Source organism: Marisediminitalea lipolytica (genome assembly GCF_001758465.1).
Taxonomy (GTDB): Bacteria; Pseudomonadota; Gammaproteobacteria; order Enterobacterales; family Alteromonadaceae; genus Alteromonas; species Alteromonas lipolytica.
Genome location: NZ_MJIC01000006.1, coordinates 1 through 178,538, shown reverse-complemented (window position 1 = coordinate 178,538; position 178,538 = coordinate 1). Strand labels below are relative to the sequence as shown.

Here is a 178,538-nt window from a genome sequence, read left to right as displayed (position 1 = left end):
ATAGATTCCCCCGGGCATGCCCGGGGTTCTTTCTGTTACAGCTCCATTCGGAGCTGATCTGAATCCTTCCGACCTTGATGCTCAACGTAGTTCCGTATTGTGTGCTCGTCTAAGCCTACGCTGCTTACAAAGTAACCCGGCGACCAAACAATATTTTCATTCCAATAGACCTTTCCTAGCCATTTGAATGTCTTTCTCATGTTTGACGCTGACTGGGCTTTGAGTTTACCCATCACTTCTGCTATCGAGTATTTCGGTGGAATGACCATCAACATGTGCATATGGTCATTATCAAAGCCCATTCGCTCTATCGTTACGCCGGGCATACTTCGAAGCAGCTTCGGCAACACTTTGCGCAAATACTCCACGACGAAAGGCTTCAGTATCCGACGCCTGTATTTGGTTACCCAGACGACGTGATATTGAAGTCTATATAGACCATGTGATGAGACTCGAACTTCCATCTTCGTAGCATACAGGCCTCGGACTCATTCATCCACGGGTAAACCCGTGGTGTTCTGTCGCTTCGCGACCGGTCACATAAAAAAACCTGCATTACGCAGGTTTTTTTAGCGGTTAAATATTTTTAAAATTTCGCCAGCGCCTGTTCAAAATCGGCCACCAGGTCATCCGTATCTTCAATACCCACCGACATTCTGATCATGGTTTCAGTTATGCCCATTCGCGCCCGCTCACGCTGACCGTTCTCGTAAAATATGGTCGAAGCCACAGGCAGAGCCAGGGTGCGGGTATCACCCAGATGAGTAGCCGATAGCACTAGCCTGAGCTCGTCCAGAAAAGCACAGGGATCAATACCCGGCACCAAATCAAAGCTTAAAATCGCACCATAGCTGCCCAGTTGTTCCCGCGCGGCAAAGTGTTGTGGGTGATTAGACAAGCCCGGGTAATAAACACATTCAATTTTTTTCTGGCTTTCCAGATACGTTGCCAGCTTCATGGCATTTTTAGTACTGCGTTCCAGACGCAGCGACATCGTTTCGATACCCACGGAAATCAGGTGTGCTGATTGGGCAGACAACGTTGCCCCCAGGTCGCGCAGGCCTTTTTTCTTAATCTGAGTAATCCCCCACAGACGCTCGTCTGCGCCCTGATACTGCGACTTGATATTGTGGAAACCAGTCCAGTCAAAATTGCCCATATCGGTAACCGCGCCACCTAACACATGGCCGTGGCCGCCGTGATATTTGGTAAGAGAACTAAGCACCAGGGAAACCTTCATGGCTTTGGCATCAAAAGATGGCGGTGGTGTCATGGTATTATCCACCATGTAAACCAGCTTTTCTTCTTCACACCACTTACCAATGGCACGTAAATCCGCTACCTGGGTAACCGGATTTGCAATCGTTTCGGTAAAGACCCCGCGGGTGTTTGGTTTTTTAGCCGCAATAACCTGCTGGATTGAAGTAACATCAACAAAGGTCAGCTCAACGCCTAAATCCATCAGGGTGTCGAGAAAACTGCGGGTATTGCCAAACAAATACTGACTAACAATTAAGTGATCGCCCGCCTTAAACAGCGATAAGATAGTGCTGGTGATAGCCGCCATGCCTGTGGCAAAGCAGGCACTGGCAACACCGCCCTCAAGATCAGCAATGATATTTTGCAGCGCGGCCATCGAACCTGATGAGGAACGCCCGTAAACATGCCCCAGTTTCTTGCCCTGGAACACATCGACTAAGTCTTGTGTTTTTTCAAATTCGAATAAGACAGAATTGGTCGTACTGGCATGTACGGCCCCATCCGTAGGATGATTGAGACGTCTGTCGGCATGGACTTGACGAGTGGTTACTCCCGGTTTGGTCACGCTTTGGGCTCCGTAATTGTTTGCTGCGGGTATTTAGCGGTGACGGTTCGATAAAAGGCATATACCGATTCCATCGACACCGTTACATCTTTGGATACTGTAAGGACGGGTCCGAATACCACCATTTTACGTTGGTAATCAAGGCCGACACACTGGATGGGAATTCTAGCGGTTTGTGCAATGTAAAGAAAGCCGCTTTTCCAAGGATACACCGCTTTTCGTGTGCCTTCTGGCGCTAATGCTAACAACAGCTGCTGAGAACGGCGAATTCTGCCAGCGATCTCGCCCACCACACCATGAGCACGATTACGATTAACCGGTATACCGCCCAATCTGCGCATTACGCCCCCTAAGGGGCCTTCGAACAGGCTGTGCTTACCTAAAAACGCGACTTCAAGCCCCAGCGCCAGTTTAAACATAACGCCCAGCACAAAATCCCAGTTTGAGGTATGAGGCCCAACGGCTAGTACCAGCCGCGGCTGATTGGCCAGTTCACCGCTAATTCGCCAGCCCCTGGCCCTAAGCCACCAACGGCAGCATTTACCGCAAAACCCAACCGGATAATGCGGTACTGATTGAGGCAATGGTGTGTCGAATGACTGCATATTCCGCCACCAATGAGTTATTCTTATGCCTTTATTGTAACCGCATTCGCCACATCCGACAGTGTGTTTTGTTGTGCAGTGGTTGTGAGGTAACGGTTTTATCATGTGTATTATTTTTGTCGCGCTAAATCAGCACCCGCAGTATCCGCTGATTATTGCTGCTAATCGGGATGAATTCTATCAGCGACCGACCCAGCCCAGTCACTGGTGGCAGTCTCCACCGATACTGGCGGGTAAGGATTTGTCCGCGGGCGGCAGTTGGATGGGAATGTCCCGTAGCGGTCATATTGCTGCACTGACGAATATACGTGACCCAAACAGGGTAAAAACTCAGGTACGCAGTCGCGGTGAACTGGTTGTTGATTATTTACGCCAGACAATGCCCGAATCACAGTTCAGCCAGGAGCTGGCCGCCAACCGTGATGCCTACAACGGATATAATCTGTTGTTTGGACACTTAACCTGTTTGCAGGTTTACCACAATCATAGCAACAGCTTTACGCGCCTTGAGAACGGCTTTCATGGTCTTTCCAACGCCGCGCTGAATACCCCGTGGCCCAAAATAACCCGCGGTATAACGGCTTTATCCGACTATATTGGTAAACATACAGACATTGAGCCAGACACACTGTTTGCTCTGCTTGCCGACAACACACTGGCGGCCAGGTCCGAGTTGCCGGATACCGGCGTACCGCTGGAATGGGAACAGCGTTTATCTTCTATCTTTATTCGTTCTGAGGAATACGGCACCCGCAGCTCTACCCTGGTATTGTTAGATCACCAGTACAACGTCAGCTGGCTTGAGCGCGAATTTAATCACAGCAATACTGATTTTGTATCCCGTCAATTTAACTGGAAAATTGTGCAGGAATAATGGCTTTTTTATTCGATTTTGGCCCGGTTGATGGCATAATGCGCAGCCCGACTGGTTAACTCCCGTGCCAGCGGAAGATGATGAAGTGGTCAATGTATTAGCCGTCGACGACGATAAAGCAAAACCACCGTTATTTGAGTTTGTGAAAGCCCAGGACTGTTCATAAACTTAGTGAACCGATTCCTGTACATTTAGAGGACATAACGTGTTTGAAGTGCTACCCCAACTTGCCCCGGATCCGATTCTTGGTTTGTCTGCTGCGTTTAAACAAGACACTAACCCTAATAAGATTGACTTAGGTGTTGGCGTTTATAAAGACGAGCAAGGCAATACCCCTATTTTATCTGCGGTAGCCAAGGCGCAAACCATTCTGCTTGAGCGCGAGAAGTCTAAAACCTATATCACCCCACAAGGTGTGCAAGGTTTTATCGACGGCATGCTGGCACTAATTCTGGGCGAGAAAAGCCCGGTATTAATGGCTGACCGCGTTGCCGCTGTACAAGCACCCGGTGGCTGTGGCTCACTGCGTATCCTGGCGGAGTTACTGACCCGCGTTAATAAAGACACCAAAGTGTGGATCAGCGATCCGACCTGGGCAAACCACATTCCGTTAATGGCAAATGCCGGTCTGAGCCTGGAAACCTATCCCTACTTTGACAAAGCCTCTGCGTCTATTCGCTTTGACGCCATGATGGAAACCCTGCGCACTGTAGAAAAAGGTGACGTAGTATTACTGCACGGTTGCTGCCACAACCCTACCGGTGCCGACCTGACCAAAGAACAATGGCAGGAAGTCGTAAATGTTGCCAAAGAACGTGAGTTCCTGCCGTTTGTTGACTTAGCCTACCAGGGCTTTGGTGACGGTCTGGAAGAAGATGCCTACGGCGTTCGCTTACTTTGCGAAAACCTGCCGGAAGTGATTATTGCCGCTTCTTGTAGCAAAAACTTTGGCCTCTACCGTGAGCGAGTAGGTTTAGCTGCAATTGTTACCGCAGACAGCGCAACTAAAACCATTGCTCAGGCACAAATTCAGGCCGTTGCCCGTGGCATGTACTCTATGCCTCCAAGCTACGGCGGTGCACTGGTTGATATCATTTTATCTGACGTTGCTCTTAAGCAAGAATGGGTTAGCGAAGTAAACGAAATGCGTAACCGCATGTCGACCCTGCGTAGCCTGTTGGTGGATAAACTGACCTCATACGGCGCTCAGAAAGACTTTAGTTTCGTTAACAATCAAAAAGGCATGTTCTCGTTCCTGTGTATTACGCCGGAACAAGTACAAAAAATGCGTAACGAACACAGCGTTTACTTTGTAGATTCAAGCCGCGTAAACGTTGCTGGTATCAGCCAGGCCAACATTGACGCGCTGGCAAAAGCCATGGTTGCTGTGATTAACGGTTAACCGCTACAACACAAAGAATAAAGCCCTTACTGCAATTTTAAATTAGCATCAGTAAGGGCTTTTTTTGTCTTAAGAACAACAGTAACTACAGCAGACGGTGACATTACCTGGTGAACAGGTAAAACCCCTCAGGCCAATCCTCGCTTTTTATCAAAGTTGTGACCACTCGGATAAATGGTTGGTTTTGCCGCTGATTTTATAATAAAGCGCCATCAATCCGCCAAACATCGCTCCCGCCATTAGCGCTATGCTGAGCGAGAAAATCGGAGAGTCACCACCCATCAATCCAGCTAATACCCACATAGCAAGCCCCCAGGTTAAGCCAAAACAACTCCCCAGCAGGATAAAATTAACCAACGGGGAATTATAATGATACGGGCGTACCTTAAATCCCAGTTTTAGGAGCAAGTTGAAAAACGGCGGGGCGTAATTGGATTTGCTTATCTTTGATTGTTCAAGCTCTTTCATCGCTGCGTTCAGTTTGTCCTGATAATCCATTTGATTACTCAATGTAATATTCCTGAACGCTCAATCCCTGAAAGCTAGCACTTGGCGTTTTATAGTCTAAGCACGATGGTCGGTTAAACGCTCAAACAGAAACTGTCGAAACAGCACACCAACCGCTTTAAGAGAATCATTAAGTCGGTGGTCGCCTGGGATCAGATGCAAGGTAATATTGAGTTGCTTAGCAAAATTAAGCACGTTTTCGGCGGGAATAATCTCGTCCTGCCAGCCATGAACACAAGTCACCGGACAGGTTACCGGATATTCCTGTACCTTATAGCCGGGCATAGCCACCGCTGGAGCGAGCAAAAATACCCCTTTTACCGGGTGCTGCAACGCCGCTACCAAAGATACGTAGCCGCCCATGCTGGAGCCAACTAACAATACTTCCGGATCATCTTCGGGCATCGCCTCAAGAAGCATTTCCACCCGGCGTTCAGGATCGAGCGTTTCGCTATAGTCGATACTCTTAATCTGACATCCCATTTCTTCAGCAATATCAGCCAGGTACCGTATTTTTGTTCCCCACGGACCACTTTCTCTACCGTGCGAAAAGATTACTTTCACGCATAACTCCTTTGTTTTAAGGAGTAATTATCCGACATTGAGGATAAATAACAATGGTATTTATCTGACATTATACGATTTTCATGTCAATTTCGTTAACCTCGTCTTAAACGACGAGATTACGCGGCAGCGGCCCAGTCTTTCAGGTAGCTCTGCTGAACCAGTCCCTGCAGCTTTTTGCAGGCCTGAACATATTTACTATCACGCTGATAATAAACCTGCTCCACAATCCGGCCTTTTTCATCAATTAAAAAACTGGCTAAGCGGGCTTTACGGTGAGGTAAATAGAACTGATGCAAGGACAACCGTCGGCTTACCGGTAAATTGGCAATAATCTGGTAAAAACAAAACGGCAGTTTCATGGTCATCGCCCGGCTATCACCGCCACTCAGTTTAAGCACCTGCTGAAAAGCATCATGGCCTTCACCTACCGATATACCAAAACGTTGCACTAAGTTGTCTATGGTTTTTAATCCTGTTTGCATAACAATACCCTCAATACTGTATATGCAAACAGTACTGTATAATTTATCAGCATTCAAGCTTTTTGTGATTTATTTTAAACCGGTTTATTTTGGTAAAAGAATAACGGCGAGGTGATTTGTGGTATCCGCCACAAAAAAGGCCAGCAAAAGCTGGCCTGATTGAATTGCGCTAAAGAACTTACCTAACACTACCTGGCAATCGTTTCTCCCTTAGGGTCAGCGTTCAGCACCGACTTTTTATTGTGGGTCAGCCCTTTCTTTATGTCATCGAGAATGACATACAAGGCAGGCACAAGCAGCAGGGTAATCACGGTGGCAAATAAAATACCAAACGCCAGCGATATCGCCATCGGGATCACCACCTGCGCTTGCAGGCTTCGCTCAAAAATAATCGGGACAAGACCCATAAAGGTTGTCAGCGAAGTAAGAATAATAGCGCGGAAACGCTGGGTGCCAGCATTAATGGCTGCGTCCATTAAATGGTGCCCTTCTTTCCTCGCCCGGTTAACAAAATCCACCATGATCAGGCTGTCGTTAACCACCACGCCGGATAACGCAATAATCCCACAAATAGATAATACGCTTACGGCATGGCCCAGCATTAAATGCCCTACAATAGCGCCGACAACGCCAAATGGAATCACCGACATAATGATCAGCGGCTGAGTGTAAGAGCGCAACGGAACAGCCAGTAATGCGTAGATTGCAAATAATGCAAACAGTAGCCCTTGTACTAACGATGCCATCGCGTCCATTTGCTCCCGGGAGTTGCCTTGCAGTTTAAATTCAACCTGTGGGTATTTTTGCATGATTTCAGGGATGACTTTGCCAATCATCTCCATGGTGACTTCGTTGGGCTCTTGTATTTCCTCATCGACCGAGGCAGTCACGGTAACCGAGCGGCGTCCGTCTACGCGAATAATTGAGTCATAGCCTTTGCCCAGATTAATATCGGCAACTTGTTCAAATGGTACGTCCTGACCAGCCGGCGAACGAACCCGCATTGTCTCGAGGTGGCCAATGGAATTACGCTCTTCTTTGGGGTAGCGCACCATGACTTTTATTTCTTCATCGTCACGCTGAACCCGCTGTACTTCGGCACCATAAAAACCGTAGCGCACCTGTTGCCCTAACTGCTGAAGAGTAATACCAAGGGCTTCAGCCTGTGGTTTTAACTGCAGCTGAATTTCATCGGCACCACCGGCAAAAGTATCATTGATGTCTGCAACACCGTTGTATTGAGATAACGCCGCTTTCACATCCTTACTGATCTGTTCGAGCTGTTGAATATCGGTTGAGCTGAACTCAAAACTCATGTCCGCCCCGCCGCCGGGCCCTCCGGGCGCATTAAAGTTTAAGGTTTTGACACCGGGAATTTCTGGCATCAGCTCTCGCCAACGGCTTTGAATCTCGGTATCAGTAATCGTCCGCGACTCCCCTTTGCTGAGCTCGGCAAACACCTGCCCGCCCAGCGAGCCCTGATCAAACGCCACGGCATGGCTGATCACGCTGGTGCCGGTTTCACGACGAATTTGCTCATCCATGCGATACATGCTGTCCAGCAGCGTATCCAGTGCTTTATCACGCTGAACTAACGAAGAACCCGGCTCCAGCTCCACAGACGCCATGATAAAGTCGCTGGGGATGGTAGGGAAAAACACAAATCTGACATAGTCACCTTTAAACAGGCCGTAGGTCAGAATCAACATACTGACAAATGCCGCCAGCGTGACATACCGGGCTTTAACTGCTTTAACCAGAAACGGCGCATAAATATTTTTGATAAAAGACTTGATGCCTTCGCTAAAGAAATCGCGAAACTTCTGGAAACGGTTTGCCTTAGCCGGGTCGTAAGGTTTCAGCCGCATATGCGCAAGGTGAGCAGGCAGGATCAGCTTGGACTCGATCAGCGAGAATGTCAGACAGACAACCACCACCAACCCGATAGTCTTCCAGATTACGCCAAAGGGCCCTGACACCATTAACATTGGAGAAAATGCCGCAATGGTGGTCAGTACCCCGAAAGTCGCTGGCATGGCGACTTTTTTAACGCCCGCGATCACGTTATCAGTGCTGTGGCCTTTGGCATCTATTTCAGAATAAGCCGACTCCCCCATAATTATGGCGTCATCCACGACGATACCAAGCACCAGAATAAAGGCAAACAGGCTCAACATGTTTATCGAAACCCCCAGCATGTCCATGGGCAGAATCATCAGCGTGCCCAAAAAACACACCGGCAAGCCCACGATAACCCAGAAGGCGAGCTTAATTTTTAAAAACAGTGACAAGACTAAAAACACCAGCAAGCCACCCCAGAACATGTTTTCCAGCATCATATTGAGACGATCCGCCAGATAAAACGATGAGTCGCCCCAGGCATCGGCTTTAATGTGAGCGGGAAAATCTTTTTTATGTTCTTTCAGGTACCGGTTAACCTCTTTGGAGATCTCCAGCGCGTTTTGATCGCCAACAGCTTTAACGCGTACGTTAACCGCGGGTTGATTATCAAACATTGCGTACTGGGGGTCCTCCACAAAACCATCATCAATGGTGGCAATATCGCCCAGGGTTAAACGCGAGCCATCGGCTCGGGTGAGCAACACTATTTGTGCAAACTCCCATCCGGTATAGGCCTGTCCTTTCGTCCGCAGTAATATGTTGCCGTTATCCGATTTGATGGCACCACCGGGTAAATCCACCGAAGACTGGCGAACCGCGTTGACCACTTCCGAAAAAGTGAGATTATATTTTTGCAGCGTGTATTCAGACAGCTCTATCGAAATTTCATAGTCGCGATCGCCTACGACCTGAACATTGGAAATACCGGGTAAATTAGCCACCTCATCACGCAGGTTTTTAGCAAATTCTTTTAACTCACGCTCACTGGCTTCGCCATACACTGCAATCCACAGCACGTCCTGCTGAAATTTAGTGCGGTAAACCACCGGTTTTTCCGTATTCCCGGGAAAGCTGGGAATGGCATCAACCTGAGATTTGACCTCATCGAGTACGACCTGAACGTCGTAATCGTCGTCCACCTCAATACTTACGGTGCCCATGCCTTCGGTGGCGGTTGAAGTCATTTTTTTGATGCCATCAAGATCTTTTATCGCATCTTCAACCTTCAGCAACACGCCTTCTTCTACTTCCTGTGGCGCAGCGCCGAGATAAGGTACCCGTACCGAAATAAGATTAATTTCGAAATTAGGAAACACCTGCTTTTGGATACTGATAGCACCAAACACACCACCAAGCAGCAGGATCCACATTAGCAGATTGGCTGCCACACTGTTGCGGGCAAACCAGGCAATAAGACCTTTGTGCGTATTATATGACTGCATGGTTTATTCTCCGGATGTTTCCAGGGTGACATCCTGTTCCAGTACGTCCTGCTCGATTGGATCTTTTTCCGGGAGGCGAACAGGCATACCATTATACGGATTAGGCACAGCACTTCTGACCACCCGGTCGCCGTTAGTTAAACCGGCTGCAATGTAAACAGACTCAGGACTTGAACGGGCAATCTCAACCCGTTTAATTTGTAATTCGTTGTTGTCATCAGCCACCAGAACCGTGCCGTCCAGGCGCAGTAAGTTTCGCGGAATAACGATCAGCGACCGTGCATCAGTGCCACTGATAACCGCCTGAACAAACTGACCAAAGCGCAGTGGTGCAGCATGTGTATCACTGTTTCGCAGATACGGATCGTTCACCTCAACCACCGCATAAATCAGTCGATTACTGGTATCCAAAACGCCTTCACTGCGCACCAGCGTGCCCTGCCACTGCTGAAATTTGCCCCCCAGAGTAGCATTCAGGGTCACCGGATTCTTATGCGTAATACCAGCCTCAAGATCAATAAACGCCAAATCTGCATCCGTTAAGGGTAAGCGTACCTCAGCCACTTCGGTTGCATAGACTTCACCTACTAAAGCGCCGGTACCAACAAACTGACCCAGGTCTGCGTTGCGTTCGATTACTATACCGTCGTAAGGGGCTACTACCTGAGTTCGGCTGAGGTTTCGCTGGGCCCTGGCCAGTTTGGCCTTAGCAGCTTTAACATTGGCCTGCTCTTTAGCTAGCTGTGGCTTACGCAAGCCCAACTCAGGCGGGATCACCCCATTTACCGAGCGCCATTCTTCGGCTGCCACTTTACCCCGGGCTATTTCTTCCTGCAGTGCGGCTTCGGCCTGCGCCAGCTCGGCTTCTGCCAGGCTCAGGTCGGTCTGGTAATCATCCTGTTCCAGAGTTAACAGCACATCGCCTTTACTGAAAAATCCACCCACCACAAAGTTATCAGCGATTGCCACTACCCTGCCACTCACCTGAGTGGCAATACTGGTTTTGTGTTTGGGCTGAACATTGCCCTGGCTACTAACCGTAAACTCCACCTGTTCGGTGAACACAGGTTGTGCATCCACTAAAAATGCCAGTGTTTCCACTTCTTTTTTTTCCGGAGGTTTTTTGCTCAGCACCATCACTGTGGCAGCAACAGCTGCCAGTCCCAACAGTATAAAAGGCAGGCCTGATTTTATCAGCGTCGAAGGCTTCATATCTGTGTCACTCAAGAATAGTCGGCTAAGTAAACTTAGCGCGTTTTATATTAGAATTATCTAAGATGGATTTTACGCATATTCAGCACTATTGGCTTCATTTCTTTTGTTAATAATTGTAACGGGAAAGCCTTGGCATAGTGTTGAGTTATTTTTCTACGGTTCAGACCAAAGCCTGCTTAATAAACCGGCTATTTTTAGACAAAAGCCCTTGAAACGTTGACTTTTTGAGCGTAACTTGAAATTAAATTACAGTTGTTGAGCAGGAGAGAAAACAATGAGTCTTAAAAAGCAATATTTGAAATCCAAGCCCGTTTGCAAGGTCACCTTTAAGCTTACAGCAAGTGAAGCAAATAATGCGGAAACAGCAAAGCTGGTTGGCGACTTTAATGAATGGGATATCGCAGCTGAGCCAATGAAAAAGCTCAAAAACGGTGATTTTACCCAAACCCTCAACCTCACTGCCGATTGTGAATATCAGTTCAGGTATTTACTCGATGATGAAAATTGGGAAAACGACTGGGCAGCTGATGCTTATAAACCCTCACCAATCAGTTTTGACGACAATTCTGTGGTGCGCGTTTAAACTACGGTAAAGCCCGGCAGTTCAAACTCACCGGGCTTTAATTTTACCGCAGGACTACCCTAAGGCACTTTCCAGTTCTGGCAGCGCCGCAAATAAGTCTGCCTCTAATCCGTAATCGGCCACCTGAAAAATAGGAGCTTCCGGGTCTTTATTGATCGCCACAATTACTTTTGAGTCTTTCATGCCGGCCAGATGCTGGATTGCACCCGATATCCCTACCGCAATGTAAAGTTCCGGGGCAACAATTTTACCTGTTTGACCAACCTGCATATCATTAGGCACGAAGCCCGCATCGACCGCAGCCCGGCTCGCGCCTACCGCAGCGCCAAGTTTATCCGCAATGCGTTCCAGCATGGCAAAATGCTCGCCATCCTGCATACCGCGACCACCTGAAATTATGATGTTGGCAGCGGTGAGTTCAGGTCGATCTGACTTGACCATTTCATCGCCTTCAAAGGTCACCTGAGTATTTTCAAAAACACTGTCAATAGCTTCTACAGCGGCACTATTACCCTCCGGCGCTGCATCGAAAGATGTTGCCCTGACCGTCAGTACTTTTACTTTATCACTGCTCTGTACTGTCGCAATCGCATTGCCTGCATAGATAGGCCGGATAAAAGTATCTGCGCTTTCAATACCAATCACATCCGATAACTGCACAACATCCAGTAAAGCCGCTACCCGGGGCATGAAATTCTTTCCGGTAGTAGTCGCAGCGGCCAGTATGTGGGTATAACCGCCAGCCAGACTCAGTACCAGCTCCGCAATATTCTCGGCCAACTGATGGGCATAAACGCTGTTATCGGCCACGATTACCTTACTCACGCCGGAAATTGCACTTGCCTGACTGGCCACCGCGGCACAGCCGGCCCCGGCCACCAACACATGAACCTCACCGCCAATCTCACTGGCAGCCGTTACCAGCTTATGCGTTTCTGCTTTTAACTGCGCATTATCATGCTCTGCGTAAATGAGTATGCTCATGAGATCACCTTTGCTTCGTCACGTAATTTGGCCACTAATTCGGCAACCGATTCAACTTTTACACCTGCACTTCTGGACGGTGGTGGCGTCACTTTTAACGTATTTACCCTTGGCGCAATATCCACGCCAAGCTCTTCCGTAGTCATCACTGCCAAAGGTTTACGTTTGGCTTTCATAATATCGGGTAATTTGGCGTAACGGGGTTCATTTAAGCGTAACTCAGTAGAAATTACCGCAGGTAATGTCAGTTTAAGCGTTTGCAAACCGCCGTCGATTTCGCGGGTAACCTTCACCTTGTCACCTTCTACATCAACCGCAGAGGCAAAGGTGCCTTGTGGTATTTTAGCCAGGGCTGAAAGCATCTGGGCTGTCTGATTATTGTCAGAATCGATGGATTGTTTACCAACCAGTACCAGACCAGGCTGTTCTTGTTCAACCAGCTTGGCCAGAATTTTTGCCACCTGAAGAGATTCAGGGAAACCATCACATTCAACATGGATCCCGCGGTCCGCTCCTAATGCCATTGCATTTCTTATTTGCTCCTGACAAGCCTTAGGACCAATGCTTACAGCAACAATCTCGGTCGCAACGCCTTTCTCTTTTAATCGAACTGCTTCTTCAACGGCGATTTCGCAAAAAGGATTCATTGCCATTTTAGTGTTAGTTAAATCAACGTCGGTCTGATCGGTTTTAATCCGAACTTTAACGTTGTAATCGATTACCCGCTTCACCGGAACAAGAATTTTCATATCCGCCTCATCCATCCTTCAAATTACTGTTGTTAAATAATATGCAAAAACCCGTGGCAATGTGATGACATCACCACAATGTAAGGCTACCATACAATATAATACACTTTTACAACATCTTTTGCATAAAATTTACTTTACAGTTGACGTAAACGTCAACCTTATTTAGTTTGACGCAACGCAATAAAAGCCGCAAAAGTAACGAATTGAGTTGCCAGTCAAAGGATGCAAAGAGAACAATAAATCAACCCATTAGCAATGAGGAGAATACTTGTGGAAAGAGAATCAATGGAGTTTGATGTAATTATTGTTGGCGCGGGCCCATCCGGACTTGCCACTGCGATAAGGCTTGCCCAGCAGGCACAGGAAGCTGACACAGAACTCTCGGTCTGTGTTGTTGAAAAAGGCTCCGAAGTGGGTGCACATATTTTATCCGGCGGCGTAATGGAAAGTGACGCTCTCAGCGAACTGATCCCCGACTGGCAGGAAAAAGGCGCGCCGCTTAATCAGCCGGTGACTGAAGATGCCACTTACCTGCTGCGTGATGAAACAGCCAGCATAAAACTGCCTGAATTTATTACACCCAGAACAATGCACAATAAGGGTAATTATATTGTATCGCTGGCTAACCTGTGTCGTTGGCTGGCCGAGCAGGCCGAGAGCCTGGGCATTGAGATCTTTCCGGGTTTTGCTGCGGCAAACATCCACTACAATGACGATGGCTCTGTGGGCGGAGTGATTACCGGGGATATGGGCGTGGCGGCCGATGGTTCGCATAAGGACAGCTATATGCCCGGCATGTTGCTTAAAGCCCGTTACACCGTGTTTGCCGAAGGTTGCCGCGGTCACCTTGGCAAAATGCTGATTGAAAAATTTGCGCTGGATAAGGAGGCCACGGCTCAGCATTACGCCATTGGATTTAAAGAGATCTGGCAAATTGATCCGGCAAAACATCAGCCGGGGTTAGTCATCCATACTGCGGGCTGGCCGCTGACTGAGGCGTCAGGCGGCAGTTATTTATACCATGCCGAAAATAATCAGGTTTTTGTTGGCCTGATTGTCGACTTAAATTACGACAATCCTTATTTAAGTCCTTTTGATGAATTTCAACGCATGAAGCACCACCCTTTATTTGCTCAATACTTAACCGGCGCAGAACGTTTAACCTATGGCGCAAGAGCAATTACTAAAGGCGGTTTTAATTCACTACCACAAATGGCTTTTCCGGGCGGTTGTTTGGTTGGTTGTAATGCTGGCACATTAAACTTTTCAAAAATTAAAGGCATTCATACTGCAATTAAATCAGGAAAAATGGCTGCGGAAGTCATTTTTAAACAATTAAACGAAACATCACCAACCGAATTTTGTGCAGATTTTAATCAAACGTATCAGCAAAGTGCATTACGTAAAGAACTTTTTAAAGCACGTAATTTTGGCCCGGCTTTGCATAAATTTGGTAATTTACTGGGTGGAGCGTTTAATACGCTCGAACAAAATGTATTTAACGGCAATATGGGATTAACCTTAAAAGATACGGTACCTGACTATAAAAAACTAAAATCTGCAGCTGAATGCCGGCCAATTAGTTATGAAAAACCGGATAATAAATTAAGTTTTGATAAATTATCTTCGGTTTATCTGGCCAATACCAATCACGATGAAGACCAGCCTTGTCACCTGCAACTGAAAGACCCGCAAATCCCGATCAGGGTTAATCTGCCCAGTTACGCGGAACCAGCACAGCGCTACTGCCCTGCTGGGGTTTACGAAATAGTTGAAGGTGATGAGAAAGAACCGGTATTTCAAATTAATGCGGCAAACTGTGTGCATTGCAAAACTTGCGACATTAAGGATCCTTCACAAAATATCCGTTGGTTTGTGCCAGAAGGCGCCAGCGGCCCTAATTACCCTAATATGTAAATAATTTATTAATTAAAATTATTTTTGAAAAAGTCACTTTTTAAATTAGAATTGTTGGAGTTAATAAACACAGGCAAGGTAATAAAATGAGTGACTTTCTCGATATTTTAACTCATGGAAGACGTTTACAAGGTGCCGTAAAGGAATTAACGGTAGAAGAGCTTATCAGCGTTAATGAAAAGCTGGCTGCTATTATTGAAAAAAGAAAAGAACAGGAAGCAGAGTTAATTAAAGCCCAGCAGGAAAAGCTGGCTAAACTTGAAGAAATTAAAAAGCAAATGGCGGAAGCCGGAATTGATGTTGCTGATTTACAGGATGTGGTTGAAACTAAGCCAAAACGTAAAGCTGGCCAAAAACGTCCGGTTAAATACAAAATTACCGTTGATGGCGAAACAACCGCCTGGACCGGTGTTGGTCGTATGCCCGTCGTATTTAAAGATGCCCTGGAAAAAGGCCAGTCTTTAGAAGATTTTGCTATTTAATCTTTTATAAGCGGGGGCAACCCCGCTTTTTTAATTTCATGTCTATATCACTTAATTTCGAACAATATACAACCGAACAACCCGATGCGCCCTGGGTGGTGCTTATTCACGGCTTGTTTGGCAATCTGGATAATCTTTCCGCTTTACGTCGTCATCTGGTCAGCCGTTTTAATGTAGTCGCAATCGATTTACCCAATCATGGCGAATCTCCCTGGCTGGATACGTTTACCATTGAGCAGTGTGTCGACGCACTCATCTCGTTACTGGATAACCTTGGGATTGCTCAGTGTCACATTGTGGGTCATTCGTTAGGAGGCAAAGTTGCCATGCTGACTGCTCTGACTCATCCTCAACGCGTTAACAATCTGGTGCCAATGGATATTGCTCCGGTCTCTTACCCGCCGCATCATCAGGCTGTATTTGCTGGTCTGAATAAGGTTGATCTGACTACACTGAGTGGCCGTAAAGAAGCAGACAGTGAAATGCAATCCGAAATAGAAATAGCCGGCGTGCGGCAGTTTTTATTAAAGAGTCTGTATCAGGACGACGCCAAACAGTGGCACTGGCGATTTAACCTCGCCGGCTTACAAAAAGACTACGCGAATGTCGGCAGTTTTAATGCGCCGGATGGCGTTCATTTTGATGGTACGGTGACCTTTATTAAAGGCGGTAATTCCAATTACATCACCCGTGAACACCAGGGAGTTATTGGCCGCTATTTCCCTAACGCCAAAGCGAAAGTCGTTGAGGGTGTTGGTCACTGGTTGCACGCCGAAAAACCGCAGGTAGTTAATGGTTTGGTGGAACGAGCGCTGGACGCTTAGTTTTTTGCAGACAACCGGGTTAAAATCTGTTTTGCCAGCATCTCAGAATAACACAGGCTGAGGCAGCCTGGCCTGTCGTTAACGGATAACGGCGCAGCGGTTGAATACTATAGCCCTGTTGGCAAAAGAACATAAGATTGTCTGCCACGACCACAATACTGTGGTATAGTTTGCGCGCGAAAATACAGTGAAGGTTTATTATGCTTGCGAAGTATTACGAACAAATCGAATCAATCATGCTCGACCTTGGGTTGGTGATTCTGTTCGTTCTGATGATTTTTGCCGTCCATGATGTGTTAAAAAAGAATGATGTCCCCATGATTGGCCGGGTTGTGGCATATGGCGTGCTGGGCCTGGGTGCCATGGGGTTTATTGCAAAAGGGATTATCCAGCTGTTCTGGCAGAGCAGCGGCGTATCCGGATAACCATTTTCAAAGAAAGTAGATAGAGGTTAGATATGGCAAGTGTTGGCCTGTTTTTTGGTAGCGACACTGGCAACACCGAACATGTTGCCAAGTTAATTCAAAAAGAGTTAGGTAAAAACCTAATCGACGTTCACGACATTGCAAAGAGTTCAAAAGAGCAAATCGCAGAGTTCGATTTGTTAATCTTTGGTATTCCAACCTGGTACTACGGTGAAGCCCAGTGTGACTGGGATGACTTCTTCCCGGAGCTGGAACAAATTGATTTTACCGACAAACTGGTAGCGATTTTTGGTTGTGGTGATCAGGAAGATTATGCTGAGTATTTCCTCGATGCCATGGGCATGATCCGTGATATCGTAGAAGCCCGCGGCGCTATTCTGGTAGGTCAATGGTCTACCGACGGTTACGATTTTGAAGCCTCAAAAGGCATGGCAGACGATAACCACTTTGTTGGTCTGGGTATCGACGAAGACCGTCAGCCTGAGTTAACCGACGAGCGCGTATGTAAATGGTGTCATCAGTTAAATGAAGAGTTGTGTCTGGCTGAATTAGCCTGATAAGTCCTTTTCGCCCAAAAAAACGCAGGTTATTTCCTGCGTTTTTTTTGCCCCAAGTTCGCCGTCAGCCAGTTAATACGGTCCTTTCATTTTGAGCAGATAACCGATTAAAGCCCCTGCCCCTTCAACCAGAATGACCAGGTCATCACTTTTTACGGGCGGGATTTCGCGTTATCCATCCAGTCAGAAATCAGCTCGCAAAAATAACCGTCTCAATGATAACCAGTGCTAACACGCCGGTGAGCGCACAATACAAATTAGGGTCGACTAAACGAGCTTTTAACCAATCGTTGAATTTATGGACCGTGTTACTGTAAATCACTCTGGACATCACTGCACTCCCAATACATAGCCACAATGTATAATTATGACCAATCACCATTTACACAAACTTAACACCATTAACAAATAATTCCATTAGACTAAACGTTAAAGGTGTAAAAGAGCGGTTACTTCGGAGTGCTTAATTACAGGTTAAAATGCATATTAATCAAAGGGATATGAATATCCGCGTGAATAATAACGCGGCTATTAGAATGTAGTTGAAGGCGATTAGTTTTATCTATATCAAGTCAGAAGCAGACGAAACAGACTGAAAAAAATCTACAAGTCCCGCTTACGCACTACAGAGCCTACAGAAGCAATTACATCACTTCCAGGGCATTGCTGCTTAGCCTGTAGCTTGTCCATAGCGCAGTTACCACTGCCATTTTCGAGACAAAATTCAAACCGGGTTTGGGTTTTAACCGGTTTTTCCAAAATGGTGGTGGGAAGTGCTGCCCAGTCCCACTTATTTACCACCTGCTGCGCCTCTTTCGCAAAGTAGGTGCTGCTGGACTCAATTACGTGCACACCGGTTACCATGTTGTTTGCGGTGATCACGTATTCTACCGTCGCACAACCACTGTTTCTGGCCATCGCCTCTTTTTTCGGATAACGAGGAGGAAAACGACTCAGTGTTTGCCATTGTGGCCGGGTTAGCTCATCAGCGGATATTGGCAGATCCGAGTAGTTACTCTTCACCGTTTTATCGGTCGACTGGTTAGTTGAACAGGCAAGCAAAAGGCCCGGTAATACTGCTGCCAATAAAGGGTATTTCATTGTTCTTCCTTGAAAATCGGACTACTGATTTTACAGCCTAAACTTTGCTACCGCCCTTTTCAAGTCAGCAATTTCACCGTCAATCTGGGAGGTAGACTGATTGGCTCGCTGAGTACTATCAGCGCTGAGTTCCGCCAGTTCAACAATACGCTGCAAACTACGCGCAACATCAGACAACAATGAATCCTGACGCTCAGTGTCACTAACAATTTCCCGGTTAATTCGGCTGAGTTCCTGAATAATGATCGAAATCGACGCCACCTGCTCGGTTACCTGCTCAGTTGTCTGAGCCCCCTGCTGAGCCTGTTCACGGCCGGTGTTCAGGGTTTTAACCGCTTGCTGGGCATCTTTTTGCAAGCTGCCAATCATGGCCTCAATTTCTTCGGTGGAATTATGTGTGCGGTTTGCCAACGTTCGCACTTCATCGGCAACCACTGCAAATCCACGCCCCTGTTCACCGGCTCTGGCAGCTTCAATAGCGGCATTAAGCGCTAAGAGATTAGTTTGTTCGGCAATGGTTTTAATTACATCCAGAATACTGCCGATATTACGACTGTTTTCATCCAGGCGATGCACCACTTGCGCAGAAGCTTCCGCCTGGCGAGCTTGCTCGAGTACCTGTTGCCGGTTGTTTTCAGCCAGCGCCGCAATGCTCTGACTTTGTTGTTCTACCTGACTCAGCTTATCCATCGCCGTAGTAATTTGTACCAGGTTATGATGACTGGTTTCACGCACATTCTCGGTATTGGCGGCGGTAACCTGCACCTGTTGGCGCTGCTCATCCACCTGCTGTAAGCTTTCTTCACCGAGGGCAATACTCGATTTGGTCACTTCCTCGAGACGATGTTCCTGGGACAGAATATTCCCCACCAGGCTGCGCAGGTTTTCAGTCAGCAAATTGATTTTTGTTGCCAACGCCGCAAATTCATCACGACCACTATCATCCAGTTTACGTGTCAGATCGCCCTCACTTAACTGTGTGAGACCACGGTTAATCTTCACTAACGGACGGGCAATACTGCGTGTGGTAATCACTGCCAGCACCACAGCCGCCAGCAAACCAATCACGAACACAGCTGCGGTTTTAACTAATGCGCCCATTACCGTATCGAGAATTTTTTGCTGCGCATTCAGCGTACTGGCATTAATCTGGCCATAAAGACCTTCAATAGCAGTCTGCGCCTGGTTTAGTGCCTCACGCCCGGCCTGCTGACGAACCTGGCTTTCGCTGGTGTAGGCCAACTTTTGTTGCTGCATCCATTCCAGCCCCTGACTGCCGGTAAGCGCATCAATGAACGCCTCATACTGTTCATTGAACATTTCCACCGTACCCTGGGTATCGATGTTTTCTGCCAGTCTGTTTAAATAATCCTTATCCACGGCTAAATTACTTAGCTGATAATCCAGATCTTCAATGATCCCAGCCGTCGCATCAGCATCCCTACTATTCACCAAATCCTCTATTGCCGTGTTCATAGTTAGTAATTTGTTATCGATATTGTTGCCGGTCCCGATAATGGTCTCTATACCCGGATCATTGCTTTCCAGATAACTCAGATCCAGCATCAGCGCACTCGCTTCATCGGCAATCATCAGCACTTTTTCGGATTGCCCGGCCAAGCGCTGTTCAAAAATAAGCTGTTGTTGCAATGCGCTGTACATGTCATGGCTCTCACTGACATATTGACGGCTGGCGTCGATTGCCTGCGCCGCCTGAGGGTCTCTGCCCAGCAATTTAGCCAGCGCATCCAGTCGATTAACAAATTCAGCAGAGCGGCTCTCAAAACGGGCTTTACTACTTTCAAGTTCGGGCAAGGAGTTTACGTGATAGCCATTGGCAGTGATCGTGGCCAGAGTGAGAATTTGCGTGTTAACCTCATTCATCAGCGTCTGGACCGGCATTTTTTCTTCAATGACATCCTCTGCAGAGGACTGAATGCCGGATAAGCCCCAGTATGAAAGTACGCTGGTTATTAGTAGCAAAGCGCCGAAAGAGGCAAAACCCAGAATGATTTTATTAACAACAGTTAAGCGCATTGGAATTCCTGCTAATAACGCTGTTTTGTAACAGCGAGAAATTGATGACTGCAGCACACCTTACTGACCTTTTGCATTTTGGTAAGCAAACGACCACCTTAATTTGTGCCATATCAATAATAAAACGATGAGTCAGGCAACTATTGCCAGTGCGTAGCAATACAAAAGTTAATTTGCAAACCATCTCATTCACATTATTTTAAATATAGTCTACACCCTATACGTTTAATCCCAAAATAGGCATTATTTATGGAAATCACCGTTTTCTATATACAGTTAGGCTTTTAAATCTGCTCAACTCCCCTATAATAGCGTGAAATTCGCATCCCAGATGTAGGCATCCAATGGACCAAAATAAAGAATTAAAGAAAGCCGGCCTCAAAGTTACTTTGCCTAGATTAAAAATCCTGCAGATTCTGCAGGAGCCAAAAAATCAACACATCAGCGCGGAAGACGTGTACAAGATTTTAATCGAACAAGGTGAAGAGATCGGTCTGGCTACTGTATATCGCGTTCTCAACCAGTTTGACGATGCCGGCATTTTGAACCGCCACCACTTTGAAGGCGGTAAGTCAGTCTTCGAAATCAGCCATAAAGAACACCATGATCACCTGGTATGCTTAAAGTGTGGCAAAGTGGTTGAGTTTGAGGACGATGTTATCGAGCAGCGTCAGGAACAAATCGCCAAAGACCATAAGATGAAACTCACCCACCACAGTCTTTATCTGTACGGTGAATGTACCGACGGCAATTGTGAAAACCTCGATTAATAAAATAGGAGTCGTCAGACTCCTTTTTTAATGCTTAGAATTTACAGGTTTACAGCACAAATTTTTGTTCACTGTAAATGGTAAATACCTGTTCCCACACCGGGCCCACTTTACCGTTACTGATTTGCTGACCGCCGACGCTTACAATAGGCAGCATCTCTTTACCCGAACTGGTGATCCACACCTCATCGGCCGCCAGCAGTTCATCCACGGTTATCACCTTTTCGGTCAATGGAATCCCTGCCATGGCTAGACACTCAATGACCAGCATACGGGTAATACCGGGTAATAACTGATTATCCAGCGGTGGCGTAAATGCTTCACCGTTTTTAATGATAAAAACGTTGCTGCTACTGGCTTCGGTAATTTCGTGCTGGTGATTATATAAAATCGTTTCGGCGTTGCCTTCTTTTACGCTTTGCTGAAAATGCATCACGTTACCCAGCAGTGCCGTGGATTTAATATGACAACGTTCCCAGCGCAAATCTTCAGCCAACGACACAGACGCGCCCGGATGAATACTTCTGTCGGCCTTTACCGGCGCAGACAACGCAAAAGCAAAACCAAATACCGTTGGGGTAACGCCCTCAGGGTACGCATGAAACCGGCGCGTATCAGCACCACGACTAATGTGCAAATAAACACCGATGTTATCGCCCAGCGTCTCCCGGTTATCGTCAATCAGACGCTGCACCAGGGTACGCCACTCATCCTTATCGATAGAAAAATCAATTTCGATGGCAGCCAGGCCATTGGCAAAACGGGCCATGTGCTGGTTAAACCCCACCATTTTGCCCTGATAACTGGGGATCACTTCATAAATACCGTCCCCAAACAAAAAGCCGCGATCCAGCGGTGAAATACGTGCTTGTTCTAACGGCACAAACTCGCCGTTTAAATATGCTATGGTCATGAGAATCTCGTTGAGAAAACGCCGGCCGTGGCAGACCTTAATGCGATAACCAGCGCTTTATGGCCGATAGTTTTAATAACCACCGGGCTCTGGCTTCGTCAGCGTCGAGTTGATAAAAAGTTATCTTATCACCAGGAATGCATTGAGCGAAATGATTCAGATCACAACGCGCCACCGTCCCGGCTTTAGGGTAACCGCCCAGCGTTTGTCGATCGGCCATCATTACAATGGGCTGACCATCAGGCGGTATTTGCATTGCCCCAAGGGCAATGGCTTCTGAATACAGTGCCTGCTCAGGCAGACTAATTGCTGTGCCAGTCAAACGATAGCCCATGCGATCAACCTGAGGGGTGAGCGTATATTCACTGCTATACAATCGCTGCCACTGCAGTGATGACAGCCATTGGTGCTGATAACCGTGCACCAGACCAATATTAACGGCCTCCTGATAGTCAGGCATTAACCAGACTGGCAATTCTCCTGGTATTGCACCGTTGCCAGGCGGTAGAGAGCGGATAATATCGCCAACCTGTAATGGCGTGCCATCGCCATGTAAACCGCCCTGCTTTTCCCGGCGAACCAGACACGCACTGCCTGTTGCTGTGGGAAAATCAAAGCCACCAGCAATGGCCAGATAATGTTTGCTGCCTAACCGGGCTGGCTGCACCACTAAGCGCTGACCACGTTCTACCCGGAGTGATTGCCATGGGAGCTGTAACTGACCGTCAAGGGTAATTTCAGCCGCTGCGCCGGTAATGCTGATTAGCGCAGGATGCTGAAATTCGCATTCCAACGCGCCAATAAATTCGATAGCCGTACCGGATTGCTGACCACACAGCGCATTAGCCAGCATAAATGCATAAGGATCCAGCGGGCCAGACTGGCAAAAGCCCTGATGTAGCTGACCGCGCCGCCCTTCATCAACCGGATAAGCCGTTAAATCAATACGGGTAAATTGCACAGCCACTTAGTTATCCTCCGGCTCAGCCGGCCAGGCATGGTACTGTGCTTCGCTGATAGCATAAAATTCCACCTGATCGCCTGCCTGCATTAACACCGGTTTGTCACAGCCCGGGGTGTACAAAGCAACCGGGCACAGCCCCAATAAATGCCATCCACCGGGGCTCACGTCAGGGTAAACAGCGGTTTGCCTGTCAGCGATGGCAACTGCCCCTTTGGGCACCGCTTTACGGGGATTTGCCAGCCGTGGTGTGGCTAAACCGGCATCGAGTTCGCCCAAATAGGCAAAGCCCGGCGCAAAGCCTACAGCATACACGGTATAAGTTTGTGCCTGATGACGCTGTATGATGTCGGCTTCAGGTATGCCGGTGGCCTGGCTAACCAGCGCCAAATCGTTAGCCTCTGGTGCGCCATACCATACCGGTAAACGATGTAGAGTTGATGACGAGTGCGTAGTCGCTGTTGATACTGGCAGAGTCGCCACATACTGATAAACCCTGTGGTAATCCACCTCGGTCATGTCAAACACCAGCATCAGGCTGTCGTAGGACGGCACAAGTTCCAGCAGCCAGTCAGGCCTGGATTCACTCAGCGCCTGGTGAAGCAAAGCAATTTGCTGATTAAGCTCAGCAAGGCTCGCACCTGCTGCATAAAAAATCAGGCCGTCCTCGCCGGCAATTTCCACTCTACGAACAGGGCCGAAAGCTTGCATGTCAGGCGTTAATTCCGGGTCTGACTTTCGTCAGTTTACGTTTGGTTAACGCCACCCGAAGCGACTCTGCCATCGCCACGGCACCAGGCGAATCCCCGTGTACACAGAGGGTATCCACCGGCATATGCAGCACACTGTAGTCGCTGGCAATAATAATACCGTCATCCATCAGCCGGGTGGCCTGTTCATAGGCCTGCTCTTCATTCAGCACTGCACCGGGCTCGCGACGGGGCATCAGGTAGCCATCAGGCGTATATTTTCGATCAGCAAAGGCTTCAAACAGCAGGACCAGACCAAATTCTGCCGCCTCCCGGCTTAACTGCTGATGATCAGGATGAGCCTGAATCATCAGCGGCACATTGGCTACCGAACAGCTGGCAATGGCCTGCATCACCGTGCGCCGAAGGGCTGGCTTTTGCATCATGTCGTTATACAAGGCACCGTGGGGTTTAATGTATTCCACCTCACCACCCTGCGCTCTGGCCATACCATCAAGCGCGGCTATCTGATAATGCAGACAGGCGATTAATTCATCATCTGCCATGGCCAGACTGCGCCGTCCGAAGCCGACTAAATCCGGATAACTGGGGTGCGCACCAATCGCTACGTTGTGTGCTATCGCCAGCTTAATGGCTTTTTGTAGTGTAAGCGGATCGCCACCGTGGAATCCACAGGCAATATTGGCCATGTCAATGTGCACCATAATTTGCTCATCAACCGGCATGTTCCAGGCGCCATAACTTTCGCCTAAATCACAATTTAACATCATAAGCGGTTAGCTCTTCGTGACATATCGGTTATCATGTTACCTGTTCTAGATAAAAAGTCAGTCCCCATGCTAAAAATTGGTCAGATAAATCCACTCAGGGTTGTTGGTGAGTTCCCCTTCGGCTATCAGTTATCGCATCCTGATGATGAAAGAAGTATTGTCCTTAGCGAAGCCGTTGAGCAGCCGCTTAAAGTCGACAGTGAAGTACAGGCGATGGTGTATACCGACGAAAACGGCCAGTTAGCCGCCAGTCTTGCCACGCCGAAAATTACCGCCGGCGAGGTAAAGGTATTAAAGGCCGTTGGTGTTACCGACTTTGCCGCGTTTTTTGACTGGGGACTACCGCGCGATCTGCTGGTACCCCGTCAGAATCAGGCCATGCCGGTTAACCAGGGCATGCTGTATCCGGTTTATCTTTATTACGATGAAGCCACCAGCCGCTTGCTAGGCACCACCAAACTGCACCCGTTCCTCAGCGAAAACGGCATTTATTTTAAAGCCGGCCAGGAAGTGGATTTAATTGTTTGTGGCGAATCCGAGCTGGGCTATAAAGTCGTCATTAATCAAACCCATTTAGGGCTGGTTTTTGCCAGTGACGCGTTTAAAAAGCTGCGAATTGGTGATGAAACTACCGGCTTTATTAAACAGGTACGGGAAGACGGTAAAATCGATGTCGCCCTGCAACAGGTTAATGCAACCGGTCGCGATGCACTGCAACAGGCAATCCTTGACGATCTGGAAGCCCACGGCGGCTTTTCTACCCTCACCGATAAGAGTCCGCCGGAAGAAATTTATGCACGCTTTAACGTAAGTAAAGCCGCTTATAAACGTGCGCTCGGTGCACTGTATAAACAACAAAAAATCCAACTGGATAAACAAAAAGTCAAACTGGTGGAATAATAACAATGAAAGCGACAGTAAGCTGGCAGCAAGCCCTTACCTTTACCGGCCAAACCGAAAGCGGGTTTAGCCAGACCCTTGATGGCAATGGCGAGGCATTATCGCCAATGGAAACCGTGCTACTGGCAGTGGGTGCCTGCTCCAGTATCGATGTGGTGGATATTTTAAAGAAGCGCCGACTGACCGTGACCGACTGTCAGTGCGAGCTTGATGCTGAACGCGCCGCCGAGCCGCCCCGGGTATTTACCAAAATTCACGCCCACTACAAAGTGATCGGCGAAAACCTCAAAGAGAAAGACGTAGACCGGGCAGTCGCCTTATCCGCAGACAAGTACTGCTCTGTGATGCTGATGCTCAAAGGCAATGTTGAGATTACGACCAGCTACAGTATTGAGACAGTCTGACCTTCACTCTTTGCCGGAATGCTCAACCGGGTATTCCGGACACCTGCCTTAACAGCGAAATCAATTGCCTCAACTACCGGTCTCTGATGACAACCTAACACAACGTAGCGCGCAGTGAGGACAGGATGCCAGCCAGTAACCGTAACGACAGTATCAGTTTAGGAGTCATTCTTGCCGTGCTGGCCGCTTCCGGCTTTTCGCTAAAGGCTATCTTTGTTAAACAAGCCTATCTGCTTGCACCGGTGGATCCGGTCACCCTTCTCAGTCTGCGAATGCTGTTTGCCTTACCCTTTTTTCTGATTGTCAGTTTCACGGCATTAAAAAACATCGGTAAATTAACGATAAGAGAAATCTTTACCCTGGTATGTGTGGGTCTGGCCGGCTATTACGGTGCGTCTATTCTGGATTTTATGGGGCTGCAATATATTACTGCCGGCCTGGAACGGATAATTCTGTTCTCTTATCCCATCCTGACTATTCTGATTGGTATCGTTTTTCTTCATCAGCCGTTTGAAAAGCGCCTTATCCTGCCGGTACTGCTTTGTTTCCTTGGCGTCGCATGCGCCTGTGCCAGTGACCTGAGCATGAGCTCAGCCAATGAGGCGATTGCACTGGGAGTTCTGCTGGTTGCCGGCTCTGCCGTTTGTTATGCGTTTTATCAGGCTTTTTCGGAGCCCATGATCAAACGTTTAGGGGCAAAACCCTTTTCAGTGTTAGCCATGCTGATATCCATATTCGCCGTACAATTACACTTTTTCTCCCAACTGCCACTGAGCGCATTAAATCAACCAGGTGATGTGTACTGGCTGTGTTTTATGATGGCGGTATTATCAACGGTGTTGCCAGTATTTTTGCAGTCTTCTGCCATTAGCCGGATTGGTGCTGCCAGAATGTCCCTGATCAGTACCCTGGGGCCGATGCTTACCATTGTATTTGGATGGCTGATACTGGACGAACAAATTACCCTGATGCAGATAACCGGGATGGTGTTGGTGTTAAGTGGCATCATGTTAATCCGCGGCAAACAGACTAAAAAGAATACGGTGTAAGCCCTGGTAATGTTATCCTCTGCGCCTGAACAAAACATGCCAGCTAACGCAGTTAGCATCGCCCGGCGCGGATGTTTGTTCAAGATCTCTGAACACAAGGTTTTAATAAAAGCATGTCATCACCGGTAAAGTTACTCAGTTTTTCTATCGCTTTTGTCTGCGTTCTGTTGGCGCTTAATTTTGGGATCCGCTCTTCCATGGGCTTTTTTATGGGTCCACTGTCCAGCGAATTTGGTTACGGCAGAGAAGTGTTTGCCTTTGCCCTGGCCCTGCAAAATTTATGGTGGGGACTTTCTCAGCCCGTGGCCGGGGCCATTGCCGATAAATACGGTACCGGCAGAACCGTTGTAGTCGGAGCTTTGCTCTATGCTGCTGGCCTCTATGTAACTGCGACGACTGATACTATTACCGGGCTCAATCTGGGCGCTGGTTTACTCATGGGAATGGGTATTTCGGCCACCGGATTTGGTGTGGTATTACCGGCTATGGCACGCATGGTCTCAGTAGAAAAACGCGCTTTTGCGCTGGGCTTAGGTAGTGCCGCTGGCTCTGCTGGTCAGTTACTGGTGGTACCGGTTGCCCAGGAATTTATTTTAAGTTTCGGCTGGGCCAATGCCTTACTGTTACTGGCCGGCTGCTCGCTGATGATGGCGCTGCTGGCAGGCACATTCCGTCAGTCTAAAAACGCAACCCTCGCCGTAAACAAAGACAGCAGCGAACAAACCATGCTGGAAGCCTTAAAAGAAGCCTGTGGGTACTGGCATTACTGGTTGATCGTGGTGGGCTTTTTTGTGTGTGGTTTTCAACTGGCCTTTATTACTGTGCACATGCCGGCATTTTTAAGCGATCGCGGCTTTGCACCGGAAGTTGCTGTATTCAGCTTATCACTGATTGGTCTGTGTAATATATTCGGCTGTTTACTCTCCGGCTCGTGGTCGGGTAAGTATTCTAAAAAGAATCTGTTGACCCTAATCTATGCCTTACGGGCTACTGCCATTGCCGCATTTATGCTGTTTCCCATGAACGAAACCTCTGTCTACCTGTTTTCTATTGTCACCGGGTTATTGTGGCTGGCTACGGTACCGCCCACCTCCGGCCTGGTGGCACAATTATTTGGCCTGCCATACATGGGTCTGCTCTACGGTATTGTTTTCCTGAGTCATCAGTTGGGTTCTTTCAGTGGCGTCTGGCTGGGAGGCTACCTTTATGATGTTACCGGTTCCTACGATGTAGTGTGGTGGAGTGCCTGTATCATTGCGTTGATCACCGCCGCTATTCACGTTTTGATTGATGAGCGACCTGTTTTACGGCTGCGCAACCAGCCTTCCCCGGCTTAAACCAAAAGGCAGTGTTACCTACAGTACACTGCCTTAAAATAGCCAAATAACCAAAGTTTTAAACAATCACCTCATTTATTGGCCATATTCACCACGCCACACTGATACAATTGCTTACATAAAGACACAACTAGTCGCTAATTTATTGTTTTACCGGGATTTATAATTACGTTAGCAATCTGGCACAGTGAATGCTGTTAGCCGTGTATAACTATATACTTTCAAGGTAACACGATGGAACACGTACAAAATCACCGCAAAATTGGCACTTTACTCATCGCCGGCTTGCTTGCCAGTAGCGTCACATTAACCGGCTGCATCAATGCCGAAGCGACTGACAGCAAAGCAGAACAAAAAGAAGAAATTGTTGTGAGTATTCCGGTCGAGGCCACTGCAGTCAGACAAGGCAATATCTCGTCCAGTTACCAGACTACCGCAATACTGGAAGCCAAAGAGGAAGCCTTTGTGGTAGCCCGCGCATCCGGAATCGTGGAACACATTTTCGTAGAAGAAGGCGACTACGTGGAAAAGGGTCAGGAACTGGCCCAACTGGATAAAAAGCGTTACCAACTCAACCTGAACAAAGCCCGTGCCGATCTCACCGGTATCGAAAAAGAACTCAGTAAAATCAAAAAAGTCTACTCCAGCAAACTGGTAAGTGACGATACCTATGACAAGCTTACCGCCCAGTATGAAGCTGCTAAAGCCGTGCTGGCACTGGCTGAACTGGATTTAAAAGAAACTACCATTACCGCGCCCATCAGCGGTTACATTGCAGAAAGAAATGCGAAGGTGGGTAATCTTACCGAGTCTTTCCAACGGGAACGTATGTTTCATATTGTTCAGCAAAAAGCACTGCAAGGTATTGTTTATTTACCTGAAAGTGAAATGGCCTCCATTGCTGCCAAACAAAATGCCAGCCTGAAAATTGCCGCCCTGGGTAACGAGTCAGTTACCGCTTATGTAGAGCGCATCAGTCCGGTTGTGGATGCGACTACCGGTACTTTTAAGGTCACCCTGACCGTGCCTAATAGCACAGGTCGCCTGAAAGCCGGTATGTTTTCAGAGGTCTCTATCGATTACGCCACTCACGCTAATGCTACCTTGTTACCGCGCAAAGCCCTGCTGACCATTGATGATAAAACCAGTGTGTTTGTGGTTAACAACGGTATTGCCCAAAAACTGGATGTGACTACCGGTTTTGAAAACAGCGAATTTATCGAAATTACCAGTGGCCTTACAGGCAGCGAAACCGTGGTAACCGTAGGCCATCACAATCTTAAGGATGCGTCGCCAGTTGAAATTGTAAACAGCTGATAGTCGCCGGGAGATTGTTATGCAACTTGTTGATATTGCGGTAAAGCGCCCCGTTGCGATTGCCATGTTCACCCTCGCCGTATTGTTATTTGGTATGGTGTCACTGGGCCGGTTATCGGTAAATCTGTTACCGGAACTTGCCTACCCTACCCTGACGATTCGTACCGATTATACCGGTGCGGCACCTGCCGAGGTTGAACAACTGGTATCAAAGCCAATTGAGGAAACCATCGGCACCGTAAAAGGCGTGCGTACCGTTAAGTCTATTTCACGCCCGGGCCAGTCAGATGTGGTACTGGAATTCGCCTGGGGCACAGCCATGGATTTTGCCAGTCTGGAAGTGCGTGAAAAACTCGATATCCTGCAATTACCGCTGGATGTGGACAAGCCACGGTTATTGCGGTTTAACCCCAGCCTTGATCCAATTTTGCGTTATGGCCTGAGTTTCAATACCGCTGAGGCTTCAACAGAGGCCATGAAATCACTGCGTATTTACGCCGATGAACAAATTAAGCGCCAGTTAGAGTCCATTGAAGGTGTTGCTTCAGTAAAAATTGGCGGCGCGCTGGAAAATGAAATTCAGGTACTGGTGGATCAGCGCCGGGTAAGTCAGCTTAATATCAGTATTAACACCATCATTACCCGGCTTAAGGAAGAAAACCTCAATACAGCAGGCGGCCGTATCGACAACGGCAACCAGGCCTTCCTGGTACGCACACTGAATCAGTTCACCGACTTAAACGAGATTGGCGACCTGTATATTGCCAACCGCAATGGTAAATCCATTCGTTTACGGGATGTTGCCGTGGTTGAAAACACCTATAAAGAGCGTGATGCCATCAGCCGCTTTAACGGTAAAGAAGGCGCTGAGATTGCCATTTATAAAGAAGGCGATGCCAACTCGGTAGACGTAGCCCGCCAGGTTGCTGTTGCACTGGAACGAATTGTTAAGCAACTGCCTGCAGATTACGCGCTGGACAAAGTCTATGATCAGAGTGAATTCATTAAACAGGCCATTGAAGACGTAAAATCTTCCGCGATTATCGGTGGGATTCTGGCCATGATTATTCTTTATCTGTTTTTAAAAGACTTCTGGCCAACACTGATCATTTCTGTTTCTATTCCGCTGTCGGTGATAGCGACCTTCAACCTGATGTACGCCAATGATATCAGCCTGAACATCATGAGCTTAGGCGGCATCGCGCTGGCGGTAGGTCTGCTGGTGGATAACAGCATTGTGGTGCTGGAAAATATCGATAAACACAAGCAGCGCAGTAAAGGCTTAATCGCGCCGGCGAAAGCCGCAACAGAAGGTACTAAGGAAGTCTCCAGCGCAATACTGGCCTCTACGCTGACCACGCTGGCGGTATTTGTCCCCTTAATTTTTGTCGAAGGGATCGCCGGACAACTGTTTAGTGACCAGGCAATGACCGTGTCCTTTGCCCTGATTGCCTCACTGATTGTAGCCCTGACAGTCATCCCTGCACTGGCCGCTAAAGCGCATAAACAAGACAGTTTTACCGAACAGCCAGCGCTGGAAACTGCCCCTGCTCAAGCGCCTCAAGGCTGGCGCAAAGGGGTATTTTACCTGACCTGGCCTTTACGCATGCTGGTAAAACTGGTATTCGGCCTGATCCCCATGCTGATTACAACCCTGCTTATTACCCTGTGGCGTGGCCTGAGCACCGCTCTGTCCTTCGCTTTTAAGCCACTGACAGGCTTGTTTGGTCTGGCATTTAACGCATTAGAGAAGCTCTACAATGTGAGCCTGCGCGCAGCCCTTAAAGCCCGCTGGCTGATATTAGGCTGTGCCATCGCCGTAACGGCTTTTGCCTTCCTGTTAATTCCGCGGCTGGGAATGGAGCTTATCCCACGAATGTCCCAGGGCGAGTTTTTTGTTGAGGTGACCTTACCAGCGGGCTCGCGTGTGGAACAAACTGACGCCTTGCTAACCCGACTGGCTGCTTTCACCGAAACCTTACCCAACGTTAACAGAACCTACTCGCTGGCCGGTACCGGCAGCCTGATAAGTGCAGCCCCCTCTCAGGGCGGTGACTACTGGGGTAAACTGAATATTGTTCTGAATAAAGGTGCAAGCGACGCGGATGAAACGCAGGTAAAAGAATCCCTGCGCGAATTTTTAGCGAAACAAGCCGGTGTTCAAAGTAAGTTTGGCTATCCGGAGCTTTTTACCTTTGCTGCACCAATCCAGATTGAGCTACAGGGTTATGATCTCACATTGCTCCAGCGGAATGCCGACCGCCTTAAACAGGCCCTTGAAAGCCATTCACGTTTTGCCGACGTCACCAGCAGTTTGCGAGTGGGTAACCCGGAACTGAAGATTAATTTTAATCATGCTGCGCTGGCGCGACTTAACCTTGATGCATCAGCCGCGGCCAAACTGGTGGCAGCGCAAATTGGCGGCGAAGTGGCAACACAATACAGTATGCGGGATCGCAAAGTGGATGTGCTGGTACGTACGGCTAACACCCAGCGCGATCAGATCAGTGACATCAGTCAAATCATCATAAATCCGGGGGCCGATCAGCCTGTTCCGTTGCATGCGGTAGCTGATGTCTTTGTCAGTAACGGGCCAAGCGAAATCACCCGGGTTGGCCAACAGCGCGTGGCCTTACTGGAAGCCAATTTGCGCTATGGCGATCTGGCCCAGGGCGTGGCTGAAGCTGAGCAAATCATTGCCAGCATAGCACTGCCACCGCAACTGCGCGCTACGATTGCAGGCCAAAGCGAAGATATGCAGCAAAGCTTTGACTCATTAATGCTGGCCCTGGCACTGGCCATCTTTATGGTGTATCTGGTCATGGCCTCGCAGTTTGAGTCGTTGGGTCATCCCCTGCTAATTTTGTTTGCGATTCCGATGGCAGTTGCCGGGGCGATTTATGGCCTGTTGCTGACCAATACCAATGTGAGCGTGGTGGTGTTTATTGGCCTGATTATGCTATGCGGTATTGTGGTGAATAACGCCATTGTTCTGATTGACCGGATAAATCAGTTACGTGAACAGGGCCAGGATAAGCACAGCGCTATCATTGATGCCGCGAACAGCCGTCTGCGCCCGATTATTATGACCACGCTGACCACCATTTTAGGCTTACTGCCCATGGCTATTGGCTTTGGTGAAGGTGCAGAGGTTCGCACGCCAATGGCCATTACCGTGATCTTCGGTCTGCTCTTTTCAACCCTGCTGACCCTGATTCTGCTGCCAGTGATCTATTCACTGTTCGACCGCAAGCAGTTTACCGTGACAACACCACAAACAGCGGGAGAAAAGGTCTATGGATAAGTTTGCTCAGGCAGGCGCGAGCCTGACCAGCTTTGCCCTGCGCAAACCGGTTACTGTTTGCATGTGCTTTTTATCCATGCTGATTTTTGGCATTGCCGCCGGCCGCCTGTTACCACTGGAAAAATTCCCGGGAATTGATATTCCGCAGATGGTGGTTCAGGTGCCCTACCGTGACGCCACGCCAGCCGAAATCGAACGCATGATCACAAGGCCGGTAGAAGAAGCGATTGCCACCATGTCTGGTATAAAGCGTCTGCAGGCCACGTCTTATGAAGACCGCGCAGAAGTCTTTGTGGAGTTTGACTGGGATGCCAATATCAAGGCCAAAAGCATAGAAGCGCGCGAGAAAATCGACGCCATTCGTGGCGATCTGCCCGATGACGTTGAACGGGTAATGGTGTTTAAGTTTAACACCAACGATATGCCCATTTTTCAGCTGCGGGTGTCCAGTGAGCGTGACCTGTCGAATGCCTACGATCTGCTCGATCGCAACTTAAAAGGTGAAATCGAACGTGTAGAAGGCGTTTCCCGGGTAGAACTTTATGGGGTTTCGAAAAAAGAGATTAGTATCCGCTTAATCCCTGAACGCATTGCGTCTTTACATGTGAATACCGACGAACTGGGTAAGCGGCTGCGTAATGCCAATTTCTCGATGACCGCCGGTCACTTCTTTGCAGACGATCAGAAATTCATTGTAAATCCCCAGGGTCAGTTCGCCGATATCCGGGATATTCAACAGCTGTATATCTCTGATGGCGTCATGTTAAAAGACATTGCAACCATCAGATACGAGTTGCCGGAACGCAACAACGGTCGTCACCTGGACCGCTCCTACGCGGTGGGTTTAAATATTTTCCGCGAATCCGGCAGTAACCTGGTTGAGGTCTCCAAACGGGTCATGGCGGTTATCGAAAAAGCCAAAAAAGACCCTGCCTTTAACGGTATCAGCCTGTTTGTTATGGACGATGTAGCCAAAAGTGTCAGCTCTTCCCTGGGCGATCTGGTGGAAGCCGGACTGGTTGGCGCATTGCTTTCAGTGGTCGTGCTGTATTTGTTCTTGCGCCAGTTAACTACCACGCTGCTGGTGGTATTGTCAGTACCTTTCTCCATCTGTATAACCCTGGGTGTAATGTACCTGCTGGGTTACTCATTAAATATTCTGTCGTTAATGGGACTCATGCTGGCCGTTGGCATGCTGGTTGATAATGCGGTGGTGATCACCGAGAGTATATTTCAGCAGCGTGCCACCCACAGCGACGCTGAGCAAGCCACTAAACTGGGCGTGGGTAAGGTTAGCCTGGCAGTGATTGCCGGTACCACCACCACCGCTATCGTGTTTTTACCAAACATTGTCGGCGTAAAAATTGATGTCACCGTGTTTTTGGAGCATGTGGCTATTGCCATTTGTATCTCCCTGTTCGCCTCTTTACTGATTGCGCAGACCCTTATTCCACTGCTGGCATCGAAAGTAAAACCACCAGCAGCACATCATGTTAAGCCCGCGGGCTACGTATTGCGCTATCGGAATATTCTTAACAAGGCCATGCATAATCAGGGTAAAACTGCCGTGATTGCTTTGCTGATCCTGGCTAGCACCGCTATCCCGCTCGGCGTGATCTCTAATGATGATGAAGGCAATGACAACCAGCAACGCCTGTGGCTTAACTATCATATCAGTCAGAATTTTACCCTCGAGGAAGTCGAGAAAACGGTGGATAAAATGGAAGCCTACCTGTACGAGAATCAGGAGCGCTTCTTTATCAAACAGGTATATACCTATTACGAGGCAGGCGAAGCGTCATCCGGGCTGACACTACAGGATGATTTACCGGTACCGGTGAGTGAAATAAAACGCCGTATTGCCGAAGATATGCCCAGTTTTGTTCGCGCAAAACCTTCTTTTCGCTGGGATGAAGGTAACGGCGGTGGTGTTCGTCTGACCTTACTGGGCGAATCTTCTGAGCAGCTTAGAAGCATTGCCGATCGGGTTGTCAGCGTGCTGGGCCATGTTGAAGGCTTAACCGATGTGCGTGCCGATGTGGGCAGTGAGCGACAGGAGCTGCAAATTCGCATTAACCGGGAAAAAGCTTATAAGCTTGGCCTGACAACTCAGCAGGTCGCCAGCTTAGTTGCCACCGCCCTGCGAGGCAATAACCTGCGCACCTTTCGTTATGGCGAAGCCGGTGAAGTCAGCGTTAAACTGATGTATGGCAAATCGGTACAAGAATCGTTAAATGCCCTGCGCAATATGAGTCTGGGAATCAATGACGGACGAAATATTACGCTGGATATGGTGGCTGAAATCGGCGTAATGCCACAATTAGCTGAGATCAGACGCTATTACCGCCAGACCGCTCTGACTATCGGCGCGAATCTGACTGACGAAACAACCATGGAACAAGCCCGGGAACGCATTGAATCAGCCATGCAATACATCAGCCTGCCCTCGGGTTACCGGTGGACACTGGACGGTGGTTTCCGCCGTCAGGATGAAGCTTTTGCGGTAATGCAAATGAACATGCTACTGGCAGTGTGCATGATTTATATCGTCATGGCCGCCCTGTTTGAATCGTTACTGTTACCTACCGCGGTTATCACGTCGTTATTGTTTAGCATAACCGGTGTGTTCTGGGCGTTTATGCTCACCGGCACCTCAATGTCTGTAATGGGGATGATAGGCATGCTGATCCTGATGGGCATTGTGGTTAATAACGGTATTGTACTGGTCGACAGGATCAATCAGTTAATAGCAGAAGGTGAAGAACTCATCCCGGCCATTGTTGATGGCTGTACTTCTCGTATTCGCCCGATTTTAATGACAGTAGCCACCACAGTGTTGGGATTAGTGCCGCTGGCCATGGGCAGTACAAGAATTGGTGGAGATGGACCAGCCTACTCCCCCATGGCAATAGCCATCATCGGCGGCCTGGTATTTTCGACCCTGACAAGCCTGTTTTTGGTGCCGCTGGCCTATGTGTTGTTACTTAAGCTGCGCTATCGCGTGAGTAAAATGATTTTCCGCTCAAAAATGCAGGTAAGTCGCTGGATTAAAGCCTGAGTTTAACCCGGGGATATCGAAAGCAGTTAAACGGGAACACGGTTGGTTAACCACTGCTGTTCCCGTTTACTTTTTGCCGGCACGATTACTTGCGTGCAGTCAGGAACTGATAGACGTGTGAAGCGTCGCGCGATTGTGAAAATTCAACCAAAGGTACGCCATTACAGGTAATACCGTCTTTAGCGCTAACCACTTTTAACACTTCACGCTGGCTGGCACCAATCAGGCCAATGTTGCGTGAAACTGATGAACGAAGTAAACGTACATCGTCTTTTACTACCGCTTTACAGAAACCGGCAAATTCGGTGTCACCGGTAAAACGAACGCCATCAGCAGTTATTTCAGCAGAAGCAGAAGCTACACCCATTACCGCTAAAACAGCAGCAGCGATTGTTGATTTGATTACTTTAGTCATTTACATATCCTCTCAGAATAAATTTAATTCCCCTGGGATTAAGTATGGCTACACCGCTTTTCTTATCTCTCAGAGTACACCTGACCTGTCTTGGTGGTGCACTTTATTTATGCCTCATCTGAAATAAAATTACTGTTTTTTTATTGTGTAGGGATGGTAAAAATAGCGTGAATTATAATGTTAACGCTTTCTTAATTAATTAAACTCATGTTTTTAAAGTATATTTTTACAGTGAATATTACTATTTTTAATATCTATGAGATTTTAGATATAAAAAAGTTCTAAAAATAAGCATATGTTTTGAAAGTCACAGGACTAATTAGACGCGCATTTCACATTTTTACAGCATATACGCCGAAAACAAAGGCGATAAGGCCACTTCAAACTGTAATATAATTACAAGATTAATGTAAACAGAATGAAAATTACGAGAATTTAAGCCATTTTCCATTGTCGCCACTTATGACCCGTCAGCGCATACCATGCAATCATTACATAGCATGGCAGCAGTACAATGTAAGCCTGTTTGGCACTCAACCAGTCAGCCAGACCACCATAAAGCAGCGGCATAAGAGCCCCGCCAGCGATTCCCATTATCAGGATAGCGGCCCCCTGTGCCGTAAAACGTCCTAAGCCTGATAATGCCAGCGGCCAGATAGTTGGCCAACACATAGCATTGGCAAACCCCAGTAAGGCAATCAGTGTTATTGAGTCAGGCAGCACCGGGACACCACTCCATCCCCAGAGGATTTCGGCTAAAGCCGTGTCACTATCACTGCTTACCTGCAGCCACAGAGCAAATAACACACCCAATAAGGCCGAGACCGACAGTGCCTGCGACTGCGACAGCAATCTGGGAATAAAGATCAGCCCGCACACATAACCCAGGACCATGGTTGCCATTGTATAAGAGGTGAAGGTGGTTACCCGCGACAAACCTAACGAAGAGCCATACAAGCCAATAGTATCGCCGGCAATGACCTCTACCCCCACATAACAAAAGAGCGCAATAGCCCCCAGCACCAACTGTGGAAATTGCCATACGCTGCCACTGTCGCCGTTAGAACTCTGGTTAGTGGCAGATTCCACAATTTCAGGCAATTTAACCCGCGAAAAGGCCCCTGCCAGTATTACCATTGCCAGCGCCATGCCCAGATAAGGCGGTATAACATTGGCCGCCATTTCCTCAATTCGAACAGCACGCGCTGTGGCGTCAAGAGCGGCCATACTCACCTGGTTAACCTCGCCAAAGTCGCTTAGTACCCAGTGGGTAAACATCAGCGGGGCGAGAACCCCCGCACTTTTATTTAAGATCCCCATAAAGGCAATGCGCGCGGCTGCTGACTCTTGTGGTCCCAGTCTTACTATATAAGGGTTGGATGCGGTTTGGAGCAGGGTTAAGCCGCATCCCACGGTAAATTGCGCCAGTAAAAACACCGCAAAGGTCTGACTCAGGGCTGCCGGTACAAATACACTCAGGCCAATAGCAACCAGCAGCAGGCCCAGAACCATGCCTTTTTGATAGCCGGTTTTTTCAAGCACCCGCGACATTGGCAGTGCCATCACCACATAGGCAATATAAAAGCAAAATGCCACCAGTAGCGCCTGCCATTCAGTTAAATCACAGATGATCTGTAAAAACGGGATCAAGGCACCGTTTAACCAGGTAATAAAGCCAAAAATAAAAAACAGCATGGCAATAAACAGCATCAGCAGCAACACCGACTGACGGGACGAAACGGCATTCTGAGACATGGGCAATCCTTTACTTCAGGGCAACAGGCTCGCCCTGTTGCCATAAATGGGTAATCTTATAGTCGGCTGACAAGGTTAGTAAATTGGCGGTTTTGCCTGGTTCAATACTCCCCAGGCTATCAGTCACCCCCAAAGCAGCCGCAGGTGTAGCAGACGCCATAGTAATGGCGTCCTCAAGGCTAACCTCACAGAGTTCAACTGCATTTTTTACTGCATCCAGCATGGTTAAACAGGAACCCGCCAGCGTACCATCAGGAGTGGTGAGTTTGTTGTGGTCCCGCCGGATCACCGTATCAAAAAACGGCATTGATGTGGCATCAGACGCAGCCAGCGCCATAGCATCAGTAACCAGACAAATCTTATTAACCCCTTTAGCCTGAATAGCCACTTTACAAGCCACCGGGTCCACATGGTACCCATCGATTATCAGAAACTCTGCGCAGACGCCATGGCACAGCCAACCATACCCGGCGCTCTTGATGTCAGCGGTGACATAGCATTATACAAGTGAGTAAAACCCGTAGCGCCCGCAGCCAGCGCCGCTTGTACATGTTCGGCATTGGCATTGGAATGGCCCAGAAACACAATGACGCCCGCCTCCACCAGCTGCTTTATACTGGCCGGGCTAACGGTCTCGGGCGCAACAGTGGCAATCACCCGCCCTAAACTTTCGTCACACAGCAACGCCAACTCTTCGGGCGTGGGTTGACGCACAAAATCGGCGCTGTGAACGCCTTTTTTTGCAAGGCTGAGCCAGGGCCCTTCAAAATGGACGCCTAAGATTGCCGGGTCAGACCGACGAGCAACACGAATAGCATCGGCAGCCTGTTGCATCACCGCAAAACTATCGGTGATCAGGGTTGGCAGTATGCCGGTACTGCCATACTGCTGATGAGCATGAACAATGGCCTGCACACCAGTTACCGTTGGCGTTTGATTAAATAATATGCCTCCGCCACCATTGACCTGAATATCGATAAAGCCGGGCACAGTCATGCCGGCAATGGTTTTATCAATGTCTGTAGGGTTGGTGACCTCGCCAATGGAATCGATAAGGCCCTCTTTAAGGGTGACAACCACATCATGTTGCCATCCTGATGGCGTTAACAACTGTTCACAACGAAGTTTCATTCGGTTTCCGTTACTTTTTTGAGGCCCGGCGGGGAATCTGGATCAAGATTAAAGGATTGTGCCACATTCTCGATGTCGAGGTAACAGCGCTGCATAACCAACAAAGGATACATGCGAGGATGGGTGTCTGTGGTCACGTCAATGTTGATAACACGGGCACCACGACGGCGGATTTCCTGCATCTGCTGTTGATGAACAGCATGACTTTCGTCTTCTATAACGATGTTTAACACAGTGAGAGAATGTGCCACCAGGGTCACAGGCCCGTGCAAAAACTCAGCAGAGCTGAAAGCTTCGGCATGAATACCAAGTACCTCTTTTAATTTCAGCGCCAGTTCCAGCGCAATCGCATAACCCAGCCCACGCCCCAGGACCATACAATTGGTAACGCCCCGGAATTCCTCCGCGCTGATTACAGCGGGGTGAAATTGCGCCTCTTTTAACGTCTCCGGCAAATGAGAAACCGCCGTCAGAAGTGCATGATTCTGAGACCACAATGCGGTGAGCTGGCCAAGCGCGGTTAAGCTGGCAAGGTAACTTTTGGTTGCCGCCACGGCTTTTTCCGGGCCAGCGTGGAGGGGTAACACTTTATCAACAGCCTTAGCCAGCGGTGAATCCGCATCGTTAACTATTGCCAGACACAACGCACCGCCCGCCTTTGCCAGTTTTGCCTGATTAACAATGTCCGGACTTTGCCCGGATTGCGAAATAAGTATCACCAGGCAATCAGTTAAGGCCAGCGTTCGCTTATAGATCCCACCAACCGAAGGTGCCGCCAGTAACACCGGAATGCCCAGCTCAATTTCGAACAGGTATTTGGCAAACATCCCGGCGTGATCAGAGGTACCCCGCCCTACCATCATAATGGCTGACGGAGCCTGACGGCGAAACTGCGCGGCCAGCGACATACTTTGCTGCAGGTTGGCAGAGAGTTGGGTGGCAACGACCTCAGGGGTTTGAAGCGCTTCCATTGCCATTAAACTTTTATTCATAATTTAAATCTGCAATCTGACAATAATGGAATAAAGTATTCCTGATTAATGCCATTATAAGCAGGTAACATTGATGAAGAAAAGAAAAATTAGCCGGGCAAGAAGCCCGGCCGGATGGTCAGATTTAGTCAGCGGTGACTCAGTTACACAAAATCACGCTCACGCTTGGTTTCTATTGCATCAATATAGCCATGCCAGGAGGCGTAGCCCAGTAAAGGCATGAGCACAATAAATCCTATAAAGCCGGTAACAAAGCCAATAGCCACCACCGAAAAGATAATGCCAGCCCAGATAAACATTGGCACTTTATTAACCCACACGGCGTTAATACTGGTCATCACCGCTGTGGCCAAATCAACTTTACGCTCCAGCAGAATAGGCTGGGTAAAAGCGGTTATAAAAAACATTCCCACACAAAACACTGCGCCAACTCCCGTGCCCAGCATCAAAAACGGCATCAGACTTTCCAGGCTTTCTATCTGATGCTGGGGGTAAAGCGCATGGATCAACGATGCGACCCGTAACCAGAAAATCATCAGCACCATGAGCAAAATACCAAAGCCCCACTCATTTACTGCGTTTCTGCGAATGGCGCCAAGGGAATGAGACAGTGTGGGCTTGTGCCCTTTTTCATGCTCCCAACTAATGTCATAAAGACCAGCTGCCAGAAATGGTCCAATCAGCATAAAGCACACAATGGACGGTAAAATGATCAGGTGCCAGCCGGTCATCGCGACCAGATAGGAAATAAACCACGGAATAGCAGCAAAGATGACGCCATAAAATACAGACAGTAGCGGGGTTCTGAGCAAGTCCTGCAAACCCAGCGATAACCATTTTAGCGGATCGCCGGCATCCAGTTCTTTACAGGGTATAACGCGGGCAATGCCACTGTCAGTAATGGCATTATGGGGTGTTTCTTTAAAGTGTTGTGACATAAATTCACTTCCCTCAGTAATTACGGTTGTGCGCAAACCGGGGAAAACTCAGTTCATCCACGAGACAGCCAATTTTCTTAGCGAATTGGTGTTTTACCTTTGGAATTTTCCCCATCGTCCCTTATACGATAGATCCAATTATAAAAGTTCACAATTTATTAACAATAAAAGAATTCGTTCCCTGCAGTTTAGGCAGTTATTTGTGCTGGCTGCCAGAACAGTCGGCAGGCAAAGAAACGGCTCAGGGCCAGATTAAAATCGTAGAAGCTACTAACCCTGTTGGAATAACCCGTCACACACTGAAAAGTAAAACGATGGCAGTTATTTTGCCAGGGATCGTATTCGATATAGTTAAATATCCGGGCAATAGCACGTGAATGGGTTTGATCTGCTATCAGTGGCTGTAAATTTTTATCACACAGCACATAGATTTGTTCGCCACTGCGCTGGGCTAAAAAACGCTGTGGTGATACCGCTTTAACCAAACCACTACCATGAAGTTCTACTATGTGATTATCTACCCAGATCCCGGTGTGCTCGAATACCCCATAAATACCGCAGCACACAATTGCGCCGTCCAGCGGCTCAACTCGGACCGCACTTTCCCCCGGATAATGTTCGACATTGGCACTATGACCGTCAACCGCAGCAGCGTATTTCATAGACGTAACCACCTGCACAAAGAATGCTCTGATTAACCTGTTTATACTCCTGAAAGGACTATTTAAAGTTATAGTGGTACTAATTTTTCTGTTCAAGGGACTTTTTGTAACAGTTTATGCAATATATTTGATATAAAGCGAAAAATTTGCTTAACAGCCTGGGCCCCTATGCGATACCCTGAAAGCCCCGTAATTTAAGTAGTTTAAGATGAAACCGGTACACAGCTCGCACAAATTAGATAACGTTTGTTATGACATTCGCGGTCCTATTGCCGCACAAGCTAAAAAAATGGAGGATGAGGGACATCGCATTCTCAAACTGAACATTGGCAACCCTGCCCCGTTTGGTTTTGATGCCCCGGACGATATTCTCAAAGACGTTATTCACCACCTGCCTACTTCACAAGGCTATTCTGACTCTACCGGTATCTACGCAGCCCGTGTGGCTGTTATGCAGTATTATCAGCAGAAAAACATTCGCAACATCGGGGTCGACGACGTCTTTATTGGCAACGGCGTGAGCGAGATGATCATGATCGCCATGCAGGCCTTATTAAACACAGGCGACGAAGTACTGCTACCGAGCCCGGATTATCCGTTGTGGACAGCGGCAGTCAGCCTGTCATCAGGTACGCCGGTCCATTACCGCTGTGATGAACAAAATGGCTGGTTCCCGGATATTGATGATATCAAAAGCAAGATCACTAAAAAGACCAAAGCGATCGTGCTGATTAATCCGAATAACCCGACCGGTGCGGTCTACAGTAAAGAATTACTCCAACAGGTTGTGGATATCGCCCGTGAACATGATTTAGTGGTGTATTCTGACGAAATCTACGACAAGATTTTATATGACGACGCCGAGCATACCTGCATTGCTTCGCTGGCAGATGATGTGTTTTTTGTAACTTTCAGTGGCTTGTCTAAAAACTACCGCGTAGCAGGCTTCCGTGCTGGCTGGCTGGTGATTTCTGGTAATAAGCGTGTTGCCAAACACTACATTGAAGGTCTTAACATCCTGTGTTCCATGCGGATGTGTGCCAACGTGCCCTGCCAGAGTGCTATTCAAACAGCGTTAGGCGGTTATCAGAGCATTAATGATTTAGTCAAACCCGGCGGCCGCTTAAAGCTGCAACGGGATCTCGCTGCACGTCGCCTTAACGAAATCGATGGCATTAGTTGCGTCGCGCCAAATGGTGCCATGTACTGCTTTGCCAAAGTGGATGCCGAGAAGTTTAATATTGCCAATGATGAACAGATGATCCTCGACCTGTTAAACAGCGAAAAGATCCTGCTGGTGCATGGCAGTGCATTTAACTTAAAAGAAGGGATCTACTTCCGTCTGGTGTTCCTGCCGCACAGTGACATTCTGGCACCGGCACTGGATCGTATTGAAAACTTCTTTAACGGCTACCGTCAAAAAGGTAAAAAGTAATGGCTGATAACAGCCATTTCTTTGCTCACCTGGCCAGGATGAAACTCATTCATCGCTGGCCACTGATGCACAATGTACGTATTGAAAACGTGCAGGAGCACAGTCTGCAGGTAGCAATGGTGGCCCATGCTTTAGCGCTGATCCGCAATCGCTTTTTTGCCGGCCAGTTAAATCCCGAGCGGATTGCCACGCTGGCCATGTTTCACGATGTTTCTGAAGTCCTTACCGGCGATCTGCCAACCCCGGTTAAGTACTACAACCCGGCCATCAAGGACGAATACAAAAAAATTGAGAAAATCGCCGAACAAAAGCTGATTGATATGGCGCCAGAGGCATTTCGTCAGGATTATGCCGAGTTGATCAGCAGTCACTATCACAGTGAGGATGAGGCCTTTATTGTTAAGGCAGCCGACGTCATTTGTGCTTATCTTAAAACGCTGGAAGAAATCAGTGCCGGTAACCGCGAATTTACCCTGGCCAAAAAGCGTCTGGATAAAATGCTCAAAGATTACCATTCAGAAGAAGTGGACTATTTTCTTAAGCAGTACGTGCCGAGTTTTTCACTGAGCCTTGATGAAATAACCCAGGAAGAGCACGGCGAATAATCAGGAGCCTGACCTAATGCCAACCACGCCCGACGACTTTAGCGACGACAGCAACTGGCAAACACAGTGGTGGCAGCGTCGTCTGCCGCGCACTCAGGCTCGCGACGGCGACCACCGTTCGCCTTTTCAACGGGATAAGGCACGGGTACTTCATTCAGCCGCGTTTCGCCGCTTACAGGCAAAAACCCAGGTACTGGGCGTTGGCCTGAGTGATTTTTACCGCACCCGACTCACCCACTCGCTGGAAGCTGCTCAGATCGGCACCGGGATAACCGCCCAGTTACAGGGCAAGTTTCCCCGCTTAACAGAATATGTCAGTCTGGATCCTTACCTGATAGAAACCCTTTGTCTGGCCCATGACATTGGTCATCCGCCCTTTGGTCACGGCGGTGAAATTGCGCTGCACTACATGATGCATGAACATGGCGGCTTTGAAGGCAATGGCCAGACCTTTCGCATAGTAACGCGTCTTGAACCTTACACCGCCGAACACGGCATGAACCTGAGCCGTCGCAGTGTTTTGGGGCTGGTTAAATACCCTAATTTTATTGACACACTGACCAATAAGGCCATGATGCCGACAGAGAAAACCAGCATGCGGCGGGTAAAAGCCGAACAATGGCACCCGCCTAAAGGGCTGTTTCGTTGTGATGAAAACCTGTTTGACTGGTTACTGGATCCACTGCCACCACAAGAACGTGATGCCTTTATGGCTTTCGATACATTAGACGCAAAGCACAGTAAAACCCGGCATAAATCCTTTGATTGCAGCGTCATGGAGCTGGCCGATGATATTGCCTATGGCATCCACGATCTGGAAGATGCCATTGTTATGGGCATGGTCAAACGCCCTGAGTTTATCGAAGAGCTGGCAACACCACTGCAAGACCTGCAAGTGCCGTGGCTATCGGGTGCTATCAGTGAACTTGGCGATCGCTTGTTCAGCCTGGAACAATACGAACGCAAAAACGCCATTGGCGCGCTGGTCAATTGTTTCATCACGGCAATTCTTATCCAGGAAAACCCGTTATTTACCCATCCGCTGCTGCGTTATCAGGCCGTATTACCTCATCATCACAGCGAAGCCCTTGCGCTGTTTAAACAGTTTGTTTATCGCAAGGTGATCCGCAAGCCGGAAGTTCAGTTGCTGGAATACAAAGGTCAGCAGGTGGTAATGGAACTGTTTGAGGCATTCAGCTCAGATCCTACCCGTCTGCTGCCAGAAAATACCCGTAGCCGCTGGTTACAGGCTGAAGAACAAAACAATGGCCATCGTGTTATTGCTGATTACATTTCAGGCATGACAGACGAATTTGCTGCCCGGCTTTACTCCAATATGTTTGTGCCCAAACGTGGCGGCGTGCTGGACACGCTTTCACTTTAACTCAACGCTGACTCAGCAAAGGGACGTTTCGGTGCTACAATAGCGCCGTTTCTATTCACCACGCGGTACTTGTTTATGACATTCTCCTCTTTGGGCCTGCATCCGGACTTACTGGCAGTTCTTGATAGCCTGGACTACAACACCCCCACTCCAGTCCAACAGGCAGCCATACCCGAAGTTCTGGCTGGCCACGATGTCATGGCCGGCGCGCAAACAGGAACCGGGAAAACCGCAGCTTTTGCGCTACCGCTGATTCAACACCTTATCACCACTGAGCTATCGCCTCGCGCTATACAGGTGCTGGTACTCACGCCAACCCGGGAGCTGGCGCAACAGGTACACCAAAGTTTTGTAAAATACAGTGCAGGACTGGGGATCAATACGGTAGTGGCTTACGGTGGTGCCAGTATTAATCCGCAAATCGAGGCCCTGAATGCCGGCTGTGACATTCTGGTTGCTACACCGGGGCGCTTGTTAGAACTGGCTTTTAAGTCGCTAATCGACCTCAATCAAATAAAAACCCTGGTGCTTGATGAAGCGGATCGCATGCTCGACATGGGATTTATTATTGATATAAAACGCATCCTGAAACAGTTACCCCAATCACACCAAACCCTGTTCTTCTCGGCGACCTTTAACGATGAGGTTTTTGCATTAAGTAAAACACTGCTTAATCAACCTAAACTCATAGAGGTAGCAGAACGAAACGCCACAGCCAGTCAGATTGAGCAGCGTTTTTATGAAGTAAATAACCCTCAAAAAGCGGCGCTCACCGCCTATTTAATTGGTGCGAAAAACTGGCGACAGGTGTTAATTTTTACCCGTACCAAACAGGCCGTGGATGAGCTGTGCAAAGAACTGGAAAAAGATGGCATCAGCGCCGCGCCGGTGCATGGTGATAAATCCCAGGGAGCCAGAGAGCGTGGACTGGAGGCGTTTAAAACTAATCAGGTTCGTGCGCTGGTTGCAACCGATGTCGCCGCCCGGGGGCTGGACATCGAACAGCTCCAGTGTGTGATAAATTATGAGCTGCCCTATAACGCCGAAGACTATATTCATCGGGTTGGCCGCACCGGCCGGGCCGGTCATGCCGGGCTTGCCGTATCTCTGGTTTCTGCCAAGGAAAAGTATCTGCTCGAAGATATCGAAAAACTGACTGGCGAACATTTTATGTTGCAATGGGAACCCGGTTTTGAACCTCATCTGACGGCGCCGGAACCCACCAGTAATACAAAGCGCAAACCGTCCAAAAAAAGCCTTCGGGCAAAAGCACTGGGTCAGCATGACGGCCCGAAAAGAAAATCCGCCAGGTCACGCAGACGTTAACTTTCTGCGTGATGGAGATAGCTGCTTTGCTGTGATTTGGCTTAGCGTATTACGGTAAAATGCACCAGCGCTTCCAGCGTGACCTTGCCAATCACAATGAAATCCTTAGCCATGGCAACCGGCGTATCAGCCAGGGAACGTTTGAATTCGTCGGTTTTCTGGGCCAGTGACTTTTCGACATAACAGGCTTTGTTTAGTCCGTCAGAGGTGTATTCCGCCTCTTCACAGTAATAATTAACGCCGCTTTCTTTTAATACCGGCTCCGGATCCACGCCTTCAGTCACCACATAAACGTACTCGGAAGGTTTGTAGTTTGACCAGGCCTCCTGAGTGGAGGTGCACGAAGCAAGCAAAAACAACCCCGACAAAACAACACTACCCTTTGCCACAACCATGTGAAATTATCCTTACCCTGATGATGTAATGCATTGTCGGAAAGCCCGGGCTCTGGTATGCCTTCTTTCTGACCCGTTCAGTCATAGTACGAAATAATCATCAAAAATCAACTAATGCCAGTAGTGTTGAAATTTTTTTGTGCTTTATCTGGTCTTAATTCGTAACCAGTGAAAATACCTAAAACAAGCAAAGGCTTATGACCAAGCAATTTAAACCTTCCCAAACCTTCAAAAGCAGCGACATTACTGACGAATCAGTGTTTGCTGCAAGACGCAGTTTACTTAAGTCCATGGGTTTTTTGGGCGCTGGTGCGCTGCTGAGTAATTCGGCCTCTGCGGGCTGGTTTAGCAAGGATAAGCCTGCTTTTACAGCCAAAACCTTAGAATTTACCCGCAACGACACGCTGTCTACCGACGAGAGCATGACGCCCTATGCCAAAGTAACCTCATACAATAACTTTTATGAGTTTGGTACCGGCAAGGATGATCCCGTCGAAAACGCTCAGTCGTTTAAGGTTGACCCTTGGTCACTTAAAATTGACGGCATGGTTCGCAAGCCCATAACACTGAGTTACGACGATATTTTGCAGCGATTTGCTTTGGAAGAGCGGGTGTATCGCCTGCGCTGTGTGGAAGCCTGGTCGATGGTAATCCCCTGGCTCGGCTTTGAGCTTAATAAACTCATTAGTTTTGCCGAGCCGCTGGGTTCGGCTAAGTATGTGGCATTTAAAACCCTGTTCGATCCCAAACAAATGCCCGGCCAGCGAAATCCGTTTATTGGCGGAGGAATTGAGTATCCTTATGTGGAAGGTTTGCGACTGGACGAAGCCATGCATCCGCTAACATTAATGTCTGTGGGTGTTTACGGTAAAACGCTGCCGCCACAAAACGGCGCGCCAATCCGCCTGGTTGTGCCATGGAAATACGGTTTTAAGAGTATAAAATCCGTTGTCAGTATTACCCTGACCGATCGCGAGCCACCAACCACCTGGAATCGCCTGGCCGCCCATGAATATGGCTTTTATGCGAACGTTAATCCGGATGTGGCCCATCCCCGCTGGAGTCAGGCCAGCGAACGCAGAATTACCGAGGGCGGGCTGTTTTCGCAAAACCGAATAGCTACCGAAAAATTTAACGGTTATCACGAAGTGGCACCGCTGTACACCAACATGGATCTCACCCGGTATTACTAAATCATCATGACGTTGTTGAGCAAACCACTCAAGCTTTCTCTCTGGCAGCTGCGCGGGGTTAAAGTGGCACTACACGGGGTTATTTTAGCCTGGTTGCTGGTAACTTTTTATGCCGGAATTAACGACAACCTCGGCGCGGACCCGGTGAAGGCACTGATTCATTTTACCGGTATTGGTGCCCTTAATTTATTGCTGCTGACATTACTGATAAGCCCTGCCGCGCGTTACCTTCCCGCCCCGGCCCTAATGCGCCTCAGACGTATGCTGGGGGTGTACGTGTTTGTGTATGCGTTTGTCCATTTGCTAACGTATATCAGCTTCGAGCTGCAGTTTGACTGGTCTTTAGTGGTCAGTGAAATTATTAAACGCCCCTATATTACAGTGGGAATGGCGGCTTTGTTGCTGTTGCTGGCACTCACGATGACCTCACCCAACAGAGTCCGTCAGCAGCTGGGCAAGCGCTGGCAATCACTGCATAACACCGTTTACATAGCCCTGCTTCTGGCGCTGTTACACTTTAGCTGGTCACGGAAAACCGGCTTACAGGAACCGCTGATTTACTGGGGGTTAGCGTTGATTATTTTACTGCCCCGGTTACAAAATTTTAGGACCAGACGCGGTAAACGTAAAAACTAAGCTGCGCCTGCGCCCGCCTGAGAGAATTTTTATTTACCTTAAGGATGATTCCAAGTAACTAGAAAATAACAACAAAGCTTGATTTATGCGCAAATCGCTGCAATATTAAACGGGCAACAAGGATTTTGTGTTACTTCTTTTCTTTGCTTCATGGAACGAATGATGACTCACTCTTTTTATTTTCTTCTGAGTTCAGATGTTGCCTGTAATCGCTGGAGAGTCCAATGTCTCTGAAAGTGATATTGTTTGCTGGCGCCGCTATCGCTACTTTACTCTGGGCTTATCAAATATCTTCACCACGGATCAGCTTATCTAACAGCTCAGATCATAAACTTATCGAAGCCACTATTAGCTTAGCGAAAGAACAGCTGAAGTTTGGCGAATTACAAAACGGCGAAGACAAAGAATTATCGTATTCTTTACTGCCGGGCGAAGGTGAATATACCTATCGTTTCGAACTTAGCGATCATTCCGTCCTAAGCGGCAAATGCGGCCATTTTACCAACTTTGAAATAAGTAAACGCGTGATCTTTTTGGTAAGTGATAAACAGGTTATTGCCCAGGATATCCATGGTAAGCCTATGGTCTGTGATAGCTTACATGTCTCGCGCCCCGCTAGGCAGGTGGAACACGCAGCGACATAATCCGCCATTCATCCTCTAATTGCGCACCACAGCGCTGATAAAAGCGTTGCGCATTGTGATTTTGCGTTAACACTTCCCATTTTATTTTGTGCCCACCTTTGCTTGCGCATAGGTGGCGAGCCTGGGCAAAAAGCGCCTGACCAACGCCCCTGTTACGAGCATTCGCACAAACGAATAATTCTTTGATCACCAGCCAGGGCGATAAGTCATAGGTAAAGGGTAAGTAGTAGTAAGCCAGATAACCCACGATGGCATCAGCAGAATCTGCTACCACGATGCCTGTGTCGTTATTTTGCTCAATGATGGTTCGCAACGAAGACGCCGTCACCTTAAACTGATGGCGGTATCCTTCAAACTCTGCCAGTTTGTGCATCAAGGGCAGAACCGCAGCGATATCCCGCGTTTCCGCCGACCTGATAATTACTTTATTAGTCATGAGCAAGTTCGAAACCTTCGTCCAGCCAACCAGTTACGCCGCCAATCATTTTTTTAACCGGACGACCTAATCTGGCCAGTCGTATTGCCGCTTTTTCTGTAGCATTACAGTGTGGACCTGCGCAATAAACCACAAAAATAGTCTCCGCAGGATATTCACTCAGCGCCTGTTGATTAATTTTTGCATGAGGTAAAAACGTGGCACCAGCAATATACCCTTGTCTGGCAACCTCTTCCGCGCGCACATCCAGCAACACAAAGTCCATGAGATCATGATTGATTGCGTAGTGTACGTCCCAGCAGTCAGTTTCAAATCTGAGTAATTGCTGAAAATGAGCCAGTGCTTCGTTGCTGTCTGCCGGTGCCGGGCGAATAACGTTTGAATACATATTGAAATCCTCTGGTTAATGTCAGACTTATTATTGACACTTATTGCTCTGGCCAAAACTGTCTAAATTGACTATTATCGATAACATATGGACATTTATGCGTGAGACGATGATTAAGGTAACCATCCTCCTTTGCGAGCAGCTATCCTTGTTTGAACTAGGCTGTGCAACTGAACTCTTTGCGTTACCCAGGCCGGAATTTTCCGACTGGTACACTACGCAAACGGTTACCCTCGGTAGTAATAACTTTGCTGGTTTGGGTAACACGCAGTTTCAGTGTCCACGGGTCACCACCCTGCCTGATACCGATCTATTAGTGATTCCAAGCTTTCCGGTAACACAATCCACTGTCAGTCAGGAACTGGCTAGCGAGGTGCTCAGGCACTATCACAATGGTGGAAGAATTATTAGTTTTTGCTCCGGCGCCTTTTTACTGGCTGCCTTAGGATTGCTAAACCAACGGACAGCTATTACCCACTGGCGCTATGCGGAGCAGTTTAAAGCCCGGTTTCCGCACGTTAGCTACCGCGATGATAATCTGTACTGGTACGACGGGAAAATTGGCTGTTCTGCGGGCAGTGCCGCGGCAATTGATCTGGGAATAGCGGTTATCCGCGAAGATTTTGGTTATGAGTATGCCAATACCGTGGCCCGCAGAATGGTACTCCCGGCTCACCGGGACGGTGGTCAATCGCAGTTTGTGCAGCGGCCTCTCGGGCAAAAAAGTTCTGCATTGTCACAGGTTATGGATTGGGCTGTTAAAAATGCTGGCCCGGGCCTGACGATTGACCAAATAGCATCAAAGGCAAATATGACCCGTCGCACATTTGACCGTCAGTTTATCCGGCAATTTAAAATAACCCCGCATCAATGGTTGTGTGAACGTAAACTTGAGATTGCCCGACAATTACTGGAAACCACGTCGTTGCCAATCGAACAGATCGCCGGTCGTGCAGGTTTTGATAATGCTGTTACACTGCGGCATAATTTTAAAAAATTTCTGTCAATCTCACCGAGCCGCTATCGTCAGACATTTCAACAATGTCAGGACACTGGTTGAAGTCACTAATCTTCGGACTTTGCTTTCTGCCATTTAAACACACCAAACCAAAAGCTGATTTCAAGCACCACACCCAGTGCCAAAAATAACAGAGCGCCGCTTTGAAACCCGACCTGATAAAACCCTAAGGCTCCCAGAAGTAACACGGCTAACAGACTAACTCGTTTAAATGTGGACATGTGAAATCCCGCTTTTAAATTTACTTTATTGGTTGATTTAAGCCGGGTGCAGCATTTAGCGCAAGTCCCAGGATGTAACAGCTTGTGACTGGATTTAGCTAATCTCCGTTAAGTTGCCATGATTCGCCATAGTTGGTAATAAAAACACCATAGTTGATGCAGTGAGGTGACATGTTTTGCTGATTGAATGACCTTATCATTTAACCAGCCAGTCAGCTCATGTACCCAAAACGCATTCCGAAACACCTGATCTTTGACCCACAACCCAGACGCAAATCCAGAGCCTGGCTTTGGTGGCTGGTCATTCTCATAGTGACGATAGCCGCCACCCTTTTAAGCCTGGTTGCCAGAGCAGATGAATCTGCCATGGTTCAGGCCGGGCAATTTCGCTTAACATCAGCTTCAGGCCAGGCAATCCACGCTGTGCATCTGGCAACCGAGGTTTCTGCTATCATTAACGGACTGGTTGTTACCACAGAGTATGTGCAGCACTTTCGCAATGCATCCGACATTTGGGCAGAAGGCACCTATGTGTTTCCCCTGCCGATGACGGCAGCTATTCAGCAAATGGAAATGCAAATTGGCGAACGCCGCATCAGCGGCGAAATCAAAGAACGAAAAGCCGCACAGGTCCTGTATAACCAGGCTAAATCAGCCGGACAGCGAGCCGCGCTGACAATGCAACAACGGGACAATCTGTTTACACAAAAAGTGGCTAACATTGCCCCGCATCAGAGCATAAAGGTTACCTTAACCTTTATCGACAGAGTCAGTTACCAGGACGGCCTGTTTGAGTGGCGTTTACCTACCACGCTCACTCCAAGATATATTCCAGGCGTTTCTTTACTCCCCCAGGAAGTGCCACACAGCAATGATCCAACCCTGACTACTAATCAATCGGGCTGGGCCATGGCCACTGATCAGGTGCCGGACGCCGAACTTATTACGCCGCCGATGACTGACTCCAACTTAAGTGACGGGCCGCAAAATCCATTGCAACTTTCTGTCACCCTGCAAGCGGGGATGGAACTGGCAGCAATAAAGGGCCTTTACCATGAACTGGCGGTGCAACAAACGCCACAGCACTATGAGCTTAGTTTTGCCCGCAAACAGGAAGAAATGAACCGGGATGTGGTTATTCAGTGGCAGCCCGTAGCGGCCAACGTGCCTCGCGCTGCGCTGTTTCAGCAAACCCAGGATAATGAGACCTATGCCATGCTGATGATGATCCCCCCCACAGCACAGGTAAAACAGCCCCTGGCCAAAGACATCCTGTTTGTGATCGATATTTCAGGTTCTATGCAAGGTAAATCGATTATTCAGGCTAAAGCCAGCCTGGCTGAGGCCATTGAACAGCTAGCGCCAGATGATCGTTTTAATATTATTGCATTTAATGATGAGTTCAACCTGTTTAATGACCGTGTGGTAGCCGCAAACAGTGACATTAAGCCCGTCGCCCAACACTGGGTAGCCTCGTTACAAGCAGATGGTGGCACAGAGATGTATCCGGCGATGCAAGCCGCGTATGACCAGCTTCGGGCGACAGAGCGATTACAACAAATTGTATTTATAACCGATGGTGCTATTGGAAACGAAGCAGCGCTGTTTGACCTGATTACGGCCACCGGTCACGACGCCAGATTGTTTACCGTTGGCATTGGCAGCGCGCCAAATGCTTTCTTTATGCGTAAGGCGGCGCAATTAGGCCGCGGCAGTTTTGAGTTGATTGGTTCAACCAACGAAGTACAGCAAAGAATAACGCGCCTGCTGGCTAAATTAAATCATGTCGTCGCCACTAACATTCAGATTGGCTGGCCACTCACTGCTGAAGCCTATCCAGCCAAACCGGCCGATTTGTTTTATAACGAAGCCCTGGTCTCCTTTGCTAAACTACCTCAGCCGATTGAGCAGTTACCGGTACAGGGCGACAAGGCCGATAAGCACTGGCAAACTACAATTAATGGAGCCAGTACAACCGCAGCCACAGCAATAGGCTCCCTGTGGGCCCGGCACAAAATTATCGAACTCGAAGATCAGGGCAGAACAGGCTCTCTGGATAAAGACACCGTACGCAATCTAGTGCTTGGAGTCGCACTGGAACATCGCTTATTAACCCGCTATACCGCTTTTATCGCCATTGACAGCTCCCCTGCCCGCCCCATCAAGTCGCCGTTAAGAAGCCAGTCGATTGCTAACGTTATGCCCGCCGGCTCTGCCCAGCAGGCAGTTATGTTTGCCCAAACCGCCAGTACGGCAACGCTGAGCTTTTGGCTCGGGTTACTGGGCTGTTCGCTACTGGGTGTGCTAAGCCTGCATAAAGGAAAAGCCGGTGCATCAGCAGGCAGCTAAACTTTGCTCCGTTAGCAATGCAACTCGCTCTGCACTGCTAAAACGACTCACAATGATTGGGTTACTGGTTTTGATAACCCTGTGCTGGGGGAATACGCTGTGGATAAAAAGCAAAGCACTGCTGGCACAGTACTTAATTGCCAGCGCCTGGCAGCAGAGTCTGCACAGCGGCCAAAACACTAAGCCCTGGGCCTGGGCTGACACCTGGCCAGTTGCCAGGCTGGATTTTACCAGCCTGCAAAAACAGTTATATGTGTTGGCCGGCAGTACTGATACTGCGCTGGCGTTCGGTCCGGGACTCGCAGATGGTACTGCACTTCCCGAGGCGCCCGGCACCATGGTTATTCATGGCCACCGTGATACTCACTTCAGCCTCCTCGCCGACCTGCACCCTGGCGACAAATTTGCGTTGCAAAGCCGATCAGGAAAGTGGCTAAACTATGAAGTGACATCGACAAACGTTATTGATACCCGAACAACGCAATGGCTTATTAACCCTGCTCAGGACCAGCTGTTATTGATAACCTGCTATCCCTTTGATGGGCTGAACACCAACCCTCCCTTACGCTACGTTGTTACGGCTCGATTGGCTGAATCACGCTGAAGATTTTGTGAGGAAAGAATACCAGTCCCTAAATCCCTACCTGCGTAACTCACTTATACATAGACAAAAAAACCATCAGTACCCCCTTGCTGTAGAGCCTGTATTACAAGGAATTATTGCTTATCGTCTTAGCAAGAATCGCAAAAAAAGCACAAGCGATAGTTGGCTGTTACCCATATCGTTTAAAAAAGTAGCAAAAAAGACTTGCAAGTTGTTTTACATACAACTACTGTATACACATACACACTGTATGGAAAAACAGGACAAAGAAATGACGACTGCAATTACTTATCAATCCGACAGTAACATCGTTCAGTTTCCTCAGCGTATAGCCAGAAATGCAGGGGCTAACAAAGGCTGGTCTTATTTGTTGTCAAATTCGGTGGCATTTCAGAAGGATGTAGATTATGCAATCCGTATTCAAAAACCTGATCAGGAAAAAGTACCTGCATGGATCCGGCGGTTAATTACCAGCGGTCAGTGTCGCTCTATTTATGTAGAAGATTTAGTGCTGACGCCAGAAGAAAGAGTGTCGATTAAACAGTTGTGCGAACAATATGCAGTTTCTCTGGTAGCAGTGTCAGTTAACGACAAAGACGCCGGTAATATTTTACAAGGGCCTTGGTAATCGGTTTAACAATACGTACACTACGGGCTGAGTTAATTACCCTGGTAAAGCTGTGAACTGTTACTGTTGTAGCAATAAGCCCTATAGCGAGTGTTGCGAACCTAAACATAAAGCGTTAGTTGTTTCAGAATCGGCAGAGGCGCTGATGCGCTCCCGCTACAGTGCCTATTGTACAGGTGACTGGCGTTACATTTTAAACACCTACGCTAAGGCTCAACGGGAAACCCTGACGGAAGATGCCTTACGAGAAAGCGCAGCAGGTACAAAATGGCTATACCTGGCCATTGTTACACAATCAAACTCATCCTCTCCCCAGCCGGGCTTACAAGCTCAGGTCGAATTTAAAGCCTTTTATGCACTCAAACATAAACTTTACCTGATGCATGAAACCAGTGACTTTGTTGTAGAAGACAATGAGTGGCGATATACCACAGGCGTAATGCACCCCGACACCGACATCGTTAAAGTTGGTCGCAACGACGCCTGCTTTTGCCATAGTGGTAAAAAATTTAAGCAGTGCTGCTTAAAACGAATCTAGTTAAGGCTGCCAGAAACTAATAAGCCAGGTTACACCAGGCATCACCGGAACCCGCTAAGGAAACCGTTTTCGCTACAGCAGCAATTATTTGTTTTACATCACACCACTCAGCTTAAAACGCCCTTATCTATTGGCATTACAGCGCTTTGTGATTACAGTGGTTATCGGGATAAATACCTGATCGTGCCTGCTGGTAATGTCAGCACGAATGATAACAACAAGGATATTGCAGCAGCTTGCTGAAATAAGTCCGACTAACGAGAGAAACAAAATGAAAAAGACCCGTCTTTCTTTAGTTTCACTGGGATTAATCGCAGCGTTGACAGGTTGTCAGCCCGCCCAGGAAACGTCCCAGGAAACCACCCAACCAGGCCCAATGTTCACAGCAGAAGATGCGGCTACCTTTGTAGAATCGTCGCAACGTGAAATAGAAAAAATGCAGGTGCCGGCGGCTAAAGCGGCCTGGTTATATGCCACCAATATTAATACCGATACAGCAACGGTAAATGCTTATATTTCGGAACTCTTTGCGAATCGCGTTGCAGAGCTGGCCAAACAGGCTGCAGAATTTAACGACGTGGAAGTTGATGCAGACTTGCGCCGAAAACTGGATCTAATTCGAAATGCGCTCACCATGCCGCCTCCGGCTAACCCAATGAAATCTGAGCGCCTGGCCTTCATTAGTTCAGAACTGGACGGCATGTATGGCAAAGGCTCCTATTGCCGTGAAGAGGAAGACTGTATAGGTCTGGTTGACATGAGCGCGCAAATGGCCACATCAAGGGATGCCGATTTACTGCTTGAATACTGGCAGGGTTGGCGCGAAGTAGCTAAACCTATGAAAGGTCTGTATGCCGAACAGGTTGAAATTGCTAACGAAGGGGCTGCGGAGCTGGGTTTCGCTAACGTAAGTGAATTATGGCGCAGCAAATACGACATGCCAGCGGATGATTTTCCGGTAGAGCTGGACAGATTATGGAATCAGGTTAAACCGCTTTATGACGCCCTTCATTGCCATGTAAGAGCCGAGCTTGGTGAATATTATGGCGAAGATATCGTACCTCAGGACAAACCGATCCCGGCTCACCTGTTGGGTAATATGTGGGCGCAAAGCTGGGGCAACATTTACGATCTGGTCAAGCCTGAGCAAGAAATGGATGTGCCTGATGTCACCGCAGCACTGCGCGATCAGGACTACGATGAAATAAAAATGGTAAAGCAGGCTGAGTCATTTTTTTCCTCGCTGGGGTTTAAACAACTCCCCGAGACATTCTGGGAGCGCTCACAGTTTAGTAAACCGGCCGACCGTGACGTGCAATGCCATGCATCGGCATGGAATGTTGACGATAAAGATGACCTGCGCATTAAAATGTGTATCCAGATTACCGGCGAAGAGTTTAATGTTATTCACCACGAACTGGGGCATAACTATTATCAGCGTGCTTACAATACCGAACCCCTGCTGTATCGAAACTCAGCTAACGACGGTTTCCACGAAGCCATCGGCGACACCATCGCGTTATCCATTACGCCAAAATACCTCAAGGAAATTGGCTTAATTGACGACATTCCGGATCCATCCAACGATATCGGCATGTTGTTACAAACGGCGCTGGACAAAATTGCTTTTATTCCCTTTGGCTTAATGGTTGATCAGTGGCGCTGGAAAGTGATGGCTGGTGAAGTAACCCCCGAACAGTATAATGAGCTGTGGTGGCAACTTCGGGAGCAGTACCAGGGCGTAATGGCACCGGTAGCAAGGGATGCTGATGCCTTCGACCCGGGCGCTAAATACCATGTTCCGGCTAACGTACCTTATACCCGCTACTTCCTGGCGCATATTCTGCAATTCCAGTTTCACAAAGCGTTGTGTGAAGTGGCTGGCGATCAGGGGCCATTACACCGCTGCTCTATTTATGGCAGTGAGGAAGCCGGTAAAGCGCTTAACGCAATGCTGGAAATGGGTCAGAGTCAGCCCTGGCAACAAGCTCTTAAAACCCTCACCGGCACTGAGCAGATGGATGCCAGTACTATTGTGAATTACTTCCAGCCGTTAAAGACCTGGCTGGATGAGCAAAATAAAGGCCGCCAGTGCGGCTGGTAAGTCAGTCGACCAGACAAAGCATTTACTGGTAACAATAAAAATCCGATATCAGCGACCGATATCGGATTTTTTTACTGCCTGGTTAATTACTATGGCCAACAGGCAACAACGTTCAGGGGCTGCGCATCCGCCCCTCATTATTCTGTGCTGCAGACCATTAAGGTATTATGCAGGCTCAAATACCATAGGCAATGCTTTATGACTATTGCCCGGGTAACGCAGTCGACGTAATTCAACATCGTCCTGTAAACGGAATGACTTTGTCCGCTTAAGAATTTCTTCAAGGGCGACACGTAGTTCCAGTTTAGCCAGCGGCATTCCCAGACAAACATGCGGACCCGTTCCCCAAATCAAATGCGGGGCACGTTTTGCGTCGATATCAATCTCAGTTGGATTTTCAAAGACTTCCGGATCGCGGTTTGCGCCCAGGTACATCATGTTTACCGTGTCACCAGGGCATAATTTACGGCCATTCAGCTCAACTTCCTCTTTCATGAAGCGAGGCATAGCGACCAGTGGACCGTCAACACGCAATATTTCTTCTGACGCACGGGGGATAAGACTCGGATCTGCGCGCAACCGCGCCTGCATATCCTGATCGATAGCAAGGTGATACATTACATTGCTGATAGATGCTGTGGTTGTGCCGTGTCCGGCATGTAAAAGCAGGCGCAAAATGCCGGTTATAATCGCATCATCAAGGGGTTTACCGGCTTTCTCCTGCTCCAGTAACCAGCTGGAAATGTCTTCTTCCGGCTTAATACGACGAGCACGCACAACATCCATGATGTAGGCATCCCACTTGGTATTAACCTCTTTGAGCATCTCCATATCACCACGCACACGTGCCCGCTCATTGGTGGTTGTCCACTCTTTAATTAACCGCCAGTCATTAGCATCCCACCCCAGTAAACGACACAAAGACTGTACTGGATAAGGATCTGAGTATTCAGCAACCGCATCAGCGCTTCCTTTGGCAATAATGTTATCAGCAAGTTCTATCGCCAGTTCGCGACTGGAAGGTTCAAACTCCTTCATCCGCTTCATCGAAAAATACGGATTCATCATAATCCGGTAATCTTTGTGCGCCGGAGAATCAAGACGCAAAGGAATAGCAGGCGCCTCGCCTTTTTCTTTTATAAACTGTTGAATTTCTTCAACGGTACCAACACCACTGCTGTACGCATCAACATTGCGGCTGGCCTCTACCACATCCTTGTAACTAAATAATGACCAGCCCAAAAACTCACTGTACGCAACCGGGCATTTAGCCCGCATCTCATCAGCGACTTCGATTTGATGATCGATGGCATATTCATCACGGGGATTCCAATCGACAGGACACTTCTGCTTTTGCTCTTCAGACATTTCATTTTCCTCCAGGCCAACTATTTCAAATGCTGTGTTATTGCAACGTACTTACCGGTAATCCACCAAAGCAAAATAAAGCTTTACCGCCACCCTGGAATACTTTTACGGCATCAACCGCGGCCAGAATCGTGCTTAACACTCATTCGCAAAGAATATAATTTTAACCAAATATTTACAATATTTGTATGCGTACAATACTAATTTTATTTTCTTTGGCAAGGAATATTTCTTAAATTACATATAATTGAGGAAAAATAAATTTCATGAAAAATAAAAAAAGTAACAGTATTAACATTCAACGTTAATGAAAAGGCAGATAAAAAAGTGAGGCAGGATAGCGATGACTACCATTCGCCAGTACTGATTTGTGCAATAAATAGCGTTCAGCGCCTTGCATTACGAATATCTTGCCGTGATACACGCTTTAACAGGAGGGAAATTATTTGCTAAGCTTGACTCTGGAGCTAACTCCAGGGTTTACACTACCAGTATGAAGACAAAACACTATAAAATTGGGCAGCTGGCCAGCCTCACCGGATTAACGGTGGATACCGTTCGTTTTTACGAAAACAAAGGCCTGGTGCAGGCCTCTCATCGCTCAGACGGCGGTTATCGGTTATTCTCCACCGATGATTTGGCCCGCCTGCAATTTATTAAACGGGCAAAAGCCGTTGGCTTTACCTTAGATGAAATCAGTGAGCTGCTTGAGTTGCGCTTACATCCCGATGACCATACCTGTGAAGAAGTGAAACAAGTCACCGCTCGCAAGGTTAAGGAGCTCGACGCAAAGATAGCTGAGCTGGAAAAAATACGTTTATCTTTACAGACCCTGCATAAAGCATGCTGTGGCGGACCCGAAAGTGCCCAGCATTGCTCAATATTACACGCGTTAGACTCTATGGAGGCATCATGAGTGACATTACGTTGTTAGCCGAAAACTTTGTGCTGCTGTTTATGGAGTCAGCCCCGTGGTTGTTACTGGGTTTGCTGGTAGCTGGTGTTATGCACGAGTTAGTGCCCATCAGCCTGCTGCAAAAACATATGGGTAGCTCAGGTCCGGCTGCTATCGGCAAGGCCGCGGTGATTGGTGCGCCACTGCCCTTATGTTCATGTGGCGTGATCCCGGCGGCCGTTGGCTTGCGTCGAAGCGGCGCTTCGCGACCGGCAACCGTCTCGTTTCTGGTTGCAACACCGGAGACCGGCGTTGATTCGGTTTCGGTATCCTACGCCTTACTGGGCCCGCTGTTTGCTATCGTGCGCCCATTCTGTGCCATCATCAGTGCGGTCTATGCAGGCATGATGGTTCGCCTGTTTGCTGAACAGGATACACCGTCAGCTGCGGCTTCAGAAAACAGCAGCCATCCTGCATCCTCTTCCTGTTGTAGCACTTCTGCTACTGCGCCTGAAAAGGTCTCATCCTGCTGCGACAGTAAATCAACCCAGGTACCGCAGCAGAAGGCTGAGCCAACTTCCTCATGTTGTGCCAGCAAAACACAGCAACCTGACGTCTCTTCACAGGCTTCCTCCTGTTGCGGTACCAACAGTGAACCAGCGCCAGCTGATAAGTCGCCCTCGCTGGCCGCAAAAACACTCGCCATCTGGCAATTCTCCACTGGTAAGTTGTTAATTGATATCAGCATCTGGCTGTTGATTGGTCTGGCGCTGGCGGCTGCAATTCAAACCTGGGTACCCACAGACTTTTTAACCCGTTGGGGCGATGGCTTGCTGGCTATGCTGGTGATGGCCGTTATTGGCATTCCCATGTATATCTGTGCAACCGCATCAACGCCGCTGGCTGTAGGCTTTCTTAGTGCTGGTCTTTCTCCCGGTGCTGTACTTGTGTTCTTACTGGCTGGCCCGGCTACCAATATTTCAACCATGGGTATGATTGCCAAAGAAATGGGTAAACGAACCCTGGTGCTGTACATTATCAGTGTAATGAGCGCCAGTATTTTGCTTGGCTATGGCCTGAATTTACTGGTGTCGCAGTTTGACCTGCAAGGTTGGATCACCCTTGGCCAGTCTGCTCACGAGCATGGTGAAGTTTCGCCCGTATACGCATTGTGTGCCGTCATTCTTGGTGCGCTCATGCTGAGAAACGGCTGGCATGCACTACAGCAAAAATTCAGTAAGTCCTCAGCGGCCAGCTGCTGCCATTAAACCCTGGCAGGTACTTTGCAACATCCATGGTTTTCACTACAAATAAGGTCAAAACCATGGATATTTTACGTATTTTATTGTCAATTTTACTGCCCCCGCTGGGTGTGTTCCTACAGGTGGGCATTGGTCCGCAATTTTGGATAAACATCCTGCTAACCCTGTTGGGTTATATTCCGGGGATCGTGCATGCAGTGTACATTATTGCTAAGCGCTAGCCGCGGTTAAACGGCTGAGGTAGTGCCGGTTAGTGGGTAACTGGCTTAACAGTTTGTCACCGTTGTGTATAAACTCGCGTCGAATTCGTTCGATAATGGGTTGTCTCAGGCTGGTTACACCGCCACCTTGCCAGGATGCTGAACGAAACCCCATGCCATAGAGCACATATTGCTTACTCGCAGAGGAAAACAACTCCTGACGCAGATTGGTTTCAAGCAAACCGGGCGGCTGGCTTTGCCACAGCAGTAACGCATCTTTTAATGTCTCCGGCCAGGTCGAAGGATCGGCGTGGGCCTGCCAGTAAGGCGTATCCCGACGACTGCTCAGCACATAATGCAATTTGATAAAATCAATTATTTCGGTCCAGCGTTCACAGGTCATGGTGTTGTAACGCTTTGCCAGCACCTGCATCGCCGCTGGCGTCCGGGGCAGCTGCTCGGCTATCCATTCTGCGGATTTTTCAATTAACACCAGTGCTGTTGCCTCTAAGGGTTCAACAAATCCCGCTGACACACCAACAGCGACACAGTTATTTATCCAGAATGACTGCCGGTGACCGGGATCAAAACGGATAGTCCTGGGTGTATGTCCTCCCTGATTTAACGATTTGTCCGCGCTAATGTAAGCCAGGAGCGCATCGGCAGCCTGGGTTTCGGTGGTCAGCTCGCTGGCAAATACATGGCCGATACCGCGCCGCGGTTGCAAGGCAATATCCCAAATCCAGCCATGTGGTTTGGCAGTAGCCACCGTACACGAAGCAATCGGGGTTTGCTCGTCAACATGGCTGACCTGAGCGGCAACCGCCGTATCATTAAACAAAACATGCCGTTTAGAGACAAAGGGCACCTGATAGTGCTGACCGATTAAGCGGGCACTAAAACCTGAACAATCAATAAACAAATCGCCACTTAAAGACTCACCTTCGGTAAGTTCTATCGCGGCAATGTCACCGTTAGGATGACTACTTACCCCGGCAACATGAGCGCTTTTATAAATAACCCCAAGCTGCTCTGTACAGTGACTATGCAGTAACGCCACAAACTTGTCTGCGCTCAGATGATAGCCATAGTTAAAGTTATAAGCGTATTCCGGCAACTGTGGCATTTTAGGGGCCAGATCCCGTTCGCAAGCGCTGCCCTGGGCACAAACCCAGCTTTCAAAGTCACCGGGACATCCCTGTTCGTGCCAGGCATCGGCAAGGCTTACCGCGCCGTAACCGGCTGGCGCAGTGAACGGATGATAGTAATAGTCACTGCCACCCTGTTGCCAGCCCACAAATTTCGACGCTTGCTTAAAACTGGCATCACAGCAGGTTAAAAATTGCTTTTCAGCGATCCCCAGCAAACGCAAGGTATCGCGCATGGTTGGCCAGGTTCCCTCACCTACGCCAAGATTTTTCACTTCCGGAGATTCAACCAGAACGATCTCTGTGCGGCTATGCTCACCTTTTAACGGATTTTTGGCTGCAATAATACCAGCCGTTAACCAACCGGCTGTGCCGCCGCCCACAATAACAACCCGCGTGATCTTGTCCTGCATGGTGTTAACCCTGTTTTACCTGCTCATTGGCCGGACAATACTGTGCAATAAACTCACTGTGCGAAGGCAGTTGATTGAGCACAGAATTAATCGATTGCTTAAAAGCCGCGAGTTGCTGTTGTAAATTTGCTGTGGGCAACATGCGACTGGCTCCATGATGCTGCGCTGGCCTTAAGCCCTGCCCCATCATTACCTGTACCCAGGAATCCACCCGGAAAAGTGACACATCATCCGGCCACACATAGCCATTTTGCGCGAATATCGCCATACGGTGCGCCAGAGGTTCAGGGATTTCCATGGTCCGGTAGTGATTCCAGAAGTCACTGTCATCCCGCTGAGTCAGGTGATAATGCAGAACAATAAAGTCCCTGATGGTCTCCAGTTCTTTTTGCGTTTCACGATTATATTGCTCGGCCAGCAGTTCATGTTCTGCAGTAAAAGGAAACAGCTTCATCAGTCGAATTAAAGCCGTAGTCACCAGGTGAATACTGGTAGATTCGAGCGGTTCTAAAAAGCCGCTGGCCAGGCCAATTGCGATACAGTTTTTGTGCCACGCTTTTTGCCGTCGACCGGTTTTAAATTTCAGGTAACGGGGTTCGGTTAAGATTTCGCCCTGCAAATTGCTCTTAAGCGTCGCCAGTGCCTCTTCGTCACTTAAAAACTGACTGCTGTAAACGATGCCGTTACCCACCCTTGATTGCAGTGGAATACGCCACTGCCAGCCAGCCTTATGCGCTGTGGCAATGGTGTAGGGTTTAGCAGGTTCAACAGAAGCTGTCTGCACAGCAATGGCGCGGTCCGCCGCCAGCCAGTGACTCCAGTCTTCGTAACCAACATCCAGATGTTCCGAAATTAGTAATCCCCGAAAGCCGGTACAATCAATAAACACGTCGCCTTTTATGTACAGGTCGGAATCTAAGCCCAAACCGGTTAAATTACCGCTTTGGGGATCAATATCCACGGTTTTAATTTTACCTTCACAGCGTTTTACGCCAGCGGCTTCAGACTTAGCCCGCAAATACCCTGCATAGGCGGTTGCATCCAGATGATAAGCAAAATTAAGCGCTTTATTGCCGACTTTGGTGGCAAACTTATTTTGTCTGGCCGCTTTGAGTTCCAGGCAGTACTCATCGAGACTGTCTTGCTGACCATTAGCGACCGCCTCCATCCAGAATTCATGAAATTCGGCCATCCACGAGCGCTGACCGATTTCGCCGAAGGAGTGAATATAGCTGTCGCCCTGATTAGCCCAGTTATTAAACTGAATGCCCAGCTTAAACGTGGCATTGGTAGCGGCCATAAATTCCCGCTCATCTATGCCCATTAACCGGTGAAAGTTACACATGGTTGGAATGGTTGCTTCACCTACCCCAACTGTACCAATCTGGTCAGACTCCACCAACGTGATATCCAGTACGTTACCTAAACGGGTTACCAGACTAAATGCGGTCAGCCAACCGGCAGTACCGCCACCGGCAACAACAACTCGAGTCTTATTTTGCGCCATCAGTTTACGCCTATCTATCGGTTAAGGTTGTTCAGTAACATTGCCCGCAAACGCCGGGCAGAAAGTTCATCCATGCTGGCCAGTGGTCCATGACATTGCTGCGGCAGATGCTCGGTAACCTTGTCGGCATCCCCAAATACATAGTAGTCAAACAGCGCACGCCAGGCGGCTTTTTCCTGAGCCGGTTTGTCACGCAGGGTTAACATCCCGTGCATCAGCACATCCATTGGGTTCCCCAGGTAACGCTCGGCTGTCATCCACCAGAAATTAACCATCACGTTAAAACGGTCGAATGCGCGTACTTCGTGCCACCACATACTCGGATAATACAGTCCGTCACCCGGTTCCAGATCAGCAATATAAGCATTTTCAAGGGCCGTTTGTAATCGTGGAAATTTGCTCAGGTCGGGTTCGTCCAGATTTGCCACTGTGACCACCTGACCGCCAGGCGTTGGACTCAACGGGCCCGGATAGAGATTTTCCACCTGCTCTGGCGGAAACAAGGTAAAACGACGTTTACCCAATACACAGCATGCAATGTTTTTAGGCTGATCAAAATGGGCAGCGGCCACCGACTCTGTACCTATCCAGATTTTCGGCACCGGCAGGTTGTTGGTAAATTCGGCATGCTCAAAGCTTAGCGTATTAGCCTGGTGTAAAGCCGGTAAGCCCTGATCGAAGCGTAACGAATTAATATACAAATATTCGTGCTGCTCAGCCGTAAAGTCGGCTTTAATTTTTGCCAGCACATCGCTGAGTCTGGCTTTTTCGCTCTGATAGTTAAAACCAGTGCAGGTCTCGTTGTACCCAAAACGGGCGTTTATGTCAGAAGGCGCCCGATAAACCAGCAGCGGATGACCGGTGTCATGCTCGGTTAGCATGGCCATGGCCTGCTCGCGGGATTGCTGACCGGCCTTAACCAAAGGCCAGTCTTTCACCAGCCCTTTTAAAATAACGGGTTTGTTTAAGGCAAAAAGATCGTCAAACGGAATGTTGTCCGGTGATATGCCGTCTAACACAAGTACCTGATTGGCGGTCATGGTAATGCGTCCTTTTAAGTAGTATTACAGCATGGCTGAATTAGCGTTTTTCAGTTCAATAAGGCGCTGGAAATTACCCATGGAAGACAGAATAAAATACAGCGGGCCAAGCATACCGTACTGGCTTAACTTGCTGAGTTGATCCCCCGCAAGACTGCTGAGTTTTTGTTGATTGATCGTATAATAGTTATTCAGATTGACCTGCTCGACGTTACTGAGCTTAAGCTGAATGGATACTGGCTCCAGTAATTCCATCTCTTCAATCAGGGTGAATAACGTGTGATTGTACTGAGCACCACTTTCGATGGTTTGCAGCGCTTTTTTTACATACTGCAAATACTCTGACTCACCGCCCATAGGCATAAATACGGCTTCGCCGGTTGCCGAGTTAACCCGTTCGTCATCCATATCAATGCAAATTTTCGGGTCTACCGGTTCACCGTTATCGTTTTTACTGTAACCAATACTAAACGGCCCTCGAGCTAACAGCGCAGGCACATATCTTGTTGTCCAGCCATTGTCACCGATAAACAGATTTTCGTCTTTAGATAAACCAAGGATTGCGTGCAGTTGCAGTGCAGCCTCTTCATCCCCACGGTATATCAGGATTGGATATTCTTTTTGTAGTTCGTTTATTTCCGATGCATAAATCTGGCATCGGTTAACCTGTTCAGTTACCCCGCCGCTTACCGCAATCTTTAAGTCGGCGTGATCCACATTATTTAAAACGCTAATGTTAGACATAAGAAAATTCGCTAAATAGCTTTAAGAAGAATTTGTCAGTCTGCATCCTACCGCTGATAACAGGCAAATGCTAACCAGAATGGTACTCTCTGATATGAGAGAGTTCAGATAAATGCCTGACCGGCACCGAAGGCACCGGTCAGGTTTTTACACAACGCTTAGAACGTGTAACGTGCGTTAAGTACGTAACGTCTGTCAAGTTCCTGGATAAAGAACGTGTTGTTGTAGCTACGGCCATACTGACGCTGACCTTCTTCAGTCAGGTTGATGATGTCCATGCTCACGGTCAGATTTTCGCTGAACTCGTAACTTACGTTAACATCCACTTGCTCGTACTCGTCGATAAACAGCGGGTTACGAACCGAAGAAACGCCACGGTTTACTTCGCTCAGGAACGCATCACGCCAGTTGTAAGCAATACGAGCAGACAGCCCCTCATTTTCGTAAATCAGAACCAGGTTAGCACTGTCAGACAAACCTTCCAAAGCGAACTGGTCAAGGGCCGGATCGGCGCCTACATCATAACCGATATCACCGTCTACGATGGTGAAGTTAGCCTGATAACCAAAGCCTGACTCACCAAAGAAGTGCTGCCATGCTAACTCGTAACCAGAAATACGGGCACTTTGGTTGTTAACCGGCTGAGTAACCTCAAACTGCATTTGCGGATCACCGGCAACAGGACCAACACTGTAGTTAGAGAATACGTCATCAGCAAACGCCTGACCTTCCTGGAAGTCGTCCGCACCATTCGGGAACGCGTCCGGGTTAGACAACAGTGCTGTCATGGTGAAGTAGTTACGCTCAGTCACTTCGATACCACGGGCTTCCAGTTCAGAAATCGCATCAGCAGATACGGTACCTGGTGCACCTGATGTCGCATCAAGTAAACCAAACAGGTTCTGAGATACCTGTTGAGTACCAACAAAGTTATCTACGTCTTTACGGTAGTAACCCACAGACACCATGCTCGACTCACCGTAGTAATACTCCAGTGACACGTCAAAGTTGTTTGACTCTAATGGATCCAGCTGGGCGTTACCACGGCTACCAGAGCCCTGACCACCTAAGTAAGTCGGACGACTTGGCGCGCCAATACTGGTAGCAGTGTACATTTGGTTGTAAGCCGGACGAGCCAGCGTCATGCTGTAAGAGAAACGGGCTTTCAGATCATCAGTTAAGTTTACTGACAAATCGATGTTTGGCAGCAGGCTCTCGTAAGAGTGCTTTTGTGCCAGTGCATCAGTACCGTTACCTAACTGGATGCGGAAGTCATTATCAGACAACCAGATGATTTGCTCTGGTACAGATTGCAGTGAGATTGACTCAACGTCAGTCTTCTCATAGCGCAGACCCACAACCAGGTTAGCTTCAAATCCACCGATTTCGCCGTCCATAGTCGCCATACCATACACCGAGAAGATATCTTCTTTAACGGTGTTGTTGTCAGACGCTACCGCAGGCAGCTGGCCAGGTGTATAGCCATAAAGAGGCGCTACTGCTTCTAACAGTTGTACCGCATTGCCAACAAAAGACACACTGCCCAGCGGAATAGTGCTTGCACCCGCAGGTACCGCAATAGCGTCAGCACCGGCAACACCGCTCATGTCGTGATCTTCAAAGGCACAAGAGGTACAACCCACTTCCAGCAGACCTTCCGGAATGTATTGAGGACCTACATCCGCAACACCCCAGCCACCCAGCTGCGCTTCAGTTTCGTAGCGAACCTGTTCCATTTCAGTGCTCAGATAGCCTACACCAAAATCAAGTTTGATATCAGAACCCTGATCCCAGGTACCATCTAAACGGAACTGATCAACGTCTGAAGTCTGGTCAGAAGAAATAGCACGGGTAACCTGAGGACCTACATCCGGCACATCAAAGATACCATTTCCGTTTCCTTTAATGAAATTGCCATCGGCATCTTGTGCATAATCATCAACAACGATGCTTGCCTGAGGCATTCTGCTGCCAAAGTCTACTGTTTGCCAGCCAGCAGTTGCACCCGCTACGTTAAAGCGAATAACGTTTTTACCGTATGGACCAGCGCCGCCTGAACTCGCTTGTGCTTTAGAAGCATCAAAACGCAGGTTTAATGAATCAGATGCCCACCAATCAACATTAAAGCCGAATGATTTCAGTTCGTCCTTCGCACCCATTACCAGGTTCTGGAAGAAGAAATCTTTACCGCCATCAATGTCTTCAGTGAAGCGAATTGGCGTAGCTACTACCGGGTTTCCGTCAAATTCCATATCCGTGAACTGACGAGCAAACCAGATGCCATCAACCACTGAAGTAGAGGTTATTTCGTTGCTCGCGTAAGTGGCATCAGCGGTGATGGTCATATCATCACTTACCGCGTACTGCACGGTTAACATACCGTTGATACGTTCGCGGTTATCTTCGTTTACACCCAGACCCAGGTTAGTTGGCATTGCCACCAGCTGACCTTGTGTTGGCGCATTAGTAACATTAGCACCCTCAACCAGACCGAATGTGCCCGGCGAGTTTACATCCCAGTTATACAGCTGGAACTGTTCAACACTCATGTGACGGCTACCAGAGTCACGCTCCTGATATGAACCGAACAGAGACACACCAAATTTCCCGTCGTCATTAACCCAGTTGGCTACGCCGCTCACTTCTGGCGTTACGCCATCGCCGCTTTCGTCTCTAACCGCTTTAACACCGATTGACCCACGGTTATCACCTTGGGCCAGTGGCTTTAAGGTATTGATATTGATTGTCGCACCAATACCACCTGATGGTACTGCCGCACGACCTGTCTTATAAACTTCGATACCGCTAACACCTTCCGAAGCCAGGTTCGAGAAGTCGAATGAACGGGTGGTGCCTGATGCGCCCTGATCTAACGGGTTACCCGTGATCGATGCAACGTTAGCTGCCGGCATTTGACGTCCGTTCAGAGTGATCAGGTTAAAGTTACCGCCAAAACCCCGTACGGTAACTTCAGAACCTTCACCGTTTACACGGTTAATCGAAACACCGGTAATACGCTGTAGTGATTCGGCCAGGTTAGTATCCGGGAATTTACCCATATCTTCAGCAGAGATGGCATCAACAACACCAGTAGACTGACGCTTTACGTTCATTGATTGTGACAAACTGCCACGCACGCCGCGCACTTCGATCTTTTCTACTGATTCCGCTTGTTGTGCCTGAACGCCTGTGGCGACCATCACATACAGTGCCCCGGAGACAGCAGTTGCTAGCTTGCTTTTATAAAACATAATTTGGTTTCCAATGAGATTAACACTTTTTTAATTATTTGCGCCAAAGAGCTTCGTTGTAGCTATCTGTTACCCAACCGATATAAATTCAACGTCAGGCCGAATAAACTTGCCTGGCTCTTAGCGCAGTGCTAAATCCAACACGGCTCTCTCAATCCGTATTGAACGATTACAACCGGAGATTCAGGTTAACCAGTTGTAACGCCGTATATGTATAGTTACATTTTCGTAACAATGCAAGCTTTTTGTAAAGCGACTTAACTAATTGATAATATTTTACACTCATTTATACAACTGGTGTGATCCTTGCTTTGCTTAAACGGGGCTTTTTTAGCCAAAATCGCCGCAGATTTAGCCGTCAAAACAAACAAAGCTGCTGAATAGTGACCATCATTTTTCTGAATATAATGGTTGGAATTAATCGAATTTTCCAAGAAAAGGACAATTCAAAAATAATTGAATTTATATTTTTTAATTTAATATCAATAGATTATTGATATGCGTCAGTGTTGATCCGTGGTGAAAGTTTGTAAAATTGTAAATTATCTGCCTCAATAAAGACGAAGCAAGGAGGATGCACCAGGAAAAGTGCAAAAAGCTTTTTCAGTTTTTAAAAAGCAGGTATATTAACAAAACATTTAGCAACCAAATATTAACAGGTTACTAACCTGGTGATTTGTTACCCTTAAAAATAATAATCAAACTGAACACAGCAGTTGATCAATGTGTTAAAAAAATAATGAAGCAAGCAGACACCCTACAACAAAACAACGGATTGGCTTTAATGACTGACAGGCAATTTTTCCATTGCCTGAAAGAAAACGGGCCCATGACCCGGGCTGCTATTGCCAAGAAAACCGGCATCTCCCGACCCACTATTTCAGAATCGGCACAGCGCCTTGAAAAAGCAGGTATGGTTGTGGAGACCACACGCAAGTCAAAAAACAAACAAGGCCGGGCCGGCGTTATTTACGAAGTAAATGCCAGTAAAGGCCTGACCTTAGCCATCGCTATCGACGTAAAACAGATCCAACTGCGGTTAACCGATTTATCGCTTAAAGTCATCCGCGATCAGTGCTTTTACATTGACCCCGGCTGGCAGCAAGAAGAACTCGCGCAGGCGATTTTGCGCTTTATTCGCATGGCAATTCAGGACCAGAACTCTCCCCTGCTGGCCATAGGCGTCTCGGTGGCTGTGCCAGTAAATTATCTGACAGGCGAAATACTGGCTCTGCCCTATTCCAAATTCAGTATTATCCATGGCATAAATTTTAAGCAATTATTCCAGCAAAATTTTGACTGTCCGGTGACCCTGGACAACGATGTGAACTGGGCAACCCTGGCAGAAAAGAGCCTGGGTATTGCCAAACACGTGTCTGATTTTGTGTTCATTTATTTTGGTGAAGGTATTGGTGCGGGTATTTTTCTGGATAATCACCTGATGCGAGGAGCTGCTGGTATTTCCGGCGAAATCGGGCATATCATGCTGGGAAAAAACGAAAACCTGCAGGATTTTGTCACTAATCAAAAACTACCAGAAGCGCTGGAGGAAGGCGCTGATTTAACGGGTCATCTGGCGATTTGTCAGATTGCCAGCACTCTGGCCACCATCGCAGCGGTGGTAAACCCAAAAATGTTTGTGCTGGGCGGCCCAATGACCAAATACCCGCAGTTTATTCCAGCCATCATTAATGAGATTCAGCCGATGCTGTTTAACAAGGTCAGTTTTGTGCCCAGTAATGCGCCGAATTACGCCCCGCTGAACGGCGTACAGGCTGGCACTTACGAGCTGGCGCTGACCTCATTTGGCTTGCCAACCCCACCAGAACCAACGCTCTGACTGTTATCCTAAGGCGCTCAGTATGAGCGCCAGTACAAAAGCAATAGATCCCAGCAAGGTTTCCATCACGGTCCATGTTTTCAGTGTGGTTTTCTCATCCATTTGTAACAGGCGTGACACCAGCCAAAAGCCCGAATCATTAAAATGCGACAGTACTGTGGCACCGCCAGCAATGGCGATAACAATACAACATAAATCCACAGCAGAAAGGCCCGGCGCCTGCGCCACAACCGGAGCCATAAGCGCAGCCGTGGTAGTTAGCGCGACCGTTGCAGAGCCCTGGGCAACACGCAGGCACACCGACATAACAAAAGCGGCGATGATCACTGGTAAGCCAGTATCAACCAGTAGCTGGGCAAAGGCATCGCCAATGCCGCCAGCTCTTAATACGCCGCCAAACATACCACCGGCACCAGTCACTAAAATAACCGAACACAACGGACCAAGGGCGTCGTTACATAAAGATTCCAACTGCTGGCGGCTAAACTGACGCCGAAACAGAAAAAACGCCATCAGCAAAGTCAGTAATAACGCCACTGGCGTTTTACCCAGCAGTCGTAAGCCCGACCAGACCCCGTCATCATCGCTAAGTATGCCCGCAACCTGCAGCGTATGAATCACCGTATCCAGACAAATTAAGCTAAAGGGTAATAACAAAATCAGTATTACCCGGCTAAAGGATGGGCTATTTGCCTGTGCTCTGGGTTCAGGCGCCTCACTGAACCATTCAGGTAACGGGATAACAAACCGTTTACCCGCATACAAAGCAAATAAATAACCCCCAAGATACCAGCTTGGAATGGCGATAGCGGTTCCGATAATCAACAATAAACCCAGGTTGGCGCCAAGGAGGTCAGCCGCCGCTACGGGACCAGGATGCGGCGGTACAAAAGCATGCATTACGGCGAAGGCACCGGCGGCGGGTAGCACGGTTAACAAGGAAGATTGCTTAAGACGTCGCGCCACACTTAATAAAATGGGCATCATCACAATTAAGCCGGCATCAAAAAAGATGGGAAAACCAAACAGTAACGAGGTAATACCCAGTGCCAGAGGCGCACGTTCAAGGCCGAATAAGCTAATCATTCGATTAGCCAGCACACCAGCGCCACCACTGCTTTCCAACAATTTACCAATCATGCCACCCAGCCCCACCAACAGGGCTACCGCAGCTAAGGTAGAGCCAAAACCCTGTAACATTACCGGTAACACTTGCGTAGCGTCTACGCCAGTTATCAAGGCGGTTATAAAACTTACCGTAATCAATGCGATAAGTGCATGTACCCGGGCCACAATTATGAGTCCCATAAGCAATAACACCATTGTCAGGCCGGTAAACAAGAGCACTAAATTGTCAGTCTGATTGCTCGCAAAATCCATGCATTCTCGATCTCATTAAAATTGTTAATTCACACCAGCCCATTTACCGGCTAGAATGTTACGCATAACATAAAGAAAAACATCTTTTTAACAAAAACGCAAGTAGACCTTATGACAAACATCGACTTACTCCCTTCCCCTGGGTGCATTATCATTATGGGGGTAAGCGGAAGTGGCAAAAGCACTCTGGGTGAGCGACTGGCAACCGTGTTAGGTGCCCGTTTTATTGACGGCGATGATTTGCACCCGCAACATAACATAGCAAAAATGTCCCGGGGAGAAGCCCTTACTGATAGCGATAGAGCGCCCTGGTTAAGTGCTATCGCGGCACGGGCTCAGCAACTTATTGAACAGTCTGTCTCGTCCGTTATTGTCTGTTCAGCACTAAAAAGGGACTATCGCGATAGCTTCAGAGCCCACATTTCCAACCTGCGTTTTGTTTTTTTAGACGGTGATTTTGACTTAATAAAAGCAAGAATGTTGGCGCGAGAAGGTCATTTTATGCAGGCAGAGATGCTGCAAAGTCAGTTTGATACGCTGGAGCGACCGGATAAATCTGAGCGGGATATTATTTCCGCCGATATTTCACTTCCCATAGACACGCTGGTGACAACCGTAGCCGACCATCTCAGCGCCGGCTAACCCAGCGAATGGCCATCGGTGTATGAAAAGCCCAAATCGAACAGTTTTTCTTTGCGTGGTTTGCCATTGATCACATCAATAATCAGACGTGCACTCTTAATGCCGATGGCCTGTCTGGGCGTAACAACACTGGTTAAGGGTGGCTGCATAGTCAGCCCGATATCGAGTCCGTTGTAGCCCATCACCGCCAGATCGTCAGGCACGCGAATACCTGCATTCTGACAAAACTGCATTGCCCCCACGGCTAAATCGTCGTTGGTGCAAAAAATACCATCCAGCCGGTCAAAGGTATCCAGCGCCTGTTTTAACAGGCTTCCCCCCTGAGAAAAGCTTGATTGGAAAGGCGTTGCCACAATCTGCGGCGTCAGGCCGGCTTCCCACATGGCCTGTTCATAACCCTGCTGACGTAACATGGTTCGCCGATCCAGGCGCGCCGCAAGATACACAATTCTGCGTTTGTTACTTTTTATCATCCGACTGACTGCATCAAATGCAGCTGCTTTGTGGTCTAGCCCCACCACCATGTCCAGGGGGGACTCGGGTAATTCCATGCACTCTACCACCGGGATCCCCGCCTGCTTCAACATTGTCCGGGTTCTTTCGGTATGCTCAGTTTCACACAAAATAAGGCCATCCACCTGATAAGACAGTAACATTTCGATTTTGCGTTCTTCAATGTGAGGATCATAACCAGAATGGGCGAGTAGAATATCAAAGGCTTCAGCATTGGTAATCGTTTCGATACCATCGACCAACGCCGAGAAAACCTGATTAGACAAAGACGGTATCACTACGCCGACAGTCCGGCTCAGCGCTTTTGACATAAGTGCTGGCGCGCGATTGTGTATGTATCCCGACTGCTTAACCGCCTGGGCAATTTTTTCCCGGGTCGCCGGGGCAACCTTCTCCGGCGTACGGAAATAGCGGGATACCGTCATTTTGGTAATCCCGAGCTGGTCGGCGATGTCTTGCAGCGAGGCGCGATTTGTCATTGATATAAAGGGTCTGAAGCCATTCAGCCGTGTATGTTACTCGTAACATTTATAATAACAACAGTCGCTGTGATTACCAGCTTAAATACCCTTCTATTTGCGCGCCCCGAATATTTGTGCGACAAAACCGCGACTATTGCGGATTTAACAGTTGCTGCAGTCTGGTCTGACTGTTTTCGCACCAAAAACAATCCTGTGCAGGCTTTAGCTGTAACGCTCGCTTAAACGCACTCTTTGCCGCCTCAGCCTGGCCACTCTCAAAATAGGCTTCGCCCAGACTATCCCACAGATTACCGTCATCAGAGAATAGTTCGACATTTAACGATAACAAGGCTATCGCATCGGCGAACAGCTGCTGATCCAGTAATCTCAGACCGGCCCGGTTTAAAATGCGCTTGTCATCAACCCGGCTGATGAAGGTTTTTTGTAAAACGGCTTTTTTATGCAGCGCGTTACCGGCAGTGGTTACCGATTTGCGTACTATTTCGCTGGTCAGTCCGCGGGTAAATTCAGGTAAGGGTTCTTGTTCAAACAGGTATTGCTCAATATAGAATGGCACAGCCATGGTACTTTCAACCATGGCATTAGAGGCGAACAGGATCAGCGACTGTTCATCGGGAAACCAGCGAAAATCAAAATAAAACACGCCATTTGAACCATTATGGCCAATAAATCGCGTATCACGGGGCGTTTTCATGATCGCCCAGCCGTAGCCGTAGTGACTGCTCCCCTCCTCATCTTCAGCAACGTGGGGGGAAAACAGCTGCTGACGGTACTGATCTTTTAAAATACGGTTAGTTTGCAACGCCTGTGACCACAAATACATATCGTTAAGGGTCGATAATATCCCGCCATTCCCTTTCAGGGGCCAGGCAATGGCAGCATCAGCAAAATACCGATCCCGGGTGCTACCGGTGTCGGCTTCACCAAATAAATACCCTGCCGCAGCGGGTTCTTGTCTGAGTTCCGGCTTAAGATAACCGGTGTGTTGCATTCCTGCCGGGGCGAATAAAGCAGATTGAACATAGCTTTCGTAGGGTTGACCACTTACCAGCTCAATAATTCTGGCCAGAATACTGTAACCGGCATTGGAGTAGGCATAGCCCTCACCGGGTGCAAAATACAGCGGTTCGTTGAATAACCGCGCAAAAAAAGTCTGGGTGGGGATATGTTCAAAATCCCTGGCGCCGATACCGTTAGCGATTCCCGCGGAATGCGACAGTAACTGATGCAGGGTAATTCCCTGTTTGTCTGGTGGGACATCGGCGAAAAAATCAGCCAGTGTCATGCTGGTGGTTAATTTACCTTGCTGCGCCAGATGCATTATCGCCGCCGCCGTAAATTGTTTGGTAACGGAACCGATATCAAACAGCGTCTCTGCCGTTACCGGCAAATGCGCATCACGAACCGCAAGGCCATAGCCCTGATTAAGGCGAACATCGCCCGCTTCTACCACCAGAACCGCACCACTGAAACCATTAGCAACGGAATCCTGCAAATACTTATCGAGTGTGGCAAATCGATCATCCGGGGCTGCTACTGCAAAATGCAGACTGAACATAGCCAGAATGGCAAAAATAAACCTAAGGTAGCTCACAATTATCTCCGTAACATCTTATTGCTGTTGAGCCTGAGTTTGCTGCCACTGGTTAACAAAACACGCATAAAGTGACTGTTCAAACAGGTAAAACGATATCGCTAACTGGCTGCTAAAAGAATTACAGGTGTTAACGGCAATGCGCGCCGCCTCATCGTGCGGGTAACCATAAACACCACAGGAAATGGCAGGAAAAGCAATACTGCGACACCCCTGACTAATAGCCAGCTCGCAACTACGCCGATAAGCGTTAGCCAGCGTTTCGGCTGGTGATGGATCGTTATGATATACAGGCCCAACGGTGTGGATGACATAGCGACAGGGAAGATTACCGCTGATTGTTAACCGCGCCTCCCCCGGTGGACATCGCATACCTGCCGTTACCGGCAAACTGCGGCAAGCTTTGAGCAGTTCTGGTCCTGCTGCATGATGAATCGCGCCGTCAACACCGCCGCCGCCAAGTAACGACGGATTCGCTGCATTTACAATAGCATCGACTGCGGCCGTGGTGATGTCACCCAGGATAAATTTGATCGCCATAAGAAGTCCCTTCTCAGGATGAGATTATCCTGTTGAGAATGCCATCGGCTCAGGAGATTTTCAAAACCCTATTGTTACAGAATATGTTTTTAGCTGCGAAGTGCTATGGGATCAGTGCCTCAGCGTGCCAGTCACCGTCATGCTGTGTAAAATAATAACGGGTTTGTGGATTGCCTCGCAGATTCAGGTAATCAACCGACGTTACCGTTAATGCCAGCACGCAAAAATGCGGCGGCACAACTTCGGTATCAGCACTGTGATCGACCAGTGAACGTTTAGGATGGGCACGTTTGGTGCCGGGCTCCCCCCACAAAAACTGCTGCCTGGCGCTAACCGACAATCGCTGCCAGTGATGCTGGCATAAAGACAGTGCGCTATCCGGCGTTTCCACCCGGGCGGTTACGGCCAAACGATATTGCTCGCGGGTTTTGCTAAAGTACCAGCAAATGCTGGCCTGTGGATTCAACTTTAGCTCAGGTACTTTGCAGTTGCGTGAATCAGTAACCACCCACAGCAGGGCCTCCGCATCGTCAAATCCGCGGCACACCACCGTACGATTTTGCGGGCAGCCGTTTTCATCCACGGTGGCAAGCTGGAAATAGCGACTTTCTGGTAAGTCACGGGTTTTATCCAGGCTTTTTAATAACCAGGTACGCCAGTCAGCCAACATGCTTACCCGTTTGCCTTAATAGCAGAGAATAACCGGTAGAAGTTGGCCGTTGTTGCCGCTGCCAGTTCAGCAACGGTAATTCCCCGCAGCTCAGCAATAAATTCTGCAACTTCCACAACATAGCCGGGCTGATTCGGTTTACCACGATGTGGCACGGGGGCCAGCCACGGCGAATCAGTCTCAATTAGCAAGCGGTCCAGCGGAATAGCTTTGGTGACCGCCTGTAACTCTGCTGCTGATTTGAATGTCACAATGCCAGAAATGGAAATATAAAAACCCAGCTCCATAGCCGCTTTTGCCATGGGTAAATCTTCGGTAAAGCAGTGCAATACACCAATAGTGTGTTCTGCCTTATATTGCTTCAGCAACGCAATGGTATCTTCACGGGCATCGCGGGTATGAATAATGAGTGGTTTGCCCGTTTCATTGGCCACTTTAATATGATCAATAAAAGATTGAATTTGTACTTCACGGGTATCTTCGCTGTAAAAGTAGTCCAGGCCGGTTTCGCCAATGGCAACCACTTTGTCACTGCTTGCTGCTGCCAGCAAAGTTTCGTAGTCACAAGCATCTTCCTGGTGCAACGGGTGCACGCCACAGGAGACTGACACGTCATCAAAACCACTGACTGTACTGAGCATCTGCGGGTAATCTTTTACCGATACCGATACACATAAAAAATGTTCAACACCGCGCTGGCGGGCGAAGGCCAGTGTTTGGCTGAGTTCTTCGCTGTTTTGTTTTAACCGGTCGAGATGACAATGAGAATCTACAAACAACAATAAGCTCCTTAAGCTTGTTTTAACAAAGAAAAAATCTGACTGAGTAACAGAACTTTATTGACGCCCGGATGACGTACCCGGACTGCAAAGGCGATACAATGCTGATAGCGCTGTAAATCTTCTTTACGCTGCGTTTTACAATATTGATCATGGAAATACTGCTGGCACCAGCTAATGACTTGTTCGGCCTGCTCCTGCCACTTACCGGCAACTTCCGTTACGTCCTGATTATTGCCCAGCAATGCTTCCAGGCCATCGACAAACTCACGGTAACTCAGCGTCGACTCGTCGCTAAGGGCTTCAGCAACTCTCAGCGGCGCGTTTCCGTAGGCATTTAGCAATGCGTTATCGACTTCGGTGTGTCCCTGGGATGCTAACCACTGTAAACTTTGCGCAGGCGAAGGCGTGGCAATAACATGTTTTTCACACCGACTCAGGATGGTGGGCAACAACCCGGCGATCCGATGGGTAAGCAGCAACAAATAAGTATTATCCGTTGGCTCTTCGAGGGTTTTTAACAGCGCGTTGGAAGCTGCTTCTGTCATTCGCTCCGCTGCGGGGATGATTAACACCTTATGCCGGCCAATTTGGGCTGTAGTATTCAGCTTACCAATGGCTTCACGTATCGCATCCACCCCCAGTAGCTTTTCGCTTTCCAGTACGTAGCGATCCGGGTGATTCCCCGCGTTAATCAGTTTACAGCTCTGGCACTCACCACAAGCCCCCTGCCCGCTGGGATGCAGGCATAAGATAGTTTGTAGCAAGGCATCAGCCAGCTCGCGCTTGCCCACGCCCTGTGGACCGCTGAGCAGAATACCATGATGCAGGCTATTGCGCTGAAAACGCTCTATCAGTTGTTGAAAACGGTTTTCCAACCACGGCAACATCAGCATGAAAGATAATGCTCCAACGCTTTACGTACATCACTGTGCACATCAGCCATGGGCTGCATCGCATTAATGGTGATGATGCTGTCGTCGGCGCCGGCCAGCTCAAGATAACGAGCCCGGGTTCGTTCAAAAAAGCCCAGTCCCGCCAGTTCTATACGGTCAAGTTCACCGCGACCGCGGGCACGTTCCAGTCCAACCGCCGGTTCGACATCCAGGTACAGGGTTAAATCCGGTTTAAAACCTTTTAGCGTAATATCGCGTAATGCCACCAATGTATCTGCATCAATTTGCCGGCCGCCGCCCTGATAAGCCTGCGATGACAAATCATGACGATCGCCGATAACCCAGCTATTGTCAGCCAATGCGGGTTTGATGACATTGGCCAACAGTTGTGCCCGCGCGGCGTACATCAGCATGAGCTCGGTTTCTTCCACCACCGTTTCCTGCCAGTTTTGTTTTACGCATTCGCGAATGGCTTCAGCCATTGGCGTACCGCCTGGCTCTCTGGTGGTTACCGTTGAGTGGCCCTGGGCCTTAACCGCAGATTCTACCAGTGCAATCACTGAACTCTTACCGGCCCCTTCAAGGCCTTCAACGACAATAAACTTACCTGCCATTTAGGGTTGTCCGTCCTTTCGGTTTAGCTGGAACTCTCGTACCGCTTTGTTATGTTCTTCTAATGTCGCAGAGAACTGATGACTACCATCGCCCCGGGCAACAAAGTATAAATCGGAAGTCAGCGCAGGCTGCAGCGCTGCATCTATAGCAACCCGGCCAATCATCGCAATGGGGCCTGGCGGCAATCCTTTATGTACGTAGGTATTATACGGTGTGTCCTCGCGCAAATGCTGACGGGTAAGATTGCCATCAAAACGCTCACCGAGGCCGTAAATCACCGTCGGATCCGTCTGTAGTCGCATATTACGTTCTAACCGGTTTACAAATACGCCCGCAATGCGCGCTCGCTCGGAAGCCAGCGCGGTTTCTTTTTCGATAATAGAAGCCATGGTCAGCACTTCAACCGGTTTGCTATATGGCAATCCCGGCTCGCGCTGCGCCCATTCAGCCAGCAAATATTGCTGCATGGCCACCGACGCACGGCGTAAAATATCGCTGGCCCTGGTGTTTTGGGTAAAATGATAGGTATCAGCCAGTAACAGGCCATCCGGCCCTGACAAAGGGTGAGGACTGTATTGCTGCCAGTCTTTTATCAATTCGCCTGCCAGTGACGCGCCATCAGCTTCAATATCCTGCTTGAGTCGGGGATGAGCAGCAAGCGCCGCCAGCCACTGCCGATAGGTTTGCCCCTCAATCAGACTGATTTCGAACTGGACTTCTTCACCCCGGGATAACACGCCAAATACCTCAGCCATCGTCATATCCGGGGAAATAGAATAAGTGCCCGCCAGTATAGGCTGCCCGCCATAAATAAATTTAAGCCACAATCTGGCGGCTAAAGACGGCATAGGCAACCAGCCATTGCGGTCAAACTCTCTCACCGTTTCGATTGCCCCTTGCCCCTGCGGCAGACTGTAAAGCACTGGCGCTGTAAGCAAAAGCGGCCGTTCAAACTGTTGAAAGAGCCAGACTGCAGAGGCTATTCCCGCACCTGCTAACAGGATTAACCCAATACAAAGGTTACGCAGCACCGTATTCTCCTGCGTATAGCGGCTTTAGCGTGTCCCACAAGCTCAGTACCGGTGCAACAGCCAGCTCACGACTCGCTGCCCCAATGGTAAGACGTTGTACTGGTACAACCTGCATCAGTGCATTAGAAAGGAACATCGCATCAGCATCGGCTACCTCAGACAGCGACATGGCGACTTCCTGAACAGGGACAGACTGGGCTAAGATGAACTGGCGCATCACGCCATTAACACCCGCGTGCTCTAACCCAGCGGTATACCAATGCCCCTCTTTCAACCAGAACAGATTGGCTGCACTGGCTTCAATCACCGTGCTGTTCTCATCGGTGACAATGGCATCATCATACGGCGAATTGGCCAGTGCACGTTTGATTAGCACCTGCTCTAAACGATTGGCATGCTTAAGCCCGGCGAGTAAAGGTTGTCTGGCCAGATTGACTCCGACGCTACCAAGGTGAATGCCCTGTTGCTGCCATTGTTGATAAAAAGCCGGAATTTCGTGCCAGCTAACGGCGACTGTTAACGCTGATTGCTCAGGTCGCGCATAGCCTCGCCCGCCCTGGCCGGCACCGATTAGCAGTTTTAAAACGCCATCCTGACGCTGTTTAAGCGCGCTTTGAATGACTTGCCGCACCGCGTTTTCTGCAACTGACAAACCAAGGGCAGCGCCGTCGTTAACCAGCCTTGCAATATGCCGGTTTAACAATGCTACTTTGCCGTCTTTTACGCTCATAGTGGTAAAAACACCGTCGCCATAGTTGGCCAAACGGTCATTCAGTGCAAATTGTTGAAGTGGAGCCAGTCCATTGGGGTCAGTCATACTACACGTTCAGCGGCTAAGATTAAGAATTATCGGAGGGCTATTGTATCAGTAATTCCATGAATACCAACCCGCGAGGTGTGATGGATAACCGGGCAAAATAAAAAGGGAGCCAGCGGCTCCCCTTCTTAACAGACTGAAATGGCTTAAGGGCGCTTGAAAATCAAGCTGCCGTTGGTGCCACCAAATCCAAAAGAGTTACACAGGGCATACTCTTCTTCAAAGGCTTTGGCTTTATGCGCAACAAAGTCCAGATCGCAACCTTCGCCCGGCTCATCCAGGTTAATGGTTGGCGGTGCTAATCTGTCACGCAGCGCCAGAATAGTGAAAATCGCTTCTACCGAACCGGCTGCGCCAAGTAAGTGACCAGTCATCGACTTGGTTGAGCTAACCAGTACTTTATAAGCATGGTCGCCAAAAACGCTCTTCACTGCTGATACTTCGGCAATATCACCGGCTGGCGTAGAGGTGCCATGGGCATTGATATAACCAATCAGAGTCGGATCGATCTTAGCATCGTTAATCGCATGCACCATAGACGCAGCCGCGCCTTCACCATTTTCTGGTGGTGAAGTCATGTGATACGCATCACCGCTCATACCAAAACCGACCAGCTCAGCATAAATGGTAGCACCACGAGCCACTGCGGCTTCGTACTCTTCCAGCATGACTACACCTGCGCCTTCGCCCATAACAAAACCGTCACGGTCTTTGTCCCATGGACGACTGGCTTGTTGTGGTGCATCGTTGCGTGAAGACAACGCCCGGGCAGAGGCAAAGCCTGCCATGCCCAACGGCGTAATAGATGCTTCTGCGCCACCGGCTAGCATGGCATCAGCATCGCCATAGGCAATCGTCCGCGCCGCTACACCAATATTGTGTACACCTGTAGTACAAGCGGTAACAATATTCAGGTTAGGTCCTTTCAAGCCTTCCATGATCGAAAGAAAACCAGAAATCATGTTGGTAATGGTTGAAGGCACGAAGAATGGTGAAACCCGACGAGGACCACTGTTAACCAGCTTGCTGTGGTTTTCCTCGATGAGCTCAAGACCACCAATACCAGAACCAATCGCAACGCCTACACGCGCAGCGTTGTCAGCGGTAACCTCAAGACCGGAATCCTGTAATGCCTGCTTACCAGCAGCAATACCTAACTGGATAAAGCGGTCCATCTTCTTGGTTTCTTTTTTATCGATATACTCTTGCGGATCAAAATCATTGATTTGACCAGCAAAGCGGGTGGAATAGTTACTGCAATCGAAATGGGTGATGTCGCCAATCCCGCTTTCGCCAGCCAGAATTCGGCGCCAGGTTTTGTCTGTCGACAAGCCTAAGGGAGACAGCATACCCAAGCCAGTAACCACTACGCGACGTTTTGTCACAGTATGTCCTCGCATTGGAACTAATCAGAATAAATTACCCGTGACAACTCAGGATTGAGTAATGAAATGGTCACGGAATACATACGAAAACGGCTCCGTTACAGAGCCGTTTTTCATCGCTTAAAAAGAGGCTTACGCGTCTTTGTTAGCGTTGATGTAGTCGATTGCAGACTGAACAGTAGTGATTTTCTCTGCTTCTTCGTCTGGAATCTCAGTGTCGAATTCTTCTTCCAACGCCATTACTAACTCAACAGTGTCAAGTGAATCAGCGCCCAGATCATCAACAAAAGATGCTTCGGATTTTACTTCTTCTTCTTTAACACCAAGCTGCTCAACGATGATTTTTTTTACGCGCTCTTCAATGTTACTCATAATTCTAGGTTTCCCTTAACGTCACTAGATACAAAAAAATTGTCGCTAGTTTATTTTGCAAAATAATCGCTTGCAAGCGACCAGTAGGAACAATCCATCTGGTCAAACCAGCAACGAACCAAGTTTAATCAACAAGATTTTAACATTCAAGGCTTTCTCTGTCTGTGTGTCAATGCAAATATGCAAAATTTGACACAAAGTAGAATTAGCCCATGTACATTCCACCATTTACATGGATAGTCTCACCAGAGATGTACGCCGCACCGTCGCTCACCAGGAACGCCACTGTTGCTGCCACTTCTTCTGGCTGACCTAAACGATTCGCCGGAATATCTTTGAAAATGGCTTCACGTTGCTCATCGCTCAGGGCTTTAGTCATATCGGTATCGATAAAGCCTGGCGCTACAACATTCACCGTAATCCCACGCGAAGCAACCTCACGTGCCAATGATTTAGAAAAACCAATCACACCGGCTTTTGCCGCTGCGTAGTTAGCCTGACCTGCATTACCAGAGCTGCCCACTACTGAGCCAACATTCACGATGCGGCCAAAACGTTTCTTCATCATTCCACGCAAAACGGCTTTTGACAATGAAAAGATAGACGTCAGGTTGGTGTCGATAATCGCCTGCCATTCTTCGTCTTTCATTCTCATTAACAGATTATCACGTGTGATACCTGCATTATTGATCAGGATCTCTACCGGACCAAATTCTTCAGTAATGGCTTTGATCAGTCCGTCAACGGCACCTTCTTCGGTCACGTTGAGCTTCATACCTTTACCGCCGGATGCTGCCAGGTATTCTGTAATCGCTGCAGCGCCGCTATCGCTGGTTGCTGTGCCAATCACTACCGCACCCTGCGCTGCTAACTGCGTAGCAACAGCTTTACCAATTCCACGGCTAGCGCCGGTTACCAGGGCAATTTTACCTTGTAAATCGCTCATTGAAAAAAGATTCCTATTATTCTGCCTGCCAGGAAGCCAGGGTATCCGGCGTATTGACAGCAATATAATTAACAGATTTTACGATACGTTTGCCAAGCCCGGTAAGCACTTTCCCCGGACCCACTTCAATAACGGTATCAATACCTTCCGCGGCCAAAAACTCAATGGTTTTGGTCCATTGTACCGGACAATAAAGCTGACGAACCAACGCATTACGAATACCGTCTGGTTCAGATTCAACCGCTACGTCTACGTTATTGATAACTTTTACCGCTGGCGTAGCCATCGCGATGTTTTCCAGCTTGTCATCCAGGTGATCCGCCGCCGGGCGCATCAGTTCACAGTGTGAAGGCACGCTTACTGCCAGTGGCAATGCGCGTTTGGCGCCGGCTTCTTTACAGGCGTTAGCCGCTTGCTCAGCGGCATTTTTCTCACCAGCGATAACTACCTGACCAGGTGAGTTAAAGTTAACCGGTGATACCACATCACCAGTGGCAACAGCGGTTTGCTGGCAAATTTCAGCAATGCTGTCGTCATCCAGGCCAATAATGGCGTACATCGCGCCAGCACCAGCAGGCACAGCCTGCTGCATAAACTCACCGCGCGCTTCAACCAGTTTAACGGCTTCAGCAAAGTCCAGTGCACCAGCACAAACCAGTGCAGAATATTCACCTAAGCTGTGACCTGCCATGTATTCTGGTGCTATACCCTGCGCTTCAAGCAGACGGTAAATAGCCACACTGGCAGTTAATAACGCAGGCTGCGTTACCTGAGTTTCATTCAGTTTGTTATCCGGGTCGTTTTGCACCACGTCCCATAAATCATACCCCAGCGCTTCAGAGGCTTGCGCAAAGGTGTCGAGAATAGACGGATGAACGTCGGCCAGCTCCTTGAGCATGCCAACCGCTTGAGAACCCTGTCCAGGGAACACACAGGCGATACGAGTCATAAAGCATCCTTATAATTGTTCTAATACAGGTGTTGTCGGCAGACAAACCATCCTGGCGTTGTTAGTACCTAACTAAAGCAGAAGCCCAGGCAAAACCACCGCCGAATGCTTCCAGCAATAAATGTTGTCCACGTTTGATGCGGCCATCACGGATTGCCTCATCCAGCGCAGTTGGGACCGTAGCCGCTGATGTATTGCCGTATTTTTCCAGCGTCAGCACAACCTGATCCAGCGACATATCCAGTTTTTTGGCGGTCGCTTTAATAATTCTAAAGTTGGCTTGATGCGGCACTAACCAGTCCAGATCGCTTTTCTGCATGTTGTTGGCAGTCAGCGTTTGCTCGACGATTTCAGATAATTTGGTTACGGCCACACGAAATACTTCGTTGCCCTTCATGGAGCCCCAGTTTTCGTCGATGGACTGTGGATTCATTTTGTCCGGATTACCGATTTTCAGCAAGTCCCCGTAAGAACCCGCCGCATTAATGTGGGTAGATAAAATACCCGGCTCATCACTGGCTTCAATAATCGTCGCACCCGCTGCATCACCAAACAGGATGACCATAGTGCGGTCAGCCGGGTTGATATGGCGGCTCAGACAATCTGAACCGACCACCAGGATACGTTTAGCCATACCACTTTTTATGTACTGATCGGCAATACTTAATGCATAGCAGTAACCCGCACAAGCGGCGGCCACGTCAAAGGCCGGGATGTTATCAATGTTGAGGATATTTTGGATTTCACAAGCAGTGCTTGGCAAAGCATGGCGGCCGGAGGTTGTCGCACATACTATCATATCCAGAGAGGAAGCCTCGATACCAGCGGCCTCAAGCGCCTTTTTACTGGCTTCTGCCCCCATAGTCGCAGCGGTTTCATCTGCACCAATAATTCTGCGTTCTTTAATGCCAGTGCGGTCAGTGATCCATTCGTCACTGGTGTCCACCATCAACTCTAAATCGGCATTTGTACGTACGTCGCTAGGATAATAGCTACCCGTACCAATTATACGAGAGTATTTGCTCAAAGTTGCTCCAATAAAACGGTTTCTATTCTACTTTTTATTTTTTCAGGCACGTTTATCTCAGCTTCTTGCTTGGCCTGCAATATTGCGTAATAAAACGCCTCCGCTGAGGCATTGCCGTGACTCTTGATAACAATGCCGCGCAATCCTAACAGACTGGCCCCATTATACTGGTCGGGGTTCACACGATTGTAAACTGTTTTTAGTAAGGGTAAGGCGATTCGCGCCATCATCCGGCTAAAAAAGTTAGCCTGCGACTGACGTTTTACTTCATTAATTACCAGCTTCGCAAGTCCCTCACAGGACTTCAGCGCAATATTGCCGGTAAAACCGTCGGTAACTACCACATCGGCAGAGTCGGTAAAGATGTCATCACCTTCCACATAGCCGATATAGTTTATGCCTTTGGCGTTACGAAACAACTGGTCGGCATATTTAACCTGAGCATTCCCTTTTATATCTTCTTCGCCAACGTTTAATAATGCCACCCGCGGCGACTGCACTCCGCTTAACTGTTCGGCCAGAACCGATCCCATCACTCCATACTGAAACAAAATTTCAGAGGTGCAGTTAACGTTGGCACCCAGGTCGAGTAAAAATACCCGGTGATGACCGGCAGTTGGCATGTCAGAAACCAGCGCAGGCCTGTCGATACCTGGCAAGGTTTTAAGCAAATAAAAGGACATGGTTAACAGCGCGCCGGTATTTCCCGCACTCACGCAGGCATCGGCTTCTCCAGACTCAACCAGCTGCAGTGCACTCCACATCGATGATTGCTTTTTATTACGTAATGCAGATGTGGGCGCTTCGCCCATTTCCACCACTTGCGCACAATGACGCACGACAACACGGTCGCGTTGCTGCGGTGTCAGGTTTTCCAGAGCGGGAAGAATAACGTTCTCATCACCGCACAAAATAAATTTAGTATCGGTAATGGACTGAATAGCTTTTTGAACAGCGGATAGAATAACAGGGGGGCCATGATCGCCCCCCATGATATCTAACGCAATGGTTAGTTTAGACAAAATGTCAGCACCAGTAACTTAGTTACCGATAACTTTTTTGCCTTTGTAGTAACCATCAGCGGTCACGTGGTGACGGCGGTGTGTTTCACCCGACGTTGCATCGACAGACAAAGTCGCGCCTGTCAACGCATCGTGTGAACGACGCATGCCGCGCTTACTACGCGTTTTACGATTTTGTTGTACTGCCATAACTTACTCCTGGTCTCGCTTAAGTTCTTTCAAAACCGCGAAAGGGTTTGGTTGCTTCTGTTCCGGTTCAATCTCGCCAAACTGCATATCGTCACTGGAGACTGCACACGCTTCCTCTGCATGAAAGGGTACAATCGGTAACGACAAAATCAGCTCGTCTTCAAATAATTGAAGAAGATTGACTTCTCCGTGGTCGCCGACCTCTACCGGATCATAGGCATCGGGTAATGCTTCTGCGTCTTGTTGTCCCTGCACCGGACTAAAACAAAAATCAACATGAAGCGGACAATCAAATGCCTCGTTACACCGTTGACAGAGTAAAACCACCGCGGTGTCCAGAGTGCCGTGAAAAACAGTAAGACCCTGCGCGTCTTTTTTGAACTGCACTTTCACTTCAACCCATTCGTCACTACTGACAACGGAACCCATAAGTCGTTCCATGTCTTTGGTCGCAATGACACCCTCATAATCTGAGCGTTTCAGCGCGCTTTTGACCGGTTCAACCTGGTGCGGTAATTTCACTTTCTGCATAGGGCGCGCATATTATAGCGTCAGCCCTTTACTGTCAAAGGATTAATCGTTTTTTTACCAATCTGGCAAATTCCGCTAAACTCTGTGCCGATTCCCTTGTTATAAAGGGGTTTATAACATGACGACAGAAATATAATAATCATGACAGCACCCAGAATTATCCTTGCTTCGTCCTCAGCTTACCGCAGGGCCCAATTAGCTAATATTGGTTTTCAGGTTCCGGGCATCAGCCCTAATATCGATGAAACCGCAAAACCCAACGAAACACCTCAGGATTTAGCCTGCCGCTTGTCACTGGAAAAAGCCCGTGCCGTTGGCAGCGATTACCCTGACGCCGTTATTATTGGCGGCGACCAGGTGGCTACAGTAACCGATGGCGCAGGTAAACAGCATATTCTTGGCAAACCCGGTACGCTGGATAAAGCCATGGAGCAGCTCGAACTTTGTTCTGGTAATAAAGTGCGGTTTATTACGGCACTGAGTTTGGTGCATGAGGCCGGCCAGCGTGAACAAACGCAGTTTGAAGATGTATTTGTTACCTTTTCTACCCTGAGCGACTCTGTGATCGAGCGCTATTTATTAAAAGAACAACCCTACGACTGTGCCGGCAGTTTTAAAGCAGAAGGCGCCGGCGTACTGTTGTTCGACCGTATCGACTCAAGGGACCCGAATACCCTGATTGGCCTGCCCGTAATGTTACTGCGTGATATGCTGGCAAACTGGCAAATCAATTTGCTCGATTTAACTTTCAGCCATTATTAAGCGGTGCAGCTCGTCAATGCTGTGCACAATAGCTTTAGGGTGATGTTTAGCCAGGTTCACTGCGGCATGCACGCCATAGCTCACCCCTACCCGGTCCATGCCAATCGCCTGGGCCATTTGCATGTCGTAGGTAGTATCACCAATCATCAGTGCCTGTCCGGCAGAAAGCCCCTGCTCGGCCAGCAATTGTAACAACATATCCGGCGACGGCTTGGAGTCTGCTTCATCGGCGCAGCGCGACGTAGTAAAAAAATGCCCGGTACCGGTTTGCTCCCAGGCCCGGTTTAATCCCCGCCGGGCTTTACCGGTAGCGACTGCCAGTTTGTATCCGGCTGTGGTTAAATCGCTCAGCATGGCTTCAACACCATCGAACAACGGGCAAGGCGTGGTATCAGCGCCCAGATACACTTCTTTGTAGGCCAGCGTTAATCGCTCGGCCAGCTCATCATCGTCAGTATTAAACAGCTGCTTAATGGCTGGCTTTAAACTAATACCGATAATATGACTCACCGCTGCGGCGGTGGGAACGGTTACCCCGCAACGCTGCGCGGCTTTTTGCATACAACTGACAATTTTGGCTGCTGAATCCATCAGCGTGCCATCCCAGTCAAAAATGATGAGTTCGTACTGCCTGGTCATAATAATCCGTCGTTATTTTTTAAGCGCATTGACTGTATGGCTGAGTTGCTCGTCGTAGGGGGCCGTAAAGGTCACCACCTCTTCTGTATTCGGATGCGTAAGGCGTAAACTCGCCGCGTGTAAAAACAAGCGGTTGAGACCGACAGCCTTCATTTTCTTGTCAAACTCCGCATCACCATATTTATCGTCACAGGCAATAGGGTGCCCGGCATGTAAACAATGCACTCTGATTTGATGGGTACGCCCGGTAATTGGTGACGCCTCCACCAGGGTCGCATTGTCAAATTGTTGCAGAATACGGTAGCGGGTTTCAGACGGCTTGCCTTGTTCCGAGACGCTGACCAGCCTTTCGCCGGATTGCAAAATGTTTTTCTGCAAAGGCGCTTTAACCTTAAATCGATTTTGCGGCCACTGCCCGGCTACCAGCGCATGATAGCGTTTGTCCATCTGGCTGTTACGCAGTTGCTCGTGCATATGACGCAGTGCTGAGCGTTTTTTAGCCACTAAAATACAGCCGGAAGTATCACGGTCCAGTCGATGTACCAATTCCATAAATTTAGCATCGGGTCTTAATGCTCGCAGACCTTCGATTAAGCCAAAGCTCAAACCACTACCGCCGTGAACCGCAAGGCCAGAGGGTTTGTTAAACACAATAAGGTGATTGTCTTCAAACAAAATATGCTGTTCGAGACTGGCTATTCTTTCAAGTTTTGGTGAAGGCAATTCGGGCGTTTCACTTACCCGCACCGGGGGGATCCGAATGATATCGCCCGCGGCCAGTTTATATTCGGGTTTAACCCGCTTTTTATTCACCCGCACCTCACCTTTTCGCAAAATACGATAAATAAGGCTTTTCGGTACCCCTTTAAGATAAGTACGTAAAAAGTTATCGACACGTTGACCGGCCAAATCAGGCTCGGCCTCTACAATTTGCACCTGGGAGGTTGCAGGAGTGGTTTCTTGTGATGTCACGGCAGAAGGATCGGATGTTTTCATGGCCGCGATTCTACCGTATTTGAACCGGACATTCACTTACTGCACGCGGAATAAAGCAAATTGGCCCGGCGTAAGACTGACAAACAGCCCTAAAAGCGCCTCTTGCCGGCATTTACCCAAGTAAATTAACTTCCGGCAGCTCGTATTACTTGCCTATTTCTTCGCTTTGGTGCGATAATCAATTTGTTTTAACTGACACAACACTGAGAACTAACACTGACAAGTGTTTGACAGACTCGTTGTTAGAATAACGTTAAACTAAAATGTGAAACAACCGGTCGCAGAGTCTGTATTGCTGTTTAGCCCCCGCCGCTTGCGGAATTATCATACGGGTGAGTTGAGTAATACAACGTGCGTTGATGAAGAATCACGTAGCTGAAAACTTGCGACAATGGCAAAAATAATTTGCCGTTTAGTTATACAGAATTGAATTGACATTGATTCACTGAGCAACGAAGTTTTGCTCGGTGATCACCAAAAAAGATGAATCAGGGCCGTCGTTCCCGACACCCAATAAAGACAGAAACGCTTTTTTTAAGAAGTAAAAAGCGAATAGAATCAAGGGTAATACGACAATACAACAGGATCCCTGCCCAACGAGAGGTTGCGCGGTGAGGTTTTGCACAGTCACTTTAATTGTGTATCTGAACGGCTGTAAGAAGAAACAGAGTTAGATACAATGAAAAGAATGCTAATCAACGCAACGCAACAAGAAGAGTTGCGTGTTGCCCTGGTAGACGGGCAACGTTTATATGATTTAGATATAGAGAGTCCCGGACACGAGCAGAAAAAAGCCAATATTTACAAAGGTAAAATCACCCGCGTAGAGCCAAGCTTGGAAGCGGCTTTTGTAGACTATGGCGCTGAACGCCACGGATTCCTCCCTCTAAAAGAAATCGCCCGCACGTATTTCCCCAAAAACTACAAGCTTGACGGCCGTCCGAACATTAAAGATGTTATCAAGGAAGGTCAGGAAGTTATTGTTCAAATCGACAAGGAAGAACGCGGTCAGAAAGGCGCTGCCCTGACTACATTCTTATCACTGGCCGGTAGTTATCTGGTATTAATGCCTAACAATCCGCGCGCCGGTGGTATTTCCCGTCGTATCGATGGTGATGAGCGTACTGACCTTAAAGCCGCCTTATCCAAACTGGACCTGCCAGATGGCATGGGCCTTATCGTACGTACTGCCGGTGTTGGCAAATCCTACGAGGAACTGGATTGGGATTTACGGGTACTACTGACCCACTGGGAAGCCATTTCAAAAGTAGCAGAAGAGCGCCCTGCACCGTTCCTTATCCACCAGGAAAGTAACGTTATTGTTCGCGCCATTCGCGATTATTTACGCCGTGACGTAGGTGAAATTCTGATTGATAAACAGCGTGTTTACGAGCAGGCCCTGCAACACATTGAACTGGTACGCCCTGATTTCGCAAGCCGCGTAAAACTGTACAAAGGCGATGTACCACTGTTCAGCCATTACCAAATCGAAAGCCAGATTGAATCTGCCTTTGAACGGGAAGTACGCTTACCTTCCGGTGGTTCGATTGTTATCGACCCAACTGAAGCACTGACCTCTATTGACATCAACTCTGCCCGCGCAACCAAGGGTGGTGATATCGAAGAAACAGCCCTGAATACCAACCTCGAAGCGGCAGATGAAATCGCCCGTCAGTTACGTCTGCGTGACTTAGGTGGCCTGGTCGTTATCGACTTTATCGATATGACCCCGGTTAAACACCAGCGCGAAGTAGAAAACCGTATTAAGGATGCCGTTAAACCAGACCGCGCACGGGTTCAGCTTGGTCGTATTTCGCGTTTCGGATTGCTGGAAATGTCCCGTCAGCGCCTGCGTCCTTCGCTGGGTGAATCTGCGCACAATGTATGCCCGCGCTGTTCTGGTCATGGTACGGTTCGTGGAACAGAATCCCTGGCACTATCGATTCTGCGTATTCTTGAAGAAGAAAGTATCAAGGACAATACCGGCCAGATTGAAGCTCAGTTACCCGTAGCTGTAGCGACTTACCTGCTTAATGAGAAGCGCAAGGCCGTTCAGAATATTGAGAAGCGTCATGGTGTCAGCCTGATCCTGATCCCAAATCCGAATCTGGAAACACCACACTATCAAATCGTTCGTCACCGTACGGATGACGTGATCACCGACGCCAGCTACAACATTGCGCTGGCAGAAGTGGAAAGCGAAGAAAAATCCAGTGGTGTAACCACGCCGGTCAAGCGTGAAGAGCCTGCTCTGCAGGGCTTAATTGCGCCTACCGCAGCACCGGTAGTAGCGCCAAAACCAGAAGAAAAACCAGTTGAAAAGAAAACCGGTTTATTGGCGGGACTGGGCAAATGGTTAGCCGGTTTATTCGCTTCAGAAGAAGAAGTAGTTGAAGAAAAGCCGAAGCCAAAACCACGTAACAATAACCAGAATAACCGTCGTCGTAATAACAATAACGACCGTCGCCGTAATAACCGTTCTGGTAAACCTCGTCGTAACGAAGGTAACGAAAAGCCAGCGGAACAACAAACCAACGAAAAGTCTGCGGATTCTGATAACCAGCGTCAGGACAGACCAAAGCAAACCCGTGGCCGTAATCGTTCACGTAACAAGCCGCAGTCTGATAAAGCCGATAAAGTTAACGAAGAAGCCGTTGAGTCTGCTGCTCAGGCTAAGGAAACCCAGGGCGAAACCGAAAAGCCAGCACGTAAAAAGCAGGTTAAAGAGCGTCGTCAGCGTCGTGAAATAAAAGGCAGTGTTCGTGCAGAAGGCGGTACTGACAAGCACCCGGTGCAAACCAAAGCAACTCAGGAAAAAGCTGAACAGAAAGCGGCTGAAGCCGCAGCTCAGACAATCGAGGAGCAAAAGGTTAACGATGCGCCGGTAGCTGCAGCAGTTGAAGAAACTGTCGCTACAGAAAACGTTGCCGCGCAAACCTCACCGGCGCCGGTTCAGAGTGAACAGGGCGAGGCCGAAAAGGTTGCCGCAGCGCAACCTGCGGCAGAAAGCCAGGAAGAGGCAAACCAGCAGGACGATGAAGACAAAGCCCGTGGCGATAAGGGCTCTCGTAGCCGTAGTCGTCGTTCGCCGCGTCACGCACGTGCCGCTGGTCAGCGTCGTAAGAAAGAAAAATCAGACGACGATAGCCAGCCGCAGCCAGCGCAGCAGGACGAGTTGCAGTTTGATACGCCTGCCGAACAACCTGCTCCGGTTAGCGAAGAAGCGGTTAGACCGGTTACTAACGAGCGCCCTGCTGAAACCGAAGAAGCACCTCAGCAGGTGGAAATCAACCTGGACACTGAAGTACAGACTGAACAGCCTGTAGCGCAAACCAGTACTGAAGAAGTGCAGGCAGCGCCAGAAGTTGCTGAGCAAGCGGCAACTGAAGATGCGCCGGCCGAAGCGCAGACCGAGGAAACTGAAGCAGCTGAACCGGTTGAAGAAACTACTTCTCAGGTAACTGAACCGGTTAGCGAAGAAGCGCCCGTTGCAGAAATTGAAGAAGTAACTGAAGTTGCAGCAGCAACTGAAGTTACGGAACCTGCGGTAACTGAAGAAGTTGAACAGCCTGTTGAAACGGTACAGTCAGCACCAGCTGAAACCGCTAAGGCCACGGTTGAGATGGCTCACAGTCTGGGTAAATTTAACGTATCTCACCCGATGACTAACCCGGCTACGGTGGAAGCATCAATGATTGAGGTGGCATTGACTGCCAGAGCAGACGAACAGCGTCCGGCGCTGACCGTGTCTGGTCGCATAGCAATCATTGGTAATGCCACTGCCAGCGCGTCGGCTCCAACGACACGCCCGGCCAGTCTGTAGGATACAACACAAAACCTGAGGGCCAGCCATGCTGGCCCTTTTTGTTTATAAGCACTGATTATATGACGACACCCGACCCAAAATTAGTTTTGTGGCTGCAAAGTCTGTTGGCAGATCCACAACTACAAGAGTTTGAATTGGTACAGTCACTGTGGAGTGATTTTGGTCAGTTGTTACGTTGTTACTCTCCTGCCCGGCAATCGCATCTTATTATCAAACTTATCCGCGAACCGGCTAGTTTTAAGCATCCCCGGGGCTGGAACAGTCAACACAGCCAGCAGCGGAAGTGGCGTTCCTATCAGATTGAGCAGCATTTTTACCAAAATTACGCAGCCAGATTAGCCTCTGACGCCAGGGTGGCAGAATTAATCGTCACCGATCAACAGCATGAAATAACTGTTCTGGTGTTAAGTGATCTTAATGAAGCGGGATTCCCTGTCCGTCATCACAGGTTAAATGCCAAAACATGTCGCCCTGTACTGGCCTGGTTAGCCGCCTTCCATGCCACCTTTATGCAGCAGCCTGCCGAAGGTTTATGGTCACAAGGTAGTTACTGGCATCTCGCTACGCGCCAGGATGAATATGATCAAATGGCAGATGGTCCGCTAAAGCAATATGCTGCACGGTTCGACCAGGCATTAAGGGAATGCCCGTACCAAACGCTGATACACGGTGATGCCAAGGTCGCTAATTTTTGCTTTAGTGAGGACGGAAAATCGGTGGCAGCCGTGGATTTTCAGTACGTCGGTGGCGGTACTGGTGTGCAGGACGTAGCTTACTTTCTGGGGAGCGTCATGTCTGATAACGAGCTAAGCCGCTATACAGACGATTGTTTAGCCTTTTATTTCGATCGGTTAAAAGAGGCGCTGGGCACAACAACAGATAGCGCGACGGCCAAAGACATATGCCAGCACTGGCAGGATTTGTATTGCGTGGCCAACGCGGATTTTCATCGCTTTCTGGCAGGCTGGAGCCCTTCTCACAGTAAAATTAATCCGGTGTTGCAAGATCAAACAGACCAGGCAATTGATTATGTCAGGAGGGCAACAACAGACTAATGTCTCTAGCAGCACAGCTGCTATCTTGCACCGGTTAATTTTTAATCTATACGATGCGTGATTAACATGTCATGATGACCATGCACTAAGCTGTTATGGTTTACCTATCCCTCCAGGGTTTGTTAATGACAAGGACAACGCGCTATGGACAGATTTAAGTTATTTTATAGTTCAGCACGATACACCGTACTTACCCTGCTGTGCAGCGTGACGATTCTGATAGCCTGCACACCGGCGCCGGATAACGAGCCCCCCGGTACGTCAACTGAACAGGTAGCACCCCTGTCAGAATCAGAACGATTAAACCTGTGGTTTGATGAGAAATATGAAGAACAGCTACAGTTTTCTCCTATTACCCTAACGATTCTTGGCCGAAAGGATCAATACGGCGAACTGGATGATGTATCGGAGAACGCCGAGGCCGAACAACTGGCCTGGCGGGCGGCTACGGTTAAAGAACTCAAGTCGCAATTTGATTATGCCCAGCTGTCTGATGATGCCCGCATTTCCTACGACCTGTGGCTTTATCAGTATGAAGCCGCTGTGGCACTGGCGCCGTTTAAGCGCCGGACGTATGTGTTTAATCAGATGATGGGGATACAATCTTTATTACCCACCGTGTTGATTAATTATCACAAGGTCGACGACCTTAGCGACTTAACCGCGTATATCTCACGATTACAACAAACCGGTCGGGTGATGGAACAGCTTATCGACCGTGCCAGGCTTGCTGCAGATGAAGGGGTGAAAGCGCCCTACTTTGCCTACGAAGGCGTTATCACACAGAGTAAAGCAGTAGTCACTGGCTTTCCGTTTGATCCGGACAGTGACACCGACGCCGCGATTTACGCCGATATCAAACAAAAAGCGAATCAATTGATTACCGATGGCAAGCTTGCTGCGGCACAGTTGGATGAGTATTTACGCCAGGCTCAGGAAGCGCTTATATCCAGCATGGGGCCGGCTTACACCGCATTAATCAACTGGTTTGACAATGACTTACCCAATCTCAGTAAAGACGCCAAAGGCGTGTGGTCACTCCCGGATGGTGAAGCTTACTACAATGCCATGCTGTTAAACTCCACCACCACTGCCATGACCGCCGAAGAAATTCATCAGTTGGGCCTCAGTGAAGTCGCCCGCCTGCGTGCAGAAATGGAACGGGTGAAAGAGAAGATGGGTTTTGCCGGTTCACTCAATGAATTTTTTGATTACAGCCGTTCTGATGTAAAGGATGAACGATTTTTCTATCCTGATACCGATGCTGGCCGTCAGGCCTATCTGGATGACTCCACGGCTTATATCAATCACATGAAAACCTTATTACCGGATTACTTTGGCCGCTTGCCCAAAGCCGATTTGGTGGTAAAACGGGTAGAAGCCTTTCGCGAAGAACCCGGCGCAGCGCAGCATTATTTCCCCAGTTCACCCGATGGCTCCACCCCCGGTGTCTATTACGTGCACCTGAGTGATATGACCATGATGCCAAAAAATGAACAGGAATCGGTGGCCTATCATGAGGGCGTACCCGGCCACCATATGCAGGTCGCCATCGCTCTGGAACTTGAAGAGGTTCCCACCTTTCGAACTCAGGCCGGTTTTACTGCTTATGTAGAAGGCTGGGCGCTTTACGCCGAGTTACTGGCAAAAGAAATGGGCGCCTATCAGGAACCATTATCCGATTTTGGTCGTCTGCATTCAGAAATGTGGCGGGCCATACGGTTAGTTCTCGATACCGGTATTCACGCTAAAGGCTGGACCGAACAGCAGGCCATAGATTACTTTATTGCCAATACCCCCATTGCAGAGGGTCAGGCAATATCAGAAGTAAGACGATATTTCGTGATGCCCGGGCAGGCCACCGCATACAAAATCGGTATGCTGAAAATACTCGAGTTACGTGAGCAAGCCCGCACAGCTTTGGGTGAGAAGTTTGACATCAAAGCCTTTCACGATCTGATATTAGGCGGTGGTGCGGTACCACTGAGTGTACTGCAACTAATGGTTGATCAGTGGATAGCCGCTCAACAATAACAACACACAGACACTCAGGTAAATCCTGAGTGTCTGCTCCCTGCACTTAACTAAACCAGCCAAAAGTGCCGGCTTGTTTGTTGATAACCACAACTGCATCCGATAAGTCGGCAGCCCTACCCGCTGCGCCATAGCAAACGTGCAGTGGGATAAGGTGTTCTTCACGAGGATGACAAAAACGGGCCCCCGGTGCCTGTTCCCAGTCTGTCAGCTTTTGCTGACGCTGAGTCTCACTCAGACTGGTATCTGACAGGACGTCCCTAAGCCAGGCTTCAAAGCCCTGATTAAGCGCCCGGCTTTGTGCCGTATCCGGCGCAAAGAACGCTCTCATGTTATGAAACGAAAAACCTGAACCCAGGATCAGCAGATCCTCATAATCGATATTGGCCAGCGCCTGGCCAATACGAATATGTTGGGCAGCATCCAGCGTGTTAACCAAAGACAATTGAATACACGGGATATCCGCCTGAGGATACATGATCTTTAACGGCACAAATACGCCATGATCCAGGCCACGCTTATTGTCTTCAGCCACCGGAATACCAGCCTGTTTGAGAGCATCTGCAACCTGATGCGCTAACTCTGGCTCACCAGGACAAGGATACTGAATACTGTAGGTTTCTGGTGGGAAACCATAGTAGTCATAAATTAACTCTGGTTTTGGACTGGTTGTGACCGTTGAGACCGACGCTTCCCAGTGGGCACTGACGATCAGTATCGCTTTGGGTCGGCGGATCCTGCCGGCTAAGTCAGCCAGGTGAGCTACCAGTGCCTGGTGACCCGGGTCACCCATTAAGGGCATTGGACCACCACCGTGCGAAATAAATAACGCTTGTTGTGTTGCTTGCATAGTGCCTCCTAAATTAGTGGGCCGCGGGGAACAATTCCATTGGGATTTAATGCCTTAATGGAATAATAACCGGCTTTAATATGATCAATATTCACCGTGTCTGCCATACCGTCAAGTTGCCAGATTCTGTGCATATAGGCATCCAGACCCGGCATTTGTTTAATCAGATTACGATTACATTTGAATATGCCGTGATAGGCCACGTCAAACCGGATCAGCGTAACAAAGGTACGGATATCGGTTTCGGTTATTTGCTCGCCAAACAGGTACGGGCGTCCATCACTTAATTGTGCTTCCAGTTTATCCAACATGGCAAACACATTGTTATAGGCTTCGTCGTAGGCTTCCTGACTCGAGGCGAATCCCGCCTGATACACACCATTATTTAACTGGCTGTAAATTTGTTCATTTAGTGCATCAATATCATTGGCCAGTGCCGCCGGATAAAGATCCGGGCCGGTATCAACCAGTTCTTTAAAGGCCGTATTCAACATCCTTACGATATCAGCTGACTCGTTATTAACAATGGTTTGCTGCTTTTTGTCCCACAACACCGGTACTGTCGCTCGTCCCGTAAAGTCCGGCGCGACTTTGGTGTATATCTCATGCATATAGGTAGCATGATTCAACTCATCGGTTGTCGCTCCAGGATAATCACCAAAACGCCATCCCTGATCGCTTAATCGCGGATTAACCACACTTACAGTAATCAAATCCTTCAGCCCTTTCAGCGCTCTGACAGCCAGCGCCCGTGAAGCCCACGGACAAATATAGGCAACGTATAAATGATAGCGATCGGCTTCGGCCTTAAAGCCACCGTCGCCGGTTGGTCCCGGCAAACCATCAGGCGTAATCCAGTGGCGAAAGGACGAAACCTGACGGATAAAACGACCGTCTTTGTCTTTTTTCTGCACCGGTTGCCAATCGGCATCCCATTTTCCATTCACTAACATAATATGCGCTCCTGTGTTGCTGCCAGGTTATAGCCTGGCAGAGGGTTTGGGTTATTAAATTTTCAGCTTGTTATTTTTCGCTTAACGCCCGGGCCAGCAGATTGTCTACCGCCAGACGACCAGCGCCGGTAATAGCCAGCGATACGGTTACCGCAAGTAGCGCCAGCGCATATTCATAACCATCGTTTGCTAAGAATAATCCGTTATGGATATGGGCAGTAAAAATGGCTACCAGCATGGTAAATGCGGTAACAACTGCTGCCGGGCGGCTTAACAAGCCCAAAGCCAGTGCCAGACCACCAAAAAACTCTGCGCTGCCGGCCATAAGTGCCATTAAATATCCAGGCTCCAGACCCAGACTCGCCATGTACTGACCGGTCCCTTCCAGTCCGTAACCGCCAAACCAGGCAAACAATTTTTGTGAGCCATGTGCAGCCAGGGTCAGACCGATAGGTAAACGTAAAACCAGCGCGGCAACGCCGGCATTTGAAGTGACTAATTTTGCTAATAATGCTTTCATTTTTCTGCTCTCTCGTAATTCATTTTTGGCAATGTTCGTAAACAACACGGTGTTGTTCCGAATCCATGGTGTTACTTTACTATCCACGTATTGATTTATTAAGAGGCTTAAAATAGAGTAACTATCAACATTTTGTTGATAATGGTAAAACAATGGATCGAATAGATGCGATGCGGGCGTTTGTCACCGTTGCCCGCAGTGGTTCTTTCAGTGCAGCGGCGGATAAGCTGGATAAATCTCCTCAACTTATCAGTAAATATGTTTCGCAACTGGAGGAGCATCTTGATACCCGCCTGCTAAACCGCACAACCCGGCGGGTACATCTGACGGAGGCCGGAGAACAGTATCTTCCCCGCGCCAGTCAGGTACTGGATGAAATAGATGCGATGGAAAATCAACTCACCGATTTACAGCATAAAGCTCATGGTTTATTACGCATCAGCGCGCCGGTAGCCTTTTCAACCAGCCACCTGGCCCCGCTCATTAATAAATTTCAGCAGCAGTATCCGGATGTGGATGTCGATTTGCATCTTAATGATCGTAAGGTGGATATTGTGGAGGAAGGTTTTGATATTGCATTGCGTATTGGCCACTTAAAAAGTTCGTCGATGATTGCCAAACGACTGACTATTATCAAACTAGTCATATGCGCGTCACCAGACTACCTGGCCTTGCACGGTGAACCAACAACACTGGAATCGCTTACGCAGCACAATTATTTACGCTATAGCTTACTGGACAGCAGTAACAGCCCTGACGCCCACCATTATTTAACCCAGGGACAGGTGCCCGATATTGGTAAAGTAAGCTGTAATCATGGCGAGTTTTTGTGTCAGTGTGCTGTGCTTGGTCAGGGGATCGTGATGCAGCCGACATTTATTTGTCATGATGCGATTAATGCGGGCAAGCTCAAAGTGATACTGCGTGACAACGAGCCCGCGCCAATGCATTTGTATGCCGTTTATGCACACCGGCAGTTAATGGCCAGCAAAGTCAGGGCATTTATTAACTTTGCTGCCGACTTTTATGGCGATACCCCCTACTGGGATGACTGCCTGACAGCCTGAGCTGCCAGGCCTATCAATTACTGAGCCTCTGCCATCGCGCTGTATAACGCGCGGATTTTTTTAACCATTGGCCCCGGCACACCATCGCCAATGGTCCGCCCGTCTACGTCGACCACAGGCGTCTGTGCACCAAAGGTGCCGGTAACGAAGGCCTCATCAGCGCTGTAAACGTCAACCAGAGAAAAGTTCTTTTCGAATACCGGAATACCGTTGGCTTTACAAACATCAATGGTTTTTTGTCGGGTGATGCCTTTCATGGCGTAATCGCCGGTGGAGGTCCAGACTTCGCCTTTACGCACAATAAAAAAGTTAGTGGAATTACAGGTACTGACAAAACCATGGGGATCCAACATTAGTGCTTCATCGGCTCCGGCTTTATAAGACTGGATCATGGCGGTTATACAGTTAATCTTGCTGTGAGAATTTAACCTTGGATCCTGTACATCCGGATGACCGCGACGAACATGCACGGTAAACAGATTGATACCGCGCTCGACCGGGCCTAAATCCTGAGACTTATACTCGGCAATAATCACAATGGTTGGGCCCCACAGACTTAAACGGGGATCCTGATAAGGCGTTTTCTTTGGGCCGCGGGTTACCATCAGACGGGCATGAACACCATCGGTCATACCATTTGCATCAATGGTTTGCTGCAAGGCTTCTTTTAACTCTTCACGGCTTTTGCCAATATCCATGTCCAGCGCTTTAGCACCGGCGAACAGGCGATCCAGATGGTCATCGATAAATGAAAATTTGCCTTTGTGAAGGCGCAGGCCTTCCCACACACCGTCGCCCAACATAAAACCACTGTCGTACACGGATACTTTGGCTTCAGCGCGGGGCACCAGGTCGCCATTGATGTAAATTAATATATTCTGATTACGCTCGTCATCTATCGACGCATGCGCGCCGCCTGCTTTGTGTTCCTGCATGGATACCTCATTAATTCTTAAAACCCGGACCGATTTTGAATTTGCAGTATACGCCAGTTCTACCGTAGTGAAATATGGCTTTCGCTGAATGGCCGGTTGTTGTCGCTTACTGTTTATCTCCGATAAATCACAGCGTTACAGTACCAGTTTAGGCAAATCAAGACAAAATATTATATTGTATAAAATATTAATAATTTACTTGTAAAACAGCCCTGCACTTGATTATGCTTGCAAAAATCAACGATATATCCGGTCGGTCAGGAAACCGTTACCGCCAACACAATAAGGATAACATCCATGCGAATAGCCATGTGGTCAGGCCCGCGTAATCTCTCCACAGCCATGATGTATTCATTTGGAGCCCGGGCAGATTGTGCTGTGTGGGATGAACCATTTTATGCCCCGTACTTAAAACACAGCGATAAAGTACATCCCATGCAGGATGAGATTTTTGCCCGTGAGGAAACCGATCCCTTTACTGTCGCACAGCGCTGTATTGGCCCTGTTCCGGACAGCAAACCGGTGTTTTATCAAAAGCACATGCCGCATCATATGCTGCCAGAATTCCCGCTGGACTGGCTCGGCCAGGTATGTAATGTATTTCTTATCCGCCATCCGGCGCGGGTAATTGAAAGCTACAACAAGAAAAATGGCGCGCCGACGCTCGACGATATCGGATTAAAAGCCCAGGCTATGCTTTTTAGCAGAATTGTTAGTGAGTCGGCATCGACCCCAATCGTAGTAGATTCTTCGGATATCAGACTCAACCCGCCCATGATGCTGGAAAAACTGTGTGCTGCCATTGGCATTCCCTGGGATCCGGCAATGTTAAGCTGGCCTGAAGGTGGTCACCCCAGTGATGGTGCCTGGGCCTCCCACTGGTATCCTGAAGTGTGGAAAAGCACCGGATTTGCACCGGCAGAACCACCACTGCCTACCCTTCCGGCAGAACTTCAAAGCGTGCTTGAAGAGGCCATTCCCTATTACGAGCAATTAGCTTGTCACAAAATTAAGCCCTGATATCACAGGATCAAAAAGCCCGCGATAACGCGGGCTGCATGATGATATCTTACCAGGTCAAATCATCCGGAATTTCATAGTCTGCATACCAGTCATCTTCCTCAGATTTTTGTTTATTCTCGGCGCGCAAATCGGCGCGATAAATTACCACGCTGGCGTCACGTTCGGCGATTTTATCTGCAACTGGCATGGGGATCAGCGCATAATCGTCGTCCAGTTTTACCACTGCCAGACGCGCATCAATTACCAGTTTGTGTACCGCATCACTCACATACATGCGCTTTACCACGTTGTTATCGGTAAAGTTAAGTACAGTGTCGCCGTTGCCTTTGGGCTGCTGATTTACCGTAATTAGCTGGCGGATTTGCGCCACTACCGCTTTTTTCTCCAGCTCAGCCTGACGTTGCTGGTTCAGCTCTCGGTCGCGCTGTTTTTTCGCTTCTGCCGCTTGCTGTGCTGCCAGTTTGTTTTCATCCTGGGCAACCGCATTGCCTTTGCTTTTAAGCTTTTGCTTTTTGCGTTTATCCGCACGGGCCTGTTTGGCTTTGGATTTATCTGCCAGACCCGCTTTAAGTAATTGATCCTGTAACGATGCCATAAACTATCTGCTTACTTCTTTTTGGTGTCTTTAGCTTGCCATTTACCGTCCTGATACCAGGCAGACCAGCCGGTTGCCTTACCTTTGGCATCCTCGGTCATGACATATTGTTGCTTGGTCTTACGACTAAAACGAACAATCGCCGGATTCCCCTCAGGGTCGGTTTTCGGTGCATCTGCCAGATAGTAGAACTTAGGCGAAATGCGATCCCGGAAGCGGGCCAGTTCTTCTACCTTAGGTGCACGGGTTTCCCGGGATTTAGGGAAATTATGCGCGGCCAGGAAGATGCCTGAGGCGCCGTCTCTGAGCATAAAGTGTGCGTCACTTTTCTCGCAGGGTAACTCAGGTAAATCTACCGGATCTTCTTTCGGTGGTGCCGCTTCACCGTTACGCAGTAACTTACGGGTGTTTTTACACTCGCTGTTAGTACAGTCGAAATACTTGCCAAAACGACCGTTCTTCAGCTCCATGTTACTGCCGCACTTATCGCACTCGATAATCGGGCCGTCGTAGCCTTTGATTTTGAACGTCCCGGCTTCGACATATGTACCCGGACATGCCGGGGAATTACCACACACGTGTAATTTACGGGTTTCATCTACCAGGTAGCTATCCATCGCTGTGCCACATTCAGGACAGCGACGTTTGGCACGTAAATCTTCGGTTTCCTGCTCGTCGTCATTATCCACCTTTACCACTTCCTCCCCGGGGGTGAGGTTCATGGTATTGGTACAACGCTCTTTAGGTGGCAGGTTATAACCAGAACAGCCAAGAAATACGCCGGTACTGGCAGTGCGCACATTCATGTGGCGGCCACATTTGTCGCAGTTAATATCAACAGCAACCGCCTGGTTGGGCCGCATTCCACCCTCTTCGGCTTCCTGCTCGGCCAGTAATAACTTAGCGTAAAAATCGCCGTAAAACTTATCCAGTACGGCTTTCCAGTTTTCATGGCCTTCCGCGATTTCATCGAGGTGTTGTTCCATGTTCGCGGTAAAGTCGTAACTCATTAAACCGTCAAAATTTTCCATCAGGCGGTCGGTAACAATCTCACCCATCTTCTCAGCGTAAAAACGCTTATTTTCAAGGCGCACGTAGCCCCGGTCCTGAATGGTGGAGATAATACTGGCATAGGTTGACGGACGGCCAATGCCTCGTTTTTCCAGCTCTTTAACCAGTGAAGCTTCGTTAAAACGGGCCACCGGCTTCGTGAAATGCTGTTTAGGGTCCAACTGTTTAAGACCGAGCTTGTCGCCTGGCTTAACATCTGGCAGTAACTTATCTTCTTCGCCTTTTTTACTTTTTTGTGGCTGTACTCTGGTCCAGCCATCAAATTTAAGTACGCGGCCCTTGGCAACCAGTTCAAAATCTCCTGCCTGGGCTTTAATGGTAGTCGCATCGTATTTAGCCGGTGTCATCTGACATGCCACAAACTGACGCCAAATAAGCTCGTAGAGCCTCTGTGCGTCGCGTTCCATATCTTTTAATGCGGTGGCAAGGGTATTAACGTTAGATGGTCTGATAGCTTCGTGAGCTTCTTGTGCACCCTCTTTACTGCCGTAGCGCAGTGGCGAAGCAGGCAAATACTTTTCGCCGAAGTTATCGTCAATGTAACCGCGACAGGCATCCAGCGCTTCCTGACTCAGGTTAGTTGAGTCGGTACGCATGTAGGTGATGTAACCAGCTTCGTACAAACGCTGGGCCATCATCATGGTTTTCTTTACGCCAAAACCAAGACGGGTACTGGCCGCCTGCTGCAGCGTTGAAGTGATAAAAGGCGCCGAGGGACGACTTTGAGTAGGTTTTGACTCGCGGCTGATCACTTCATAATCAGCAGACTTCAGCGCCGTCAGCGCTTTGTCGGTTTGTGCTTTGTTAACCGGCTTAAATGCCTTGTCGCCTTCACGGACAACCTGCATGCGCAGTTCATCGCTCGCGCCTGTGGCCAAATCAGCATGCACGTCCCAGAACTCTTCAGGTACGAAAGCTTTTATCTCACGCTCACGCTCTACGACCAGACGCACGGCCACCGACTGTACACGTCCTGCTGACAGGCCGCGGGCAATTTTTTTCCATAATAATGGTGACACCATAAAGCCCACCACGCGATCCAGGAACCGGCGGGCTTGCTGCGCCTCAACCCGATCCTGGTTAACCACGCCAGGGTGTTCAAAGGCCTCTTTAATGGCATTTTTGGTTATCTCGTTAAACACGACCCGCTGGTAAGTTTTGCCTTTTTGCCCGAGGATTTCCTGCAGGTGCCAGGCAATGGCCTCCCCTTCGCGGTCCAAATCCGTTGCGAGATAAATGGTGTCGGCATCTTTGGCCAGTTTTTTCAGTTCGTTAACGACTTTCTCTTTGCCTTCCAGCACCTGATAGTGGGCTTTCCAGTCGTGCTGAGGGTCGACGCCCATGCGGTCGACTAACTTTTTATACTCGTACTCACGCAGGTATTTGTTTTTTGCGTCATCCGAAAAAGTCTTGAGTTCTTTTGCTGTTTTTTTCGGCTCAACCTTGCCCAGCGCCTTGGTTGGCAGGTCTCGAATGTGGCCAACGGAAGATTTAACAATAAAATTATTGCCAAGATATTTATTTATTGTTTTGGCTTTGGCCGGTGACTCGACTATGACCAGTGATTTTGTCATAAATAAGAATTAAACCTTTGAATAAATTAAATTTTTGATAGCAAACCAGGAAGAAAATAAGGCAATTACGCTCACAGCGTCTGGCGCTTCTTTTTTTAACATATATCTACAAAGTGAATGGAAAACAAGTTCTTCTTCATACTTATTCGCAAAGTTTGTTTTTTGCACACCCAAAATAGACTACTTTTTAACCACACCAATTGGCAGCACAGTTAAAACACGTATAATGCGCCGGGTTGTCGCAGATATTGGCAGAAAACACAAGACTTAAAACAAAATAAGTTGTTCCTAACCGGGCTTCTCCCGATAGAACTGCTGCACTGCACAACAGCCTATTTAAAACAGAATAAACCGATAAGGCAGAGTGTAATGCAACATTGTGAAGCGAATTTTGACGGCCTGGTAGGCCCTACGCACAATTATGCCGGGTTATCTTTTGGTAACGTCGCATCCTTTTCTAATGCCAGTGCTGACAGTAATCCCAAAGAGGCCGCCAAACAAGGCCTGTTAAAAATGAAGGCACTTGCAGATATGGGCATGGTTCAGGGCGTATTAGCCCCTCAGGAACGCCCGGATATCGCCACGTTACGTCGCTTAGGATTTGCCGGCTCAGATGCCAGGGTACTGGAACAAGCGGCCACTCAGGCTCGTGAAGTATTTTTGGCCTGTTGCTCTGCCTCCAGTATGTGGACGGCAAATGCAGCAACCGTATCGCCCAGTGCCGATACGGCAGATGGCCGCGTACATTTTACCCCGGCAAATCTGACCAACAAGTTTCACCGTTCGCTGGAACCCCAGGTAACCGGCAATATCCTTAAAGCAACGTTTGCCAACAGCAAGTATTTTGCCCATCACGCCCACCTGCCGGATAACGATCATTTTGGTGATGAAGGCGCAGCTAACCATACCCGTTTATGTTCCTCTTACGGGCATGCCGGCATCGAGATGTTTGTGTATGGTCGCCATGCTTTCCGTCATGATTTACCGCAACCTACCCGCTATCCTGCCAGACAAACCTTTGAGGCCTGTCAGGCCATCGCACGTTTGCACGGTTTAAGTGACGAAAGTGTCGTGTACATTCAGCAAAACCCCAACGTGATTGATCAGGGCGTGTTTCACAACGATGTTATTGCTGTTGGAAACCAAAATGTACTTTTTTATCATGAGCTTGCTTTTCACAACAGCGAGGCTGCACTGAGTGAACTTCGCACCAAATTTGGCGATAATCCACTTCACTTTGTTGAAGTAAAAAGCAGCGAAGTGGGTTTACAAGACGCGATTAAAACGTATCTGTTTAACACTCAGCTACTGACGCTACCCGATGGCAATATGACCATTATTGCCCCTACAGAATGTGAGGAAAACAGCACCGTTGCTGCTTACTTGGCAGAACTGGTCACCCGTGACACACCAATTAAATCGGTTAACTATTTTGATGTGAAGCAAAGTATGCGCAATGGCGGCGGCCCGGCCTGCCTGCGACTTCGTGTTGCCCTGACTGAAGACGAGCTGAGCGCGGTTAATGCGAGCACCTTAATGAACGAAGCCTTGTTCAACCGCCTGAACAGCTGGGTAGATAAGCATTATCGCGACCGTTTATCGGAGCAGGATCTGCGCGATCCGCAGTTACTGACTGAGTCTCGCTCGGCACTGGATGAATTAACCCAGATATTAAAACTGGGCTCAGTTTATCCCTTCCAGCAAAATTAAGTTTGCGCTCAGGTTTATAGCAAAAAGCCGCTCAAATGAGCGGCTTTTTAATATTGATTAATTGGTGTTATAGCAACTAGTTCCGGTACCAAAGGGACTGTTCGGAGGCGGCGCAGCTTCATCATCGAGATCTTCACCCGCTACACCATAATCGTAACGCATGGATGCTCTTGACTCACTGCCGGATGATTGCCCGTAAACAGTGATAATCCCAACATAGAAGGCGCCGTATTCTCTGGGATATCTAAGCTCAAGGGTAGCCTGGCCATTGACATCGGTGGTACTGCTGCCCTGGAAAGACAGCGAACCAATTATACCCGGAGTCAGGAAGTTATCTCCATCACGGTCTTCATTCTGTGGAGTCATATCCAGTACCCCGTCGTTATCTAAATCTTCATTAGAGCATGTCGCTGTGTATTCATAGAAAAACAGGTAGGTCCCCGGGTTATCAGGATCTTCCACACGATAACCAATTCTCCAGATATCTTCATCCCACAACCAGGAGCCTTTGCGGAAAGCCACAGGACCGTTCAGCGTGTGGTCGCCGGGACTTTTTTGTGGCGACAGCGAAGCCGTTAAATCTACCCCTGAAACAGGACGACCCGCAGCATCAGTAACGAAAATCGCAAACTCTTTAAGATAGGTAGAGTTATCAGGGCTCGATATAATATTGCCGGTACCCATTGAGATATCAAACGGACGGTTACCAACCGACAACGTTACCGAATCACTTACCGACGGCATGTTCAGAATTTCGGCAGTAATATTAATCGATTCCAGCGTAGTTACGCTTCCTGAGGTAAACACCGTTGCCGCCACACCATTACTGTCGGTAGTTGCCTGGGACGGTGAAATAGAGCCAGCGCTATTGTCATCCACGTTAAATGTTACAACCGCACCTTTAACCAGGTTACCGTTAGCATCCCTTACTAAGGCAGTGATCGTACTGGTTTGGCCTTCAGGCCCAATAAGTTCAGGCGATGCATCAGCAAAAATTCTATCTGGTTGCGTAGCAATAAACTCGATGTTTAATCTTGCGCTCACCTGAGCGTTATTCGCATCGGTGCCTGTTGCTGTAATAGAAGCAATACCGGCATTACTGGAAGTAATGGTAAATGTTGCCACACCGTTTGCATCCGTAGTGGTAGTCGGACTGGAAGTGATGGTTCCCCGGGATGCCGAGAATGTAACATTGCCATTACTGTATGGTGTACCGTCTTTAGACCAGGTTACAGCGATTTGGGTTGGCGTATCTAACGGAATATCAGCGTCATAAGCTTCATTAAATCTGAAGACATCCTGCTGCACTGTAACCGTTATCTCGCTGCTGGCATTAAGAGCGGCAGATTCGGCGCTAATCGTTTGTTCGCCGGAGACCGTTGCAATATAAGAAATCGTTGCCTGGCCATCGGGCCCTGAGGTGACAGAAGCAGCGCTTAACTGGCCTCCCGTTGTGGTTAGGGTAATTTCCTGATTAGGCAAGGCCACGCCATCGGAGTCCTGCACCCGAATGATAAAGTCGGAAGAATCGTTTAACACCAGCGACGAAGAACCATTAACCACAATCTCGGTTCCCAGCACTTCAATGTCAACCGTGGAAACAAAACTTCCGGCACGGGCGGTTACCTGAAATTCACGATTGCCCGCATTATTCTGGGTTGTCAGGATAGCGCGGGCTGTTCCGTCAGCTGCTGTAGTCGGTTGCAGTAATTGTAATTCAACATTGGCGTCGCTACTTACGGAGAAACTTACATCAATTCCCTCCAGAAGCACGCTCTGCGAGTCTTTAACCAGCGCAATTAATTCGATTTCATCAGCGCCTCCGGAGGGCAGCTGCAAAGAACTAGAATAGAGTGCGATTTCGGCAGGCTGACTATTAGAAGAAGAACTTCCCGCTGATGAAAATGTTGTCGTGGCACTTTCACCACTGTTGAGCGTAGCGGTAATTTCACCATCGCCTGAAGCAGTTCCTACTGTGATACCGATGGTCGCAATCCCTTCATCATTAGTACGGGCTGTACCAGTATCATTACCAAACACCAACAAATCTGATTGCGCAACGGTAAAAGTGATCAACTGGTCGGCCACCGGACTACCGCTACTGTCAGAAACCGTAGCAGTGATAGTCAGCGGATTATCCAGTGCAAGATTTCGGTCGGTTTCGTTAGCCTGATTACTTATAGTCAAAGCGATGGAGACTGTCGGAGTTGTTGGTGTTGTGGTCGGCGTTTCTCTGGAAACTTCTCCGCCACCACCACAGGCAGTCAATAAGAATAGTGCCCACAGGGCGGCTATTAAACGTAGCGATTGCATTTTCATCGTCTTCCCGGACCTCTTTACCGTTATTGGGTCATTTTAAGTATTTAAAACTGCTATGAATCTGGCAAACTAACCAAGAACTATAAATAAAATAACATTTCAGGGAATTTACATGTCTCAGTCTTCACACAAGTTCAGCTTAACTGCACGGATATTTATCGGCATGGTTGCCGGAATCATTATCGGTGCGTTGCTCCAATTGCTATTTGATGATAGCGGAGATTTACGATTTTCGATATTCTCAGTCGAAGTTTCCACGTATAACATTCTGGTAGAAGGTATATTTTCAACCCTCGGGCAAATATTCATCTCGAGTCTGAAAATGCTTGTTGTACCACTGGTTTTTGTCTCGCTGATTTGCGGCACCAGCAGTTTGTCAGAGCCATCCAAGCTCGGCCGACTGGGGGCAAAATCAATTGGTCTTTACATTCTGACTACCGCTATTGCGGTATCGCTGGCCATTATTGGCGGATTACTGGTATCCCCCGGCGAAGGCCTTAATTTACAAAGCGAAACCACCTACGTAGCCAAAGAAGCCCCCTCTTTATCGCAGGTTATTGTTAACATGTTCCCGTCAAACCCCATCAACTCCATGGCCGAAGGTAATATGTTGCAGATCATCGTATTTGCGGTATTACTGGGTGTAGCAATGGCGATGACGGGCGATGCGGGTAAACGCCTGGCAGCGCTGTTCGAAGATTTAAACACCGTTATTATGCGTTTGGTTACCATTATAATGAACCTGGCTCCTTACGGCGTATTCGTTTTAATGGCCAAATTATTCGCCACTATCGGTCTTGAGACCATTGGCGGGCTACTCTCCTATTTCTTCCTGGTATTGCTGGTGCTGGTTATTCACGCACTGGTTACCTACCCGGTATTGCTCAAAGCCTTAAGCGGCATGAGCCCGGTTATCCTGTTACGTAAAATGCGTGACGCCGCCCTGTTTGCATTCAGTACTTCCAGCAGCAGCGCTACCCTGCCCGTTACAATGGAAACGGCACGCAATAAACTGGGTATAGGCAAATCGGTTTCCTCTTTTACTCTGCCACTGGGCGCCACCATAAATATGGACGGTACCGCTATCATGCAGGGCGTTGCCACAGTGTTTATAGCGCAGGTGTACGGCGTTGACCTGACTCTTGGCGATTACGTAATGGTAGTGCTAACCGCCACATTGGCTTCAGTGGGCACCGCAGGGGTACCCGGCGTTGGTTTGATTATGCTGGCAATGGTGCTACAGCAGGTTAACCTGCCGGTTGAAGGCATTGCACTGATTATCGGTGTGGACCGTCTACTGGATATGACCCGTACCGCGGTTAATATTACCGGTGACTGTACCGTCGCCACCATTATTGCCAAATCCGAGGGTGAGCTGGATGAAACAATCTTTAACGATCCGGATGCTGGCCAAAAGCAAGAAGAAGTAGACTTCGAACACTTCGATCAAAACAAATAAAGTGCCTAAGCACTTTCTTTGTCCCGGAAACGCCAAAGGCGTTATCCGGGACCCCCATAACAGTCTGACTACCCCAATTAAACTAAACACTTTCTTTAGCCCGGAAACGCCAACGGCGTTATCCGGGATACTCTAATCTCTGTCTCAATAACTATCTTCCGCCTAATACCTCGCAGTAAAAATAAAAAACTCTTTTTCCTTCAATACTTCGTATAAACAGGTTGTTGATGTTTATTTAAGGATATAGCTATGCGTGGTATGAAATTGTTTTTTCAGTCTGTTTTCACTTTAACTATGCTAGCAGCGCTTACCGCCTGTGCTTCTATGGGCAGCGGCACCGTTGCCGAAAAACGTCAGGCTATCTTAACCATGCAGGATAGCGCGCTGTCACGGCTGTACCGAGAAAAGCCAGATACCCGGGCTCAGCTGGCCAATGCAGCGGGCTATGCGGTATTCAGCAGTGCTAACGTTAACGTGATATTTTTTGCCGCTGGCACCGGTTATGGCGTGGTAAATAACAATCGTACCGGCGCAAAAACCTACATGAACATGGCCGAAGGTGGTGTTGGACTGGGTTTAGGCGCCAAGGATTATCGGATTGTCATGGTCTTCCATACCAAAGCATCAATGGATTACTTTATCGAGCATGGCTGGACCGCAGGCGGCAACGCCGATGCAACAGCTAAAGCTGGCAATAAGGGGGCTTCTGTTGACGGCGAGGGTTATGTGGGCAGTATCACGGTTTACAGCATGACCGAGAGCGGTTTAGCCCTGCAAGCCACGGTTAAAGGCACCAAATTCTGGGTAGACAAAGAATTGAATTAACAAATAACCCTTAGGTTATTTGTTATCCCGGAAACGTCATAGACGTTATCCGGGATCTCCATAAAAGTCCGACGACTCCACCCAAACCCTTGGCGTTTCCCCCGGAATCGTCGAAGACGATATCCGGGATCTCCCAAACAGTCTGACTCATCTAATCAAAGCTCAATAGTTTCCCCGGAAACGTCATAGACGTTATCCGGGATCTCCATAAAAGTCCGACGACTCCACCCAAACCCTTGGCGTTTCCCCCGGAATCGTCGAAGACGATATCCGGGATCTCCCAAACAGTCTGACTCATCTAATCAAAGCTCAATAGTTTCCCCCGGAAACGTCATAGACGTTATCCGGGATCTCCATAGAAGCCTGACGACTCTAAACACACAATTGACATTTCCCCCGGAATCGTCGAAGACGTTGTCCGGGAGCTTGCAATCCAATCAGTGTAATGCCCTGGCAGGCTGAATAGCAGCAGCTTTGTGGGCAGGATAAAGCGTAGCCAATACTGATAACGCAATTGCCACAATAACCGTTAGCACGACATCCCTAGGCTGTAATTGAGAAGGCAGAAAATCGATAAAATAAATATCACCGGAAAGAACTTTAATGCCCAGCAGGTTTTCCAGTTTGCCGATAATCGTTGATAAGTTAGGCGCAATTAAAACTGCCATCAATGTGCCCCAGAATACCCCGGTAAGTCCATTGAGTAAGCCCTGATAAACAAAGGCTTTGCGAATCTGACTATCGGTGGCTCCCATGGTTTTAAGGATAGCGATAGAAGACTGTTTTTCTTTTACGGTCATTACCAGTGACGACACAATGTTAAAACAGGCAACGGCTATCACCAGCGATAGCGCAATATAAACCACCACCCTGACGAGGCGGATATCATCGTATAAGTGCCCCTGAGTACGGGTCCAATCAGACATATACACGGCTTGTGGAAAGCCGTTGCCGATTTCTCTAATCATCGAATAAGCGGCAAATGGGTCAACAAACTGAAAGCGCAAACCCTGTGCGCCAGAACGAATACCCGCCTGCTCTGAAGCTGTTGCCAGGTGCATTATGCCAATCAGATTATCCAGTTCACCGCCCACATGAACACTGCCAGCAACGGTAAGATAGAGTACTTTAGGTGCCGCAAAAGTCAGGTCGTCGGTAATAGCGGGGATCACCACACTCACTTTATCACCAGGCTTGAGGCCCAGTTTTTTTAAAATTCCCTGCCCTAACAGTACCTGATTCTGATCTGCCCTTAGCTGGCGCCAGTCCTGGTCGCTGACTTCGTTTTGCCAACGCGCTGGTTTTTCTGCGTTAACCTGAATTCCCGTAAGCTCGACCGCCTTTAGCTCGCTGCCCTGCTGAATCATGCCGGTAATTTTAGTGTAGGGCTCTACTTCCCTGATGCGAGGGTCTTCACCCAGTACCTGACGAAACACACGCCAGTTAACAATCCCCTGCTGATCGACCGAAAATAACTCGCCATGGGGAATTATTGCCAGCAATCTGTCACGTAATTCCCGTTCAAAACCATTCATTACGCTCAGCAGAATGATTAACACAAAGCAGCCAAGGCCTATGCCCAGTGTGGAACTCAGTGATACGAAAGACGTGTAGCGGTTGTTACTTTTGCCGCGCCGGAATCTTCTGGCCAGTTGCAAACTTAAATTCACTGCTGACCCCGCTGCGCTTGCAATACCCCATCGGTAAGCTCAAGCACCCGATCCATCGCATTAGCCAGCGCGATGTCGTGAGTAACCACAATAAAGCTGGTCCCCATTTGTTCACTCAGCTCACACAATAATTGATAGATCTGATCGCCAGTTTTTTTGTCCAGGTTACCTGTGGGTTCATCGGCCAGCACAATGGAAGGCTGATTCACCAGCGCTCTGGCAATAGCAACCCGTTGACGCTCACCGCCTGACAAAGCCGCAGGTTGGTGACTCAGCCGATGCCCTAAGCCAACTTTCTCAAGTAGCGCAGCTGCGCGCTGTTCTGCCTCCGCTTTTGCTATCCCGGCAATCAACAATGGCATGGCAACATTTTCCAGCGCAGAAAACTCCGCCAGCAAATGGTGAAACTGATAAATGAAACCAAGTTCGTTATTGCGTAAGGCCGCCAGTTCATTACTGTTTAGCCCCGCCAGCGCGCGGCCATTAATAACTACCTCACCACCGGAGGCGTTATCCAATCCGCCCAAAATATGCAATAACGTACTTTTTCCGGAACCGGAACTGCCTAAAATCGCGACTTTCTCGCCACGGGCCAGGGTAAAGGAAACCTCTTTAAGTACCGATACTTCATCGTTACCATCGTGATAGGTTTTGGTGACGTCCCGGCAAACTAAAACGGCCTGTTCTGCCATGCTGTCCTCTCAAAAATTTGCGACACAAAAACGCATTGTGTTTTGTCTGCAAGTGTACTCGATAGGATAAATAAGGTATAGGTAAAGACGTGGATAAACCCGTAGGATTGAGCTTTAAATAACTGACTTACAAGGAAATGGCGGAGCGGACGGGACTCGAACCCGCGACCCCCGGCGTGACAGGCCGGTATTCTAACCAACTGAACTACCGCTCCAACGGTATATCTGCGTGTGGTTTACGCTTTTGAATAAGGCTAATGGCGGAGCGGACGGGACTCGAACCCGCGACCCCCGGCGTGACAGGCCGGTATTCTAACCAACTGAACTACCGCTCCATAAAGCCTTTAGTCACAATTGAAAGTGGCGGAGCGGACGGGACTCGAACCCGCGACCCCCGGCGTGACAGGCCGGTATTCTAACCAACTGAACTACCGCTCCACATTTTCAATCATTTCAGCGAGATACTTGGTAAGTGCTTTACCCTGTCCCTCACTGCGGCGCAGATGATACGTATTCCCCTTGGGTGAGTCAACGCTTTTTTTCACGAAAATGTCATTCTTTGAATCGTTTGCCTGTTAATTCGCCATAGTGTTTGAAAAGCCAGCAAATTCACGGCCCACAGGTTATTCTTTAGGCTTTTTAAACTTACCTAAAAGACTGCCAAGAAAACCCGCTTTGGCTGCACCGCCGTCTGCGGCATCAGTCCCTTTTGCTTTTTCTGGTGCTTTAGCTGCTTTAGTTTTGGCTGGCTTTGCTGCTGCGCCTTTTGATTTTCGGCGTTTGAGTAAAATAATAATCACTACGCTTAATAAGCCAACGCCAATAATGCTGCCATTAACAATGATTAGCCACATCATCAACGTATCGTCATCCATGCCTTCTGGCTCTGGCGGCGCAACGGGTGTTTCCGGGATCACTTCATCTACTGTATTTTGTTCAGCGGATTCTGCGACCTCGGGTTCTGGCAATTCTGGTTCAGCAACTAAAAACGTATATTCGGGCACATCCAGAATGAAGTCCCGTCCGTTCACCGTTTTACCGTAAGCCGTCATTTTCACCCTGAAAATACCGTAGTCATAGGCAATGATCAGATATTCGCGGGTATCACTACCCAGCTCTGTCAGCGAGAAATTACGCACATCGGCATTGGGGTATCGCACTTTGCCGTCAACCAGTAAGGTATTGATATCGACTAAATCCCGGTCAACATCTATCAGCAGTTTATGGTAATCATTACCACCGCCATCCAGCTCAACATTAATTTTTACCGGATTAGGATAAAGGCGCAGTGGCGGATCGACCTGTTCACGGGTAAACATGGGTGTGGTAACACGGAATATAGGTTGCCACTCGCCTGCTGGCACGTTCAGGTTAAACTGGCCGGTAAACACACCGTCCAGCGGCGCCTCGTCCATACCCCGGCCATTGTCTTCAAAGGTAGCGATTTGGTGATCATCAGCACCAAAGTTGTCGTAGTTGGGGTTATTGGTACTGACTAAGTCGATGGTCAGCTCAACCACATCCCGAAACTGACTGTAGTCGATGGGCTTGTCACCATTGGTGAGATACGCAGTTTGCTTAAGGATTTCACCGGAAAATAAAATTGGCGGCAGAGGATCCGCATGTAAAGCGATATCCGACAACACCATTACTCTACTGCCCTGCAGGATCTGACCAACGGCCTGCCACGGTCCGGGCACCGGATTTTTAATGCTGATCATGTCGTAGGTATCAGAATCGAACCAGAAGATGTCTTTTCCATCTACCTGACTCTGAAATATTTTGGAGCCGTCGGGGCGAACCAGTACCACCGGCGCAGAACCAAACTCGCGGAAGAACACCATAGTGACTTCTTCCACATTGTGATCAATCCGAAAACGATTCTGTAATAACTTAATCCCGTTTTCGTATTCACTGCCAATCAATTCAATTGGCGAGGCTTTCTCGCTTTGTGCAGCCGTATTTTCCGCCGGCGTGTCCACTGGCTCCTGAGCGGTTACCGAAAAGGCCAGTATCAGTCCTAAGATTGTCAGTATTGCTTTACTCACCCAATTCGCCCTGTGTTGGCAAAAATCGCCGGATTACTGGCGCCAGATTGGATTTTGCACCAGGTCCAGACGCGCTTCATGTTGTGTTAATTCATCGGCAGTAGCTTGAATAACCTTTAATTTATTTCCGTTACGCGGGATGCGACGGATCACTTCCGCACCGCCGGTGTTGGCCTGGCTGTTACCGCTGAGGTTAAGGTCAGTCTGCCCGCCCGTCATCATCAGATACACATCAGCCAGGATCTCAGCATCCAGCAATGCGCCGTGTAACTCCCGGTGACTGTTATCTATACCATAGCGTTTACATAAAGCATCGAGGTTGTTTTTCTGACCCGGGTGCATGTCACGGGCCAGCACCAGGGTATCCAGCACGCCGCAAATTTCTTTGGTTTTTACATTGGCCGTTGGCCCGTGCATGGCAAATTCATGATCCATAAAGCCCACGTCAAACGGCGCGTTGTGGATCACCAGCTGTCCGCCACGAATAAACTCTATAAATTCATCAGCCACGTCGGCAAACACCGGTTTGTCGGCGAGAAACTCATTAGTGATACCGTGCACCTCAATGGCTTCCTGTTCAATTTCCCGCTTGGGGTTAATATAAACATGGAAATGATTGCCGGTCAGACGGCGGTTGATAACCTCAACACAACCAATCTCAATTATTCGGTGGCCTTCTTTAGGGTCAATACCTGTTGTTTCTGTATCCAGTACGATTTGGCGCATAAACCACTCTTATCTTGTTGCTGATTGCGGTAGTATACCAAGCCACTGCCAAGTGACCACGCTTGAGGTTAAAAAAAGGAGAATTCGTGGCCCAACAACCTGTGCATATCTATACTGACGGCTCTTGTTTAGGCAATCCTGGCCCTGGCGGCTATGGGGCAATTTTGATTTACGGTAAGCACCGTAAGGAAATCAGCGAGGGATTTACTCTCACTACCAACAACCGCATGGAATTACTCGCAACCATCGAGGCCCTCAACTTACTTACTAAACCCTGCCAGGTGGAACTCACCACAGATAGTCAGTATGTAAAAAATGGCATTAACCAGTGGATCCACAACTGGCGGCGTAACGGTTGGCGCACCAAGGATAAAAAGCCCGTAAAGAATGCCGACTTATGGCAGGCGCTGGACGAAGCCATTAAGCCCCATGAGGTTAACTGGCACTGGGTTAAAGGTCACAGCGGCCACCCCGAAAACGAACGCTGCGACGACTTAGCCCGCAGTGCAGCCGAGGCCCCCACAAAAGAAGATACCGGCTACCAGCCCTAAATGAAAAGCGCCCCATAATTGGGGCGCTTCGGTTAGTCATATCAGGCTGGTCTTTGCGCCAGCACTTTATCGATGTCAGCGGCTTGATGACGTTCACGCAGCTGCTCCCACTCTTCACCGAAGGTACGGTTTACAATCCGCCCCCGTTGCACCGCCTCACGAGCTTCCAGCATCTGTGCCCAGCGGACCACGTTAGTGTACGTATGCACCTGCAAAAACTCTGCGGCATTATACATCTTGCCAAGTGCCATACAGCCATACCATGGCCAGATAGCCATATCCGCAATGGTGTACTCATCCCCGGCTACGTAAGTATTTTGTGCCAGGTGTTTATCCAGCACATCCAGTTGGCGTTTGGCTTCCATGGCAAAACGATTAATCGGGTATTCTTGTTTTTCATCAGCGTAGGCATAAAAGTGGCCAAAGCCACCACCTAAAAACGGCGCTGAACCCTGAGCCCAGAACAACCAGTTAAAGGTTTTGGTTCTGGCCACGCCTTCGGCGGGTAAAAACAGGCCGAATTTCTCGGCCAGATATACCAGAATAGAGGCGGATTCAAATACGTTAACCGGCTGCTCGCCCGTTCGGTCTACCAGTGCCGGAATTTTTGAATTGGGATTTACCTCAACAAAACCCGAAGAAAACTGATCAGAATCGCCGATATTAATTAAAAAGGCATCATATTCTGCTTCGCTAATACCAGCGGCCAGCAGCTCTTCCAGCATAATGGTGACCTTTTGGCCATTAGGCGTACCCAACGAATATAACTGCAAAGGGTGCTCGCCTACCGGCAGTTCACGCTCAAAGCGTGCGCCGGATACCGGACTATTAATATTTGCCCATTTGTTACCACCGGCAGTGTCATTTACCCACACTTTGGGTGGCACATATTGTTCACTCATGATGTCTCCTGACGAAAAAATTACTCAAAAAAACGCTGGCAGACCTTACCAGGCAATAACCACCTTGCCCTGGGTGTTGTTACTTAGTACCTGCTGATGCGCCTGTTCAACGTCGCTAACACAATAGACCGTATCAAGGGGTACTTTTAATTCACCGCGGGTAAAGGCAGGCAGGCATTCCTTGCTGAACGCCGCAACCAGACGGGCTTTATAATCCACGTCACGATTACGCAACGTAGTACCTTTCACACTGGCGCGTTTGCCCAGCATCAGAGCCATATCCAGCTTGTCGGCAAAGCGTCCGGCCATCATAGCCAGATAAACCACCGAACCATCCATCGCCAGTACCTTGAGGTTGCGGTTAAGATAATCACCGCCCACCATATCCAGTACCATATTGACCCCACCAGGCCATTGCTCTTTTACCGCAGGGACAAAATCAGCCTGTTTGTAGTTCACCAGAATGCTGGCACCTGCTTGCTGACAAGCAGCCAGTTTGGCCTCTGAAGAAGCGGTTGTTGCCGTGGCGATGTCCCATAGTTTACACAGTTGTAAGGCCGCCAGGCCTACGCCACTGGCACCTGCGTGAATAAGCGCTTTCTGACCGTTTTGTAATTCCCCAACCCAGCGAAGCGCCTGATAAGCAGTAAGAAACACCTCACTTAGCCCGGCCGCTTCTGCATCAGAAAGCATATCGGGTACCGCTATCAGATGACTGGCTTCAATGGCCACATACTCGGCATAACCGCCGCCAGACACAATCGCGCACACGCGCTGCCCTGTTTGCCAGCCACTGACTTCGCTGCCAACTGATTCAATCACACCGCACACTTCAAGACCCAGAATCGGGCTTTCCCCTTTGGGCGGCGGGTAATGACCAGCCCGTTGCAGTAAATCAGCCCGATTTACTGCAAAAGCGCTTACCTTAACTAAAACCTGAGATGATGCAGGAACTGGCGTATCGCATGACTGCAGCGACAAACCGCCGTCCATATCGCCTTCGGTATGTTGAATAAATTGCATTGAAACACTCATTTTTTATAAATATCCGGGTGCCAGATTTGCATTAACGGGCTGGCATCCTCCACCGGGGTAAAACCATATTTTTTATATAAGCCATGGGCATCCCAGGTAGCCAGCATAAATCGTCTGAGCCCTTGTAATTCAGGATGGGCAACCACCGCATCCATCAGTAACCGGCTTATACCCTGCCCTCGGAATGCCTCCAGCACGAATACATCGGCCAGATAACCAAAGGTGGCTTTGTCAGTTATAACCCTGGCAAAACCAACGGTTTCACCCGCTGCTGTGAGCGCAGCAAAACACACGGAGTTTTGTAACGCCTTGATTAATGTCGTATCCGGGATGTTTTGCGCCCAATAGCTGGTACGAATAAAGTCATAAATAGTTTGAAAATCCATATCGGCCAGTGAACTGGTTATCGTAAATGACGGCGTAGTAATAGCGGAATTCCTCCCAAGAGAACCGTGCAGGCAGGAACAATAAACAGTATACTGCGCGCCGGTTTAAACAAGATGAAAGTCAGCATATGCCTGCCACAGTAATATTACAAGAAGGTCGCGAGAAGTCGCTAAAACGTCACCACCCCTGGGTTTTCGATGGCGCTATTGCCAACGTAAAAGGCCGTTGCCGGGTTGGTGATACCGTAGATGTGGTGGCATCTGATGGTCAGTGGTTAGGCCGTGGCGCCTATTCCCCTGCGTCACAAATCCGGGTGCGTATCTGGACCTTCGATCAACAGGAAGTGGTTGATAACGCCTTTTTCCTGCGCCGCATCGAACAAGCCTGGCTATTACGTCAACGCCTGATGCAACAGGCAGAAACCAATGCTTGCCGGCTGGTGGCTGCCGAATCCGATGGCCTGCCGGGCGTTACTATCGACCTGTACGATAATCTTGCTGTGCTGCAATTACTGAGTGCTGGCGCCGACAAACACCGCGACAAAATAGTCTGGGCGTTACAAAAGCTGTTACCCGATGTAGCTGTTTTTGAACGCAGCGATGTGGACGTACGAACCAAAGAAGGCCTGGAACCGCTTATCCAAACCTTGCATGGCGATATCCCCAAGGAAGTAGAAATTATTGAGCACGGCGTAAAAATACTGGTTGATCCGCATATTGGTCATAAAACCGGTTTTTATCTGGATCAGCGGGAAAACCGGCTGGCTGCCAGCCGCTACGCAAAGGACGCCCACGTACTGAACTGTTTTAGTTATACCGGTACTTTTGCCTGTTATGCACTAAATGGCGGTGCCGCTCACGTGACCAATGTGGATGTTTCGCAACCGGCGCTGGATATGGCAAGCCGCCATATTGCACTTAATGGCTATCAGCCAGAACAATGTACCCAGGTAAAGGGCGATGTATTTGAGGTACTGCGCAACTACCATCGTGACCAACAGCAGTTTGATATGGTGATTTTGGATCCGCCTAAATTTGTAGATAGCAAAGCCTCATTAAAGCGTGCTTGTCGTGGTTATAAAGATATCAATATGTATGGCATTCACGCTGTAAAACCAGGTGGAATTTTGCTGACCTTCAGCTGTTCGGGATTAATGGAGCAATCGTTGTTTCAGAAGATTGTGGCAGACGCTGCACTGGATGCTGGCAAACGGGTACAAATCCTGGAGCACTTATCGCAAGCCCCGGACCACCCCGTTGGTCTTAACTATCCGGAAGGTTACTACCTGAAAGGACTGGTCTGCCGGGTGCTGTAACCCTGGCGCGCGCTATGCGCTGCCTACAAAAAGGTAGCGCAAGCTTTGCGTAAACACAGGTTATTTCATTTCAGAAATTTCAACGCCAACGATGCAGCTGCTGTCAGACTCTGGTACACAACGGACCACTTTGGCCACAGCTGACAGAGAAGGAATTTGTGAACTGGTGGAGTCGATGCTGACACTCACCTCGGTACCGATTTCAATTGACGGCTCATCGACTTCCAGCGACATGCCGGTTGCGCTGATATCCTTACACACCGCCTGCAGCGTGCGACTGGATTCATCGTCAATTATTTGTAACTGACATGGAGAGTTAACCATCATCCTGAAAAAATTGCGTTTGTCGTCGTATCCCAACATTTAACTACTTCTCCTCTCACCTCAACTGCAAACAAAAGGGTAAAAACTACCCTACTACCTACAAGGTTATAGGGTGACATCCCTGAGTTGTCAATGTAATTTCCGGCGCGGTCAGCGCTAAATTTTAAAATAATTTTATTTATTAACGTTAACGCCTGATTTGGCTTAAATTAATGTGTTTCGATAACACTTAATACCCGTTTGGCAGAAATCGGATAAGCCGTGCCTAACTGCTGAGCAAACAGCGATACGCGCAACTCTTCAATCATCCAGCGCACTTCCAGCAGCTCAGCAGGCACCTTATCTGCATTGTACTTATTCAATACGGCCGCATAGGCCTGCTCCACCTTATCCAGGGTGATTTGCTGCAGGCGATCACGGTTAGGATCCACCGGTAATTTTTCTAACCGGCGAGCCAGCGCTTTAATGTATCGATTCCAGTCTGCCAGCCGGGCCTGACCAACCTCCGCAACAAAACCCGGGTACACCAGTGTGCCGAGATGCTGTTTTATATGGTTAAGGCCCGACACCATATCCAGCGATACCTTGCCTTTCATTTTTTTCTGGCACTGGTGAGCCAGCGTCAGACCGGTCTCCACCTGCTGCGCAATAGCCAGCACCGACTCGTTGATATTAGCCCGCACATGGTCCAGACACTGATTAAAACTGGCTTTATCACGAATTGTCAGTTCATGCTGACGTTGATAATCGCGACTCAGCGCATCAATGCCAGCTAAAATACAATCATCAATCAGCGCCTTAATCTGCCCGAAGGGGTTAAAATACAGCCCCAGCTTAGCCTTGTTGGGTAACTTTTGTTCCAGATAGCTGACCGGTGACGGCATACTCAGCATTAACAGTCGATTAAGCCCCTGTTGATGCAAGGTTTCAGCTTTCTCCTGTTCAGCCACAAGTTCAATATCCACGCGACCATTATGATTAACCAGCGCCGGAAACGCCTGCACTTCAAAACCGCCATGCTTTTGGGTAAAACTGGCAGGCAGACTGTCAAAGTCCCATTCCGTCAGGTTTTTACGCTCCAGTTCGGGCGTTGCAGCCTGTTCAAAGGTTTCTTTAACCCGGCCCTGCAAACGGTCTTTAAGACTGTCCAAGTCATCGCCACGCCCCAGCACGTTTTGCTCGGCATCCACCACAGCAAAATGCATGTTAAGGTGCTTATCAATCTGATCCAGCTGCCAGTCTTCTGCTTCTACTCTCACGCCGGTCATGCGCAGTAATTTAGTTGCCAGGGCATCCAGTAATTTAATGGGTTTACCTGACTTTTCTTCCTGCATACGCATGTCGGCCAACGCGGCCTGGGCGTAGTTAGGGGCCGGCACAAAGTTACGGCGCAGGCGCTTGGGCAGGCTTTTAATCAACTGCACTACCCGCTCTTCGCGCAAGCCTGGCACCTGCCAGTCAAAACCATCTGCCACCACCTGATTTAACAGCGGTAGCGGGATATTTACCGTAACGCCATCGTCCTCGGCATTCGGCTCAAAGTGATAACTCAATGGCAGTTTGATATTGCCTTGCTGCCATACATCAGGAAACGCATTGGCCGCCGATGTGCCGGGTTGCTCGCGGAATACATCCTGCTCAGTCAGCCGTAAAAATGACGTATCCGGCTGGCGTTTCAGCCATTTTTTAAATGCTGCGTCGTTATTTACCTCGAGCGGGAGTTTTTCTGCGTAGAAATCAACCAGTACCTGCTCATCCACCACCAGATCACGGCGACGGGTTTTCTGCTCCCAATCATCCGCCAGTTCCAGCAACGCCTGATTATCTTGTAAAAAGTCATAGCGCAGGCGGGTTTCGCCGTTAACCAGCGCTTCCCGAATAAATATCTGATGACAGGTGGCCGGATCAATCTGGCTGTAGGTAACATAGCGCTGGGCAACAATAGGGAGGCCAAATAAACTAACGCGCTCACTGGCGGTTACAGCACCACGTTTCTTCGACCAGTGTGGCTCAGAATAATTGCGTTTAACCAGGTGCTCACCGAGGCTCTCCAGCCACTGCGGCTCAATTTTAGCCACCATGCGGCCAAACAGCTTAGAGGTTTCCACCAGTTCGGCTGCCACTATCCATTTAGGATTGGCCTTGGCTAATCCTGAACCGGGGAAAATCATAAATTTAGTATTACGCGCTCCCAGGTACTCGCGGTCCTTGTCTTTCATCCCCACGTGGGACAGCAAACCGCTGCACAACGCCTGATGGATAGCCTGATAATCTGCTGCCTGACTAGTAATGCGCAGGTCAATTTCGGCCACAGATTTACGCAACTGGCTGACAATATCCTGCCATTCACGCATGCGCAGATAATTAATAAAATGACCATGACACCATTTGCGTAACTGGCTGTTAGACAGGTTTTTCTGTTGTTCCCTGAACGCCACCCACAAATTCCACAGGGCAATAAAATCGGAGTCTTTGTCGGCAAATTCGCTGTGAGCTTCATCGGCCTGAGCCCGTTTATCCTGTGGTCGTTCGCGGGGATCCTGAATCGATAAACCGGCGGCAATAACCATCACTTCCATCAGCGCGTTAAATTCACCGGCGGCGACGACCATTCTGGCATAGCGCGGATCCACCGGCAGCCGCGAAATCTGGCGGCCCATTCTGGTTAGTGCAATACGGCCTTTATGGCGGGTAATCGCTTCTATTTCTTCCAGCAGTCGGAATCCATCGTTGATTTGGCGACTATCCGGGGGTTGCACAAAATCAAACTGGTTAATATCGCCTAAGCCCAGACTGGCCATTTGCAAAATAACCGAGGCCAGGTTGGTGCGCAGAATTTCCGGATCGGTAAAGGCCGGGCGATTTTCGTAATCCTGCTCTGAATACAGGCGAATACAAATGCCCTCGGAAACCCGGCCACAGCGCCCTGCCCGCTGATTAGCCGACGCCTGGGACACAGGCTCTATAGGCAAACGCTGGACCTTGCTGCGTGCACTGTAGCGGGAAATTCGGGCGGTTCCCGGATCGATAACATATTTAATCCCCGGCACGGTTAAGGACGTTTCAGCCACGTTGGTCGAGAGGACAATACGCCGCCCGCTGTGTGACTGGAAAATGCGTTGTTGCTCCGAGGCTGATAACCGCGCGTAAAGGGGTATAATTTCGGTATGGCGATACTGTCGGCGACTCAGGGCATCCTGGGTATCACGAATTTCCCGTTCACCGCTTAAGAATACCAGAATATCCCCGGGGGGCTCGCGCATCAGCTCGTCTACCGCTTTGATGATGCGCTCAACCTGGTCGGCATCGTCTTCCGCATCTTCTGGATCATGGTAGCGAATTTCCACCGGGAAAGTACGGCCGCTGACTTCAATAATGGGGGCATCGTTAAAATAACGGGAGAAGCGTTCCGGATCGATGGTCGCCGAGGTAATAATAACCTTGAGCTCCGGGCGCTTTACCAGCAGTTGCTTGAGGTAGCCAATCAGAAAGTCGATGTTCAGGCTGCGTTCGTGGGCTTCATCAATAATGATAGTGTCATATTCGTTTAAAAACCGATCCTGCTGCATTTCGGCCAGCAACATCCCGTCGGTCATCAGTTTAACCACACTGTTGTCACTGACCTGATCGGAAAAACGGATTTTAAAGCCGACTAAATCACCCAATGTCGTATTCAGCTCATCGGCAATCCGGTTGGCCACGCTACGAGCGGCAAGTCGCCGTGGCTGGGTATGAGCAATGGTACCGGCAACGCCGCGCCCCAACTCCAGGCAGATTTTAGGAATTTGGGTGGTTTTGCCTGAGCCCGTTTCACCGGCAATAATCACCACCTGATTATCAGCAATCGCTTGCTTGATATCATCCTTGCGGTCACTAACCGGTAACGGTGGGTAATCAATTTGCGGAATCGATGCCGCGCGCGCCGCACAGCGCTCCACCGAGCCATTAATTCGTTCAATTACTCGTTCCAGTTGCTGCTGATTGGTCGGTTCTGACAAATCGGCCTTGGCCAGTCGCTGTAACTGACGACGCAAGGGAAAACGGTCCTTTATAAGGCACTGGGGTAATTGACTCAGTAACGCACTGATTGGCGAGGGCTTCGACATAAAAGCTAATGACATCCGGAAACTAAAAAAACGCAGCGATCCTAGAAGATGCGCGGCACTTTTTCCAGTGTCAATATCGACAAAGCAAACCAGCTGGTCGGTTAACCGGCCAGCCAGCCAGCGTTTTTGTTTTTATTGCCGGACAAATCAGGCGGTTTTTGGGTATTCCGCGTGCAAATGCTTATCTATGGCAAACAGGATCTGCGTACGGGTAATACACCCTACCAACTTTTTGTTGGCATCAACTACCGGATACACTTTAGGTTTTTCAACCAACAGCTTTTCCGCCACTTCCAGAATGGACATGTCCTCGCGAACAGTGAGAACCGGGGTTTTCATAATTTCGCCCACCCGACATACCTGTTCCCGGTAATAGGTAGACTCGACCATGGCTTTAATACAATCCTGCTCTGACAAAAAGCCACACAGATTTCCCGCTGCATCTAACACTGGCCCACCAGACTGATTATTTTGCAGCAGTCTTTCAACCGCTTCAGCTACCGGCATAGACTCGGTTAATTTAACCGGATGCTGACTCATATATTTACTGACAAGTAACGATTCCATAATGCCTCCAACACCACAATCTGCTTTAGCGCCTTAATGTGGCTCAATTGTTATTATCGGGAGGTTGATAGCACAAACTACGGCTACAGAGCGAAAGTGAGAATTTCTCTATGTTATTACAGCCTCCAGAGCGTCATGCTCTGATTAAAGATTAGTTCAGAATTACCGGTATGGTTAACTTTTTCTTAACACGACTTTGGTCGTAATCAGACAAAATAAGAGGGGCAAAAGAGACCTTTCAGTTTAAAACATTCCAGCGTTAGCCAGGTGATGGGGATTTAGCTGCAAACGCCCGCCAATGTTGGCGGGCGCAGCTGAGCGGTGTTATTCAACCCACTCTTTATAAATACCCACTTTTACCTTACCGTCGGTATCGATTTGTGCGCGATACATGCCCGCAGAATTAAACACTGCCGCAATATTACCATCGTGATCAATAGCGATAATGCCACCATCACCACCGGCTTCTACCAAAACATTGTTGATTACCGTATTGGCGGCTTCATCAAGACTAACGCCGGTGTACTTCATCCTTGAACAAATATCCGCTGCCACGTGATAACGAATAAAATACTCACCATGACCCGTTGCCGACACGGCACAACTGCTGTTATCCGCCCAGGTGCCTGCACCGATAACCGGAGAATCACCAATCCGGCCATAGCGTTTCGCGGTCATGCCACCGGTTGAGGTGCCTGCCACCAGATTGCCTTGTTTATCAATAACCACAGCTCCAACCGTACCAAAGCGCTCATTGCCCTGCTGCCCGCCATAACTAATACCGGCCTGCAAAATTCGCTCACGGGCTTTTTCCAGCGCTTTGTAACGGCGTTCGGTATCGAAAATATGGTTATCAACCGGCTCCATCCCCAGGCTCTGGGCGAAATCTTCTGCGCCCGTGCCGCTTAACATTACGTGAGGCGAGTGTTCCAGCACTGCTCTGGCTGCTGCAATGGGGCTGGCGATAGTTTTAACCCCGGCCACAGCACCCGCATTGAGCGTACCACCATGCATAATGGAGGCATCCAGTTCGTGCTCACCATCAAAGGTATATACCGCACCAATGCCAGCATTAAACAATGGCGATTGCTCCAGTACCTGAATGGTTTCTACCACAGCGGTTTCCCCATCCACGCCGGATTGTAGTAACGCATAACCCTTTTTAACGGCTTCAGTCAGCTTCGCGATATAGGCTTTTTCCAGTTCCGGCGTCATATTCTTTTTAAGAATGGTACCGGCACCGCCATGGATCACAATGGCAACATCAGCCGCCAGTGTTGAAAAAGACAGCCCCAGCGAACATACGGATGCACAGAGCATGGTTTTAAGTGAAAAGGTGCGTTTCATTTGTTGTTCCCGAAAATTACTATCGTTGTAACAGGTACTCTACCTGACTTGTAAGCTACGATGCCAGAGTCATTCAACCTGTAACACCGGGACTTCCTCGTATCACCCGGATTTCCTGCCAATCTGACAATTTATGCCGGTTACCGCCGCTAACCATGTTAGGATATCGGCATAAAACTTACAGCGCTACGGATTAAACGACCCAAACAATGAGTACGACCAGTTCTGCAACTTTTCTCTGGCACGATTACGAAACCTGGGGGATTAGCCCGCAAAAAGATCAGCCCAGCCAGTTTGCTGCTATCCGCACCGATCAGGACCTCAATGAGATAGGCAAACCTATCAATATCATGTGCCGGATTAACAATGATTACCTGCCCCATCCTCAGGCCGCTCTGGTGACTAAACTCACGCCTCAACACACCTTACGTGACGGTATGACTGAAGCCGATTTTGCGGCCAGGGTGCATCAGGCAATGAGTCAGCCAAACACTTGCGTTGTGGGTTATAACAGTATCCGGTTTGATGACGAAGTCAGCCGCTATTTGTTTTACCGTAATTTTTACGAGCCCTATGGCCGGGAATGGCAAAACGGTAACAGCCGCTGGGATATTATTGATCTGGTTCGGGCTTGCTATGCGCTGCGTCCCGAAGGAATAGAATGGCCACTACGAGAAGATGGCAGCCCCAGTTTTAAGCTGGAATTACTCACCGCCGCTAATGGCATCGATCACGGTCAGGCCCACGACGCTCTGGCCGATGTAAGAGCCACGATAGCGCTGGCAAAACTGATCAAAGAAAAACAGCCCAAGCTGTTTGATTATGCCTTTTCGCTGCGTCAAAAAGCCCAGGTTATTAAACAGATCAATTTGCAACAGCTAACGCCGCTGGTACATGTATCGTCAAAAATTCCAGCCAGTCAGGGCTGTTGTACCTGGATATTACCGGTTGCCCCGCATCCCACTAACCCCAACGCGGTTATCTGTGTGGATTTAAGTAAGGATCCTCAGGCAATACTGAACGAAGATGCCGCCACACTCCGTACTTTGCTTTATGCACGTCAGGACAGTTTTGAGGAGGGCCAGCAGCGCCCGGGCATTAAACTTATTCATATTAACCGGTCGCCATTTGTTACCACCGCCAAAGCGTTAACCGAAGAAAACGCCGAACGACTGGGTCTCAACCGGCAACAATGTCTGGATAATTATAAACGTCTGGCGGAAAACACAGCCTGGCGGGATACGTTGATAGAGTTGTATAACGAACCCCACGAAGACAGCGAAGCAGATGCTGATCATGCCCTTTACAGTGGCGGCTTTTTAACTAACGAAGAAAAACACTGGTGCGACGATGTCAGGGCTGCTGAACCTGAGCAACTGGCGGTGCTGGCTGAGCGAATGCAAAACCCCCGACTCAAAACTTTGTTGTTTCGCTATCGCGCCAGAAACTATCCCCAGACCCTGACTTTTGAGGAAAGCCAGCGCTGGCAACAACACCGCCAATTTAGATTGACAGCACAAGATTCTCCGGCCAGTATCAATATAGACTCATATCTGTTGGAGCTGGAACAACTGGCGCAGCAGTATGCCGATCACGCTGAAAACAAGGCCATTCTTAAAGCCTTATATGAATACGCGCAGAATTTGTGATAAATGCTGGGCGAATGAGACTACAGAAACAGACGTGATTGCAGATACATAATAATAACGAGTTGTTTATGCACTAGGTGCGCTGACAGGCAGGAACGGCAATGCAAGGTGTTAATTTTTCTTTCGACGAAAATCGGGAACATGTCACATTAACCATCTCTCCTGGCGAAATGAGCCAGGAACTTTCCGCACAGGACGTACACAAGGCCCTGTGTGAAGAAGGTTACGATGAAGTTTATTTGTCAGAAAGTGCCATCAAAAGCGCCTGCGACAAAGCCAATCACCTGTTTAAAACCCGCGATAGTTCTCAGCAAGTTATTGAACAGGTGGGTGAACGCCGTCACACCGAAGTCGAATTTCGCATCAGCGAAGACAATATGTCGGCTTTTGCGGTTCTGACTGCACCACACGGCGGTCAGTTACCCAGCGCAAGTCAAATTATGGCGATGGCGAAAAACAGCAACATTCGTCGTGGTATTGGCCGTAAACGAATCAGCGCATTACTCGACAAAGTCGCCAGCGCAAAACCAGGCACCCGGGTCGAAAGCTTAATAGCCAAAGGCTTGCCGCCTCGGGATGGCCGGCCTTCCAAACAAGTACCACTGGTGCCCAATGCTTTGGAACGGGTGCTACGTCCCCAGGCCAAAACCGATAAAAAAGTCGACTTACGTAACCTCGGTGAAATTGTTTGCGTAAAAGCCGGTGCCGAACTGATGCGACGGGAACAACCGGGGCGCGGCCGTCATGGCTTTGATGTCCGGGGTAACACCCTGCCTTCAAAGGTTGGCGACTGGGTACCTTTTAATCTGGGTAACGGTACCGCCATCAGCGATCACGATGAAAACCTGCTGGTATCAACCATTGCTGGCATGCCCAAATACCAGAACATGATAATGACCGTCGACGATACCTTTATTTGTCAGGGCGTGAATGTGGGCACCGGTCATATCACCTACGAAGGCTCGGTGTTGGTCAATGGTGATGTCACCGAAAACATGATCATTAAAGCCAAGGGCGACGTTACGATTAACGGGTTCGCCGAGTCAGCGCATATCCAGGCCGAAGGCGATATTATTATTACCGAAGGTGCCATGGGTAAGCAGTCTGAGGATCATAACGAATACACCTGTACCATTCAGGCTGGCGGCAGCGTTTACCTGCAACATGGACAAGGGCTGGATATTATTGCCAGCGCAAATCTGAATGTGGCCCGCCAACTGGCGCACTGCCGGGTAATGACCGGCGGACAAATCATTGTGGGACAGCCCGAAAACCCACAGGGTAACCTGTTTGCCTGTGAAATTAGCAGCCATGGACCGGTGATAGCCGGTACCGTAGGCGCAGTCTCTGGCAGCACCCTGCGCATTGATTTTAGTGCCGGGTTTAATCAATTACAGGCCCGTAAGGATTCGTTTGACGAGTTATTAAAACAGCTGCGCGGGAATACCGAGCGCCATAAACAAAAAATGGATCTCATTAATAACCGCGTTGTGCCAAAGTCTATGATTGAACGGGTTGATGAAGCTAAGGAGATGCTGAAGAACGAGTCTAACCTGTTAACCTGGATGGAAGGCAAAGCCGCTGAGATGACTGAAGCAAAACATCATTATCAGGAATCGGCGCGATTAGTAGCAAACAAGAAGCTCTATTCCGGGGTTTCGGTAAAACTGAATAACCGTAACTGGCGCTCAGAACGAGAATACGAACGAGCTAAAGTGAGTTATGAAATGCACCAGTGGAAATACGAACCACTGGTGTAAATTTAGCCCGGAGTCAGAGCAGCGCCGTTAGTTTTCGGCAATCATCACCTGACCGCTGTGCTCACGGCGGGCCATATACAACGCCTGACTGGCACGCTCGTACCAGTCGGCAAAGGTCTCACCTTCCTGTAACGCCGCTAAACCAATTGAAAATGGCAACAAACGAATATCATCCCGAGGGTGAGTCTCAATGGCTTCTTTCAAGCGGTCAGCCAGAATTTTTGAAGCGGCAATTGGCGTTTGCGGGCACAAAATAATAATCTGCTCGGCACTCCAGCGGCCGGCAATGTCCACTTCCCGCACGCTACGTAAACACAAACGCGCCAGTTCCCTGACGCCTTCTTCTGAAAAGGCCGAATCGCCGGGGTTAAGACGAACATTTTGTGACGAGAAATCAAATAAAATCAGCGTTGCGGCAGTATGGAAACGATTAAATCTTGAGACTTCGTCTTCCGCCCGGTGCAGCATAAAATTACGGTTATACAGATTCGTCGCCGAATCATGGGAAGATAAAAACTCCAGCATACGGTTTTTCTCGAGTAACACCGATTGCAGGTTTTCCATTTCTTCCTGCTTTAAACGTAATTCCCTGGCGTAGCGACGCATAATATTCCGCCGCCAGAACAATGTTGCCAAAATTACCGCGCCGCAGGCCACGCCCAGCACCGCCATTCGGAAATCCTGCTGATAGTGACGCTTTACATTACTCCAGCGTTTATATATCTCTACCCGTGCCGCCTCCGGGATCTGCTCAATGGCTTTATTCAAATCTTCAACTATTTCAGAGTGCGCTTTATTAACGCCCATTCGCAAGGAGTTATAGGGTTCGGCATAACCCACAACGGCCATTTCACTCATGTTCATTTTATTTATTTCAGAATTAACGCTTAGCATCGCCCCGGCGAATACATCAATTTCACCACGACTAAGGGCACGCAATCCATCCCCTTCCGACTCTGTCAGATGCAAACGCAGTTGTGGGTAATAACGCGCCAGGTACTCGGCTAAAAACGTATTCTTCGCCACACCGAGCAATTGGGAATTCAGGCCATCCAGCCCCTGATACATCACCTTGGCGTCCCGGGCAATCAGCACGTTTGGCGATTCAAAATAAGGAATAGTAAAATTGATATAAACGTTGCGATAAGCCGAGCTGTTCATCATTGCCATTACCATACAGCGGCCGGTTTGCAAAAACTCCAGCGACTGATGAAAGGACTCGGTTTCAACCAGAATAAAGTTAATATCGGCAAGTTCACTGATTATTTGTAAATAGTCCGCCGAAATCCCTACGTGTTTGCCATTACGCAGCATCTCATAAGGAACCCAGGTTGGGTCTATGCAGTAGGTAACTTGTTTAGTGTCGGCATGAACCCTGCCTATGGATAACAGGATACAGATAAAAAGCAGACAATACGCAGGCACAAGTCGAAATTTGAACATCTTCATGTTATTTATTGTTATTTTTCACCAAGTATGCGTCGCACCGTGCTTTAAATCAACTTATCGAGACAAATTCTAATAAAATCAATAAAATATTGTTATGTTATTAACAATAATCCAAACCACTTTAAGACCTTTTACAAGGTCTTAAAGCTTAGTCTGAAAGGCTTTACAACATCTCTACGGCCAGGGCAACACCTTCACCACCACCGATGCACAGTGAAGCAATACCTTTGCTCAGGCCTTTTTGTTTAAGCCCGTGCAGCAGGGTTACCAGAATACGCGCACCGGAAGCACCAATAGGGTGACCAAGGGCACAGGCACCGCCTTTGATGTTAACTTTACTTTCATCCAGGCCCAGCTTTTTAATTGCTAGCATGGTTACCATGGCAAAGGCTTCATTAATTTCAAACAAATCAACGTCATCTTTACTCCAACCCGCTTTTTCCAGCACTTTTTCCATGGCGCCAACCGGGGCAACGGTAAAGTCTTCCGGCGCAATTGAGTTAGTCGCGTGCGCAACCACTTTAGCCAGCGGAGTTAAGCCCAGTTCAGCGGCTTTTGACTCACTCATCACCAACAGTGCTGCTGCACCATCTGAAATAGAGCTTGAGTTTGCGGCGGTAACCGTACCATCTCTTTTGAACGCCGGACGCAGTGAAGGAATCTTCTCTGGTTTAGCAGAGCCAGGACCTTCGTCGGTATCGACTACTACGTCACCTTTGCGAGTCGCAATGGTAACCGGGATGATTTCATCGACAAATGCCCCTGAGCTTATAGCTGCGTTAGCTTTTGACAGGGAAGCAATAGCAAATTCATCCATCATTTCACGGGTCAGGCCTTCAGCATCGGCCGTTGCCTGAGCAAAACAGCCCATCGCCTGACCGTCATAAGCATTTTCCAGGCCGTCCATCATCATATGGTCAAGCACTTTACCATGCCCCATGCGATAACCACCGCGCGCTTTTGGCAGCAGATAAGGCGCACCACTCATGCTTTCCATACCACCAGCAACCACAACACCAGCGCTACCTGATTGAATCATGTCTGACGCCAGCATAACGGCTTTCAGACCAGAGCCACATACCTTGTTGATGGTTAATACACCGGTTGCCAGAGGCAGCTCTGCTTTAAGCGTCGCTTGTCTGGCCGGAGACTGACCTAAACCGGCAGGAAGAACACACCCCATAATCACTTCGTCTACGGCTGCAACATCAATATCGCTGCACGCCGCCTTAATGACTTCGGCTCCAAGGTCGGTGGTTGGCACAGCCGACAACGTTCCCATAAAACCACCCATAGGCGTACGTTTCGCAGCGACAATAACGACAGATTCTTTACTCATAGTTTCCATGCCTCAATTGAGATTTAAATAAATACAGATAACCATCTGCTCTGGCCTGCTACTTCTCCAGCCAACTACTGCACATAGCCTACACCTGTATAAAAAAATAAACACACGACTTTGGTTTTATGTCAGTCGGGACGTTTATAAATTTGACGTTAATTTGTTGTTACATTAAATTTACAATCAACTTAACCCTAACGTTAACGTAAATCATTTTAGCAGTCCTGTGACTACTCACAAATGGTAGGCGAAAATTAAAGGAAACACACAATGCCCCAGAAAAAAGAACAAACCTACTCTATTGGTGACCTCGCTAAAGAATTTGATATTACTCCACGTTCCATTCGTTTCTATGAAGAACAGGACTTACTGAGTCCTGAGCGTACAGGGCAAACACGTATCTACTGTAACAAAGACCGCGTCAGGTTAAAGCTAATACTGCGTGGTAAGAGGTTGGGCTTCTCGTTAGCTGAAATCAAAAACCTGTTTGAACTCTACGATAGCAATGCCAACTCCATGCTGCAACTGGAAGCGATGTTACAGATGACAGAACAAAAACGCGCCATACTGCGACAGCAACTCGACGACATCCAAATGCTGATGAATGAGCTGGATGAAGTGGAAAAACGTTGTCGCGACGAACTGGCCGAATTACAAAAAAGAGGTAGTTAAGCCATGACGACACATTATCCCACGCTCAATTTCGATCTCGGTGAAGAGATCGATATGCTGCGCGAGCATGTTCAACAGTTTGCTCAGAATGAAATTGCCCCGCTGGCCGCTAAAGCCGATGAAGACAACGCTTTCCCCAACGAACTGTGGCCCAAACTGGGTGACATGGGCTTACTGGGCGTAACCGTTAGCGAACAATTTGGTGGCTCAGATATGGGTTATCTGGCCCACACCGTGGCCATGGAAGAAATCAGCCGGGCGTCGGCGGGCATTGCGCTAAGCTATGGCGCTCACTCTAACTTGTGTGTTAATCAGATCTATAAAAACGGTACCGATGCCCAGCGCGAAAAGTACCTGCCTAAACTGGTTAGTGGGGAGCATATTGGCGCGCTGGCCATGAGTGAACCTAACGCAGGTTCCGATGTGGTCAGCATGAAGCTTAACGCCCGTAAAAGCGGCAACAAATACATCCTTAATGGCAACAAAATGTGGATCACCAACGGCCCCGATGCCCACACCTTTGTGATTTATGCCAAAACCGATGTTAACGCCGGTCCTAAAGGCATTACAGCCTTTATTGTTGAGCGCGACTTCCCCGGTTTCAGCCGCGCCCAGAAACTCGACAAACTGGGCATGCGCTCATCCAACACCTGCGAACTGGTGTTTGAAGACTGCGAAGTCCCCGCCGAAAATATTCTGGGTGAAGAAGGCGGTGGCGTGCGCGTACTGATGAGTGGCCTCGACTACGAACGCCTGGTGTTATCAGGTGGCCCGCTGGGCATTATGCAGGCCTGCATGGACGTTGTAGTGCCCTATATTCATGACCGCAAACAGTTTGGCCAGTCCATTGGTGAGTTCCAGCTGATACAGGGCAAAGTCGCCGATATGTATACCCAGATGAACGCTGCCCGCGCCTATGTTTATGCGGTGGCTAAAGCCTGCGATCGCGGCGAAACCGCCCGCAAGGATGCTGCCGGTGCGATTCTGTACTCAGCCGAACTGGCGACCAGAATGGCGCTGGATGCCATTCAGTTACTCGGCGGCAACGGCTATATCAATGAATTTCCCACCGGACGATTATTACGCGACGCCAAATTGTATGAAATTGGCGCCGGGACGTCAGAGATCAGACGCATGTTAATTGGCCGCGAGCTATTTAAAGAATCTGCTTAACAGCATACAAACTAACGACAGGACACCTACAGGAGGCACTATGCCTGTACTGAACAGTCAGGTAAATCCGCAAACCGATGCCTACAAACAAAATCTACAAGGCATGCAAACGGTGGTGGAAGACCTGCACAATACTATTGCTACCATCTTAAAAGGTGGCGGTGAAAAATACGTCGCCCGGCACAAAGACAAAGGCAAATTACTGGCTCGCGAGCGTATCGACGCCCTGCTGGATGCCGACTCGCCATTTTTGGAAATTGGCCAGTTGGCAGCGCATAACGTGTATGGCGAAGACGTACCCTGCGCTGGCGTGGTGGCCGGTATCGGTCTTATTCATGGCACTGAGTGTATGGTGGTTGCCAATGATGCCACGGTAAAAGGTGGCAGCTACTACCCGCTCACGGTTAAAAAACACCTGCGGGCCCAGGCCATTGCCGAGCAAAATCACCTGCCCTGCATTTATCTGGTCGACAGCGGCGGTGCTAACCTGCCCCGTCAGGACGAAGTGTTTCCGGATCGCGAGCATTTTGGCCGCATCTTTTTTAATCAGGCCCGCATGTCGGCCATGAACATCCCGCAAATTGCGGTGGTCATGGGCTCCTGTACCGCCGGTGGCGCCTACGTGCCGGCCATGGCCGATGAAAGCATTATCGTGAAGGAACAAGGCACTATTTTCCTTGCGGGGCCACCATTGGTTAAAGCGGCCACTGGTGAGGAAGTCTCCGCCGAAGAACTCGGTGGCGGTGATGTGCATACCCGCATCTCTGGTGTTGCCGATCACCTGGCGAATAACGATTTGCACGCACTGGACATCGCCCGTAACGCCGTGGCGAGACTTAATCGTAAAAAACCAGCGGCTACCGTAAATCAGCAGGCAAAGCCCCCGCGCTACCCGGCCCATGAGCTGTACGGCATTGTGCCGCAGGATCTGCGCCAGCCCTTTGATGTGCGTGAGGTCATTGCCCGCATTGTTGATGACTCGGATTTCGACGAATTTAAAGCCCGGTATGGCACCACGCTGGTGTGCGGCTTTGCTGCGCTGTATGGCATACCGGTGGGTATTGTGGCTAACAATGGCATTTTATTTGGTGAGTCAGCGCAAAAAGGCGCGCACTTTGTAGAGCTGTGCAGCCAACGCAAAATACCGCTGATTTTTCTGCAAAATATCACCGGCTTTATGGTGGGCAAACAATATGAATCCTCCGGTATTGCCAAACACGGCGCCAAAATGGTGACTGCAGTGGCCTGTGCTAACGTGCCTAAGCTCACGGTACTGATTGGTGGCAGTTTTGGTGCCGGTAACTACGGTATGTGCGGCCGGGCTTACGATCCGCGCTTTTTATTCATGTGGCCCAATGCGCGTATTTCCGTGATGGGAGGCGAACAGGCCGCCGGCGTGCTGGCTCAGGTGAAAAAAGACCAGGCCGAACGCGCCGGCGAGTCCTGGAGTAAAAGCGATGAGCAAGCCGTTAAACAACCGGTTATCGACAGCTACGAACAACAGGGTCACCCCTACTACGCCTCTGCCAGATTATGGGATGACGGCGTTATCGACCCTGCCGACACCCGTCAGGTATTGGGGCTGGCATTAAGCGCCAGTTTAAATAAACCCATCGACGACACGCAGTTTGGCGTGTTTCGGATGTAGGGGGAATCCAATGACAGAATACGTTTTATATGAAGTAGACGAGCGCGGCGTCGCCCGTATCACCCTCAACCGTGCGGATAAACACAACGCCTTTAATGAAACCATGATTGCAGGCTTAACCGCCAGCTTTACCCGCGCCGCTGAAGATAGCAATGTTAAAGTCGTCATCCTGGCGGCTAACGGTAAAAATTTCAGCGCCGGTGCCGACCTTAACTGGATGAAAAAAATGGCCGGATACAGCGAGGCAGAGAACCGCGCCGATGCCATGCACCTGGCCACCATGCTGCACACGCTGCACACCCTGCCAAAGCCAACGATTGCACGGGTTCAGGGCGCGGCGTTTGCCGGCGCAATCGGCCTGATTGCCTGCTGTGATATGGCCGTGGCCTGTAAGCTCAGTAAGTTTTGCTTAAGCGAAACCAAAATCGGCCTGGTGCCTGCCACCATTAGCCCCTATGTGATTGAAGCCATGGGTAAACGCATTGCCAAACGCTATTTTATGACGGCCGAGGTATTTACCGCGCGCCGTGCCCGCCGGTTAGGACTAATCAGCGAAACGGTAAGCGAAGATCAGCTCGATGCCACCATTGAACAGCTCATTGAAGCGCTGCTGAAAAACAGCCCCAATGCAATCAGCGAAGCCAAGGCGCTGGTTGATACGGTAGCCGGACAGCCGCTTGATGAATCCATGCGCAGGCTCACCAGCGACTGGATTGCCCGCATGCGGGTGTCTGAGCAGGGTCAGGAAGGGCTTAGCGCTTTTCTCGACAAGCGCTCCCCTGGCTGGGTTAAGGAGTAAATCATGGCAGTGAAAACCATTAAAAAAGTGCTGATTGCCAACCGTGGCGAGATTGCCTGTCGGATTATTGCCACGGCCCGCGCCAACCATATCTCTTCGGTTGCGGTATATTCTGAAGCTGATCGCCATGCTATGCATGTACAGCTCGCCGACGAAGCCATTGCTATCGGCCCTGCCCCGGCCAGCCAGAGCTATCTGGTGCAGGATAAGATCATCGCCGCCGCCAGACAGTGTGGTGCCGATGCCATCCACCCCGGCTACGGTTTTTTATCGGAAAACGCCGCCTTTGCCCGCCGCTGCGAACAGGAAGGCATTATCTTTATTGGTCCGCCAGCCAGTGCTATCGAAGCCATGGGCTCAAAATCCCGGGCCAAACAAATTATGGAACAAGCGGGCGTGCCGCTGGTCCCGGGTTACCATGGCGAAGAACAAAGCGCAGAGCTACTGCTTGAAGAGTCGCGCCGCATCGGTTTTCCGGTGATGCTTAAAGCCGCCGCCGGCGGTGGCGGTAAAGGCATGCGTCAGGTGATGACCGAAGCGGAATTTCATGCCGCACTGGAAGCCGCTAAACGCGAGGCGAAAGCCAGCTTTGATGATGATCTAATGCTGGTCGAAAAGTTTCTCACCCAACCCCGCCACGTGGAGATTCAGGTGTTTTGCGATGAGCATGGCAACGGCGTGTATTTATTTGACCGCGATTGTTCGGTGCAGCGCCGCCACCAGAAAATTATCGAAGAAGCCCCTGCCCCTGGCATCCCGGATGAAATCCGCCGCCAAATGGGCGAAAGTGCCCTGGCCGCGGCAAAAGCGATTAATTATGTAGGCGCTGGTACCGTGGAGTTCTTACTCGACGGTGACCATTTCTATTTTATGGAAATGAATACCCGCCTGCAGGTAGAACATCCGGTAACCGAGATGGTCAGCGGTGAAGATCTGGTGGCCTGGCAGCTTGCGGTAGCCGCTGGCGAGGTGCTGCCTAAACAACAGGATGAACTACGCTTAAGCGGTCATGCCTTTGAGGTAAGACTTTACGCCGAAGATCCGGATAACGAATTTTTACCGTCGACCGGCTTACTCAAACGCTTGCAGTTTCCTGCTACCGGCAATGGCTTACGGGTGGATACCGGCTTTGCCGAAGGCGATACAGTCAGCGTTCATTACGACCCCATGCTGGCCAAACTAATTACTTTTAGCGACAGCCGTGATGCCGCACTGGCTAAAATGCTGGATTGTCTGGCGCATACCCGGGTGACCGGTGTTACCACTAACCTGCCCTATGTGTATCGGGTGATGCAGCACCCGGACTTTGCCGATGCCCGGCTCACCACCCATTTTATCAGTGAGCACAGTAAAGACCTCGCGCCAGTTGCCTTTAATACAGCGTATTTGCCGATAATGGCGTTTTGCCTTTACCACAGCCAGCTATCCGCCAGCGCGCCCCTTGGTGATAACGCGCTCAGAAGCTTCCGGCTTAATCACCAGCGCCAGCACTATCTGGCACTTACCTGTCAGCACAAAACCACCTTACTGACGGTATGCGCACAAGGTGATCAGTTGCTTATCAGCGATGCAGACTCGCAGTGGTTGGTCAGTGGGCACTGGCAGGCCCAAACCGTCACCATTACCGTGGATGGCTACCAGCGCAGTTATCAGGTTTATCCTGACTCAAACGATGGCTGGGTATTATTTGATGGTGCCATGGCAGTACCCTTTGCGATGCAACGCCCTGATTTTGGCCAGCATGAAGATAATCATGGTAATGACTGTGTAGCCCCCATGAACGGCACCATCGTTAAGCTGCTGGTAGAACCCGGCACGCCGGTCACCAAAGGTACGTCACTGCTAATTATGGAGGCAATGAAAATGGAACACAACGTTAAGGCCCCGGCCGATGGCAAGGTAAACGAATTCTTTTATCAAAGCGGCGATCTGGTTGATGGCGGCGCGCCGCTGCTGGAGTTTATCAGCGATGAGTAATTTACCTGCTCAGGTGAGCATTGTAGAAGTCGGCGCTCGTGATGGCCTGCAAAACGAAGCCAGCTTGATCACCACTGGTACTAAACTCCGGTTTATCGAAGGCCTGGTGAGAGCGGGCTTAACCCGCATCGAGGCTGGCAGCTTTGTCTCCCCTAAATGGGTGCCGCAGATGGCTGACAGTGCCGATATATTTGCAGAATTGCCGCGCAATGCAAACTGCACATTCAGCGCACTAACGCCCAATGAAAAAGGCATGCTTGCGGCAATTGCGGCTGGCGTTGATGAAGTCGCTGTATTCGCGTCGGCGTCGGAGAGCTTTTCCCGGCGCAATATCAATTGTTCGATTACAGAAAGTCTGGCTCGATTCGAGCCGGTTTTTGCGCTGGCTAAGTCGCACAACCTCAAAGTTAGGGGGTATGTCTCTTGTGTTATGGGCTGCCCTTACGAAGGCCCTATCGCGCCAGAAGCGGTGCTAAAAGTAAGCCAGCAATTGCTGGCGATGGGCTGCTATGAAATATCCCTTGGCGATACCATAGGCACCGGCACACCCGGACAAACCCTTACGTTGCTAAATACGCTGATCACTGACATTCCGGTAAATCAACTGGCGGTGCATTTTCATGATACTTACGGGCAGGCACTGGCCAATATTCTGGTGGCGCTGCAGCAGGGTATCAGCGTGATAGACTCAGCCGCCGGCGGCTTAGGCGGCTGCCCTTATGCGGCAAGCGCCAGCGGTAATGTTGCCACCGAGGATGTGGTGTACATGCTAAACGGCATGGGCATTACCAACGGCGTCAATATTGATGCCCTGGTGGCCGCTTCGGCAATGATATTCAATGAGCTTGACCATGGGCCAGCATCACGCTCCATGCGTGCGTTGCTGGCAAAAAACCACGCTGTATTCTAATCAACAGCAGCCTGGCCAGGCGGTTGTCAGGCTGACTGTTTCTCTTTGGGTAAAATAAAACTCAAAGCGATACCCGCCAGTAACATGGCTGCCATGGTCGCCACAATGTTGATATCAAACGCTGCTTTTAGCGCCGCATACAACGCACCGAACCCCAGTAAAATAAGGCCAATTGCGGTATTACTGAACGCCACTAATTCGGTTCTGGCCTGCCCTTCTTTTACATCCAGGCTATAGGTTTTACGGCCCGTCCGTACGCCGGTATGTGCTACCGCCAGTACAAAGAACAATCCACCGGAAATCCATAAAGAGTGACCAGGTAACAGCAATAACCCGACACAGGCAATCAACGCCAGTACGCCAGCCAGCTGCAGGGTTAAGCGTGCGCTGTAGTCGGCAACGCTCCCCCAGATGAAGGACGAGAGCATGGTGGCGGTCGCCTGCGCGCCCAGATAAAACGGCAGTAAACTGGCCGCATCCTGCTCGGTTTCCAGCATAAAATAAGGTGCCACCAATGCACTGTGCACAAACAATCCCCGTACCGCGATAAACTTGTACACCACCGCATCAAAGTCCCACCAGCTATGGCTGCCCTCGTTGTTTTTTCCCTTGGCCTCTACCGTTGTTTTCACTGGCAGTAAAATAAACAGTCCGATTAACATGGCCGCCACTGCCGTAATAATCAGACCAAAAATAAGTGCTTCGCCCAATGCATCAGAGAAAAACAACAGAGGCACAGCGATTAATAACGTGAGAACACCAGAAGTAGTGGATGCTATCCCCAGCAGCTTGCCCCGCTCGCCTTTCTCAGCGACGTCGGCCTGGATATCTTTCATCGTCAGGGAACAGGCCGAACGACCAAGACTCAGCAGGGTCAATCCGCCTAAAATAAACCAGCCCGCAGCGAGTCCCTCAAACCACCATGCCCCTAAAACAATAGTCAGAATGGATAACGATTGAACCACCATCCCTAAACGCCAGATATGGTGACGCGCCGGATAATGCCGTAACACAACACCAATAGCAGCCTGCGGTAACAAAGCGCCTGATTCCCGGATAGGTACCAGCCAGCTAATCATCCAGGCGGGTACACCCAGTGTTAGCATCAGCGCTGGTAGCGTGGTTTTAGCAGAGATAAGCAAATCGGCCAGTTTGGTACACGCCAGACTGGCAATCAGGCGTTTTTTGGTGGGATCCAAGTTATTTAATCAGTCTGAAATTGTGTAAGTCAGACCGCCTTAGTGATTGATTATGCAGTATTATACGCATGAAAAATGGATTGAGATCCAGCTCTGTCCCGCAACAGTGCAGAAGTGTTGATTTTGCGCAATCTAAACACTAGTGGATGGTGTTTTCTACCATGGTTTTGATGTTTTCTAATCCCACCTGAATATCATCGCCTAACTTATCGTCGAAAAATAACAGCTGGTAGCGGTCAAGCAGATTTAAGCCGACATCCCCGCGACTAATCCAGGAGACTTCGGTACCGTTGTCCGTAGGTTGCAGGCGAATATCACCTACGGCCACTACACCGTGCTCGGGGTTATCTACTGCGTAGATAACCTGGCGGTTAAATTGTAACGACGTGATCTCAATAGAACCGCGGCCCAGAATGTCACTTTGCCAGCGGACCCGCATGCCAATAGCCCGGTCCGGGCCGTCGTATGACATCACCGCATTCGGATCCATCCGGTACCAGGTACTCCACTGTTCCCACTTACGCAAATCAACAATGGCGGCGTATACTTCATCAGCCGGTGCATCTATCTCTATGGCGCGTTTGACTTCGTATTCGCCAGGCAGAAAAAAGCCTGTCAGTAAGACAAGAAAAACAACCATCATCAGATTCAGAAACCATTTGTTGCTGCGCATAGTGTCTCCCTGGGCAAACGCTTAGCGGATTATAACATTATTTTAACAAAAAGAGAGTCTAAGCAGCATTTTTGTTGTAAGTTATTAAAAAATGCTAATTGTTCACTAAAAGCCTTGGTTTAAAGCAAATGTGATACCCCGCTGCAAACAGTTTACATACAACAGATCCGTTAGATAACCGGTAACACCATGGATCAATTCTCCTAATGCGTCAAAGTGCCCTTGAGCATTTTTTAATCAGGGCGTAAGATAGTGAAAAATAATGTAATTTAATTACAATAAACTCTATTCTACACTATTATGGAATCGGTCAGTCTGACCGATAGGCAGTAGCCGTTACAACAGCGCGTCGATGGAGAAATAGAATGTCCGACAAGAGCCCACGCTATATAAGTAATCTTACCCGCGATACCTATGCGTTGATCCTCGCCGGTGGCCGGGGTTCACGATTACACGAACTCACTACCTGGCGGGCTAAACCTGCGCTTTATTTTGGTGGTAAATTCCGGATCATCGATTTCCCTCTGTCTAACTGCATCAACTCCGGAATTCGCCGGATCGGCGTAGTTACCCAGTATAAATCCCACTCACTCATTCGCCATCTGGTGCGCGGTTGGGGACATTTCAAAAAGGAACTGGGCGAATCCGTAGAGATTTTGCCAGCATCGCAGCGGTTTTCTGAAAACTGGTACGAAGGTACCGCCGACGCCGTGTTCCAGAATATCGACATTATCCGTGATGAATTGCCAAAATTCGTTATGATTTTATCGGGTGACCATATCTACCGGATGGACTACGCGAACCTGCTTGCCAGCCACGTTGAAACCGGCGCAAAAATGACAGTGTGCTGTATGAAAGTCCCACGCGAAGAAGCGGCCGGTGCGTTTGGCGTTATGTCTGTTGATGAAGATTATCGCATCAAAGGCTTTACCGAGAAACCGGCTGATCCTGACCCACTGCCAAACGAACCGGATTTATGTCTGGCGTCCATGGGTAACTATGTGTTTGACACTGAGTTTTTGTTTGAACAACTGGCCCGCGATGCAAAAACCTCCGGCTCTGAACGGGACTTTGGTAAAGATATTATTCCCAGTATTATTAAAGACCACGACGTATTTGCCTATCCCTTCCAAAGTAACGAAAACGAACATGTATACTGGCGTGATGTGGGTACCCTTGACTCGTTCTGGGAAGCCAATATGGAAATGGTCGCGCCGGTACCGGCACTGAATCTGTACGATCGCAAATGGCCCATCTGGACCTATCAGGAACAGCTGCCGCCGGCCAAGTTCGTTTGGGAAGACGCTGATCGCCGGGGTGAAGCCATTAATTCAGTGGTCTCTGGAGGCTGTATTATCTCTGGTTCGACCCTGCGCCGCTCGCTGTGTTTCTCTAACGTGCGCGTTCACTCTTATGGCCTGATTGAAGAAGCGGTAATCCTGCCAGACGTGGAAATCAAGCGTCACTGTAAGCTGCGCAAAGTGATTATTGATCGCGGTTGCGTTATTCCTGAAGGTTCGGTGATTGGCTACGACCACGATGAAGATCGTCGCCGCGGCTTTAGAGTATCTGAAAAAGGCGTGGTACTGGTGACCCGCGAAATGCTGGGCCAGCCAGTCGGCGGAACAGTCCTTTCCTGATAGCAGTTGCTTAGCGATTACCGCGCCGGACCTTTTCCAGGTCCAGTGGTAATCGCAAAGACGTCCAGCCAAACATCAGAATAGACAACACAAAAGGTAACGCCAGCCACTCGAAAGCCTTTACCAGGCCGTTTAGCTGGCCGTGACTTGTTATGTAATATTCACTGAGTATACCGACAAAAGTCGGCCCACCGCCCAGTGCAATCAAATTAAGCACAAAGAAAAACAACGCGGTAGACATTGCCCGACAGTTTGCCGGTGACAATGTTTGCGCCATGGCGAAACAAGGGCCAAAGTATGTGCCTGACGTCACCTGCAACAACGTAAATCCCGCAATGGCAACCCACAATGAATCGCTGTGAATAGCCACTAAAAAAGCCGGCACGCCTAAACACAATGCCAGTGCAGGCAAGCGCGCATAAGCACCAGGATTACTGCGCCCCCATCGGTCTGCAATCACACCTCCGGCCCACACGCCTAACGCGTACAGGGTGCCATTGATCACGCCAAAGACAATGAGTAACCATACTATGTCGATATCGCTGAACCGGCGCACAAAGTAGTCCATTTGCCAGCCAATCACCGCATAGTTGGCAAAAGAAGATAACGTAATCCCCAGCACCATCCCCCACCAGCAAGGGGTTTTCAGCAGTTGCGCAATACTGTCCAGCATGGGTCTTTGTTGTTCTGCCGGCGATTGTTGGCGTACCGGCTCTTTAACGGTGAATTTCAGTAACACAGCCAGTGCTACACCGGGTAATCCCACGGCAATCATGACTGAACGCCAGTCGGCCTGACCACCACTTAACACAAATGCCGAAGCTAAATATGCCAGCATAATGCCAAAGGGGATCCCCAGCGCGTATAAAGCCATTGCCGTTGCCCGTTCTTTTGCCGGAAACAAATCAGCGATAATGCTGTGCGCCGGCGGCGTACCGCCCGCTTCCCCAATGCCAACACCAATGCGGCATAACGCCAGTTGCAGGTAATTGCCCGCGAGTCCCGACAGCGCAGTAAAACCACTCCACAAAATTAACGACAGGGTGATTATGTTAATTCGGCTGTAACGGTCAGCAAGCCAGGCCACCGGAATGCCCATCACCGTATATAGCACGGCAAAATAAAACCCTTTAAGGTATCCCAGCTGCGCATCATCCAGCCCCAGCTCCTGCTTAATGAAAGGAGATAAGATGCCAATAATTTGCCGATCGATAAAATTAAACGCATAAACCAGAGTGAGCATGAGCAGCACGTAATAACGATAGCGATTGGGTGTGGATTCAACTGGCGGGTTCACTCATGACCTCAGTGCGGTTACTATTTAAAACAAGACTTATACCCCAATATCATTAAGATAAAGTCGGAAGGAGGTAAAAAAGCCGTGATAATACCTTATTCTTCATTTTTTCACTATGAGTTGAGCTCATAACAGGCGCTAAGCATGCATATCGATAAATTACTGGAACACACCGCTGCAGCAGTAAAAAGCGGTGACAATCAATGGACATTTTCTCATCCTGGCCTGCCTGATACCTGGGGCCAGGGGCGCACCGCATTTGGCGGTATTACGGCCGCGATGCTGCATCATGCCTTAAGCCTGGTGGTTGAAGAAGATCGCAGTTTACGGGCTTATCATACTAACTTCGTTGGCCCGGTGAGCTTTGATACGCCAATCGAGCTCGTGGTGGAGAAACTCCGCGCCGGTCGCAACATGACGCAATTTTTGGCGAAGCTGGTTCAAAACGGAGATGTATGTGTCTGTATTCAAGCCTGTTTTGGCGTGAACAGAGAATCAAAAATTAGCATTGATAAGCTTCCCTCACACAGTATGGCGGTTCCGCAAAAACCCAATTATATCCCTCAGATCCCTAAGCTTATGCCTCGGTTTTTCCGCTACTATGATTTAGCCGTAGAACAGGGCCAGTTTCCTTTTAGCTGGAGTAAGCACAGTCATTATCATGGCTGGATGCGATTTAAAGAACCATTGGAAAACTTCAATTATAGCCATCTAATCTCACTGATTGATGCCTGGCCTCCCGCCATTTTACAACAATTAAAACTGCCCGCGCCGGCAAGTACGGTTAGCTGGGACATTGAAATGGTTCAACCGTTAAATATTACCAGTGATAACCCCTGGTTTGGTTACCAGGTTGATACCAGGTTGGCGAATGATGGTTATGCCCACACCGAGGCGACTATCTGGGACGATAAAGAAAGGGTTGTGGCACTGAGTCGTCAAACCATTGCCGTCTTTGGCTAATAAAAAACCCCGGTATCAAGCCGGGGTAAATGAAGTAACGCACAAATTATAATTATTATTACAGCGGTACAGTGATGAGTACCGCTGGTTGGGACTGTCAGGGTTAATTAAAGCCGTAACGCACGCCCAGTGCATAGCGGGTACCGTACTGACGAGCAAACAGGAACTGCTCTTCGTAACGACCATAGCCTTGCTCGGTTTCGTTGTTCAGGTTGAGCGCTTCAAAGAAAACCGTCAGGTTATCGTTAACGTCGTAGTTAACACTCATATCCACCTGCCCATAGTCTTTAAAGAACTGTGGCGGCGCATCGGCAGAGCCCTGGGCTTGCCCTACCCCTAACAAATAGCCATCACGCCAGGCGTAAGTGACTTTAACCGACAGCCCGTCTTTTTCGTAAAACGCCTGGAAGTTAGCCGAATCCCCCAGCCCGGTCAAAGGCGCCTGCTGAGTAAGACTGTTAACATCAAATTCCACATCACCGTTTACAAAGGTGGCATTAACGTTAAAGCCAAAGCCGGACTCACCCAGCATGTGCTGCAACGCCAGTTCAATACCGTCGACGGATTTACCATCAGTATTATTCGGCTGCGACACATTCCATACTATTAACGGGTCAGTGCTGTCTGGTTCAATCTGACCATCAGCATTGCCATGACCATTTGCCAGCATCTGCTCAAAAATGGCCGTACTGGTGGCTTGTTCACCACGGCCTTCGATATCAGCAATCGCCTGCTGATAGCGCGGACCATTGTAGATGTCATACAAGCCATCAATAGTGGTTTCAGTGATCGTGGTCTGAATAAAGTTATCCACGTCTTTTTTAAACCACACAATCGAGGCATAGCTGGCATCACCGTAATAGTACTCCAGCGCTAAATCCAGGTTGGTGGATTCAAAGGGTAACAGTCCGGTATTGCCTTGGGCGCCGGTACGAGCACCTGGTTTGGGACTGCCGCTTAATGCCCGGCCACCAGCCAGGAAACCAAGCGGTGCGCGGGACATGGTTTTACCCCAGGAAACCCGGGCCTGTAATTCGTCGGTAATGTCCAGACGAATATCCAGTGTGGGCAACAGCACATCATAGGAACCTTCCTGGGTTAAGTAATTCGCCGTACCACCTTGTTCGTACTGCATGATCCATTCTGACGCACTTACCCAGTTAACCTGTTGTTCGACACGCTGACGAACCGTACTGGTAACATCGGTTTCTTCATAACGGGCACCGGCCATAATCTCAACCGGGAAATCCGCCACTTCAAATTCCCACTCGGTCTGTAAATAAATACTATTGGTAACTTCTTCTACAAAACTCTCGCCGTCGATGCCGTCAAAATAAGCATTGGGTACATACACATCAGCTCCTACTACATCTTCGGTCAGGAAAGCCATCTGACGAGCAATGGCCTCGTCAAAATCATAGGTGTAGTAATAGTTTGGCATCAGATCGCCACCGCCACCGGCAAACTCATCCAGGAAGCTTCCGGTTTCATGACGAATAAACATACTGTCCGGGAAAATCTCCGGGAATGACGGGTTAAACCCCGGGCCACCACGCAAACCACTCCAGGCATTAGAGCCACTCATGGTCTGTTCGGTGCGGGCAACACCAAATTTTACTGCCGCCATGGGAATATCAAAATAGGAGTTAAACCATTCACCATCGATTTGTAATTGCTCCACCGTTGACTCACCCGGAGAGTGAATAAACTGACTGAAGTTAGAATCGATTTCGCCTGGCATCAACTCATTGGTACCGTTTTGCCACTGAATATAAGCGTGCGGGATTTCACCATTACGATAATCGTAAATTTTGGTAATAAGCTTATCTGAGCCCAGGATAATCTGCCCGTTGCTACCCATACCATCGTCAGCACCGTTGTCGATTTCATTACTGGAATCATGGTAGTCAAAGGCCAGTTTCAGGTCGTCAGAAACCTGCCAGTCAAAGTTAAAACCGATGGATCTGGCTTCCACTTCAGTGGTTTCACGGAAAGCCGTAAACGACCCGTCGTTGCCACCAATGTCTGCATAAATCGCAGTTCCGTTTTCATCCAGCTCATAACCATTAATGTTACCGCCAAACTCGTTCCAGATACCCCAACCTACACTTTGTAATCCCACCACCGCTTTGGTCATGGTGTAGTCAACCGTCATGGTCATGTCGTCGTTAGGCGCGTACTGCAAGGTAAGCTGACCATTGGTCCGGTCGTTTTCGACATTGTCGATACCGTAGTTCATGTCTTTCGGGAAGAAGTGATTACCAATACGGTTACCTTCTTCATCTACGGCGCGCGGATCAATCATGGTTGCTTCATTAAACTCAGGCAGGTCAACATTGGCCTGCCAGCCCTGAATATTGGCCTGCTGGCGCTGAAAATCGCGCTGATAATGGGAAAAGCTGGCCGCAAAACCAAATTTGTCATCAAAAAAGGTGTTGCTGTAAATGCCCGCTATTTCTGGCGTTACATCGTCCCCTTCAACCACCGAGGAGTCGTGCATGGCTTTGGCCATAAACGAATAACGCTGGCCGGGGCGTTGTAAAGGTTTGGCCGTAACAATATTCACCGTGGCACCCAGGCCACCACTGGGCAGTTCCGCTTTACCGGTTTTATACACTTCCAGCGCACTCACGCCTTCAGACGATAAATGCTGCAGGCCATAAGAGCGGGTAAAACCGGTGCCGGGCATTTGCCGGCCGTTTAAAGTAATCAGGTTAAAGCTGGGGCCAAAACCACGTACGGTAATTTCACTACCCTCACCGTTTGAGCGGCTAACCGCTACACCAGTAATACGTTGCAATGACTCGGCCAGGTTTGAATCGGGGAATTTACCCATTTCTTCAGCGGAAATGGCATCCATTACCCCTGGCGTGCTGCGTTTAATATCCATAGCACGGATAAGACTGCCGCGGATCCCCTGGACCTCGACAATTTCAATCACCGGCTCTTCTTCTGTCTGACTGGTTTCCTGTGCTGACACAGGCAGGCCTGCGGTGCCGAGTAATAACCCTACTGCTACCGCCAGGCGTTTTTTATTAAAGGTTGTGTCGTTCATCATTCGATACTCACGTTTTATTCTTTACCTTGTGCAGGCGGCAGCAAGTCATGACCGCTGCCACCTGCGCCTGGCTGCGTTACTGCGCAGCAATCTCGGCGTTATCGATTCGGTAGACCGCTCCGTCACCGGTGCCCCAGGCAGGGAACACCATCAGGACGTTGATATCACTGATATCCAGACCGGCATTGAACAGCTGCTCTAAGGTAAAGGTGTAGGTTTGCCACTGGCCCAGTACTGGTGTTACACCTTCCACGCTATCGGTCAGATCAAGCTCGACTGCGGTTGCCGCACCGGTGGATTCGATTTTGAATTTCCACACGGCATCCGGGCTGGATGGGTTAGACACCACTTTCATGTCAAAGCGAACAACGCCAGTGCTTAAGAAACCTGACGCATCGTAGAACACGCCTTCATCGGCCAGGAAGCCCATTACTGTTGGCTGTGCGCCAATGATGAACTGTGCTACGGCACCCTTGCTGTCATCTTCATCGGTTTCAACCGTTGGTGTAGAACCGCCACAACAATCCCAGATAGACCAGCCATCGGCAGCGACATCGGCAAACAGTCTGATACCGTTGGCAGAGACCGCGGACGGATCATAAATTTTGGCGTTATCAACACGATATACCGCACCGTTGCCGGTACCCCAGGCAGGGAAAATCATGAATACATCGATGGCACTTACGTCCAGACCAGCGGCCGCTAAATCAGCCATTTTGAAGGTATAGGTCTGCCATTCACCGGTGACTGGCACTACACCTTCCACGCTGTCAGTAATTGGCAGCTCAACCGCTGTCGAACCATCGCTGGACTCCAGTTTGATTAACCAGCTTGAATCCGGGCTTGATGGTGCATCCACCACCTTCATTTCAAACTCAAGCAGGCCAGTTTCTACGATTGTGCTGGCATCAAACGGCTTGTCTCCACCACCATTCGCGCTGCGGGTAATGAAGCCCATTACAGTTGGTGCTTCGCCGATTGAGAACTGGGCAACCATGCCATGTTCGTCGTCATCGATTTCCTCGGTTGGCATTGAACCACCACAGCAATCCCACATGACCCAATCCGGATTCTCACCGTCTTCAAAGAACACCAGTTCAGGCGCTGGCGCGGTAATTTCTACATTGTCCAGTTGATATACCGCACCTTCACCGAGGCCCCAGGCCGGGAATACCATCAGTACGTCAATGGCACTCACATCAAGTCCCATATCAGCCAGCATTTGCAGAGGGAAAACATAGGTTTGCCACTCGCCTACCACTGGCGTTACGCCATCAATGTTGTCGGTTAAAGGCAGTTCAGCCGCACTGGAGGCATTATTACTTTCTACTTTGAATAACCAAGCAGCATCCGGGCTGGACGGTGCTGATACAATTTTCATGTCAAAAGAAATCACGCCGTTTTCCAGCATACCGGAACCATCAAAGGGCGATGCCTGACCGTTTTCGTCAGTAATAAACTCTGCACGGCTGATAAATCCGTTAACCGTCGGTTGTGCACCCACATAAAACTCGTACACGCCGCCCATGTCGGGATCGTCAACAATCATTGGCGTTGAACCGCCACAACAATCCCAGGCAGGCCAGTTAGGGTTAGCCGCTTCGGTAAAAATAGTCAGGTTTTGCACCGTACCCGCAGACGGCGGTGATGGAATGGGCGCTTCGCCTTCTACCAGTGCATCCTCGTAATCGTTGTAACCAGGACGGACGGTTTCACAGCCTTTGCCAGTATCCGGATCAGACGCGCATTGATAAACGTGAACATAGTCAATAACGTATTCCTGACCATTGGCGAATGCATCGGCATCAATACCCAGATTGTTTACGTTTTCAGGCCAGTCGCCACCCACAGCAAGGTTAAGCAATAAGTGGAATTCCTGATCGAATGGCGCATTGTCCCAGTGGGTGGTTAACTCACCGGTGATTTGATCGTAATATTCAGCAAACCAACCGCGGTGGCTCAGGCCCACGGCTTCGTCTTTGGAGTTATAACGTACGGTCGATTTGCGTTGAGTGGCATACAGATAACCGTCGACATACCAGCGGATCTCACCTTCCTGCCATTCAATGGCATAGGTATGAAAATCATCAGCCGGATTTTTATCCGCCGGGAACTCATAAGCTTTGCCTGAGTTCACATTGTTTGGCCACTCACGACCGTAATGCAGGGTGCCGTGAATGTTAGATTCAGCATTACCTTCAGCGTCAACCACTTTCAGGTTAACGGCTTCCATAATGTCAATTTCACCGGATTTCGGCCACCCACCATAGACATAGTCGGTAGGTAACATCCAGAATGCTGGCCAGCTACCCTGCCCTGAAGGTAATTTAGCGCGCATCTCAAAGCGACCGTATTTAAAGTCACCTTTGTAGCGCGTGTTCAGACGAGCTGAGGTATAAGGTTTCTCTGCGCCTTCTTCAGCCGGTAATGCAACAATGTGCAGCATGCCGTCAGCAACATAAGAGTTGGCCGGGTCGTCGGTATAACACTGTTGTTCGTTATTACCACCACCTGCGCAATTTACTTCGTGTGTCCATTTAGCGCTATCAATTGCGCTACCATCAAAATCATCACTCCAGACTAACTCCCAGTCAGTCACCGGTTGCGCCGGATCCACTGCAGTAAAGTCTGATTCTGTTTTGGCGCTACCGCCACAACCCATCAGCGTTGCCGCGGTCATTGTGGCAAGCAACCGTGATAGTTGCATTGTTGTGTTTTTCATTCTTCAGCCCCGATCTAAACGGAATTTATTTAGCGTCACTTCCGGCTGTCCTCCGCCGCATTAGTGTAAGCGCTTACATAATTAATTAAAAAATGATGTAAGCGCTTACAGAGATTATTACATAAAATACGAGAAGTAAATTCAAATTAACAATTTTTTTACCAACAACCGCGAGTCATAATGCACACAAATAATTACAGCTAACAACGAACCAACGCCATTAGCGCACACTAGATCAAAACAACAAACTCATGTTTTATTTGTATTTTTAATTTTCATCAGCGATCAGGTTTCGATTTAGTCATAGGAAAAATAAGGCGTATTCGCCAGGCACTTGCTCACAAGCGAAGAATAGAGGCGATTTTTCAGAGCAAAACACATGGTTAATTTTTTAACAATTAACATGGCGGAAATATCAGTTTTTGGCAGATTGGAGCGCGATACAACAGCAATTTATGTAAGCGCAAACATTACTTAATGCAAAGCCACAGCAACGATAAGGCTGTCATTAACGGCCTTATAACGACTCAGAGCAAAAAAATTGGCTAGTACAGCATGAAAGCATTAGGGTTAAACAAACTCATCACGCTTAAACATTGTAGATTGGTGATATCCAGCGCGTCTTCCAAATCTTCATGGGCAAGATCCAGAGACTCATGCAAATGAGGCACTAAGTTATTGTAGCTTGGATAGACATCGGTATTCACGTTGTCGAGGGCCAGGACGTAGGAAAGTTGCAGAATCTGTACATCCAGATCGCTGGCTGGCGTCTCAATATCGTGGATTTTGTCGATAGGTTGGTAAATTGGCGCCGGTATGCCCCACCCTTCAATAATGAGGGCTGAGAGTTCGGTGTAAGTAAAACCACAAATCGCCTGCTGCAGCTCAGCGGGTTTAACCCGTGCATTAAATGCCATGCATCGCTGGGCCTCTTTGGGAAACATAGACACCACAACTAACTCACCAATATTATGTAACAATCCGGCGACAAATAATCTTTCTGACTCACGGTGTTTTTTCTGCTCGGCCAGATATTTCGCCAGCAGTCCACAGCTCACGCTTTGCTCCCAAAAGTGGTCAAGATCGATGATTTTGGCTTCTACATTTCGAAAAGCGTGAGAAATCCCATAAGCCAGCGCAAGATCATAAGCGGCGCGGGTACCAATGACCTGCAACGCTTTGGTAATGGTATCGATACGGTTAGGGAATTTATATAAGGCGCTGTTAGCCACTTTTAGCAACTGACCGGTCAGGGCGGGGTCAAAGGCGATTATCTCACCAATATCTTCCATACTCGCGGCGCTATCGTCCATACACGCCTTAAGTCGGGTTACCGCCTCTGGTAATACAAAGACACCTGTAGCTAGAGTTGCGATATCAGACACATTTTTCATAATTAAGCCTCTGCTGCGAGAGCAATCCATTCTTCACTATCATTCACAACATTTACTACCCTCTCCGCTAGTGGTATAGCGTATCACGGCCGTATCCGCCATATAATTAATGGATTATTTCAAGTGTAGTCGATATTTCAAAGTCTTCCCGTCTAAAATCCCACGGGATTCGTCTGATTTAGCCGCTTCAAGTGCCTTTACCAGTGCTGTTACCTTGTTATTTAACGGGCAGGACAGCCTCACTTGTCCGGCATAATGGTTAAGCGCCCCGTTCAGATAATCAATTTCGGTTTGCTTACCCTGCGCTATATCCCACCACATCGACGAACGGGCATTATCATCGATATGCAACATCGCACTGGCCAGCCGTCGAAACAACCAGGTGGGTAACCGCAATAATACTGGTAACCAGCGCGCCGGGAGCCGGGTCAGGCGGGGTAATCTTATCCCACGAGCAGCAGCGACTGCCAGTAACTCATCCATAAGTAAGGCAATCACCTCGCGACAGGCTTTATCCAGCAGCATCGTTTTTACTGGCTGATTAACAATGGTGTTAATACTGTTGGCCAGGTTGAGTTGTAGTTTTGCCCAGGCAATGGCTTGTATATCGTGGCGCAAGCTCACGGTCAGTAACGGATGGGCAATGTTCTGCAGAGCCTGGTTAAGTGTAGGTTCAAAGTGGTGAGGCTGCTCAATATACATTCCTCCTTGGGTGGCTTTATGCAAGGAACAACGGGTCGCGTCCCAGACCACATTACACCCAACTATAGCCTGTAACAGCGTTACCGCAGGTAAATAACGGCGGGCCATGTCCGGCGCGCCCAGACCATTTTGGCAACAAATAACCACACAGTGCTCGCCCAGCTTGCTTTGCAACGCCTTTAAGGTACTTTCAAGAGCCGTATTTTTAACCGTAAGCCACACCACTGTGCGGGTAATAAGGTTTGGAATAACAGTACTGCACTGGTTTTCAGCCGCTTGGTACGCCTGCTCATGACCGGCGTAATCGGTTAACGTGACGCCTTGTGTTAAACGTGTAAGCCATGGCTCGCGCCCAACAAAACCGACCTGAGCCCGCTGGCCGATTAAACTGCCAAGGAAACAGCCAATCAGTCCGCTTCCAACAATAAGATGGCGATACTCTGTCATGCACGGGGTCCCTGCCTTTAAATCAGTTCTCATGGTAGCTGACTTTGCTCCCCACTCAATGATAAGCCATGATATATTGCGTACTTTTTTAAACGGGCAAGAGTATGACAGCAAAGGTGTTAGTAATTGGTGCGGTTTGGCCGGAATCAAAATCTTCCGCCGCCGGGCAAAACATGGCTGCCCTGCTGACACATTTTAACGCTCACAACTATACCGTGCATTTTGCCACTGCCGCGGCCGAAAGTGCCCATACCGACCCCGATATCAGCCGCATCTGCACGTTACATACCATTGCCCTAAACGACAAAAGCTTTGACGATTTTATCGCCGGGTTAAAGCCTGACATCGTGGTTTTTGACCGCTTTATGACCGAAGAGCAGTTCTCAGCCAGAGTACGCAAAGCTTTCCCTCAGGCAATGCATATTCTCAATACCGAGGATTTACACAGTTTACGTCATGCCCGGCATGAAGCCGTAAAACAAGGTATGCGTGCCAGCGATGCTCAGCTCAACAATGCATTCGCCCAGCGTGAAATTGCCGCGATTTTGCGCTCAGATCTTAGCTTAATTATTTCCGCTGCCGAATATGAGTTGCTGACCAATTACTATCAGGTGTCAGCACAGCAACTACATCTATTTCCACTTCAGCAGCCCATAGCCATTACCCAGGAAACACTGCCATTTAACCAGCGCCAACATTTTATTACCGTGGGTAATTTTCGCCACGCCCCCAACTGGGACGCGGTATTACAGTTAAAACAGTTATGGCCATCCATTCGTTCGGTCTTACCTGAGGCAGAATTACATATTTACGGTGCCTACCCACCGAAAAAGGCCACCCAGCTCCACAACGCTAAACAAGGTTTTATTATTAAAGGCTGGGTAGATGATATTCAGACAGAGATGGGAGCAGCCAGAGTATGCCTGGCCCCACTGCGCTTTGGTGCCGGCATCAAAGGCAAACTGCTTACGGCCATGCAACACGCTACCCCAAGTGTCACCACGGCTATTGGCGCTGAAGGCATAGCTAATGAAAACGACTGGCCCGGGGCTGTGGTAGATGCCGCTGATCCGTCTTCCTTTGCGCAAAATGCCGTACAGCTCTACCAATCTGAGGGCCTCTGGCAACAGGCCAGCAACAAAGCCCGGCAACAGGCCAAAAGCTACCAGCAAAGTCAGACAACGGCGGTGGGCCAGTTATTCGACAAAATCGCCACTACGATGCCACAAATAACGGCTTACCGGCAGGGATTGTTTATGCAAAGTTTGTTGTGGCACCACAGCCTGCGTTCGTCACAATTTATGAGTCAGTGGATCGAAGCAAAAAACCGCTAATCAGTTTTAGCGTTGTTACCGTATAAGCGTTATCAGTTCCCACAGAGCCCGGATAATGAAAACGTTAACGAAATGCGCAGCCGTTATAATCATTGCCTTTGCTGCTCTGCCAGCAACCGCGCAGTCGCGTATTCCGTCTCATGATTTAATGGCGTTATGCCAGGGCTTAGGCCAGGCCGTAACCAGTGTTTCTCAGGGGCGTGAACAACGTATCGATGATGAGCAAAACGAGGGAATTCAGGTACTGAAACGACTATCAGCTCACAGTGGTACTGACTTTATAACCCCGATAACCACATTTTTGCAGCGGGCCGATAGCCTGCCCTTTCTGGTCCAGGGCATGTTGTACACCCATGCTTGCTGGCACAGCTATCAGGATAATCCGGCCAAGGTCAGTCTGATGGCGTCGCTGCTACCCTACCGGTGTGATTTATCATCGCCAACCATGGCGTGCATAGACCGGGCGTTTCTCACCCTGCCCCAACAAGCCGAGCCGATTTAATTAGCCCGGCTGCTCAGACTGGACACGTAACTGTTTTATTACCTCGTTAATGCCGTTCGCCCGGGACTGACTGAGATAACGTTGCAGCTGCACTGCCTCAAACCAGCTGGAAAAGTCAAACTCACTAAGCGCTGGCTTGGTGAGTTGCCGGACTTTTTCCTGGATCACCGCCAGTACACCACGCAATATCTTACTGTCTGACCAGGCTTGCATTACCAGTTGGTTATCTACAACGCTAACGCGCAGCCACACCCGGCTTTGGCAACCTTTTACTTCCGTTTCCTCACTGCGCTGTTCTGCCGGCAGTGGCTCCAGCGCTTTGCCTGCCAGCATAAGCTGTCGCAGCAGGTTATCCCAACCACGGGTGTTGGTAAGCTGGTCCGCCAGCGGCGTATTACTCGTTGTCATCGGCTAACTGTAAAAGTAATTCATCGGCAGATGTAACGATACCCTCGCGAAGCGAGCCTGACGGAAACAACATCACTGCAATCTGGTTTTTCTTAAGTCCCGGCAACCAGGTGGCGGTAAATTCCTGTAACGGAATAGCCTGTGGCTTACTGTCTGGCAGGTCTTTACGCTGCCAAAACGCCACACTGGCTTCATCGGGCCACAATGGCAGACAGGTTTGGGTTTCGCTGTCGACCATAACCCAGCCTTCTGTGCCCATTAATCCCCAGATGAACTGGTTTTCCAGTACTCTGTCTATTAGTAGTTCTGCGCGCTCGCGGGCTGGTAACTGGCTTTCGTGTTGTGCTTGTTCGCTCATGGTATCGTTATGCTGTGTTAAATGTTGGCCGATTATACCTGTTTCTGACAATTTGTAAGCCAGAGTATACCAAGCGGTTAAGCTCTGCGTGGGTTTCTGTTACTATGCCGGGCATAAAAGACTTATCGACTGTTGAATTCAATGAAAGTAATCTCCTTTAACATTAATGGTATCCGCGCCCGTATTCATCAACTCACGGCGCTCATCGAAAAGCATCAGCCCGATGTGGTTGGCCTGCAGGAAATTAAAGTCGACAACCCTCAGTTTCCAGTGGCCGACGTTGAGGCACTGGGTTACCACGTATTTTTTCACGGCCAGAAAGGCCATTATGGTGTGGCTTTTCTCACCAAAAAGGCGCCGGTAAACGTGCAGTATGGTTTTCCGACCGATGCCGATGACGCCCAGCGCAGAATGATCATGGTTACCCTTGAAGACGACAAAGGCCAGCCAGTCACTCTGTTAAACGGGTATTTTCCGCAGGGTGAAAACCGCAGCCACGAAACCAAATTTCCGGCCAAGCAAAAGTTTTATGCCGACCTGATGACTTATGTCACCACAGCGCACACGCCCCAGGATAACGTCGTCATTATGGGCGATATGAACATTTCTCATACCGACAATGACATTGGCATTGGCGATGACAACCGCAAGCGCTGGCTACGCACCGGTAAATGCTCATTTTTACCGGAAGAGCGTGAATGGTTAAACACGCTGATGGACTGGGGTTTATATGACAGTTTCCGCAGTCAGCACCCGGACTGCGACGACCAGTTCAGCTGGTTTGACTATCGCTCTAAGGGCTTTAATGACAACCGTGGTCTGCGAATTGATCTGATCCTGGCTACTGCCTCTATGCATGATAAGCTCAAGGACTCTGGTATAGATTATGAACTTCGCGGTATCGAAAAACCCTCTGATCATGCTCCCATATGGGCCACTTACGAGGTGTAATTCATGACGACTCTGCAATTAGTCGGCCTTGCGTTATACGCGTTTCTGCTACTGGGTGTGGCAAAGAACATCCACTGGCCGGAGTTTCTGGCCAGTAAACAAAAGCAACACATGTTATTTGGCTGCGCCGCAGCGGTGTTCTTTTTATGGATTTTTCGTGCCAGCGTCCCAGGCGGTCCCAGTCCCAGCGTGCACTTTATGTGGCTGGTTGCACTTGCGCTGACCCTTGGCTTTCGTTACTCAATGTTGGCCGCCACGCTGGCCTTAATTGGTGCTACCGCCATAGGTAAAGAAAGCTGGGCTATGTTTGGCGTTAATGGTTTGCTTGGCATTGCCGCGCCTATCGCTTTTAGCTATATGCTGTTTATGCTGGCGTTTCACAAGCTGCCCAGAAACCTGTTTATTTATGTATTTCTGTGCGCATTCATTCCCGGTGCCATGGCAATCGCGCTAAAAATAGCGTTAATGAGCGGTTATTATGTACTGGATGATGTATACACCTGGTCCGTGGTTAAGGACAATTACCTTATCCTGATCCCTCTGCTGTTATTTCCGGAAGGTATGCTGAACGGTATGACCATGACCATTCTGATTATTTACTTTCCCGGTCTGGCCTATACGTTTCACGATGAGTTTTATATCGACGGCAAATAATGCTCACGGCATAGCCGACACCGCCAGCCGGAATTGCAAGGTTACACGCAGGCCATGAGGCTTAGCCAGGGCAAAATGGATACCGCCTTCGTTCAGGCGCATGGCTTCTGCGGCAATAGCCAGCCCTAACCCCAAACCGCCGGTGTCACTGTTACGGGCACTGTCGGTACGATAAAAAGCCTTGGTGAGCCTGGCCAGCTCCTCACTTGCCACACCAGGGCCGTCGTCGCAAATAATCACTTTAAACCATTCACCCTCGCACTCACAGCGTAAATTTACCGTTGCGCTGGCGTACTTAAATGCATTGCGAACAACATTCTCAATGGCCGTAACAAACGGCTCTTCAAACACGTCCAGCGTTGCCGGGCACAGGGAATGTTGCCAGGCAATACCCATTTGTCTGGCTTCAAACGCGGCATCCTCGCAGAGATCGCTGAGCAACTGCTGTGTGGTTAATCGCTGCTTACCCTGTTGAATGGCATGGGCTTCCATAGTGGTGAGATCGCTGAGGCGCTGAATATGTAAATTAAGCAGCTCACTTTCCTTTTCGGCCCGTTCCAACAGCGGCTGAATCGCCTCATCCCGGGACTTATTGCGAACCAGCGCCAGGGTCATCTGCAGACGGGTAAGTGGCGTTCTGAGCTCATGGGAAATATCCGCACTCTGGCGCTTTTGATGTTGAATAAGCGCGGCAATGCGGGCCGTCATCTCATTAAATTGTTCAAACAAGCGCAGAAACTGAGCATTAGCAGCAAAACGATTATCACGACTGTTTCGGTTTGACACATCCACCTTATGCGTAAGCTGGCCATTCCCTACGGCGTTAAATGCCTGCCCCAATCGATTCAGCGGCTGGGCAATCGAGCGCACCAGTAAATAGCTCATGACACTGGTTACCACTACAAATATGGCCAGGATGCTCCACCAGGGCATAGTGCGAAAGATTTCCATGGGTTTTGGACGCTCCGGTCGCCACAAAACAAGCTTCCAGTCAGGTCGTGAAGGTATAGCGCTGGGGCCGAGCATACGTGTCCACTCAAGATTAATATCGCGCAGGTGGTCACTCTGTAAAAAATACCAGAACCGCGGTTTGCCAAGGCGCTCCCTAAGCGCTTTACGAATCGGCGCACTGCTCAGGACGATATTAAGTTCACTGTCGATGACAAACCACTGAAACGGCATAGGCCCATCGTTATCGGCTATTCTTTGGCTTAAGTGTTCCAGATTACCCTCATTGGAAATAATCATTTCATCGATGCGGTTGGTCATGACATTAATGATTTCACGATCACGGCCATGCAGGTGGTTAACAGCTGAAAACTGTTGAATAAGCACCGCCGGAATGGCGATAGAGAGCACAGACACCAACAGTGTGAGCCAAAACCAACCGAGCACCTTCAGATTAAAGTTACGAATGGGGCTGATCATCCGCTGAATATTCCGTAGCCTCTGCCACGCTGGCTCTTAATCTCGCAAGTTGAGCCTACTGCGGCCAGCTTTTTACGCACGTTACTGATATGGGTATCGATACTGCGATCAAAGGCCTGCAAGCGCCGCCCCAGACATTTTTGAGACAACACTTCCTTGGTAATGAGTTCACCGGGGGCCAGACCCAGTTGTTTAAGAATAGCGAATTCACTACCGGTTAATTCCAGTGCCTGCTGATGACAATGGGCTTCTAGGCGCATTAAATCCAGACACACATCGCCAAGTATCAACTGCTTTTGCTGGCTGTTGGCCGGGAGTTTTTCATCGGCCACTGGACGCTCCTGAGTACGCCGCATGATTGCCCGGATACGGGCCAGCAACTCACGATCGTTAAAAGGTTTGGCCAGGTAATCATCTGCGCCCAGCTCGAGCCCCAGTACTTTATCCAGGTCATCTCCCCTGGCCGTGAGCATTAATACCGGGATCTCACTGTGCTGACGCAACACCTTAAGCACATCCAACCCGTTCAGTTTGGGCAACATGACGTCCAGTAATATTAAGTCAATATTATCGTAGTGTAATGCGGCGTTAAGACCAGACTCGCCATCGGCACGGTGCACCACTTTGTAACCTGACATGCCAAGAAACTCACTAAGCAACTCCGCCAGGCCTTTATCGTCTTCAATTAATAATATCGTCATTTATGAACACCTTTTCCTGCGCATAATAATGCCTTACTTTTCGTATGTTCACAGTACATTTGCATTTCTTAACGTTAGCTGACTTTTAAACGCATACACTTAAATTGCCTCAACAGAGGAAGTCATATAACCAGGAGAACCTGATGAATTCTGTATTCAAAAAACTGAGTGTTATTGCCTGTGCTGCCATGATAACCGGCGCAGGGATCAGCGGTGTTGCGCTGGCCGCCAACGCCAGTGTAACCAAAACCCAACAGAGCGAAGACGCTCTGCCTTTACTCCCGCCCATGCTGGAAAGGATGGCCGAAAAGCTGGAACTAACTGAAGCCCAGAAAAGCCAACTGAAAGCGCTTAAAGAAAAACAACAGGCGCTGCGGGCTGAATTCTGGTCGGTGTTTACCGACGAACAAAAAAACACCATTCTCGAAATGATGATGAAGCACCGTAAGCAACGTGGCGGCGACCGCCTGTTTCACAAAGGGGGTCATAAAGAACGCAAAGGCGGGCGCGGTGATAAAAGCCCCCTTTCAGAGGACGCTGGGACTCGCTAAGCAGTAGTGATCCGGTTAGCTATCCCCCAACCTGTTGGCCGCGCAGTAAGCGGCCTTTTTTGCTTATTCGCCAATAATATAGCGATGAACAATCTGCCCCTTTGCTGAATCATCAAGGGCAACTTCACTTTCCAGCTGTCCGCCGCAGCGCTTGATCATGCCCGCCGAAGCCAGATTATTGTGATAACAATGCACATGTACATCACCAATACCCAGTTGCCGGGCATATTTCACCGCCTCCCCAAGCAGATAACTCCCCAGTGAATGGCCTCTGGCAGAAGGCCGCACACCCAGCCCGATATGGCCACCGGCAAAACGTAAGTCGTCATTCAGATAATGGCGAATATTCGCCACCGCAAGCAATTTGGCTCCACAGACCAGCCACAAAGTGGTACTGGGCACATAGCCTGCCGGCAGATTAACACCGGCGGCAAAGTCAGCGATTTTTTGTAGCATCGCGGCGAAATCCCGATGGTCAAAGTCCATAGGAAACGGGTAGCGCTCTTCGTCGCCAAGTTCTTCGATATAACGCTGATAGGAGGCCTGCCAGGTCATTGCCGGTTTCACCAGCTTCAGTTCAGTTGGATTTATCATCGCTCGGTGCTGCCGGTAAATCCTTGCACAAACCGCAGTATTGATGCCGGTGAAAGTTCCAGGCCCGGCTCACAGCAAATATGGCCAGCGTAACCAGCGCCCAGTATAAGGCAAACTCAACCGCATCGGTCAGCGTGTAACCTTTGCTGTATTGAGAAAGGGTAAAAATACCGGTTAACACCGGCAGCGCCACGGCATATTGTCGCAGCCATTTTTTTATCGGCATGTGCATGGTTAATGTTTTGGTTAATCCTGGGATTGTCGTTGTTTATAGACCAGCCACTTGTCCAGCTCATTTCCAAATGCTTGTTTTTCGCTTGGTCCCAACGCTGGCGGCCCCCCTGTTTGTACGCCACTGCTGCGCAGGGTGTCCATAAAATCGCGGATATTGAGGCGCGATTTTATGTTCTCACGGGTAAATAGCTCGCCGCGGGGACTCAATGCCTGTGCGCCTTTAGTGATAACTTCATCGGCCAGCGGAATATCACTGGTGATCACTAAATCACCGGCCTGGCAACGCTGAACAATTTCGTTATCGGCCACATCAAAACCTTTGGGCACCTGAATGCTGTTTATAAACTTAGAGGGCGGCGTGCGAATGTACTGATTGGCGATGAGTGTCACCTCGGTTTTAGTGCGGTTGGCCGCCCGAAAGATAATTTCCTTAATAACTACCGGACAGGCATCGGCATCGACCCAAATTTTTAGCATAACAATAAACGGTTAGTGAATCTGTCTGTCATCATCCTACGCAGCACGCATAATAGCAACTCCCGCCGCCCTACCAGCTAAAATTCACCGCTGCCAACATGTAAACAATGGTTAAAGTTTCTCGTTTGCTTGACAACCGCTTGTTCCTTATATAGAACGTTCGATATATAGAACAATTAAGCTTTTTAATTCAGCATGGACAAATCGTCTCTACTTTTGCTCGGACAGCATTTACAGCAACTTCGCCATGAACGAGGCCTGTCGCTCTCGCAGCTAGCAGCCGATGCAGGCATTGCCAAATCTAATCTGTCACGACTGGAACAAGGAAACGGCAACCCTACTCTGGACACTATCTGGCGCCTGGCCGTGCAGCTGAATGTGCCCTTCAGTGCACTGGTTGCACCGGTCACCAGGCAGTTGGACGAATCGGGTATTGAGGTACGACTCATCGATCAGGGGCAGGACAACCCGGGTGTCGATGCCTACTGGATGTCCATCGCCCCGGACATGGAACGCATCGCTGAAGCCCATGGGCCGGGCACCAGCGAGTCAATCACCCTTATCCGTGGTGAGCTGGAAGTCGGCACCATGGATAAGCTAAAGCGCCTGACCGCCGGAGAAACCTGTACCTTTGTTGCCGATCAGCCCCACCTGTACCGAACCGCTGAGCACGGTGCAGCCTTTTTAATTACCATTATTTATCATAAGGTCACTGCCCATGACTGAGCCTTTCGCTTCCTCGTCACCAGCCTGGATTCAGGGCATGCGTGATGCCATGCCATTGCTGGGCGGCTATATTCCGGTAGCGATATCCTTCGGGCTTATCGCGACCCAGGCCAATTTTAGTGTGTGGGAAGCCACGGCAATATCCGCATTAATCTATGCCGGGGCCTCACAGTTTTTAATGGTTGCAATGCTAGCCAGTGGCGCGTCACTGTGGCTGGTGGTTGTGATGACCCTTTTAATCAACGCCCGTCATGTGGTTTACGCGCCCAATTTAACGCCTTTATTGCCGCCTGGGCGCAGCTGGATTGCATTGATGCATGGTTTAACTGATCAGGTTTTCGCCCTGGCTCATCACCGTTTGCCTGCGATACCACTGGTTCAGCGGCGGGGGTGGTACACTGGCGCAGCAATACTGGCCTGGTCCAGCTGGGTTCTTGGCACTATGCTGGGAGCAGTGGCTGGTGCTGGCCTCACGCAACAATGGCCGCTATTGGGTGAAGTAATGCCTTTTGCACTACCAGCCCTTTTTTTGGTACTGATCGCCCCGCGATTTACCTCGGCACTATGGATAATAGTACTGATGATCACCATTACCCTGGCGTTGGTACTGGCGTTATTGCAGTTTACCAATGCAGCTATTCCGGTAGCCGCCGCCTCAGGCGCACTGGCGTATTATGCGCTTAATGCCCTGAGTACCAAGCGGGGAAATAGCCATGGAAGCTAACAGCTGGATTGTTATTTTACTGTGCTCTGTGGGTACCTTTGCCATTCGTGCCTTGCCCCTCATCTGGACTCGCCGCCATCTGGCCAGGCAAAATAACAATGAAGACAAAACCTTACCCACCTGGCTCGGCCTGCTCGGCCCGCTGATGATTGCGGCTATGTTTGGCGTGTCTCTGGTTCCGGTGCGTCATGACTGGATAGGCGCAGTGGCAACACTAGCGGGTTGCATCACCACCTTTGTTGCATGGTACCGCAGCCGGACACTGGGTAAGCCAGTGTTTCTCGGCGTTGTGGTATTTGGCTTAGTTACCTTTGCCTGTACTCAGTTTTAGCCGTTGCCAAACCTGCGGACTTAACTTCATGACTAACTCATTACAAGGTGATCATCACCTTTGTGGATACTTCAGCAAATTCGGCCACATCGACTTGCTTCGCCGGGCTTGTTGCCTGGGCCGTTGGTGGTGCTGCCGCTTTAATTTTAATTCCGCGGGTACGCTGACCTACCTCTGCCACCGACGGATTATTATTCAGTAAGTACATTCCCGATGCGGAGGTTTTCGCCAGCTCACCTAATGGATGAGTACTGGCGTACAGCGTGAGCTGTTCGGCGCCCAGCGGAGGCGTCACCTCCAGCAAGAAATCGTCGTTGGCATCCGGCACCTGGTAAAGTACCTGTCCCTGAAAATGATGTTCACTGCGATAAGGGTTGGGTAACAATTGTACTTTTGTACCATCGAGCATGGTATAAACCAGGCGGCCAAAAAACGGCTTATTGGCTTTTATGTATATCCTGACCTGCTCGCCCACTGCATACTGATTTTTACTCAGCCATAATTTTACCGTCAGCGGAATAGTCGGATCGGCCAGTAATTCCTCGCTGACAAACTGCTGATCGATATTTTTCTCTGGCGTCACTTCGGCTCTGATGGTAACCGTTAAACAGCCCTCATCGCGTTGCTGAGAAAGCACTTGCAGGGTTTGTACTGACGCATTGGAATAAGACTTGATTAAATCTTCAACCACGGCGTAATTCTCAACCTTACTGTAACTGTCTACCGAGGTTTGCACGGTTTCTGCCGCATTGCGTCTGGCATCAGTAAGCGCCAGTTGCATCAGCCCGGCATCACCCGACGAGCTGTCACAACTCATTCCCCGGGCCTCAACAATAGAGGAATAAGCAGCCACTGCCGACTGACTGACCAGAACGCTCAGGAAGGCGCACATTGCCATTGTTTTGTTTGCCACTCTGTTTATCCTTTTACGGCTGGGATCAATACCCTTTACTCTAGTGAATAACCTGACGCAATACAAACCACTCAGGCTCTAAGCTTCACAATTGTAATCAGGGATTTATGGCGTAATCCACCACAAACACACTCTCCAGAATGCCCAGTTCAGCCAGCAATTCACCAAACTCTGTATGTTTAGGATGAGGCAGATAACTATCCCGGGCTGCGGCATCAACAAAGGTCAGCTGATAGATATGACTAAATCCCTGATCGAGCCCCTCGGGGCTGTTATTAACCCCATATTCAAAGCTCAAAATGCCCGGTATTTTATCTTTAAGCGCCCGAAATGCGTTAGTAACCTGCTGAATTTGCTGTTCGGTACTGCCCGTTTTGTATTTAAATACCACGATATGACGCACTGGTTCATTAGCCGTGGGCTCACCAGCCAGTGATAAACTGGCCCAGAACAATAAGCCAAGTAACGCGGTAACTCGCCAATTTTTCATCGGTTTCTCAATTCTGGATCACAAGGAGGTTTACCATAGCGATAGCGCTTATGCAGTGCAAACTATATCTTTTTGCTGGTGAGAAATCAGATCTATTCGTGGTGGCTAGGTCGGCGACTCACTTTGGCTCAGGCATTATCCCCTGAAGACTGGTAAATACCTTCAGTTGCCTTTTTCAGGCCCGCCTGGGGTAAGAACTGGTCACTGATAGTTAATATTGCGTGCAGGTTATTTTGCAGCTTATCCAGCGGTAGCTCGCCGGGCTTCAGCGCGGTTTGCAGTAAATGAATGGCCATGTCTGCCAGCAATAAACGTTGTTTTTCCTGCCAGTCGTCAGCCCCTTTACTGGCAGGATGCGCCAGATACGCATTCTCTACGTCGCTGTGCAGCGCCCAACTGGTATCGATAAGCTGTTGTCGGTGAGTGTTGTTCATTTTGATTTGTCTTCTTAATTTTGAGTGTCACCAGTTAAACACGGCGCCGGGCCGACGGGAAAACCAATCGTCCTTAGTGGTTACCCGTTTGTCTTTAACGCTTAGCCGCCTGCACATGCATCCAGTCGCGATCTTCACACCGCCCCAGACTCAACCAACCCTCGCGTTCCCAGGCTTCCCACCAAAAATCCAGTTCCGGATCGGCCAGACTCGCCCTGTCGCTGCGCCAGTTCATTTTGTTCTGTGACGGAAACCAATCTATCGCAATGCCCCAGGCATGGGTTGACCAGGCTGTAGTACTGCCTCTTTTAGTACGATGGTTATAGCTGCCGCCGTAACGATTTAAGCCGTAGCGTTGAATGCCCGCCTCGCCATAGTACGCATAAATTTCGTTCAGCACTTTTATCAGGCTGTCGCTCAGCTTTTCATGAATACTGATAAGCCTGGTGCTTGTGGATAAATCCCAATCCAGTCGTAGCAACCAGGGGCACTCAACCCGGGTGAGCGGAATATTCCCCGGCTGACCATAATACGCATTAAGACTGGTCGTATCCTCCGGCGGAAACTGATGGGGATTTTGCTGAACCGGCACAATATCACTAAATTGTCGGCCAATGGTGCCGTGATTAACCAGTTGTTGCAGCAGCTCTGCTGCCGAATCAGTTTGCGGGCCGTAAAAGCCATCAATCAGGCCTACGTCGATTTGTTTCTCCCGGGCCAACAGTTGCAATGCAGTCACTCTTTTTCGCGCATTACTCCAGCCAGTCCAGTGTTGGCTGCTTATCCATTCGCTCTGTGAGGTTAAATACTGCTGTACGGCTGCATTGGTTTTGGGCCCCGACAGACCATCCAGCCCGCCTGCATATAATCCCTTTTCTTTTAACTGTGACTGAACCAGTTTTAGCTGTGATTTTTTCATATCCCTACTCACGCACAATATAATTGATTAGTAACCGCTTTATCCCAGAGTAAGCAAAGTAACCCTGAGTGTACAGCCTCATACCAGCCTGAATAATTGCGCGCTGGCCTTACTGCAACGCAGTAGCAATGCTGGCGGTGTCATCCATGGCCCGTGACTCGGGAAAAACAGGCAAACCTGCCGAATTTTTACAGATGAAAGACTGATAGCTCATCACTGCCATCCTTGTTGCTTACAGTATATCGGGTACCCTTTAACGGCGCTCCCAGCAGCTATTTGACCGGGCCGAATAGCGCCAGAGACACCACATGGCCGGTAACATAACGATGACGCCCAGCAGTAACCAGACCAACCAGACGCCGCCGGTACCTGACATCAGGCTAATCAGGCAATAAATAACAACCAGAGCTAAAAGCACGGCTAGCAACCAAAAGCTGAACCGCCAGAAACCGCGGCGCAGCCAGGTCTTTTGGTTAACCCAGCCTATAACAATGCCAGCCAGTAATACTGTAGCGAGCAAAGGGGCATAGCGACTCGCCAGGCCACCACTATCAGCGGCAATTTTGCTCCATAAATGAAATAACGCAGGAACAAATAACAAACCAAGGTACATCCAGTGTATCAGGCGCATTCAGTTATCCCGGATAATTAAACCGTTTTGACCATTGATGGCCACTTTAAAAGGCTTCGACGATTGTCACAATGGCCGATTTGTTACCGAATATGACAGCGTGTTTTACCCCTGACATCTACCGGCAAAGCCGGGTAACGCCCCAGAACTTGCCGGATTTTTCCTGTAATTGCCAACCGGCCTGTTGCAGGTAACGTCGCAGGTGTAAATTAAAAAAACCATGAGCAAATAACACAACCTGTTCATGGGTTTCGGCCAGCGAAACTAAACTCTCAGTCGCTTCCCGGGCGCGTTCCCTGGCCTCCTGATAAGACTCAAAAGGACCGGGCTTGCCCGCTACCCATAGCAATCGGTTCAGATAAACCCAGGACCAGGCCCGCATTGAAAACGGTAGCTTATACCGTGGGATTTCCATCTCCCGATACAGCTTAGATACACTCTGAGGAGCCTGACCTGTTGCAATAACACAACTGTGCACCGCCCTGGGCAGGTCACTGGCGACACGGTAATGGTGAGCAAATGCCTGCATAACCCCGGGCTGGGGGCGGCTAAAGTCACTGACCACCGAATGATTGTAACGCCTGACCCATTTTGCAAAACCCGCAGAATCTACCCTGCTGTTTATCGAATTGACCGGTTTTCCATGGCGTACTAAAACAATTTCCACTACGACAACATGCCTTTATCTGGTTAACTATTCCGCCACGCTAACGGCGGATTGAATTCGCGCGTCTTTGTACATCTGCCCGCACTGAATGCAGCAGCGTTTCCTGCGGTAAGATTAGCCACAAAACACAGTAAATTAAAACCGGAATGGCAAAAAAGCAGGAAAACAGAACAAAGACGAATCGCGGACCATTTTTACGTAAATGATAATGCTCTGCCAATCCGGCACATACGCCGGCGATCATGGCATGCCTGCTGCGGGTAAGTACCCGTAAGCGGGGTTGATTATCCACTACTCAATCTCCTTTTTGATAATAGTGAAATTTCGACGCTCTATAAAACGTTATCCATATAAGTAAGATAACCAGTCGAGCCAGCTCTAAACAGTATTACACCCAATTATGGCGCAATACCCGGGGCCAGTCCGACAAAGGACTGCAGTTTAAGCTTGATATTATCCTTCAGTTGCTTCTCGTAGCTTTTCAGTTCCTGTTCGGTCAGATTTTCGTAGTCGGCAGGCTCAGGGCTAACCGGCTGACCAATAAGACCAAGGTACTGCCAGCCAACGTAATGCGCTTTGGGGGCAACACTAAAAAAGTTAATGCCGATAGCAGAGTTAAACGTCATACCTACACCCGCCTGGCTTTTAAACCCGTGATCACCCGGCTCGCCCATAGAAGATTTAATGACTTCCAGATTTTTGTTGTAAAACACTTTAAGCGACCTTACCACCACAATGGCATCAAGATCCGGCTCATTTAACGCGTTTACAATACTTTGTAATTCCTGTGGGTTGGCGTTAGCAATCTCGCCCTCTACACGCACCAGATTGTCGTTATCAAAAAGTCGCACCGCCGCCGGATCCGCACTCAGGTTTACCAGTTCATAACCTTTTTGCTGCTTAAAGGTTTGCGCCAATGTCGTAAAAATATAGTCATTGAGCTGCCACTTAACATCCAGATCCCTGACAAAATTGCCAAACACGGTATAACCCGTATGCTGATGAGTAGGCCGTTCTGAAATCATTGAAACAAAGCCGATTTTGACCGGAGGTTCGTAAACGTAATCCACCGGAGCCATCTTAGCTGGTTGCACAGCACAGGCAGTAAGTGACAGCAGCGTGACCAACACGAATAATCGTTTTACAAACACGAATGCCCCCTTGTTTTCGCCGCGCAGATGGCCACCAACAGGCACATACTGCATTGATATTGTTAGACTATCCCATAAAACGCGGGTTAATTCACGGCTTTAAAATAAACCATCGGCTGAAAATCCAGCCCGTCGTAATGCTCCTGCGGTCCAGCAAGCTGAAACCCCAGACGCTGATAAACCGGCACCGCAAACAAAGATGCGCGTACTATCACCCTGCCCGCTAGCTTTTGCTGTTGCTGTACCGTGCCCCATAATTTTCGCGCAATGCCCTGACCATGATGCGACTGATTCACAAATAAGTGGTAGAGATGATCGCCGCCTTTTAATGCCAGGTAACCCAGGATCGCCTTATCATCACAACATACCAGATGAACATAGTGAGCATCACTCATTCGTTGTTTAAATGCCGGAACCGTTAACGTGTTAATTAACCAGGCTGGCACTGCCGACGACCCTTTACTAACCATAAAACTGGTTAACGAATTAACCAGTCCAGCAATGTGCGGCACATCTTCGGCGTGAGCCTGACGAATGTTCATAATATTCCCTTAAACCTGGTGTTGGTCTTGCCAACATCTTGTTGCTGTCTGTGGCGGTCAGTGGCCCCGACAGCAAAATACGCGACTAGCAGCATTACGATAAACTTAAACATTTGCCTCCCCGGGAAAATAACAGCAACACATGCCCACTGCTAAGGGCCACGGCTTATATAAACTTGCACATGCCCAAGCCTAACGACTGGCCGTCACGGGCGGTAAACCCCAGCTTTGCATAAAACGGCTCTTTCCCCTGTGCAGCTAAAAGAGCAACGGTAGTCCCCGGCTGACAAGCTTGTGCCAGATACGCCTGTATGCGCTGCATTATTTGCAAGCCGAGACCGCCACCTTGAACTGCCGGCAATACGATGACGTCCTGAATATAAAAATACATGGCGCCATCTCCCACCACCCGGCCAGTGCCAATAAGCTGATTTCCCGCATAAACCGTGACCCAGAACAATGAGGACTCAATGCTCAATTGCAGTATGGGCAGCTCAGGACTTTTCCAGCCAACCTGTTTTCTCAGGGCGGCAAAGTCTGCCGCTGCTGGCGGTACTTCCCGAAATGTAAATTCGATATCTGACATGATTCGTTTTCCCCGCCAATTCAATCGTGGTCCGGCAACTGGGTAATATGCAACAACTCTCCCGCTGGCCCCCACAAATAAAAAACGCGGCCCCATGATTCTTCCTGCAGACTGGATATTTTGGTTTTATGCACCGACTGCAAACATTGTTGGTAAGCACTGTCGATATCCTGCACACAAATTTGCAGCATAAAGTTCTGCGCCAGAGAAGGGTTATAAAAACGCTGCAAAAAGAACAGGCAATCGCCGTTTTGAAAGAGCGTTAAGTCATCTGAAACCGGGGACGGCACAAAGCCAATCTCAGTGTAAAACGCTGTGGAGATTGCGTAATCCTTACTGGGTACAAATGCTTTAATATCCACAACATCCATGTCAATTCCTTTACTTGGGTTGCCGTTTTAGCGCAATGAGAGTTATTTTTATAAAACTAACGGTTGAAAGCCATATGGTATTCGTACTGATCCTCTCCCACCACAATAAATCCCAGGCGTTTATATAAGTGGTAAGCCGGATTGTCCTTTAACACGCCAAGGCTCACGGTTTTATTTCCCGCTCGGCTCATCAGCTCTCTCAGGATGCCCCCGCCATAACCCCGCCCCTGAAACTGCGGCAATATTTGTAACTGATAAACGGTAATCGCCTGGCTGCTTTCATCGTACTTTAGTAATCCCACGGGCTCGTCATTAACACTTACAACCTGCGAAAGCGCGAAGTTTTCTCTAACCCTGTCCTCGTGCTGCGCCGGTGTTAAAAACAGGCCTGCTTTTTTTAAATGCTCATCCATGGTGCTTAACCGTAGCGCTAACAGGAAGGCAAAATCAGCGTCAGAGGCTGTGCGATAAGAAAACATCAGGTCTCCCTGTTTAAACGTTTTTTAGCCCGGACTCGCTGTAAATATACATGCATCAACAAACCGACCAACACTATCACTAACAAAGCAACACCGGCACCGTCCTGAGAGACCATGGAGAAAGTGGCAAAACCGTTAAACTGCAACTGGTGGTTAGTGCACCCGCCCGAGCCATTCCAATTTTGCAATAAAGTGCCGCCACACAAGGTAAACGTGGTGATTGTGGCTACTACTAACGCCAGCACCAGCATTAATAAAATCACCTTAGCAGCTAGCTTTTTCATCATTAAAGGTCAACGGGTTAGTGCCTGACTTTAGGCGTTGGCCGCCAGAACACCGGTTTACTTTTGAACACCGGTTTTTGTCGGGTAATCGCTCCTTTAACAAGGCGAAACAATGACAGAACAAACCACACCGTTACCTCGGCGCACAGCACAAAGAAAAACAAAAATAGATCGACGGCTGTCAGGGTATGACCTGCTGGAACAAAAAAGCCAGCAATAAACTCAACCACAAAGGCCAGCGCTGATCCTATGGCATTCACAATCACCGTCACTACAGAATAAATGGCTTCCAACATACAATTCCTTATAAGGCCCTCGCCGTATTGCGATAAAACTAAACATCAAGTACACCACTATTGCCTGCAAACCGGAGCCTGACTTTGTGGCGATTAATTAGTTACATCCGGCCACCCCGGTGAAAATGCGTTTATGGCCTCTTTACGCTCATTGGTATATGCCCACCAGGGCTGGGGCTCTCCGCCCTCCATAAAGTGGACTATCGAGATAAACACATCAATCACGCAGGGATCATGCTTTCGCCCCGTTTTAACGCACAACATCTCAAACATTTCGTAAGGATTAAGACCAATCAAATCGGCAGGTCTGGTTATCCCCAATAACAACAAATCAGCCGCACCGGCCTTACCTATGTTGGGTAAATCGGTCAGCTTAACCGTATTGTGTCGATCAACTTTTAAAGGATTCATCGCTATCCGCTTTAGCAAACTCAGCCTTTACAGGACTGAAATACATTAACGCTACCAGCATGCCGTCTAAAAACATTGATGCATCAAACAGCAGATCTTCTAAGCCTGTCGTTATCCACAAACCTGCCATAAAATAAGCAGGTATCGCCAGTACGAAAGACGCAACAAACACATGCCTTCCCCAGGATTTAAATAAAAACAACCCTACGTAAGCCACAATGACCATCACCAATGCAATTGCACCGGAAAATAACAACCAGATGTCATCCTGAGTCAGGCTGTCGGAAGCACCTTCTAACTCCATAATGAAGCTATTCACAGTTTCAACGTTTTCATCGGGAAACACAAAGCCACAGAGCACGGAGAACACGCTCAGAACTACTGATAAAAGCACTAAAATAAGAAATGTTTTTCTGTTCATACCATGACGCTGAGGTCTTCCTCCTTAATTATCCAACAGCCTCCAGAGCCAGAGAGTCTAAACATAAGACTTTGAACTATTAGTAACTTTTTATGAATGGCGAATCAATGAGCAGTGCAGCGTAAAATGTTACAGAAAATGTAATCGCTCTTCGGAACGGCTTGCGAAACCAGTTGAAATTGAGTTATGTCAGGACGCTCTGAATCAATTATCGTCTGGACTGATATTGCTCCGGCAATTCCCAACACAACTAATATTACGAGAACAACGATTTAACTTATTTAAGCAGCTAGCCGCCAACAGGAGGCTCCCACAACTCAAGCTTATTCCCCTCAGGATCGATTACCCAACCAAATTTACCGAATTCAGATTCTTCGGTTTCATCCAGCACATGGCCCCCTTCCGCACGAAGTGAGGTTAATAGCCCGCTTAAGTCGGCTACTCTGTAATTAACCATAAAAGCGGACTTACCCGGCGCAAAATTCTCACCGTTACCAATCATCCAGGCTGTAGAACCCACATAAGCCTTTCCTTCGGCATCTACCCAATTAAACGAAGTGCCTCCCCAGGCCTGAACATCAATGCCCAGATGATTTTTATACCAATGCTGTAGCATTTCCGGGTCTTTGGCTTTTATGAATATCCCACCAATACCTGTTACCCTGGTCATATTCTCGCTCCCTCTTTATGTTTTGTCTTGCGGTTTTACGGTGAGTGATTTACAGCGGTTCACTTGATTAAATTATGCTCAATAGTCTGAATAATGCACATTACTTTTGCACAAAGAAAGACTTTATTTATGTACACAACAAAGACTATGGCCGATTGTTCTGCTTTGCCACAGACAGCGTTAAGCTAACGGCTACCCAAGGCCCCAGAAGTAGCACGGCAGGCTGACAATAAAGTTTATAGCCGGCCCAGACAAAAGGACTGGCAACGGCCTGCACTATGAGCGCAAAGGCAGCAAGAAAGCCGAACAAACCATACAAACAGTAATGCAGGCGAGTCCAGAATACAGGCCTAAACGACAGGCGCTTGCCATAGCATGCGTAAACTAAGCCCTGAGGTACAAACAGTGAAAGAATGAATGTAATTAAACCTGCCATCAGCCAAAACGCGGTTGGATGGTAAACCGTGTTCGGAATTAACGGCAAAACAGGCAACAGTTGAATGACTAAAACAGTCAGCAAAAAGACAGAGAAAACCACCAGATAAAAGCGCCAGTAGATTGCCCACATACTCATCTTAGTCATAGTTCAGTTTGGTAACCTATTAATCAATGCCTGATTTCACAGCGCAAACACTCAGGCTAAAGCCTGACGATAAGCCAAACCAGAATATGCCAGCTGGGATTATAAGCAGAGCCAATACTGCTTTCTAGCGCACCCAGTTGCCTTTATTTGTATCCTGTGATTTCTTTTGCCAACCTATACCAATGATTATTAGGCATATTGTCAATTTCTTCATCGGTTGGCAAAACCCGTGGGTCTAAGAAGTCAGCCGCCAAAGGATGATACTTGCCGACACAAAGATCAAAGGCCTTTCTTACAGGATTTAGCTCGTAGTTGCCCCTATGTATCATTTGGGCGCTGAATATCAGTACATCTCCGCGGGCAAGAGCAATTAATTCGGAATCAGGCAGGGGCTCACTGTTCAGGTGGCCATCTAATTCAAACCGTACATCTCTCTCCAGCTCAGTATCCCACCGCCTGTGCGAACCTTTTACGACCTCAACGCCAGTTTCTTCAACTAATGGGATCCGAATGTGCAGACTCAACATTTTGCTTTGTTCAGTACTTTGCACTGAATCTTCTATTGGGCTGTATTGCATATCTCTGTGCCAATACGGCAGACGCTCACTATTAGAAGGGTTAAAAAACAGTTGCGTATTGTGAAAGTGGATATCAGCACCAAACATAGTCTTAATCGTTCCGGTTAACTTTGCTGAAGCAATTAACTCGAAAAACGCTTTTCTTCGTTCAGGAGAGTCCAGGAAGTATTCCCGGCTCGTCAACGAGTGCATGTTGACCAGCTTTTTATCAAATATCACCGCTTCGTTTTCCGCCAGCCATTTTTGATAAACGCGCTCAACATGCTCATCTAGCCTGGATAGCTCTTCATTACTAAAGAACCCTCTAAGGACAACATAGCCATGCTTTTCGTATTGATCTATTGGCTTCATCGTGATTCCATTCTTGCAACTAACGCAATGCTTTTGGGGCCGTTAGAGTGCAACGTAAGCCGTTCCAGCCACGTTAGTGGCGACAATAGCGCCTTGTTAGGTGCGAAGTTTAGCTGCAATAGCATTGGCTGATTCTTCTGGCGTCATTGATGTTGTATCTAATACACAGGAACTTACATTTGGTATTGATTCGCCAAAATCAAACTTTTGCAGATAGTCTCGCAAATATTCTTCCGTTTGAATTTTATTTGTGTTTTTTCTTCCATCACTAGTTACGCGTGCAATGTGTTCTTTTAGCTCGCAATTAATGCGAAAAAACTCACCTTCTACCTGCATCTCGTTTAGAAGCGACAAAAGCCCCCGCACAAAGAAATCACTCGCTTTCGACACATAGCAAAAAGTAAATACCACGCCAGTGACTTTATTTGAATAGAATGTCCTGAGGGCATTCAGACACAAATCTCTTTGATACTTTTCAAAACCATCGTTGCCAAAGCCAATAACTGCGCTCGCAATATCGAATGCTAAATGCTGAGGAAATACGCGCCAACCTTTCTGAGCGGCCAAATGACGGGCAATAGTCTCCTTTCCAATCCCGGAGGGGCCAAAAATCATGACGAATTTCACGTTTCTAATTCCTTATAGCACCTAACGCCCCCAACATTTGTTTGTTAGCTGCCACCCACTAGTAATGATAGCGACACGAGATAACCGTAATTGCCCTATCATCCACGGCATACACTAAACGATTAGTCTCATCTATTCTGCGAGACCAGAAACCTGAAAGGTTTTCTTTCAGGGCTTCCGGTTTTCCAATTCCATCAAACGGAGAACGCTGAATATCGGTAATTAATTTATTGATACGTTTCAAGGTTTTCTTGTCTTGAGTCTGCCAATAAACGTAACTGTTCCAGGCTTCATCAGTCCATGACAATAACCTGTTACTAATCAATTAGATCTCGCTGAGTCGTTTTACCCGCTTTAAACTGCGCAATTGAACGATTTAAATGTTCAGCGTTCGCTGGTGAGCGAAGTAAATGAACAGTTTCCATCAGGCTGTTGTAGTAATCCAATGACATTACAACAGCATCTTCAGAGTCGCGACGTGTGATTACAGTAGTATCCGCATCGTTGATAACATTGTCCAAGACGGCTTTTAGGCCATTTCGGGCTTCAGTAAAAGAGACAATTCTCATCTTGCACCTCACCTGTACAGAATATGGTACAAGTCTAGCTTTAAAATATGTACATGTACAGAATATTGTTCATGACTTCGCTTTGGCAGCTAACGCCCTAATTTGGCGGCACAAACGCGTGGGCGATGCTGCCAAGCAGAGCCCGCGTATTTGTGTACCCAACATTTGATTGTTATCTTCTGCTTCGATTGCCGACAAGTAGACCAGCTACACTTAAATCCTCATCCAGTTGCGGCCAATGAATACCTTCACCATCCCCTAACAACTCCCAATCCTGTAATTGAGATGTGCTTGCTTGAGAAAGACTAGGAAACCAGGATAAGGGTACAGAAATAGTTCTGCCGTCGATTAATGCGACAATTAAAGAACTTTCATCGAAAGACACCGACAGAGCTTGTGGGTGATTTTCAACTGCTAAAGTGGCCATTCCAAGCCTCCAAAAAAGCATCTCTATTTTCGACAACAAGCTTTTCCAAAGTTCTGAGTTCTTTGGGAGTAAAGCGAGTTGAACTTGCTTACGCGACAGGACGAAGCCAGAACTTAGCTAGCATTCTTTCGCGTTGAATATGAATATGAGCAGGTTCACCATTTTCGTTACTGTAGAAGAAAAAGCGATATGGCCCAATTTCTAATACCGTTGGCATGATAAAAGGTTATATGAAAAGTGCGGGAATGCCAACGAGAAGATAACGCCCTAATTTGGCGGCACAAACGCGTGGGCGATGCTGCGAAGCAGAGCCCGCGTATTTGTGTCACCAACATTCGATTGTTATACGCGTCTTTATACCGTAGCCAGATTATAAGGTGAGACATGTAAAGAACTTTGATGTTGTCGAGTCTGCCATAAATCAAAAGCATTCTGCAAACGTAGCCAATGAGCAGCTGAAGGCTTACCAAAAGCCAGCTCTAGACGAAGAGCCATCTCTGGCGTGATGGCTCCTTTACCATTAAGAACTTTCGACAAGGTTTTGCGGCTAATATCTAAATGCTGAGCTACATCAGTGATAGTGAGTTCTAGAGCATCAATAACAAGAACTTTGAGTATCTCACCTGGATGTGCTGGGTTATGCATATTCATTAGTGATAATCCTCGTAGTTAACGATTTCAACATCTCGTCCAACAAAGCGGTATGTAACTCTCCAGTTACCACTCACTCGGACAGACCAAATATCATTTCTGTTACCTTTGAGTTTATGCATATAAAGGCCGGGTAAATCCATGTCGTCAGGCGTTTCTGCTTGATCGAGATTAGACAGAATAAGACGAAGTTTATTTTCATGCTTCTTCTGAATTCCCGATGTGGTTCCTTTAGCGTAAAACTTCTGAAGGCCTTTATGTATAAAACTCTTAATCATCCGGCCATTGTAACCTCATAGGTTACAACTTGCTAGTGGAATTTTCAGCGCGTATAAC

General features: G+C 48.8%; 176 protein-coding genes and 3 tRNA genes. 63 read left to right on the top strand and 116 right to left on the bottom strand.

The genetic code is table 11. The features are described from left to right. Positions 1-35 precede the first annotated feature (35 nt). The 3 genes from tnpA to BFC17_RS03725 form a co-directional block, all read right to left on the bottom strand. Positions 36-464, bottom strand: a complete 429-nt coding sequence (gene tnpA / locus BFC17_RS03735) for an IS200/IS605 family transposase (RefSeq protein WP_070174559.1) — start codon at positions 462-464, stop codon at positions 36-38. Positions 465-586: 122 nt separating this feature from the next. Continuing rightward, positions 587-1,825, bottom strand: a complete 1,239-nt coding sequence (locus tag BFC17_RS03730) for a cystathionine gamma-synthase family protein (protein ID WP_070175118.1) — start codon at positions 1,823-1,825, stop codon at positions 587-589. Then, a complete protein-coding gene (locus BFC17_RS03725) occupies positions 1,822-2,430 on the bottom strand; it encodes a 1-acyl-sn-glycerol-3-phosphate acyltransferase (RefSeq protein ID WP_083271558.1) in 609 nt (202 codons plus the stop codon). The genes BFC17_RS03730 and BFC17_RS03725 overlap by 4 nt, the downstream gene beginning before the upstream one ends. Positions 2,431-2,533: 103 nt before the next feature. Between BFC17_RS03725 and BFC17_RS03720 the strand changes: the two genes are divergently transcribed. Further along, a complete protein-coding gene (locus tag BFC17_RS03720; RefSeq protein WP_070175117.1) occupies positions 2,534-3,304 on the top strand; it encodes an NRDE family protein in 771 nt (256 codons plus the stop codon). A gap of 205 nt (positions 3,305-3,509) precedes the next feature. Continuing rightward, the gene (locus BFC17_RS03715; protein ID WP_070175116.1) at positions 3,510-4,706 is read left to right on the top strand and encodes an amino acid aminotransferase; all 1,197 of its coding nucleotides are present in this window, start codon (positions 3,510-3,512) and stop codon (positions 4,704-4,706) included. A 150-nt stretch (positions 4,707-4,856) separates the two neighbouring features. On the opposite strand, the gene BFC17_RS03710 is transcribed toward BFC17_RS03715, so the two are convergent. The 5 genes from BFC17_RS03710 to BFC17_RS03690 all read right to left on the bottom strand — a co-directional run bounded on the left by BFC17_RS03710 (position 4,857) and on the right by BFC17_RS03690 (position 10,818). Next, positions 4,857-5,216: a DUF6404 family protein gene (locus BFC17_RS03710; RefSeq protein WP_139141988.1), complete on the bottom strand. Its 360-nt coding sequence runs from the start codon at positions 5,214-5,216 to the stop codon at positions 4,857-4,859. A gap of 54 nt (positions 5,217-5,270) precedes the next feature. Beyond that, positions 5,271-5,777 (bottom strand): YqiA/YcfP family alpha/beta fold hydrolase, encoded by a 507-nt coding sequence (locus tag BFC17_RS03705; RefSeq protein ID WP_070175114.1) that lies wholly within the window; start codon positions 5,775-5,777, stop codon positions 5,271-5,273. A gap of 119 nt (positions 5,778-5,896) precedes the next feature. Continuing rightward, positions 5,897-6,262 carry a hypothetical protein gene (locus BFC17_RS03700; protein ID WP_070175113.1) on the bottom strand — a complete coding sequence of 122 codons (366 nt, stop codon included), beginning with the start codon at positions 6,260-6,262 and terminating at the stop codon, positions 5,897-5,899. Positions 6,263-6,450: 188 nt separating this feature from the next. Next, complete coding sequence (locus BFC17_RS03695; RefSeq protein WP_070175112.1) at positions 6,451-9,606, bottom strand: efflux RND transporter permease subunit; 3,156 nt, start codon at positions 9,604-9,606, stop codon at positions 6,451-6,453. Between the two features lie 3 nt (positions 9,607-9,609). Continuing rightward, positions 9,610-10,818, bottom strand: a complete 1,209-nt coding sequence (locus BFC17_RS03690) for an efflux RND transporter periplasmic adaptor subunit (RefSeq protein ID WP_070175111.1) — start codon at positions 10,816-10,818, stop codon at positions 9,610-9,612. A 277-nt stretch (positions 10,819-11,095) separates the two neighbouring features. On the opposite strand from BFC17_RS03690, the gene BFC17_RS03685 reads away from it, so the two are divergent. Further along, a complete protein-coding gene (locus BFC17_RS03685; protein ID WP_070175110.1) occupies positions 11,096-11,404 on the top strand; it encodes an isoamylase early set domain-containing protein in 309 nt (102 codons plus the stop codon). 54 nt (positions 11,405-11,458) lie between these two features. On the opposite strand, the gene BFC17_RS03680 is transcribed toward BFC17_RS03685, so the two are convergent. Both BFC17_RS03680 and BFC17_RS03675 read right to left on the bottom strand, forming a co-directional pair. Further along, complete coding sequence (locus BFC17_RS03680) at positions 11,459-12,388, bottom strand: electron transfer flavoprotein subunit alpha/FixB family protein (RefSeq protein WP_070175109.1); 930 nt, start codon at positions 12,386-12,388, stop codon at positions 11,459-11,461. Then, positions 12,385-13,137, bottom strand: coding sequence for an electron transfer flavoprotein subunit beta/FixA family protein (locus tag BFC17_RS03675; RefSeq protein WP_070175130.1), 753 nt, complete (start codon positions 13,135-13,137; stop codon positions 12,385-12,387). Before BFC17_RS03675 ends, BFC17_RS03680 begins: the two co-directional genes overlap by 4 nt. Before the next feature lie 273 nt (positions 13,138-13,410). On the opposite strand from BFC17_RS03675, the gene BFC17_RS03670 reads away from it, so the two are divergent. The 5 genes from BFC17_RS03670 to fldA all read left to right on the top strand — a co-directional run bounded on the left by BFC17_RS03670 (position 13,411) and on the right by fldA (position 17,345). Further along, entirely contained in the window at positions 13,411-15,057 is a 1,647-nt protein-coding gene (locus BFC17_RS03670) for an electron transfer flavoprotein-ubiquinone oxidoreductase (RefSeq protein ID WP_070175108.1), read from the top strand. 86 nt (positions 15,058-15,143) lie between these two features. Further along, entirely contained in the window at positions 15,144-15,539 is a 396-nt protein-coding gene (locus BFC17_RS03665) for an H-NS histone family protein (protein WP_070175107.1), read from the top strand. Positions 15,540-15,577: 38 nt separating this feature from the next. Then, positions 15,578-16,363, top strand: coding sequence for an alpha/beta fold hydrolase (locus tag BFC17_RS03660; RefSeq protein ID WP_139141987.1), 786 nt, complete (start codon positions 15,578-15,580; stop codon positions 16,361-16,363). A gap of 200 nt (positions 16,364-16,563) precedes the next feature. Next, on the top strand, positions 16,564-16,788 hold the full coding sequence (locus BFC17_RS03655) for a DUF2788 domain-containing protein (protein ID WP_070175106.1): 225 nt from the start codon (positions 16,564-16,566) through the stop codon (positions 16,786-16,788). 32 nt (positions 16,789-16,820) lie between these two features. Continuing rightward, a complete protein-coding gene (gene fldA / locus BFC17_RS03650; RefSeq protein WP_070175105.1) occupies positions 16,821-17,345 on the top strand; it encodes a flavodoxin FldA in 525 nt (174 codons plus the stop codon). A gap of 603 nt (positions 17,346-17,948) precedes the next feature. On the opposite strand, the gene BFC17_RS03645 is transcribed toward fldA, so the two are convergent. Continuing rightward, entirely contained in the window at positions 17,949-18,446 is a 498-nt protein-coding gene (locus tag BFC17_RS03645; RefSeq protein ID WP_070175104.1) for an energy transducer TonB, read from the bottom strand. A gap of 30 nt (positions 18,447-18,476) precedes the next feature. Next, entirely contained in the window at positions 18,477-20,483 is a 2,007-nt protein-coding gene (locus BFC17_RS03640; RefSeq protein ID WP_070175103.1) for a methyl-accepting chemotaxis protein, read from the bottom strand. Positions 20,484-20,827: 344 nt separating this feature from the next. On the opposite strand from BFC17_RS03640, the gene fur reads away from it, so the two are divergent. Next, the gene (gene fur, locus BFC17_RS03635; RefSeq protein ID WP_070175102.1) at positions 20,828-21,253 is read left to right on the top strand and encodes a ferric iron uptake transcriptional regulator; all 426 of its coding nucleotides are present in this window, start codon (positions 20,828-20,830) and stop codon (positions 21,251-21,253) included. 49 nt (positions 21,254-21,302) lie between these two features. On the opposite strand, the gene BFC17_RS03630 is transcribed toward fur, so the two are convergent. The 4 genes from BFC17_RS03630 to BFC17_RS03615 are packed head-to-tail and all read right to left on the bottom strand — an operon-like array spanning position 21,303 to position 24,607. Then, the gene (locus BFC17_RS03630; RefSeq protein ID WP_070175101.1) at positions 21,303-22,166 is read right to left on the bottom strand and encodes a D-amino acid aminotransferase; all 864 of its coding nucleotides are present in this window, start codon (positions 22,164-22,166) and stop codon (positions 21,303-21,305) included. A gap of 37 nt (positions 22,167-22,203) precedes the next feature. Further along, a complete protein-coding gene (locus BFC17_RS03625; RefSeq protein ID WP_070175100.1) occupies positions 22,204-23,133 on the bottom strand; it encodes a 5-oxoprolinase subunit C family protein in 930 nt (309 codons plus the stop codon). After that, a complete protein-coding gene (gene pxpB, locus BFC17_RS03620) occupies positions 23,134-23,838 on the bottom strand; it encodes a 5-oxoprolinase subunit PxpB (RefSeq protein ID WP_070175099.1) in 705 nt (234 codons plus the stop codon). It abuts the gene before it with no gap. A gap of 1 nt (position 23,839) precedes the next feature. Further along, positions 23,840-24,607 (bottom strand): 5-oxoprolinase subunit PxpA, encoded by a 768-nt coding sequence (locus tag BFC17_RS03615; protein ID WP_070175098.1) that lies wholly within the window; start codon positions 24,605-24,607, stop codon positions 23,840-23,842. Between the two features lie 66 nt (positions 24,608-24,673). Between BFC17_RS03615 and BFC17_RS03610 the strand changes: the two genes are divergently transcribed. The 7 genes from BFC17_RS03610 (at position 24,674) to BFC17_RS03580 (ending at position 35,976) form a co-directional block, all read left to right on the top strand. Then, entirely contained in the window at positions 24,674-25,507 is an 834-nt protein-coding gene (locus BFC17_RS03610; protein WP_070175097.1) for a CvfB family protein, read from the top strand. Between the two features lie 5 nt (positions 25,508-25,512). Next, complete coding sequence (locus BFC17_RS03605) at positions 25,513-25,911, top strand: OsmC family protein (protein ID WP_070175096.1); 399 nt, start codon at positions 25,513-25,515, stop codon at positions 25,909-25,911. A gap of 125 nt (positions 25,912-26,036) precedes the next feature. Then, complete coding sequence (locus BFC17_RS03600) at positions 26,037-26,960, top strand: DMT family transporter (protein ID WP_070175095.1); 924 nt, start codon at positions 26,037-26,039, stop codon at positions 26,958-26,960. Positions 26,961-27,073: 113 nt separating this feature from the next. Beyond that, positions 27,074-28,297: an MFS transporter gene (locus BFC17_RS03595; protein ID WP_070175094.1), complete on the top strand. Its 1,224-nt coding sequence runs from the start codon at positions 27,074-27,076 to the stop codon at positions 28,295-28,297. A 234-nt stretch (positions 28,298-28,531) separates the two neighbouring features. Further along, positions 28,532-29,614, top strand: a complete 1,083-nt coding sequence (locus BFC17_RS03590) for an efflux RND transporter periplasmic adaptor subunit (RefSeq protein ID WP_070175093.1) — start codon at positions 28,532-28,534, stop codon at positions 29,612-29,614. A 19-nt stretch (positions 29,615-29,633) separates the two neighbouring features. After that, on the top strand, positions 29,634-32,918 hold the full coding sequence (locus BFC17_RS03585) for an efflux RND transporter permease subunit (protein WP_070175092.1): 3,285 nt from the start codon (positions 29,634-29,636) through the stop codon (positions 32,916-32,918). Continuing rightward, positions 32,911-35,976: an efflux RND transporter permease subunit gene (locus BFC17_RS03580; RefSeq protein WP_070175091.1), complete on the top strand. Its 3,066-nt coding sequence runs from the start codon at positions 32,911-32,913 to the stop codon at positions 35,974-35,976. The genes BFC17_RS03585 and BFC17_RS03580 overlap by 8 nt, the downstream gene beginning before the upstream one ends. Before the next feature lie 85 nt (positions 35,977-36,061). Here BFC17_RS03580 and BFC17_RS03575 read toward each other — a convergent pair whose 3' ends face one another. The 7 genes from BFC17_RS03575 to BFC17_RS03550 all read right to left on the bottom strand — a co-directional run bounded on the left by BFC17_RS03575 (position 36,062) and on the right by BFC17_RS03550 (position 41,869). Next, positions 36,062-36,391, bottom strand: coding sequence for a DUF3718 domain-containing protein (locus tag BFC17_RS03575; RefSeq protein ID WP_070175090.1), 330 nt, complete (start codon positions 36,389-36,391; stop codon positions 36,062-36,064). A gap of 435 nt (positions 36,392-36,826) precedes the next feature. Continuing rightward, positions 36,827-38,146, bottom strand: coding sequence for a sugar MFS transporter (locus BFC17_RS03570; protein WP_070175089.1), 1,320 nt, complete (start codon positions 38,144-38,146; stop codon positions 36,827-36,829). A gap of 10 nt (positions 38,147-38,156) precedes the next feature. After that, positions 38,157-38,555, bottom strand: coding sequence for an amidohydrolase family protein (locus BFC17_RS23000; protein WP_308421434.1), 399 nt, complete (start codon positions 38,553-38,555; stop codon positions 38,157-38,159). A gap of 17 nt (positions 38,556-38,572) precedes the next feature. Next, entirely contained in the window at positions 38,573-39,277 is a 705-nt protein-coding gene (locus BFC17_RS22995) for an N-acetylglucosamine-6-phosphate deacetylase (RefSeq protein WP_308421433.1), read from the bottom strand. Then, positions 39,274-40,269: a glucosamine-6-phosphate deaminase NagB-II gene (gene nagB-II / locus BFC17_RS03560; protein ID WP_070175088.1), complete on the bottom strand. Its 996-nt coding sequence runs from the start codon at positions 40,267-40,269 to the stop codon at positions 39,274-39,276. The genes BFC17_RS22995 and nagB-II overlap by 4 nt, the downstream gene beginning before the upstream one ends. Positions 40,270-40,412: 143 nt before the next feature. Next, on the bottom strand, positions 40,413-41,207 hold the full coding sequence (locus BFC17_RS03555) for a DUF2189 domain-containing protein (protein ID WP_070175087.1): 795 nt from the start codon (positions 41,205-41,207) through the stop codon (positions 40,413-40,415). Between the two features lie 188 nt (positions 41,208-41,395). After that, positions 41,396-41,869: a hypothetical protein gene (locus tag BFC17_RS03550; RefSeq protein WP_070175086.1), complete on the bottom strand. Its 474-nt coding sequence runs from the start codon at positions 41,867-41,869 to the stop codon at positions 41,396-41,398. A gap of 208 nt (positions 41,870-42,077) precedes the next feature. On the opposite strand from BFC17_RS03550, the gene BFC17_RS03545 reads away from it, so the two are divergent. The 4 genes from BFC17_RS03545 to BFC17_RS03530 all read left to right on the top strand — a co-directional run bounded on the left by BFC17_RS03545 (position 42,078) and on the right by BFC17_RS03530 (position 46,619). Next, complete coding sequence (locus tag BFC17_RS03545) at positions 42,078-43,304, top strand: pyridoxal phosphate-dependent aminotransferase (protein WP_070175085.1); 1,227 nt, start codon at positions 42,078-42,080, stop codon at positions 43,302-43,304. Next, the gene (gene yfbR, locus BFC17_RS03540) at positions 43,304-43,909 is read left to right on the top strand and encodes a 5'-deoxynucleotidase (protein WP_083271557.1); all 606 of its coding nucleotides are present in this window, start codon (positions 43,304-43,306) and stop codon (positions 43,907-43,909) included. Before BFC17_RS03545 ends, yfbR begins: the two co-directional genes overlap by 1 nt. A gap of 16 nt (positions 43,910-43,925) precedes the next feature. Beyond that, positions 43,926-45,293, top strand: coding sequence for an anti-phage deoxyguanosine triphosphatase (locus BFC17_RS03535; protein ID WP_083271556.1), 1,368 nt, complete (start codon positions 43,926-43,928; stop codon positions 45,291-45,293). A gap of 75 nt (positions 45,294-45,368) precedes the next feature. Next, complete coding sequence (locus BFC17_RS03530) at positions 45,369-46,619, top strand: DEAD/DEAH box helicase (protein WP_070175084.1); 1,251 nt, start codon at positions 45,369-45,371, stop codon at positions 46,617-46,619. A gap of 41 nt (positions 46,620-46,660) precedes the next feature. Here the strand turns inward: BFC17_RS03530 and BFC17_RS03525 are convergent, their stop codons facing one another. Next, complete coding sequence (locus tag BFC17_RS03525) at positions 46,661-47,014, bottom strand: hypothetical protein (protein WP_070175083.1); 354 nt, start codon at positions 47,012-47,014, stop codon at positions 46,661-46,663. A gap of 197 nt (positions 47,015-47,211) precedes the next feature. Here BFC17_RS03525 and msrP point away from each other — a divergent pair, with 197 nt between their 5' ends. The 3 genes from msrP (at position 47,212) to BFC17_RS03510 (ending at position 49,487) form a co-directional block, all read left to right on the top strand. Continuing rightward, on the top strand, positions 47,212-48,207 hold the full coding sequence (gene msrP / locus BFC17_RS03520; protein WP_070175082.1) for a protein-methionine-sulfoxide reductase catalytic subunit MsrP: 996 nt from the start codon (positions 47,212-47,214) through the stop codon (positions 48,205-48,207). Between the two features lie 6 nt (positions 48,208-48,213). Further along, a complete protein-coding gene (locus BFC17_RS03515) occupies positions 48,214-48,843 on the top strand; it encodes a protein-methionine-sulfoxide reductase heme-binding subunit MsrQ (RefSeq protein ID WP_070175081.1) in 630 nt (209 codons plus the stop codon). A 224-nt stretch (positions 48,844-49,067) separates the two neighbouring features. Further along, entirely contained in the window at positions 49,068-49,487 is a 420-nt protein-coding gene (locus tag BFC17_RS03510) for a hypothetical protein (RefSeq protein ID WP_070175080.1), read from the top strand. Here BFC17_RS03510 and BFC17_RS03505 read toward each other — a convergent pair. Both BFC17_RS03505 and BFC17_RS03500 read right to left on the bottom strand, forming a co-directional pair. Beyond that, positions 49,459-49,923 (bottom strand): GNAT family N-acetyltransferase, encoded by a 465-nt coding sequence (locus BFC17_RS03505; protein ID WP_070175079.1) that lies wholly within the window; start codon positions 49,921-49,923, stop codon positions 49,459-49,461. The two genes, BFC17_RS03510 and BFC17_RS03505, sit on opposite strands and share 29 nt — an antisense overlap. Continuing rightward, on the bottom strand, positions 49,916-50,311 hold the full coding sequence (locus BFC17_RS03500) for a rhodanese-like domain-containing protein (protein ID WP_070175078.1): 396 nt from the start codon (positions 50,309-50,311) through the stop codon (positions 49,916-49,918). The genes BFC17_RS03505 and BFC17_RS03500 overlap by 8 nt, the downstream gene beginning before the upstream one ends. A 97-nt stretch (positions 50,312-50,408) precedes the next feature. On the opposite strand from BFC17_RS03500, the gene BFC17_RS03495 reads away from it, so the two are divergent. Next, a complete protein-coding gene (locus BFC17_RS03495) occupies positions 50,409-51,371 on the top strand; it encodes a helix-turn-helix domain-containing protein (protein ID WP_217494008.1) in 963 nt (320 codons plus the stop codon). A gap of 5 nt (positions 51,372-51,376) precedes the next feature. Here the strand turns inward: BFC17_RS03495 and BFC17_RS22495 are convergent, their stop codons facing one another. Continuing rightward, complete coding sequence (locus tag BFC17_RS22495) at positions 51,377-51,550, bottom strand: hypothetical protein (protein ID WP_175439522.1); 174 nt, start codon at positions 51,548-51,550, stop codon at positions 51,377-51,379. A gap of 219 nt (positions 51,551-51,769) precedes the next feature. Here BFC17_RS22495 and BFC17_RS03490 point away from each other — a divergent pair, with 219 nt between their 5' ends. The 5 genes from BFC17_RS03490 (at position 51,770) to BFC17_RS03470 (ending at position 57,773) form a co-directional block, all read left to right on the top strand. Then, on the top strand, positions 51,770-53,899 hold the full coding sequence (locus BFC17_RS03490) for a marine proteobacterial sortase target protein (RefSeq protein WP_070175076.1): 2,130 nt from the start codon (positions 51,770-51,772) through the stop codon (positions 53,897-53,899). Further along, complete coding sequence (locus tag BFC17_RS03485; RefSeq protein ID WP_229681076.1) at positions 53,880-54,503, top strand: class GN sortase; 624 nt, start codon at positions 53,880-53,882, stop codon at positions 54,501-54,503. The genes BFC17_RS03490 and BFC17_RS03485 overlap by 20 nt, the downstream gene beginning before the upstream one ends. A 271-nt stretch (positions 54,504-54,774) precedes the next feature. Further along, entirely contained in the window at positions 54,775-55,131 is a 357-nt protein-coding gene (locus tag BFC17_RS03480; protein ID WP_070175075.1) for a hypothetical protein, read from the top strand. Positions 55,132-55,183: 52 nt separating this feature from the next. Further along, a complete protein-coding gene (locus tag BFC17_RS03475; protein ID WP_070175074.1) occupies positions 55,184-55,669 on the top strand; it encodes a YchJ family protein in 486 nt (161 codons plus the stop codon). Positions 55,670-55,940: 271 nt separating this feature from the next. Beyond that, a complete protein-coding gene (locus tag BFC17_RS03470) occupies positions 55,941-57,773 on the top strand; it encodes a M2 family metallopeptidase (protein WP_070175073.1) in 1,833 nt (610 codons plus the stop codon). Between the two features lie 165 nt (positions 57,774-57,938). On the opposite strand, the gene BFC17_RS03465 is transcribed toward BFC17_RS03470, so the two are convergent. Next, a complete protein-coding gene (locus BFC17_RS03465) occupies positions 57,939-59,141 on the bottom strand; it encodes a cytochrome P450 (protein WP_070175072.1) in 1,203 nt (400 codons plus the stop codon). Between the two features lie 493 nt (positions 59,142-59,634). Here BFC17_RS03465 and zntR point away from each other — a divergent pair, with 493 nt between their 5' ends. The 3 genes from zntR to BFC17_RS03450 are packed head-to-tail and all read left to right on the top strand — an operon-like array spanning position 59,635 to position 61,519. Beyond that, positions 59,635-60,057 (top strand): Zn(2+)-responsive transcriptional regulator, encoded by a 423-nt coding sequence (gene zntR, locus BFC17_RS03460; RefSeq protein ID WP_070175071.1) that lies wholly within the window; start codon positions 59,635-59,637, stop codon positions 60,055-60,057. Beyond that, positions 60,054-61,304, top strand: coding sequence for an SO_0444 family Cu/Zn efflux transporter (locus BFC17_RS03455; RefSeq protein WP_070175070.1), 1,251 nt, complete (start codon positions 60,054-60,056; stop codon positions 61,302-61,304). Before zntR ends, BFC17_RS03455 begins: the two co-directional genes overlap by 4 nt. 56 nt (positions 61,305-61,360) lie before the next feature. Further along, positions 61,361-61,519 (top strand): YqaE/Pmp3 family membrane protein, encoded by a 159-nt coding sequence (locus BFC17_RS03450; protein WP_070175125.1) that lies wholly within the window; start codon positions 61,361-61,363, stop codon positions 61,517-61,519. Here the strand turns inward: BFC17_RS03450 and BFC17_RS03445 are convergent. The 5 genes from BFC17_RS03445 to BFC17_RS03425 form a co-directional block, all read right to left on the bottom strand. After that, on the bottom strand, positions 61,509-63,059 hold the full coding sequence (locus BFC17_RS03445) for a tryptophan halogenase family protein (protein ID WP_070175069.1): 1,551 nt from the start codon (positions 63,057-63,059) through the stop codon (positions 61,509-61,511). The genes BFC17_RS03450 and BFC17_RS03445 overlap by 11 nt on opposite strands. Before the next feature lie 4 nt (positions 63,060-63,063). Then, the gene (locus BFC17_RS03440; protein ID WP_070175068.1) at positions 63,064-64,566 is read right to left on the bottom strand and encodes a tryptophan halogenase family protein; all 1,503 of its coding nucleotides are present in this window, start codon (positions 64,564-64,566) and stop codon (positions 63,064-63,066) included. Positions 64,567-64,580: 14 nt separating this feature from the next. Further along, on the bottom strand, positions 64,581-65,606 hold the full coding sequence (locus BFC17_RS03435) for a cupin-like domain-containing protein (RefSeq protein WP_070175067.1): 1,026 nt from the start codon (positions 65,604-65,606) through the stop codon (positions 64,581-64,583). Between the two features lie 24 nt (positions 65,607-65,630). Next, the gene (locus tag BFC17_RS03430; protein WP_070175066.1) at positions 65,631-66,350 is read right to left on the bottom strand and encodes a SapC family protein; all 720 of its coding nucleotides are present in this window, start codon (positions 66,348-66,350) and stop codon (positions 65,631-65,633) included. A 158-nt stretch (positions 66,351-66,508) separates the two neighbouring features. Next, the gene (locus BFC17_RS03425; RefSeq protein ID WP_070175065.1) at positions 66,509-69,601 is read right to left on the bottom strand and encodes a TonB-dependent receptor; all 3,093 of its coding nucleotides are present in this window, start codon (positions 69,599-69,601) and stop codon (positions 66,509-66,511) included. 784 nt (positions 69,602-70,385) lie between these two features. On the opposite strand from BFC17_RS03425, the gene BFC17_RS03420 reads away from it, so the two are divergent. Continuing rightward, entirely contained in the window at positions 70,386-71,441 is a 1,056-nt protein-coding gene (locus BFC17_RS03420; protein ID WP_175439521.1) for an ROK family transcriptional regulator, read from the top strand. A gap of 3 nt (positions 71,442-71,444) precedes the next feature. Here the strand turns inward: BFC17_RS03420 and BFC17_RS03415 are convergent, their stop codons facing one another. Next, positions 71,445-72,821, bottom strand: a complete 1,377-nt coding sequence (locus tag BFC17_RS03415) for a GntP family permease (RefSeq protein ID WP_070175063.1) — start codon at positions 72,819-72,821, stop codon at positions 71,445-71,447. 111 nt (positions 72,822-72,932) lie between these two features. Here BFC17_RS03415 and BFC17_RS03410 point away from each other — a divergent pair, with 111 nt between their 5' ends. Further along, positions 72,933-73,463, top strand: coding sequence for a gluconokinase (locus BFC17_RS03410; RefSeq protein WP_070175062.1), 531 nt, complete (start codon positions 72,933-72,935; stop codon positions 73,461-73,463). On the opposite strand, the gene BFC17_RS03405 is transcribed toward BFC17_RS03410, so the two are convergent. From BFC17_RS03405 to yceD, 17 genes are all read right to left on the bottom strand, one after another. After that, positions 73,460-74,455 (bottom strand): substrate-binding domain-containing protein, encoded by a 996-nt coding sequence (locus BFC17_RS03405; RefSeq protein WP_070175061.1) that lies wholly within the window; start codon positions 74,453-74,455, stop codon positions 73,460-73,462. The two genes, BFC17_RS03410 and BFC17_RS03405, sit on opposite strands and share 4 nt — an antisense overlap. A gap of 133 nt (positions 74,456-74,588) precedes the next feature. After that, complete coding sequence (locus tag BFC17_RS03400) at positions 74,589-76,052, bottom strand: serine hydrolase domain-containing protein (protein ID WP_070175060.1); 1,464 nt, start codon at positions 76,050-76,052, stop codon at positions 74,589-74,591. An 18-nt stretch (positions 76,053-76,070) separates the two neighbouring features. Next, on the bottom strand, positions 76,071-76,592 hold the full coding sequence (locus BFC17_RS03395) for an O-acetyl-ADP-ribose deacetylase (protein WP_070175059.1): 522 nt from the start codon (positions 76,590-76,592) through the stop codon (positions 76,071-76,073). Positions 76,593-76,695: 103 nt separating this feature from the next. Beyond that, positions 76,696-77,262: a pyridoxamine 5'-phosphate oxidase family protein gene (locus tag BFC17_RS03390; protein ID WP_070175058.1), complete on the bottom strand. Its 567-nt coding sequence runs from the start codon at positions 77,260-77,262 to the stop codon at positions 76,696-76,698. Between the two features lie 2 nt (positions 77,263-77,264). Then, complete coding sequence (locus BFC17_RS03385; protein ID WP_070175057.1) at positions 77,265-78,041, bottom strand: TatD family hydrolase; 777 nt, start codon at positions 78,039-78,041, stop codon at positions 77,265-77,267. A gap of 11 nt (positions 78,042-78,052) precedes the next feature. Then, complete coding sequence (gene holB, locus BFC17_RS03380) at positions 78,053-78,937, bottom strand: DNA polymerase III subunit delta' (protein WP_070175056.1); 885 nt, start codon at positions 78,935-78,937, stop codon at positions 78,053-78,055. Further along, complete coding sequence (gene tmk, locus BFC17_RS03375; protein ID WP_070175055.1) at positions 78,931-79,551, bottom strand: dTMP kinase; 621 nt, start codon at positions 79,549-79,551, stop codon at positions 78,931-78,933. Before tmk ends, holB begins: the two co-directional genes overlap by 7 nt. Beyond that, positions 79,552-80,583, bottom strand: coding sequence for an endolytic transglycosylase MltG (gene mltG, locus BFC17_RS03370; protein WP_070175054.1), 1,032 nt, complete (start codon positions 80,581-80,583; stop codon positions 79,552-79,554). Continuing rightward, positions 80,573-81,400 carry an aminodeoxychorismate lyase gene (pabC, locus tag BFC17_RS03365; protein ID WP_070175053.1) on the bottom strand — a complete coding sequence of 276 codons (828 nt, stop codon included), beginning with the start codon at positions 81,398-81,400 and terminating at the stop codon, positions 80,573-80,575. Before pabC ends, mltG begins: the two co-directional genes overlap by 11 nt. A 146-nt stretch (positions 81,401-81,546) precedes the next feature. Continuing rightward, a complete protein-coding gene (fabF, locus tag BFC17_RS03360; protein WP_070175052.1) occupies positions 81,547-82,785 on the bottom strand; it encodes a beta-ketoacyl-ACP synthase II in 1,239 nt (412 codons plus the stop codon). 132 nt (positions 82,786-82,917) lie between these two features. Beyond that, the gene (gene acpP, locus BFC17_RS03355) at positions 82,918-83,157 is read right to left on the bottom strand and encodes an acyl carrier protein (RefSeq protein WP_018981476.1); all 240 of its coding nucleotides are present in this window, start codon (positions 83,155-83,157) and stop codon (positions 82,918-82,920) included. Positions 83,158-83,362: 205 nt separating this feature from the next. After that, positions 83,363-84,103 carry a 3-oxoacyl-ACP reductase FabG gene (fabG, locus tag BFC17_RS03350; protein WP_070175051.1) on the bottom strand — a complete coding sequence of 247 codons (741 nt, stop codon included), beginning with the start codon at positions 84,101-84,103 and terminating at the stop codon, positions 83,363-83,365. A 16-nt stretch (positions 84,104-84,119) separates the two neighbouring features. Beyond that, positions 84,120-85,052 (bottom strand): ACP S-malonyltransferase, encoded by a 933-nt coding sequence (fabD, locus tag BFC17_RS03345; protein WP_070175050.1) that lies wholly within the window; start codon positions 85,050-85,052, stop codon positions 84,120-84,122. 61 nt (positions 85,053-85,113) lie between these two features. Continuing rightward, complete coding sequence (locus BFC17_RS03340; protein ID WP_070175049.1) at positions 85,114-86,079, bottom strand: beta-ketoacyl-ACP synthase III; 966 nt, start codon at positions 86,077-86,079, stop codon at positions 85,114-85,116. Beyond that, a complete protein-coding gene (gene plsX / locus BFC17_RS03335; RefSeq protein WP_070175048.1) occupies positions 86,076-87,101 on the bottom strand; it encodes a phosphate acyltransferase PlsX in 1,026 nt (341 codons plus the stop codon). The genes BFC17_RS03340 and plsX overlap by 4 nt, the downstream gene beginning before the upstream one ends. Before the next feature lie 18 nt (positions 87,102-87,119). Beyond that, complete coding sequence (gene rpmF, locus BFC17_RS03330; protein ID WP_070175047.1) at positions 87,120-87,290, bottom strand: 50S ribosomal protein L32; 171 nt, start codon at positions 87,288-87,290, stop codon at positions 87,120-87,122. A gap of 3 nt (positions 87,291-87,293) precedes the next feature. Then, positions 87,294-87,821, bottom strand: coding sequence for a 23S rRNA accumulation protein YceD (gene yceD / locus BFC17_RS03325; protein ID WP_070175046.1), 528 nt, complete (start codon positions 87,819-87,821; stop codon positions 87,294-87,296). A 141-nt stretch (positions 87,822-87,962) separates the two neighbouring features. Between yceD and BFC17_RS03320 the strand changes: the two genes are divergently transcribed. Beyond that, positions 87,963-88,583, top strand: a complete 621-nt coding sequence (locus BFC17_RS03320; protein ID WP_070175045.1) for a Maf family protein — start codon at positions 87,963-87,965, stop codon at positions 88,581-88,583. On the opposite strand, the gene BFC17_RS03315 is transcribed toward BFC17_RS03320, so the two are convergent. Together BFC17_RS03315 and rluC are read right to left on the bottom strand one after the other, a co-directional pair. After that, positions 88,563-89,222: an HAD family hydrolase gene (locus tag BFC17_RS03315; protein WP_070175044.1), complete on the bottom strand. Its 660-nt coding sequence runs from the start codon at positions 89,220-89,222 to the stop codon at positions 88,563-88,565. The two genes, BFC17_RS03320 and BFC17_RS03315, sit on opposite strands and share 21 nt — an antisense overlap. A 12-nt stretch (positions 89,223-89,234) precedes the next feature. Continuing rightward, positions 89,235-90,218: a 23S rRNA pseudouridine(955/2504/2580) synthase RluC gene (gene rluC / locus BFC17_RS03310; protein WP_070175043.1), complete on the bottom strand. Its 984-nt coding sequence runs from the start codon at positions 90,216-90,218 to the stop codon at positions 89,235-89,237. A 679-nt stretch (positions 90,219-90,897) separates the two neighbouring features. Here rluC and rne point away from each other — a divergent pair. The 3 genes from rne (at position 90,898) to BFC17_RS03295 (ending at position 97,133) form a co-directional block, all read left to right on the top strand. After that, on the top strand, positions 90,898-94,041 hold the full coding sequence (gene rne / locus BFC17_RS03305; RefSeq protein ID WP_070175042.1) for a ribonuclease E: 3,144 nt from the start codon (positions 90,898-90,900) through the stop codon (positions 94,039-94,041). A 62-nt stretch (positions 94,042-94,103) separates the two neighbouring features. After that, complete coding sequence (locus BFC17_RS03300) at positions 94,104-95,099, top strand: phosphotransferase (RefSeq protein ID WP_070175041.1); 996 nt, start codon at positions 94,104-94,106, stop codon at positions 95,097-95,099. A 144-nt stretch (positions 95,100-95,243) separates the two neighbouring features. Next, positions 95,244-97,133: a DUF885 domain-containing protein gene (locus tag BFC17_RS03295; RefSeq protein ID WP_070175040.1), complete on the top strand. Its 1,890-nt coding sequence runs from the start codon at positions 95,244-95,246 to the stop codon at positions 97,131-97,133. A gap of 46 nt (positions 97,134-97,179) precedes the next feature. Here the strand turns inward: BFC17_RS03295 and BFC17_RS03290 are convergent, their stop codons facing one another. The 3 genes from BFC17_RS03290 to BFC17_RS03280 form a co-directional block, all read right to left on the bottom strand. Then, positions 97,180-97,983, bottom strand: coding sequence for a DODA-type extradiol aromatic ring-opening family dioxygenase (locus BFC17_RS03290; RefSeq protein WP_070175039.1), 804 nt, complete (start codon positions 97,981-97,983; stop codon positions 97,180-97,182). An 8-nt stretch (positions 97,984-97,991) separates the two neighbouring features. After that, positions 97,992-98,936: a glutathione S-transferase family protein gene (locus BFC17_RS03285; protein ID WP_070175038.1), complete on the bottom strand. Its 945-nt coding sequence runs from the start codon at positions 98,934-98,936 to the stop codon at positions 97,992-97,994. 70 nt (positions 98,937-99,006) lie between these two features. Then, positions 99,007-99,456 carry a DoxX family protein gene (locus BFC17_RS03280; protein ID WP_070175037.1) on the bottom strand — a complete coding sequence of 150 codons (450 nt, stop codon included), beginning with the start codon at positions 99,454-99,456 and terminating at the stop codon, positions 99,007-99,009. 152 nt (positions 99,457-99,608) lie between these two features. On the opposite strand from BFC17_RS03280, the gene BFC17_RS03275 reads away from it, so the two are divergent. After that, on the top strand, positions 99,609-100,523 hold the full coding sequence (locus tag BFC17_RS03275; RefSeq protein WP_070175036.1) for a LysR family transcriptional regulator: 915 nt from the start codon (positions 99,609-99,611) through the stop codon (positions 100,521-100,523). A gap of 17 nt (positions 100,524-100,540) precedes the next feature. On the opposite strand, the gene BFC17_RS03270 is transcribed toward BFC17_RS03275, so the two are convergent. Further along, positions 100,541-101,458 (bottom strand): aminotransferase class IV, encoded by a 918-nt coding sequence (locus BFC17_RS03270; RefSeq protein WP_070175035.1) that lies wholly within the window; start codon positions 101,456-101,458, stop codon positions 100,541-100,543. A 297-nt stretch (positions 101,459-101,755) separates the two neighbouring features. Here BFC17_RS03270 and BFC17_RS03265 point away from each other — a divergent pair, with 297 nt between their 5' ends. Then, entirely contained in the window at positions 101,756-102,478 is a 723-nt protein-coding gene (locus BFC17_RS03265) for a sulfotransferase-like domain-containing protein (protein WP_070175034.1), read from the top strand. A 49-nt stretch (positions 102,479-102,527) separates the two neighbouring features. On the opposite strand, the gene BFC17_RS03260 is transcribed toward BFC17_RS03265, so the two are convergent. Both BFC17_RS03260 and topA read right to left on the bottom strand, forming a co-directional pair. Then, complete coding sequence (locus BFC17_RS03260) at positions 102,528-103,076, bottom strand: DUF2058 domain-containing protein (protein WP_070175033.1); 549 nt, start codon at positions 103,074-103,076, stop codon at positions 102,528-102,530. A gap of 11 nt (positions 103,077-103,087) precedes the next feature. Beyond that, positions 103,088-105,721: a type I DNA topoisomerase gene (gene topA / locus BFC17_RS03255; RefSeq protein ID WP_070175032.1), complete on the bottom strand. Its 2,634-nt coding sequence runs from the start codon at positions 105,719-105,721 to the stop codon at positions 103,088-103,090. A 369-nt stretch (positions 105,722-106,090) separates the two neighbouring features. Here topA and astB point away from each other — a divergent pair, with 369 nt between their 5' ends. After that, on the top strand, positions 106,091-107,431 hold the full coding sequence (gene astB, locus BFC17_RS03250) for an N-succinylarginine dihydrolase (protein ID WP_070175031.1): 1,341 nt from the start codon (positions 106,091-106,093) through the stop codon (positions 107,429-107,431). A 57-nt stretch (positions 107,432-107,488) separates the two neighbouring features. Here the strand turns inward: astB and BFC17_RS03245 are convergent, their stop codons facing one another. Further along, positions 107,489-109,750, bottom strand: coding sequence for an Ig-like domain-containing protein (locus tag BFC17_RS03245; protein WP_229681075.1), 2,262 nt, complete (start codon positions 109,748-109,750; stop codon positions 107,489-107,491). A gap of 112 nt (positions 109,751-109,862) precedes the next feature. Between BFC17_RS03245 and BFC17_RS03240 the strand changes: the two genes are divergently transcribed. Together BFC17_RS03240 and BFC17_RS03235 are read left to right on the top strand one after the other, a co-directional pair. Continuing rightward, a complete protein-coding gene (locus BFC17_RS03240) occupies positions 109,863-111,209 on the top strand; it encodes a dicarboxylate/amino acid:cation symporter (protein WP_070175030.1) in 1,347 nt (448 codons plus the stop codon). 249 nt (positions 111,210-111,458) lie between these two features. After that, the gene (locus BFC17_RS03235) at positions 111,459-112,034 is read left to right on the top strand and encodes a lipid-binding SYLF domain-containing protein (RefSeq protein ID WP_070175029.1); all 576 of its coding nucleotides are present in this window, start codon (positions 111,459-111,461) and stop codon (positions 112,032-112,034) included. A gap of 437 nt (positions 112,035-112,471) precedes the next feature. Here the strand turns inward: BFC17_RS03235 and BFC17_RS03230 are convergent, their stop codons facing one another. From BFC17_RS03230 to dnaQ, 7 genes are all read right to left on the bottom strand, one after another. Beyond that, positions 112,472-113,704, bottom strand: a complete 1,233-nt coding sequence (locus BFC17_RS03230) for a lipoprotein-releasing ABC transporter permease subunit (RefSeq protein ID WP_070175028.1) — start codon at positions 113,702-113,704, stop codon at positions 112,472-112,474. Beyond that, positions 113,701-114,396: a lipoprotein-releasing ABC transporter ATP-binding protein LolD gene (gene lolD, locus BFC17_RS03225; RefSeq protein WP_070175027.1), complete on the bottom strand. Its 696-nt coding sequence runs from the start codon at positions 114,394-114,396 to the stop codon at positions 113,701-113,703. The genes BFC17_RS03230 and lolD overlap by 4 nt, the downstream gene beginning before the upstream one ends. Positions 114,397-114,534: 138 nt before the next feature. Then, positions 114,535-114,611, bottom strand: a tRNA-Asp gene (locus tag BFC17_RS03220). Between the two features lie 43 nt (positions 114,612-114,654). Next, positions 114,655-114,731, bottom strand: a tRNA-Asp gene (locus BFC17_RS03215). Positions 114,732-114,757: 26 nt separating this feature from the next. After that, positions 114,758-114,834 (bottom strand) — tRNA-Asp (locus BFC17_RS03210). Between the two features lie 185 nt (positions 114,835-115,019). After that, positions 115,020-116,444: a TIGR03503 family protein gene (locus BFC17_RS03205; RefSeq protein ID WP_070175026.1), complete on the bottom strand. Its 1,425-nt coding sequence runs from the start codon at positions 116,442-116,444 to the stop codon at positions 115,020-115,022. 33 nt (positions 116,445-116,477) lie between these two features. Next, positions 116,478-117,170, bottom strand: a complete 693-nt coding sequence (gene dnaQ / locus BFC17_RS03200) for a DNA polymerase III subunit epsilon (RefSeq protein ID WP_070175025.1) — start codon at positions 117,168-117,170, stop codon at positions 116,478-116,480. Positions 117,171-117,256: 86 nt separating this feature from the next. On the opposite strand from dnaQ, the gene rnhA reads away from it, so the two are divergent. Then, entirely contained in the window at positions 117,257-117,721 is a 465-nt protein-coding gene (gene rnhA, locus BFC17_RS03195; RefSeq protein WP_070175024.1) for a ribonuclease HI, read from the top strand. A gap of 41 nt (positions 117,722-117,762) precedes the next feature. Here rnhA and yghU read toward each other — a convergent pair whose 3' ends face one another. The 3 genes from yghU to BFC17_RS03180 are packed head-to-tail and all read right to left on the bottom strand — an operon-like array spanning position 117,763 to position 120,044. Next, the gene (gene yghU, locus BFC17_RS03190) at positions 117,763-118,623 is read right to left on the bottom strand and encodes a glutathione-dependent disulfide-bond oxidoreductase (protein ID WP_070175023.1); all 861 of its coding nucleotides are present in this window, start codon (positions 118,621-118,623) and stop codon (positions 117,763-117,765) included. A gap of 45 nt (positions 118,624-118,668) precedes the next feature. Continuing rightward, positions 118,669-119,646 (bottom strand): NAD(P)H-quinone oxidoreductase, encoded by a 978-nt coding sequence (locus BFC17_RS03185; protein WP_229681073.1) that lies wholly within the window; start codon positions 119,644-119,646, stop codon positions 118,669-118,671. A gap of 8 nt (positions 119,647-119,654) precedes the next feature. Then, positions 119,655-120,044, bottom strand: coding sequence for a GNAT family N-acetyltransferase (locus BFC17_RS03180; RefSeq protein ID WP_070175021.1), 390 nt, complete (start codon positions 120,042-120,044; stop codon positions 119,655-119,657). 128 nt (positions 120,045-120,172) lie between these two features. Between BFC17_RS03180 and BFC17_RS03175 the strand changes: the two genes are divergently transcribed. Then, positions 120,173-121,360 (top strand): class I SAM-dependent rRNA methyltransferase, encoded by a 1,188-nt coding sequence (locus BFC17_RS03175; RefSeq protein WP_070175020.1) that lies wholly within the window; start codon positions 120,173-120,175, stop codon positions 121,358-121,360. A gap of 60 nt (positions 121,361-121,420) precedes the next feature. Here BFC17_RS03175 and BFC17_RS03170 read toward each other — a convergent pair whose 3' ends face one another. The 4 genes from BFC17_RS03170 to BFC17_RS03155 all read right to left on the bottom strand — a co-directional run bounded on the left by BFC17_RS03170 (position 121,421) and on the right by BFC17_RS03155 (position 127,704). Further along, a complete protein-coding gene (locus BFC17_RS03170; RefSeq protein ID WP_070175019.1) occupies positions 121,421-121,723 on the bottom strand; it encodes a PilZ domain-containing protein in 303 nt (100 codons plus the stop codon). Between the two features lie 170 nt (positions 121,724-121,893). Further along, the gene (gene hrpA / locus BFC17_RS03165; RefSeq protein WP_070175123.1) at positions 121,894-125,790 is read right to left on the bottom strand and encodes an ATP-dependent RNA helicase HrpA; all 3,897 of its coding nucleotides are present in this window, start codon (positions 125,788-125,790) and stop codon (positions 121,894-121,896) included. A gap of 147 nt (positions 125,791-125,937) precedes the next feature. Then, the gene (locus BFC17_RS03160) at positions 125,938-126,357 is read right to left on the bottom strand and encodes a CBS domain-containing protein (protein WP_070175018.1); all 420 of its coding nucleotides are present in this window, start codon (positions 126,355-126,357) and stop codon (positions 125,938-125,940) included. Positions 126,358-126,681: 324 nt separating this feature from the next. After that, positions 126,682-127,704, bottom strand: coding sequence for an isoaspartyl peptidase/L-asparaginase family protein (locus BFC17_RS03155; RefSeq protein ID WP_070175017.1), 1,023 nt, complete (start codon positions 127,702-127,704; stop codon positions 126,682-126,684). Positions 127,705-127,913: 209 nt separating this feature from the next. Between BFC17_RS03155 and sbcB the strand changes: the two genes are divergently transcribed. Further along, positions 127,914-129,353 (top strand): exodeoxyribonuclease I, encoded by a 1,440-nt coding sequence (gene sbcB, locus BFC17_RS03150; RefSeq protein WP_070175016.1) that lies wholly within the window; start codon positions 127,914-127,916, stop codon positions 129,351-129,353. A gap of 101 nt (positions 129,354-129,454) precedes the next feature. Beyond that, positions 129,455-131,113, top strand: coding sequence for a flagellar assembly protein A (locus tag BFC17_RS03145; protein WP_070175015.1), 1,659 nt, complete (start codon positions 129,455-129,457; stop codon positions 131,111-131,113). A gap of 27 nt (positions 131,114-131,140) precedes the next feature. Here BFC17_RS03145 and BFC17_RS03140 read toward each other — a convergent pair whose 3' ends face one another. Continuing rightward, positions 131,141-132,562: a transporter substrate-binding domain-containing diguanylate cyclase gene (locus BFC17_RS03140; protein ID WP_083271552.1), complete on the bottom strand. Its 1,422-nt coding sequence runs from the start codon at positions 132,560-132,562 to the stop codon at positions 131,141-131,143. A gap of 163 nt (positions 132,563-132,725) precedes the next feature. After that, entirely contained in the window at positions 132,726-133,901 is a 1,176-nt protein-coding gene (locus BFC17_RS03135; RefSeq protein WP_070175014.1) for a thiolase family protein, read from the bottom strand. Between the two features lie 273 nt (positions 133,902-134,174). On the opposite strand from BFC17_RS03135, the gene BFC17_RS03130 reads away from it, so the two are divergent. Genes BFC17_RS03130 through BFC17_RS03105 form a run of 6 tightly spaced genes read left to right on the top strand, consistent with a single transcriptional unit; the run spans position 134,175 to position 141,083 of the window. Then, the gene (locus BFC17_RS03130) at positions 134,175-134,576 is read left to right on the top strand and encodes a MerR family transcriptional regulator (RefSeq protein ID WP_070175013.1); all 402 of its coding nucleotides are present in this window, start codon (positions 134,175-134,177) and stop codon (positions 134,574-134,576) included. Between the two features lie 3 nt (positions 134,577-134,579). Continuing rightward, the gene (locus BFC17_RS03125; protein WP_070175012.1) at positions 134,580-135,749 is read left to right on the top strand and encodes an isovaleryl-CoA dehydrogenase; all 1,170 of its coding nucleotides are present in this window, start codon (positions 134,580-134,582) and stop codon (positions 135,747-135,749) included. 40 nt (positions 135,750-135,789) lie between these two features. Continuing rightward, positions 135,790-137,397: a carboxyl transferase domain-containing protein gene (locus tag BFC17_RS03120; RefSeq protein ID WP_070175011.1), complete on the top strand. Its 1,608-nt coding sequence runs from the start codon at positions 135,790-135,792 to the stop codon at positions 137,395-137,397. Between the two features lie 10 nt (positions 137,398-137,407). After that, a complete protein-coding gene (locus BFC17_RS03115) occupies positions 137,408-138,196 on the top strand; it encodes an enoyl-CoA hydratase/isomerase family protein (protein WP_070175010.1) in 789 nt (262 codons plus the stop codon). A 3-nt stretch (positions 138,197-138,199) separates the two neighbouring features. Then, positions 138,200-140,173 carry an acetyl/propionyl/methylcrotonyl-CoA carboxylase subunit alpha gene (locus tag BFC17_RS03110; protein WP_070175009.1) on the top strand — a complete coding sequence of 658 codons (1,974 nt, stop codon included), beginning with the start codon at positions 138,200-138,202 and terminating at the stop codon, positions 140,171-140,173. Beyond that, on the top strand, positions 140,166-141,083 hold the full coding sequence (locus tag BFC17_RS03105; protein ID WP_070175008.1) for a hydroxymethylglutaryl-CoA lyase: 918 nt from the start codon (positions 140,166-140,168) through the stop codon (positions 141,081-141,083). Before BFC17_RS03110 ends, BFC17_RS03105 begins: the two co-directional genes overlap by 8 nt. A gap of 26 nt (positions 141,084-141,109) precedes the next feature. On the opposite strand, the gene BFC17_RS03100 is transcribed toward BFC17_RS03105, so the two are convergent. After that, the gene (locus BFC17_RS03100; RefSeq protein ID WP_070175007.1) at positions 141,110-142,282 is read right to left on the bottom strand and encodes an MFS transporter; all 1,173 of its coding nucleotides are present in this window, start codon (positions 142,280-142,282) and stop codon (positions 141,110-141,112) included. 139 nt (positions 142,283-142,421) lie between these two features. Next, positions 142,422-142,955 carry an SRPBCC family protein gene (locus tag BFC17_RS03095; protein WP_070175006.1) on the bottom strand — a complete coding sequence of 178 codons (534 nt, stop codon included), beginning with the start codon at positions 142,953-142,955 and terminating at the stop codon, positions 142,422-142,424. A gap of 365 nt (positions 142,956-143,320) precedes the next feature. Between BFC17_RS03095 and glgC the strand changes: the two genes are divergently transcribed. Continuing rightward, a complete protein-coding gene (gene glgC / locus BFC17_RS03090) occupies positions 143,321-144,595 on the top strand; it encodes a glucose-1-phosphate adenylyltransferase (protein ID WP_070175005.1) in 1,275 nt (424 codons plus the stop codon). A 10-nt stretch (positions 144,596-144,605) separates the two neighbouring features. Here the strand turns inward: glgC and BFC17_RS03085 are convergent, their stop codons facing one another. Continuing rightward, entirely contained in the window at positions 144,606-145,838 is a 1,233-nt protein-coding gene (locus tag BFC17_RS03085; protein WP_083271560.1) for a spinster family MFS transporter, read from the bottom strand. Positions 145,839-146,036: 198 nt separating this feature from the next. Here BFC17_RS03085 and BFC17_RS03080 point away from each other — a divergent pair, with 198 nt between their 5' ends. Continuing rightward, the gene (locus BFC17_RS03080) at positions 146,037-146,855 is read left to right on the top strand and encodes an acyl-CoA thioesterase (RefSeq protein ID WP_070175003.1); all 819 of its coding nucleotides are present in this window, start codon (positions 146,037-146,039) and stop codon (positions 146,853-146,855) included. A gap of 103 nt (positions 146,856-146,958) precedes the next feature. Here the strand turns inward: BFC17_RS03080 and BFC17_RS03075 are convergent, their stop codons facing one another. From BFC17_RS03075 to BFC17_RS03060, 4 genes are all read right to left on the bottom strand, one after another. Continuing rightward, positions 146,959-149,910 carry a TonB-dependent receptor gene (locus BFC17_RS03075; RefSeq protein WP_070175002.1) on the bottom strand — a complete coding sequence of 984 codons (2,952 nt, stop codon included), beginning with the start codon at positions 149,908-149,910 and terminating at the stop codon, positions 146,959-146,961. A gap of 79 nt (positions 149,911-149,989) precedes the next feature. Beyond that, complete coding sequence (locus BFC17_RS03070; protein ID WP_070175001.1) at positions 149,990-152,635, bottom strand: glycoside hydrolase family 16 protein; 2,646 nt, start codon at positions 152,633-152,635, stop codon at positions 149,990-149,992. Positions 152,636-153,180: 545 nt separating this feature from the next. Further along, positions 153,181-154,029 (bottom strand): HDOD domain-containing protein, encoded by an 849-nt coding sequence (locus BFC17_RS03065; RefSeq protein WP_070175000.1) that lies wholly within the window; start codon positions 154,027-154,029, stop codon positions 153,181-153,183. A gap of 114 nt (positions 154,030-154,143) precedes the next feature. After that, positions 154,144-155,178, bottom strand: a complete 1,035-nt coding sequence (locus tag BFC17_RS03060) for a 2-dehydropantoate 2-reductase (protein WP_070174999.1) — start codon at positions 155,176-155,178, stop codon at positions 154,144-154,146. Positions 155,179-155,282: 104 nt separating this feature from the next. On the opposite strand from BFC17_RS03060, the gene BFC17_RS03055 reads away from it, so the two are divergent. Both BFC17_RS03055 and BFC17_RS03050 read left to right on the top strand, forming a co-directional pair. Beyond that, positions 155,283-156,512 (top strand): glycosyltransferase, encoded by a 1,230-nt coding sequence (locus tag BFC17_RS03055; protein WP_070174998.1) that lies wholly within the window; start codon positions 155,283-155,285, stop codon positions 156,510-156,512. Between the two features lie 55 nt (positions 156,513-156,567). Further along, complete coding sequence (locus BFC17_RS03050; protein ID WP_070174997.1) at positions 156,568-157,014, top strand: hypothetical protein; 447 nt, start codon at positions 156,568-156,570, stop codon at positions 157,012-157,014. On the opposite strand, the gene BFC17_RS03045 is transcribed toward BFC17_RS03050, so the two are convergent. Both BFC17_RS03045 and BFC17_RS03040 read right to left on the bottom strand, forming a co-directional pair. Next, complete coding sequence (locus BFC17_RS03045; RefSeq protein WP_070174996.1) at positions 157,015-157,422, bottom strand: SufE family protein; 408 nt, start codon at positions 157,420-157,422, stop codon at positions 157,015-157,017. Then, positions 157,409-157,780, bottom strand: coding sequence for a DUF2750 domain-containing protein (locus tag BFC17_RS03040; RefSeq protein ID WP_139141985.1), 372 nt, complete (start codon positions 157,778-157,780; stop codon positions 157,409-157,411). Before BFC17_RS03040 ends, BFC17_RS03045 begins: the two co-directional genes overlap by 14 nt. A 141-nt stretch (positions 157,781-157,921) precedes the next feature. Between BFC17_RS03040 and xthA the strand changes: the two genes are divergently transcribed. Further along, positions 157,922-158,731 (top strand): exodeoxyribonuclease III, encoded by an 810-nt coding sequence (gene xthA / locus BFC17_RS03035; RefSeq protein ID WP_070174994.1) that lies wholly within the window; start codon positions 157,922-157,924, stop codon positions 158,729-158,731. 3 nt (positions 158,732-158,734) lie between these two features. Continuing rightward, positions 158,735-159,385, top strand: coding sequence for an energy-coupling factor ABC transporter permease (locus BFC17_RS03030; RefSeq protein ID WP_070174993.1), 651 nt, complete (start codon positions 158,735-158,737; stop codon positions 159,383-159,385). Between the two features lie 3 nt (positions 159,386-159,388). On the opposite strand, the gene BFC17_RS03025 is transcribed toward BFC17_RS03030, so the two are convergent. Both BFC17_RS03025 and BFC17_RS03020 read right to left on the bottom strand, forming a co-directional pair. Beyond that, positions 159,389-160,813, bottom strand: coding sequence for an ATP-binding protein (locus BFC17_RS03025; RefSeq protein WP_070174992.1), 1,425 nt, complete (start codon positions 160,811-160,813; stop codon positions 159,389-159,391). Beyond that, positions 160,810-161,514: a response regulator gene (locus BFC17_RS03020; protein WP_070174991.1), complete on the bottom strand. Its 705-nt coding sequence runs from the start codon at positions 161,512-161,514 to the stop codon at positions 160,810-160,812. Before BFC17_RS03020 ends, BFC17_RS03025 begins: the two co-directional genes overlap by 4 nt. A gap of 143 nt (positions 161,515-161,657) precedes the next feature. Here BFC17_RS03020 and BFC17_RS03015 point away from each other — a divergent pair, with 143 nt between their 5' ends. Next, entirely contained in the window at positions 161,658-162,065 is a 408-nt protein-coding gene (locus tag BFC17_RS03015) for a hypothetical protein (RefSeq protein ID WP_070174990.1), read from the top strand. A gap of 63 nt (positions 162,066-162,128) precedes the next feature. On the opposite strand, the gene BFC17_RS03010 is transcribed toward BFC17_RS03015, so the two are convergent. Genes BFC17_RS03010 through BFC17_RS03000 form a run of 3 tightly spaced genes read right to left on the bottom strand, consistent with a single transcriptional unit; the run spans position 162,129 to position 163,370 of the window. Next, complete coding sequence (locus tag BFC17_RS03010) at positions 162,129-162,659, bottom strand: GNAT family N-acetyltransferase (protein ID WP_070174989.1); 531 nt, start codon at positions 162,657-162,659, stop codon at positions 162,129-162,131. Next, the gene (locus BFC17_RS03005; protein WP_229681071.1) at positions 162,643-162,891 is read right to left on the bottom strand and encodes a hypothetical protein; all 249 of its coding nucleotides are present in this window, start codon (positions 162,889-162,891) and stop codon (positions 162,643-162,645) included. Before BFC17_RS03005 ends, BFC17_RS03010 begins: the two co-directional genes overlap by 17 nt. A 14-nt stretch (positions 162,892-162,905) precedes the next feature. Continuing rightward, positions 162,906-163,370, bottom strand: a complete 465-nt coding sequence (locus BFC17_RS03000; protein WP_070174987.1) for a YaiI/YqxD family protein — start codon at positions 163,368-163,370, stop codon at positions 162,906-162,908. A gap of 195 nt (positions 163,371-163,565) precedes the next feature. On the opposite strand from BFC17_RS03000, the gene BFC17_RS02995 reads away from it, so the two are divergent. Genes BFC17_RS02995 through BFC17_RS02985 form a run of 3 tightly spaced genes read left to right on the top strand, consistent with a single transcriptional unit; the run spans position 163,566 to position 165,151 of the window. After that, positions 163,566-164,096, top strand: a complete 531-nt coding sequence (locus tag BFC17_RS02995; protein WP_070174986.1) for a helix-turn-helix domain-containing protein — start codon at positions 163,566-163,568, stop codon at positions 164,094-164,096. After that, a complete protein-coding gene (locus BFC17_RS02990) occupies positions 164,089-164,820 on the top strand; it encodes an AzlC family ABC transporter permease (protein WP_070174985.1) in 732 nt (243 codons plus the stop codon). Before BFC17_RS02995 ends, BFC17_RS02990 begins: the two co-directional genes overlap by 8 nt. Next, positions 164,810-165,151: an AzlD domain-containing protein gene (locus BFC17_RS02985; protein ID WP_070174984.1), complete on the top strand. Its 342-nt coding sequence runs from the start codon at positions 164,810-164,812 to the stop codon at positions 165,149-165,151. The genes BFC17_RS02990 and BFC17_RS02985 overlap by 11 nt, the downstream gene beginning before the upstream one ends. A gap of 40 nt (positions 165,152-165,191) precedes the next feature. Here BFC17_RS02985 and BFC17_RS02980 read toward each other — a convergent pair whose 3' ends face one another. From BFC17_RS02980 to BFC17_RS02865, 26 genes are all read right to left on the bottom strand, one after another. After that, positions 165,192-166,064 (bottom strand): flagellar assembly protein T N-terminal domain-containing protein, encoded by an 873-nt coding sequence (locus tag BFC17_RS02980; RefSeq protein WP_139141984.1) that lies wholly within the window; start codon positions 166,062-166,064, stop codon positions 165,192-165,194. 97 nt (positions 166,065-166,161) lie between these two features. After that, positions 166,162-166,554, bottom strand: coding sequence for a Dabb family protein (locus BFC17_RS02975; RefSeq protein ID WP_070174982.1), 393 nt, complete (start codon positions 166,552-166,554; stop codon positions 166,162-166,164). Between the two features lie 128 nt (positions 166,555-166,682). Beyond that, positions 166,683-166,988: a hypothetical protein gene (locus BFC17_RS02970; protein ID WP_070174981.1), complete on the bottom strand. Its 306-nt coding sequence runs from the start codon at positions 166,986-166,988 to the stop codon at positions 166,683-166,685. A gap of 94 nt (positions 166,989-167,082) precedes the next feature. Continuing rightward, positions 167,083-167,907: a M15 family metallopeptidase gene (locus BFC17_RS02965; protein WP_070174980.1), complete on the bottom strand. Its 825-nt coding sequence runs from the start codon at positions 167,905-167,907 to the stop codon at positions 167,083-167,085. A 253-nt stretch (positions 167,908-168,160) separates the two neighbouring features. Next, positions 168,161-168,538: a hypothetical protein gene (locus BFC17_RS02960; RefSeq protein ID WP_070174979.1), complete on the bottom strand. Its 378-nt coding sequence runs from the start codon at positions 168,536-168,538 to the stop codon at positions 168,161-168,163. Positions 168,539-168,656: 118 nt separating this feature from the next. After that, positions 168,657-169,205 carry a histidine phosphatase family protein gene (locus tag BFC17_RS02955; protein ID WP_070174978.1) on the bottom strand — a complete coding sequence of 183 codons (549 nt, stop codon included), beginning with the start codon at positions 169,203-169,205 and terminating at the stop codon, positions 168,657-168,659. 40 nt (positions 169,206-169,245) lie between these two features. Continuing rightward, on the bottom strand, positions 169,246-169,497 hold the full coding sequence (locus BFC17_RS02950; RefSeq protein ID WP_229681069.1) for a PspC domain-containing protein: 252 nt from the start codon (positions 169,495-169,497) through the stop codon (positions 169,246-169,248). A gap of 106 nt (positions 169,498-169,603) precedes the next feature. Continuing rightward, a complete protein-coding gene (locus BFC17_RS02945) occupies positions 169,604-170,410 on the bottom strand; it encodes a hypothetical protein (RefSeq protein ID WP_070174977.1) in 807 nt (268 codons plus the stop codon). A gap of 32 nt (positions 170,411-170,442) precedes the next feature. Beyond that, positions 170,443-170,898 carry a GNAT family N-acetyltransferase gene (locus BFC17_RS02940; RefSeq protein WP_070174976.1) on the bottom strand — a complete coding sequence of 152 codons (456 nt, stop codon included), beginning with the start codon at positions 170,896-170,898 and terminating at the stop codon, positions 170,443-170,445. Positions 170,899-171,064: 166 nt separating this feature from the next. Continuing rightward, positions 171,065-171,484, bottom strand: a complete 420-nt coding sequence (locus BFC17_RS02935; RefSeq protein WP_070174975.1) for a GNAT family N-acetyltransferase — start codon at positions 171,482-171,484, stop codon at positions 171,065-171,067. Positions 171,485-171,504: 20 nt separating this feature from the next. Beyond that, positions 171,505-171,855, bottom strand: coding sequence for a VOC family protein (locus BFC17_RS02930; protein ID WP_070174974.1), 351 nt, complete (start codon positions 171,853-171,855; stop codon positions 171,505-171,507). Positions 171,856-171,911: 56 nt separating this feature from the next. Then, positions 171,912-172,334 (bottom strand): GNAT family N-acetyltransferase, encoded by a 423-nt coding sequence (locus BFC17_RS02925; protein WP_070174973.1) that lies wholly within the window; start codon positions 172,332-172,334, stop codon positions 171,912-171,914. Further along, complete coding sequence (locus BFC17_RS02920; RefSeq protein ID WP_139141983.1) at positions 172,334-172,621, bottom strand: hypothetical protein; 288 nt, start codon at positions 172,619-172,621, stop codon at positions 172,334-172,336. Before BFC17_RS02920 ends, BFC17_RS02925 begins: the two co-directional genes overlap by 1 nt. Before the next feature lie 14 nt (positions 172,622-172,635). Further along, positions 172,636-172,914 (bottom strand): hypothetical protein, encoded by a 279-nt coding sequence (locus tag BFC17_RS02915; RefSeq protein WP_070174971.1) that lies wholly within the window; start codon positions 172,912-172,914, stop codon positions 172,636-172,638. Between the two features lie 93 nt (positions 172,915-173,007). Further along, positions 173,008-173,325, bottom strand: a complete 318-nt coding sequence (locus BFC17_RS02910; protein WP_070174970.1) for a helix-hairpin-helix domain-containing protein — start codon at positions 173,323-173,325, stop codon at positions 173,008-173,010. Next, positions 173,306-173,746 (bottom strand): hypothetical protein, encoded by a 441-nt coding sequence (locus BFC17_RS02905; RefSeq protein WP_070174969.1) that lies wholly within the window; start codon positions 173,744-173,746, stop codon positions 173,306-173,308. Before BFC17_RS02905 ends, BFC17_RS02910 begins: the two co-directional genes overlap by 20 nt. A 289-nt stretch (positions 173,747-174,035) precedes the next feature. Continuing rightward, positions 174,036-174,416, bottom strand: a complete 381-nt coding sequence (locus BFC17_RS02900) for a VOC family protein (protein ID WP_070174968.1) — start codon at positions 174,414-174,416, stop codon at positions 174,036-174,038. 145 nt (positions 174,417-174,561) lie between these two features. Beyond that, positions 174,562-174,999, bottom strand: a complete 438-nt coding sequence (locus tag BFC17_RS02895) for a hypothetical protein (RefSeq protein ID WP_070174967.1) — start codon at positions 174,997-174,999, stop codon at positions 174,562-174,564. A gap of 143 nt (positions 175,000-175,142) precedes the next feature. Beyond that, positions 175,143-175,928, bottom strand: coding sequence for a phytanoyl-CoA dioxygenase family protein (locus tag BFC17_RS02890; protein ID WP_070174966.1), 786 nt, complete (start codon positions 175,926-175,928; stop codon positions 175,143-175,145). Positions 175,929-176,024: 96 nt separating this feature from the next. Continuing rightward, positions 176,025-176,555 (bottom strand): P-loop nucleotide/nucleoside kinase family protein, encoded by a 531-nt coding sequence (locus BFC17_RS02885; RefSeq protein ID WP_083271550.1) that lies wholly within the window; start codon positions 176,553-176,555, stop codon positions 176,025-176,027. 58 nt (positions 176,556-176,613) lie between these two features. Further along, on the bottom strand, positions 176,614-176,877 hold the full coding sequence (locus BFC17_RS02880; RefSeq protein WP_070175119.1) for a Txe/YoeB family addiction module toxin: 264 nt from the start codon (positions 176,875-176,877) through the stop codon (positions 176,614-176,616). Further along, complete coding sequence (locus BFC17_RS02875) at positions 176,873-177,124, bottom strand: type II toxin-antitoxin system Phd/YefM family antitoxin (RefSeq protein WP_070174965.1); 252 nt, start codon at positions 177,122-177,124, stop codon at positions 176,873-176,875. The genes BFC17_RS02880 and BFC17_RS02875 overlap by 5 nt, the downstream gene beginning before the upstream one ends. A gap of 172 nt (positions 177,125-177,296) precedes the next feature. Then, the gene (locus tag BFC17_RS22225; RefSeq protein WP_083271549.1) at positions 177,297-177,551 is read right to left on the bottom strand and encodes a DUF2442 domain-containing protein; all 255 of its coding nucleotides are present in this window, start codon (positions 177,549-177,551) and stop codon (positions 177,297-177,299) included. 88 nt (positions 177,552-177,639) lie between these two features. Next, positions 177,640-177,768, bottom strand: coding sequence for a DUF4160 domain-containing protein (locus BFC17_RS22765; protein WP_229681067.1), 129 nt, complete (start codon positions 177,766-177,768; stop codon positions 177,640-177,642). A gap of 137 nt (positions 177,769-177,905) precedes the next feature. Then, positions 177,906-178,202 carry a HigA family addiction module antitoxin gene (locus BFC17_RS02870; RefSeq protein ID WP_070174551.1) on the bottom strand — a complete coding sequence of 99 codons (297 nt, stop codon included), beginning with the start codon at positions 178,200-178,202 and terminating at the stop codon, positions 177,906-177,908. Then, entirely contained in the window at positions 178,202-178,480 is a 279-nt protein-coding gene (locus tag BFC17_RS02865; protein WP_020745301.1) for a type II toxin-antitoxin system RelE/ParE family toxin, read from the bottom strand. The genes BFC17_RS02870 and BFC17_RS02865 overlap by 1 nt, the downstream gene beginning before the upstream one ends. Between the last annotated feature and the right edge of the window lie 58 nt (positions 178,481-178,538).

Coding starts and splice junctions, on each gene's coding strand:
- BFC17_RS03510 (WP_070175080.1), top strand. CDS start 49,068: ATGTCTCTGAAAGTGATATTGTTTGCTGGCGCCGCTATCGCTACTTTA.
- BFC17_RS03015 (WP_070174990.1), top strand. CDS start 161,658: ATGAATTCTGTATTCAAAAAACTGAGTGTTATTGCCTGTGCTGCCATG.
- rluC (WP_070175043.1), bottom strand. CDS start 90,218: ATGAAAACATCCGATCCTTCTGCCGTGACATCACAAGAAACCACTCCT.
- fabD (WP_070175050.1), bottom strand. CDS start 85,052: ATGACTCGTATCGCCTGTGTGTTCCCTGGACAGGGTTCTCAAGCGGTT.
- BFC17_RS02890 (WP_070174966.1), bottom strand. CDS start 175,928: ATGAAGCCAATAGATCAATACGAAAAGCATGGCTATGTTGTCCTTAGA.
- BFC17_RS03580 (WP_070175091.1), top strand. CDS start 32,911: ATGGATAAGTTTGCTCAGGCAGGCGCGAGCCTGACCAGCTTTGCCCTG.
- BFC17_RS03135 (WP_070175014.1), bottom strand. CDS start 133,901: ATGAGTAAAGAATCTGTCGTTATTGTCGCTGCGAAACGTACGCCTATG.
- pabC (WP_070175053.1), bottom strand. CDS start 81,400: ATGACTGACCCCAATGGACTGGCTCCACTTCAACAATTTGCACTGAAT.
- BFC17_RS03110 (WP_070175009.1), top strand. CDS start 138,200: ATGGCAGTGAAAACCATTAAAAAAGTGCTGATTGCCAACCGTGGCGAG.
- BFC17_RS03720 (WP_070175117.1), top strand. CDS start 2,534: ATGTGTATTATTTTTGTCGCGCTAAATCAGCACCCGCAGTATCCGCTG.
- BFC17_RS03270 (WP_070175035.1), bottom strand. CDS start 101,458: ATGCAGGAACACAAAGCAGGCGGCGCGCATGCGTCGATAGATGACGAG.
- BFC17_RS03645 (WP_070175104.1), bottom strand. CDS start 18,446: ATGAAATACCCTTTATTGGCAGCAGTATTACCGGGCCTTTTGCTTGCC.
- BFC17_RS02935 (WP_070174975.1), bottom strand. CDS start 171,484: ATGTCAGATATCGAATTTACATTTCGGGAAGTACCGCCAGCAGCGGCA.
- BFC17_RS03440 (WP_070175068.1), bottom strand. CDS start 64,566: ATGGCGCAAAATAAGACTCGAGTTGTTGTTGCCGGTGGCGGTACTGCC.
- BFC17_RS03390 (WP_070175058.1), bottom strand. CDS start 77,262: ATGTTGGCTGACTGGCGTACCTGGTTATTAAAAAGCCTGGATAAAACC.
- acpP (WP_018981476.1), bottom strand. CDS start 83,157: ATGAGTAACATTGAAGAGCGCGTAAAAAAAATCATCGTTGAGCAGCTT.
- lolD (WP_070175027.1), bottom strand. CDS start 114,396: ATGGCAGAACAGGCCGTTTTAGTTTGCCGGGACGTCACCAAAACCTAT.
- BFC17_RS02910 (WP_070174970.1), bottom strand. CDS start 173,325: ATGAATCCTTTAAAAGTTGATCGACACAATACGGTTAAGCTGACCGAT.
- BFC17_RS03175 (WP_070175020.1), top strand. CDS start 120,173: ATGCCTGCCACAGTAATATTACAAGAAGGTCGCGAGAAGTCGCTAAAA.
- glgC (WP_070175005.1), top strand. CDS start 143,321: ATGTCCGACAAGAGCCCACGCTATATAAGTAATCTTACCCGCGATACC.
- hrpA (WP_070175123.1), bottom strand. CDS start 125,790: ATGTCGAAGCCCTCGCCAATCAGTGCGTTACTGAGTCAATTACCCCAG.
- BFC17_RS03045 (WP_070174996.1), bottom strand. CDS start 157,422: ATGACAACGAGTAATACGCCGCTGGCGGACCAGCTTACCAACACCCGT.
- BFC17_RS03075 (WP_070175002.1), bottom strand. CDS start 149,910: ATGAACGACACAACCTTTAATAAAAAACGCCTGGCGGTAGCAGTAGGG.
- BFC17_RS03170 (WP_070175019.1), bottom strand. CDS start 121,723: ATGTTGGGATACGACGACAAACGCAATTTTTTCAGGATGATGGTTAAC.
- BFC17_RS03280 (WP_070175037.1), bottom strand. CDS start 99,456: ATGAAAGCATTATTAGCAAAATTAGTCACTTCAAATGCCGGCGTTGCC.
- BFC17_RS03575 (WP_070175090.1), bottom strand. CDS start 36,391: ATGACTAAAGTAATCAAATCAACAATCGCTGCTGCTGTTTTAGCGGTA.
- BFC17_RS03115 (WP_070175010.1), top strand. CDS start 137,408: ATGACAGAATACGTTTTATATGAAGTAGACGAGCGCGGCGTCGCCCGT.
- rne (WP_070175042.1), top strand. CDS start 90,898: ATGAAAAGAATGCTAATCAACGCAACGCAACAAGAAGAGTTGCGTGTT.
- BFC17_RS03435 (WP_070175067.1), bottom strand. CDS start 65,606: ATGACCGCCAATCAGGTACTTGTGTTAGACGGCATATCACCGGACAAC.
- BFC17_RS03050 (WP_070174997.1), top strand. CDS start 156,568: ATGAAAACGTTAACGAAATGCGCAGCCGTTATAATCATTGCCTTTGCT.
- BFC17_RS02970 (WP_070174981.1), bottom strand. CDS start 166,988: ATGAACAACACTCACCGACAACAGCTTATCGATACCAGTTGGGCGCTG.
- BFC17_RS03240 (WP_070175030.1), top strand. CDS start 109,863: ATGTCTCAGTCTTCACACAAGTTCAGCTTAACTGCACGGATATTTATC.
- fur (WP_070175102.1), top strand. CDS start 20,828: ATGGACCAAAATAAAGAATTAAAGAAAGCCGGCCTCAAAGTTACTTTG.
- BFC17_RS03480 (WP_070175075.1), top strand. CDS start 54,775: ATGACGACTGCAATTACTTATCAATCCGACAGTAACATCGTTCAGTTT.
- BFC17_RS03320 (WP_070175045.1), top strand. CDS start 87,963: ATGACAGCACCCAGAATTATCCTTGCTTCGTCCTCAGCTTACCGCAGG.
- BFC17_RS03105 (WP_070175008.1), top strand. CDS start 140,166: ATGAGTAATTTACCTGCTCAGGTGAGCATTGTAGAAGTCGGCGCTCGT.
- BFC17_RS02870 (WP_070174551.1), bottom strand. CDS start 178,202: ATGAATATGCATAACCCAGCACATCCAGGTGAGATACTCAAAGTTCTT.
- BFC17_RS02915 (WP_070174971.1), bottom strand. CDS start 172,914: ATGTTGGAAGCCATTTATTCTGTAGTGACGGTGATTGTGAATGCCATA.
- BFC17_RS03145 (WP_070175015.1), top strand. CDS start 129,455: ATGCAAGGTGTTAATTTTTCTTTCGACGAAAATCGGGAACATGTCACA.
- BFC17_RS03020 (WP_070174991.1), bottom strand. CDS start 161,514: ATGACGATATTATTAATTGAAGACGATAAAGGCCTGGCGGAGTTGCTT.
- BFC17_RS03245 (WP_229681075.1), bottom strand. CDS start 109,750: ATGAAAATGCAATCGCTACGTTTAATAGCCGCCCTGTGGGCACTATTC.
- zntR (WP_070175071.1), top strand. CDS start 59,635: ATGAAGACAAAACACTATAAAATTGGGCAGCTGGCCAGCCTCACCGGA.
- BFC17_RS03595 (WP_070175094.1), top strand. CDS start 27,074: ATGTCATCACCGGTAAAGTTACTCAGTTTTTCTATCGCTTTTGTCTGC.
- BFC17_RS03395 (WP_070175059.1), bottom strand. CDS start 76,592: ATGGCGATCAAATTTATCCTGGGTGACATCACCACGGCCGCAGTCGAT.
- BFC17_RS03295 (WP_070175040.1), top strand. CDS start 95,244: ATGGACAGATTTAAGTTATTTTATAGTTCAGCACGATACACCGTACTT.
- BFC17_RS02905 (WP_070174969.1), bottom strand. CDS start 173,746: ATGAACAGAAAAACATTTCTTATTTTAGTGCTTTTATCAGTAGTTCTG.
- BFC17_RS03500 (WP_070175078.1), bottom strand. CDS start 50,311: ATGTATTCAAACGTTATTCGCCCGGCACCGGCAGACAGCAACGAAGCA.
- BFC17_RS03525 (WP_070175083.1), bottom strand. CDS start 47,014: ATGGTTGTGGCAAAGGGTAGTGTTGTTTTGTCGGGGTTGTTTTTGCTT.
- BFC17_RS03160 (WP_070175018.1), bottom strand. CDS start 126,357: ATGGAATCGTTACTTGTCAGTAAATATATGAGTCAGCATCCGGTTAAA.
- yceD (WP_070175046.1), bottom strand. CDS start 87,821: ATGCAGAAAGTGAAATTACCGCACCAGGTTGAACCGGTCAAAAGCGCG.
- BFC17_RS03555 (WP_070175087.1), bottom strand. CDS start 41,207: ATGTCACAACACTTTAAAGAAACACCCCATAATGCCATTACTGACAGT.
- BFC17_RS03445 (WP_070175069.1), bottom strand. CDS start 63,059: ATGCAGGACAAGATCACGCGGGTTGTTATTGTGGGCGGCGGCACAGCC.
- BFC17_RS22225 (WP_083271549.1), bottom strand. CDS start 177,551: ATGGCCACTTTAGCAGTTGAAAATCACCCACAAGCTCTGTCGGTGTCT.
- BFC17_RS03140 (WP_083271552.1), bottom strand. CDS start 132,562: ATGAAGATGTTCAAATTTCGACTTGTGCCTGCGTATTGTCTGCTTTTT.
- BFC17_RS03315 (WP_070175044.1), bottom strand. CDS start 89,222: ATGACCAGGCAGTACGAACTCATCATTTTTGACTGGGATGGCACGCTG.
- pxpB (WP_070175099.1), bottom strand. CDS start 23,838: ATGCAAGCTTTCGGCCCTGTTCGTAGAGTGGAAATTGCCGGCGAGGAC.
- msrP (WP_070175082.1), top strand. CDS start 47,212: ATGACCAAGCAATTTAAACCTTCCCAAACCTTCAAAAGCAGCGACATT.
- BFC17_RS03410 (WP_070175062.1), top strand. CDS start 72,933: ATGACAAACATCGACTTACTCCCTTCCCCTGGGTGCATTATCATTATG.
- tnpA (WP_070174559.1), bottom strand. CDS start 464: ATGGAAGTTCGAGTCTCATCACATGGTCTATATAGACTTCAATATCAC.
- BFC17_RS03185 (WP_229681073.1), bottom strand. CDS start 119,646: ATGCAATTTATTCAACATACCGAAGGCGATATGGACGGCGGTTTGTCG.
- BFC17_RS03065 (WP_070175000.1), bottom strand. CDS start 154,029: ATGAAAAATGTGTCTGATATCGCAACTCTAGCTACAGGTGTCTTTGTA.
- BFC17_RS02900 (WP_070174968.1), bottom strand. CDS start 174,416: ATGACCAGGGTAACAGGTATTGGTGGGATATTCATAAAAGCCAAAGAC.
- BFC17_RS02940 (WP_070174976.1), bottom strand. CDS start 170,898: ATGAACATTCGTCAGGCTCACGCCGAAGATGTGCCGCACATTGCTGGA.
- BFC17_RS03155 (WP_070175017.1), bottom strand. CDS start 127,704: ATGAAACGCACCTTTTCACTTAAAACCATGCTCTGTGCATCCGTATGT.
- topA (WP_070175032.1), bottom strand. CDS start 105,721: ATGACAAAATCACTGGTCATAGTCGAGTCACCGGCCAAAGCCAAAACA.
- BFC17_RS03300 (WP_070175041.1), top strand. CDS start 94,104: ATGACGACACCCGACCCAAAATTAGTTTTGTGGCTGCAAAGTCTGTTG.
- BFC17_RS03490 (WP_070175076.1), top strand. CDS start 51,770: ATGTACCCAAAACGCATTCCGAAACACCTGATCTTTGACCCACAACCC.
- BFC17_RS03415 (WP_070175063.1), bottom strand. CDS start 72,821: ATGGATTTTGCGAGCAATCAGACTGACAATTTAGTGCTCTTGTTTACC.
- yfbR (WP_083271557.1), top strand. CDS start 43,304: ATGGCTGATAACAGCCATTTCTTTGCTCACCTGGCCAGGATGAAACTC.
- BFC17_RS03450 (WP_070175125.1), top strand. CDS start 61,361: ATGGATATTTTACGTATTTTATTGTCAATTTTACTGCCCCCGCTGGGT.
- BFC17_RS03615 (WP_070175098.1), bottom strand. CDS start 24,607: ATGATGTTAAATTGTGATTTAGGCGAAAGTTATGGCGCCTGGAACATG.
- BFC17_RS03425 (WP_070175065.1), bottom strand. CDS start 69,601: ATGTTTTATAAAAGCAAGCTAGCAACTGCTGTCTCCGGGGCACTGTAT.
- BFC17_RS03685 (WP_070175110.1), top strand. CDS start 11,096: ATGAGTCTTAAAAAGCAATATTTGAAATCCAAGCCCGTTTGCAAGGTC.
- BFC17_RS03535 (WP_083271556.1), top strand. CDS start 43,926: ATGCCAACCACGCCCGACGACTTTAGCGACGACAGCAACTGGCAAACA.
- BFC17_RS03095 (WP_070175006.1), bottom strand. CDS start 142,955: ATGCGCAGCAACAAATGGTTTCTGAATCTGATGATGGTTGTTTTTCTT.
- BFC17_RS02930 (WP_070174974.1), bottom strand. CDS start 171,855: ATGGATGTTGTGGATATTAAAGCATTTGTACCCAGTAAGGATTACGCA.
- BFC17_RS03085 (WP_083271560.1), bottom strand. CDS start 145,838: ATGCTCACTCTGGTTTATGCGTTTAATTTTATCGATCGGCAAATTATT.
- BFC17_RS03600 (WP_070175095.1), top strand. CDS start 26,037: ATGCCAGCCAGTAACCGTAACGACAGTATCAGTTTAGGAGTCATTCTT.
- BFC17_RS03260 (WP_070175033.1), bottom strand. CDS start 103,076: ATGGCATCGTTACAGGATCAATTACTTAAAGCGGGTCTGGCAGATAAA.
- BFC17_RS03695 (WP_070175112.1), bottom strand. CDS start 9,606: ATGCAGTCATATAATACGCACAAAGGTCTTATTGCCTGGTTTGCCCGC.
- rpmF (WP_070175047.1), bottom strand. CDS start 87,290: ATGGCAGTACAACAAAATCGTAAAACGCGTAGTAAGCGCGGCATGCGT.
- BFC17_RS03465 (WP_070175072.1), bottom strand. CDS start 59,141: ATGTCTGAAGAGCAAAAGCAGAAGTGTCCTGTCGATTGGAATCCCCGT.
- BFC17_RS03060 (WP_070174999.1), bottom strand. CDS start 155,178: ATGACAGAGTATCGCCATCTTATTGTTGGAAGCGGACTGATTGGCTGT.
- BFC17_RS02990 (WP_070174985.1), top strand. CDS start 164,089: ATGACTGAGCCTTTCGCTTCCTCGTCACCAGCCTGGATTCAGGGCATG.
- BFC17_RS02895 (WP_070174967.1), bottom strand. CDS start 174,999: ATGACTAAGATGAGTATGTGGGCAATCTACTGGCGCTTTTATCTGGTG.
- BFC17_RS03610 (WP_070175097.1), top strand. CDS start 24,674: ATGCTAAAAATTGGTCAGATAAATCCACTCAGGGTTGTTGGTGAGTTC.
- BFC17_RS22765 (WP_229681067.1), bottom strand. CDS start 177,768: ATGCCAACGGTATTAGAAATTGGGCCATATCGCTTTTTCTTCTACAGT.
- BFC17_RS03550 (WP_070175086.1), bottom strand. CDS start 41,869: ATGAAATACGCTGCTGCGGTTGACGGTCATAGTGCCAATGTCGAACAT.
- astB (WP_070175031.1), top strand. CDS start 106,091: ATGCAACATTGTGAAGCGAATTTTGACGGCCTGGTAGGCCCTACGCAC.
- BFC17_RS02925 (WP_070174973.1), bottom strand. CDS start 172,334: ATGTTTTCTTATCGCACAGCCTCTGACGCTGATTTTGCCTTCCTGTTA.
- BFC17_RS03505 (WP_070175079.1), bottom strand. CDS start 49,923: ATGACTAATAAAGTAATTATCAGGTCGGCGGAAACGCGGGATATCGCT.
- nagB-II (WP_070175088.1), bottom strand. CDS start 40,269: ATGAATAAAAGTTTAATGGCAATGGAAGCGCTTCAAACCCCTGAGGTC.
- BFC17_RS02965 (WP_070174980.1), bottom strand. CDS start 167,907: ATGAAAAAATCACAGCTAAAACTGGTTCAGTCACAGTTAAAAGAAAAG.
- BFC17_RS03545 (WP_070175085.1), top strand. CDS start 42,078: ATGAAACCGGTACACAGCTCGCACAAATTAGATAACGTTTGTTATGAC.
- BFC17_RS02995 (WP_070174986.1), top strand. CDS start 163,566: ATGGACAAATCGTCTCTACTTTTGCTCGGACAGCATTTACAGCAACTT.
- BFC17_RS03665 (WP_070175107.1), top strand. CDS start 15,144: ATGAGTGACTTTCTCGATATTTTAACTCATGGAAGACGTTTACAAGGT.
- BFC17_RS03690 (WP_070175111.1), bottom strand. CDS start 10,818: ATGAAGCCTTCGACGCTGATAAAATCAGGCCTGCCTTTTATACTGTTG.
- BFC17_RS03430 (WP_070175066.1), bottom strand. CDS start 66,350: ATGTCTAACATTAGCGTTTTAAATAATGTGGATCACGCCGACTTAAAG.
- BFC17_RS03675 (WP_070175130.1), bottom strand. CDS start 13,137: ATGAAAATTCTTGTTCCGGTGAAGCGGGTAATCGATTACAACGTTAAA.
- BFC17_RS02865 (WP_020745301.1), bottom strand. CDS start 178,480: ATGATTAAGAGTTTTATACATAAAGGCCTTCAGAAGTTTTACGCTAAA.
- BFC17_RS02975 (WP_070174982.1), bottom strand. CDS start 166,554: ATGAAAAATTGGCGAGTTACCGCGTTACTTGGCTTATTGTTCTGGGCC.
- BFC17_RS03590 (WP_070175093.1), top strand. CDS start 28,532: ATGGAACACGTACAAAATCACCGCAAAATTGGCACTTTACTCATCGCC.
- BFC17_RS03125 (WP_070175012.1), top strand. CDS start 134,580: ATGACGACACATTATCCCACGCTCAATTTCGATCTCGGTGAAGAGATC.
- BFC17_RS03700 (WP_070175113.1), bottom strand. CDS start 6,262: ATGCAAACAGGATTAAAAACCATAGACAACTTAGTGCAACGTTTTGGT.
- BFC17_RS02985 (WP_070174984.1), top strand. CDS start 164,810: ATGGAAGCTAACAGCTGGATTGTTATTTTACTGTGCTCTGTGGGTACC.
- BFC17_RS03495 (WP_217494008.1), top strand. CDS start 50,409: ATGCGTGAGACGATGATTAAGGTAACCATCCTCCTTTGCGAGCAGCTA.
- BFC17_RS03010 (WP_070174989.1), bottom strand. CDS start 162,659: ATGATAAATCCAACTGAACTGAAGCTGGTGAAACCGGCAATGACCTGG.
- BFC17_RS03030 (WP_070174993.1), top strand. CDS start 158,735: ATGACGACTCTGCAATTAGTCGGCCTTGCGTTATACGCGTTTCTGCTA.
- BFC17_RS03025 (WP_070174992.1), bottom strand. CDS start 160,813: ATGATCAGCCCCATTCGTAACTTTAATCTGAAGGTGCTCGGTTGGTTT.
- BFC17_RS03585 (WP_070175092.1), top strand. CDS start 29,634: ATGCAACTTGTTGATATTGCGGTAAAGCGCCCCGTTGCGATTGCCATG.
- BFC17_RS03130 (WP_070175013.1), top strand. CDS start 134,175: ATGCCCCAGAAAAAAGAACAAACCTACTCTATTGGTGACCTCGCTAAA.
- BFC17_RS03515 (WP_070175081.1), top strand. CDS start 48,214: ATGACGTTGTTGAGCAAACCACTCAAGCTTTCTCTCTGGCAGCTGCGC.
- BFC17_RS03275 (WP_070175036.1), top strand. CDS start 99,609: ATGGATCGAATAGATGCGATGCGGGCGTTTGTCACCGTTGCCCGCAGT.
- BFC17_RS02920 (WP_139141983.1), bottom strand. CDS start 172,621: ATGATGAAAAAGCTAGCTGCTAAGGTGATTTTATTAATGCTGGTGCTG.
- BFC17_RS03000 (WP_070174987.1), bottom strand. CDS start 163,370: ATGCTAAAAATTTGGGTCGATGCCGATGCCTGTCCGGTAGTTATTAAG.
- BFC17_RS02960 (WP_070174979.1), bottom strand. CDS start 168,538: ATGCGCCTGATACACTGGATGTACCTTGGTTTGTTATTTGTTCCTGCG.
- BFC17_RS22495 (WP_175439522.1), bottom strand. CDS start 51,550: ATGTCCACATTTAAACGAGTTAGTCTGTTAGCCGTGTTACTTCTGGGA.
- BFC17_RS03120 (WP_070175011.1), top strand. CDS start 135,790: ATGCCTGTACTGAACAGTCAGGTAAATCCGCAAACCGATGCCTACAAA.
- BFC17_RS02875 (WP_070174965.1), bottom strand. CDS start 177,124: ATGAGAATTGTCTCTTTTACTGAAGCCCGAAATGGCCTAAAAGCCGTC.
- BFC17_RS03570 (WP_070175089.1), bottom strand. CDS start 38,146: ATGTCTCAGAATGCCGTTTCGTCCCGTCAGTCGGTGTTGCTGCTGATG.
- sbcB (WP_070175016.1), top strand. CDS start 127,914: ATGAGTACGACCAGTTCTGCAACTTTTCTCTGGCACGATTACGAAACC.
- tmk (WP_070175055.1), bottom strand. CDS start 79,551: ATGGCAGGTAAGTTTATTGTCGTTGAAGGCCTTGAAGGGGCCGGTAAG.
- dnaQ (WP_070175025.1), bottom strand. CDS start 117,170: ATGCGCCAAATCGTACTGGATACAGAAACAACAGGTATTGACCCTAAA.
- BFC17_RS03040 (WP_139141985.1), bottom strand. CDS start 157,780: ATGAGCGAACAAGCACAACACGAAAGCCAGTTACCAGCCCGCGAGCGC.
- BFC17_RS03655 (WP_070175106.1), top strand. CDS start 16,564: ATGCTTGCGAAGTATTACGAACAAATCGAATCAATCATGCTCGACCTT.
- yghU (WP_070175023.1), bottom strand. CDS start 118,623: ATGAGTGAACAATATGTGCCACCCAAAGTGTGGGTAAATGACACTGCC.
- BFC17_RS03180 (WP_070175021.1), bottom strand. CDS start 120,044: ATGGATTTTCAAACTATTTATGACTTTATTCGTACCAGCTATTGGGCG.
- BFC17_RS03640 (WP_070175103.1), bottom strand. CDS start 20,483: ATGCGCTTAACTGTTGTTAATAAAATCATTCTGGGTTTTGCCTCTTTC.
- BFC17_RS03055 (WP_070174998.1), top strand. CDS start 155,283: ATGACAGCAAAGGTGTTAGTAATTGGTGCGGTTTGGCCGGAATCAAAA.
- BFC17_RS03265 (WP_070175034.1), top strand. CDS start 101,756: ATGCGAATAGCCATGTGGTCAGGCCCGCGTAATCTCTCCACAGCCATG.
- xthA (WP_070174994.1), top strand. CDS start 157,922: ATGAAAGTAATCTCCTTTAACATTAATGGTATCCGCGCCCGTATTCAT.
- BFC17_RS22995 (WP_308421433.1), bottom strand. CDS start 39,277: ATGAAACTTCGTTGTGAACAGTTGTTAACGCCATCAGGATGGCAACAT.
- BFC17_RS03470 (WP_070175073.1), top strand. CDS start 55,941: ATGAAAAAGACCCGTCTTTCTTTAGTTTCACTGGGATTAATCGCAGCG.
- BFC17_RS03530 (WP_070175084.1), top strand. CDS start 45,369: ATGACATTCTCCTCTTTGGGCCTGCATCCGGACTTACTGGCAGTTCTT.
- BFC17_RS03005 (WP_229681071.1), bottom strand. CDS start 162,891: ATGCACATGCCGATAAAAAAATGGCTGCGACAATATGCCGTGGCGCTG.
- BFC17_RS03080 (WP_070175003.1), top strand. CDS start 146,037: ATGCATATCGATAAATTACTGGAACACACCGCTGCAGCAGTAAAAAGC.
- BFC17_RS03680 (WP_070175109.1), bottom strand. CDS start 12,388: ATGAGCATACTCATTTACGCAGAGCATGATAATGCGCAGTTAAAAGCA.
- BFC17_RS03235 (WP_070175029.1), top strand. CDS start 111,459: ATGCGTGGTATGAAATTGTTTTTTCAGTCTGTTTTCACTTTAACTATG.
- BFC17_RS03420 (WP_175439521.1), top strand. CDS start 70,386: ATGACTGACAGGCAATTTTTCCATTGCCTGAAAGAAAACGGGCCCATG.
- BFC17_RS03605 (WP_070175096.1), top strand. CDS start 25,513: ATGAAAGCGACAGTAAGCTGGCAGCAAGCCCTTACCTTTACCGGCCAA.
- holB (WP_070175056.1), bottom strand. CDS start 78,937: ATGCTGATGTTGCCGTGGTTGGAAAACCGTTTTCAACAACTGATAGAG.
- BFC17_RS03660 (WP_139141987.1), top strand. CDS start 15,578: ATGTCTATATCACTTAATTTCGAACAATATACAACCGAACAACCCGAT.
- BFC17_RS03290 (WP_070175039.1), bottom strand. CDS start 97,983: ATGCAAGCAACACAACAAGCGTTATTTATTTCGCACGGTGGTGGTCCA.
- BFC17_RS03405 (WP_070175061.1), bottom strand. CDS start 74,455: ATGACAAATCGCGCCTCGCTGCAAGACATCGCCGACCAGCTCGGGATT.
- BFC17_RS03285 (WP_070175038.1), bottom strand. CDS start 98,936: ATGTTAGTGAATGGAAAATGGGATGCCGATTGGCAACCGGTGCAGAAA.
- BFC17_RS03455 (WP_070175070.1), top strand. CDS start 60,054: ATGAGTGACATTACGTTGTTAGCCGAAAACTTTGTGCTGCTGTTTATG.
- fldA (WP_070175105.1), top strand. CDS start 16,821: ATGGCAAGTGTTGGCCTGTTTTTTGGTAGCGACACTGGCAACACCGAA.
- BFC17_RS03070 (WP_070175001.1), bottom strand. CDS start 152,635: ATGAAAAACACAACAATGCAACTATCACGGTTGCTTGCCACAATGACC.
- BFC17_RS02945 (WP_070174977.1), bottom strand. CDS start 170,410: ATGCAGTATGTGCCTGTTGGTGGCCATCTGCGCGGCGAAAACAAGGGG.
- BFC17_RS03725 (WP_083271558.1), bottom strand. CDS start 2,430: ATGCAGTCATTCGACACACCATTGCCTCAATCAGTACCGCATTATCCG.
- BFC17_RS03630 (WP_070175101.1), bottom strand. CDS start 22,166: ATGACCATAGCATATTTAAACGGCGAGTTTGTGCCGTTAGAACAAGCA.
- fabG (WP_070175051.1), bottom strand. CDS start 84,103: ATGAGCGATTTACAAGGTAAAATTGCCCTGGTAACCGGCGCTAGCCGT.